Genomic DNA, 230,686 nt, shown 5'->3' with positions numbered 1-230,686 from the left:
GGAAACTACCCCATCTGTTTTCTTTTCTAAATTTTGAAGAACCATCATATCTAGTTGATACCATAAAATGGTACTTAGAATCCCATGACATTTGTAACCTTGTAAAATAAGACTCTAATGCCATAGCCTTATAGAAGCTACGCCCTTGATTTATCTCTCCAGCAGACACTAACCAATTCAAATCACTTGAAGGAAAGTTTTCTCCAGACACAAAAGAATCTTCATAATCCCATTTCTGGAACGAATGACCTCCTAACAATGTTAATTTTAGTTTATCATTAGCAAACCTATCTGTATATGTTACAGTGTTTTCAATTAAGTAATCTCTATTATTTGCTGTACTATAGTATCCATAACCTGTTGGTACTCCGTCTCCATTTAACCCTCTTCTTGTATTAGGTGCATCGTATCTATTATACCTGTTACTTCTAATATTTCCACTAAAAGCAGAATGCCATACTATACTTTCTATTGGAGTTACATCGAAGAATAATGTTCCTCCTAAATTTTGCCACTTATCAGTCACCTGTCTTTCAAAAGCAAACAATGGGTTAACAAAGTTATGAACAGCAAGTTTACCATCTGTATCATAAGGGCTAACATCTGGTCTTGCCTTTAATGCAGATGAATAAGGCTGATATGTACTATTATCGTCTGCATAAGGAGTTGATTCTGAATAAGAGAAGAAAGAATTAACTCCATACTTTATGTAGTCATTCATTTTTTGCTCTACATTTAGTTTTACACGTCCAATTTTGTACGTATCCTCTTTTACGATACCTTCTTGGTCGTATAAAGAAGCTGATAAATATGCTCTAGTATTCTCTCCTCCACCAGAAATACTAAACTGGTGTCTTTTAACAGCTGCATTTTCTCTTAATACTAACTTTAACCAATCTGTATTATAAGGACTATCAGGTAGAGGATCTAAAACTGTAGGGTTTTTAGGTGCATCTAAAGCTCCAGAAGCAATATCATCCATATAATTTACTCTTGCAGCATCTAATACTTGCTTATACCCTTGAGCATCTAACAAACTTGGTCTTTTTATAATATTTTGGAAACCATAAGAAGTATTAAAAGACACAGAAATATCTTGTTGATACCCACCTCTGTTTGTTTGAATTAAAACAACACCATTTGAAGCCCTAGAACCATAAATAGCAGTAGAAGCAGCATCCTTTAAAATACTGATACTTTTAATATCTTCAGGAGAAATACCTGACATATCTTCTTGAGGAACACCATCAATAATATATAATGCATTATTTGATGCACTTAAAGAACCATTACCTCTAATACTAATTTGAGTAGCATCTCCTGCTCTACCACCTGTACTTACAATTTGTAAACCTGAAGTTTTACCTTGTAAAGCCTGTGTTACGTTAGCTACTGGCTTATCTTGTAATTGTTCTACTCCAATTGTTGCTACAGACCCCGTTAAATCTTTCTTAGAAGTTGAACCATATCCAACAATAACTATCTCTTCTAATAAGTTAGTATCCTCTTGCATTAAAACATTAAGCTCTGATCCAGCTCCAACTACTTTTTCAGTCACTTGCATTCCTACAAAACTAAACACTAAAATATCTCCTTCTTTTGCATTTAATGAGTACTTTCCATCAAAGTCAGTCTCTGTACCAGTAGTCGTACCCTTTAAAATTACATTTACACCTGGTAATGGACCTGAACTATCAGACACCACTCCGGTGATTTTTTTCTCCTGTGCACTAACATTTAGCAAAAAGCTAAAAAAAAATAATACACAGATTACATTTTTAAAATGTAGATTCATAAATTATTAAATTTTTATTAATTAACAGTTGTAAATCTAAAGGCTATAAGTTTCTGATAGGAGTGATTTGAAGCTAACAACCCTTAATTTGATGTGAAAAAACAATTTTAAGAAGCCAATAACAAATACTAAATCCAACATAAATTCTTAATTAATGTTAATTTTTTTAAAACATCATTATTTCTTTCTTGTTTGAAAGTTTTCTTCATTATTTTTGCCACATAAATCAACTAATTATTAACAACGTAGTCTCCTTCAACTACCTTTTAATAGTTACCAACTTAACTTTAACGAAAAACTATAATTTTAACAATTTTTTAACTACAATTAACATGTATTGAGTTAGGGAGTTCCTTCACTCATCTGTTATAGCTGTGGGAAAACAAAATGTAAATGAAAATATCAATTTTAATTATTGACAATGAAAAAACGGCTCGTTCTAGATTTAAAAAAATAGTGAGCGACTATAATTTCGTAGAAATTGTTGGTGAATGTTCTGATGGTTCAGATGCTATTAAAAAAATTAACACCTTATCTCCTGATGTTGTCTATCTTGATACCAAGATCAATGATATGACTGGATTTGATATTATTGAAAAAATAACCTTACCAAAAAAACCTATTTTTATCTTCACTGCCTCTTCTAACGAGCATGCTGTAAAAGCCTTTGATTATTTTGCTTTTGACTACCTTTTAAAACCCCTAGAAGAAGATAGATTTTATTCTTCTATTAAAAAGGTAATAGATTATAAAAAAATAGAAAAACTTTCTAGTTTAGATAACATCTTAGATCTTGTAAAAGAAAAAACTCCAATTGAAATGCCTGTAAAAGGAACTAAGATTAATATTAAATCTGGGAACAAAATAATTTTCTTAGAACGAAACAATATCAAGTATATATCTGCCTCAGGTTATTATGTAGAAATTTTTACTACAGACAACAAAAAGTATTTACTACGTGAATCTTTATCAAGTATAATTAAAAGATTAAACTCTAATCTTTTTGTTAGAATCCATAGATCTACTATAATCAATTCTAATTTTATTGATGAGATTATCACTTCCAATTATGGTGAAACAGATGTAAAAATTAACGATAATAAAACTTTTAGAGTAAGTAAGAGTTATAAAAAAGATTTTCAAGAGCTAATGGGAGTTAAATAATAACTCTTTTTTTTCTGAATTCTTATTTTTGCTTAATGAGCATTGATAAAAAAAACAAAAGAATAATTTCGTTAGTCCCAAGTCAAACAGAACTTTTAGTTGATCTGGGACTTGAAGAGAATATAGTCGGTGTAACTAAATTCTGTATTCACCCCAAACGTCTTTTAAAGTCTAAAACTATTGTTGGTGGGACGAAAAATATAAAAATTGATAGAATTAAAAATCTTCAACCTGATATTATATTGTGTAATAAAGAAGAAAACACAAAAGAAATAGTTGAAGCCTGTCAACAAGTAGCATTTACACATGTCTCTGATATTTTTACCCTTAGTGATTCCTTAGAATTAATTTCTTTATACGGAAGTTTTTTTGAGAAGCAAGTTGAAGCTAAAAAAATGATTAATAACTTAGAGTCAAAAATAATTGACTTTAAAAAATTTGTTGAAAATAAAAAAAGTAGAACAGTAGCTTATTTTATTTGGAGAAACCCTTGGATGGTTGCAGCAAGTAATACATTTATAAACCACCTATTAGAATTAAACAAGTTTGAAAATGTTTATGCTAACGAAAAAAGGTATCCAGAAGTTGATATAAAAGATATCCATAAGAAAAAACCAGAATTAATTTTACTTTCTTCTGAACCTTTTCCTTTCAAAGAAAAACACATTACTGAAATTAAAGAACATACCAGTAACTCAACGTCTATATTAGTTGACGGTGAATACTTCTCTTGGTACGGTAGCAGACTGTTAAAAGCTTTTGATTACTTCAAGGAATTACACAGCAGGACTTGACATATCTTCATCTAAATATTTTATTCTATTCAGCTTTTCTAATATCTTCATTGCTTTGAATGCTGAGCGATCACTTTTACACTCATCTTCATATTTATAATCGTTAGCTGTCTCAACCAATCTACGATATCTCTCTTCAAGATGTTTTCTATATCTACGTAATTGATTAATTCTTGACATTTCTAATTGGGTTAACACGGATTATAAATATACATATTTATTTGATTTACAATAACATATATCCATTTAAAAATAATAAAAAAGGGAAAAAACCCTTTTTTTTAAAATAATCTCCTATAAACTATCAAACTCTACAAACTCATATTCTGGCGAATACTCTATCATATGCCTTAATAATGACGCATGACCATTACCAATGATTACCAAAACTCTATCTTCATTTGCATGGTCTATTTTCTGAATATTTCTAAAGATTCGAAGGTTACGGTTATACCACCAAATAGATAAAAAATCTGCTCCTCTATTATCATCTAATTTAAAATCTCCAACTAAATAAGCTCCGTAATTATTTTTGTGCCCCTCAATAGAATTCATGTGTTTAAAATATTCTAACAAATTTACTTTAGAAGGCATTTTTGCATCCTCGTCGAATGATTTTTGAACCATTTCATTATAAGGGTCATCAGATTTAAAATCATAATCTTTTGACAACTCCTCAATAAACTCAGAATTTAATTTAGATAAATCACTACTTAGCGTATTTGCATCTATAGAATAAATAGAATCTAAGTTAAAATCATTTGCTATACGCATTCCTAATTGAAAATCTTCACCTCTTTCATTTCTGTGCTCTCCTTTTTTATATTCTTTATACCTTTGATTCATATTCCAACTTGGTTTTGCTTCAATAGCTACTTTAGTCGGTTTAAACTTTTTGATATACTCTACCAATTCTGTTACTTCGGATTTTTTTGGTTCCTTCAATACATCTATCTTATCATTTTCTTCTGTTTTAGTGTAGTCTAACCCTGGATAAGAAAAATGAAAGGTTCCAACGACCAATACTTTGGTTTTGTTACTTGGATAATAAGATGCATAAGACTTTAAAACTGTCTGATCTTTATCTTGTAATTTTTCTCCTTTATTTTGACAAGAATACTGTAGCAATACTCCTAATAATAACACTAAATATTTTTTCATTCTTTTGTTTTTAAAATTCTACACAAGAATACATTGTTAATTCAACCTGTTAGTTTTTATTACACCAACCTCTTATTCTTTTACACAAACAGTTTCTTTTAATAAAGAGTTCATGTTAGTTTTATAAAAACATACTTTTGTAATAACAAAACATTCATTTGTCCTATTTTTAATTCCTTAAAGAATATTCCACTTATTTTTGAATCATGAAGTTTTCAAAAGAATTAAAATACAACTTACTTATTATAGCTCTACTAATTTTATTAGATTTTGGATGGGATTTTTTTACCTCTTCTAACAGGTTACCTATAAGTTACTCCCTTCTTTTTACACTAACATTCAGTATTAGTTTTTTTACGGTATATTTTGTTAACTATTATTATTTACTGCCTTGTCTTTTTAATACGAAAAAGTATATACTATTTGGAGCTTCGGTTATTTTTATGGTTTTTGTTTTTGCAGGAATTCGCTTTTTCTTAGAAGAAGTTTTATCTCCTATATTCTTTAATATCAATAATTATAACATAAATGATCAAAACATAATTTTCACTTACTTTTTTGACAGCTTTATCTTTAGTTTTAAAGCTTCTTTATACAGTACCTTAGTATATCTATTTTTTAGATATAGAGATAACAAGGATAAACTTCATTTATTAGAAATAAAACATCAACAAGCACAATTAGCAACTTTAAAATCGCAAATTAGTCCACATTTTTTATTTAATGTACTTAATGGTTTTTATGTAGATTTATATGATGAAAAACATGAAACCGCAAATGATATTTTAAAACTCTCTCAACTATTACGTTATGTTACTTATGAAACATCTGAAGATTTCGTTTTACTAGAAAAAGAAGTTCAATTTATTAACGACTACTTACACTTCTTTAAACGCAGGTATGAAAATAATTTTCATGTTAATTTTATTGTTGATGGAAACCTTAAAAACCATAAAATACCTTCATTAATTTTAATTAATTTTGTTGAAAATGTTTGTAAGCATGGAATTATAAACAACCCTGATAAACCTGCAAAAATAGTTATAACCATTAATAACATTGATTTGTTAATTAACTCAGAAAATTACACAAGTACTTCTGAAAAGTATATGGAAACTGGCATTGGAACTGAAAATATTAGAAAGAGATTGGAAGTTCTGTATAATGACAATTTTTCACTAACTTTTCAGCTAAGTAATAACATTTTCAACGCCCACTTACAACTTCCTTTATGAGTAAACAACTAACCTGTATAATTATTGATGATGAACCACCAGCTATCCGCTTGTTAGAAAAGTATGTAGATAAAGTTCCTTTTCTTTCAGTAAACAGCACTTACACAAATCCGTTAGAAGCCTTATTAGAAATAGAAAAAGGAACTATTGATTTAGTTTTTTTAGACATACAAATGCCTGAGATTACAGGTACTCAATTATCAAAAATTATAACCAATAAAACCAACATCATTTTTACTACTGCTTATCCTCAATTTGCTCTAGAAAGTTATGATGTTTCTGCTCTAGATTATTTACTAAAACCTTTTGATTTTGATCGTTTCTATAAAGCCGTTTTAAAAGCTCATAAAAAAACAACAAATTCTTATGACAAAGAAATTTCAAGAGTTGAAGAAAAGTATTTTTTCTTAAAAACAGATGGGAAAAACAAGTTTTCTAAAGTTTTCCTAGATGATATTCTCTTTATTGAAGGTCTAAAAAACTATGCTTCAGTTTACCTAAAAAATGAACGAGTCATTACCTACAGTACCTTAAAGAGCTTAGTAAGTAGTTTACCTGAAAATAATTTTATTCAAATACATAAATCATATATTATTTCAATTAGAGCTATTGATAAAATTGAAAATGATTCGTTATGGATACAAAAAAAAGAACTCCCTATTGGTAACACCTATAAAAAGTCCTTTTTTGAAAAAATTGCTAGTAAGCAATTATAAACTATTTATTATCCTGCAAAGCAAAAACCTGTCGTAATAACGCTGTATCACGCAATCCTACTTTATTACGTATACCTTTCTCTTCAACAGCAATCATTGTAAATACTCCTTCTAATGCTTCAGTAGTAACATAGTCTGTCAAATCTGGATTTACTTTTTTAACAAATGGAATACTGTTGTATTTTGTAATTAAATTCGACCAAATTTTATCAGCTCCAACTTTCGAAAACGAGTTTTTAATTACTGGATTAAACTCACTATATAAAGCTGTTGTTGTTTTCCCTTCTAAATAAGAAGTAGCTGCATTATCTGCCCCTAATAGAATATTTTTAGCATCTGCAAACGTAATTTCCTTAACAGCATTTACAAAAATTGGTGTCGCCGTTTTTACAGCATCTTCAGCAGTTCTGTTGATTGCCTTTAAACCTTCATCAGCTAAATTACCTAAACCTATTTTTCTCAAACCTTTATCAACTGCTTGTAGTTCCTCTGGCAATAAAATTTTCACCAAATCATTTTTATAAAAACCATCTTTTGAAGTTAACTTGGTTACTTGATGCTGAATACCATTATCTAAGGCTTGACGTAGACCATTACCAATTTGTTCTTGTGTTAATAACCCACCTTGTGGTAATTGATTTACTACTTTTTGCAACTCTGCACATCCTATAAAAGTAAGTGCAATAAAGAATACTGTAATTTTTTTCATGTTTACTTGTTTGATTTTATCTATACTTTAGAAACAATAAACTAATTATTGTCACATTTATTTGAAGCTGTCAGTATTTTTATCATATCCATACGGGCAATGTTTACAGCCGTTTTTACAGCAATACCCTCGTCGTAAATGATATGTTTCTTTAAAAACCCTATACCCTTGTTCATTGGTATAATACTCATCAGGAGTAGGTTTTAATATCTTATTTCTCATGCTACAAATATCATAAAAAAAATACGTTAAACAGACTTTATGTTTCTGCTTAACGTATTTTTATATATCTTAAAAATTTAAACCTTACTTTTTAGCATTAGGTGGATACTCCGCCATAATTTCAGCTACAAATTCTTTAATACGTGCCTCTTTTCTTTCTACACTGCTTGTACTTAAAGCTCCTGTTCCTATTCCTTGCCATACTAACTCTTTTTTGTCAGCATCTAACAAATCAATAAACAACGTTCCTTCTGTATATTGAGAAACCGTTACTGGACTTGAACCATAATACCATGGATAATAAAACCCTCCATAATAATTATCATTCACATTGATACGCTCACGAGATTTCGTAAACAAACTCACCAAGACATCTGGTGTAGCTGATTTTGTCATTCCTTTCGCCATCAACTCTGCTTCAATAGCACGCATAATACGTTTTTTATCCAAATCAGAGATTGGAGCTTTGTCTATACCTGTTTTGTAAAACGCAAATGTTTTATACTGATTAAAATCAGTTTGTGTATCATAATCTGTGACCACTCTTACCGAACTACATGAAGTAATTAGCAAAGCTACAATTGGCAAAAAAAGTAATTTTAAATTTTTCATTTTCTTAGGATTTACATGTTGTCTAATAACGCATCGTCTACTAAGTTTGGAAGGGTTACTTTTAGTTTCTTTTCAACCTCCATCGCTCGTTTAATGGCAAAAACAGCTTCTTCATTTCTTGCCCAACTACGTCTTGCTATTCCGTTATTCACATCCCAGAAAAGCATTGATTGTAAGCGTCTTGATGCATCTTTAGAACCATCAAGAAGCATGCCAAATCCACCATTAATTACTTCTCCCCAGCCTACTCCACCTCCATTGTGAATAGAAACCCAAGTAGCTCCTCTAAAACTATCGCCTATTACATTATGAATTGCCATATCTGCTGTAAAACGAGAACCATCATAAATGTTAGAAGTTTCACGATACGGTGAATCCGTTCCAGAAACATCATGGTGGTCACGACCTAACACTACTGGACCTATTTTTCCTTTCTTAATTGCTTTATTAAAGGCTTCAGCTATCTTCATGCGTCCTTCAGCATCTGCATATAAAATACGTGCTTGTGAACCTACTACTAACTTATTTTCCTGTGCCCCTTTTATCCACTGAATATTATCTGCCATTTGCTGTTGGATTTCTTCTGGAGATTTTTTCATGATTTTCTCCAACACCTTACAAGCAATCGCATCTGTTTTCGCTAAATCTTCTGGTTTCCCAGAGGTACACACCCAACGGAAAGGACCAAAACCATAATCGAAACACATAGGTCCCATAATGTCTTGTACATAACTAGGGTACTTGAACTCTCTTCCTAACGTCGGATTCGGATTCATTACATCAGCACCTGCTCTGCTCGCTTCTAACAAAAAGGCATTTCCATAATCGAAGAAATAGGTTCCTTTTTCTGTATGCTTATTGATTGCTTTTGCATGACGACGCAATGTTTCTTGCACTTTTTCTTTAAATAATTCAGGATCATTCGCCATCATCTCATTTGATTCTTCAAACGACATATCTACTGGATAATATCCTCCTGCCCATGGATTGTGTAACGATGTTTGATCTGAACCTAAATCGATATACACATCTTCTTCAGCAAACTTCTCCCAAACATCAACCACATTTCCTAAGTAAGCCAACGAAACAACTTCTTTATTTTCTTTTGCCTTACGAACACGTGTTACTAATTCATCTAAATCGGTAATTTTTTCATCAATCCAACCTTGATCTAATCGAACCTCCGTTATTTTCGGATTCACCTCAGCACATACTGTAATACAACCAGCAATATTTCCTGCTTTCGGTTGCGCACCACTCATTCCTCCTAAACCAGCAGTAACAAATAAGTTTCCTTCTGGTGATTTTCCTATCTTTCTAAATCCGTTTAACACAGTAATCGTAGTTCCATGTACAATTCCTTGCGGACCGATGTACATATAACTTCCCGCTGTCATTTGACCATATTGAGTAACTCCTAAGGCATTGAATTTCTCCCAATCATCTGGCTTTGAATAATTAGGTATCATCATTCCGTTCGTCACCACTACTCTTGGCGCATCTTTATGGGATGGGAATAGTCCCATTGGATGCCCTGAATACATTACCAATGTTTGCTTATTTGTCATCTCCGACAAATACTTCATGGTCAACAAGTACTGCGCCCAGTTAGAAAATACTGCTCCGTTACCACCGTATGTAATTAATTCGTGAGGATGCTGTGCTACTGCATAGTCCAAATTGTTTTGAATCATTACCATAATAGCCTTTGCTTGCTCTGATTTCCCTGGATATTCATCAATAGGACGCGCGTACATTTTATAATCAGGACGGAAGCGATACATATAAATTCGACCGTACTTTTCTAATTCTTCTGCAAATTCAGGTAATAGTTCTTCGTGGTGTTTTTTATCAAAATATCGCAATGCATTACGTAGAGCTAACTTCTTTTCTTCATCAGTTAAAATTTCTTTACGTTTTGGTGCGTGGTTTATCGTAGTATCATACTCCTTTTTTGGAGGTAATGCAGTTGGTATTCCTTGTTTTATTTGTTCTTTAAAAGTCATTTTATACGTTTTTAAGTCTTCAAATAAGATTGAAAACTTGTTAATAATTAAGTTTTTGGTAAGCGTAAAAATGAAAAACTATGGATAACGGATATCTGCTCTGTGGTACTGAGCTTCAATCCTCTTCTTATATTTTAAAGTTAAAAAATCCATCTTCTTTGAAGTTTGCACAAATATAAGTGTATACTGTTAAAAACAGTACTTTAAAAAAGTATAAATTTCACACTTGCTTTATTTCTTCTTACATTCCTAACAATAAATTGTACCTTTGGTAAGTTTATTGCACAAACAGGTTTATGATATTTATTTCAAAACATATAATTCCAAAAGGTTTTTCTGGAATGACATTATACCCTTTTATATTCTTAAAAAGAGAAGATTTAAAAGCTGATCCTGTTTTAATAAATCATGAAAAAATACACTTAAAACAGCAATTAGAGTTACTAATTGTCTTCTTCTATCTTTTCTATTTTTTAGAATGGCTTATCAAGCTATTCATTTATCGAAAAACATCATTAGCTTATAAAAACCTAAGTTTTGAGCGAGAAGCCTATCAAAATGAACATAATTTAGAATATATCGCTACTCGAAAGAGATGGGCATTCCTTTCTTATTTATAATTGTTAAAACATCCTGCTATTTTTTAAGATTTCCGTAAATTGCGTACCCGAAAATTAAGACAATTTACGAATGGAACAAATAACTCCCTATAAACCTAAACACAAAGTACGAATTGTAACTGCGGCTTCTTTATTTGACGGGCACGATGCTGCCATTAATATTATGCGCCGAATTATTCAATCTACTGGGGTTGAAGTAATTCACTTAGGACATGATCGAAGCGTTGAAGAAGTAGTAAACTGTGCTATTCAAGAAGACGCAAATGCCATTGCTATGACTTCGTACCAAGGTGGACACAACGAGTACTTTAAGTACATGTACGATTTATTGCAAGAAAAAGGAGCTGGACATATTAAAATATTTGGTGGTGGTGGCGGAGTAATTCTACCTGAGGAAATCAAAGAGTTGATGGACTACGGAATTACTCGTATTTACTCTCCTGATGATGGTCGTGAATTGGGATTACAAGGAATGATTAACGATTTAGTACAACAATCAGACTTTGCCATTGGAGATACATTAAATGGAGAAATCGATAAATTAGCCGATAAAGAAGTGGGGAGTATTGCTCGTGTAATTTCTGCTGCGGAAAACTTCCCTGAAGTTGCCAAAGAGGCTTTGGATACTATTCACGAAAAAAATAAAAATGCTACAACCCCAGTTCTAGGAATTACAGGTACAGGTGGTGCAGGTAAATCAAGTTTAGTAGACGAATTAGTTCGTCGTTTCTTAATTGATTTCCCAGAAAAAACTATCGGATTAATCTCTGTAGATCCATCAAAAAGGAAAACGGGTGGTGCTTTATTAGGTGATCGAATTCGTATGAATGCTATTAATAATGAGCGTGTATATATGCGTTCGTTAGCTACACGCCAATCTAACTTAGCATTATCAAAATATGTAAATGAAGCAGTAGAAGTATTAAAAGCTGCAGAATTTGACTTAATCATTTTAGAAACTTCAGGTATTGGACAATCAGATACAGAGATTATTGAACATTCTGATACCTCTTTGTATGTAATGACTCCTGAATTTGGTGCTGCAACTCAGTTAGAAAAAATCGATATGCTTGATTTTGCTGATTTGGTAGCCATTAACAAATTTGATAAAAGAGGTGCTTTAGATGCCTTACGCGATGTAAAAAAGCAATACATGCGTAACAACAATTTATGGGATGTTCACATGGATGACATGCCTGTTTTTGGAACGATTGCATCACAATTCAACGATCCAGGAATGAATTCGTTGTATAAAGCGATTATGGATAAATTGGTTGAAAAAACGGGAGCTGATTTACAGTCTACTTTTGAAATTACAAAAGAAATGTCTGAAAAGATATTTGTAATTCCACCTAGTAGAACACGTTATTTATCTGAAATTTCAGAAAACAACCGCGCCTATGATAAAACGGTTAATGAGCAAGAAAAAGTAGCTCAGAAATTATATGGGATTTTCAAAACTATTGAAAGCGTTTCTGAATCTGAAATAATACTAGATAAATCAGGAATTGAAGAAACTTCTATTAACAAGACAGAAGAAAACAAAGATTTTCTTAAGCTTTTAATTGCCGAATTTGATCGTGTTAAAATGGATTTAGACCCTTACAACTGGGAAATCATTTTAAACTGGCAAGAGAAAGTAAAAAAATACAAAGATCCTATTTACTCGTTCAAAGTACGTGATAAGGAAATTAAAATAGAAACACATACAGAATCACTTTCACACACGCAAATTCCGAAAGTTGCTTTACCAAAATACCAAGCTTGGGGTGATTTATTACGTTGGAATTTGCAAGAGAATGTTCCTGGAGAATTTCCTTATGCTTCAGGATTGTATCCATTTAAACGTACCGGAGAAGATCCAACACGTATGTTTGCGGGTGAAGGTGGACCTGAACGTACCAACCGTCGTTTCCACTATGTAAGTTTAGGGATGCCTGCAAAGCGTTTATCTACTGCTTTTGATTCGGTTACTTTATATGGTAATGATCCAGGACACAGACCTGATATTTATGGTAAAATTGGTAACGCAGGTGTATCTATTTGTTGTTTAGATGATGCTAAAAAATTATATTCTGGTTTCGACTTAAGTCATGCAATGACTTCGGTTTCTATGACTATCAACGGTCCTGCTCCAATGTTATTAGGATTCTTTATGAATGCTGCAATTGATCAAAATTGTGAAAAGTACATCAAAGAACACAAGTTAGAGAAAAAGGTAGAAGCAAAACTTAAAGAATTATACGACGACAAAGGAATTGACAGACCAAAATACAACGGTGATTTACCAGAAGGGAATGACGGATTAGGTTTGTTATTACTAGGTGTTACTGGTGATCAAATTTTACCTGCGGATGTATATGCTGAAATTAAAGCAAATACTTTAGCACAAGTACGTGGTACGGTTCAAGCAGATATTTTAAAAGAAGACCAAGCACAAAATACGTGTATTTTCTCTACAGAATTCGCCTTACGTTTAATGGGTGATGTACAAGAATACTTTATTGAGAAAAATGTTCGTAATTTCTATTCAGTATCTATTTCAGGGTATCATATTGCTGAAGCTGGTGCAAATCCAATTACACAGTTGGCCTTAACCTTAGCAAACGGGTTTACCTATGTAGAGTATTATTTATCTCGTGGAATGGATATTAATAAGTTTGGACCAAACTTATCGTTCTTCTTCTCAAATGGTATCGATCCTGAATATGCGGTAATTGGTCGTGTAGCTCGTAAAATTTGGGCAAAAGCCTTAAAACATAAATACGGAGCAAACCCAAGAGCACAAATGTTAAAGTATCATATTCAAACTTCTGGACGTTCATTACACGCACAAGAAATTGATTTTAATGATATCCGTACAACTTTACAGGCGTTATATGCGATTTACGACAACTGTAACTCGTTACACACAAATGCCTATGACGAAGCGATTACAACACCAACAGAAGAGTCTGTACGTCGTGCGATGGCAATTCAGCTAATTATTAATAAAGAATTAGGATTGGCTAAAAACGAGAATCCTATCCAAGGTTCATTTATTATTGAAGAGTTAACCGATTTAGTTGAGGAAGCGGTATTAACTGAATTCGATAGAATTACAGAACGTGGTGGTGTATTAGGAGCGATGGAAACCATGTATCAACGCTCCAAAATTCAAGAAGAGAGTTTATATTATGAAACCTTAAAACACACAGGTGAGTTTCCTATTATTGGAGTAAACACCTTCTTAAGTTCTAAAGGATCTCCAACAGTAACTCCACAAGAGGTTATTCGTGCTACGGAGGAGGAAAAACAATTCCAAATCAAAACGAAAGAAAACTTAAACAAAGCACATGAAGATAAAATAGAACAACTTTTATCTGAAATGCAATCGGCTGCTATTAACAATCAAAACCTTTTTGAAAAATTAATGGATGCTACTAAAGTTTGTTCGTTAGGTCAAATTACCTCTGCTTTATTTGAAGTTGGTGGTCAATACAGACGAAACATGTAGCAAACAATGTTTGCAGATAAATATTCAAAGCCTCACAGAGATTTCTGTGAGGCTTTTTTACATAAAAAACTCTTGAACACCCTATCACTTATATAAAAATAAAACAACGAAATATTATATATTTGAAAACTTATAATTCGGTATAAAGCTATTTCAGAACCAAACAATATGACAAGAAAAAAATCAACACAATCTATAGAACCAAATATTGCAGATTTAGGAAACGGATGGCTTAAGTCATATAAACTACCTTATAAGCTAGAGCAAGAAGATATAAATCCTGAAATAGACAAAGCACTTAACGATTATTTTTCTAAAAATGGAGGAAGTGGAGGAAATAGACCAGACGCAAAAATCATACTTCAAGACAAAAACTTAAACTATTACCCTGTTCTTATTGAGTATAAAGGCTATAAAGACAAGCTTGTAAAACTCGACGCCAACGGACAAATTGAAAATAGAAATAAAAAAAATGAACCATACTTTAAAAATATAAACGCCTTTGCGGTAAACGGCGCAGTGCACTATGCAAATGCAATATTACACCATACCAGTTTTACCGATATTATAGCCATAGGAATGACAGGCTACAAAGACGATTCTAACAAAGTTCAACATCAAATAGGTGTATACTATGTTTCCAAAAGTAACTTAGGTGCAGGGCAAAAAGTTGCCGAATACTCCGATTTTTCTTTTTTAGCACCTCAAAACTTTGATGCTTTTATTGCTAAAGTCAAAACACTACAACTATCACAAGAAGAAATTGACCTATTAAAGCAGCAAAAAGAAAAAGAAATTGATGTAAGTTTACGAAAGCTAAACCACGATATTTATGAAAATGAAAAAGGCTTAGGTGAAAACGACCGAGTATACCTTGTAGCTGCCTCAATTATTGCAACCTTAGGAATACCAGGAAAAGTAACACCACTCGAAAAAGCTGATTTAAAATCCTCTACAGAAAAAGGTAATACCGATGGTGATATTATTGTTCGAAAAATAAAAGCCTTTTTAAACGAAAAAGAAATTCCTACAGAAAAGAAAAACCTAATTGTAAGGACGCTAGAAAACACACTAACCACCCAAAACATTAATAAGGTAGAAAACGGGCAAAGCCAACTTAAAAGAGTATTTATTAAAATTGTAGACGACCTTGGTATCTATTACAAGATAGGCTTAACTACCGATTTTACAGGCAAGCTATTTAACGAAATGTACGGTTGGCTTGGTTTTTCTCAAGACAAACTAAACGATGTAGTACTTACCCCATCGTACGTAGCCAATCTTATGGTAAAATTAGCACGCGTAAATAAAGACTCGTACGTATGGGATTTTGCAACTGGTTCGGCAGGGTTACTAGTTGCTGCCATGAACGAAATGCTAAACGATGCCAAAAACACCATTACCTCTCCAGAAGAACTGACCCAAAAAGAAATTAACATAAAAGCACAACAACTCTTAGGGTTAGAGCTCCTTTCAAGTGTATACATGTTAGCCGTTTTAAACATGATTTTAATGGGTGATGGTAGCTCAAATATTTTAAATCTAGACTCTTTAAAAGATTTTAACGGTAATTATGCCTATGGAGACACCAATAACAAGTTCCCTGCAGATGCCTTTATTTTAAACCCTCCCTACTCAGCAAACGGTAACGGTATGAACTTTGTTGAAAAAGCTTTAGGGATGATGCACAAAGGCTACGCAGCAATTATCATTCAAAACTCTGCTGGCTCTGGTAAAGCCATAGATTACAACAAAAAAATATTACAAAAAAACACTTTATTAGCAAGTATAAAAATGCCCGTAGATATTTTTATTGGTAAGTCTAGCGTACAAACCAACATCTACGTATTTAAAGTAAACGAAAAACACCATAAAGATGAAATGGTAAAGTTTATCGATTTTTCTAACGATGGCTACACCCGAAGTAACCGCAGAAAGTCAAGTAATAACCTAAGAAATACCGACCGTGCAAACGAACGTTACGAAGAGTTGGTAAACCTAGTGCGCTTTGGCAAAAGCAAACTCAATATTTTTACGGAGAAAGAATACCACGAAGGTACCATTGACCCTAATAATGGTGCAGATTGGAATCAATCCGCCCCTATAAATACCAAGCCTACCCTACAAGATTTTAAAAAAACCGTAAGCGATTATTTGGCTTGGGAAGTTTCTACCATATTAAAACAAACCCCAAAAAAAGATAATAGCCTGGGAAAGTAGCAACCTCACTCAATCAAAAATTACAACAAGTTGAGTGGGGCGAGTTTAGAATTGAAGATATATTAGAGTGGCAAACCCAAAAAGAAATTGACCCTTTAAAACTTGATGATCTGAAAGACAATTCTCAAAAAAATTACCCTTTTTATGGTCAAGCAACCACAAATAATGGAATAATTTCTTACAATCAATTAAAAAAAGAAGTTTTAAATAATAAAAAAGGAAAACCAACTATTTTAATCCACTCAAATAACCAAAACATTGTTTACTTAGAAACACCTTTTTACTTAAAAGATGGACACGGTGCTACAAGTGTATTGCAAAGTGATAAGCTGAATAAATCAAATCAAATATTTATTATTTCAGCAATTGAAAAAGTAATAAAAAGCAAATATTCATACAATAACAAAGCGACAAAAATTGAATTAAAAAATACCTTTATAAGTCTTCCTATTAAAAATGGTAAGGTAGATTACAATTTTATGGATAGTTTTATTGCTAAATTAAAATCTGAATATATAGCTAAACTAGAAACTTATTTATCAATTACAGGGTTAGAAAATTACATCTTAACAAAAAAAGAAAAAAATATTTTAACAAATTTTGAACAAGGAGAAATTATATGGGATGAGTATAAACTAGGTGATTTATTTGATATAAACCCAACAAAATATTATCGATTAAAAAATAAAGAAATCTTATCACAAAATGGAGTCGTTCCGCTAATTTCAAATACATCAACAAATAATGGAGTAATGGGATTCTCTAATCTAAAACCCCAAAACAAAGGAAATTCCATTACCTGTTCTGATACTACGTTAGGTGCAGAAACAATGTTTTATCAAAATAAAGATTTCATAGGCTACTCTCACATCCAACATTTAGTACCAAAATTTAAGCCTTTTAATAAAGAAGTTGCAAGTGTTATAATTTCTGCTTCTAGAATTTCAACTTTAAAACAATATGATTATGGTACTAAATTTAATCGCATAGCAATGAATAAAACAAAAATACAGCTTCCATCCAAAAACGGTCAACCAGATTACCAAACAATGGAAACCCTAATCTCGGCTATTCAAAAATTAGTAATAAAAGACGTAGTTATGTACACTAATAAAAAAAGTGAAAGCGCCTCATTAACATTCTAAAGGAATAACCCAAAAACAATAAACTATACAAAAACCACGTTAAGAAACACAACATAAACTATAAGGAGCATACCACAAGCCATAAGGAAAAGAAAAAGAAGTATAAGGAACGCTCAAACACTTATAAGGAATAGGCAAACATCCGTAAGGAAGTCGCGATAAATTAATAATTAAAAAATTTGCAAAAATGGCAACAAAAAGAACATTCTCTGAGGCAGAAACCTTAGAACAGTACAGAGTAGCACTCGAAAACGTAACAACACAAACAGAAATAACCACTATAATGGCAGAATTTGGTTACGACGAAACAACCCTAACAGAAGGAAAAAACCTACTCACAAAAACAAGAGAAGCCTTCGATTTTAACAAAAAAGAAGACGACGAAACTTCAGAAGCCTACAACGACTTTGCTACCCAAAAAGAAAACCTTGCAAAAACGTACAGTCTTCACAGAAAAAAAGCAAAAGTAATTTTTAGAAAAGACCCAACCACGCTAAGTAAACTAGTCTTAACAGGTAGCTTACCAACCGCTTATATTAAATGGTTAGAAGTAGTTAAAAAGTTTTACACAGTCGTAACCAACGACACAGACATTCAAACAAAACTCTCACGATTAAAGATAACTATAGAAGAAATAAATAACACAGCTCAACAAATAACCAATTTAGAACTAGCAAGGGCAACCTATTTACAAGAAAAAGGAGAAAGTCAAGACGCAACAAAAGCAAAAGACAAAGCCTTTAGCGAAATAGACGATTGGATGAGCGAATTTTATGCAGTAGCTAAAATAGCACTGGAAGACAACCCACAACTTTTAGAGTCAATAGGTAAGTTTGTAAGAAGTTAAACTTTCAAACTAACACATTACTAAAATTATAAAAGCCCCACTTAAATATTTAAGTGGGGCTTTTTCAAAAAAATTAAACTTTCTTGTAATAATTTTACTTTTCAGAATACATATCAAGAAAACCAAATTTTGAGTAACGATTTTTATATAACATCCATTTTACCACATGCTGGTATTATTATTAAAATATGTAGAGCTTATACGGACTCTCAAGAAGATTTTGAAGACTTTTATCAAGAAGCCTGTTTACAAATATGGAAGAGTAGAGATGCTTTCCAGCACAAGTCAAAATGGTCCACTTGGATATACAGGATTACGCTAAATGTTTGTTTAACCTTAGCGAAGAGAAATGCTAAAAAAGAATATTCTTTAGAGAAAACTCCTAATTTATCAGAAGATAATAAAGCTTTTCAAAACGAAGATTTAAACTTGTTATACGATGCTATTAAAAAATTATCTGAAGTCGACAGAGCGATAATTTTACTGCATTTAGAAGAAAATCCTTACAAAGAAATCGCTGCAATTATTGGAACTAGCGCTAACAATATTGCAGTACGTATTAACAGAATTAAAAAACAATTAAAAATATTATTAGATGGAAAAATCAATTGAAAAAAGATGGAATGAAGCTTTTGTTGATGAACAATCATTAATAGCACCAAAAATTAACGACATATACAACCAGAAGTCTAAATCGGTCATTAACAAGATTAGAAGAACCTACGAGTTTGACAATAAAGGGTTACTACCTATGGCAGGAATTGTAGTTATTGGGGGTATCCTTTTATCTGAAACTATTATTGGTGCATACGGTGCTTTTTTAATCTTAAGCTTGTACTTTTTTAATACAAGATTATTGAAAAGGTTTAAGACTATTGATGTTAAATCTGACAACCTAACGTATTTAAAAAATTACAGGAGTGTAATTAACTCGGTATCTAAAGCCACAAAAAAGTTATTTATTTTTGCAATTCCTCTAGCCATTGTATCAATTTTCGCATTGGCCTATGGGGTAAAAGAGCAAAGCTTTTTATCTAATTATATTTCTAGTGAAACTTCCTTCTTAGGCATCTTAGGAGTTGGACTTATGGTGGCTATAGCTACTGCAATGATTGGTTATTTTGTATATACCATTTCAACCAAAGTTTTATATCACAGCCTTATTTCAAAGCTCGATGATATTATTAAAGAATTGGAAGAATTAAAAAATTCTTAATCAATTATAAACCAGAGTTGTTATTAACAATTCTGGTTTATTTTTTTGTTCTTGTTCGCTTACGAAGTTTAAAAATTCTATCATCGTAATAGGCTTTCAATTCGGCTACAAATGACATTGGATTTTCATAGGTTGTTAAAACTTTATATGTATAACTCTCTAATAAATCATTCAATACTTTTTCTAATCGCTCAACTTCTTTTACTAAATATGAAGTACTATTGGTTGTTTTTTGAATTAGCGAAATATCTTTATCAAAACATATAGTCGTATTACCTCCAAAAATATGCGCATGAAAAGCTTCTAGCTCTTCTAAACTTCCGTTCTGGTATATTTCAATAAGTTTTGTAGTAGTTTCAGTTGCTTTCTCTTGTTCGTTTTCTTGCATCGAAAATTTATCAGGGTGTACATACAACATCGCTTCTTTATACAACCTTTTCTTCTCTTTTTGATGCTCTCTTTCTTGTGTTACTCGTTCTTTTGAAACAGGAACGACTTGAGTAACTTCCTTATAATTTTTACCTTTTCTTTTTTGTGCTAACCTTTTCTCTTTTTTAGCTTTCTTTTGTTGCTTGAACAAAATAACTAACTCTCGTTCTTCTATTAATAAATCAGAAATCTCGTTACGTAATGATTGTTCAAAAGGAAACAGCTTAGTTTCAATGGTCGTAATTTCAGTTTCAAGGTTTTTAATTCTCTCTTGCAGTCTTAAAACTTCATCTGACTTAGATTCTGTAGGAAAGTTTTCTTTACTCATGTATAATAAAACTTATCGCTTCCTTTGTAAAATAGTTAATCCTACTCGTATTTTTTCATACGGAACTTTTTCTCCTAAAAACTCAAAATAGGGTTTTAAAGCGGTTTCATTTTTCAAAACTTTTTTTGCGTTTGCTACTAACGCTAAGGTATCCGCTTCTATAAATTCGTCTAAACTCACATCTTTTCCTTCTAAATATAGCTTGGATAAATGAGAAAAAATGGTGGTAGGTTTTAATCCGCGGTTTTCGGCTATTTCATCAACCGTAAACCCTTCTTTATACAACTTAAACGTTTCTAAAGTAGTGTCTTTTTTAGTTCGTTTCTTTTCGCTTAAAAAAGTTTTAATCTCTTCCATAAACTCAGCTCCATAAACTTCTAGTTTTCGTTGCCCTACTCCACTAATGGCTAAAAACTCTTCGTCAGATTGTGGTCTTTCATTTTCTATTTCTCTCAGCGTAGCATCATTAAAAACTAAATATGCTGCTATATCTTCTTCTTGAGCAATGCGATAACGTAGTTTTCGCAAACGTTCAAATAACGTATCCTTAACCGCTTTTTTCTTTTTCTCTTTTACTACCGTTTTTACTTCTTTTGTAAACTCTACAGGAGTTGTTAATTGTACTTTTTCACCTTCAAAAAGCACTTTATTTGAAAACTCAGTTAGTTGCAAACTATTATTTAAATGAAAAGCAATTTGACAATACCCTTGGTTGGTTAACTGAATTAAATAATGCTGCCAATCTCTCCAAGAAATATCGCTACCTACTCCATAGGTTTTTAACTTATCGTAATTCTTATCTAAGACGGTGGCATTTTTAGCTCCTCTTAATACATCAATCACGGTTCCCATAGCTTCTTTTCCTTGTAATCGATAAATAGCTGAGAGTCCTTTTTGCGCAATAACAGTACCATCAAAAAACTGTGGCGGGTTTTTACATACATCGCAATTTCCACAGTTTTCTTCTATCAGTTCACCAAAGTAACTCAGCAATATTTTTCTTCGGCAAACCGTGGCTTCAGCGAATTGCTTCATCCTTTCTAATTTTGCCTCTTGCACTTCTTTATTTCCTGTTTTTTCAATAAACTGGCGTAACTGAATAACATCTGCATAACTATGAAATAATAAAGCTTTTGCTGGTAAACCATCACGACCTGAACGTCCAATTTCTTGATAATAGCCTTCTATATTTTTAGGCATATTATAATGAATTACCCAACGAACATTTGATTTGTCAATACCCATTCCAAAAGCAATGGTTGCACAAATAACCTCACAATCATCTTTTATAAAAGCTTCTTGCGTCTTGGCTCTTTCTTCAAAAGACAATCCTGCATGATACGCTTTTGCATCGATGTTATTTTGTTGTAATTTACTAGCTAGTTGCTCTGTAGCCTTTCTACTCAAACAATAAATAATTCCTGCTTCATTAGGTCTTCTCTGAATAAATTTGATGATCTGTTGTACTCTATCATTCGCAGGACGCACTTCTAAGGCTATATTCTCTCTATTAAAAGAACTAATAAACTGTGTAGCATATGGTACAGCTAACTGTTCTAAAATATCTTGTTGCGTAGCTTTATCAGCCGTTGCTGTTAAGGCTACAATTGGAGTTTCTGGTAACGACTTTTTAAGAAATGCTAATTGTTTGTATGAAGGACGAAAATCGTGTCCCCAAGCAGAAATACAGTGTGCCTCATCAACCGCTATGCAACTTATATACGATTGGTTTAGTACGTTTTGGAGTAATGATAAACTTTCTGGTGCTACATATAATAGTTTTATGCTTTTTGAAGCTATCGCATCGAATACTTGTTGCTGCTCTTGGGTAGATTGACTACTGTTAAAAAAAGTTGCGGGAATTCCGTTTGCTCTCAAGCTATCTACTTGATCTTTCATCAAAGCAATTAATGGAGAAATAACTAAAGTAACACCTTCAAAAAATAATGCTGGTAATTGGTAACAAATAGACTTTCCTCCTCCTGTTGGCATAATAACCAACGTATCTTTTTTTGCTAATATATTTTCGATAATAGCTTGTTGCTCTAAGCGAAAACTATCGTATCCAAAATTTACCTTTAATTTTTCTAACAATTCTTGTTCTGTAATCTGCATCATTTGGCAAAAATAGGAATAAAAAAAGCGCAGAGTTTAAACTCTACGCTTGATCTTATTTTTAGTTATTATTACTTAATATCTTGTAACAACACCTCAACTGCTTTTTTTAATTGAGCATCTTCTCCTCTATCCTTCCATCCTGGTGCATTTTTTACTAAATAATCTGGTACTGCTGGGGCTTCGTTCTCCATATTCTTTCCTGATTTTTTTACATACCACGCTCTAAATGGCATACGAATCATTCCGTTTTGCAAACGTTTACCTCCTGTAGAAATTACTGCTCCAAAAGTTGGTTGTCCTACTAATTTTCCTAAGCCTAAATTTTTGAACGCATGCGAGAAAATCTCTGCATTTGAATAACTATTTTCATTACATAAAGCTACCATAGGCTTTGTGTTTACTGATAAAATAGCTCGCTCATTAAATGGATAATTTCCTTTAAATTTTTGATGATTTTTTAAACTTTTAGCTGCTCCTCTTGGTACTGTATATGCATGTTGATCTACATTTAATACCGCCATTAATCGGTCTGTAGTCCAACCACCACCGTTATAACGTACATCAATTACAATTCCTTTTTTACCATACCCACTTGCTTTTAGTTCACGTTCAAAACGCTCAAAACTTGGCATATTCATTCCTTGAATATGAATATATCCTAATTGACCATTTGAATACTCATCTACCAATTTCTTTCTAGAGTTTACCCATTCTTCATATTGCAGCCTTCTTAACGATCTTTCTGGACGTAACACTACATCTTTACCATTATCTAAACTCAATAAAATCTCTTTTGATTGTGTATTCTTTAGTAAACTATAAAAATTCGTATTCTTTTTAATTTCTTGTCCGTTAACAACTGTAATAATATCTCCTACTTTTAATTTACTTGTAGATTTATCTGCTACTGAATTTGGTAACACATAAGAAACCTTAACTCCTTTCTTAGTATTCTCTACTTCTAATCCTAATACTCCAACCTTATCATTTGTATTTCTTGGCGCACTTCCACGGTAGCCCATATGACTCGCGTTTAATTGTCCTAGCAACAAATTAAACATATATGTGTAATCTTGTTGTGTAGTTGCTGACAATACCCATGGCTTATATTTTTTTACCAAGGCATTCCAATTATAACCATGAAATTCTGGATCGTAAAAACCAGCGGTTAATGCTCGTATACCTTCTTCAAAAACCTGCTGAAAAACTTCGTCTCTGTGAGTAGTGTAAGTAGCAGTGTGTGGTAATCTTGTTACCTTATCTGATTTTGTGTTTAATTCAGCTAATCTTCCTTTTGAAGTAAAGTAAATTTTCCCTTTATTTTCAGTAAAGTTTCTTGCGTTGGCTACACCTTTAACTAATTTTGGTTTGCTACCGTCCCATTTAACTTTGTAGGTACTTCTTTTTTCTGTAGCAGGATTGGTTGCTGAAAAATAAATGAAATCACTATCTGCACTAAACACAGGACTATACTCATTATCTTGTAAAGAAGTAACCTGCACTAAACGATCATAAATTTTATCTTCATCTATTTTTACAACTACTTTTTTCTTCTTTTTCTTTCCTTTTTTTGCATCTTTCTCTTTAGAGGATTCTTCTTTCTTCTCAGGATAATAAGCTCCTTCTTCGTGATCTAATTTTGACTTTTCCCAATCTGACTTTTCTAACCAAACCATCCAAACATCATAATTAATTCCGCTTCTGTTTGATAAAAATGCTAACTTTTTTCCGTCAGCACTCCAAACTGGATTACGGTCACTTCTTGGATGCATAGACACATTCATTTTGGTAGATGGTTTTTCAATCGATTGAATAAAAATTTCGCTATCAAAATTTAAGTCCTCTTGAGAATACGCTATATACTTACTGTCTGGACTCCATGAAACTCCTTCAGCAGCTGCCCATGAATTAGAGTATTCTTTAGCATTTGTTATTTTTTCTTTTTTAACATCAGCAATCATTAAAATTCCTCTTCCTACCTGGTAAGCTATCTTCTTTCCGTCAGGAGAAACTAAGGAATATTCTATATCTTCTTTGTTATTGGTAAGCTTAGTAACTTTTGTTTTTAAACTACGGTGTAATCCTACTAAAGTATCTATAGAAACTGCACTATACAATTGATAAACTCCATCTCTATCAGAAGAAAAAACAACTGTTTTATCGTCTAACCACTGTGGATTAATATCTCTATAAGGATGCTTGCTTACATTGTTTGAACGCTTTTTTTCCTTATTGTTTTCCTTAACAAAGATTTCTCCATTAATTTCTAAAGCTACATTTTTACCATTTGGTGAAACTGCATAATTACTAATGTCTCCTGAAACTGTTTTGGTTTCTTCTTCTTCAAAACGATTGTCTGAAACAATATCTAAATTAACTTTTTGAGTTTTCCCATTTACTAATTTGAACGTATCAGCTCCACTAGTATAAACAATTACCCCGCTGTTACTTACCGAAAATGTCTGTACACCATCTTTAGTTTGTATCGTTAATTGAGTAGCTGTTCCATCAGCTGTTCCATTTGATGAAATTACTTGCTTATAAATATTATAACGTCCACTTTTTGCACCTATATAATATAAATTTCCGGCTGCATCCCAAGCTGGAGAATGATCGTTCTTATTACTTGTTGTTATTTGGTGATATTTTTTTGTTTCTGTATTGTATATCCAAATGTCACGTTGTGCAGAACCAGTATAATCTTCACGTGCAATACGACATGCTCCTTTGGTAAAAGCAATTAATTTTCCATTTGGTGATACGGAAGCCATTTCTCCATAAGCAGTTAATAAACGACGTGGTGTTTCTCCTTTTTCATTAACTACATACATTTGTTTATCCCACTCTGGACCTCTTAATACACGGCCTGTAGTAAATACAACATCCCCTTCATTTGTCCAATCCGTAGGTGTATTTGTTGTTGGGTAATAGGTTAGCTGTTTAGGAACTCCTCCTTTTACTGAGGTTACAAATACATTATCATTTCCTTTTCTATTTGATGAAAATGCAATTTCAGTTCCATCTGTATTCCAAACAGGGTTGCTTTCGTAACCTTTATGAATGGTTAACCTTTTTGTTTGCTGATTGTTAAAGTTATATAGCCAAATATCGCCATAATAACTGAATGCCATTTGAGAAGCATCAGGGCTTATCACAGGCTTACGAATTAACGTATGTTGCGCAAATAAAAAATTACTTGCTATTAAAGCCACCCCTAAGAATATCTTTTTAGTCATGTTGTTTGATTTTTTAAATCCCCAAATTACTTCATTATGACTAAAACTCTAATAAAATTAGGAATATATTAACAGTTCTTAACAGTTTTTACAAAATCACCAATTCCTTCAACTCCCTTTTTTTCTAGCTCTTTTATAAAAGCTGAACCAATAATTGCTCCGTTTGCATATTCACAGGCAGTAGAGAATGTTTTATGATCTGAAATACCAAAACCAACAATTAACTTACTTTGTAAATTCATTGCTTGAATTCTTTTAAAGTAGTTGATTTGTGCTGATGAAACTTCGCCTTTAGCACCTGTAATAGATGCTGAAGCAACTACATAAATAAAAGCATCTGATAAAGCATCTATTTTACGGATGCGTTCATCAGAAGTATGTGGCGTAATTAAAAAAACATTTGTAATTCCGTAGTTTTTGAATAACTGTTGATAATGGTTCTCGTATTCAACCATAGGTAAATCGGGAATAATTACAGTATCTATTCCGCAATCTTTTACTTTTTGACAGAATTTATCTTCTCCATATTTAATAATCTGATTCAAATAGCCCATTAATACCAAAGGAGTTGTATTTGAATCTCTAATCGAGGTTAATTGTTGAAAAACAACATCGAGATTCATGCCATTTTTTAAGGCTACATCACTACTATGCTGAATAGTTGGCCCATCAGCCAATGGATCAGAATATGGCAAACCTACTTCTATAAAATTGACTCCGCTATTACTTAATTCGGTAATAATTTTTGTGGTATCGTCTAATTTTGGAAAACCTGCCGTAAAGAAAATAGACAGTAAATCGTTTTCTTTTTGATTGAATATATCTTGAATTGAGTTCATTTCTAATAGCTTTTAGCCATTAGCCAGAGGCTATTAGCTTAAATGTTTTATATACGTTTCTAAATCTTTATCTCCTCTTCCTGATAAATTTACCACCACAACTTGATCTTTTTGTAAATTCATTTTTGGTAACACGGCTAAGGCATGGGCACTTTCTAACGCTGGAATAATTCCTTCTATTTTTGTTAGCTCGTAAGCAGCTTCTAATGCTTCTTTATCTGTGGCATTCATAAACGTTGCGCGTTCTGTTTCATGTAAATAAGCATGTAACGGTCCCACTCCTGGATAATCTAATCCTGCTGAAATCGAATACGGTTCTACAATTTGTCCGTACTCATCTTGCATTAAAATGGTTTTACTTCCATGAATAACTCCTACTTCTCCTAATTGTGATGTCGCAGCACTTTCTCCAGAATTCACTCCTAATCCTGCTGCTTCAACTGCGATTAATTCCACTTCTTCATCCTCTAAATAATGATAAAAAGCACCTGCAGCATTACTCCCTCCCCCTACACATGCAATAATAGTATTTGGATTTTCATTTCCAGTTTGTTCTTTTAGCTGTACTTTCATTTCTTCTGAAATTACTGCTTGTAAGCGTGCTACCATATCCGGATATGGATGTGGCCCCACTACAGAACCTATTAAATAATAAGTATCTGGATGTTGAATCCAATAACGAATCGCTTCGTTTGTAGCGTCTTTCAAAGTTTTACTTCCACTAGTGGCAGGCACTACCTTTGCTCCTAGCATTTTCATACGAGCCACATTAGGTGCTTGCCGCTTAATATCGGTTTCTCCCATAAAAACAACACACTCTAATCCCATTAAGGCACATACTGTTGCCGTAGCCACTCCATGTTGTCCTGCTCCTGTTTCTGCTAAAATTTTAGTTTTCCCTAAATGTTTTGCTATTAAAATCTGACCAATGGTATTATTTACTTTATGCGCTCCTGTATGATTTAAATCTTCTCGCTTTAAATAAATAGTCGCTCCGTATTTCTCTGATAATCGTTTTGCTAAATACAACGGACTCGGACGACCAACATAGTGTTTTAATAAGTCTTTATATTCTTGCTGAAAAGTTTCAGACTCTATAATTTGTATATAATTGTCTTCTAACTCTTTTACATTTGGGTATAACAATTCTGGAATAAATGCTCCTCCAAATTGTCCGTAATACCCGTTATTATCTGGTTGAAATTTCATATGATTAGCTTTTAGCTGTTAGCTTTTGGCAATAAGCCTTAAACTGTTCTATTTTTTTTACTGATTTTATTCCTGGCTTTGTTTCAAACTTGCTGTTCACATCAATGGCATAGCAATGCTTAGATGCTGACGTTTTAAAAAACATGGTTAACTCATCTACTTCTTCCAAACCTATTCCACCGCTTAAGAAGTACCCTTTTGTTGAATTATAATCTTTTAAAACTTGCCAATTAAATGTTATCCCATTTCCTCCTCGCTCTTTTCCTTTAGTATCAAACAAAAAGTAATCAACTACTTCTTCGTACGGTTTTAAAAGCTCAAAATTGAATGCTCCTTTAATTCCAAATACTTTTATGATTTCTACTTTTGGTAGATGTTGTTTTAACTCTTTAATATACGCTACAGATTCATCTCCATGTAACTGAACTGCTTCTAACTGATATTCTTCAACTAATGAAACTACTATTTCTACATATTCATTTACAAAAACGCCTACTTTTTTGATTCCTTTGGGTAGTTTCGGAATGATCCCTTCAAAATTTCTTGGAGATTTTTCATAGAAAATAAAACCTAAGTAGTCAGATTGTAGTTCAGCTACTTGCTGAATATTTTCTACGAACTTCATCCCGCAAACTTTTAATTTCATATTATCTAATTTGATCGATAAATTCTTGACATGCTTGTCCAGGGTTATCTGTTTTCATAAAATTTTCTCCTATTAAAAAGCCATGAAAACCATGTTCTTTTAACCCCGTAATAATTCTTGGATCAGAAATTCCGCTTTCAGAAACCTTCACAACAGTATCAGGAATTTGATTTGCTAAGTTGATAGAATGTTCTAAATCAACTTCAAATGTTTTTAAGTTTCTATTGTTAATTCCTATAATTTTATTGTCTAAATCTCCAATTTTATCTAAATCTTCTTGGGTATGTACTTCGTACAATACCTCTAAACCTAGGTCTGTAGCTAACTGACCGTAATTTTTCAACTGCTCTGAGGTTAAGCAAGTAGCTATTAACAAAACAACATCGGCTCCAATAGCTTTTGCTTCCACGATTTGAAATCCGTCAACAATAAAGTCTTTTCTCAAAATTGGTTTTTGTTGGTTGACAACTCTCGCTTCCATCAAATCTGCCATGGTTCCTCCGAAGAAAGATGTATCGGTTAAAATAGATTGCGCTGCTACATTGGCATCTAAATACCCGTTGGTTACTTCAGCAACTGTTGACTTATCGTTGATAATTCCTTTGGAAGGTGATTGACGTTTAAACTCTGCTATAATTCCTGTTGAATATGGCTCTAACAATGATTTTTTTAACGAGATTGGTTGTCTTTTAAAATTTGGACTCTCCACCAGTTTTTTAACTGCAACCTCAGCTTTTATTTTTCCTACTTCTTGTTTTTTAAAGGCTATTATTTTATCTAGTATTGTCATATAATCAATTATGATTTTTTAATATTTTGTCATTTCGAGTGATTTTCTACTTTAGTAGGAAATTGTATCGAGAAATACTTGTTCTCAGTACTAATTTATTCGTTCCTTATAAATTCAATCGAACTGACACTCTTCAGTCTTAGTTTACTAATTTCTCTAACGATTCTTTCGCTTTTAACCCTAATAAAGAGTCTTTTGCTTCTTCAAAAGCAGTTTCAAAACTCTTCTCTTTATCAAAGGTTTTTAAAGCAAAAGCAGCATTGGTTAATACCACATTGTTTTGTGCTTCAGTTCCTTTTCCATTTATAATATTCACAAATATTTCGGCAGCTTCTTTCACAGTATTTCCTCCAAAAATAGCAGACGGTGCAATTTGTTGTTGTCCTAAATCGGACGGGGAAACTTGTTGCTCTGCTTCTTTTGTAAATAATTTAAAATCTCCTGTGAGTGAAATTTCATCATACCCGTCTAGTGCGTGTACCACCCCATAATTCACATTCGATTGCTGTAACATATAATTGTATACTCTAGCCACTTCTAAATTGAATACGCCCACCAACTGATTTTGTGGTCGACTCGGATTTACCAACGGACCTAACATGTTGAAAAATGTTTTTACTCCTAATTCTCTTCTGATGGGAGCCACTACTTTCATCGCTGGATGAAATAAAGGTGCATGTAAAAAACAAATATTCGCTTCTTCTAACTGACGCTTTAAAGTTGATTCATCGTTTGTAAAGTTATACCCTAAAAACTCTAACATATTGGATGATCCTGAAGCTGAAGAAACTCCATAATTCCCATGTTTAGCCACTTTATGTCCTGTTCCTGCTACGATAAATGAGGTTAATGTTGAAATGTTAAACGTGTTTTTTCCATCACCTCCTGTTCCGCATAAATCAATTGTATTAAAATCCGATAAATCCACTTTTATTGCTAATTCCAACAAAGCTTCTCTGAACCCTGACAATTCATCAACTGAAACTGGACGCATTAAAAACACTGTAATAAATGCAGCTATTTGTGAAGCATTGTATTTTTCTTGAGCAATGTTCATCAACACTTCTTTAGATTGTTCTTTCGTTAATCGTTTTTGTTCAAATAAGGTGTTTAGTATTTTTTTCATTTCTCTTTTTATTTTTCTTAGAATGAAGCAGTTCTCTTATAACAAATTTCTTGCTTCGCTCGAAATGACATTATTTATTTACACTTTCTATAAAATTCTGAATCATTTTTTTCCCTTCTGGAGTTAAAATACTTTCGGGATGAAACTGTACTGCTTCAATTGCAAATTCTTTATGTCGCAGTGCCATAATACTTCCGTTTTCATCAATTGCTGTTATTTCTAATTCCTCTGGAAAATTATTATGAGAGGCAATCCAAGAATGATAGCGTGCTGCTTCAAATGTTTCTGGAATACCTTTAAAGGCTATAGTGTCTTTTTTTGTCACTTTCATTTCAGTAGCAACTCCATGAAACACATCATTTAAGTTTTCTAACTCCCCACCAAAAACCTCAGTAATTGCCTGTAAACCTAAACAAACCCCAAAAATTGGAATTTTACCTGCATAGGTTTGTATAGTTTCCTTTAATATACCTGCTTCATCAGGAATTCCTGGTCCTGGTGACAGAATAATAGCATCGTATTTTTTAATTTCTTCTACAGAAATTTCGTCGTTACGATACACATCTGGTAAAGTACCCGTAATATCCTCTACATAATGTACCAAATTATAGGTAAACGAGTCGTAATTATCTAAAATTAATATATTCATCTTATATGTTTTCTGCCAACACTAATGCTTTTTTTAATGCTGCTAATTTGTTATTTACTTCCTGTAGTTCGTTTTCTTCTTTCGAGTTGATTACGATTCCTGCTCCTGCTTGATAAAACAAGGTATTATTTTTGCTTACAAAAGAACGAATTGCTATGGCTTGATTTACATTCCCGTTCAACCCGATAAATCCAACACAACCTCCATAAAATCCACGAGTTTGATTTTCATAAGTATCAATCAACTCCATCGCTTTATATTTAGGCGCTCCACTCAAAGTTCCTGCCGGAAATGTATCTCCTACAATTTCTATCGGATTTCCTGTAATCTTTCCTGTTACTGTAGAAACTAAATGAATTACATGACTAAAATACTGCACTTCTTTATAAGTTTCAACCGTTACATTAGTAGCATGCTTGCTTAAATCATTTCTTGCTAAATCCACCAACATTACATGTTCAGCATTCTCTTTCGGGTCATTTGCTAGCTCTTTTGCTAACTCCCTATCTTTCTCGTCATCTCCTGTTCTTCTAAAGGTTCCTGCAATTGGATTAATAATTGCCTGACCTTCTTCTATTTTAATTTGTGCTTCTGGTGAAGACCCCATCAACTTAAAACTTCCGTAATCAAAATAGAATAAATAAGGTGAAGGGTTTATAGAACGTAATGCTCTATATACATTAAATTCATCACCTTTAAACTGTTGCTGAAATTGACGTGACAATACTAATTGAAAAACATCTCCTCTTTTACAATGTTCCTTTGCTTTGGTTACACTTCCTTTAAATTCTTCATCTGTTATATTCGAAGTTTCTTCTCCTTGAAAAGCAAAGTCGTATTTTGCAAAAGATTGAGAATTTACCAAATTTTCAATTTCAGACACTCGAGACTCTTCTCCTTCAGGAATATTTTCTATCAATATCATTTCGTTCTTAAAATGATTTATTGCTACTATAAATCGGAAAAAACTATATTGTAATAATGGAATTTCAGAAGGTGCTTTTTTAGAACTAAATCGAATAGTTTCAAAATATTGTACAGCATCAAAAGTAGTGTAACCATACAATCCATTAAATGATTTAATCTCCTCCGAACAATCTACAGAAATAATATCACTATAAGCATCAAACCTCTCATAAAAATCTCTTTGAATAGCTACTCTTTCTAATTCTTCTTTTTGGTAAGACAGTACTAACTGATCTTCTTCTGCCTTAATTGTTACCAATGGTTCTATACATAAAAATGAATAGCTATTTTCTTTACTATGATAATCTGAACTTTCTAACAGCAAACTATTTGCATATTTATCTCTTGTTCTTAAATACAAGCTAACTGGCGTAACCATATCTGCCAATTGTTTTTTTGCTATTGTTTTAAAAGTAATTTTTTTCATTTCATTTAATTTGTAAAAACAAAAAAGGCTTATCATGAGATAAGCCTTTTCGTTGTATTATAGATATAACAGTATGGTCTCACTAACGTAAGTTATGAGTTTTCCACCACCAGTTATTTAATTGTTGATTCATCATTATGCTACAAATGTATAAAGTGATTTTGATTTTACAAACTTTTCTTTCAAATTATTTATTACAACTAAAAAACAGTAAGCTTATTTGAGCAAACAGCTAACAACAAGTTTCACTTTAATACAAAAACAATATTTATAGTTTTAATTTATAATTATATTTAATTTTTACATTACAATTAAAAAACATTCCTCTGTTATTTGTACCAGAAATAAACCAAAAAGAATAGAATTAAAAATTATTATTATGTGTGGAATTGTATGTGCGTTTGATTTAAAACAACCTTCAGATAAACTGAGACCTCAATTATTAGAAATGGCTAAAAAAATTCGCCATAGAGGTCCAGATTGGAGCGGGATTTATAGTGATGAGAAGACAATTATGGCACATGAGCGATTAGCAATTGTTGACCCTGCCTCTGGACAACAGCCTCTATTTAGCCATGACCGTAGATTTGTTTTAGCTGCTAATGGAGAAATATACAATCATAAAGAAATAAGAAAACAACTTAAAGAACAACATGAGTTCTTAACAAAATCTGACTGTGAGGTGATTCTTGCACTTTATAAAGAAAAAGGTATGGAGTTTTTAGATGATTTGAACGGAATTTTTGGTTTTGCTGTATACGATTCTATAACCGACGAATATCTAGTAGCTCGTGACCACATGGGTATCATTCCACTATATATGGGATGGGATAAACATGGAACTTTTTATGTTGCTTCTGAATTAAAAGCTTTAGAAGGAGTTTGTAACAAAATTGAAGTATTTCCTCCTGGACATTATTATACACGTGAAGATGGATTACAACAATGGTACTCTCGCGACTGGATGGAATACGAAGCTGTACAAGACAACCAAACTTCCATTGATGAAGTACGTGATGCTTTAGAAGCTGCTGTTCACCGTCAATTAATGAGTGATGTACCTTACGGAGTTTTATTATCTGGAGGATTAGATTCTTCTATTACCTCAGCTATTGCTAAAAAATATGCGGCTAAACGTGTAGAATCTGGTGATAAAGATGCTGCTTGGTATCCACAACTACACTCTTTCTCTATTGGTTTAGAAGGGTCTCCTGATTTAGCTGCTGCTAAAAAAGTATCTGAATATATTGACACTATTCATCATGAAATCACTTTTACCATTCAAGAAGGTTTAGATGCCATTCGTGATGTAATTTACAACTTGGAAACCTACGATATAACTACAGTTCGTGCATCTACCCCTATGTATTTAATGGCACGTGTTATTAAATCTATGGGAATAAAAATGGTACTATCTGGTGAAGGTGCTGATGAACTTTTTGGAGGGTACTTATACTTCCATAAAGCTCCAAACTCAGAAGAATTTCACAAAGAAACTGTACGCAAATTAGACAAACTATATCAATACGATTGTTTACGTGCAAATAAAAGTTTGATGGCTTGGGGAATTGAAGGTCGCGTACCGTTTTTAGATAAAGAATTTATGGATGTTGCAATGCGTATTAATCCAGAAGACAAGATGATTAACGGTGAACGTATGGAAAAATGGGTATTGCGTAAAGCTTTTGAAAGCTACTTACCTGAAGAAGTGGCTTGGAGACAAAAAGAACAGTTCTCTGATGGTGTTGGATACAACTGGATTGATACTCTAAAAGAAGTTGTAGAAGCTGCTGTTACTGATGAAATGATGGTAAATGCCTCACATCGTTTTCCCATCCAAACACCAAGAGCAAAAGAAGAGTATTATTATCGTTCAATATTTGAAGAACATTTCCCTAGTGAAACAGCTGCTTTAACAGTACCGTCTGTTCCTTCAATTGCATGTAGCACACCTACTGCATTAGCTTGGGATAAAAGTTTTCAAAACCAAAACGAACCCTCAGGTAGAGCTATAAAAGCTGTACATGAAGACGCATACTAAGAAAAATTCTTAGTTTTTTTTCAAATTTTAGTTGTGATTAAAATCTCGCTTTAGCGGGATTTTTTTATACAAAAACTTAAAACTTTGTTAAACTAAATTCTCTGAATCATTTTTTATAGTAATAAGAACAATTTTGATAACACTTTTATTTTTTTGACAGTAATTTTGTTCTTCCTCAAAACCGAATTATTACTCATACTCCTCCTTTTATTTAACAACCACTAAAACTTAGTATTATGAAGAAATTTGTATTTGGTTTACTTTTCCTAGGTCTAACCAGCCTGGTACATTCCCAAAGTAATGGAGTCGCTAAAAATATTATTTTAGAGCCCGTTACCATTAAACCTTTAAACCTAAGCTATCTTAACGAAGTTCAACACAAGGACACACCTGAACTAGTCAAAAATCTAGAAAATGAAGCCGCTAGATATGACATTACAGAAGATCCTATTTTTGATAGAGAGTTTGAAGCTTATGAAGTTATTTTCAGAACAAAAAAAGAAGGAGGAACAACTGGACAAATAACAGCTACTTACGACTCTAATGGTAAAATTATGAGTTCTATTGAACGTTATAAGAACATACTACTACCTAAAGTAGTGAGAACAGCTATTTTAAACAAGTACCCTGGCTGGATAATACACAAAGATGTTTACCTTGTTACCTACAGAAACAACAGTAAATCAAAAAAAGTATTTAAAGTTCAAATTAGAAAAGACGGAAAACGAAAAAATTTAAAATTAGATTATGATGGTAATATTCATTAAGAAATAAGTTTCCTTTATAACGACATAAAAAAGTATTTTACTAAATTGTAAAATGCTTTTTTTTAGTGTTTTTCCCCTTTTATTTGGGATTTTCCTTCTTTCCTTTAAAGCTAGTAACTTTTCAAGTTACTATTTATTAACTTTACATATGTCGGTTTATTTGATTCAACATATAACGAATAACAACACTGCTATTGACTTAGCTATTGCTTTTTATTCCAAACTTCAACAAACTCTTCTTAAAAGATGTATTAACTGTTGGATTGACCGTAAAAAAAATAGTGTTTTTTACCTTATAAAAGCTTCTGATAAAAGGTCAATACAAAAACTATACTATAAATCTATTAATTTACGTCCCTACAAAATTACCTCAGTTAACAACCATTTAGTTTATGCTTTCTTAAAGAGTGTACAGCAACTTAAAGCAATACAATCTAGGTCATTCTACCCTCCCAAAAAACATTCAGTTATTTTTTTAGCTAAAACATTCAATAAAAAAACATTCTTACTAAACAAAGCAAAAGCCCTTGAGTCCATATCATTTAAAAAATCTATTATTCAAAACTTAATCACCTCTTACAAAGGGAATCAAATAGAGGACAATGAATACGTTACAGCTTCATTTCACTCTTTTAAAAACGCTTTAGGCTGCACTGTTTCTATATTAGATAAACTAAATAAAAGAGCAGATAACACTTCCACTAAAATCATTTTATACACATCATTACACAATAATAAAGAAACTACCTTTACTCAAACAATTCCTAAGCTTACAAAGCTACTCTACCTTATAAAAAAGAAAGAACAACTTATTGTTTCTTCAAAAACAACAAACATGCATCCTTCACTTTCTAACTTAAAAAAAATCTACTGGCTAACACCCGAAAAAGAATCCTTTATATTAGCATTAATAGAAATACTTTCAAAAAACTATCATAAACCAAAATTTAAAGTTTGTGACATTTGTAATTTAATGATGATGTCTAAAACTAAACTGTACAGAAACTGTAAAGACATTACTGGAAAATCTATTAACCAACTACTGAAAGAATTTAGACTCTTAAAATCTATAGACTCTATAACAATGAGTTCATCTGCTATAGGCCAAATTTCGACAGATGTAGGCTTTAACAGCAACTCTTACTTTTCTAATTGTTTTAAGAAAAAGTTTGGCATGTCTCCAAAAGAGCTTTCAAAACAAAAAAACTCTCTAGGTTTTCCTCACAACATACAACTATCATAATCAAAACATTTTAAAATAAAAAAAGCACCCTGAAAATTCAGAATGCTCTTTCATTTACTTATCCTTTACTTTTTAATTTGGCGCAACATAAAAAGGAGATAAGTTTACCTTAGCATTTCTTCTAGCACCATAATAATTATAGTAACTCTTATTTTTTTCAATTGTATAAAATGAATCTACATAATCATCATTATTAGTATACCAACTATCTGGCATGGCTTGAAGTATAGCTCCTGCAACTTGGCCTAAAACACTAACCCAAGGCTGGGTTGAAACTGCTCCTATAATTTGAAAAACTCCATTTACAATAGCAGAAACTAAATCTTTATAATTTGTGTTATCATCTTTTTCAAACAGCTGAATATTTGCAGCTTGATATTGATAATCATCCCAAAACAATAATATTTGATTTGGATAATAATCAGTGTCATCATGATCTAAATAATACATAGGTATTACCTTTATTTCTGGATTATTTTGATCATCTTTAATCCCTGATGTTACTGCATATACCTCAGCAGCACCACTAATCCATGGCTCTTCATCGTCATTTAATCTTATTTTATCTAGTTTTGTAGTTTCTAACCCTACATTTCTAGCAGATTTAGCACTTAAATCTAATGAAGAGTTTGAAAATCTGTTATTTTGAACTCCATTTTCTTGAAGGTACTTATTCATATAAATCACCTCTCTTTTTAAAGTTTCAAAACCATCAGTTTCAATAACTATAACTGTTTGACTAGGAGCTTCTTTTGGATCAAGATAAACTACTTCTTTATCTATCGTATAAGCTTCAACTCTTTTCCAAGTTTCCTCTTCTCCTTCTGGAGCAAAGGAAAACAACACATTAGAAAAATTTTCTATCCTTTCTCCATTGTGCATCCAAACTTCTAAAATCTCTATCTTTTCTGGAGCAACTTCTTTAGATGCCCTACCTTCCAACATCGTTGTTTTAGACCTTAGTTTTTTATACGATTCTTCATTACTTACAAAATCAGAAGTCTGTTCTAAAATTTTAGCCATACCTACACTTGGTTGTTGATTATTCAACAATTCAAGAGTCTTTTCTTTAAAGCTTTGATTTTTCATCAAATCAATAAACTGCATTGTAATTTCTTTCTTGTTTACTGAATTTGATAACTCTTCTTGAACAATATTCTCAGAGTTTCCGATTAACTCTTCTGAATTGTTACAGTTCATAAACAGCATTGAAACAAGCAATGCTCCTAATAAAATTCGGGGGTTTTTCATTTTTAAAAAATTTTAAATTTATTAATACTAGATTCAATATTAACAAAAAACACAATAAAAAACTTAAAAAATGTTAATTTTTTACATAAAAAAAACATAACCAAATAAAATACATATATAAATGTATTTTTTTAACACTAAATAAACAACTTCATAACTTACCGCTAACAAAAACGCTTTTAAAGACCTGTAAGCTACTTTACTAAAGAAAAATTTACTACAGTTACTCCGTTTTCTCTAAAAATTAATTTAAGGAGGTTTTTAGCCTTTTTAAGAGCTTTTTATTTTTCAAAGCAATGTTGATAAATCCTAGCAAAAACCTCTTAAAAACTTTATTTTAAGGTTTAAAAATTGTAAATTTGTATGATACAATAGTCGCTTTCGAGCGATTTTTTTATGATAAAGATTTTAATTTAACTCTCTTTATAATGAGCGAAGAAAAAAAACATAATTATTCTGCCGATAGTATTCAGGCACTAGAAGGAATGGAGCATGTACGTATGCGTCCTTCCATGTATATTGGAGATGTTGGAGTGCGTGGTTTACACCATTTAGTATACGAAGTTGTAGATAACTCTATTGATGAAGCTTTAGCAGGTCACTGTGATGAAATATCTGTAGACATCAATGAAGACAACTCAATCACCGTAAAAGATAACGGACGTGGTATTCCTGTAGGAATCCACAAAAAAGAAGGAGTTTCTGCACTACAAGTAGTAATGACCAAAATTGGTGCTGGTGGTAAATTCGACAAAGACTCTTATAAAGTTTCTGGAGGATTACACGGTGTTGGGGTTTCTTGTGTTAATGCACTTTCTGACCATTTAACTGCAACCGTACACAAAGAAGGGAAAATTTGGCAACAAGAGTACGAACGAGGAAAGACTTTATACCCAGTAAAAACTATTGGTGATACTGATTTTACAGGAACCATTGTTACTTTTTTACCAGACAGATCAATCTTCCAACAAACTACCGAATACAACTACGATACCTTAGCTACTCGTATGCGTGAGTTAGCATACTTAAACAAAGGTATTACTATTACGTTGACAGACAAACGTAATAAAGATGATGAAGGTAATGATATTGTTGAAACATTTCACTCTGAAGAAGGTTTATCTGAATTTGTTAAGTTCTTAGATGGGACAAGAACTCAGATTATTCAAGATGTAATTTCTATGGAAGGTGAAAAAAACGGCATCCCTGTAGAAGTTGCAATGGTTTATAATGATTCATATGCTGAGAACTTACATTCATACGTAAACAACATTAACACACACGAAGGAGGTACACACTTATCAGGTTTCCGCCGTGGTTTAACACATACATTAAAAAAGTATGCTGATGAGTCTGGTTTACTTAAAAATGTAAAATTCGAAATAGCTGGTGATGATTTCCGTGAAGGACTTACTGCAATTGTTTCCGTAAAAGTAGCAGAACCTCAATTCGAAGGTCAAACAAAAACAAAGTTAGGTAACCGTGAAGTAAGTGCTGCTGTATCACAAGCAGTTTCTGAAATGTTAACAGACTACTTAGAGGAAAACCCTAATGACGCTAAAACCATTGTTCAAAAGGTAATCTTAGCAGCACAAGCACGTCATGCAGCACGTAAAGCTCGTGAAATGGTGCAACGTAAAACAGTAATGAGTATTGGTGGTTTACCTGGTAAATTATCTGACTGTTCAGAAACTGACCCTAAAGAATGTGAAATCTTCCTTGTAGAGGGTGACTCGGCAGGTGGTACTGCAAAACAAGGGCGTGATCGTAACTTTCAAGCAATTCTTCCTTTAAGAGGTAAAATCTTAAATGTAGAGAAAGCAATGCAACACAAAGTTTTCGAAAACGAAGAAATCAAAAACATGTTTACCGCATTAGGAGTTACTATTGGAACAGAAGACGATCCTCGCGAGTTAAACTTATCTAAGTTACGTTACCATAAAGTAGTTATTATGTGTGATGCCGATGTTGATGGTTCTCACATTGCTACTTTAATTTTAACATTCTTCTTCCGTTACATGCGTGAAATGGTTGAACAAGGATATATTTACATTGCCACCCCTCCTTTATATTTAGTTAAAAAAGGACAAAAACGTGAGTATGCATGGGATGACAATCAACGTGATTTAATAGCTCAAAAAATGGGTGGATCAGTAACTATTCAACGTTATAAAGGTCTTGGAGAGATGAATGCAGAACAATTATGGGACACTACCATGAACCCTGAGTTTAGAACATTACGACAAGTTACTATTGACAACTTAACAGAAGCAGATAGAATTTTCTCTATGTTAATGGGAGATGAAGTTCCTCCACGTAGAGATTTTATAGAAAAGAACGCAAAATATGCTAATATTGATGCATAAAATATTTTCTTAACTTTAAAAAAGCTCAATAATATTATTGAGCTTTTTTTTATTTTATATTTTTACCGCTTAAAAACAACACCCTCATGATTATGAAAAAAATTCTTTTACCACTTTTAACTTTAATAGTAAACTTTAGTGTTAAAGCTCAAGAGTTAGAAACTATTTTATTAGCAAAAGAAGATGCTAGCAAATTAACAAATGCTTATTTAGATCCTGCCATGAAAGGTTTTATTTATAGCATGAACAATGGTTGGTATCACACTGCTAAAGTTCATAAAAAATTTGGTTTTGACATTTCTATAGGAGCAAATGCATCTTTTATCCCTTCTGAGGATGAAATGTTTAATCTAACGAAAATAGGACTATCTAACAACACTACGTATAACCAAAACACTACAGCTACAGTTGCCGGAAGTAACTCAATAACTCCTGCTGAATTAACATACACAACTACTATAGATGGACAACAAGTTGAAGCCAACTTTACTATGCCTGAAGGTATTAAAGAAGACTTACCAGCAAATGCTGTACCCGCACCATCTGTTCAGGTAGGACTAGGGCTTCCTTTTAAATTTGAAGCAATGCTTAGATATTCTCCTAAAGTAGGTTCAGACGATGTAAAAGGAGGATTATTTGGTATTGGTGTTAAAAAAGAAATCACAGATTGGTTCGGTCCAATGGACAAGACTCCTTTACATGTTTCTTTATTAGCCGCCTACACAAATATGAATGTAGATTATACTATTGGTGATGTAAATGGAGACATTGAAGCTAGAAATGCTGTTACAGAATTTAGATTAAATTCATATACTGTTCAAGCTATAGCTTCTTTAAACTTTCCTATTATCAATATTTATGGAGGTGTTGGATATAACGGAGGTAACACAAGCTTAGACATGAGAGGAGATAGTTTTTACGCGAACTATTCTACGCCTTTAGGTACAGAAAGAGAGAATCTTGGAACAAACCCACTATCTCTTAGCTCTAGTTCTGGAAGTTTTAACACTACTTTGGGTGCTCGTTTAAGTTTAGGTTTCTTTAAAATCTTCGGAAGTTATACCTTACAAGAATATAACTCTGTTAATGCTGGTATTGCTTTTAGCTTTAGATAAAATTTAGTAAAAAAATTAACAATAAAAATTATAGAAAATGTTTAACTTGAAGAGGTTTCTAACCTTATTAATAACTACAGTGTCATTTGCCACTTTTTCACAACGTGATGCATCAAAAACACTAAATTTTGAGAATAAAGTAAAAGATTTGTTAGTAGTGCCTTTTAATGGTATTAGTGTTATTTCTGAAGGAGATAATGTACACGGCTATGACCCTACTAAAGAAGAAATAATATGGTCTGCAAAAAAACAAAAAAATAATAGTGTTGTTTTAGACGTTAGTTCAATGGATGGGGATATTAACGTTGATGTTTTAGGTTCTTTGTTTCCAGGTGAAAGAGAATTTGCATATATTGAAGACACCCCTTTTATTCAATTATTTCACTCTAATAAACTATATGTTTATAATAGTTTTAATGGTGAGCTTATCTTTAACCCTCCAAGTTTGGAAAGATATTTTCAATCTAAGTATTTATTTGATGAAAATGCTTTATTGTTATATGGTATTAGTGAAAACAAATTAATAGTAGCTAAATATTTGCTTTCTGATAAAGAATTTGCATGGAAAACTGCTGTCTCTGATCAATTTTTTGAATTTTTTAATTCTCTTTTAAAATTAAGTGGAACTGTATTTAAGGATAAATTTACGTATACAAAAGATAAGGTTTTTGCATTAATAAAAACTAAGTTCTATACTTTAGATAAATCAACAGGTAAGCTATTATGGAAGTCTGAAGAAAAGAATATTCTTGATTATAAGAACTCTTTAGACGGTAATAAACTGATAACCATTAAGAAAAAAGGCTTTTTGGGTTTTAAAAATGAAATTGAACTTTATGATGTTCCTACAGGGAATAAAATATGGAAAAAACCTTTAAGCACTAAATTCTTAATATTGTTTGAAGATTGGCAAGATAAAATGCTTTTAGCACACTATAAAGGTTTTAATTTTTATGATTATAATACTGGGAAAAAGTTGTGGAAAAAGGATCCGAAAGGAAAGGGTATTAAATCTGTAATTCCTATTGATGGTGATTTTCTTTACGTATATGATGATGAAATGATGCTTATAAACAAAGACGGTGAAAAACTATGGAGAGGGGATGTTACTATATCAGATAACGATGATGACCCGATTTTCTTCTTAGAAAAAACAAATAATAATAGAATATTATATGTTACCTCTACTTATGCTAACATGGTTGATTATAAGACAGGAAAAAAAGTTTGGAGTAAGAATTTAAAACTTAATGAAAAAAGACCAACATTTGCGGATTATGATGCAAAAAGCGGAAATTTTATTGTTTTTAATGATGAAGAACTATATAAGTTTAATGAAAATTCAACTAAAAGACCAAAGCCTTTCTCTAAGTTAAAGCTTAAGAGTGAAAAGACAATTTCTAGCATGATTCTTTTCCCTAATAACATTTCTATTTCTGGGCAAAGTGAGGTTGTAGGAGTTGATTTTAGTGGAAAGCTCTTATTTCACAAGAAGTATTCTCAACCAGGAGAGCTTGGTCGAAAAATATTTAAAGGATTATCTCAAGCAGCGCAGGTAGCTTCAGCTACAGCTACTGCTGAAGTTACTGTAACGACTGAGTATAAAGATTCTAAAGGTAACTCTGTGAAAAATTCTAATACTTCAGCTTTATTTGGTGAAAGAACAAAAGCAATTGGAGAAGCAGGTTATATTGCTTCAGGTGTTACAGGAAGTTTTCTTAATGATCGATTCAATGCTATGCAAGAAACCAATAAATACGCTTTGATTTTTGCGAAAGGTGAAAACAAATCTAAGTTACTTGTAAAAGTAAATAAAGAGACAGGAAAAGAAATTGATAAAATAGTCTTAGAGAATAATAAACCAGTTTACGATGTTGATTTTGCTACAGATATGATTTATTATTCAAGAAAAAATCAAGTTAAAATTTTTAAATAGTTTTTTAAAAAAAGAAACAAAAAGAGCGCTGATTAACAGTGCTCTTTTTTGTTTTTTTCTTATTTTTGAGGTAAGAATTAATCATCACAATTAAAAATATAAAAAAATGAAAGTAACAGTTGTAGGAGCAGGTGCTGTAGGTGCAAGTTGTGCAGAGTATATTGCTATTAAAAACTTCGCATCAGATGTTGTACTGGTAGATATTAAAGAAGGTTTTGCTGAAGGTAAAGCAATGGACTTAATGCAAACAGCTTCTTTAAATGGTTTTGACACTAAAATTACAGGAACAACAGGAGATTATAGCAAAACTGCTGGGTCAGACATTTGTGTAATTACTTCAGGAATCGCTCGTAAACCAGGAATGTCTCGTGATGAATTATTAGGAATCAATGCTGGTATCGTAAAATCAGTAGCTGCTAGTTTAGTTGAACAATCTCCTAATACAATTATCATCGTAGTATCTAACCCAATGGATACAATGACATATTTAGTGCACAAAGCAACTGGATTACCTAAAAACAGAATTATTGGAATGGGTGGTGCTTTAGACTCTGCTCGTTTTAAGTACCGTTTAGCAGAAGCTTTAGAAGCTCCTATTTCCGATGTTGACGGAATGGTTATTGGTGGTCACTCTGACAAAGGAATGGTGCCTTTAACTCGTTTAGCTACTCGTAACTCTGTTCCTGTATCTGAATTCTTATCAGAAGAAAGATTAGAACAAGTAAAACAAGATACTAAAGTTGGTGGTGCTACTTTAACTGGATTATTAGGTACTTCTGCTTGGTATGCTCCAGGTGCTGCTGTATCTGGTTTAGTACAAGCAATTGCTTGTGACCAAAAGAAAATCTACCCTTGTTCTGCTTTATTAGAAGGAGAATATGGTTTATCTGACTTATGCATCGGAGTTCCTGTTGTATTAGGAAGAAACGGAATTGAAAAAATCGTTGAAATCAACTTAAGCGAAGAAGAAAAAGCTGCTTTAACTTCTTCAGCTGAAGCTGTTAAAAACAACAATACTGCTTTAACTTTCTAAGAAGTTAACACTGTATATTATAAAAATCCTGAGTAGTCTTATTACTCAGGATTTTTTTATAAACTTTTGTTAAAATTCCGATAACCGTGTAAGATTTTGCTAATATAAACGTCTTTATAGTAGAGAAGCATTAGTAGTGTTTCTTTTCATAGTTTTTCATAGCAATTTTCCCACTTCATTCTTGAAGTGGGTTTGTTTTTTATATACTATACAGCTTGCTGTACTACTTCAAACAATTCCCCTCCCTCACATTTAATCACCTTTTGTTTAAATTTCACAATTAATTGGTAATCGTGTGTAGCCATTAAAATTGTCTTTCCACTTTGGTGAATTTCATTCAATAACTCCATTACCTCTAGTGAAGTTTTTGGATCCAAGTTCCCAGTTGGCTCATCTGCTAAAATCAATTCAGGATCATTTAATAACGCTCTAGCAATTGCTACACGTTGTTGCTCACCTCCTGATAACTCAAAAGTTTTTTTATAGTACTTCTCCTTCATTCCTACCTTATCTAAAACCTCATGAATTTTATCTTTCATTTCATTTTTGTCTTTCCAACCAGTAGCCTTTAATACAAACTCTAAATTCTCAAAAACATTTCTATCATTTAATAATTTAAAATCCTGAAAAACAATTCCAAGCTTCCTTCTTAAAAAAGGAATATCCTTCTCCTTCATTTGCTTCAAATCAAAATCAACTATACTACCCAAACCACGTTGCAAACGTAAATCTCCATACAAGGTTTTTAACAAACTACTTTTCCCACTCCCAGTTTTACCAATTAAATAATAAAAGTCCCCTTTATTCAAGGTAAAATTTACTTTTGACAACACTAAATTGTCTTGTTGATAAATATCTGCATTTTCAAGGTGTAAAACAGGATTTTCCATGGAGTATAGTTTTTTACAAATCTAAAATTTTATAACGTAATTCTGTAACATTTCTTACTTTTGATAAAAAGTCTCCCAACAAAAATAAAAAACTAACGTTATAGTTTCTAGATAACTAAAAAATATGAGATTTAACTGTTTCAAAAAAAGCTGCTACTTATTTCTTTTTTTAACCTTTACAACAGCAGTAATAGCACAAGAATCGGCTATAAATACTGATGTAAATGCCGATTTTCATAAAGCAATACGTTTATACAATAATAAAGCATACGCTGCTTCTCAAGAAGTTTTTCGTGAAGTTTCAATAAATTCTGAAAAACATCATAATTTAAAAGCTGATGCAGACTATTACGATGCTATGTGCGCTATTAAATTACAACAAGATGATGCTGACTACAGAGTTAATCAATTTGTTGAAAATTACCCTTATAACAATAAAAAAGAGAAGGCTTTTTTAAATGTTGGTAATTATTATTTTGCTAATAGAAAAGCGGCCCATGCTCTAAAATGGTATCAAAAAGTAAATGAAGAACTATTGAGTCCAGAAGAAAAAAATGAGCTCAATTATAAAATGGGATATGCACTTTTAGTTTCTAATTATCTAAGAGATGCCAAGTCTCGTTTTCAAGCCTTGTTAGGAAATCCTATTTATGGTAACGATGCTCGTTATTACTACGGTTATATTGCCTACAAACAAGAAAACTTTGGAGAAGCAGAAGACAATTTAAGTCAACTAGCAAACGATGCTACCTACCAAGCTAAAGCAAACTATTACATTTTAGATATTAGTTTTAAAGCTGGGCGATTCGATAAATCAATTCAAATTGGAGAACAATTATTAAAAACTACAAAGGACAAAAAAGAGATTTCAGAAATTTCTAAAATTGTAGGGGAAAGTTATTTCAACCTTAAAAAATATGAAAAAGCTATTCCATACTTAAAAGCCTATAAAGGTAAAAATGGTCGTTGGACAAACACCGATTACTATTATTTAGGTTATGCTTATTATCAACAAAAAGATTACGAAACAGCTGTTAGTAATTTCAATAAAATTATTAGTGGAAATAACAAAGTAGCACAAAATGCTTATTACCATTTAGGAGAATGTTATTTAGAATTAGATAAAAAAACGGAAGCATTAAACGCATTTAAAAATGCTAGCGAAATGGATTTTGATACTCTAATTACACAAAGTTCTTCTTTAAATTATGCTAAATTGAGTTATGAAGAAGGAAACCCATATGAAAGTGTTCCAGATGTTTTAAAAGGATTTTTAGCTAAATACCCTACATCTCCTAACGCTGCTGAAATTAGCAATTTGTTAGTTACTTCATACTTACACCAGAGAGACTATCAAGGTGCTTTGGACTTTTTAAGTACTTCAGAAACTCCAGAAAGTAAAAGTATTATAAATGAAGTTTCTTTATACAGAGGTATTCAGTTATACAATGAAAACAAGATAACCAAAGCAAAACCATACTTTATAAATGCAACACAATCAGAAAACATGACTGTGAGTAATAAAGGGGCATATTGGTTAGCTGAAACTGAATATTCTTTAGGGAATTATCAAGACGCTCTTAAACACTTCTTATCCGTTACTGATAAAGATATTAAAGAGGCTAAAATGTTAAATTACCAAATTGGATACACAAACTTTAAACTAAAAAGCTACCCTAATGCTGCAAAATATTTTCAGCAATTTTTAGAACAGAATCTTGATGATAACGATTTGAATGATGATGCTTCAAATCGTTTAGGAGACTCTTTTTACGCCTCAAAAAGTTATACAAACGCTATTAAAGCATACAATAAAGTAATTCAAGAAGGTGGTGTAGGATCAGATTATGCACAATATCAAACAGCTATGAGTAATGGTTTCTTAGGTAAAAACGATGTAAAAGTTCAAAACCTTCAAACCCTAATTAGTGATTATGATGGTTCTCAGTTAAAAGACGACGCTTTATTCCAATTAGCAACAACTTATACAACTATGAACAATGCTTCAAAAGCTCAAAAAACTTATGAAAGTCTACTAACTAATCACCCAAAAAGCAACTACGTTCCAAACGTATTGTTACGTCAAGGGTTATTATACTATAGTAACGACAATAATAGAAAAGCCATTGAAAAGTACAAAGAAGTCGTTGCGAAACACCCAAATTCAAACGAAGCAAAACAAGCAGTAAGTAATGTTAAAAACGTATATATTGATATAGGTAAAGTTGATGAATATGCTGCTTGGGTTAAAAATGTAAGTTTTGCCAATGTTACCAATGCTGAACTAGATAATGCAACTTATCAATCTGCTGAAAACAAATTCTTAGAAAACAACAACAATAAAGCTATTGAAGGCTTTAATAAATATTTACAGCAATTCCCTAACGGAATTAATGCTTTAAAAGCTCATTTTTACTTAGCACAAGCCTATAACAACTCTAAGCTATTCGATAAAGCTATTCCTCATTATACTTATGTAAACAAGCAAACTAAAAGTGAGTTTACAGAAGAATCTTTAACCAAGTTAGCTAATATCTATTTACAAAAAGAAGATTGGAACAACGGTATTTTAGTACTTCAACAATTAGAAAAAGAAGCTAACTATCCGCAAAACATCATTTTTGCTCAAAGTAATTTAATGAAAGGATATTACAAAAAAGAAGATTATACGAATGCTATTGCCTATGCTGAAAAAGTATTAGTTAAAGGAAAGGTAGACACGAACATTGCTGAAGATGCTAAAATCATTTTAGCTCGCTCTTCGTTTAAAAATAATGACTTTTTAACTGCAGAAGAATATTTTAACGAAGCTAGTAAAAAAGCTACTGGCGAACTGAAAGCTGAATGTTTATACTACAATGCTTTCTTTTTACATGAGAATAAAGAATATGAAGCTTCTACCAAAGCTGTACAAGATTTAATTGCCAATTATTCATCATACAAATACTGGGGAGTAAAAAGCTATATAATTATGGCAAAAAATTATTATGCCTTAAAAGATGCGTATCAAGCAACATATATCTTGGAAAATATCATCAAAAACTTTACACAGTATAAAGATGTTATTGAAGAAGCAAAAAACGAGCTTCGTACTATTAAGAATAAAGAAGCAAAAACAAACGAATCAGTAACTACCCAAAACTAAAATTTGTTAATAACAAACGAAAGTTAAATGACTAGATCGATGAAAAAGCACTTAAGTTTACTTGTTTTATTTGTAGTAGCATATACAAATGCACAAGAAAAAAACGTCACTAATAAAGCTAAAGACACTATTATAAAAACAGAAGTTGTAAATGTTGTAACTTCATATGTTCCAAAGATAACTGATGCCTTTAAAATAAAACAAAAACCAGTAATTGAACACACAAAAGAAACTCAGAAAAAAGCTTTAGAATACCAAATATTTTCAGTTCCTGTTGCTTCTACTTTTATTCCTAAAAGTGGAACAATGAAAAAAGTAGATTTAGGAAAAAGAGAAAAGCTATACCCTAACTACGTATCGGTTGGGTTTGGAAACGTACTTTCACCTTTTTTAGAAGCCTATGTAAGACGTAGCGAAAGCTACAATAGCGAATTGGGGGCTCATTTAAAATTCTTATTATCATCTGATCCCGTAGCAAACACTGAATTAAGTAGTACTTTTTATAATATTGACTTAAACTTAAACTACACTCAACAAGAACGTTATTTTCAATGGTCTGCAGGTTTAGATGCTGAAAAAGATAAATATAACTGGTACGGTTTACCTACAAACATTACATTTACCGAAGCTACTTTAAGTGCTATTGAAGAAGCCCAAAGTTACAATCATATAAAAATATTTGGTCAAATAAAGCCCGATGATTCTTTTTTAGATGAAGCTAATGGATCAATCGCTTTTTTCTCTGACTCATTTGAAACTGCTGAATTTTTAGTTGATGGTAATGCACAATTTCGTTTTCCTTTAGATAATTTTCATCGCCAATTAAACGATTTGTATGTAAACACAACGGTTAACTACTTAGGAGGCTCTTATGCCTATGCTTATGATGCAATTACTCCTATAGATTATAACTTCATTACACTTGGAGTGCATCCAACTTACAAATTCAATGTACAAGATTTAGCTATTCAATTAGGAGCAAAAAGTTACTTTTCAATGGATACAGAAAATAGCGAAAACAACTTTTTCATCTATCCTGATGTAGAGATTTCATATCCTATCGTTAAAGAACTAGCAAATTTATTTGTTGGAGCATCTGGTGATTTAACCACAAACATGTATCAATCTTTTACAGATGACAACCCATACTTGTCTCCTACTCTTGACATGAGACAAACTAATAAAAAGTTTGATGCTTTTGGAGGGATTAGAGGTAAACTAAACCATCAATTTAGTTATAATGCAAAGGTAAGTTATGCTGATATTGAAAATAATCCATTTTTTGTTTTGAATCAATCAAAATCAGAGGGTGATAACATTGCTGGAACTAACGGATTTACATTCTATGGATATGAATACGGGAACTCTTTTAAAGTTGTCTATGACAATATTAAACTGATGACCTTCTTTGGTGAAGTTGCCTTTGATGGTATTAAAAACCTTACTATTGGAGCTAATGCTCAGTTCAATAAATTTACCTTAACCAATGAAACAGAAGCTTGGAATACTCCTGAAATAAAAGGTGAAATCTTCGGAACTTATAAAACCAACAAATGGTTTGCAGGCGCTAACTTATACTTTGTTGGAAGCCGTAAAGGAAGAGCCTATGATGTTTTACCTGCCGATACTTTTACTTCTACAGATTTGAAAAGTTATTTTGATGTGAATTTTAATGGTGGATATCATTTTGACGATTCGTTCTCAGTTTTCTTAAACTTAAATAATGTTCTAAACAACAGCTACCAACGATTCAATAACTTTAATGTACAAGGATTTCAGGCAATGGGAGGTTTAACCTGGAAGTTTGATACGTTATTCTAAGAATTAAAATATAAAACTTACATTTAGGGTGTTAAAAACTAATACCCTAAATGAAAAAACTAACCTTTTTATTATTTACAAGTATTGCTTTTGTTACTTGTAAAACAGAACAAAAACAGGCGACAACTACTTCGAAAAACTATACTGAAGTAAACTACCAACAAGATTCTACACAAATAAAAAAACTATTTAGCACAGCACTTACCGAAGGTAAATCATACGAATGGTTACGCGATTTAACACAAAACATTGGAAGTCGTTTATCAGGATCAGAAGGAGCAGCTAAGTCTGTTATCTGGGGAGAAAAGCTAATGAAAGAAGTTGGTTTAGACTCTGTTTGGTTACAACCTGTAATGGTACCACATTGGGTTCGTGGAGAAAAAGAAGTAGCCAACTACAAATTTAAAGGAGAGGAAATTAATGTTCCTATCTGTGCTTTAGGAGGCTCTATTGCAACCCCAAATGAAGGAGTTACTGCAGAGATTATTGAAGTAAAAAACATAGAGGAAGCTAAAAAACTAGGAGATAAAGCCAATGGAAAAATTGTGTTTTTTAATGGTGCTTTTGACAATACACTCATCAATACCTTCCAAGCTTATGGTGGTTGTGTAGGACAGCGTTATGGAGGAGCCGCTATAGTTGGTAAATTTGGAGCTAAAGGAGTTATCGTACGATCTATGACTAACGGAATCGATGATTATCCGCACACAGGTTCTATGGGCTATGGGGATATTCCTGAAGAAGAATATATTCCTGCTGCTGCAATTAGTTCTCGTGCTGCAGAAAATTTAAGCAAGCATTTAAAAGAAGACCCAACCTTACAATTTTACTTTAAACAAAGTTGTAAAAACTTACCTGATGCCCCTTCACATAATGTCGTAGGAGAAATTAAAGGAAGTGAATATCCTAATAAAATTATGGTAATTGGTGGACATTTAGATTCTTGGGACTTAGGTGACGGTGCTCATGATGACGGAACAGGGATTGTACAATCTTTAGAAGTAGCATATCTATTAAAAAAGAACAATATTCAACCAAAAAACACAATCCGTATTGTATTTTTCATGAATGAAGAAAATGGTTTACGTGGTGCAACTGAATATGCTCGTTTAGCTAAGGAAAATAACGAATTACATATTGGAGCTTTAGAATCTGATGCAGGCGGGCACACCCCTAGAGGTTTTTCTATCGATGCCAATGAAAGAAACTTACAACTTGTACAAAGTTGGAAAAAATTATTAGCTCCTTACGGTTTACACGATATTACTGCTGGAGGCGGAGGTGCAGACATCGGGCCTTTAAAAGACGACCATGTTACCTTGGTAGGCTATCGTCCAGACTCACAACGCTATTTCGACTATCATCATGCTGCTACTGATACATTTGACAAAGTAAATAAACGTGAATTAGAATTAGGTAGTGCATCTATGGCTAGCATTGTGTATTTAATGGATAAATACTTATACAACAAAGAGACATTAAAACCTTAATTCATGCCCCCCCTAATAATTACATTAAGGATTATATTCGGAATATTTTTTGCTTTTGCAGGAATTATGCACTTTATAAAGCCTAAAATTTTCAATCGATTTATACCTAATTTCCTTCCCAAATTAGTTGTAAATTATATAGCTGGCTTATTAGAGCTAGCTATTGGTATTGGATTATTAATTAATCAAACTACAAAACAGGCAGCTCTAGCAATGTTTATACTAATGTTGATTTTTTTACCAATACACATTTGGGATGTTTTCAGAGATAAACCTGCAATTGGATCTAAAAAAATAGCCATTATTAGAGTACCTCTTCAATTTTTATTATTGTACATCGCATATTTAATTTATACACATTAATACTCCTTAATTAAGGAGATTATAATTTTCCAAAAGCGAAATCATACTAAAAGCTACATTTAAAACTTAGTTTTAAATGTAGCTTTTCATTTTACCCCCCATATCAACCTCTATAATCTTAAAAAAAATAAAAATATTTTAAAAAATCAATCATAAAAACACACAATAACCTACAATACTACAAACCAAACCAGTAGCAAATATTATTTTCTCATTTTTTACATAAAAAAAACAAAAAATTCACCTCTTTTTAACATTAATTAAAATAAAACATTAGGGTTTTTAAACATTCACCTGTTTTAGTACCGCAATTTTATTCTAGAAAAAATTACGCTATATCCATATTAGGATACCTTTTATTATTTATTAATTTTAACATAACACGCATGAAAAATAAAAAAACTCATGGGAGAAAATCTTCTTTTACCCCTAAAGTAGTCTTACTTCTTTTTGTTGCCTTATTAATCAACTCTTCTCTATCAGCCCAAAATAAATTTAGAGTAAGCTTTTCAGGGGGATTAAACAATAATGATATTACTTATAGTGCAAGTAACAGAGTAGATACCGAGTATGTAGATGAGGATGGAAACTACTTTAAAGCTGGATTCAACTTTAAAGTATATAAACACATTAGTATACAAACAGGATTAACCTACCTTAATAAAAACTATAGGTTTCAAAGAACAGGAACTCGTGAAGGTGTTTCTACTCTTCATAAGTCGAGATATTTCAACATTCCGGTAATGGTAGGAATACAACCACTACATCAAGCTTTAAAAGACACCAAATTTAACTTTGAAGTTTTTGCAGGAACTTATGTAGGTTGGTGGAACTCTCTTAAAAGAGAAAGTACAGTTGAAGTTTTTGGAGAACTTGACCTTGATGGTTTCCCTAAAAAAACAGTAACTGAAACTTACGATTTTGATAAAAATGAAAATCACTTTAACAGAGTAGACTATGGCTTACAAGCTGAAACCAGATTAGGCTATAACTTTTACAAAAACTTAAGTCTTTTTGTTGAGTACTCTTTTATGTATGGTTTGTCTGACAACCAAAAAGAACAATTAAGAAAAACTTCTAACTACTATTATACCACCTCTAATTATGGTATAGGAATATCTTACAACTTTTAAAAACTAAATTATTATGAAAAAACTTAAATACATATTACAAATATTTATAGTAGTTCTATCATTACAAACTCTTCAATCTTGTAGAGAAGATGCTTTAGAAGTAGCTGAGTTAGACAGAACTGATGTAGCTAGTTATTCTGATCTTTTCAATGCTTTTTGGGATACAATGAATAACGACTATAACTACTTTAATGAACAAGAAGAAAGTTGGGACAACGTATACAAAAAATACAGTCCAAAATTTAAAAAGTTAACAACTTTCAATAGAGCTGATGTTAGCCCTATTGAAGCTGAAAAAGAAGCCAACTTAGCCTTTAAATATTTTGCTGAAATTATTACAGGAAAAGTTTTAGATCAACATTTTGGTTTAAGTGTTACAATTCCTTTACCAAGTGTTAAACTACCAGGTAGAAGCGCTTCTGTATCAGCTGGTTTTTCTAGTAACATGAAATATAAATACACTGAAGAAGACGGTTTTGTTAGCTTTGGAAGAAATCAAAGAAATCCAAAAGTTAACAAAGGCGAAGTAAGCTTCGTTATGGCTAATGACAAGCTAGATCCTACTACTATTGTTCAAGAAGGTCCTATTTTAGCTGGTTTCTTAAAAAGTGATCCTGAAACAATGTATATTCAGTTAACCGGTTTTGAGGTTTACCCAACTGCCATAATAGAAGGAGCATTCCCTTTATTAGAAGACATTAGCGATATTGACGGTATAAATCAATCGTATTTTGATGACTTGAAAAAATTAGATAACGAAGCTGGTACTGAGTTTGAAGCTTTAATGAAAGAGAATTTAAACTCTTATAAAACGCTAATAAGTACAATAATTAACTCTAACGAGTACAAAACTTACATTGGAGCTATTGATAATTTTAAAAACACTGAGTTAATTGATGATTTTGAAAATAGTTTAACTCCTTTAGCTAATTTTACTCAAGTTGCTAAAAACGAATTTTCAATTAAACATTCAACTGTACTACCTACATTAGGTGCTTATTATAATGCTCCAACTACAACTGAAGCACAAAAAGAAGCTGTTAGTATACTTTATGGAATTTATGACAAACGTATAGCTACTTATCAAAAAGTTTCTAGTTTTGCTAGTACTGTTTCTTTTTTCGGTTTTACTTTCACCGATGAATTTGATGTACTGTTAAATTCTATCACCTCTAATTACAACTTTGATCTTTATAGAAAATTATACAACCCTATAACAAATGGTAAAGCAAAAAAAATAATTTTAGATTTACGTGGTAACGGTGGTGGATATGTAATTGATGCCCGTATTTTCACTGAAAGATTTATAACTCAACAAAAAGTTTGGGGATATCAAAGAACTAAAGAAGGAAATGGCCGTTTTAATTACGGTCCATGGACGCCAGTAGAAACAAAACCTCACAAATTTGCCCTTGAACAAAATGTTCCTACGGCAGTTTTAATTGATGAAAACTCTTTTAGTATGTCAGAAATCAGTACTATGATGATCAAATCTCAAGGAGATCATGTAACAATCGTTGGAGATAATAGTGGTGGTGGTACTGCTGGTTTAGGAGGCCAAGATTCTTTTAACGGAGGTAATAGATTAAGTAATGGCTATTTAGAGTTTTACATGCCTTTAATGGCATTTAAAAATAGCGAAGGAAAAATTGTTGAAGCTATTGGTGTTGCTCCAGATGTTAAGACTATCCCTACACAAGAACAAGTAGATGAATTAACAACAACTTATATTGATCCTGCTTTTGACGCTGCTTTAGAAGCCGTTAGTAAATAGGAACTTTTTTCTGTTATGTATTAAAAGGAAAACTAGTTTTAGTTTTCCTTTTTTTGTTTAAGTTTAAATACATTTGAATATCCATACTTAATAAAGTAATATTACCATGAAAAAAACACTGCTCCCTCTACTTGCTTTCAGTTTATTATTCTCTTGCAAACCGCAAGAAAAAGTAGATACTATTGTTATTAATGCTCAAGCTTATACCGTAAACTCTAATTTTGATACAACAGAAAGTTTTGCTGTAAAAAACGGGAAATTTGTGGCTCTAGGAACCAACAAAGAAATACAAGAAAAATACACCGCAACGAATCTTATCGATGCAAAAAACAAACCTGTCTACCCTGGATTTATCGATGCACACTGTCATTTTTACGGGTTAGGATTACAACAACAAAAAGCCGATTTAGTTGGAACAGAAAGTTATGACGAAGTACTTCAACGTTTAGTTGATTTTCAAAAAGAAAAGAACACTACTTACATAACTGGGCGTGGTTGGGATCAAAACGATTGGGAAGTAAAAGAATTCCCTACCAAAGAAAAACTAGACAGCATATTTCCTAATATACCTGTAGCTATTCGTAGAATTGATGGCCACGCAATGTTAGTAAACCAAGCTGCAATTAATTTAGCAGGAATTACTACTGAATCAAAAATTGATGGTGGTGAATTTATAAAAAAAGATGGAAAATTAACTGGAGTGCTTATTGATAATGCAATGAACTTTATCAATAATCCGAAACCATCGAAAAGAGAGCAGATTCAAGCGTTAAAAGATGCTGAAAAAATCTGTTTTGATTTAGGATTAACCACAGTTGACGATGCAGGGTTAAACAAAGAGGTTATTGAACTAATTGATAGTTTACAACAATCTGGCGATTTAAAAATGCGTGTATATGCAATGATCTCTAACAATCAAAAAAATCTTGATTATTATCTTAATAAAGGAATCATTAAAACAGATCGATTAAATGTTCGTTCTGTAAAAGTATATGCTGATGGCGCATTAGGTTCACGAGGAGCTGCTCTTAAAGACGAATATTCCGATAAAAAAGGACATTTTGGTGCTTTGGTTAATTCGTACGAAAACTTACAAAAAGTAGCTAAAAGAATTGCCGCTTCTGAATACCAAATGAACACACACGCTATTGGCGACTCTGCAAATTATATAATGCTAAAAACTTATAATGAAGTATTGAAAAACAAAAATGATAGACGTTGGCGTATTGAGCACGCTCAAATAGTAGATACAAAAGACTTTAATCTATTTAAAAATGTGCTTCCATCTATTCAACCAACGCATGCTACTTCAGATATGTATTGGGCAGAAGACCGTGTAGGATCAGATAGAATTAAAGGAACTTATGCTTATAATGACTTATTAAAAGAATACGGAAAAGTTGCCTTAGGAACTGACTTTCCTATTGAACACGTAAGTCCATTATATACATTTTATGCAGCAACCATCAGAAAAGATTTAAAAGGATATCCTGAAAAAGGTTATCAAATGGAAAACTCTTTATCTAGAGAAAATGCTTTAAAAGGAATGACCATTTGGAACGCTTATGCAAACTTTGAAGAAAAAGAAAAAGGAAGTATCGAAGTTGGTAAGGTAGCTGATTTTATCATCTTAGATAAAGATATCATGACGATTGACGGAAAAGAAATTCCAAATACAAAGGTTTTAGCAACCTATATAAACGGAGAAAAAGTAAATTAAAAATGCATCTTTTTCTATTCGTTGTAGTCTGATTTATAAAATCAATAAATTATGACACAACTAGAACGAAAACAACAATTTTACAAACAATTAACTTTAGCTAAAAAGGCACTTAAAAGTAAACACTTTCAGGTGTCTTTTTATCATTTAGAGAATGCTCATATTTTAGGACAAAAACATGTTTACAGGCACACTTTATCTCATTACTGGATGTTAGTCTACGGAATAAAAACATATAGTCTTAAAGAAATTGTTGGTCAATTTTTCAGAATTATAGCTTCAATTTTATTTACTTTAATTTGGGTACCTACAGGAAATACAGGTGGCTCTAACATATCTGCAATTAAACCTATTCCTGTTAGAAAAGAACTTCAAAAATATTTTTGACAATAAATGCATCTTTTTACACTTTTTTTTGTCTGTTATATGAAAACAAAAAACAGATAATATCATGAAAAATAAAAATCAATGTACTTGTACTTGCGAAGGATGTAAAACAGGTGACTGCTCAAATTGCACATGTGAAAACTGCACATGTAACAACTGTAACTGTTAATTAAATCAACTTTTAAAATTCTTGTCACTCTGAATACAATGAAAACAAAATATTCTTTTTATTCAGCGTGGCATTTTTCGTAAATTTATAGGATGACAACGCAACAAGTTTGGAAAAAATACGCAGATGATGTAAAGCACTTTATTTTAAGTAAAGTGAAAGACATTACTGTGACTGATGATTTGCTACAAGAAACATTTATTAAAGTTCATACGAAACTTCATACCCTAAAGGATATTACTAAATTAAAACCGTGGATTTTTACAATTGCTCGTAATACTATGATGGATTACTTCAAAAGCACTAATCAAACAGTTGAATTGAAAAATTCCGAAGCACAAACAGACACAAAAGAACACGAACATACAGAAAAAGATTGTCTTCGTGCAATCATACAAGATTTGCCAAAAAAATATAGAGATCCGCTGTTTTTATCAGACATAAAAGGCTTAAAACAACAAGAAGTCGCTAATACTTTAAAACAAAATTTACCTACTACAAAATCTCAAATTCAACGTGCTCGAAAACTAATTGCTCAAGGTTTTATGGATTGCTGTGGATTTTCACTTAACGAAGAAGGAAAATTAGTAGGTGAAATTCAAGACAAAGAAGATTGTAAAGTTTGTAAGTAAGTTATATATTCAACTTTTCTTCTAACTTATTTTTTAATTATGATTTCGTTCTTTATCAACTTTTATCGCTTTTGTAAACTTGTTTTTATAGGTATCAAAAAAGATACTGAATTTAGATATTTATTCTTTTTCCTTTCAATTCTATTAACGAGTTCTACCATATTTTATAACAAAATTGAACATTGGGAAGTTGTAGACTCCTTATACTTTTCTGTAATGACGATGGCAACCGTAGGTTATGGAGATTTTGTCCCTACTCATAATATTAGCAAAATATTTACTATTATTTACACTTTTCTGTCTATTGGAACTTTTGTTGCCTTTACCGCTAAAATTGTACAGTTTACATTGCAAAAAGACAATCAAAAAACACCTTTACGTAAGCTAACTTCAAAGTTTAAAAATAAGAATCAGTAGTTTTTTAAAACTTTTGTAAATTTGTGTAAATTCAACACTAAATGAAGATATCACAAAATATAAAAGTTGCTGTAGATGCTGTTGTTTTTGGCTATCAACAAAAAGAGCTCTCCGTCTTATTAATAAAAAGAGGAATTGAACCTTTTAAAGGAGCTTGGGCATTACCTGGTGGATTAGTTTTAGAAAACGAATCACTAGAACATGCTGTTGAAAGAGAACTATTAGAAGAAACTGGAGTAACTATTGATTATCTTGAACAGCTGTATACTTTTGGAACTCCAAAAAGAGACCCAAGAAATAGAGTTATTTCTGTTACTTATTTTGGATTAGTGAGCCCCAATCATTTTAAAATCAGTGCAAATACAGACGCTGCTGAAGTGCAATGGTTCCCTATTCATGAACTACCCAAATTAGCGTTTGACCACAACCTTATTTTAACCACGGCTTTACAAAGACTTCAAAACAAAATAAACTACCAACCTATTGGGTTTGAATTACTAAAAAAAGAATTCCCTTTTTCTGACTTAGAAAACCTTTATCAAACTATTCTTGACCAAAAAATTGACCGCCGTAATTTTAGAAAGAAAATTATGAGTTTCGGAATACTTACTGAAACAGACAAAATACACCAGCCCTCCAGTGGTAGACCTGCGAAACTTTTTAAGTTTAATGCTAAAAAATACAAAGAACTAGAAAAGAAAGGATTCCACTTCGAAATTAAGTTTGCGTAAAAAAAACACTAAAACATTTTTTATTTTAAAAAACTGAATTATATTTGTGTAAAAATTACGCAATATGATTTTAAACTTAGATAAAAACTTTACTCCTTACAGAACAGAAAACAATATAGACTATAATTTCTTTACTTTTTCAGGAGGAGAACCGCATATTAAAATCATTTCTAAACTTGAAAATGTAGTAGAAGTAACGATTACACATCGCATTCAATCTTTTAATGACATGGGTATGTTATTATTAGCTACCAATGCGCTCAAAAATATGGGAATAAAAAAACTACATGTTGTACTTCCTTATTTTCCTGCTGCACGTCAAGACAGATTAATGGTATCAGGTGAACCTTTATCGGTAAAAGTATATGCAGATATTATAAATGCACAAAACTTTGAGTCGGTAACTGTTTTAGACCCACATTCTGAAGTAACTCCTGCCCTATTGAATAACTGTAAAGTTATCGATAACCACAAGTTCATAGAGCATATTACAGAACAATTATCAGACAACTTACTTCTAATTTCACCAGACGGAGGCGCTTTAAAAAAGATTTATAAAGTTGCTGCTTATCTTCAAAATTATGAAGTAGTAGAGTGTTCAAAAAGCCGAAATGTAAAGACTGGTCAACTAACAGGCTTCAAAGTATATGCTGATGACCTACAAGGAAAAGATTGTTTAATTGTGGATGATATTTGTGATGGAGGGGGTACTTTTTTAGGGCTAGCTAAAGAACTAAAAGCTAAGAATGCAGGAAACTTATACTTAGCGATAAGTCACGGAATATTTAGTAAAGGGTTTGATGAACTTGAAAAACACTTCACCAAAATTTTTACAACAGATAGTTTTAAAACTATAGAAATCGATAATTGTATACAGATTGAACTGGGAAAATTGCTATAAAAACCAAAAAATTGCTATGAAAAAAAACATTATAAAATCAACATTTATTGGATTGGCAGTGGCTGATGCCCTAGGGGTACCAGTAGAATTTAAAAATAGACAGGAGTTAAAGCAAAACCCTGTAACAACTATGAGAGAGTTTGGAACACATCATCAACCAAAAGGAACATGGTCTGATGATAGTTCTCTTACTTTTTGTTTAGCTGAGAGTTTATGTCAAGGGTACGATTTAGTGAATATTTCATATAAATTTATCCAATGGATGAATGCTGAGATATGGACTCCACACGGTAATGTTTTTGATATTGGAATCCAAACACGAAAAGCGATTGAACAACTTTCAAAAATCATAAATAAAAAAGACTATAAAGAACTAGAAATTTTAAAATATTCTGATGATGAATATACAAATGGTAATGGTTCATTAATGAGAATTATTCCTTTACTTTTTTACATACAGGGAAAAAAAATAAATGACCAATTTAATATCATTTGGCATGTATCATCACTAACACATCCCCACATAAGGTCAGCAATAGCTTGTTTAATTTATTTAAAATTAGCTGAATATATTTTAAATGGATTTTCAATTATAGATTCTTATAAAAAAATGCAAAATGAAGTTAATTTCTTTTTAACAGAAAGAAATATTTCTTCTTACGAGCAAAATCATTTTTCAAGAATTTTAAAGCAAAATATATCAAATTTAAAAGAAAATGACATTAATTCTAGTGGTTACGTTATTCATACATTAGAAGCTTCGCTTTGGTCTTTACTCAACACTTCTAATTATAGCGAAGCAGTTTTAAAAGCTGTAAATTTAGGTGATGATACTGATACAACAGCTACTGTAGTTGGAGCTATTGCTGGTATGTACTATGGAATAGATAATATACCTCAAGAGTGGATAGATTCGTTGGTAAGAAAAGATGATATTATTCTCCTAAGTCAACAATTTGCTAAAAAATACAACTATGACAATTAAGATTATAAAAGGAGATATTACAAAAGTAAGAGTTGACGTTATAGTTAATGCTGCTAATTCAAGTTTATTAGGAGGAAGTGGTGTCGATGGAGCTATACACAGAGCAGGCGGTTCTTCTATTTTAGAAGAATGCCAACAAATTAGGAACAAACAAGGTAAATGTAAAACTGGGGAAGCTGTAATTACAACTGCTGGAAATCTTCCTGCTAAAAAAGTTATTCATACTGTTGGCCCTGTGTACCAAGAAGGAAAAAACAACGAGAAAGAATTATTAGCCAACTGTTATAAAAACAGTCTGTTGCTTGCTAAAGAAAACAATTTGTATTCCATCGCTTTTCCTTGCATTAGTACAGGGATTTATCGCTTTCCTGAACAAGTAGCAGCTGAAGTAGCTCTTTCAACAATAAAAAGTACTCCAATATTAGATGAAATAATTTTTGTGTGTTTTGATAATGAAAACTACACGATATATAAAAACTTATTAAGCTATGAATGAGAAAAACACAAAAAGAAATGGAGTTTGGTTAACCAACCTTGTCCCGGCTGAATTTATTGATTTTGAAGATTTAAAATAGATATGAAAACATTTGTCATAGGCGATATTCATGGGGGATTAAAAGCTATTCCTCAAGTTTTAGAAAAAGCAAAAGTTACTCCAAAAGATACACTGATTTTTCTTGGTGACTATGTAGACGGCTGGAGTGAGTCTGCACAAGTCATTGATTTTTTAATAGAGTTAAACAAAAAGCATAAATGTATTTTCATTAAAGGAAATCATGATTTATGGTGTGAAGATTGGTTAAAAACTGGTGAAGATGAAACCATTTGGTTAGTACATGGTGGAAAAGAAACCAAAAAGAGTTACGAATCTTATTCAGAAGAACAAAAACATGAACATCTGGCATTTTTTCAACAAATGAAACCTTACCATATCGATAGTAAAAATCGTTTGTTTATACATGCTGGATTCACTTCTATGCATGGAGTTGAAAAAGAGACTTTCAAATTGAATTATCATTTTGATAGAACCTTATGGGAAACTGCTTTAGCTACTGATAAAAACTTATCTGAAAAATCTGAACTATATCCTGAGAGGTTCACACACTATTCAGAAATATACATTGGTCACACACCAACTATACGCTATAATTCATCAACACCTATAAACGCTTTAAACTTATGGAATATTGATACAGGAGCTGCCTTTACAGGAACTCTAACAATTATGGATATCGACAGCAAAGAGTTTTGGCAAAGTGACCAAGTAAAAACTTTGTATTCAAATGAAAAAGGAAGGAATTAAGACTTCTTCATAAACTCATCTTATATAATAATATTATGAAATATAATAACAAAACAATAATAACACGTTACAACAACAACGAATCTTTAAAATTCCTCTTCTTTTGGGGACATCAACCCAACAAAGATGGAAGCGTCGGTAAAAGCTGTTTCAGCCAGTGGTGGAAATCTTCTTTTGAAATCAATGGTATTACCTACCCTACTGCTGAACATTATATGATGGCAGGTAAAGCAAAAGTGTTTAATGATGAAGAAACATTACAAGAAATCCTTTCTGTTAATACACCTCATCAAGTAAAAAAACTAGGACGGAAGGTTAAAAACTTTTCTCCTGAAGTATGGGATCAACACAAATTCGAAATTGTCGTAAAAGCCAACTACGCTAAATTCTCTCAAAATAAAGACTTAAAAGAGTTTTTATTAAATACAAAAGATAGAATTATTGTAGAAGCTAGTCCTGTAGACTCTATATGGGGAATTGGTATGGCTGCTGACAATCCTGATGTTTCAAACCCTAACTTATGGAAAGGACACAATTTGTTAGGTTATGCCTTAATGGAAGTTAGAGATTTATTAAACAAAAATTCATAAGCATTTGACTACAAAAGTTTGGATATAATTAAACATAAGATTGTGAATTTATACAATGTTTTACTGGGTATAGCTATAGGAGACGCTTTCGGCGCTGGTTTAGAATTTCAAGATAGAAATTGGATTCAAAAAAATGTAGATTTTACCAAGTTCATCAACGTACGCCATTTAATTAAGGTCTCAACTGATAAGTTAAGTGCTTTTACAGAAAATTATTACGATTGGCAATACACAGATGATACAGAAATGACAATTGGACTCATAAAAGCTCTCTATTCAAAAAAAGAGTTTAATGAAAATTTATTAATAGAGAAATGGGAAGATGAATACAACAAAGGGAAACATGAAAAAGGCCACGGCAGAAATGGTCATGGATCTATGAGATGGTTTTTCTCTGGAGAAATGACAATTGAAGAAATTAAAAACTTTCAAAAAAATAGGCCAAATCCTGGAAATGCTCCTGCTATGAGATCAGTTCCATTAGGCTTTATCCCTTCAAATCTCATTAATAAATATGCAGAAATTAATGCTAATGCAACACACCCTAATATAAATGCCATACTTAGTAGTCAATGCATTGCAAGAGCTACTGAGTACTTACTTGTAAAAAAAGGAAATAAAGAAAACCTCATTAAATACTGTATAGAAAAAGTAAATCTAAATAGTGAATATAAAAGTTACCTTACCTCTGTTGACAAGATAAAATCAAATGAGATATTAACTAAGAGTAATTACGAAACATTGTGCGGACATCAACCCATAAGAAAACCATATTTTTTGGATGGGATTAACGGTATGCCATCAGATTCAAAATACACCACAGGTTGTGTTCTATATATCTTAAAAAATAGTACAAGTGCTTTTGACGCTCTTAAGAAATCTGTTTTACTTGGAGGTGATGTTGACTCTGTAGCATCTATAACAACTGGAATTAACTCAGGATTGTATGGAGTTGAAAGCCTTCCTAGTTTTATGATAGAAAATGTTGAGGGCAAAAAATATATAAAAGAAATATCTAATCTTTTTAGTCAATATTTAAAAAATCTAAACTAAAATTTTAAAAAATTAATTGTCAGTTTATTTTAATTTGCGTAAATTTGACACAAATAAAATAACAAACTATGAATCCATTATTATATACAGACGGTTATAAAGTAGACCACAGAAGACAATACCCTAACAATACCACGTTAGTATATTCAAACTGGACCCCAAGAAAAAGTAGAATTCAAGGAGTTGAGAAGGTTGTTTTTTTTGGGCTGCAATACTTCATCAAAAAATATATAATTGAAGAATTCCAAACCAACTTCTTTAACAAACCAAAAGAAGAAATTTGCAAACAATACAGTAGAAGAATTAATAACTATTTAGGTGAAAACTCAGTAGGTATTGAACATATTGCAGCATTACACGATTTAGGATACATTCCTATGACTTTTAAAGCATTACCAGAGGGTGTAGAAGTTCCTATCAGAGTACCAATGTTTACCATGTATAATACATTGCCAGAGTTCTTTTGGCTAACCAACTATTTTGAAACTTTATTATCAACCACTGTTTGGTTACCATGTAATTCTGCAACCATTGCAAAACAGTACAGAAAAATATTAGACAAATACGCACAAGAAACCTCATCTGTTCCTGAAATGGTAGATTGGCAAGGACACGACTTTTCTATGAGAGGAATGGCTGGTTTAGAAGCTGCTGAAATGAGTGCTGCTGGTCACCTATTAAGTTTTACTGGAACAGATACTATACCAGCCGTAGACTTTTTAGAAAAATATTACAATGCAGATTCTAACAACGAATTAATTGGAGGTTCTGTTGCGGCAACTGAACACTCTGTAATGTGTATGGGAACTAACAGCGGTGAAGAAGAAACTTTTAAAAGATTAATTACTGAAGTATATCCAAACGGTATTGTTTCAATAGTTTCTGATACTTGGGATTTATGGAAGGTTCTTACCGAATATTTACCGAATCTAAAAGAAGAAGTATTGGCTAGAGATGGGAAAGTAGTAATTAGACCAGATAGCGGGGATCCAGTGGATATTATTTGTGGAAATCCTAACGGTAAAACTGAAGAAGAACAAAAAGGAGTTATACAACTACTTTGGGAAGTTTTTGGAGGAACAACCAATACAAAAGGATACAAAGAACTAGACAGTCATATCGGAGCTATTTATGGCGATAGTATTACCCTTGAAAGAGCAACACAAATTTGTGAACGCTTAAAACAAAAAGGATTTGCTTCTACTAATGTAGTACTAGGAATTGGTTCTTTCACTTATCAATACAACACCAGAGATACTTTTGGATTTGCCATGAAAGCTACCTACGGAGAAGTAGATAGAGAGGGAAGAGAAATTTTTAAAGATCCAATTACCGATGACGGAACTAAAAAATCTGCCAAAGGGTTATTAAAAATAACTTTAGAAGATGGAGAATACAAACTCAACGATCAGGTAAGCTGGGATGAAGAACAAAAAGGCGAGTTACGAGAAGTTTTTAAAGACGGAAAATTGTTAGTTGATGAAAAACTAAGTGAAATAAGACTTCGTACAAAAAACAGTGTGTTAGAGCTTACAGAATAGTATTAAAAAGCAGGAGTTAAACTCCTGCTTTTTTTATTAGAACACCTACTAAAAACACTAAATATCAACACATTAAAAACCATTCAATTTGCTTAACTCTTGATTTTTTCATATCTTAAATGCAACTAAAAAAGAAACTTATGACAGATCAAGAACAGAAAAGATTAGATACAATGAATGCGGTTTTAGTTAAAATGGAAGACATTAAAAACACGCAAAAAAGTTTAATTGAAAAAATTGGTATGGTTGAGGTTCAACTATTCGATATTCAGTCAAAAGATCTAGACAAGGAACTCGAAAATGTAATGGTAAGAGCTTCTGACACCTTAAAAATTATAAAACAAGCTACCGAAGCTTTTGAAATGAAACGAAATCGTTTGGAAAACGAAGCATAAAAAAAATCCGCCTAACAGCGGATTTTTTATTTTATCGTCTCTTCTTTTTAAAACCTTTATTCTTTCTTCTAGAAGGTTTTAATGGCTTATAGGTTACAGTATCATCAAAGGTGTTTTTTGCTTTTCCTGCTTTATTTTTTCGCCAAGAAGTGTCTTCTGGAAGTAATTTTTTCAATAAATCAGTACGACCAACTTTGTTCAATGTATCTTTAATCCACTTTTTGTTTTCCTTTTTATACCAAAAGAAAAATTTATGTTGATCTTCCTTCTCCTTTTTAGTTTTCGGAGTTTTTACTTCTTTTAAAGTATACGGATGGTATCCACTATAATAAATTACCGTAGCAACCGTCATCGGTGTTGGTGTAAACCCTTGTACTTGCTCTAATTGGAAGCCCATATCTTTGGTCTCAGCAGCTAAATTTGCCATATCTTCCGCCTCACAAGCAGGATGACTAGATATAAAGTAAGGTATTAACTGAAGTTTTAATTTCTTTTTAATATTAATACGATCGAACCTATCTTTAAATAAGTGAAAATACTTAAACGAAGGCTTACGCATTAACTTTAATACTGGATCAGATGTATGCTCAGGAGCAACTTTAAGTCTACCTGAAACGTGTTTGGTCATCACCTCTTCAGTATATGCATCTAACTCCTTTGGGTCTGCATTTTTATTGAATTCAGGCACTAACATATCGTGTCGAATACCACTTCCAATAAATGATTTTTTCACCTTAGGATGTGCATCAACAGCTTGATATAACTCAGTTAATGGTTTATGTGAAGTATCTAAATTACTACAAATTACTGGTGAAATACACGACGGAGCAACACACTTGTCACAAATCGATTGTACTTTACCTTTCATTTTGTACATATTCGCCGATGGTCCTCCAATATCAGATAAGTACCCTTTAAAGTCATCCATTTGGGCAACTTGATCTACTTCCTTTAAAACAGATTCTTGACTCCTACTTGCAATAAACTTTCCTTGGTGCGCTGAAATGGTACAAAAACTACATCCTCCAAAACATCCACGGTGAATATTAATAGAAAACTTAATCATTTCAAACGCAGGTATCGGTCCACGTTTATTATACTTTGGATGTGGTAATCGTGTAAAAGGCAAGTCGAATGAAGCATCAATTTCTTCCTCTGTCATTGTTGGAAACGGCGGATTAATCATCAGTTTTTTATTTCCTACCTTTTGAAAAATACGACGTGCATATAATTTGTTCGACTCCTGCTCTATCACTTTAAAGTTAGAAGCATAAGCTTTCTTATCTTTCAAACAAACTTCATGCGAACTAATTTCTACATCGTCCCAGTTCTTATTTTTTGGAGTTTTTTCTTCTTCTTCTAATAAAACAGCTGTCTGTTTAATAGTTTTTAAACTCGAAAATGGCACACCTTTTTGCAACAACTCCACAATTTCTCTTAGTGGCTGCTCACCCATTCCGTATACCAACATATCGGCTTTAGAAGTTTCTAAAATCGTTGGTAATAATTTATCAGACCAGTAATCGTAATGCGTAACACGACGTAGCGAAGCTTCTATTCCTCCAATTAACACAGGAACATCTGGAAACTTTTCTTTTAGGATTTTAGAATATACTGAAGTTGCATAATCAGGTCTAAACCCTTTATCTCCATTAGGAGTGTAGGCATCTTTATCACGACGACGTTTACTAGCCGTGTAATTACTTACCATCGGATCCATACAACCACCTGTTACTGCAAAGAATAACCTTGGAGTTCCTAACTTCTCAAAATCTTGCAAATTGTCATGTACACTTGGTTGCGGAACAATTGCCACACGCAAGCCATAACTCTCTAAAATACGCCCAATTACTGCAGGACCAAATGATGGATGATCTACGTATGCATCTCCACTAAATAGGATTACATCTAATTCATCCCATCCTCTTAACTTCACCTCCTTTTTTGTAGTCGGTAACCAATCTGAAAGTCGTCTTATTCTCATGCCGCTGCAAAGGTACGGGGTTTTATTTACACTACAATACAGTAAAAAACTGAAAACTACATTATAAACACAACTAACAAGAAAAATAAACTCATAATTTTTAACTAGATTTATTCCCTAATTAATTTAAATAAAAACCCAAAATGAAAAAAAACATTACTTTTCTATTACTATTATTTTTATCACTTCAAGCCTTTTCTCAAATACAAACTGAAAAAATTATCCCTCCTGCTAAAGGAAAGTCTGTAATTTACTTTCTAAGAACGACTGGTTTAGGAGCTTTAATGAACATTAGGTATTTTGATAAAGAAGAATATCTAGGAAGATTTAATGGTGTTAACTATTTACGTTATGAATGTGATCCAGGAGAAAAAGTATTTTGGATTAAAGCTGAAAACATTGATGTGTTAGAAGCTAATTTAGAAGCTGACAAAGTTTATTTAGTTGAAACTAATGCTGTAATGGGGGCTTTTTCTGCAGGTGCGAAATTTAAACTGGTTGATTTCAACAAAAAGAATCAAGTTAAAAGAATTAATAAACTTTTAGAAAAAAAAGAGCCTAAAACTTTTACTCAAGAAACTTTACAAGAACAACTACAGAAAATGAAAGATGTTGTAAACAAGGGTTTAAAAAAAGTAAGAAAAAAAATAGAGCGTAAAAAAACGACTAAGTTATCACCTAATATGAATTATGAAGTATAAACTACTCACACCATTTAGTTTAACTTCCCTTTAACAATTAATTAAGATAATACCGAAAGTAGTTTTACTAATTTCCGCCCTTATTTATTCAATTAATTTTTACAATGACTAAAAAAATACTTTCAACTATTTTAGTGGTATTTCTTGCTTTAGGAGTTTCTTTGAATGCAGAAGCACAACGAAAGAAGAAAAAAAACACGAAAAAAGAGACTACCACTAAAAAAGACAAACCTAAAAAGGGCGGTATACAACCTTACGAAAAAGTTGTTACCAAAAAACACAAAACAGACGAAGGTTTGTTTAAAGTTCACTCAAAAGACTCTAAATATTTATTTGAAATTCCAGATTCTCTTCTAAACCGAGAAATGCTAATGGTTACCAGAATAGCCAAAACAGCTAGCGGAATTGGTTTTGGAGGTGGAAAACAAAATACACAAGTGTTACGTTGGGTAAAAAACAAGAAACAAATTTTACTAAAAGTAGTTTCTCACAATGTTGTAGCAGACACTATTTTACCAGTACACGAAGCCGTTGTAAACTCTAATTTTGAACCTATCTTATATGCCTTTCCAATCAAAGCATTTAGCAAAGACTCAACAGCTACTGTAATTGATGCTAGTCCACTTTTTGAAGGTGATGTAAAAGCAATTGCTTTCCCTCAAAGAAGTAGAAAACGCTATAAGATTTCTAAAATGGATAAAAGCAGGTCTTATATAGATAGAATTAGTAGTTATCCTCAAAACATAGAAGTTAGAAACGTTAAAACATACGTTGCGGGAAATCCGCCTTCAAATTCAAGTGTAGGTTCTGTAACTATGGAGTTAAGTAACTCTATGATTTTACTTCCTAAAACCCCTATGAAAAGACGTTATTTTGATGAGCGTGTTGGATGGTTTACTAGTTCTCAAACAGATTATGGTTTAGATGCTCAGAAAAGTAAATCAGTTACCTACTTAGACAGATGGCGTTTAGAAGTAAAAGATGAAGATCTTGAAAAGTTTAAAAGAGGTGAATTAGTAGAACCTAAGAAACAAATTGTATACTACATTGATAGAGCTACACCAAAAAAGTGGCGTAAATATATTAAACAAGGTATTGAAGATTGGCAAGTTGCTTTTGAGGCTGCTGGATTTAAAAATGCTATTATAGCTAAAGATGCACCTACTAAAGAAGAAAACCCAGATTGGAGTCCTGAAGATGTACGTTATTCTGTAGTTCGCTACTTAGCATCTCCAATTCCAAATGCAAATGGACCTCACGTTAGTGATCCACGTTCTGGAGAGATTTTAGAATCAGACATTAACTGGTACCACAATGTAATGACCTTATTACACAACTGGTATTTTGTACAAACAGCAGCTATTAATCCAGAAGCAAGAACAAATAAGTTTAAAGATGAAATTATGGGATGTCTTATTCGTTTCGTTTCTTCTCACGAAGTTGGACATACACTAGGACTCCCTCATAACATGGGAAGCTCAGTTGCTTATCCTGTAGATTCTTTACGTTCAGCTGAATTCACTAAGAAAAATGGAACTGCTCCTTCAATTATGGATTATGCTCGTTTTAACTACGTAGCACAACCAGAAGACAAAGGTGTGGCATTAATGCCTAATATTGGTCCTTACGACAAGTATGCTATCAATTGGGGTTACAGACCAATCTTATATAAATCTGCTAAGGAAGAAAAATCTGTATTAAATAAGTGGATTAAAGACAAAGCTGGAAATCCTGTTTACAGATTCGGACACCAACAAGTTCGTAACATTATTGATCCTAGTTCACAAACAGAAGACTTAGGAGATGACGCTATGAAAGCGAGTGCTTATGGTATTAAAAACCTACAACGTATTTTACCTCGTTTAGAAGAGTGGACTACCGAAGATGGTGAAACCTACGAAGAACTTAAAACTATGTACGGACAAGTAGTTGGACAGTTTAACAGATACATGGGACACGTAAGTTCTAATATTGGTGGTGTATATGAATACTTTAAAACTGCCGATCAAGATGGTGCTGTATACATTCACGTTCCAAAAGAACACCAAAAAAGAGCGTTACAATTTGTAAATGATGAGTTATTTAAAACTCCAAATTGGTTAATTGACGAAAACATTATTAGTAAAACACAACACTCAGGTGTTATTGAGCGTATTAGAGGTTTACAAGTACGAACGTTAAATAGAGTTTTAAAAACTGGAAGATTAACACGTATGATTGAAAACGAAACGCTGAATGGTAATAAAGCATACACGCTTCTTCAGATGATGGGAGATTTACGCAAAGGTATTTGGAGTGAAGTATATGCTAACAAAACTATAGATCCGTATCGTAGAAACCTACAACGTGCACATTTAGACAGATTAGACTTTTTATTAAATAAAGCGAAAGATCAAAAAGCTGCTAAAAGCGACAGAGGTTACTTTAAGCAAACAGCCGTTACTATTAATCAATCAGATATTAAACCTGTAGTAAGAGGAGAATTAAAACGTTTACAAAGAGACATTAAAAGAAGTATTCCTTCTGCTCGTAATACGATAACTCGTTACCATTTACAAGATGCGGTAGATAGAATAGACACTATTCTAAATCCAAATAAATAATTTTTCTTAAATAACAGCAATCTAATAGGTTGCTGTTATTTTTTTTACATTTACCTTCCATCTACTAAAAAACTATAATGAAAAAAAACTTACTTTTATTATTTATACTAGCAATCTCATTTGCTAGCTGCACAAAAAAAACAACAGCAAAGAAAGCTGAAAAGACAGAAAACACTTACGTAAAAGACCATTACACTAAAAAAGAGGTAAAAATTACAATGAGAGATGGCGTAAAACTTCATGCCACTATCTACTCACCAAAAGACACTAGTAAAACCTACCCTATTTTGTTACAACGTACTCCGTATAGTTGTCAACCTTATGGAGAAGATAAATTCAGAAAAAAAATTGGTCCAAACCCAGTTTTAATGAAAGAGGGTAATATTATCGTATATCAAGATGTTCGTGGACGTTGGATGAGTGAAGGAGTATACGACAACATGCGTGCTTACATTCCAAATAAAACAGAAAAACAAGCCGATGAAACTACAGATACCTATGACACTATTGATTGGTTAGTTAATAATGTAGCAAACAATAATGGCAAGGTAGGTACATGGGGAATTTCATACCCTGGTCACTACGCTACTGTTTCAACCATTGATGCGCATCCAGCTTTAAAAGCAGCTTCACCACAAGCTTGTATTGGAGATTTCTTTTTTGATGATTTCCACCATAACGGAGCTTTCTTATTGAGCTACTTTAAAGCCATTTCTTTATTTGGTACATACAAAGATCAACCTACCGATTCTGCTTGGTACTCATTTCCTGATATGAAAACTCAAGACCAATATCAGTTTTTCTTAGATAAAGGACCTCTTAAAAACTTAAACGAATATTTTCAGTACGATAAGTTAGACACTAAAGTTGTTGAAAATAAAGAACGTATTGATGATTTCTTTTGGAAAGAAATTGTAGAGCACCCTAATTACGACTCAGTATGGCAAAGTAAAGGAATCATTCAACATTTAGATAAGGTTCCATCTACTGTAGCGACGATGATTGTTGGAGGTGAATTTGATGCTGAAGACTTATATGGTCCATTAGAAACTTACAAAAACATTGAAAAAAATCAACCAAACAACTATAATACAATCGTTTTTGGACCTTGGGATCATGGCGGATGGTCTAGAAATAAAGTAGCTAACAAAGTTGGTAACTACTACTTTGGAGATTCAATCTCTTTAAAATTTCAAAAAGAGGTAGAAACCAAATTCTTCAATCATTTCTTAAAAGATGATGGTTCTAAAAACTCAGGATTACCAGAAGCTTATGTTTTTGATACAGGTAAAAAAACGTGGAAATCTTACGATGCATGGCCACCAAAAAATGCTCAAAAACAAACATTTTTCCTTTCAGAAAACCAAGAATTAACAGCAACTCAAAAAGGAAATAACAAGGTTAGTTTTATTAGTGACATTAAGCGACCTGTACCTTATTCAGAAGACATAAAAACAGTATTCACTCCACGTAAATACATGACAGATGACCAACGTTTTGCTGCTCGTAGACCTGATGTATTGGTATTTGAAACAGATGTTTTAACCGAAGACTTTACACTTGCAGGTGATATTTTAGCAAAACTACAAGTAGCTACCACGGGTTCTGCTGCCGATTGGATTGTTAAGATTGTTGATGTGCATCCTGCTGATTTAAAAAACGACAACAAAGAAATGCAACCACATTTAAAACTGAGCAACTATCATTTAATGGTACGTAGTGAAGTAATGCGTGGGCGTTTTAGAAACAGTTTTTCAGATCCAGAACCATTTACTCCAAATAAGAAAACAGCAGTGAATATTAAACTACAAGATGTTTTCCATACCTTTAAAAAAGGACACAAAATACAAATTCAAGTACAAAGTACTTGGTTTCCTTTAATTGATTTGAATCCGCAAACTTATGTAGATAATATTTATAAGGCAGACGAAAAAGACTTTAAAACACAAACACACTCAGTATTTACTGACTCTAGCATAGAGTTTACTGTGTTAAAATAAAAGTGAACTTTTTCTATTTAAAAACTTACAATACCTAAGAGTATTGTGAGTTTTTTTTTACGCTCTTTTAGCTATTTCTGTCTTAAATTTTAATTCTACTACCTCTAATAACAAAACTCTCAGCACAAAATGAAAAAAATAATCATTCTAACAGTTTTCATTCTTTTTAATAGTTGTAATTCAAAAAATACTAAGCCTTTAACTACAGAGAAAATAAACAACATTGTAAACAAAGAGGTGAATAATTTTTTAAAACCTCCATATACCTCTTTATCTTGTGTTCTATACATAGATGGAGTATCACATCAATTTCACTTCGGTGAGTTAATTGATAAAAGTAAAGCAACCAATGAAACCCTATATGAAATAGGGTCTTTAACCAAAACCTATACAGGGTTATTACTTTCTCAAGCTGTTTATGATAAAAAAGTTAATCTTGAAAATAACATACAAACATATCTACATGACAGTTACCCTAACTTAAAACTATACAATAATGCTCCTATAACCTTACGTCATTTAATAACTCATACTTCTGGACTTCCTTTCAACATTAATTGTACAGACAACAATGCTCCTGTAGAAGAACAAATTAAATGTTTTGAGTCTTTTACCAAAGAAGATTTCTTTACCAAATTAAAAAACATAAAACTAACTCACGCAACCGGAAAAGATTATAACTATTCAAATGCCGGAGTACAACTTGTTGGATATATATTAGAAAACGTTTATCAGTTATCTTTTCAAGAACTATTAGAAAAATACGTTTTCTTTCGCTCAAAAGAACAACAAACAAGCTATAACATAAACAACAAGCTTCCTGTTTTAAAAGGTATGAATAATGAACAACAACCTATGCCTTTAATAAACAGTTTTTACAAGCATGCAGGAAGTTTGGTTTCCTCTACAAGCTCAATACAAAACTACCTTAAAATGTATTTAGAAAGTAATGATCCAGTTATAAAACAAGCCATGAATAAGTTAGCTGGCAACAACCAACATGGTAGAGCCTATGCTTGGAATACTTATAATTATGATAGCTACAAAAAAATGCTTTATCATAATGGCGGAACTTTTGGTCATTCTTCTTGGGCTGCTCTTTACCCTAACCAGAAAGTTGGCATTTTTTTAGTAACAAATAGTATTAATAATCAATCTCAAGGTGATTTAAACGAGCTTTCTAACAAAATAATTGATAAAGTTATGGAGTAACGCAACCTTTTTACAGTCTATACATCTATTTTAAAATATATAGACTATAAAGCAAATAAACCTCTCACTCAACCAACGCATAAACAACTGAACAACAACATAAAAACACTAAAAACATCAATATTTACCAATTACAAATATTAAAATATTCCCCTATATTTAACATACTATAAAACAAGCTTACTTATGAAAAACCTTATACCTATACTTCTTAGTGCCTGCATAGCAATTTCAGCATGTTCTAATAAAAAAGATAAAAAAACTCCTATAAACAAAACAGTTACTACTGATTCTGTTCAAAAAATATCAACTGTAACTTCGAAAAAAACAATAACTGATGCTTATTTCAAAGCACATGGAGTTGAACCTTTTTGGAACTTAACCATTTCTGATAACATGATTAAGCTAAAAACACTTCATGATTCAGACTCTATTCTTACACCGCATACAGAACCTATCTATGCTCAAGACAGTAATGTAAAAATGTATAATTTACAAACTGAATTAGCTGAGGTTCGTATTCAAATTAATCAAATGGAATGTATCAATGCTATGTCTGGTAAGTCATTCCCTTACTCGGTAACTATAAACTATAAAAAAGGAAAAGATACTGATTACACTACCTTAGAAGGGTGTGGGCAATACATCACTAACTATCGATTGCACGATATCTGGGCATTAGAAGAATTAAATAGCGTAAAAGTTAGTAAAGAAGATTTCGGAAAAGAATTACCATATATAGAAATAAACACTGCAAAAAACACCTTTATGGGAACTTCAGGGTGTAACAGAGTTACAGGTAAACTTTTTTCTGAAAGAGAAAGAATTCGATTTACTAATATTGCCTCAACAGAAATGTTATGCCTTAAAGGAGGCGAAAAAGAACAAGAATTTACTAAAGCCCTAGCAAGTACCATTTCTTATAAAATAGCAAACAACCGACTAACGCTTTTAAATCCTGATAAAACCTTATTAGTATTCAAAAAAGTAGACTAACTAATTAAACTACAAAAATGAAAAAGATAGGATTAGTAGGAGGTATTAGTTGGACCTCAACCTTAGATTATTACAAATACATAAATGAGGGAATCAACCAAAGGTTAGGTGGCTTAAGTTCTGCTGAATGTTTAATTTACTCACTAAACTTTTCAGATGTTCAAAACAAAGGATGGACAAACTCTTTTGATCTAATTTATAATGCCTGTACAAACTTAGCATCTAGTAGTGTAGATGCTATAGTTTTAGGCGCAAATACAGCACATTTATTTGCTGATGAAATTCAATCAAAAATTAATATTCCTATTATCCATATTGCAGAAGCAACTGCTAAAGAAATAAAAAAAGAAAAGCTGAGTAAAGTAGGATTATTAGGAACAAAGTTCACAATGGAAATGGACTTCTATAAAAACAAACTAAAAGAAAACAACATTGAAACCATTATTCCATCTGAAAAAAAAGACATTGAAGAAATACAACATATTGTAAAAAATGAACTTGGAAAAGGAATTGTAAACAACCAATCTAAACTAAAATTTAGACGATACGCAAATGATTTAATAGAACAAGGAGCAGAAGGAATTATTTTAGGTTGTACTGAAATTCCTATGTTAATTGAACAAAACGATTTTGAATTTCCTGTATTTGACACCACCAAAATACACGTTAAAAATATTATTGATTTTGCTTTAACATAGTTTACTAATCTTTATAAGAAAAAGCTATAAAAGACAATAAAATAACTATGCTATTACCTCCCTAATAGGCATAATTTTCAATAGGTTTGATACACTAACACTTTATAAATCTAACCGATAATGAAAACTGGAATAATAACTGGGTGCAGTAGAGGAATTGGATTTGCTATTGCTAACCTATTAACTGAAAACCTCAACTATAAAATTATTGGAACCTCTACTTCTGGAAACTCTCCAATTACAAAGTCAAATTTTGAAGCCTATCAGCTAAATCTTTCAAAAAGTGATTCCATAGATAATTTTATAAAAAAGATTGAAAACACTAAGATTGACTTTCTTATTAACAATGCTGGTATCTTATTAGAAAACTGGAATGATGCATCCATAAACATTGAACAATTAAAACATACGTTTAATGTAAATTTATTTGGAACAATTGAATTAACCGAAAAATTAATTACTAACTTTAAAAGAGGTGGACAAATAGTTAATATTACATCTGACTGGGGTTCTTTTAGCGAAAAGAATTTTGATGAATTTCAACCTCATTATAAAATGTCAAAAGCTGCTTTGAATATGTACACAAAGCTATTAGCTAAAAGACTCGAAAAACAACAGATAATTGTTTCTGCTCTTGATCCTGGATGGACACAAACCGATATGGGAGGAAATGAAGCTTCTAGAAAACCTAATGATGTTGCAACAGATGTTAGAAATTTAATAACTAACAATTCTAAGAGTGGATATTTTTGGCACCAAGGAAATATCAGAGAATGGTAAAACACTATGCTTTTACTTAATTAAAGTTAATTCAAAACTTAAAAGCTACCAAGATGACACTAAACGAAATTGAACTAAAAACGATTGATATAAAACCAATCAAAGATTTTTATGCAAATGTCATGGAGCTTCCAACTACACAGATTGATGATAAATCAATTCGTATTAAAATTGGCACTTCTTCTTTAAAATTTATTGAAGACTCTAAAAAAAACTTACCTGCATATCATTTAGCTTTTAACATCCCCGAAAATAAGTTACAAGAAGCTATTAACTGGTCAATAAACAAGGTTGAATTTGTAAAAAAGGAAAATGAAGTGTTGATTACCAACTTCGAGAATTGGAATGCCAATTCAGTATATTTTTTTGATGCTGTTGGAAATATATTAGAGTTTATTGCTCGACACGATTTAGACAATACCGCTACAGAACAATTTAATAGTAATCAAATCTTAAACATAAGTGAGTTTGGAATTGTTAAAGATCAACCTGATGTTTATGGAAAATATTTAATTGACACCTATGGACTAAGTTTATTTGAAAAAAATCATAACAGTGAAACATTTACAGCTATTGGCGATGACAACGGATTATTAATCATCGTTAAAACCAACCGAAATTGGTATCCAACTGAAACCACTTCTAAAGCTAGTTGGGCAAACATTAAATTGATCAACTCAGGCACAGAAACAATTTTAAAGATAAGAGAGTAACGTACTAAACATTTTCCCTTATAAACAATATAAACAGGCTAAAAAGCCTATTTATATATGTCCTCTTGCACAAGCAATTATTGGTATTTAAAAGTTAAAGCGACGTTCCACCATCAACAATAATTTTCTCATTTCTTAAAACTTGGGATTTATCTGAAAGTAGAAATTCAACAATTGGAGCAATATCTGTTGGTTGAACAATTCTACCAATAGGAGAAGTACTTGAAAAATGCTCTAAAAGATTGTCAATAGCTTCATCACTCATTCCTGACTTTTTCTGAATTGGACTCTCTGTAACTCCTGGACTTACCACATTTACCCTAATTCCTTTATCAGCAAGCTCTATATTTAAAACTCTCGCTATACTTTCCAAAGCCGCTTTACTAGCTGTATACACACTTGTATTAGAAAAAGATTTAAAAACAACAATAGAAGTATTTAAAACAACACTTGAAGGATTTTTAAGAATTGGAATAAATTTTTGAACTGTAAAAAAAGCTCCTTTAAAATTAATATTCATTGTTTCATCAAACAGTTGTTCAGAAGTTTCTTCAAAACTAGAAGCTTTAAAAATACCTGCATTTACAAACAATCCATCAATCTTTCCAAATTCTTTTTTAACCTTAGCTACTAAATTATCAATCTCAACTAATGAAGATGTGTCTGATAAAATACCAACTGAATTATTTCCTAAAACAGCAATAGCTTTATCTAAGTTCTCTTTCGTTCTTCCTGTTATTATTACTCTATAATTTAAACTTAATAAGTACTCTGCACAAGCAAAACCAATCCCTGATGTTCCTCCTGTAATTACTATAATTTTATTATTCATCATATGTTTTTTTTTGCAAAATTGGCGAATAACTTTACATTTGACAAGTACTTACCTTTTAGTAAGTAACTGACCTACAAGTCGGAAAAATGTATTTTTATATGAAAACAGAAGAAAAAATAATTGAAAAAAAATATCAGCAAGCTAAAGAATGTCCAATAACCATATTTATGGAACAAATTGGAGGAAAGTGGAAACCTGTAATCATTTGGCTTTTACTTTTAAATGAAGTAATGCGATTTAACGAACTAGATAAAGCTATTGATGGTATTAGCCAAAAAATGTTATCTCAACAATTAAAAGACCTCGAAAAATTAAATATAGTAAATAGGAAAGTATATCCAGTAATCCCTCCTAAAGTTGAATATAGCCTAACTGAAAAAGGAAAATCTTTAAAAGAAAACTTAACTATGATAATGGAGTGGAGTAACAAAAACCTAAGATAAACTTCGCAAACTAAAAATACTATTAAGCAACCTACTACTGCTTTCATTTTTATACTTTAAAAGTGTACTCTTATACCTTAATATTAAGGTATAAGAACATCAATACTACCTATACTCACTAGTTATTAGTAACTTGTAAAATAATTCTGCTATTGAATTCACACATTTAAAATTCACTGACAATTTTATTGTCATATCAAACCCTTTCTAAACATTAAAACTAACTAAAGCTATGTCTAATCAAACCACTATTAAAGGAGATGTATTGTTTAACCAATCTAATAATGTTACTACAATTGTAAAATTATGGGAAGCAAACAATAAAAATGCAATTGGTGAGCATATCATTGCTCCAGAAGCAAAAGGTAAATTCACCATAAAAGCAACTCCTAAATCAAAAGACACTGTTCTCTACATCACTGCCGAACTACAAAATTCTAAAGTAGTACTACTCTCTGTACTGTCACCTAATTTTGAAGAAGACATTACAAAAAAAGGCATTGTCGTAAATGAGTTAACTACAGTAGCATCTGCTTTTACCTGCGCTCAATTTTTTAACGGACTTCAGTTAACTGGGAATCTACATGGAATAAGAATTGCCGCTAAAAACACTCCTAACCTTATCAATCCTGTAACAGGAACGTATGGAAAGGTGTTAATGGATCCTTTTAACATCACACAAAACGAAACACTAGCGCGATTAAATACATTAGCAGCATTAATCACAGCCTACGGAACGGTAGAGATTGAAGGATACAATTGGAAGGAAAATTTCTTGAAGCACACAACACCATTAGGAGGTAAAAAACCACAAAATACTGCCGAAGCTATAATTGGTGTCGCCCAATCTCCTTGGCTGTATCCAGCAGATTTATTTCATCTTTTTGACAAAGCCTATCCATCACCAGAAGATGGTTTCCCTGCCAAACCTAACAGCAAAGTTCCTACAAGTCGACGCAATGCTCCTTTTGTACCTTATTTAAGTTTTGCACCAGAAGATTTTGCCATGATTTTAGCTTTTGGTCAAGGGGGAATCTGCGCTCCAGGAAAACTTTCTCTTGATAAAGAAGGTAACTTATGGACAGGTTTAAACTGGATGCCAGGAGCTCAAAATGGTGTATACCAAGGTATCGGTGGCGGACTTGTAAAGTTAGACTCTACAGGAAAATTAGTATCACCTCCTGTTACTGGTTACACAGGTATGAACGTTGATGGTGCTGGTTGGGGTACCGCTGTTACCAAAGATGGCACTTGTTGGGTAACAAGTTTTAACGGAGCTATTGGTGTGTATAAACTAGAAGACGGTTCACCAATCGTTGAAAAAGTCCCTGAACACTTAGCTGAAGCCCTAAATGAAATTGGAGGCTTGCAAGGTATTGGAGTAGCTCCGAATGGTAATGTTTGGATTGTTGGAACCTCATCTAACATCATGCTACATTTTCCTGAGGGAGACCTTACCAAAGGTAGAGTTGTTATAAATGAAAAGCTCAATGAATCGCTTTCTGCTCCGTTTGCAGCTTCTATAGACACTAATAATCGTGTATGGATTAGTAATACCAATGGTGTATCGCTAGTTCGTTATTCTCCTTCTGAAAAAAACAGACCTGTAGAACGTTTTATTCTTGCAGGTGGCGGACGCGGTGTTGCTTTAGATTCCAAAGGAAATTGTTGGGTAGCCTGTAATACAAGTCCAGACTTTCCTCATACCACTACCACAGATGGCGTTTCTATTATTGAAGGATTTGCCCTTGGATATCCGCATTTACAACAAACAGTGGGACGCAAACATAAAACAGGTTCCGTTTTTATGATTCCTGCGGATGCTAAACCTATAGACACCATTGATAAAATTACCCACGAATCTAATTTAACACCTTACGGAGATGGTAAACTAAACGCACCTTGGGGAGTATCTATTGATGGGAACGATGATGTTTGGGTTGCCAACTTTATGGGAAGAGGCGTATCGTTTATGGCGGGTGCTTCTCCAACTGGACGTACCGAAGATTTTACTACAGGAGATGTGATTCACACCATTCATTCAGGTAGTATACAAATGTTGACCGATGTAGTAGTTGACCAAGCAGGAAACCTTTGGTGTGCCAATAACTGGAACCTACCTCAAACGGTGATGGAAGCAAAACCTGACCCTGCTTATTCTACTTGGGGTGGTGGCTCTGGTGTCGTGGTTGTTTACGGAATAGCCAAACCTGCTCAAACTCCACTTACAGGTCCAGTGAATGCTGTTTAAAACCTATAATACTAAATAAGCGTCTTTAAAACAGACGCTTATTTAACTAACCCTATTGAATTAAACTCTTAGTACTCTTTTATTTTTTATATTTGGATAAAAAAGTGCTATTATACCTCCATATCATTCGTATAAAAACACTAAAAGCACTTATATAAACAAGTTAGCAAAAATTAAAAAAACACCCCAGAAATCAAGAATGTCAAGACTTAGGGAACATTTTATAAATACATTCGCTACAGAAATAAGTAGTCTGAATGGAACAGATTTTGAATATTTATGTAAACCATTAATGCACTTAATTCTAAAAGATAATATTTTACACAAAGGGCATAACCTTTATGGTAAACCAGTAGGATATACCGCAGATTTTATAGCTGACGATTACAAAGTAATAGGACAATGTGGAACAGAACCAAATTATTTTTCTGATTTTTCAAAACCTATTCACGACATTGATAGGTGCATTATAAACCATTCAAAATGTAAAACCGTTTATTTATTTGCCAATCAAAGAGCTAGTGGAGGAAAATTAACGAAACTAGATGCTGAAATAACAAAAAAGAATTATTCTCAAACAATTGAAATTTATGATTCAGAAAAACTAGCGAATATCGTTATTGATAATATTACTAATTCATCAAAAGTTGAAGAAGTTCTTAATTATCTTCCTAAAACATTTGAGTATTATAAAATTCTACCTCAAACCAATAAACTTCCTTCTTTCAAAAATAAATATCACTCAAGAAATGAGGAGAATGTGCTTATTAACAAACTAGCGAATCAAGATTTCATTCAAATTTATGGTATAAGTGGAATTGGTAAATCAGAATTATCAATAAGTATAGGAGAAAAATTAAAAGAAAATTTTGATAGTGTAATTTGGGTTGATGGAGACGAAATAAATGAGGATAATTTATCATTAACTTCAATTCAAATTTCAAAATTTAAAAACAAACTTAATCTTAACTTTTTTCTGCAAGAATTTAAAGTATTGTTGATTGTAGACAATTTAAACTCAAATGTCTTAGAATTTATTGAATTATTCAAATCAATAAATAAAAAGAAATCAAAATGCATTATAACGTCATTACAACGTGATTTAGGTAATAGCGATTCTTTTGCTTTAGCTTTTCTAGACGACCAAATTGCAAAAGACATTCTATTAAATACAAGTACAGTACCGACAACAGACCAAATAGATATAATTCTAAATGAAATAAAGGGATACCCTCTTGTTTTAAATCTCATTAAATCAAGTATAGAAGTTGATGAGTTTACTTGGGAAGATATCATCAACGAAATTGACACATTAAAAGATTTTACAGATTCTAAAAATCAAAAGCTATCAAAAAGAATAATTGGCAAATTCCTTGAATCATTTCAAAAAGAACTTCAATGGATTAGTGCTTTAGGTAGTAGAAAAATTAGTAGACATTTTCTGTTACATTTAATAGGTAAAAGAGGAATTATTCAACTTGAAAAAAGGTCACTTATTCACATCCGAGATTTATATTTTTATGACATTCATCAGTTAATCTTGGATTCAATAATTTCAGAGGTTGGAAGCATTGACCAAATTACTATTCAAGAAGGTTTGAAAGATTATCTATTTCAAAATAACGAAATAAAATCAATTGGATATTTCAACTTTATGCTAACACATAATGATTTTGTTAATGACATATTTAATAAATTATCATCTAATTCAGAATTAAGAAAAATAATACTGTATGCCTTCATTCAAACAAGAGATTCATTTAATTCACCTGAATGGTTCATTAAACAGCTTAAAACAATAGATTTTAGTATTGATGATAACTATTATGATTTATTACTCTTTATTGAATTAGCTGAAATTGAATTATTTCAAATAGAGAAAAAAAGTAAAGATTATAGCTCAAAATGCAATGAAATAATAGAAAGTTTAAAACCAATTCTTAATCATAATCCATCGATAAAATATAAAACACTTTTATTACATCATTTAGGAAAATTCTACCTAAAAAATGGAAATGATGAAGAGGCAGAAAAATATTTTCAAAAAGTTATAAACTTAGATTCCGAAGCAGATTATTGCCGCTTACAATTAGCTCGTTTATATGCAAATCAAAAGAAATTAGATAAATGTGAGACAGAAATAAATTTTGTTCTCGATAAGGAAATAGAATTATCAAAACAGTCGTTAGCTATATTGCTTTCGTTTTATGAGCTTTTGTCAAAACATGAATTAGGCAAATTGAGAACAAAGTTTATAGATAGAAATCTCGATACATTCGTTCAGATAATTCTTAATTCTATTGACTCTAGCTTCGAGCAAACTTATCGTGTAATCGAAAAATTATCTAGCCATTTAAGCTATATGCTTAGAGACACCTACACCGAAATTTGTGATATGCTGCCTTTTCCATCTAATATAGACGAAAACAGAGGGCTTAGATTTGCATTTGCGAAAATAAAACTCAGCCAATACAAGTTATTAAAATACTCAGAGAATCCGGATAAGAACAAAATGGACACAATATTTGATACGTCTTTGAAATATTTTAAAACTATTGATTTTGATAATGATTTTGAAAGAAAGCAATTATTGAACTTATACATTGCTTCAGGAGATTTTGAATCGGCTTTTGATTTCACACAAGAATATGAGAAAAAAGAGGACCCTTTTTATTTACAAACCCTTTGCAAAATAGAAAGAGGTAGAAATAATTTAAATGAATCTTTAAAGGCAATTGATTTAGCAATTAGTAATGGTATTAACTTAAAGTCATTTTTTAAAGCTGCTTTTTTAAATGATAAAGCAGAAACTCTCTTTGAAATGAAAAATAAAGAATGTATCGCTGTACTTAATGAAGCAATAGAACTACAGAATACAGAAAAGACTAAAGATACTTGGAACAATAAATTAAACAATTGGAAAGAAGAACTTAAATAACTTTTGCTAACAATGTATAACCGCAATTACAGCGGATTCGACTACGTTCGAATCCACTCGGAATTGCTAAAGTCTGTGCTAAACCAAAAATAAACGCTAATTTACCCCGTAACTGACGGTTATACGAGACCGTTGGCAAACATTAAAAAATGACGCAAAAAAGTATAAAAAATATTATCTCTAATTTAGAAAACAATAAAAAAGAAGAAGCTTTTTTTGGATTCTATAATCTAGATGGAGATGAATACAGTACAACTATTAAGGCAAATAGACAAGGACTTGAACTATTCTCTGCTGAACTTTTAAAAGCAAGTATTGAAATTGAAAATAGAGATTTTAAAAACGGAGAAATTGAACCTTATGAAATTGATATTAGTTGGACAGACTTAAATGCGGATTTTTACTTTGAGAGCATTGAACTGACTAAAAAAATAAAAACAATCGAAGAAAAAATCTTTCCTGAATATAAAGAAACGTGGAAAGATAAACTCTATAAATGTTTTATAGGGGGAGCTATAATTTGTCTAATGTTAATATTAATTATTGGATCTATAACCGTGCTAAAGTGGATATTTTAAAAACATCGATTTGCCAACAAGGACTAAAATTTATTGTGTCTACTCTCCCATCCAAAACTTATTGTATATTTACTCGGTTTGATTTATTCCCGTTTGTCCTTCGAACGAAACTCACAACAAATCTTAGTCAGAAGTTCACAACCACCTCAAAAACTCCTCTCTAGGAATTTCTCTCGCACCTAAACTTGCCAGATGGTCATTATATACTTGGCAATCGATGAGTTTGTAGTCTCCCTTTTGTGCTAAATGGATAAATGCAACTTTGCTCATATTGCTTACTTTACTAAACATACTTTCGCCACAAAATACCCCGTTTCCTAAATCTACTCCGTACAAACCTGCAACAAGTTTGTCGTCCATCCATACCTCAATAGATTTTGCATAGCCTTTGTCGTGTAAGTTTATATAAGCATCTTCCATTTCATCGGTAATCCAAGTACCTAATTGATCAAAACGATTGATGTGTCGACAATTAAAAATAACATCGTCAAAAACTTTATTTTCCGTTATCGTGAAACCACCTTTTCGCAATACCTGTTTCATCGATTTTGAAATCTTCACTTCCTCAGGAAATAACACCATACGCTCCCATGGAGAATACCAAACAATCGGTTCCCCTTCATTAAACCACGGAAAAATTCCATGTTGGTAGGCGTACACCAATCGTTCAACTGATAAATCACCCCCCAAAGCCAGTAAACCATCATCAGTAGCCAACTCATACGGAGGAAACTCTATTTTTTCAGAAAGCCAAATCATTCGTTACATTCTTTTTTACAAAAATACTATATCCGTGAATTCAACATAAAAGTTTTATTAATAAAAACGTGGTATAGTCGCCATCAGCGAAGTTCATTGGCATTTCCTCAACACAACGGAGCCATCAGCGAAGTTCGCTGGCATTTCCTCAACATAACGGAACCTTCAGCGAAGCTCGCTGGCGTTTCCTCAACGCAACGGAACCTTCAGCGAAGTTCGCTGGCGTTTCCTCAACACAACGAAACCATCAGCGAAGCTCGCTGACGTTTTCTCAACGCAACGGAACCTTCAGCGTGACGCGCTGAGGTTTCCTCAATAAATTCTTAAAACAAGGTAAGTCCTAACAAATAAATTACGCTACCTACCACCATTGCAATTAACGTATAGGGTAAAATTTCTTTTGCTTTTAGTTTCGTAATTCCTAATAAGGGTAATGCCCAAAAAGGCTGTAACATGTTAGTTATTTGGTCTCCGTATGCTAATGCCATAATTGCCTTAGGTAACGGAACCCCTAATTTTAATGCACTTTCTACCACAATAGGTCCTTGTACAACCCACTGTCCTCCTCCACTCGGCACAAAAATATTGACCAAACCAGCACTAAAAAAAGTAAATATGGGTAAGGTAGTTGCGGTTGCTATCGACACAAAGAAGTCAGAAATTAAAGTAACCATCCCCGTACTTTTCATCACACCCATAATACCAAAATACAATGGAAACTGAATTAAAATTCCAGAAACATCACTAATCGATTCTCCCACAGCATTGGTAAACTTTTTAAAACTTCCGTGTAGTATAATTCCCAACCCTAACATAAAAAAGTTAATCAGGTTAGGCGTAATTTTTAACTGCTGAATATCTGCCCAATAACGATAACCAAACGCTACTAAAATCAACACACCAAAAGCAATAGCTAACCATTGAGAACTATCTAGTTTTTCTGCTTGAGTCCTAACCTTTTCATCGGTATGCATTTTATATTCTGGTAAATTAATCGCTGTAGGAGTTGCTTTCTTCCCTAAAAAATAAAAGGTTGCCGATACCGCAGCTACTACCACGAAAAAAATCAGCAAATTCCACCAACTAAAAATCGTTTGAGAATAATCAATCACATCAGGTATTTGAGCTAAAACCTCATCCGAAGAAACCGATTGCATAATACTTTTTATATGTCCGCTTTCGTTAATTTTTATCGGCGCCGATCCAGAAATTCCACCATGCCAAACCATTAATCCCATATAACCCGCCGCTCCAATAATTGGATAATTTAGTTTGATATTATGTTGTTGTGCATGTTCTGCTACTTTACGTGCCAACAAAGCACCAAAAATGAGTCCTAACCCCCAATTAAAAAAAGCTACCAACATAGTAGTACAACTTACAATGGCTGCACTGTTTGCTGTGTTGGTACAGAATTTTGTTACTTTTAAAATTAAATTACTCACAGGCTTACTCAACACCAATACATGCCCTAACACCAAAATCAACATCATTTGGTAAGCAAAAACGAGTAACCCGTTAGACCAAATTCCGTTTTCCCAAAATTGTAACACCTCTAAAGAATAGGTAACTACAGAGCTTTCTGCTGGTTTTGTAAAAAACAGTGCTAATAAAAGAGTTACCAGTGTTAATAATATAGCGATGGTAAAAGGTGAGGGTAAATATTTTTTAAAAACATTTTCTATAACCTGCGTAATTTTCATAGTATAGGGTTTGATTTGCTAAAATAATTAAATAGACTGAATCTTATTTTAACTAGTTTTGCAGTATGGTAAAAGAACTTCAATTACGTGTTAATTTAGTAGAAGAACGCAAAGACAATATTTTACAGCTAAAAGCAGCTAAGAAGCTAGGTATTAATATAGCTGATATTACTAGCGTAAAGGTGTTACGTAAATCGATAGATGCACGTAAAAAAGAAGTTATTTTTAACTATAAAGTAGCGGTATACATTAACGAACCACAACCAGATACTCCTGATTATATTTTTGAATATCAAGATGTATCAAATGCGAAAGAAATTCATATTGTAGGTTTTGGTCCTGCGGGAATGTATGCGGCACTTCGTTGTATTGAGTTAGGATACAAACCTATTGTTTTAGAGCGTGGTAAAAATGTACAGGATCGTCGTAGAGATTTACGTGCTATTAACCAATTTCATGAGGTAAACCCAGACTCTAACTATTGTTTTGGTGAAGGTGGTGCAGGAACCTATTCAGACGGAAAACTATATACAAGAAGTTTAAAGCGTGGTGATGTTCGTAAAATATTTGAAAACTTAGTATATCATGGTGCTACCGATCAAATTTTAGTCGATGCACATCCGCACATAGGAACTAACAAACTTCCGAAGATTATTCAAAATATTCGTGAAACGATTTTAAAACACGGTGGAGAAGTTCATTTTGAAACTCGTGTTACTGATTTTATCGTTAAAAACAACAAGCTACAAGCTATACAACTCCAAAACGGAACGGAAATGGCTGTAAATGCTGTTGTTTTGGCTACTGGGCATTCTGCAAGAGATATATACGAGCTATTGCATAAAAAAGACATTTTACTGAAAGCAAAGTCGTTTGCTATGGGAGTTCGTGTAGAGCATCCGCAAGAAATTATCGATCAAATTCAATACAGTTGTTCAGGTCAACGTGATGAGTTATTACCTGCTGCTGCATATAGTTTAGTTCATCAAGTTGGAAACCGTGGAGTGTATTCATTCTGTATGTGTCCTGGAGGATTCATCGTTCCTGCTGCAACTGCTAATGGTGAAGTTGTAGTAAACGGAATGTCGCCTTCGCGTCGTAATAACAAGTTTGCAAATTCGGGAATCGTTGTTGAAATTAATGTTGACAAAGATTTACCGAAGTATGAGAAATATGGAGTTTTAAGAGGCTTACAATATCAAAAAGATTTAGAAAAGTTAGCCTTTAACGCCGGTGGAAGAAGTCAAGTTGCCCCAGCGCAACGTTTAACTGATTTTGTTGAAGGTAGATTATCTTCTTCTTTAAATGATTGTTCGTATCAACCCGGATTGAATTCTTCTCCGCTACATTCCTTACTCCCTAAATTGATTGGAAGCAGATTACGTAAAGGTTTTGCTGCTTTCGGGCAAAAAATGCACGGTTATTATACTGCGGAAGCCAACATTGTTGGGGTGGAGTCTAGAACCTCATCACCAGTAAATATTCCGAGAAAAGAAAACCTTGAACATCCACAAATTGAAGGACTCTTTCCTTGTGGTGAAGGTGGTGGTTATGCGGGTGGTATTATTTCGGCTGCTATGGACGGTGAACGCTGTGCTGAGGCTGCCATTGCAAACCTGTAATAATTAACAAATATTTGTTGGTGTAATTTCCAATTACCTCGTACTTTTGCTATTCCTAAAAATTAGAGGCTTTTTTAGCGATGAGTAAAAAGAATAAAAAAAATAACAAAAAGAAAATAGATAAGCCGCATTATAAACGTTTACACAACTACTATAATCGCACTGGTTTTTACATGTTCATTTGGATTAGCTTGAAGAAAGCTTTTTGGCCAATTGTTGGAGCTGTTGTTGGTATATTATTATTTAACAAGTATGTTTATAATATTAACGATGGTTTACAACATATGACCGAAACTTTTTCTAGAACGGGAGTTTTAGTTACTTTTTTTATTTCTGAAACAATTTTAGGATTAATTCCGCCAGAGATTTTTATCGCATGGTCTAAGAAAACAGCCGACCCTATTGTAAATATTTCTTTGTTAGCTACCTTATCTTATTTAGGAGGTTTGTGTGCTTATTTTATAGGTAGAGCTTCTTTAAAGATAGATTCTGTAAGAAATTACTTAGAAGTTAAAATGGCTAAAAACCTTAAAAACACTAGTAAATGGGGTGGATTTTTAATTTTAGTAGGTGCACTATTACCACTACCTTTTGCTATTAGCTGTTTAACTGCGGGTATGATTAAATACCCTTTTAAAAATGTAGTTTTTGTAGGCTTATTTCGTTTTGCTCGTTTTGCTATTTATGCATGGGCTATTTTTTCGGTAGTAAATTAACTTAAAACAATTATGGGACTAACTAACAACGACATTTTTAAAAAGCTACGAGTAGCACATAAATTAAGAGATACTGATATTATTGAAATCTGCGCTTTGGTTGATTTTAAAGTTTCTAAATCGGAAATCAACGCAATCTTTAGAAAAGAAGATCATCCTAAGTATGTGGAATGCGGAGATCAGTTTTTACGTAACTTTTTAAACGGATTAATTATTCATTTAAGAGGTCCGATGCCAGAGAAAAAGCCAAACAAAAAGTAACCACACCACTAACACTTATATAATTAAAAAACCTTCTGATTGAATCAGAAGGTTTTTATTTTCCCCTTAAATTTCTCAATCAATAATTATTTATTGAATGATTATGATACAAATATATAACTGTCTTTTGGTACATTAAAAGGGATATCCGTAAGTATAAATGTAGTTTTCCGCAAAACAAAAAAAGAGCGCAAAATTTGCGCTCTTTTTGTATTCATAGTTTTCTAAATATTCTTAGAATGGTAAATCATCTGGTTCGTTAGCAGATAAATCTGGAGCTGGCTCAAACTGGTCAGCTGGTGGAATGTTTTGTGAAGCAGCTTGTGCTAAGTTTTCAATTCTCCATCCTTGAATAGAGTTGAAGTATTTAGCTTCTCCTTGTGGGTTAATCCATTCTCTTCCTCTTAAATTAATAGAAACCTTTACATCTTGCCCTACCTGGTAACTGTTTAATAAATCACATTTATCTTGAATAAATTCAATTAATAACATTTGAGGATATTGCTCATCAGTAGTTACTACTAGTTCACGCTTTCTAAATCCGTTAGACCCAAATGTTTGTGTCTCGTTAATTAATTTAATTTTTCCTATTACTTCCATTTCTTATCTATTTAATTAAAAGTACCTTCCAAGCACTTTCTACATCATTGTTTTGTAAATACTCTTGTGCAAAAGTATGTTTTTTTTCAGTTGAAATACCCACAAATTGTGAATGTTCTTTCGCAAAGTTATTAACAGCTTCTTCTGTAGGTAGCTGCTCTACATTGCCTAACATACCTAAATTGTTCCCTGTTAATACTGTACTATTTTTTATTTCAGTAGGTATTTGGTCTACTCCAATTCCTAAGGTAGTTAATGGTTTTGGAATTTCAAAAAAACCATCTCTAGCTCTACTGTAATAATTCCCTCCTGCCCTGGCTACTAAGTCTATTTTATGTTGGTCTATACTACCGTCTTCTGCTAACACATCTTCGTTTACATGTAGTTTTACTACCTCACAAACAATTAAGTTTCCTGCTCCACCTTCTTCACCTGTGTAAATAATGTCTTTTACTTTACACTCAAATTGTACAGGAGACTCCGCTACTCTAAACGGCTTTACCTCATCTGAAGGTAACATTGTAAAACCAGCTTTTATAAACTCATTTACTCCTTTTGGGTACATGGTACTACTCAACGACATTTGCTGAACAATATCGTAATTTACAATATTAATAACCACTTCTCTGGTTGCTTCAGCATTGTCTAAAGTATGTTTGGTTTTATTTCCTCGTACACTACGTGCTGGAGAAAAAATCATAATTGGTGGGTTTGCCCCAAATACATTAAAAAAACTAAATGGTGATAAATTTGGGTTTCCATCTGCATCTACAGTACTTGCAAAAGCAATAGGTCTTGGAGCTACAGCTCCTAATAAATATCCATGAAGTTTAGAAGTTGGTATATCTTTAGGGTTTATTGATAACATTCTGTATAATTTTAGTGTAAATATACTACCTATTTATAAATTTAGTTATTCTAGATAATAGTTTATATTTGATTGATGGTTTTTTTTAGAAACACTTATTGGGTAAAACGTATTGCAATTAGTATTTCCTTACTTATCGTTTTATTTATTTTATGGAATACCTACGTGTTTTTTCAAAAATTTAAAAAAGATGAACGCGCTAAGATGGAGATTTATGCCACTGCTATTAAAGAAGTGGTATCTAACCCAAATTCAGATGGTAACTTTAACTTAGTAAACAAAGTTTATGAAACCATAGAGAATATTCCTTCTATTTTGGTTGATAAAGATGGACAGATAAAGCAGTTCCATAACTTAGATTCTATAAAATCTACAGACCCAAAGTATCTTCAACAGCAATTGAGCATTATGAAAAAACAGAATGAACCAATTGCTATAGAGTACTTAGGTATTAAAGAACATATTTACTACAGAAACTCTGATCTTTTATACAAACTTAAATACTACCCGCTTGCCTTAGTACTAATTTTAGGGTTATTCCTTACTATTATTTACATGGTGTACAAGTCTAACAAAGTTGCTGAACAAAATAAGTTGTGGACAGGAATGGCTAAAGAAACTGCGCATCAAATAGGAACGCCGCTTTCTTCTTTATTAGGTTGGATAGCTATTTTACGTGCTGAGGATGTTAGCAGTGATTATGTTGATGAAATTGAAAAAGATGTGCGACGTTTAAATACCATCGCAAATCGTTTTTCTAAAATAGGGTCTCTACCAGAGTTAAAACCTTACAACGTTGTATCGATTACTAAAGCTGCTTATGACTACTTAGAAAATAGAAGTTCTAAACAAATTTCTTTTTCTTTTACTACCGAAGCAGAAGAAATTCGCGCCAACCTAAATACCGAGTTATATGGTTGGGTAATAGAAAACTTAATTAAAAATGCTATTGATGCTATGCAAGGAAAAGGGAGTTTATCTGTTAGCATTAGTAAAAGTTCTAAGAATGTAAAAATTCTAATTACTGATACCGGTAAAGGAATTCCTAAAACACAGTTTTCACAAATATTCAACCCAGGATTTACCACAAAAAAACGTGGTTGGGGACTCGGATTATCACTCTCTAAACGAATTATTGAGGATTACCACAACGGAAAAATACACGTATTAAAATCTGAAATAGGAAAAGGAACTACTTTTGAAATTTTATTGAATAAGGTTTAACTGTCTGCCTTTACTTTACTCATTAAAAATCCGTAAAACAATCCTCCAGCTCCCCATATAAGCGCCCCTACAAGCATTCTTTTTAAAGTTATTTCTTCCCCTTCAATCCATGGAAAAATAATCATCATCATTATAAACATAATTACTCCCCAGGCTATTCCTTCTTTTATCCACTTTTTCATAGCTCTTTTTATTTATTCAAAATTCTTAGCAATACCTTCTGCAACTACTACAAACTCTTCATTTGTTAATTTTTCTTTCTTTACAAATCGGATGTCCTCCATGGTTTGTAATGGAATTAAATGCACATGTACATGAGGTACTTCTAAACCAATTACACTCATTCCCACACGCTCACATGGAATAGTTTTCTCAATCGCTTTGGCTACTCTATAAGAAAAAGACATTAATCCATCGTACTCTTCTTTCGATAAGTCAAATAATTTATTTTCTTCTCGCTTAGGAATAACCAATGTATGTCCTTTTGCATTTGGGTTGATATCTAAAAAAGCAAAATAGTTATCGTCTTCTGCTATTTTGTATGATGGAATTTCTCCGTTTATAATCTTTGTAAAAATACTTGCCATGTTTTTTTATTTAATTTTACAGTAAAAATAAAAAAGAAATCGGGTTCTAGCGAAGCTAAAACCCGAATAAATCTTTACTCTTTTATATTTGTTCTTTTCTCTTATCGAGAAATCGCCATAACTTCAAACTTCATAATTCCGTTAGGTACTTGTATTTCGGCTACATCACCTACTTTTTTACCTAATAAACCTTTACCTATTGGTGAGTTTACAGATAATTTTCCGTTTCTTACATCACTTTCACTATCTGCAACAAGTGTGTAGGTAAATTCCATTCCGTTAACTGTATTTTTAATCTTAACTATTGAGTGAATTAAGATTTTAGACATGTCCAACTGACTTTCATCAATAACACGAGCATTAGCTACTACATTTTTTAGCTTAGCTATTTTTGTTTCTAATAACGATTGTTCTTCTTTAGCAGCATGGTATTCTGCATTCTCACTCAAATCTCCTTTATCACGAGCATCCGCTATTTCTTGAGAAACACGTGGTCTTTCTACTTGCTCTAAATGTGCTAACTCTTCTTTAAGTTTCTTTAATCCTTCTTCCGTATAATATGATACATTACTCATCTCTTCTCTCTTTTTAAAATCAACAAACTTTTATACGCTTTCCTTAACGTTTTATAAGAAGCATATAACTTTTCTTCCTAGAACCCTGAGGGTTAAATTTAAAAATCCCACGCCGTTAGGAATGAGATTGTCTTACAAATGTACAAAATATTTGTAACTTCGTTGCGTTACAATAACAACTTCTATACTAAAAAATGAAAAAAATATTTTATTTATTTCTTGTTATAATTTGTTTTAGCTGTAGTGATAACACTCCTATTAACAATTGCTTTTCTGGAATAAAAATGAATGCTATCATCGATTTATCGCTTCCAGAATTTAGCGGTTTATTAGTTCCTGGAGGAGAATCTCAAAATGTAATACAAGGGAGAAATGTTTTTATTTTTAGAACAGGAACCTCTGGTTACAGAGCTTTTGACCAGCAATGCCCAGAGCAAAATTGTAACTCTTTAATGACTTTTAACGGAGTAGAAATTACCTGCCCTTGCGATGATAAAAAATACAACTACCTTTCTGGTGGTGCTCCTTTAGATGGTGAAGGTTGTAATGCATTAATGTATTTTGTTACTCCCATTAGTAACAATCAGTTAAGAATATCTCGTTAATACTATTTGTACTAACAATTAGATTCTTATTTTTGCAGCAACAACAACACAATTAACACATTTATCGTGAAAAACTACTTTTCTTCAAACTTTAAATTGGGTGTTCTAGGAGGCGGCCAATTAGGAAGAATGTTACTTACCGAAACGCAAAAATTCGATATCTATACTGTTATTTTAGACGGAAACGCTGACGCTCCTTGCGCTCAGATATGTAACGAATTTCATCAAGGAGATTTATTGGATTATGATACTGTTTACAATTTTGGAAAACAAGTAGATTTGTTAACCATAGAAATTGAAAACGTAAATATTGATGCTTTAGATGCTTTAGAAGCTGAAGGGTTAACTATTTTTCCAAAGCCTAAAAACTTAAGAACTATTCAAAATAAAGCACATCAAAAGGTGTTTTATCACGACAATAATATCCCTACTGCTGACTTTTCTAGGTTTACTTCTTTAGAAGAGTTAAAACACGCTATTAGCAACGAAGCGGTTACGTTTCCTTTTGTATGGAAATCTGCTCGATTTGGATATGATGGTAATGGGGTAAAAATTGTTCGTACCATCAACGATTTAGAAAACCTACCTACTGGTGAGTGTATTTCTGAAAAACTAGTTCCTTTTAAAAATGAATTAGCTGTTATTGTTGCAAGAAATGCAAGCGGTGAAACCAAAACTTACCCAGTAGTTGAAATGGAATTTCACCCAGAAGCTAATCAAGTAGAATATGTAATTTGTCCTGCAAGAATTGAAGATACAGTTGCCAAAAAAGCGCGCGAAGTTGCTTTAAAAGTTGCTGATGCTTTTGATTTTGTTGGATTATTAGCTGTGGAAATGTTTCAAACTGAAGATGACAACATCTTAGTAAACGAAGCTGCCCCAAGAACTCACAATTCAGGGCATTATTCAATTGAAGCAAGTTATACTAATCAATTTGAACAACATTTACGTAGTATTTTAAACCTTCCGTTAGGAAATACTGAAAGTAAAGTAGCCGGAATCATGGTGAACTTGGTTGGTGCTGAAGGCTATACTGGTGATGTAGTATATGAAAACATCGAAGAAATTTTAAAGATTGACGGAGTTACCCCTCACATCTACGGAAAAAAGACAACCAAACCTTTCCGTAAAATGGGACACGTAACTATTGTTAATGAAGATATAAATGAAGCGAGAAAAGTCGCTCAACAAGTAAAAGAAACTATTAAGGTAATAGCAAAATAACCTCTCGACTACGCTCGAGATGACAAAAACATAAAATTATGGTAGGAATTATCATGGGAAGCGATTCAGATCTTCCAATTATGCAAGAAGCAATTGATATTTTAGAGAGTTTTGATATTCAAGTAGAAGTAGATATCGTATCTGCACACAGAACTCCTGAAAAATTATTCGATTATGCTAATAATGCACACAAGCGTGGTGTACAAGTTATTGTTGCTGGTGCTGGTGGTGCTGCTCATTTACCTGGAATGGTAGCAAGTATGAGTCCGTTACCAGTAATTGGAGTTCCTGTAAAAAGTAGAAACTCTATTGATGGTTGGGATTCTGTTTTATCTATTCTTCAAATGCCAGGAGGTGTTCCTGTGGCTACTGTAGCTTTAGATGGAGCAAAAAATGCGGGTATCTTAGCTGCTCAAATTATTGGAGCTTCTGACAAATGTGTGTTAGACAAAATAATCGCTTATAAAGAAGGCTTAAAACTGAAAGTTGAAAAAGCTTCTGAAAGAGTAAAAAAATAAGTACCTTAGTACGATATTAACTTGAAGACCTCACAGATTTTTTATTTGTGAGGTTTCTTCAATTTTTTAAACTAAATTTTCATGACTAAAAATCCACTTTTACAAGATTTTAATACGCCCCCTTTTTCTCAAATTAAAGAAGAAAATTATAAACCTGCTATAAAGGAAGCTATACAAATAGCAACAAATGAAATTAATGCTATTGTAGAGAATCCTGAAGCTCCTACTTTTGAAAACACTACAGTTGCTTTAGATAATACAGGTAATACGTTAGATAGAGCTACTTCTATCTTTTTCAATTTAAACTCTGCTGAAACAAATGAAGAAATTCAAAAAATAGCGAAAGATATTTCGCCTTGGTTAAGTGAGTTTAGAAACGACATGATTTTAAATGAAGAATTGTTTAAACGTGTAAAAACCGTATACGATCAATTGTCTGATTTAAACTTGACTCCTGAACAAGAAATGTTGTTAGATAAACAATACAAAAGTTTTGCGCGTAACGGAGCAAATTTAAATGAAGCTGATAAAGCTGAGCTTCGTAAAATTGATGCTGAGTTAGCAAAATTATCTTTACAGTTTGGAGAGCATGTTTTGGCTGAAACCAATGCTTTTAAATTATTTATTACCAATGAAGATGATTTAGCAGGCTTACCAGAAAGTGCTAAAGAAGCTGCTAAAGAACTTGCCAATTCAAAAGGTAAAGAGGGTTGGATGATTACCTTAGATTATCCAAGTTATATTCCTTTTATGACCTATGCTGATAATAGAGAATTGAGAAAAAAGTTATCCATCGCTTTTGGTAAAAAAGGATTTCAACAAAATGAATATAACAATGAACAAGTTGTAAAAAACATTGTAACCCTACGTCATAAAAGAGCAAACCTATTAGGTTATAAAACCCACGCTCATTTTGTATTAGAAGAGCGTATGGCTGAAACTCCTGAAAAAGTTATGGAGTTTTTAAATGAGCTATTAGAAAAGGCCAAACCTGCTGCACAACGTGAGTTTAAAAACTTAGAAGCGTATGCTAAAAAATTGGATGGAATTGACCAACTGCAAAAATGGGACGGTGCTTACTATTCTGAAAAACTAAAAAAAGAGTTATTTAACTTAGATCAAGAGTTATTGAAACCTTACTTTAAGTTAGAAAATGTAATTGATGGTGTGTTTACTGTTGCTAACAAATTGTATAATTTACAGTTTGAAGAAATAGACACTATTGACAAGTATCATGAAGATGTAAAAACGTATGCTGTAAAAGATACTGATGGTAATTTTGTTTCATATTTCTATGCAGATTTTCACCCAAGACCAGGAAAACGTAATGGTGCGTGGATGACTTCTTATAAATCACAATACATGAGTAACGATACTAACGAAAGACCTCAAGTATCTATCGTTTGTAACTTTACCAAACCTACGCAAACTAAGCCTTCTTTATTAACTTTTAACGAGGTTACTACCTTATTCCACGAGTTTGGTCACGCCTTACACGGAATGCTTGCCAATACGACTTATAAAAGCTTATCAGGAACTTCTGTTTCTTGGGATTTTGTGGAGTTACCTAGCCAAGTTTTAGAAAACTGGTGTTACGAAAAAGAAGCGTTGGAGTTATTTGCAAAACATTATGAGACAGGTGAGGTTATTCCTATGGAATATGTTGAGAAGATTAAAGAATCTGCAAGTTTCCATGAAGGAATGCAAACCCTGCGCCAATTAAGCTTCGGATTATTAGATATGTCTTGGCATTCTGGAGATTCTCCTGAAACAATTACTAATGTTAAAGAATTTGAAACGAATGCTTTCGCAGAAACTAAATTATATCCTGATGTAGCAGAAAACTGTATGAGTACTTCTTTTTCTCATATTTTTCAAGGTGGATACTCAGCTGGATATTACTCTTACAAATGGGCAGAAGTGTTAGATGCTGATGCTTTTGAATATTTTAAAGAGGAGGGTATTTTTAACAAAGAGGTTGCAGATAAATTTAAAAACAATGTATTATCTAAAGGAGGTACAGAAGAACCTATGGAATTATACAAACGTTTTAGAGGAAGAGAGCCAAAACCAGATGCTTTATTAAGGCGTGCTGGATTGATTGACAAGAATTAATAAATAAAATTTTATCACTTTAAATAAGTCCCTATTTTTATGGAAAATAATTTTCATGAAAAAGGGACTTTTTCTTTTCTTACTCTTCGTAAACTCTATTTCATTTTCTCAAATCTTAATTAAAGGAAATGTATTTTCAAAAACTGATGAACCTCTAGAAGGAGCTTCTGTTTACTTTAACAACACTACTACTGGTACAATAACAAATTCTCAAGGAGAATTTGAGTTAAAAATCAAAGAAGGAAACTATACATTAGTTATTTCTTTTTTAGGCTATAAAACAAAACAGCTTTTAATTACTCCTCAAAAAAAAGATATAAGTATTAACATTAAACTTGAAGAAGACAGTAGTATTTTAAACGAAGTTGTAATCAAGAAAACTGTTTACGATAAAAACTGGGAATATAATTTAGCTCGTTTTAAACAAGCCTTTTTAGGAAGAACAAAACTCGCAGAAACGTGTAAAATTATAAATGAAAAAGACCTCTATTTTGATTACAATGCTAAGGCAAACACACTCTCTGCTTTGGCTAAAAAACCACTTAGAATTAAACATCAAGGTTTAGGGTATTTAATTACTTATGATTTAGTTGATTTTGTACTAGAAGAACAAAAGTTATTTTTTAGTGGCTTTGCACGTTATGAAGACTTACGTAAAAATATTAAAAGGAAGTGGAAACAAAACAGACTTGAAGCTTATAATGGTTCTCAAATGCACTTTTTAAGAAGTCTTACTTCAAAAAAGCTTAAAAAGGATGGCTTTGTAGTTAATCAATTTAAACGAGTTCCAAATCCTGATAGACCTTCTGAGGAAAAAATAAACTTTGCTAGAGAGTTTTTTAAACTTTACAACAAACCTGTTAATTTATCTAAAAACATATCTAATCCAAAAACTACCCTAGATAGTGTAATTGTTACACTTCAAAAGGCTAGACTTCCCAAACATCAAGATTACTTATATAAAAAGAGCGTTCCTTATGAGGATATGATTACTTATAATAGTAATACTCCTTTTTTAAATTTTAAAAATTACTTAATGGTTATTTACACTAAAGAACCTGAAGAAGAAAATTATTTAATCGGTATGTTTGGAAAGCGAAAAAAAGCTAGTGGTGTACAAACCTCAAATATTGTTTTGTTAGAAGGAAATGCTCAAATAGATAAATCGGGCGTACTTATTAACCCTAATGCTATATTTAACGAAGGATATTGGGGCTTTGAAGCTTTTGCTAATATGTTGCCTTTAGACTATAAAGCATTCGAAAGTAAATAATTTTTACCAAAACAATTTTTTCCTTCTTTTTAGAAAAAATTAACACAATTTCACATATAAAAAGTTTGCTAAGCCCTTACTTTTGTTTTCCTACAGTTATAAAAAATGAGCTTGAATAAAAATAGCATATTTAGCAAAATCACCTCTTTATCTTTGGTGGTTCTTCTTATGCTTCCTATTCTTATAAAAGCTACCCATCATCATGAAAATGAAGCACACCATCATAACTGTAAAGAAAAATCTACTCACTTACACGAATCGGTAAACGATCATTGTGATATTTGTTATTTTTCTTTTGCTTCTTTTGATGTACCAACACAAAATTTCTCACAAGTTTCAGCTATTCTTCCTGGTAAGATACTAGTAGATAATTACAAGTCAATTATCTTATCTTCTTACCACTCTCTGAATAGAAAACTTAGAGGACCTCCTACAAACTTGTAGCATATTATTTTTAGAACATTTGTACTCTTATCGGAGTATATACTTATGCAACCCTAAAACTAGGTTTTACGCTATAATTACATATGTTTACTCCTACTATAGTAACGTGTTCTAAACTTATTTAATCAATAGTCGATTTTTTCTATTTCGGCTAACACAATTCGTTTTTAAATTCTGTTTACAATGACAAAACAAAGCTTAGGTGCTTTATTTTGTGTATTGTTTCATGCAATTCTTTTTAGTCAGAATACCAGTTCTGTTACTATTAAAGTAATTGATGGAACAACACAAAGTGAGTTACCCAATGCTCACGTGAGTATTGGTTCAAAGCACGCGTACACAAATACTAAAGGAAATAGTAGTTTTTACAAACTTTTAAACAAAGAGTATCTCTTAACTGTTACTCATGTTGGATATGTTACTTATCAAGAGAACATATCTCCTACTAACTCAGTAATAATTATTCCTTTAACACAAGACAATTCAGTATTAAATGAGGTGGTTATTGCACAAAACCCTAAAAAAACACTAACAAAGTTCTCCAGTAATACACAAAGGATTGATGTTGGTTTTTTAGAGAAAAACAGGGATAATAGTTTAATGCAAACTCTTAAAGATATTCCAGGGGTTAGCACAATTACTATTGGTTCTGGTCAATCCAAACCTACTATTAGAGGTTTAGGTTTTAATAGAGTTGTTGTTGTTGAAAATGGTATAAAACACGAAGCACAACAATGGGGAGCCGATCATGGTTTGGAAATAGACCAATATAATATTGATAATATTGAGGTTACTAAAGGAGCTGCTTCATTGCTCTATGGTTCTGATGCAATATCTGGTGTAATTAGCCTGAAAAATAACTTACTACCTGATGTTAATTCTTTTTCTGGTGAACTAAACCTTACTAACAGAAGTAACAACGATTTTTATGGAGTTTCTTTGGGAGTTAAACAACGTTATAATCACTGGTATTATAAAGCTAGAATTACTCATGAAGATTATGGCGACTATAAAGTTCCTACCAAAAAAATCACGTACGATAATTACATTTTTGACTTGCATAAAAATTACTTACGTAACACAGCGGGGTACAATCATAATGTTGGAGTTTCTATAGGTTATGTATCAGATAATATTAGCTCTATAACTTCTTTTAGTAATGTAAATTCTAAAAATGGTTTTTTCGCTAATGCACATGGTCTTGAAGTGAGAACTTCTAAAATAGAGTACGATGCTGACAATAGAGATATTGATTTACCCCATCATAAAGTCAATCATTTTAAAATAACGAATAATACCAGTTTTTTGTTCCCCAATTACACGTTAGATGTTGAGCTTGGTCTTCAAAAAAATCATCGCGAAGAACACTCAGAACCTGTTCCGCATGGTTATATGCCCAAACCGTCATCTACAATGGAACGCTTGTTTAAGAAGAACACCTACAGTCTTAATGCAAAAAGTCAATTACACTATTTTGAAAAACATAAAGTTACCACGGGTATAAACTTAGAGTATCAAGATAATATTATTGATGGCTGGGGATTTCTTATTCCTGAATATACTCGTTTTACAGTTGGGGCTTTTGTATACGATCAAATAAAACTCAACAACAATTTATATTTAGATGGTGGTGTACGCTACGATTATGGCGTAATAAAAACCCAACCCTATTACGAATGGTTTTTATCTCCTGTTACTGACGAAAACGGAAATACTACTCAGCAACAACTACAACGTTCAGAAAGAAAGAATTTAACTTTTGGAAGTTTTAGTGCTTCAGCTGGATTAAGTTATGGACTTAAAAACACATCGTATAAAATAAATATAGGTAAGAGTTTTAGAATTCCACTGGCAAACGAATTGGCTTCAGACGGAGTAAACTATCACATGTACCGATATGAAGAAGGAAACCTTGATTTAGAGCCTGAAAGTTCTTATCAAATAGACGGAGAGTTTAAAGCAAATTATAATAAAGCTTCTATTCAGATCACACCTTTTGTCAATTATTTTGATAATTATATCTATTTAAGTCCAACCCCTGAGTATTACGAAACGCTTCAAAAGTATCAATACAGTCAAAGTCGTGTTTTTAGATATGGCGGTGAAGTTATGATTCAATATGAACCTATTGATAAATTATCGATTACGGGTTCTTTAGAATATGTAAAAGCAAGACAATTAAGTGGAAAAAAGAAAAACTTCACACTTCCTTTTTCTCCTCCGTTAACAGGAGTTGTTTCGCTTGAGTATACATTGAATCCTTGGTTAACTTTTGGCGACACTAAACTATTCTCAAGTGTACGATTGGTTTCAGATCAAAACAATATTGTACCCCCTGAAAAAACTACAGAAGGGTATTCTTTAATAAATATTGGTTTGCATACGAGTGTAGATCTTTTCTCAAAAAAACAACCTCTTAAAATTCAAGGGAGGTTAAATAATATTTTAAATAACAAAGTATTCGACCACACGAGTTTCTATAGACTTATAGAAGTTCCTGAGCCTGGAAGAAACTTTTCAATAACAATTATACAAACATTTTAATCATTTAATTTTTTTAATCATGAAAAACACATTTAAAACCGCAATCTTATTTTTTGTAAGTCTTTTAATCATTTCTTGTAGTGATGAAGATAACATTCAAAACACTTTCGAAGAAAATATTAACCCAGAACGTTTTAAAAGCATAGAATTAGGAAATTCTGATTTTGTTTTACCACAATCAAACGTAGATGTTCATATTCAATTTGATTATGAAGGAACCAGTAAAGTTTCTAAAATTTATTTTGATGTTGAAGCTGCTGACGTTACAAATATTAAACCTGGTGAATTAATTTGGGAATTAAAAAATCACTTAGTTCCTGTTGATCGTTACCAAGGTCAATTAAATCCGCACATTCACTATCACGTATATTTTGATGAAGATAATAAGTATAGTCCTTCATTTACACCTGCTGAAGGAGTTTATAACTTCAAAATTACGGTTGAACACGAAGATGGAACGAAAAGTATCATCACAAAAAAACTTCACATTATTCAAAAGTTTAAAGACTTAGAAATAGGTGATAACAACTCAATTGCCTTTGGAAAAGATGAGTTACATACAGAATTCGAATATGTTTCTGGTAACAATACGGTAACTGAAATTAAATATGAATTTTGGTTTGAAGAATGGAGAGAAGGTCAAAATGTTGAAGTTGGTAAGTGGGATAAAGTAATTAATGTTTTACCTAAAGAATTGTATGAAGGAGTTAAAAATCCGCACATCCATTATCATTACGATTTAATTCCTGGTGCTCCAGTAGGAAGCTACTGGCTAAATATTTACGCTAAAGAAAGCGGAGAAAGCGAAACAGTAAAATTGTCAATTCCTATCGAAATTAAATAATCATAACAAAAAAGACTACTTGAGTTTTTCAAGTAGTCTTTTATAAAACAAATTATCATGAAATTATTAAAAATAACAAGTGCTTTACTATTAATTATAGCGTTAAACATTAGCTGTAGTAGCGAATCTGAAGAACCTGATACAGAAAAGCCTACTATTACTTTAAACTACAACGAAGGGTTTCCTCAATCTTGTACTGTTTTAGAAAAGGGAAAAGAATACACTATACGTGTAAAAGTCTCTGACAATATAGCTCTGGCTACTTACGCTATTGACATCCATCATAATTTCGATCATCACACACACGATGATCAAGGTTCAAATTGTGCGTTATTTCCCATTAAAGATCCTATTACTCCTTTAATTTTTATGGAAAACTATACTATTGATAACAATCCTAAAGAATATGAGATAATGCAAAAGATTACAATTCCTACAGACATAGATTCAGGAGATTATCACTGCCAAATTTCTGTAATAGATGTTACTGGATGGCAAAGTAGAACCTCAGTAGATATTAAAATTGAATAAGTTCTATTTCTTATTCTTTTCTTCAATCCACTTGCTCATAAATTTTGTAGCCTGTAAGGTTTGATGTTGCAACAAACTTCCAAGAAAATTTTGTGTACGATGTGTTTCAAGGTTTTCTTGGATTTCTTTTATTTTATTTACAAAAGAAAAAGCTATTTTTTCTTTATCATATATCGAATTGATAATTGCAATTCCTTTTTGTTGAGACTTTTTCCAAAGAATATCATAAGTATACAGCTCTATAGCTTTGTTGGCAAACTTCACAAAATCATCTTCTATAAATCCGTTCCAAGGTAAATTTCCATGCATGCCTTCTGCACCTATTGAAGTAGTAACACTTGGAGTACCACATTCCATTGCTTCTGTTAATTTCCCTTTAATCCCAGCTCCAAAACGAATTGGCGCTAACACTACTCTAGCACTTTTAACTACTTCGAGTGCATCTTCTGCAAAACCTTTTATAATAAATCCTTCTTTTGGTTTATGCAATTGCTGAATTTGCTGCGTAGCATAGGCTCCGTAGATATGCAATTCTGCCTCTGGTAATTGCTTTCTTATCGTTTTCCAAATTGTTTTTAATTGTAAAACAGCATCGACATTTGGAGCATGAAAAAAGTTTCCTATAAATACAAAATGTTTTCGTTCTTCAAACGACTTCCATTTTTTTACTACTTTTTCGTCAATTGAACTCAATAAAAAAGGTAAATGATATAGTAAAGATTCATCAACTTTAAAAACGTCTTTCAATAACTGCATTTCGTAGGTTGAAATAATCAAACTCATATCACAACGTAAAATAGCAGCGATTTCTCGTTTTGCTTCATCCGACTTCAACAATGCTTCTGTAGAAAATTGTTTTCCTTTTTTTAATTGTTGATGACGTGTTTTACGTAAAAAATGTAAATCTTCTGTATCTAAAACTCGTAAAGCTTTCGGGCAATATTCTGCTACACGCCAACCAAATTGTTCTTCCATCATAAAACGATCGAACAACACAACATCTGGTTGTAGTTCTTTAATAAAATCATCAAAAGAACTTGAATTTAATTCAATCGATTTCTCCTCAACTCCTAACTCTGCTAAGTTTAAAGAGTTTTCAGTTTTTTGGGCAGGTGTTGCAAAAGTAATGGTATAGTTTTGGTTTTTAAAAACATCAAGTAACTGTAACATTCGGTTACCAGCTCCTGTAGTTTTTTCTATCCAAACATATCCAATTATTAAAAGTTGTTGCATTAATTTAGTTCGCTAGCTGCATTTTGTAATCTCCTTGTACACTTTTAGCCCAGTTAATTACTTGCTCAACTTCTTCTTTAGTTAAACGAGCATCAGCGTGTGTCCAAGTATAAGAATCTAATGGCATTTTTCCTTTTTCTACTTCCTCCCAAACTTCTTCCATTTTATGTTCTTTTCTTTTTAAGGAATAAGTAGCCCATTCAGAAAAATTCAATTCTTCTTTTCCATGGTTTACGTGGTCAGCTAACCAATAGTTAACTGGTGTAATACTACTATACCAAGGATAACTAGTTGAATTACTGTGACAATCAAAACATGCTGTTTTTAATATTTTGTGCACTTGATCATTTGGTTTGGTTTCTTTTATAAAAGTTTCAACTGTAGTTATTTCTCCTTGATTTTTTTCTGGTTGAAAAAACTGCGCTATTACCAATAGTATTAATAAGAATCCTATAATTTTTTTGAAAATTTTCATACAACGAATTTAAGTTTTAAAGATATGAAAACTAATTTTATCGACAAATAATTGTATTTTTGTGCTTCATTATTTATGAAAAAATAAAACACAACTCATGAAATACGATTTAATCGTTATTGGTTCTGGTCCAGGAGGGTACATTGCTGCTATCAGAGCCGCTCAATTAGGTTCTAAAGTTGCTATTATCGAAAAGTACTCAACTTTAGGTGGAACTTGTTTAAATGTTGGATGTATTCCTTCAAAAGCTTTATTAGATTCTTCGCACCATTACTATGATGCAGTAAATCATTTCGAAGAGCATGGTATCTCTGTTGAGAAGCCTTCTTTTGACTTCGGAAAAATGGTAGCTCGTAAAGCAAATGTAGTAGAAACTACTACTGGAGGTATCAAATATTTAATGGATAAAAACAATATTGAGGTTTACGAAGGTTTAGGTTCTTTTGAAGATGCTACTCACGTAAAAATCACTAAAAATGATGGTACTGAAGAAGTAATTGAAGGTACTAACATTATAATAGCTACTGGTTCTAAACCATCTTCTTTACCTTTCATTACTATTGATAAAGAGCGTGTAATAACTTCTACTGAAGCTTTAAAACTTCCTGAAGTTCCTAAGCACTTATTAGTTATTGGTGGTGGTGTTATTGGTTTAGAGTTAGGTTCAGTTTATAAGCGTTTAGGTGCTGATGTAACTGTTATTGAGTATGCTCCAACAATTACTCCTACTATGGATAAAGATGTTTCTAAAGAACTTACTAAGGTTTTAAAGAAACAAGGTATGAAAATTAATGCTAGCCACGGTGTAACTTCTGTTGAAAGAAATGGTGACGAAGTTGTGGTAAAAGCTACTAATAAAAAAGGTGAAGAGGTTACTTTTACTGGTGATTACTGTTTAGTTTCAGTAGGTCGTCGTCCGTATACTGAAGGATTAGCTTTAGAAAAAGCGGGTGTTAAAGTTACTGAAAGAGGAATGGTTGAAGTAAATGATCATTTACAAACGAACGTTTCTAACATTTATGCTATTGGTGATGTAGTTCGTGGAGCTATGTTAGCACACAAAGCAGAAGAAGAAGGTGTGGTTGTAGCTGAATATTTGGCTGGACAAAAACCTCACATCGACTATAACTTAATTCCTGGTATTGTTTACACTTGGCCAGAAGTAGCGGCTGTTGGTAAAACTGAACAAGAATTAAAAGATGCTGGTGTTGATTACAAGTCTGGAAAATTCTCTATGCGTGCATTAGGACGTTCTCGTGCAAGTGGAGATACTGATGGATTTGTAAAAGTATTGGCTGATAAAAATACAGATGAAGTATTAGGAGTTCATATGGTAGGTGCTCGTGTTGCTGATTTAATTATGGAAGCAGCTGTTGCGATGGAATACAGAGCTTCTGCGGAAGATTTAGCTCGTATTTGTCATGGACACCCAACCTACTCTGAAGCTATAAAAGAAGCAGCTAAAGCAGCTTGGGATGGACAACCATTAAACGCTTAATAAAAAGCTTTAAAACATATTTAAAAAGCAATCTCATATGAGGTTGCTTTTTTGTTTTAATTAAATTAGTTTAGTTAATATAAAAAACAAGAATTATTCTCTTAAAAGGTATTATAAATTTGACATTGGAAACTATTCATAAATATTTAAAATATATTTCTAACGAATGTGACAGACACTTAAGAGATAAAGAGGTTAGTTACGATGAAATCAATCAATTGAGTATTGAACTAGAAAGGTTTATTAATATGGTAAATGAGAGTGAACTTCCAAAAGAAACTAAATCTCAAATTAATAAACTATCATTTAATACTGATATCGGAAAAGCTGGTTTAAAAGTTTAATAAATAGTTTTTTATTAAACGATGAATCTCCAACGAATATATCATACTACAATATTCAAAAAAGTAGGACAAAAGATCTCAAAAAGTTGAAAAACGATGTTTCTAATTTAAGTTTAAAATTAAAGATGAAATAACATAAAAAAATCCCGAACTAAATAGTTCGGGATTTTTTATTTGTATGACGTTATTTCTTATTGAATTCCGTAGAAAGAACTCATGTTATCTTCAATATCAGACGCTTTTTTAACCGCCTCATACATTTGGAACGTTTTGTTCTGTCTTTCGTTAGCAATACGCTTTCTGTACGTATCGTAGTTTGGTAATGCTGTTGGTAATTCTTTCTTTTCAACAACAAAAGCAAACACCCCTTTATCTCCTACTACATTTTTAACTACTTCGTTCTCTTTTGCGTTAATCATTGCTCCTACTACTTTTGGTTCGAAACCTACACCTGAAATTGTTGGTGATTGTAAGTTTACATCGGTAGCAGTTCTAACTGTTTGACTTACTGATTTAGCGATTTCATCTAATATTGAACCACTAATTTTATCTTCAATCATTTTTGCTTTACGCTCGTTTGTTAAGATAGGGCGTACACTTGCAGTTGCTTTATCTACTGGCATTAATCCCTTTTCAGTTTTTGCAGTTAATACAGCTACTACATATCCACCTTCTACATCAAAACGTTTAAAGTCTCCTTCGTTTACTTCTTTTTCAAATGCCCAAGTAATAATTTGTCTTTCACGACCTACACCTGGTACGTTTTCATCTAAAGACTTTAATCCTACCGCTGGTAAAGAAGTTAAGTTCATTTCTTTTACAGTTTCTTCAAAATCTTTTCCATTTGCTAATTCTAACGCTAATGTTTCTGCATTTTGAAATACTGTATTTTCTGTTTCTTCTGAAGCTTCTATCTTACGTCCAAAAGTAGCTAACTTTACTACTGGTTGGAAGTTCTTTTGACCATCTATTTTAATTACGTGAAATCCGAATTGAGTTTTTACAACTCCCATATCCCCCTCTTTTCCTTCAAAAACAAAGTCTCTGAATGATGGTACCATTCTGTTATAAGCAAACCAATCATAGAATCCACCTTTTTCAGCAGAACCTTGATCTGATGACATTTCTTTAGCTAAATCTGCAAACTTAGATTTATCAGCTTTAACAACAGCTAATAAACTATCTGCAGTCTTCTTAGCTTCTTCTTCAGTTTGAACAACTGTTGCGTCAGCACTTGCAGAACCAACAAAAGGAATTAAAATATGACTTGCTTGTGCAGAATCTGGTAATTGTTTTACTTCTGTAATTTTAGATAATTTAAAGAATCCTGCATCTTTATATGGTCCAAAAACATCTCCTTCTTTACCATTGAAAACTTCTTCGGCAATTACTTGAGGTACTTGAATTTTAAACTTGTAGTTATTATCTAATCTTAAATCAGATTCGTTTTCTTCTAAAAACTCACTATAGTTTGTAGTATTTTTTAATCCTTTTACAGGAGTGTTGTTTATTACTGAATCATCAATTAATTTTGCTACGTTAGCTTTAATAGCTTCTTCATCTTCTGTAGTAGGCTCTATATTAAACTTTACAAAGTTAATATCTCTTGAAGCTTCTACTTGAAAAACGTCTTGATGCTGGTTTATATAATTTTGAACATCACTTTTCTTTAATGTTACTAAACTATCTGCAATTGTAGTATATGGTACATATACATACTTACCTGATACTTTTGTATTTTCAGTGAAATACTTAGATTCCCCCTCTTTTAAAGAAGCTCCTAAGCCAGCAGCAACTAAGTTATCGTATGTTGTTTTTTCTATATTGCTTTTTATAGAAGCCATATATTTTTGCCAAGCACCCCATTCTTGTCCATTTTCTTCTTTAATGGTAGCTAAGTGCTCTTTTAACTTATTTTTATCGAAAATCCCTGAAGTTTGGAATCTAGCGTCGTTTTGAATTACTGGAGTTTCGTATAAGGCATTTAAGATATCTGCATCCCCAACTGTGATTCCTGCTTCTTCTAATTGCTTTTTGTATATTTTTTGACGGATTAAATTATTCCATACTGCTTTTGCAGCCTGCATCTCAGACATGTTATTTCCTGTTTGTGCTTTGTAAGCATCTAGAGCTTCAGCAAACTCTTGACGAGAAATGGCTTCGCCATCAACTTGTCCTATTTCGTTTACTTTGCTTGCGCTAAAAAAGTCTGATATTGTAGAAGGGTCTAATACAAAAGCAAAAAGTGCTAAACCAATTACAAGAATTAAGAACATTGAGCGTTCTCTAATTTTCGATAAAATTGCCATACGTAATTTATTTTATTAACAGTGTGCGAAAATACAATTTCACATTAAATAATGCAATGTTTTTTTATGCTGTTTTTGAGGGAGTTCTAGGCAAAAGAAGGAAAATTAATCTTCTTTACCAGTTACTTTAAAATAAATATCATCAATCTTGGTTGCACTTACTTTTAAGATTTTAATTTGAAAGTTTTCTATATGTAAAACCTCGTCTTGTAGTGGTATTGTTTCAGTATGGTTTAAAATAAAACCTCCAATTGTTTCATAGGCTTCTTCCTTTGGAATGCCTAAGTTATACTCTTCATTAAGATAGTCAACTTCTAAACGAGCTGAAAAGTTAAACTCATTTTCACTGATTCTTTCTTCTAATAATTGTTGTGTATCGTGTTCATCTTCAATTTCACCAAATAATTCCTCAACAATATCTTCAACAGTAATAATACCTGAAGTACCTCCATATTCATCAACTACAACGGCTATACTTTTACGTTTTTTTATTAAATTATTAAGTACATCGTTAATAATCATAGATTCTGGCACAAACTCTACTGGTAACAAAATTGCCTTAATAGTTCGTGGTTTCTTAAAAAGCTCAAAAGCATTTACATAACCTAAAATATCATCTAAAGAGTTTTTATAAACCAAAATTTTTGATAAACCTGTTGTTATGAATATTTTTTTTAGATTACTTACTGTTTCGTGTAAATCAACCGCTACAATTTCAGTTCTAGGCACCATAATTTCACGAGATTTTACCTTGTGAAACTCTAAAGCATTTTGGAATATTTGAATTTCAGAGTCTACCTGTTCCTCATCATTTCCTGCATCTAATTGTTCTGAAATGTAGTTCCCAAGTTCTTCTTTACTAAACTCCGTTTGAATTTCATCTTCTTTTGTACGGAAAAAAACATGCAAGAAAAAATCTGAAATTTTAGTAATTACCCATGTAACTCCATAAAAAATAACATAAAAAACATAAGCAGGTATAGCAAAAAACTTTAGCATTTCATTTGCATAAATTCTAAAGATAGCCTTAGGTAAAAACTCTGCTGTTACCAAGATAATTACTGTTGAAATAAGTGTTTGTGTTAGTAGGCTTACATCAGACAGTACATAATTTACAACTGTATAGTCTGAAGGTAAAAAGGATTGGAACCATCCCATCAACAGCTCTCCCATAAAGTAACTATAAATTACTAAAGCTACATTATTACCTACTAGCATAGTGGTAATAAACTTTGAAGATTTTTCAGTTAACTTGGTTAGAATTTTAGAAAGTATTCCATCCCCTTTTTTCTCTAACTCTATGTGAAGTTTATTTGCTGAAATAAAAGCTATTTCCATACCAGAAAAAAAGGCTGAAAATAAAATAGAAGTAAGAATAATTAAGAGTTCGGGTTGCATTAACGTTCTTTGTTTCTTTTTTCTACTTTTCTTCTAAAATGTCGTTTAAAGAAGAAAATTAATATGATAAAGATAGCAAATCCAAACATAATAAACGCTTCTTGTCTATCAGAATTCCATTTCAAAATTCCTTCAACAAAAAAGATCACTCCTATAATTAAGTATCCGTATTGTAAATATTTCCAAAGTGCGTTCATTATATATCTTTTTGTGTTGTTTCTATATCTCCTGTAATATCTTTAGCTATCCACTTACTCAAATCTTCGCTCGACTCAAATCCAAAGCCATTAATTTCAGATTCTGGAGTTGTAAACCGAAAACCATCTTCTGTAAAAAAGTAGTGTTCATTTTGATCCCAGAATAATTGATTAGTTTCTAGCTTTGTTTGATTCGTATGATTTGTAATAACCACATTTCCTCTTATTTCAGATACTTTTGTTTTGTTGTAGGTTAAAGCATAGTTTCCTGAAATTGTTGTTGAGTCTGTCCCTGTTTTATCAATTGTTACAATTTCAATTCCTTTAGGAAACTCACTATATGGGTGTTCTTTTCTATTAGAGTAATCATAAAAAACAGGTGCTTTTGTTTTTGAACTTATTCTTCCTGAATCTTTATGGACATGATAGATATTTACTGCTGAACCTACTGGTAAATTTTTATCAGCAAGAAAATCTCGCACCTCTTTTTTTGAATTGGTACAAGAAAAAAACATTGCCACCAAACAAATGGTAGCAATGCTATTGTATATATGTTTTGCTCTTTTAAGCATTAACTTCAATTAAGGTACACGAACAGTTTCTCCAATCCAACATCCAACTCTATAACTAGCTCCTGAAGACATTCCTTTTTGGAAAATTAACTTTTTAGATGGTACATTCTTTTTGTAACTAGAAATATATCTTCCAGCTCCACATCCTGGATCAACTTTTTTAGCTTTTAAAGCCTTATTTAAAGCAGCTACATACACCATTCTTTTTTCAAACTCATCGCTACCACAAGAGTTAGCACTTCTTTGGTATAAACTTGCAATGAATAAATATGCTTTACCCATATTAGGGTTGTACTTTAATGCTTCGTAAGCTAAAGCTCTAGCTCTACTTCCTCCAGCACTTTGAGCTTCTCTTAACTTATACTTAGCTTTTTTAAATGGATCAGTTTCCAAGTCAAACGCTTTCTTTCTCATTTTAGCAGCACCAGCGTTATCTCCATTTTTAGCTAAAACTCCTGCTAAGAAGTTATATGCATCTGCTGACTGAGTTACCTTAGCATACTCATTTGCTAACTTCTCAAATAAAGGGTCTGTTTGACATTCTTTATTATACATTCTTGATACTGCTCTTTTTAACCAAACACCATCAGTTTTGTTTTCTTCGAAATCTCTAGAGTAAATAGGTATTAATCTTTCACATGTTGCTATCTTAGAGATTTTTGCATCTAAACCTCCTTCAACTTTACCTAACAACCCTGAGTTAATCGTATAAGCTCTTAAGTTTCTTTTCTCTCTAGAAGTAATTGTTCCTACAGAATCTTTCTCTTGTAATTTTGCAATCTTCTTACTGTAGTCTTCTAATTTTTCTTCTACAGATTCCATTACATCATCATAAGTATCAAAAACTTTTTGAGGATTAGAGTCTTGATATTTATCCGATATCATTTGGAAATATAAAAAGATATTTTTTACTCCCATATCTTTTGGTGAGATATCGTAAGCCTTCTTTAAGATTTCAAAAACTTCATCATCTGAAGCTAATTTATTTTCTATTAAAAAATCAGCATAATCACTATGTGCTTTAGCTGGGTCTTTATCTGGGAAATTAGCTAACCTTGTTTCATATACTTTCTTGGCTAAAACAGGATCTTTCAAGTTTTCAGCAACTTTAGCTCCATATTTATAGATATTAATAGATAATGAAGCACAATTATCTAACAAGTACTCTAAATTAGGTTTTGCTTGGGCATATTTCTTAGTTGTAGCATCTCCTTTAAAAAGGTTATACTTGATATGACATTCTTGGCTTGCTTGCGCTTTCGCTCCATTTACGGCTACAAACAAAAATAATCCTGTTAGTAAATACGTAATTTTTTTCATCGTTCTCAGTTTTTGTTAATCTATTTTATTCTTATGGAACCACTTAAGACTATTCAAAGATAAACTTAATCTTACGTTAAAGTAGTTTTCTTTTATTAAGTTATTGTTAGTCGTTCCTCTTTGCCCGTACTCAAATCCAACATTTACGTTTGATAATTGTCTCGGTAATGGCAATCCTAATCCAACATTTATGCCAAAGTCTTTTACAGAAGTAAAATTATCAGTAGTTTTTACTAATAATCCTGTATCTTCAAAACGCAAACCTGCTCTATAGGTTACTCTATCCCAATAACTTGAAATTGAATTAATTTTTGGTATATAGTACCCTCCTATTGCAAACTTACTTGAGTCATCGTATTTATGTGATGATCCATTAGCTATAAAAACACTATTACTTCCTAAAGCACTTTGGAACTCTTGATTCACTTCTACATACCATTTATTTTCTTTTCCTAGACCAAAACCATAAGCACTTTTTAGAGGTACATTTATATTTCCGTCTAGAGATCTATTAAATAATTCGTCTCTTGGAATCTCTTGCCCAGATCCACTAAACGATAATGAGTACATCTTCTCTGACCCTCTTGCAGATAAATCTGTAGTCATTGTGAATGATGCACCTGTAGATAATTGTAATTTATTTTTTAATTCTGTTTTATATTGTAACCCTAACTTAAACTGTCCACCTCTAATATTAAAAGACTCTTCATGTTTAGTAGCTAAAGCTACATTAGCTCTCTGATTTAAAACACTATTTTCTATGTTTCCAAAAATAAAACTTGCTTCTGCTCCTACAGACAAGCCTTTGTATGCATACATACCAAAACTTGCATATATCTTGTTAGCCCCTCCTTCTCCTGTAAATAAAGTAACGTCATCGGCGTTAGCATCATCTAACAAAGAATACCCCACAGATGAAAAAGGTTGTAAACCGACAGATAATCCTGCTTTTTTTCCAATAGGAAATCCTAATGAAATATATCTTAAACTTGTTGAGTTTCCTGTTTGAGAAGCATCTTGCTCCTTAACAGTTAAAAAAGTTAAGCTACCTCCTATTGCATAGGTTGCAGCCCTTAAATCAGCATTTGACGCTGGGTTTGTAAAATTTAGGTGATGATAATCTTTCATTGCAACACCAATACCTCCCATAGAAGCTTGTTCTACTGTTACTGCCTCAAAATTTTCACCAATACCAAAATAAGAATATGGTGAAGCACTGTTTCTTTGTGCTAATATTGCCGACGTAGTTAGTACAAAAACTCCTAATATAAATCTCTTAATCATTCGCTAAATTGTGTATCAAAATAGTATGTAACCCCTCCAAAACAAAATTTGGATGGGCAAATATGACACTTTTTAATTGTTTTGACAAAAAATATGTATCCCCTCCTGTTAAAACTACTGTTAAATCTGGATATTTCTTTTGATATTGTGCTATAATTCCGTCTATTTCATTACAAACTCCATTGATAACTCCTGAATGAATTGAACTTTCTGTATCAACACCAATAAAGTTTTCTACTTCTCTTGTTTCTAGTAACGGTAACTTTGAAGTAAAATTATGTAATGCTTTATACCTCATAGCTATCCCTGGTGAAATAGCGCCTCCTAAGTACGCTCCTCCTTTTATAATAAAATCGTAGGTTATGCATGTACCTGCATCTAACACTAACACATTTTTATTTGGAAATGTATTTATAGCTGCTGATGCTAATGCAATTCTATCAACTCCTAATGTTTTTGGCGTTTTATATAAATTTTTAAATGGAACTTTTGTGTTTGAATCCAAAAAAACTGGATTCAAAAGTTCTGCTATTTTTTTCATTTCCTCATCTGTAAAATTAGCTACAGATGACACAATACTATGCGAAATTGAAAAATTTGAAATTATTTTTTTCAGTTCTGGAATTATATTTATTTTTTCAAAAGTAAAGACTTCTTTAATAGTATCTATTTCAAAAACAGCTACTTTAACTCTTGTATTGCCTACATCAATAATTAAGTACATATTTCATTTCTTAGAGCTTGTAAATTTACGGCACATTTTTTTAAAGCTTTTACTTTGTATAATTAAAAAACGATTGTATATTTGCATCCGCTTAACGAAAGTAGCAACTGGTGCCTTAGCTCAGTTGGTAGAGCAAAGGACTGAAAATCCTTGTGTCCCTGGTTCGATTCCTGGAGGCACCACAATAAAACTCGTAGCGCTTGTTACGAGTTTTATTTTAAAGATGTTACTTTTAAGCTATGACTGGTGCCTTAGCTCAGTTGGTAGAGCAAAGGACTGAAAATCCTTGTGTCCCTGGTTCGATTCCTGGAGGCACCACGATAAAAACCCGAACAAATTTGTTCGGGTTTTTTAGTCAAAAAAAGTAAAACATCCATAGCTACAACACTTATTACTACAATTATTTTAAACATCAATTCTTGCTCCTATCATCAAAGGAGTGTAAACTTTTATTTCAATTTTAGCAGTTTCAGTACACATAAAACTAAAGGATTCTTGTTAAAACCTTTATTAAATATAGCTTATAAGTACTTGCTTTTTTAAAAACTTATATATAATCAAATTTTCTTTAATCATTTTTGTAGTTATATATTTGTTTATTTTTAAATTGGTCATGTTAAAACAAGACCGATTAACACTTTTGTAAGGCCTTATCATATCTTAAAGATAACAATGAAACACGCTATTTATATATCTCTCAACATTGTTGAGTATTGATGCTTCTCTTATGAGTAAGGTTGAAAGAAAAAAAATTGCAAAACATGAAAATATTAATCAACTCATTAAGTTTTTTGCGCTACATGCAGTAAACGTTATAACGCTTTGGTTAACAGATCAAATCTATACTCTTGCTGTTAATGTTAATCAGAGTTAAGCATTAAGCGTTTTAAAAGTTGTGATAAATGAGTTAAAATAAAACAAGAATGAATAACACCAAATCTCGCTGGTTACAAGATTTCAGAAGGTTTGTCCCCTTAAAAAGTCAATTTTTCCTTTCAGGTAATATTAAGGATTTTCAGTTACTGAAAAACGATTTTGGCACCTACAGTTGGCATCGATTAGAAAATGTAATAGACTCGGAATTAAAAAGCATGGGCTATGCACATGTGATTTACTACAATCCATTGACTGGTTTTGATATTCCTTTTTTTACAGAAACCCCAGAAGACAAAAAAGCTCTTTTTCAAAAACTTCAAATCCCACTTCAGCAAGAAGGTGTCTATAACGACTTACAAACCTTTAATACCGTATTGCAAAGGATTATTCACTATCCTGATGAACCCATTGGCTTGATTGTCGATTTCGCCTCTCAGTTTTTAATGAACCCTGAAAATCTGGTAAAAGCAGAGCACGATTCATTTAGTATGGCTCATATTTTATCTCAAACTACAGAAACCAGACCTTACGGCAACCCTCCAAATCCTTATTATAATATCGTAATTTGGATAGTAGATAAAGAAGGTGACTTGCCCGATTGGATGGTAGTTAACAACCCAAAAATAAGACATATACCTATTGGAAAACCCAATCATATTGCTCGTAGAAGATTAGTGCATCCAATTATAGAGAGCTTAAGTAAAGACAAAAACAATGTAGATGCTATAGTTACTGAATTTGTAGACGAAACCGAAGGCTTATTACTGTTAGACTTAGTAGCAATTATAGAGTTAGCTAGGTCAGAAACTATACCAATTTCCATGATTGCAGATGCAGTACGACGATACAAAGTGGGTGTAACTGAAGACCCTTGGATGAAAATTGAACGTAGCAAAATTGAAAACGGTGAAGCTTATATCAAAGAACGTGTAAAGGGGCAAAACCATTCCGTACAACATATTATGGATATTGTAAAACGGGCCATCACTGGAGTGGGGAATTCTAAAAAAAATAACCGCCCAAGAGGTGTAGTTTTCTTAGCAGGACCTACAGGTGTTGGGAAAACCGAATTGGCTAAGACCTTGACCAGTTTATTATTTGGTGATGAAAGTGCTTATATTCGGTTTGATATGTCTGAGTTTAGCGCTGAACATTCAGATCAACGGTTAATTGGTGCTCCTCCAGGATATGTTGGTTATAATGTTGGTGGTGAACTCACCAATGCTATCAGAGAAAAACCATTTAGTGTAGTCTTATTTGACGAAATTGAAAAAGCACACCCTAGAATATTAGATAAATTTCTTCAAATTCTAGACGACGGAGTACTTACGAGTGGACGAGGTGACACCGTTTATTTTTCTGAAGCACTGATTATTTTCACTTCAAACCTTGGGATTTATAAAAATTCGACTACAGGTGAACGATTACCAAATGTAACTTATGAAGATAGTTTTGAAACAGTTGAAAAGAAAGTACGACATGAAATCGAAAGCTATTTTAAGTTTGAACTCAATCGACCTGAACTACTCAATAGAATTGGAGACAACATTATTATTTTTGATTATATACGTAAAGATGTTGGTGAAATGATTTTTGATATGATGATGAAAAATAATATTAAAGGGATTCAAAAACAATTGGGTATTATACTACATATTCATCCCGAAGTAATGCAAACGCTAAAAGAATTATCTGTTGCTGATTTGAATAATGGCGGTAGAGGTATTAGAAATAAAATTGAATATCATTTTATCTCACCTTTTTCCAGAGCTTTATTCACATTAAATCCAATTAAAGGAGAAACGATAGAAGCAACTTCTATTTCTTTTGAAAACCGAAGTACTACCATTCATCTAAATAAAAAATAATCGAATGGATATAGGAATCTCACGTTTACATTTTCCAGTAACTACACTTGGCCCAGGACAAAGAATTGGTATCTGGTTCCAAGGGTGTTCTATACATTGTGAAGGCTGTATTTCAGCAGATACCTGGCAGTTCAACAGCAATTCAATAAATATAAAAGAAGTGACAAATCTACTAAAAAAGTGGCTTCCAAAATGTGATGGCATTACTATTTCTGGCGGCGAACCTTTTGATCAAGAGCCTGCTTTAGAAGAGTTACTAAAATTTCTTAAGTCTTATAAGCTTTCCGTTCTAGTATATAGCGGATATTCTTTTCAGAAGTTAAAAAATAAAAAAGTTATACAAGAAGAATTGATTGATGTGTTGATTTCTGAACCTTATGACTATACAAAAACTCAAACCCAAGCCTTATTAGGAAGTGATAATCAACAAATTCATTTTCTTACTGATTTAGGAGAACAAAGCTTTACTAAATACTTGGGCAAAAAACCCGATAAGAAATTGGACATACAGTTTGATGATCAGACACTTTGGATGGCGGGTATACCTATTAATGGAATGAATAAAATAACGGAAAGCTTTCGGAAAAATGAAGTTGAAATAACTAACACACAATCGGTAATAAAGCAAAACAAGAAATGAAATACGTACGACTTTGCCCTGCATGTAATAGTGAACGACCAGTAACTGAAATGTATTGTCAAAATATAATCGGTAATTCACCTTGTAGTTGGTTATTGATGAATGTGCCCCAAACTCCAGTTGGCGGCCGAGTCGAAATTCAACATGAAGCTGAAGAATCAATCAAACGATTTTGTAAAAACGAGCATGAAGTTGGAGAAGACGATTTTATGTGCATGGAATGTGGTGCTGATATTCAAGAGTTAACAGTTCAGGAAGAAGAAACTATTAAACAAATAGATTCATATACCATTATTGAATCTGTCGAGATTTCAGGAGCTACTAAAGAATGTTTTTTAGTTAAGGATACTGATGGTAAACGCTTTTTTTTAACTTATTATCATGAAAATTCTGAACCTGATAAAGCAATTTATGATGTACTACACCGAGCAGATGTGGATCATATTGCACAATTGGTTAAAACAGGCTATTGTAACAATCGCTTTTTTGAAGTTTCAGAACATATCCAAGGAGGATCTCTCAATGATTTAGGATATATCAAAGAAAATAGAATTGAAACTCTGGTAAATGAAATTAGTCGAGCACTTCGAGATTTCTCAGAAGCGGGCTTTAGGCATCGTAATCTATGTCCCAAAAACATTCTCATCCGTGACAATGAAACCTTTGATTTGGTGATTATCGATTACAGTTCTGCAAGATTATCAGATTATGACCTCGATACCGATACACCTTTACAATTAACCAGATATACAGCTCCGGAAGCTATAATTGGTGGAGTAAGTCCTGCTTCGGATTGGTGGAGTTTAGGAATGATAGTTTTAGAGCAAACTACCAAAGGAACATTCTTTCAAGGTATCAACGACAAAGCATTTATGATCCATTTGGTAACCAGAGGTGTTCAAATTCCAGAAGGCATTGATGAACGTATACTTTTATTACTAAAAGGTTTGTTGTGTAGGGACCCTCTAAAACGATGGCGTTGGGAACAAGTGGAAAAATGGTTGAATAAAGAATACGTTACACCTCCTATAGAAGTTACTCTTGAGGTTGATCATAAAAACGAAAAAACTATACAACTCGGAGATACATTCTATACCAATGTAAGCTATTTTGCACTTGCAGCAGCTGAGGAGAATAACTGGGAAGAAGGTTTGGCTTTATTTACTTCGGGTGAAATTTCAAATTGGATAAAAGAAACCCTTGGCGAAGGTAAAATAACTGCTACTATCAGAAATTTGCGTTCTAAAGAGAATATTGATTTAGAATGGCGATTTTCATTAGCTTTAATGCACCTCAATGAAGCTTTACCGCTTACTTGGCGAGGACAAATTATTATTCCTGCTTGGTTGCTTAGCAACCCTACACTCGCTTCAGAACTTATAGTAGGAGACATTCCTGATTATTTGGATACTCTTTCACGCGAAAAATGGTTGGTCAACCTTAAAAGTAGAAAGCAAAATGTATTACATAAAGCAAAGAGTTTGGATATTGAATTAGATTGTGATAAGTTCAAGATCAATTCTCTAAGCACTTCTAGGGTGCGATTAAAATCTGAATTAAATCTTTTACGTCAAATTTATCCTGATGCCAAAAACATCAGTCTATCGGATTTAATGGGAGACATCCGACTCAGTGAAGAAGATTTAATACTAGTTTTAAGCGCCCAACAGGATCAATTTATCCCCTTAGAGCAATTGATTAAAGATGCCTCTAATTTGGCGATAAAAATAAAAATTGAGTCTAATGAAAGCTTCTTCCGAGAGGTTCTAATAAAACCCAGATTAGAGATTTACGAATCACTACATGAACATTTAGAGGGCTTTTCGCAGAGTAATAACGACCACTTAAATCGTTGGGCAGATCGTTTCAGAATAGAAAGGCGACTACCAATATTGCAATCGATTTTGTGTTTATCAATTCCCAAAGAAGAATGGGTCATCCCACCTAAGCATGAATACGCGTCTAGCTTATTGAATTTTTTTGAAAGAAAGATTATTCATACTGCCTCCAGAGGACCTTTGGTAAGGTTAATTATTTCTAAACATTCCCCTCGTTTAGATTTAAAAGCATTGGGTACACCCTTAAAACCTTCTGAAAAACTACTCAATAGTATTATTAATCGCTCATCAAGTACGGAAAAAATAGACCCACTAAGTTTCAGTCAAGACCCATTACTTAGTTACCGAACAAGAAGATTAGCTTTACGAACAGCAAACTTTAAGCGCGATACAGGTTTGGATTCTTTGTATTTAGGATTTCCTTTTTTAATTAATCAGTTCAAAAAAAACAATCGCCCCCGAATCTTGCCTATTATCCTATGGCCAATTACACTGGATTTTAAAAACCGTTCAAATCCTACATTAGAAATTGGTTTTGACAAGGTTCGTGAAGAAATCCGACTGAATCCAGCACTTTCAAGTTCCTTAGAGGCTGAGGAATACAAAAGAATAACACAAATTTATCAAGAGGTTTTAAGTAGACAATCTTTAAGTATTTCAGAGGTTATAGATGCTTTCGGTTCATTTGTGAAATCCGAGACTTCAAAGCTTGTTACCCATCCAGAAATCACTTATATGATGGAAAATACAGGTTTGAAACTACATGGCTCTGGAGTGATTTTTAACGCTAATTTTACAGGTCAATCAATTAGTGAAGATTTGCGTTTGCTTCAAAAACTACCACATTCGGGAACGGCTATGGAACCAATTTTAAGAATCCACACACCACAAATACCCGAATATGAGCCTATACAATCAGAAAACAATCGCTTTACTGTAGTAAATGTAGACCCTTCACAAGAACGTGCAGTAATACATAGTCGGTTAAAACCTGGTATTGTGATTGAAGGTCCTCCAGGTACAGGGAAAAGTCAGACAATTGTCAATATTATTTCCGATTGTATTGGAAGGAAAGAAAAAGTATTAGTAGTCTCTCAAAAAAGAGCAGCAATTCAGGTAATTATGAAGCGCTTGGAAGCCGTAGGCCTAGACAAAAGAGCACTCTCTATCACTGATATTACCAAAGACAGGCAAGAAATTATTCGGAGTATTCGCGAACAGGTTTCTTTAGATTTAAACGAATCCGAACAACAAAATATACTTAAAAAAATTACATTTAAACGAAATGATCTAACCAAACAAATAGACAGACTGGAATCGGAATTAAATACAATCTCTAAGGAGATTCATGTACTTGATGAACAAGCAGGCGCAAGTTATCGAAACATTTTATCAGAACTCATTGAAATTCAAGACAATGATTATATTGATATTCCTGAGGCACGGAATTTTTTAGAAAACATTTCAGCAGATGAATTGAATATTCTTGAAACAGAAATCAGCACGTTAATACATGATTGGCTACCTTCGAAATATGAAGATAATGCACTCTCTAATTTAAAAATTACACAATATGATGACGCTACAAAAAAAGTAATTAAACAAAATATAGAACGATTTAATGAGGTTGAAACAAAAAGAGTAGACTGTATAAAACAAACCACAGGTGTCTATGATAATGAACACGCTCAATTCTATAGAACATGGTTGTATAAAAACGAACAAAAACTCCTAAATATTACTGATAAAGAAGCCAAAAATGCTAAAATTTGGTTTGATTTGATTTGGGATGAATTCAATGAAAAATCCATTGGCGATGATATTCTTAATGATTTGAAAAAATTATTGGAAGATCTCAAAAAATTGATTTTCAACTATAAAAAAGTCAATTTTTCTATTTTTTTAATACAATCTGAAGATGAAACTCTAGAAAAAATAATTCAAGCTTGTGATAATCACCTAAACAAATCCATTTTTAAGTTTCTTAACCCTTTAACATGGAAACATCAGTTTCGATTGAAAAAAATTCTCAAAAAATTTAAACTTCATACTAATAAAGAAAGTATAAACCGACTAAAAACAAATTCGGAATACGAAATTACTTTTAGAGCATATCGAAATCACTTTAATAATGTATTAAGAAAGTTAAACAACACACTAGAGCCTAATACCGAACCCAAGTTTCTTGCTGTAAAAATTAGTGGTAAAATTAACGAACTATTGGAAACGATTGTTTTAGCAAAAGCACTAAAACAATGCCCTCTAAAAGACGAAGCTAAAAAAGTTTTGAAATCTGGTAAGAAAGTCGAGTTTCAGAACTTTATAAGAGAGTTGAACAATGCCAATAAACGTTTTGAAAAAAGACAAGAATCATACGAAAAACTGACTGACCTAAAACAATGGTTAGAAGATTCTAGTTTTAAAACTTTCCTTTCAAACATAAAAAATAACGATGTAGATTTGTCGGTTGTTCAGATGATGTCTCAGGACATTAACCACTTTATTCCATATCAAAAATTCAGGATAAGACTAGGAGGTAAACCTCAACAAGACATCACTTTACACCTTTTAACTATTCTTAGAAATTACGAAGAGCAAATTGCTCAATATACTTCAGAACGTTGGTCTAAAATTATCCGAAAAACAATACGACGAGAAGGTTTGTTGGGTTGGAAACAACGTATTGAAAAGCAAACACCAGCCTTACTAATGGCTGATAGTGATGTTGACCAAAATGTACAATTACTGGAAAATAATTTGGCTGAAATAAAAGCATTAAACAAAGAATTACTTACCCTAAACTATGATTTTGAAAAAATTGGCTCAAAATCACGATGGCACAGCATTACGCGACTACGAGGACAGAACTATAAAAAACTTCGAGAATTTATTCATTTAGGTGACGATTTAGGTTTAATGGATATTCGTCCAATTTGGTTGATGAGTCCAGAGGTAGTTTCTCAAGCCTTACCATTACAAGCAGGGTTGTTTGATGTGGTAATTTTTGATGAAGCTTCTCAAATGTTAATCGATCATTCTATTCCCTCACTTTATCGTGCAAAACGTGTAATTATAAGTGGTGATGAAAAGCAAATGCCTCCGGCAAATTTCTTTGGTCATAAAATGGATGATGACGAAGGTGTAGGTTTAAATATCGAACTCAGTGAGGATAATTCTGAAGAAGAGTTAACACTATACGAAGAGGCTTGGAATAAAAAAGAAGTCAAAGATTGTCCAGATTTATTGACATTAGCCAAAACGGTTCTTCCCACCACAACACTTCAAATTCATTACCGTTCTCAATACAAGGCGCTTATCAACTTTTCTAATCATGCCTTTTATTCTGGTCAATTACACATTCCTGCTTATCATCCCAAAAACGTAATTGAAAAAACAAAACCACTAGAAGTCATTCGAGTAAATGGTATTTATAATGAACAAACCAACGAAACTGAAGCTGAAGTACTAATTGAATACTTATATAACCATTGGCAGTTGCCCGAAAATGAAATTTTAAGCACAGGTATTGTAACCTTCAATAAAAAGCAGGCAGATCTTATAGAAGATAAAATTGAAGAAAAAGCACTTTCAGATGAAGTCTTTATGGAAGCTTTAAATCGTGAACGTAACAAACAACAAGAAGGAGAAGCCATGGGCTTTTTTGTTAAGAACGTAGAAAATGTTCAAGGAGATGAACGTGATATGATTTTGTTTAGCACTACATTTGGTTTTAATAAACAAGGAGTTTTCCGCCGCAATTTTGGAGCCCTCGGTCATCGTGGAGGAGAAAGGAGACTCAATGTAGCTATTACAAGGGCAAGACATAAAGTTGTTATTGCCACTTCAATGCCCATTAAAGATATTTCTGACATGCTTTCCACTGGACGATCTCCATCAAAACCAAGAGATTACATTCAGGGTTATTTGAAATATACTGAAACACATTTTGATAATCAGATAGAAGTTGCTAATCAATCATTAAAAAGACTTTCATCAAGAAAAACCAAAGAAAGCAAAGCACTAAAAAATGATGGTTTTAAAAATACTGTTAAAAACTACATTCACAGTTTGGGCTATGAAACCGTAGAAAATAATGATAACAATGTTTTTTATTTAGATTTAGCCATTGAAGACAAAAAAACAGGAAGGTTTGTAATTGGGGTTGAATGCGATGTACCTCACAATCCATTACTTAAAAATGCAAGACATCGTGAAATATGGCGTCCATTGATTTTGAAGAAATCGATTCCTCATATACATAGAACTACCTCTTATAAGTGGTTACAAGATACAGAGAATGAAAAATTAAGGCTGAAACACGCCATAGAAAATGCTTTAAACATAACACCATGAGCGGACCAAAAGTTATACGAATCGTTACCCCAGCAGAGCGAAAATTGATAAAGCAAAGGTGGTTAACTCGATTAAAAAACAAAATAGAACAAGTGAAGGCTTATGCCATCAAACACAATATGTTTACAGAAGAACTTCAAACTGCTTTGAATGAAACATTGGAGTATTACCAAAATATTTCAGAAGATAATTATAGAAAAATAGAGCGAGAAGTTTCTGGACAAATTGAGTTTCTAGATAAGGAAAAGAAGAATTTGGTAAAAAAAGTAGTTAAAATTAGAACTTCTAAATGGGAATCATTTAAGAACCTAAAGAGTACACATAACGAATTACGTTTCTTACTTAAAAAGAAAAGTATTGATTTTCAAGATTTCGACACTCCATCAAATATAAATGAAATAGAAGAATACCGTGAAAAAGTAGATTATTTGTACAGCCTTTTAAAAGAAGCTTATTTTGACTCTCAAACATTAACAGATGAACAAAAAGCTATTCAAGAACGATTATCTTCTGGTGAAAGCTTGCTATCTGTGCAAAAATGGCGTTCCAATCGTCCTAAAGTGGTTTCCAGACTAAAAAAGTTGGAAAACGCATTGAAGAAAATGTATATTTCTGAAATTTCTCAGAACAAAATACAGGAGTTTATGGATCGTTGTACCGAATTAGATGAAGAAGCCCCTAATTACGATTTGTTATTGGATTCATTAACTATCCAGGTAGCCGAATTCAGTAAAAATCAATTAGCATTACGAGAAGCTAAAGAAGAACTTAAAACAGCCGTTGACCAATTGGAATCTTTAGAATTGAACCTGAATTTTATTGATAAATGGACAGTATTACTTAATTCAGATAATCTAGATGATATAAAAAATGCCTTAGAAAAAGCTAAATATTTATATGCTGAGATTTCGGAGAAAATCATTGTTGAAGCCCGACGAAAGGCTATTAAAAAGGCATTGCAAAATGCAGGTTATGAAGTTAATGACACAATGGAAACTGCATGGGTTGAAAACGGAAGTTTAGTAGTAAAGAAAGCAAAAAGTTCGTTATATGGCGTAGAGTTTATGAGCCCCAAAAACCTAAGTCGTATCCAAGCACGAGTTGTTGCCGATAAAAACAGAAGTCACGAACGTAGCCCAAACCTCGATAAAAACCAAGAGGAAGTTTGGTGTGATGAATTTCATGATATCAAAGCTATTTTAGAAAGTCAGAATTTGTCTATTGCTATAGATAAGGCTGAAGAAACAGGCTTAGTAAAATTAAAAGAAGTTACTCTAGGTGGTAGTTATGTAAAAAAAGAAGTTAAAACAAAGAAAAGAAAAAAGCTTTAAATTTAATAAATCGATGCTCAAACCTTTATACAGCATTGTGACAACATATTACTATTTTAGAGAAAAAATAGAACGATAATGAAACTCGGTAAATTACCGAGTTTCATTATTTATTTTAACTTAAATTTCATTTCTACTGGCAAATGATCTGATGCTTGTCCGAACTCATTTAACACACTTCCTTCTACATACTCTATAGAATCTTCAGTATAAAAAATATAATCAATACGTTCTACTGGATTTTTTGTATCAAATGTATTTTCAGGATTTTCAACAAAAAAGGCTGCATTTCCTACTCCATCCATTGCAAACATTTTTCTAACAATAGCCTCTTTATCTCTTGCTTTTGAATTAAAGTCTCCTAACAAAATAGCTGGATATTCTTTTTTATACTTATTAAAAAGATTCAATACATATTCAAATTGACGTACTCGTGTTGTTTTGTCAAAAGCCTCTAAGTGTAGATTTATAACAACTACTTCTTTTCCTCCTAAAGTAACTTTTACCACTTGTACCAATCTATCTAAATACAACGCATCTCTATAAAATGGGTTGTCAGCTACTCGCTCTAAAACTATGCGTTTATAATCTTTTAGCTCGTATTTACTCAAAATTGATTGACCTGAAACTATTTTACCAAAATGCATGCTTGGCGGCCAATATGGAAACGGCACATAGTGTTCATCCCAATTTACACCTCTTGCCACATAATTATACCCTAATTCTGCTAATTTTTCTTCTTGGTTTACTTCATAGGATCTTGCTGCATTATAATCGACTTCTTGAAGAGCAATAATGTCTGGATTCACTTTTTTAACCTCTGTAAGCACCTTTCTTAAGTTTGAATCAAATAATTCTTTAGGTTTTGCTATTGCTCTGTTATTTGTCATTCCGCTTAAATAACCAATATTATAAGTTACTATGCTGTAGATTGAATCATTATCAGTCGTGCTAGTGTAGTCGTGTGTAATAACTTTGGCATATTCTGCTTCATCCATTGTTGGGGACGATGCCCAGAAAAAAAAGATTGCAAACAATCCTACAGCTAGCAGTAAAAACCTTAAAACAATTCTAAAAAATGACTTCATAAAAAATTAAAAAAGTGTTAAAAACGATTTCAAATTTAAACTTTTTTAATCTGGAATGGTCTTAGAAGCGTAAATAATTAAAGAACCTTAAAATTTAATAACATGAAGAAATTACTAACAATCTTGATTTTAGCGGTTGGTTTTACTGTTACTACTCAAGCACAAAAGAGCGATAAGACAAAACATGAGGAGTTAAGTACTGAGCAAAAAACAGAACTAGCTGTAAAAAAAATGACGCTACAACTTGATTTAACCGAAGCTCAACAAAAGCAAATCAAGCCTTTAATAGCAAAACAAGTTGCTGAAAAACAAAAAATGTGGGCTAAAAGAAAAGCCATGAAACAAAGCGGTAAAAAGGCTACAGCTGATGAACGTTATGCTATGAAAAGTAAAATGTTAGATAAGCAAATTGCTCATAAAAGTGAAATGAAACGTATTTTAAATGAGCAACAATATGAACGTTATGAGAAAATGACTGCAAGAAAAATGAAAAGACATCAAAAAAAGGGTGATCATAAAAAGTTCAGAAAAGGGGAACACCATAAAAAGCATCAAGAGGAAAAATAAGCTAAACTTCTTAATAAATTAGTTTTTGATTGAAAAAAGCTCGGTTTTGGAAACAGAACCGGGCTTTTTACTTTTCAATTACTCTTTAAACCAACCTGAATATTTAACATAATTATTGGCAATCCTGTCAATTTCACCAGAAATAAGTTCTTTAGAAATATCTTTTACTTTTTTTGCTGGTACTCCTGCATAAATGCTCCCACTTTCAATATGCGTATTTTTAGTTACAACTGCCCCTGCTGCTATTATAGAGTTTGACTCTACTATACAATCGTCCATTATAATACTTCCCATACCCACCAACACATTGTCGTGAATAGTACATCCATGCACTAAAGCATTATGACCAATGGAAACATTATTTCCGATAGTAGTCGGTGATTTTTGATATGTTGCGTGTATTACTGCTCCGTCTTGCACATTTACTTTATCTCCCATTTTTATATAATGTACATCTCCACGAATTACTGCATTGAACCATACACTACATTCTTTTCCCATTTGTACATCACCTACAATAGTTGAGTTTTCTGCGATGTAACAATTTTCTGGAATTTGTGGATGTTTTCCTCTTACTGATTTTATAATTGGCATAGTTTTATTTAAAATATGATAATAAATTTGCTTTTTTAGATGCTGAAACCATAATCTCTTTTCCGTTTGACAATATTACGCTTCCTCCTTTTCCTTTTTTATATTTTGAAATTTCATTAACGTTGACTAAAAACGATTTATGTACCCTCACAAAAGAGTTATTCTTTAAGGTTTCTTCAAAATATTTTAGTGTTTTACTCACTAATATTTTAGAGTTCTCAAAGTATATTTCAGTATAGTTATCATCTGCTTTACAAAATAAAATTTCATTTACTGCTACTACTTCAAACCCATCTTGCTGCGGAATGGTTATCTTTCCATTTACTTGATGTATGGCTTTTGGCATTAACACAGCAGTTTCTAACTCATTTTCTTTTTCTTTAATTTCTGTTACAATGCTTACTGCCTTAATTAGCTCATCTATAGAAATTGGCTTTAACAAATAATAAGTTGCTTGATTATTTAATGCTTCAATGGCGTAATGATCGTAAGCAGTTACAAAAACTACTTCAAAAGTTTTATTTTCTACTTTTTCTAACAAATCAAAAGCATTACCAAAAGGCATTTCTACATCTAAAAACACCAAGTCTAACTCGTGTTTTTTAATTAATTTTTGTGCTTCTTCAATATTGCTTGCTTCTCCTAATAATTCAACATTAGGACAGTATTTAGCTATATAATTTCGTAGAATATCTCTACTTATTTGCTCGTCTTCAACTATAATTGCTTTTATTTTCATTGCTAATTTTCGTCTTTTTTTAGTGTCAATTCAACCTTAGTCCCACTTCCGTCCTCAAAAACATTAGAAACCATCACAGATATTTTATCTTGATACATATCATTCAGAATAGCAATTCTATTTTTAATAGTACTCATTCCTTTTGATTTCTGTTTGAGTTGATTTTTTGTCTTCATTTCTATTGATTTCTCCCTTCCTATTCCATCATCTTCTATCAAAATTGTGATAGACTCATTATTTTTAGGAAGCATCGAAATTTGAAGTTTTCCTTTTTCTTTTTTATATCGAAGCCCGTGCCAAATAGCATTTTCTATATACGGTTGTAGTAACATTGGTGGAATAGAGTATTGCTCCAGCGGTATACTTTCTTCAATATGGATGTTGTAGTCGAACTTATCTTTAAATCGATTATGCTCCAATTTAACATACAATTCTAACAACTCAATTTCTTTAGTCAACGGTATAAAATCTTCATCTGAATTTTCTAATACAGAACGCATTAATACTGAAAACTCTGATAAATATCGATTTGCACTTCGTTCATCATTTACTGCTATAAAACTATTTACTGAGTTTAATGCATTGAAAATAAAATGCGGATTCATTTGTGAGCGCATCGATTTTAATGCCAATAAATTGTTTGCTAATTTTTGTTGCTTGTTGGTTCTAAACATAAAATACACTAACAGAATCATCAATAAAAAACCTCCTATTAATGAATAAATAATCCATTTTTGTCGCTTGTTACTCTCCTGAACTAATTGCTGATCTTTATATGCTAAACTGATTTTACTATCTGCTAATTTTTTATCTTTTTCTAAACTCGCTATCCTGTTTTGATTGTCTGAAATTCGCTTACTAAAACGTTTTACCTGCTGAATTTCCTGCTCTTTTCTCGAATACAGCGTATCTACTAACGTTACATAATTTTGATAAGTTTTTAGAGCTTCCGTATAATCTCCTACTGTTGCATATACTTCTGATAAGCGCTTGGTTGCATCTTTTTGAATGATTAAATCTTTGTTTTTATCTGCATCTGCAATACTCTTTTTTAAATATGGAATTGCTTCTTCATATTCAGATTTTTGCATGTATGCATTACCTATTTTATAATTGATTTTTTGTGAAGTAATTGAATCAACTAACGATTCGTTACTCTCCGCCTCTACAACTATATCATCTGCTTCTTTTAAGCTCTCTTTTCGCAACTGAATTTCTTCGTCGTATCGTTGAGATTTGTTATAAAAATCAGCAACTTTTTGCTGTTCCTTTAACGAACGTTTCTTGTTTTCTTCTGATGCTAATTTTAAAGAGTTCTTAAAATATCCATCAGCTTTTTGTGTGTTTCCTTGAGCGGCAAAAACTTCTGCTAGTTTAGAATTTAAATCTGTTATTTTAGGAGTGATTAAGTTCTTTTTCGCAATTGCTAATGCTTTTTCATAGTTTGCTTTAGCCTTGTTATAGTTTTTTTGGACTAAATACACATCTCCTAACCCCTGATATGCAGTTAAACGCAAGTAATTATTTAATACTCCGCTTTGTAAACTTTGCAAATAGTTTTGTTCACTACTACTATAATCTTCAGATAAAAACGCTGCTTTAGCCAATTTCAGACGAATTCTAGGCGAATTCACTTCTTGTAAAGAAATTTGATAATTCTCAACCGCTAAATCATACTGTTTCCAATAAAAGTACACATCTGCTAATTCTTTGAATACATTTGCTCTTTGACTTTTATTAGGATTTGTTAACAACGTTTTTTCAACAAAAGACAAACTTTTATCTATATCTTTCTTTTTATAGAACTCAACTGAATCTAAATATTGTGAGTATAAACCTACTTGCTTTCTTTTACTATAAGAGCTTAGTTTTGATTTTCTTTTAGATGTAAATCCTTCAACTTCTACCTTTATATCTTCATCATCTTTAATTGTATAGAAAACACGATTAAAATTAGGATGTGACACTTCCAATTGGCTTCCTGCTGTTGCTTTTACAGTATAGTTTCCCGTTATTTCAGAAAACCGGAAAGTTCGTCCGTTTACTTCTACTCTCGCATCTTTAATGGGACGATTTGTTTCCTTACTCACCACTTGAACTTTTACTGAAAATTCTTTTGATAGTTCTTTATCTTCTTGGGAATAAGTTAATGAAAACTTCAGTAAAAATATAGGAAGTAATAGTATGTAAATAAGTTTCTTCATTCTTTATTTCTTACTGTAAACATACTCACAAAATACCATACAAAAAAACGGTTAACTCTCTAAAACACTATAAAAAGTAGTTAAAAAATGAGGCTTACTCATTTAACTTATCATTTCCCTAAACAAAATAGTGCGTTTACTCATTCTTGATTTTTTAAGAAAAAAGTTGAGGGTAGTTTTGAATAGAAATTAACACCAATCAAACTTTTACCCAATTAATAACTAAAAACAAAAATTATGAAAACGCACGCATTCAAAGTATTTTTCTTTTGCTTAGTACTACTAACAACAACTACGTTTGCTAATGAAAATCAACGTACAAGAAAAGTAAAAAAACAAACCGTTAAAGTTGCATTATTACTAGATACAAGTAATAGTATGGATGGACTTATCAATCAGGCAAAAGCACAATTATGGGAAATTGTGAACGAACTATCGTATGCTAAATGTAACGGTACCACACCTAACTTAGAAATAGCTTTGTACGAATACGGAAACTCAAGTTTATCTTCTAGAGAAGGGTATATCAGACAAGTTTTACAATTTACTAGTGATTTAGATGAGATTTCTGAGCATCTTTTTTCTTTGAGTACTAATGGTGGTAGTGAATATTGTGGTCAGGTAATACAAACGTCACTAGACGAATTAGATTGGGGAGCTAACAAACGTGATTTAAAAATGATTTTTATTGCAGGAAATGAACCTTTTACTCAAGGAAAAATTAATTACAGAGATGCTATTACAAATGCTAAAGAAAAAGATATTACCATAAATACTATTTTTTGTGGTGATTATAACCAAGGTATTACTGGAAGATGGCAAGACGGAGCTATTTATGGAGGTGGTGATTATATGACTATTAATCAAAACAAACACATTGTACATATTGTAACTCCTTATGATAACGATATTATTATTTTAAACAAACGCTTAAATGACACTTACATTCACTATGGTTCTTATGGGTATTCTAAATATAGTAATCAAGCTAAACAAGATATGAATGCTGAAAGTTTAGATGAAGCTGTAGTAGTTAAACGTGCTGTAACTAAAAGTTCTAAACTATATAAGAATGCTGAATGGGATTTGGTGGACGCTTCAGAGGAAAAAGAAATTGATTACAGCTCTTTAAAAAAGAAACAACTTCCTAAACAGTTACAAAACAAATCTGCCAAAGAAATTAAAGTGTATGTTGAAAAGAAACGTAAAGAGCGTGCTGAAATTCAGCAAAAAATTCAAGAGTTAAATAAAAAAAGAAAGTCTTATGTAGCAAAAAAACAACGCGAAAGTTCTAAAAAAAATGAATTAGAAAGTGTTATGATTAAGGCTATCAAAAAACAAGCAAAAAAGAAAAATTACTCTTGGTAGTTTTGATTGGGGTTTGGTTAAGTTGAAGCGGAGTTTTACTCCGCTTTTTTATATCTTCATTCCTACCAGCGAGAGGAATCTCATTCAAAGAAACAGTAAATATTTTTAATAAACAGAATCAAAGCCCTTCAGATTTCTCTATTCCGTTACATTACAGTTTGAAATGACATTTCGTTTATTTTACTAGCAAATCTTGACCAATACTAATGTTATTGTCACTTAGTCCATTTACTTCTTTTAATCGTTGTACCGAAATATTATATCGTCTGGATATAGAATACAATGTATCTCCTTTTTGAACTTTATGAGAACTTGTTTTATAAGTTGGTGTTTTCGCTGCTAGAGAACCATCTCGTCTTACTCTATCGTATTTATCTAGATTGTACTTTCTAATAATAGATATTAATTTTTGAGGATATTTTCTGTCCGTTGCATATCCTGCTCTTTTTAACCCATAAGCCCAACCTTTGTAATCTGTATGTCTCAACCTGAATAAGCTTGCATACCTTTTACGAGTTAATAAAAACTGAGAGTGATCTTCATACGATGTTTCTGGATATTTATATTTTCTAAAACATTCTCCTTTTTCATCATCATCGTGAGTTACACTATGCCCCTGCCAACCTCTATGGCATTTGATTCCAAAATGATTGTTTGATCTAAGAGCTAATGCACTTCTACCACTTCCTGATTCTAATACCCCTTGTGCTAAGGTGATACTAGCTGGAATACCATGTTCGTGCATTTTCTTAACCGCAATTGGTGCAAATTTTTGAATATATGCTTCCGTATGATTTGTAGTAGTTGATATTGGTTTTTGTATTTGTTCTAACTGTGGTAACTCAGGCGCTTTTTCTTCTCTAGGTTCTAAAACCACTTCATTTGGTGTACTTTTTACTACATTTTTACCTGACCCACAACTTGTCAATATTACAGCACAAACTGCTAAAAAAACTACCTTTATTCTCATTAAACCTTTATTAACTCTTGATTTTTATTCTTTAATTTTTGATTTACTCCTGCTATTCCTTGTAAACCTCCTGTATGAATTGCCAGTATTTTACTGTTTTTCAGAAATGTGTCCTTTGCCACTAAATCTAATATTCCAAATAACATTTTTCCAGTATAAATTGGATCTAATAAAACACCTGTTTGCTCTTTAAATTCATTTATAAAACGGATTAACTCCTCTGTATATTTTCCGTAGCCTCCAAAATGATACTCATTTTGCAAACTCCAATACTCATTCTTGAGTATAAAAGGTTTGATTTCATCTACTAAAAAATCACCTTTCAACGCAGGAAACCCTATTATTTTTTGATGCTTTTTAGCTGAATTTATCAATCCTGAAATTGTTCCGCCAGTACCTACTGCACAACAAATATAATCGAATTTTTCATCTTCATTTGTTAAAATCTCTTCACAGCCTTGTACCGCTAATGCATTCGTTCCTCCTTCTGGAACCAAATAAAAATCACCAAACTCATTTTTTAACTCATTGATGAATTCTTCAGAAGTTTTGTTTCGGTAGGTTTCTCTTGTAATAAACTTAAACTGCATACCATTCTCGTATGCATTTCTCAAAGTTTCATTTTGAGAAAGGGTCTTAACTAAGTCTTTACCTAGTTCATCTCCTCTAATAATTCCAATAGTTTTGAATCCTGCTATTTTCCCTGCGGAAGCAGTAGCAGCAATATGATTTGAAAAAGCTCCACCGAAAGTCAATAAAGTTTCTTTTCCTTGTTGTTTTGCTTCTTCAATATTGTATTTGAGTTTTCTGAATTTATTCCCTGAAACAAATGGGTGGATAGTGTCTTCCCTTTTTACAAAAAGTTCAATTCCTTTTGTTTTTAAAATAGGCAAATGAATTTGTTGATTCTCTGGTATGGGAATTTCTAGTTGAAACAGCATTTTAAAAAGTTATCAACGCAAAAATAAGCCTTTAATCTATTTCTAGCTTATATCCTACTCCGTGAATGTTTGTTATTTTTATGGATGTGTCTTCTTTTAACTTTTTACGAAGTTTAGAGATATAGGTATCTAAACTTCTTCCGACTACTACACCATTATCTTCCCAAACTCTTTTAGTTAACTCTTCACGTTTTATAATTTCGTTAGGTTTACTGATAAGAATTTCTAACAACTCACATTCTTTTTTAGATAAACTAATTTCTGTAGCTTGTTTTACTAACTTGTTTTGCTCTGGGTAAAACTCAAAAATTCCTAAGTTTACTACATTCATTAGGTTATTAGTTGTCGCTGTTTTATTTTTCCTCTTTTTTTGATACACAACACCTACAAGTACAGCTATTAAAAACAGTAATCCATAAAAAATAAACTGATTATTATTTGACGTGCTTATTTTAAGAAATTGAACTTCTATAAAATAACAGTTAGTAGGCAACACTCTTCCTTTACAAGGGATGATTGCTTTTTCTTCTTTTTTCTTCATTTCGTAGCTATACACTACTTCCTCATTATCACAATTTTTAACCTCTAGAATATAATTTGTTGGAAAACTTGACTTTTTAAAACTCCTATTCACTAAAGTTACCAAACCATCTGGTTCAATCTTCAAATTGTTTTGAAAACTTAGCTTAAAGGTTGATTCACTCAATTGCTGTACAGGTAAAACTAATGAAGTAGTATCTGCATTGCTTAGCAATAACTGGTGTCCTACATTTCGAAGTGAAACCTTTACACGTTGTGAAAAATTATCGTTGGTTGTACACGAAGTAAATAAGGTTATTACAGCAAACAGGGATAATCCTATTTTGGATATTATTAAATTATAGCTCTTACTCATACTATCTACAAATATCCTACTTTTCAATTGCTTTAAACAAGAGTTGACATTTCTTTTACACTTTTTTGACATTTTTTATCTCTCGTCATTGCTACCAGAGGGAAAACACTTACTGTCATTTCGACTGCAAGGAGAAATTTCATTAATAAAAGTAACTCACAACCTTAAGATTTCTCAGTCGCTCATAAAATCGCTTATTCGAAATGATATTATTTTACTATATTGAAACTCCAAAATTGAAATGGAATAAAATTGCTAAAACCTTCTTTTATCATCTACAAAAATCAAAATAACAGTACTTTTAGTTCTTTTATGACATGTTGTGTATAATTCAGTAATTCTCAAGATGAAAAAAAATAATTTAAAATGCCATTTGACTTAGACGAAAAATATATTAGAGAAACTGAATCAGAATTAAACGTAAAATTCCCGTCTGAATTTAAAAACCGAATGATTAAATTAAATGGAGGCGAATTGGTTACAGACGAATTTGAATTTGAGCTATATCCTTTTTTTGACAAATCTGACCGAAAAAGAATAAGTCGAACTTGTAATCACATTGCACTCGAAACAAAAAACGCTCGTGAATGGAATGGATTTCCTAAAAATGGAATTGTTATCGGGTTCGACGGATTTGGAAATCTAATAATCTTGACTCATAGTGGAAACGGAATTTTGACTGACGAAATTCACTTTTGGAACCACGAAATCGGACAAGTAGAAAAAATAGCAGAATCTATAACTGAATTGGATGGATAAAAACTATGCACAGCAAAGTGTATTAAAAGATCAGTTAACTCCATTATTAATAGAAAGCAACGAAATTACAATTGAATGATAGCATTTGCTAAATTAGGTACTTAAAACACTAAAAAAACTTTATTGATAATATCTAAAACTATGGAAGATTTTTGTTGGAGATGTGGAACTCCCCTAATATTTTTATTAAACTCAAATAATATTCTTTCGAGCGAGTGTAAAAAATGTGGTCAAGGATATGGAAAATTGAAAGGTAAATCTTTAATTGAAAGTAGACTAGACTCTTCTTTCTCCCACCCTCTATATCATATAATTTTTGAAAAAGAAAAAGTATCTCAAGAAAAAGTTAATCGAATTGCTTTGGCTTTTGCTCAACACGACAAAAGGTATCTTGAAATATTTATTAAAGATATAGAAGATGAATTAACTACACCTAAACGGAAACTAACTGATTTCCATAATTTATATGGGGCTGAGGAAATAGCTAGAGATTATCTTTGTCGATTATCTAAAGAAATCAAATACTTACTGGAACAGAAAATAAAATAACTACTTATAACAATCCAAAAAAATATTGCTTTGGTTTTCTTACTTAGAATATATTCAAATTAAGTATATAAGTAAATCACCTTCTAAAACCCAGCAACCTGCTCCTCAACTTGCTCCCATTCTTCCATGAGTTCATCTACTTTTGCTTTTTTAGCTTTGTAGCTTTCAAAGAAATTAGGACGAGAAGACACTTCATCATAGTTTTGAGCTAACTCTAAATCTATTTTTTCTATTTCAGCTTCTAAATCTGCGATTTGTGTTTCAATTTTATTCAGCCTATTTTTTAGCTTTTTCAGCTCCTTTTCTTGCTCTCTCGATAATTGATAGGCTTCTTTTTTAGACGTATCTTTTTCTTCCTTAAGTACGGTTCTTTTTTCAGCATCACGTAAACTTTCCATTTTGTGTTGCTCTAAGAAATAATCAATATCACCTAAATATTCTTTTATTTCTCGGTCTTTAAATCCGTAAACAGTAGTGGTTAATCCTTGTAAGAAATCACGGTCGTGAGATACAACGATTAAGGTTCCATCAAAATTTTGTAGTGCTTTTTTCAGTACATTTTTTGAGGCAATATCTAAGTGGTTGGTAGGCTCATCCATTATTAGCACATTAAAAGGCGATAATAACAGCTTGCACAATGCTAAACGATTCCTTTCTCCCCCTGATAGTACCTTTGCTTTTTTGTCTACTGCTTCTCCACCAAACAAAAAGGCTCCTAACATGTCTCTCACCTTTACACGATTGGTATCATTCGCAGCATCTTCCATAATTTCCAACACTGTCTTCTCAGGTGGTAATTCTTCCGATTGATTCTGAGCAAAATATCCTATTTCAACATTATGTCCTAGCTTAAGATTTCCTTCAAATGGAATTTCTCCTACCATCATTTTGGCTAAAGTAGATTTTCCTTGTCCGTTTTGACCAACAAAAGCAATTCTGCTATTACGCTCAATCAATAAGTTAACATCCTTCAACACCTCTTTTTCGCCGTAGCTTTTAGCTAAATCCTCTGCTTCAACTATAATTTTACCAGGTTCTTTCGAAATAGCAAAGCGGACATTCATTACTGCATTATCGTCCTGATCTACTTCAATACGTTCAACCTTATCAAGTTTTTTAATAAGGGATTGTGCCATGGAAGCTTTGTTGGCTTTAGCTCTAAACTTCTCAATCAGCTTTTCAGTGTGTTCTATTTCTTTTTGTTGATTTTTTTGCGCTTGTAATTGCTTTTCTTTGATTTCAGCTCGTAACTTTAAAAACTCTGTATATGGTTTTTTATAATCGTAAATTTGTCCTAAAGAAATTTCTATAGTACGGTTGGTTACATTATCCAAAAACATTTTATCATGCGATACTAATACTATGGCTCCTGCATAGTTTTTTAAGAAGTTCTCTAACCAAATAATAGATTCAATATCTAAGTGGTTAGTGGGCTCATCGAGTAATAAAATATCATTATTTTGTAAAAGTAATTTTGCTAACTCAATACGCATACGCCAACCTCCAGAAAACGTATCTGTTAGTTTATCAAAATCTTCTCGTTGAAATCCTAGTCCTTGTAAAATCTTTTCAGTTTCTCCCTGATAATTGTATCCTCCTAGTAATTCGTAACGTTCAGTTTTTTCGTTTAAATCTATAATTAGCTGATTATATGCTTCACTTTCATAATCGGTTCTTTCAGCTAATTGTCTGTTTATCTCGTCTAACTCTAACTCAATTTCTTTTATTTCAGTAAATGCTTGGTAAGCTTCTTCTAAAATAGTTCTTCCGTGTACAAAATCAATATCCTGACGTAAAAAACCAATACGTACATCTTTATCAAACGCTAACGTCCCTCCGCTGCTCTCAATATCTTTTGATAGCACTTTTAGTAAAGTAGATTTTCCTGCTCCATTTTTTCCAATCAATCCTATTCTATCTCCTTTTGTTAGTTTAAAGGTGATTCCTGAGAACAAATCTGTTCCCATAAATGAAACTGATACATCGTGTACGTTTAACATATTTTTAGCAAATTACTTTGGTTTTGTAACTAGAGTTACAAACGAGAGTTTTATTTTTGTTGAAATTTGTGCAAACTTACAAAAAGCAAATAGTTAATTGAACTTAATACCTAGAAGAAATGTTTGGAAAAGGAAGTAAATTGTATAGTATTTTTAATAATAAATGTCCTCGTTGCCATGAGGGAGATTTTTTTAAATACAAGCTTAACTTCAACCCGAAAAAAGTTACAACTTTACACGAAAATTGCCCTAAATGTAATTTAAAATATATGATGGAACCTTCTTTTTTCTTTGGTGCCATGTACGTAAATTATGCACTTGCCGTGGCTCTTTTTGTTGCTATTTTTATTATTGCTAAAATGTTTATTGGCTTATCAATTTTGCATAGTTTTATAGCTATTATAGTTGTTTCATTAATATTAACACCTATTACACTAAGACTTTCAAGAATTATTTGGATAAACCTTTTTGTGAGTTATAAAAAGGATGCTAAAGAATTACAATCAGAAAAATAATTTTACAAGGGATAAACTTACTATTTCCTAAAATATAAGAATATAAAAAGGTTCGTTATTCAACGAACCTTTTTATATTTATTTCATTATCCAATTCTTCACCCTTTTCTAGATGATTGAACAAGTTTTCAGCAACAGTTGGTGCAATCATTACACCTCTCGTTCCTAAACCGTTTAAAACAGCTAATTTTGAGTATTGTGGATGTTTTCCTACTAGAGGTCGTCTGTCTTTTACCGTAGGACGTATTCCTGCTGATTGTTCGATAACGGTATATGGAACCGATATTATTTTTTGTAGTTTTTCTTCTAGTTCTTTTCTACCCTCTACAGTTGGAATGGAAGTTTTATCCGTCCAATTAAAAGTTGCTCCTACTTTATAAGTATCATTACCTAATGGCATAACAAAAACACTTCCTTTTAATAAAAAATCTATTTGTAGTTCGGGAGCATGAATTGTTATGGTTTCTCCTTTGGTTCCATTTAGAGGCAAATAATTAAAAAAAGGATTTTTCTTCAAACCAAACCCTTCACTAAACACTATTCTTTTTGCCGTGATGTTATCATAGCTGACTTTATCTTCTGAAATCTCTACTTTTGAATAGTCAAAAGCTTGCTCTACGAGACTTTTTAATGATTTGATATATTCTTTATAGACTTTCACTAATAAAGGCGTGTCAACTCTCCCTGTACCTTTTAGTTCTCCAAATCCATAATCACCTATAATTCCTTTGATTTTTTCTTTTGAAATTTTTGGATTCATATAGTTTGACAACATCGGTTTATCAGAAGCTATGAACCAATTATTTTCGTCTCCTACACTGGTGAATACTTTTTTAGTGGTAAATTTATAATCTAAAGTAACTTGTAACTTTTCTTCTAATTTTTGATAAAAAGGAATTGCTTTTTCTAATTGTTCATGCCCATTCCAAACCGGTGTAAATCGTTTTAAAATTACAGGATTGTATACTCCACCAGCAACTACAGAAGAAACTTGTGAGTTGTTTTCAAAAACTATAAAGCTTTTATTATTTTTAATTAATTGTTCTGCAAAAGCTATTCCTGATAAGCCTAAACCAACAATAATGTAATCTACCTCTTTATTCATAGTTCAAAAGTACTATTATTACAACAAAAAAGAGCTTGCAATGCAAGCTCTTTTTTGTTTATATAGAAAGGAATATTAATAATTCCACATATCCATTTCTCTATTACGGATACCTTCTTTAATTCTATTTGCTTCTAACAACTGGAATAAAGAGTTTCCACGAACATAATCTTTTATAGATCTATCTCCATAAATATTCTCTTCTTTCAAAATAGTTGAGTTAAAGCGTCTTGCATTTAACAAGTTATCATAAGAAAGTGGTTGTGCTGAATTTTCTGGATTAAATACTTTTGATTCATGTAATGTTTGTCTAGCTGCTGGGAAAAACACCCAAAATAGCTCATATACATTTTCACTATCATCAATTTCTTCTACTCCCATTACCTGTACATCTGGCCCCATAGGTGCTAATGCTAATAAACGATACTTTAATTCACCTTGACGTTTGTCAAAATACCAAATACCTTTTAGCATATATCCTTTGATATCTTCAGATTTTACAAAATAAGGATCTATATAATCTCCATTTTGACGTTCGTTATACGTCATCATTTTAACCTCTTCCATTCCTATTTTAGTAGTAAAATAAGAGTCATTATAAACCTCTGTTATTTCACCATTTTTAATACCTTTTAAAAGAGTATCAAATAGAGAACGTCTAGTTAACCCAGCATTCATAGTATCAATTGGGTAGTAATAAGGAAGATTTATTTTTTGGTTTAAATCTACATACTCCCACACCACTTTAGACCACAATACATCTCTATCACTAATATAGCCATAAGGAAGTGGTTTGTCATCTTCTGAAGCGATTTGAGCTTCAGATTTAACTCCAATTTCATCTACCTTTTTAGCATTTAAAAGGTTAGCTTGTGCACTTGCATAGCTTGTTGCCGCAAACGCGAATAAAACCATATAAAAACGCTTCCAATTCATACTTTCTTATTTTACTTATTAATTTGTAATTTCTACACTAACAGGCAATACTTTCTTGATTCTATAATTAGATCCAGAAACTGATGCTTTGATATCAAAAATCGTAATAACATCATGTCTTCTTGCCTTACTAATTGCTGCTTTTGCTCTAGAGTTTAAACCTCTTCCGCTTACAGGGATTGCAACTTGACCTGGTACTTTAATTTTAAAGCTAGATACGTTTAGTTTTAAATCGAATAAGAAATCTGGTAAACCTGCAGCAACACTTATTCTTCCTAAACTTGCTTTGGGCATTTTTACAGTACCATATTGACCTCTTACCATACCTACAGCTGGTGGTATGTCTTTAATTCTAAATTTCTTAACAGATCGCACACCTTTTGATGCTCCCGTTGGAGTTCCAGTAACTACGATGTTTACTTCACTTCCTTTACCTGGATACATAGTATACTTGTCTCCTCTAACTCTTTTTAATCCTGGAGCTCTTGCAGAAACTTTGTTTCCTGGTACTCCTGGAATAGAGATAGTTAACGGATTAGCTAAACCACGATATACTACGTTCATTTTATCTGCTGAAACTAAAGCCTCATTTGGTCTAGGAATTACTGCATAAGCTCCTTTGATATCTATCTTTACAATAGAATCTCCTTCTTTAAATTGGAACTCTCCTTTTAACTCCTTATCTCCAACATTTCCTGCTGGTCCGTCTAAAATAACTTGTCCTGCTTGAATTTTTTCTTGCTCAACTTCTTCATCGTTGATAATAACTTTTTCTGCAGTTAAATTAGGATCTTTTTTACCTAATACAATTCTTCCAGATAAGTTTTCTCCTGGATAATAAGCACTCTTGTCAAAAACAACCATTGCTTCATACTTGGTCATAGACACAGCACTTTGTAACTCTCCTTGTAATAAAGCTGTTAAAGCATCAGACTCAGTTGCTTTAATATCTGCCTGGATTTGAGTTAACTTAGTTAAAGAAGCAATTAAAGGAAATCCTTCAAAATGATATTTTAACCAGTCAATTTTCTTACCATCTTTATTTTCTACTTTGTCAGTATTAAAACGAGCAGCTATAACACCTGCTACTTCTGTACCTTCTAAAGCAGTTACTGCATCATTTCTGAAAGCATCTATCTTAGCAACAAACTCTTGTCCTGCTTTTGATATTTTACCCCCTTTAAAGAATAACTCATCTAAAAACTTAGACTTATCCATTGTTTCATATGCTTGCTTGTCTTCTAAATCACCAGTCATCTGACTTTTTAAATCTCCTACATAAGCATATAATTCATCTGCAGCTACTTTTAACTTATCTGTTTTCTCTTTAGCTTCACCATATTGTTTAGCTTGTTCTGCTGCTTTTTGAGCTAACGTTTCGTAAGCTGTTTTATTTTTCTCAGTAGCTTTTTCGTTTGCTACTGTTAACTTTTCATTCATTAATCCAAAGGCTGATAATACCTCTTTACTCATGTTCATTGCTAACATTGCAATAAACACTAAGTACATAAGGTTAATCATCTTCTGCCTTGGTGATAGTTGTCCTCCTGCCATATTAATTAGTTTGTTTAGTTAATAAATTAGATAAACTAATTAATTATTTATTAGACATTGCAGTTAACATTCCTCCATAAACTCCATTTAATGAAGATAAGTTTGTTGCTAATGACTGCATTTGCTCTTGTAAACGTTGAGAGTTTTCTACCATAGCAGAATTTAAATCAGCTTGTTTACTAGCATTTTCTACTTGTGTTTGATATAAGCTATTTAAAGACTCCATTTGAGCTGCTGCTCTAGACATTTGCTCATTGTAGCTATTAGTAGCTGAAATTGATTGAGAAGCTGAAGCTAATGGCTCTACTGCTCCTTGGAAGTTTTTAATGCTATCTCCTAAACGAGATACTAATTGAGCATCTAATTTAGCTTCGCTTAAGATATTATCTAATTTTTGAGATAACATGCTTTGTGCTTCTTCTGGAGATGCTTCTTTACCTTTTTTTCCTCCTAATGATTGACCATCTGCTAACTCTGGGTATACTTTTGTCCAATCTAAATCGTCTTCAACTGCTTCAAACGCTGACAATGCGAAAACTGCTGCTTCAACAATCATACCTACCATTAATACTTCATTTCCAAAAGGCCAGTGTAAAATTTTAAATAATGCTCCAATGATAACTACTGCGGCTCCTAAACCGTAAGCCATATTGAACATTTTCTTCGTTGATTTTGATTGTGCCATAATTCTTGATTTTTAAATTTTGGGGATTAATATTTATTCTTGTTTTCTTGTTAATTACTTTTATTGGTACCTAAATAATCTTGTACTGTTCTAAACCCGATATAACTTCTTGCTGTATCTGCATATTCCCAATCACGAGAACTTACTTCTAAAAAGTATGCTACATCTTTCCAAGATCCTCCACGGATGATCTTTCTTCTGTTTTCTTTAATCTCTACGTTAGGGTTCATTGTAGATCCCATGTAGTAAGACATTTGGTTATAAGCTGTATTTGTCCATTCAGAAACATTACCTGCCATATTAAACAGTCCGTACTCATTAGGGTTGTATGACATAGCTTCAACTGTATATAAAGCACCATCTGCAGCATAATCACCACGAACGGGCTTAAAGTTGGCTAAGAAACATCCTCTATCGCTTGTTGTACTTGGTCCACCCCAAGGGTATTTACCATAGTCTAAACCACCACGGGCAGCATATTCCCATTCAGCTTCAGTTGGTAATCTGAATGCTGGTACTAAACCTAATTTTTTTCTTGATCTTTGGAAGTTGTTTTTTGTTTGAGTTCTCCAGTGACAAAATGCTTTTGCTTGATTCCATGTCACTCCAACCACAGGATAGTTTTCATATGCCTTATGTCCAAAGTACTCTTGATGCATTGGATCATTATATGAATAGTTAAAATCTTTAATCCATACTGTTGTATCTGGGTAAACATTAATAACCTCGTCTCTTAAGAAGTCTTTTCTATTTTTACCTGTTCTAGCTGCAGCTTCATTATCGAACCAGTAGTATCTATAGTTTAATAACTTTGTATTGAACGTTCTAATTCCATTTAAAGCTTCATCTTTCTTTATATACAGAGAATCCATTACTTCTACATAATCTGCATCAGGATACTCTTGAGAATCCCAAATAAGTTCCTCTTCCCAATTTAATGGTTTCAAAGAGTCTAATCCTTCTCCTAACTCGTAGTAATTTTCACGCATATATTTTTCATACGGAGTTTCATTTACTGTATCTTTTGATCCAAAAGCGTATAATTGAATTCCTTGTGCGTTTTTACCTGTACTAGCCACATCATCTCCTCCTAAAGAAGCAAACTCTGCCTGATAGGCTAATTTAGTTCTTGTAATAGAGTCTCTTACCCAATGAACAAATGCTTTATACTCACTATTCGTTATTTCTGTTTCATCCATATAAAATGGTTGTACAGTAACAGTCTTAGTTGGAGCGTTCATAGCTCCCATAGGATCTTCATCTTGTTTACCCATAGTAAAAGATCCTCCTGGGATTTTAGCCATTCCATATGGTTTCTCCGCAAACCATTTTCTTTTAGACTTTACTCCTACCAATTCTCCTCTATCTCCACTTGAACCACAAGAGTAGATGATAGATGCTAACAATGCAAGTACTGTTATTTTTTTCATATTATATCTTTCTTATAAAAGAGGCGTAAACCTATTATTTTTTTTATTAAAAAACAATTACGAGTTATTATTTTTTACAGAACATACAACTTTCTCCTAAACAAGCTTTTGCAGTGCTTTATACCACCTCTCTGGTGTTTTTTGCTGCAACGCTTGTTCATAATCTCGATAGTTACATGGTATTAACGCATGTCTTTTGTGTTTATTATTCGATATTAAATTTATTTCCATCCACCAACGACCACTTTTATCACTTTTATAAAAGTTTATTGGGTCGTCATCATTCAAAAGCACCGTGAATTTCTGATAACTTTCTTTTGTTGCAAATGGGTAATCTTTGGCTCTTGAATTCACTCCTTCTATGAAGTACCAAATCACTTGAGCTATTAAATTCGCTGTTTGACTATTAGAGTCCAACTTACTGTTATACTCATATATTCCAAAAGATGTTACTTTATCACTAATTCCTGCATAACGTGCAATGGCACATATTTCCTCTCCATAAAACCCATTAGGTGAGGCATTTTGGTTAGCAGGAGCTTCACTTTGTCGAACACTACCTATGTCTATACTTACAACATCTGCATCACGCATTATAGGTTCAACCAACGTCACATCTTTCACCTGTCCTAATCTGTAAGCATCAAAATACAATTTATCTAGTAAATTAATTTCTTCTTGTGAGTTAAAGTATGTTTGATAACCAATATTACTAAAATTAAATAAATTGTTTGGTTCTTCCATAACAATTCTACTCACATATGATCTTGAACTTAGCTCTTCTTCTATAGTACCTAAGTCAAATCGGCTATCTACGGCCACTAAATTAACTGTTTGCTCTAACTCATCATAAGCTCTATAATTCGCATAAGTTAAATCTTGTCCTCCACCAATTATTACTGGAAGTATATTTTTTTTCAGTAAAGATGCTACTGATGATTTAACAGCAAAATAGGTATCTTCTAAAGTATTACCTTTTTCTATATTCCCTAAATCAACTATTGGTGTATGCCAATTCCCAGGGAACAGTTGATACAAGTGCTTACGAATTTCATGTAGTTCTTTACCACTACCAAAATTATCTACTGCACCTCTATCATCTTTGACCCCTAAAATAGCTATAGAAACCTCTGTCAAGTCTGGAAAACCATCTTGGACAGTATGAAGTTGAATATTTCTTCCCAACGCGGAAGATGGCTGTAAAACTACGTGAGCAGCTACAGAATCTTCAATAGGTGTAAAGAAGTCTATATTCATTATAAGGGGGAATTTAAGTGTCGCAATATACTAAACTATTTTTTTTCTGAAAGCTTCTTTATTTTTTTTTGGCAGCTTTCTTTTTGGTTGCTTTTTTCTTTGGCGTTTTTGCCTCTATTATTTTAACAGCCTCTTCTTGTGTTAGTTTTTCTATTTCTGTGGTTTTAGGGAGCTCTACTTTTATCTTTCCTTTTATCACATTAAAACGCCCCCAACGTGCTTTCTCTACGCGAATACCAACTTCTTCAAAGTTGTGAATTAGCTTTTCACGCTCTTTTCGTTTTTTATCTTCTATTAATTCTTCTAAATCTGCCTGACTTAAATTATCAAAATCGTATTTTTTATTTACGTTAATAAAAATAGAATTCCATTTAATAAAAGGTCCAAAACGTCCAACTCCTTTTTGAATTGGCATACCCTCATATTCTCCAATAGGAGCATCTGCTTTCCTTTTTGCTTCAATTAACTCAATAGCTCTATCCATGTCTACAGACATTGGATTTTCCCCTTTATCTAACGATACATATTTACCGTCAAATTTAATATAAGGCCCAAATCTTCCATTAGCTACAACAACCTCTTTCTCTTCGTAGTCTCCTAATGTTTTTGGTAACTTAAACAAATCCATCGCTTCTTCATAGGTTATGGAATTCATTGTTTGATCTCCTTGTAAACTTGCAAAACGAGGCTTTTCTTCATCCGTTGCTTCTCCTATCTGCACCATTGCTCCGTAACGTCCTAAACGCACATAAACATTCTTACCACTCTCTGGATCAACCCCTAATAAACGCTCTCCTTTTGCTCTTTCTGCATTTGCGGCAACATCTTCTACTACAACATGAAAGTTTTTATAGAAATCTTTAATCATTGCTGTCCAGTCTTCTTTTCCTTCAGCAATTTCATCAAACTCATTTTCTACTTTAGCTGTAAATCCGTAGTCTAAAATAGTATCGAAATTAGCAACTAGGAAATCATTTACAATATTTCCAATATCTGTTGGAACTAACTTTCCTTTATCAGAACCTACCTTTTCAGTTAAAACTTGCTCTGACACTTCTTGATTTGCTAAACTTAACTGCGTATAATCTCTTTCTTTTCCTTCTACGGTGCCTTTCTCAATATAATCTCTTCTTTGAATAGTTGAAATGGTTGGTGCGTATGTAGAAGGACGACCTATACCTAACTCTTCTAAACGCTTTACTAAAGCTGCTTCTGAAAATCTTGCTGGTGGTCGTGTATATCGTTCAGTTGCTGTAATTAACTCATTAATTAATGGCTCTTTAACCTCCATTTTAGGTAACATTCCTGCTTGTTCCTCTTCTTCATTATCGGTTCCTTCTAAATATACTTTTAAGAAACCTTCAAAAGTGATTACCTCTCCGTTTGCAGTAAACTGTTTCTTATTCTTATTGTTGTCTATTTTTACAACAGTACGCTCTAACTGAGCTTCGCTCATTTGTGAAGCTAACGTACGTTTCCAAATTAAGCTATACAATCTTGTTTGATCATACTCACCTGTAATTTCGTGATTCTCCATATTTGTTGGACGAATCGCCTCGTGAGCTTCCTGTGCTCCTTTTGATTTTGTTGCATAATTACGTGGCTTACTATATTCTTCCCCATAAGAAGCTATAATTTCTGCTTGAGCTGCATTCTTTGCATCATCAGATAAATTTACACTATCTGTTCTCATATAGGTTATCAACCCCGCTTCATACAAACGTTGCGCTACCATCATTGTTTTAGCAACAGGAAAGCCTAATTTCCTTGATGCTTCTTGCTGTAACGTAGATGTTGTAAATGGCGGTGCCGGAGATTTTCTTGCAGGTTTTTTTTGTAAATCAGCTACAGAGAATTCTGCTCCTAAACAAGAGTTTAAGAAATCTTCTGCTTCTTTTTTTGTTGAGAAATTTTTTGCAAGCTTTGCTTTAAACTTTTTCCCTTCTGCATTTATAAATTCTGCGTCAACTCTGTAAGAAGCTACTGGTGTAAAATCTTCAATCTCTCTTTCACGCTCCACAATTAAACGTACAGCTACCGATTGCACTCTACCTGCTGACAGACCTGGTTTAACTTTTCTCCATAAAACAGGAGACAATTCATACCCCACTATTCTATCTAACACACGTCGTGCTTGTTGTGCATCAACTAAGTTATAATTAATTGTACGTGGATTTTCTATTGCTTTTAAAATTGCATTTTTAGTAATAGAGTTAAAAACAATACGTTTAGTGTTTTCATCTTTCAACTTTAATTGTTCCGCTAAGTGCCATGCTATAGCCTCTCCCTCGCGGTCTTCATCGGATGCTAACCAAACAGTTTCTGCTTTCTTTGCTAAGTCTTTAAGTTTCTTTACCACCGCTTTTTTATCAGTAGAAACTATATACTTCGGTTTGAAATCTCCTTCTACATCTACACCTAACTCTTTAGATGGTAAGTCTGCAATGTGTCCGAAACTCGATTCAACCTGAAAGTCCTTACCTAAAAACTTCTCTATCGTTTTTGCTTTAGCAGGTGACTCAACTATTACTAAATTTTTTGCCATACGTCTTATATCTCTTATCTCATTTTACACCTTATTAATATAGGCATAATTCGGTTTGCAAAAGTATATAGTTTTTTTTTAATGGGTTATTTTTAACAAAATTTTACTTTTTCTTAAAAAAACTATCCATGTCAATTTGTCACAAATTACACTTTTTGGTTGTATCTTTGCAGCCTATTTTAGTACGATTTAAGGATTTATGGAACACGTAGAGAAAGTAATTGATGAGAAAAAACAAGGAAAAGCCCTTGTTACAGAACACAAAGAAGGAAACAGCAAAAAGCTTTTTATAGAAAGCTATGGTTGTCAAATGAATATGAACGATAGCGAAATTGTGGCGTCAATTTTAGCTGAACAAGGTTTTAACACCACACAAAACCTGGAAGATGCAGACCTTGTACTGGTTAACACCTGCTCTATTCGTGAAAAAGCTGAAACCACAGTTCGTAATAGACTTCAAAAATACAATGCTGTTAAAAAAACAAACCCAACGATGAAAGTTGGTGTATTGGGTTGTATGGCTGAACGATTGAAAGAGAAGTTTTTAGAAGAAGAAAAAATCGTTGATTTAGTTGTAGGTCCTGATGCATATAGAGACTTACCTAACTTAATTGAAGAAGTTGACGCAGGTCGTGATGCTGTAAATGTAATTTTATCAAAGGAAGAAACATATGCCGATGTTTCTCCTGTTCGTTTAAACTCTAATGGAGTTTCTGCATTTGTTTCAATTACTCGTGGTTGTGATAATATGTGTACATTCTGTGTGGTTCCTTTTACTCGTGGTCGTGAGCGTAGCCGTGACCCAAAGAGTATTATTGAAGAAATCCGCAGTATGCAAGAAAAGAACTTCAAAGAAATTACTTTACTAGGTCAGAATGTAGATTCTTACTTATGGTATGGTGGCGGATTGAAAAAAGATTTTAAAAAGGCTTCGGAATTAGCACAAGCTTCTGCTGTAGATTTTGCACAATTATTAGATATGTGTGCTAATGAATTTCCAAAAATGCGTTTTCGTTTTTCTACATCGAATCCGCAAGATATGACTCTGGATGTAATTCATGTTATGGCTAAACACCAAAACATTTGTAAATATATTCACTTACCTGTTCAAAGCGGAAGTAACAATATGTTAGAAGCTATGAATCGTCAACATACTCGTGAAGAATACATGGAGTTGGTTGACAATATCTACAAAATTGTTCCTGAAATGGCTTTAAGTCAAGATATGATTGCTGGTTTCTGTGGAGAAACAGAAGAAGACCATCTTGACACCTTAGACATGATGAACTATGTAAAATATAGCTTCGGATTTATGTTTGCATATTCAGAAAGGCCAGGAACCTTAGCTGCTAAAAAAATGGAAGATGATGTTCCATTAACTATCAAAAAACGTCGTTTACAAGAAATTATCGACCTACAACAAGAACATAGTTTATACAGAGCTAAAGAACATGTAGGAAAAATTCAGGAAGTTTTAATTGAAGGAACTTCAAAAAGAAACGAGAATGAATGGAAAGGTCGTAATACACAAAACACCGTTGTTGTTTTCCCTAAGGAATATTATAAAATGGGAGATTTTGTAAATGTAAAGATTGAAGATTGTACTTCTACAACCTTAAAAGGTAAGGCTGTTGGGTACTCAGACAATAATTAATTTTTAGAAAAAAGAGTCTAGAGAAAAAAAATCTTTTCTCTCTATTCTTTTTTTCTATTCTAAAGAAAGAAATGGAAAATTTACAAGCTATAAAACAACGCTTTGGCATTATCGGTAACGATGTGCAACTAAATCGCGCTATTGAAAAAGCGATTCGTGTTGCCCCTACCGATATTTCAGTACTTGTTACTGGTGAAAGTGGTGTTGGAAAAGAAAATATCCCAAGAATTATTCACCAATTATCACACAGAAAACATGCAAAATATATTGCTGTAAACTGCGGAGCAATTCCTGAAGGAACTATTGATAGTGAATTATTCGGGCATGAAAAAGGTGCTTTTACAGGAGCTACACAAACAAGGAAAGGCTATTTTGAAGTTGCTGATGGTGGTACCATCTTTTTAGATGAAGTTGGTGAATTACCATTGACAACTCAAGTCCGCTTGTTACGTGTATTGGAAAATGGAGAATTTATAAAAGTAGGTTCTTCTCAAGTACAAAAAACAAATGTTCGTATTGTAGCTGCAACCAACGTAAATATGCACGAAGCTATTTCTAAAGAGAAGTTTCGTGAAGATTTATATTATCGTTTAAGCACCATAGAAATTCCGCTACCTCCTTTAAGAGAACGTGGGGAAGACATTCACTTATTATTTAGAAAGTTTGCTGCAGATTTCGCTCAAAAATATCGAATGCCTACTATAAGACTTGATGAAAATGCAGTAAAAGTTTTATTGAACTATCATTTTCCTGGTAACATTCGTCAATTAAAAAATATTGCAGAACAAGTATCAATCGTTGAAGAAGACAGGCTAATTACTCCTGAAAAACTAATTCAATATTTACCTGAAAACCGCAGTAATCTACCTGCTGTTGTAGGTGGCAGAACTACAAGTCAATCAGACTTTGCTAACGAACGAGACATCATGTATAAAATCTTGTTTGATATGCGTAATGACATTAATGATCTAAAAAAGTTAACGCTAGATTTAATGCAAAACGGAGACTCTGAACAAGTGCAAGAAGATAATCACCGTTTAATCGAACGTATATATCAAGATCAAGATTTATCGGAAGCTTCTAACATAGAGGTTGTACAAATACCAAAATCTACGTCTCACCAAAGTGAGTATGATTATGCAGAGACCATTGAAGAAGATGAAAGCTTATCATTACAAGAAAAAGAAATTGAAATGATAAAAAAGTCTCTTGAAAAAAATAACGGAAAACGTAAATTAGCCGCTAAAGAGCTAGGAATATCTGAAAGAACTCTATACAGAAAAATTAAACAATATGATTTATAATCTATTTGTTTACTTTTACAACTCATCCAATTTTAAATGAAAAAAACTCTTTATATAATATCGTTATTTATTGGTTTAACAACTATTATTGGTTGTGGAGCATATTCTTTTACAGGAGGTAATACTGGTAATGCAAAAACAATTCAGGTTGATTTTTTCCCTAACCAAGCTCCTTTAGTAGAACCAATACTTAGTCAAAAATTCACACAAGACTTACAAGATTTATTCACTCGTCAAACTAATTTAACCTTGGTTAATTCTGGTGGTGATCTACATTTTTCTGGTGAAATTGTTGATTATCGTATAACACCTATGAGTGCAACAGCTCAACAAACAGCTGCTCAAAACCGATTAACAATTACAGTAAATGTAAACTTTATAAACGCTTTAGAAGAGAAAGATAATTTTGAAAAACGTTTTTCTTTTTACTACGATTACGGAGCAAATCAACAACTAACTGGAGGAGTTTTAGAAACTGCCTTGGATGAGATTCTAGAGCGTATTACACAAGATATTTTTAATGCCTCAGTGGCAAAATGGTAATTTTTGAATAAGGATACATACATACAGTTATTAGAAAAGCCTGAATTGATTTCGCAAGAACATCTTTCGGACATCTCTGCAATTATTCAAGAATATCCTTATTTTCAATCTGCTAAAGCGCTACGTTTAAAGATTTTAAAAAATCAAGAAAGTTATAAATACAACAACGAGTTAAAAATAACGGCATCTCACACCAGTGATAGAACTGTTTTATTTGATTTTATTACTTCAAAAGCTTTTAAAAAAACTCCTAAAAAAGAAGAAAAAACCAGTTTAAAAGATAAAATTCTTCCAAAAAGAAAACAAACAAAAGTTTCAGCTGTGGAGGAAGATTTAACTATTGGAAAACCACTTTCTTTCACACAAAACGAAACTTTTTCTTTCAATCAATGGTTACAACTTTCATCAAAGAAAGCTATTGTAAGAACTTTAGACAATCAACCTTCAGAAAAGCAAATAAAAGAAGTACCTGTTAAATCTGAACATGAAGCTATTATTGATCGTTTTATTGAAACTGCTCCAAAGATTTCTCGTCCTAGCAAAACAAATACCTCAGATATTAAGATATCCGAAAATCAACAAAGTAACCAATTAGCTACCGAAACCTTAGCTAAGGTATATTTAGAACAAAAGAAATATGACAGTGCTATTCAAGCATATAAAATATTAAGTTTGAAATATCCAGAAAAAAGTGGTTTCTTTGCAGACCAAATTAAAAGAATACAAATTTTACAAAACAATAAATAGATGACAACGTATACTTTACTTTTAGTTTTAATATTGATTGTTGCAATAGCATTAATCTTAATTGTAATGGTTCAAAATCCTAAAGGTGGAGGATTATCTTCATCATTTGGAGGCGGTGGAGCTCAAAATATTGGAGGTGTACAAAATACAAATAGCTTTTTAGACAGAACTACTTGGACATTAGCTATTACTATGTTTGCTTTAATTTTATTAGCAAACTTCGCTATTCCAAGAGGTAATGCAGCTGACGCTCCTCAATTAAATGAAACTTTAAACAATATTGAAACTACAACTACGCCTGCTACACCAGCAGCAACAGATACTGCTAAAGATAGCGCTCAGTAGTTTTTCACAAAAAAAATATAAAATGCCAACGTAAATGACACGTTGGCATTTTTTTTATGCATTAGCCTAATCTATTAGAAAAATTGTCAGCTAAAATCTAATGGCATAATTTCTGACAAAACTTAACCAGTAAAAATTAATTTAATCAATCAAAATATATAAAATGGGATTAAACATTAAACCTTTAGCAGACAGAGTTCTTGTTGAACCAGCTGCAGCAGAAACTACTACAGCATCAGGAATCATCATCCCTGACAACGCAAAGGAAAAACCACAAAAAGGTACTGTCGTAGCCGTAGGAAACGGAACAAAAGAAGAGCCTTTAACTGTAAAAGTTGGTGATACTGTTTTATACGGAAAGTACGCTGGTACTGAGCTTAAATTAGAAGGAAAAGATTATTTAATTATGAGAGAAAGCGACATATTCGCTATTATCTAAAATTTCTTTGCTATTAGCTTTTCGCTACTAGCCAATTAAACAAAATTTAAAAACTAAGCCAAAAGCTATATGCTAACGGCTAAAAAACTTAAACAAACATGGCAAAAGATATAAAATTTGATGTAGACGCTCGCGACGGATTAAAACGTGGTGTAGATGCATTAGCAAATGCAGTAAAAGTAACTTTAGGACCTAAAGGACGTAATGTTATTATTTCTAAATCTTTCGGTGCTCCTCACGTAACAAAAGATGGAGTTTCTGTAGCAAAAGAAGTAGAGCTAGAAGACGAGTTAGAAAACATGGGGGCTCAAATGGTAAAAGAAGTAGCTTCTAAAACTAACGATTTAGCAGGTGATGGTACTACTACTGCGACTGTATTAGCGCAAGCTATTGTAAAAGAAGGTTTAAAAAACGTAGCTGCGGGTGCTAATCCTATGGATTTAAAACGTGGTATTGATAAAGCTGTAGCCGCTATTACTGAAGATTTAGCAAAACAATCAAAAGAAGTTGGTGACTCATCAGAAAAAATTAAGCAAGTAGCTTCAATTTCATCTAATAACGATGCTGTAATTGGTAATTTAATTGCTGAAGCATTTGGTAAAGTTGGAAAAGAAGGTGTTATAACTGTTGAAGAAGCTAAAGGAACTGACACTTATGTTGATGTTGTTGAAGGAATGCAGTTTGACCGTGGATATTTATCTCCATACTTCGTAACAGATGCTGATAAAATGATTGCTGATTTAGACAATCCTTATATTTTATTATTTGACAAAAAGATTTCTAACTTACAAGAAATTCTTCCAATTTTAGAACCTGTTGCTCAATCAGGAAAGCCATTATTAATCATTGCCGAAGATGTTGATGGACAAGCTTTAGCTACTTTGGTAGTTAACAAATTACGTGGTGGATTAAAAATCGCTGCTGTAAAAGCTCCAGGGTTTGGTGATCGTAGAAAAGCAATGTTAGAAGATATCGCTATTTTAACTGGTGGTACTGTGATTTCTGAAGAAAGAGGTTTCTCTTTAGAAAATGCAACTTTAGATTTATTAGGTACTGCTGAAACAGTAACTATTGATAAAGATAATACTACAATTGTTAATGGTTCTGGTGACGAAGCACAAATCAAAGCTCGTGTAAACCAAATTAAAGCACAAATTGAGACCACTACTTCTGATTACGATCGTGAAAAATTACAAGAGCGTTTAGCGAAATTAGCTGGTGGTGTTGCTGTATTATATGTTGGTGCTGCTTCTGAAGTAGAAATGAAAGAAAAGAAAGACCGTGTTGATGATGCTTTACATGCTACAAGAGCTGCTGTAGAAGAAGGAATTGTTGCTGGTGGTGGTGTTGCCTTAGTGCGTGCTAAAAAAGTATTAGAAACAATTACTACAGAGAATTTAGATGAAACTACAGGTATTCAAATTGTAAATAGAGCTATCGAATCTCCTTTACGTACTATTGTTGAAAACGCTGGTGGTGAAGGTTCTGTTGTAATTAATAAAGTTTTAGAAGAAAACCAAAACTTTGGATATGACGCTAAGTCTGAACAATATGTAGACATGTTAGAAGCTGGTATCATCGATCCGAAAAAAGTAACTCGTGTGGCTTTAGAAAATGCTGCTTCAGTAGCAGGAATGATCTTAACTACTGAGTGTGCTTTAGTAGATATTAAAGAAGATACTCCTGCTGGGGGAGGAATGCCTCCAATGGGTGGTGGAATGCCAGGAATGATGTAGTCGAGAAGCTCGACACCTAAATATTTAAAAACCTCGAGAAGTTCTCGAGGTTTTTGTTTTTGCATGAGAAACAAAAAATTACTCATTAAAAAACAACCATAAAATTATCAGTTTTTTGTATAATTGATAAAAAATAATGTGAGGCTATGAACAACAATAAGATTAAAGAGGAAATTCGTAATTACAAACTATATAAAATTCAAACTACAGATCAAAAAATACGTGAGTTTGAAAATACCTTTAAAAAAATAGAAGAAAAATCTATTTTTAGAAGTATCAAAGATTTTTCTTTAAACTCTTTTAGGATTATCTTGCTTTTACTATCAATTTTAACGGTTAGCTTTTCTTTAATTTTCTTCTTTCCTGAATTTATAGTTACCATTATAGAAAAATCAACTAAATCTTCGCTCACTCAAGACAGTAAAACAATTCTTTTATTAAATCATAATGTATTTTCATACATTTTCTTCTCTACCAGTATGGTTTTATTCATTTTAACCTATACAGTAAATAAAAACATAAAAAATCGTAACTACACATTTAAGTTACATCTATTAACTAGTGATATTATAAATCATCTAAAAGATATATCTAAAGATGAGAAAATAAAATATGAAGCATACGTAGAAAACACTAAATAAAAGTTAGCTTACCTCATACAAGTAAAGTTATATTTTCCTTTCCACAACATAATCTATCATTTGAAGTAAAGAGCTTTTATATTCTGAATCAGGGTAATTATTAAGAATAGCTAACGCTTTGTTTTTATAATCATGCATTTTGGCTGTTGTATATTCTAAACCACCATTTTCTTTTACAAAAGCGATAACTTCTTTTACTCGTTTTTTGTTTTTATTATGCTTTTTAACAGAATTGATTAACCACGATTTTTCTTTAGGAGAACAAGTATTCAATGTATAAATTAACGGAAGTGTCATCTTTTGTTCTTTAATATCAATTCCTGTTGGCTTACCTATTTTATCTTCTGTGTAATCGAATAAATCATCTTTAATTTGAAAAGCAATACCAATATACTCTCCAAACTTTCGCATTTGCTGCACTGTTTCATTATTCGCACCAACTGATGCCGCACCAATACCACAACATGCTGCAATTAATGTTGCTGTCTTTTGACGAATGATTTCAAAATAAACCTCTTCTGTAATATCAAGTTTACGGGCTTTTTCTATTTGTAATAGCTCTCCTTCACTCATTTCGCGTACCGCAATCGAAATCAATTTCAGTAAGTCAAAATCTTCATTATCTATAGACAACAATAGTCCTTTGGACAGTAAATAATCACCTACTAAAACAGCTATTTTATTTTTCCAAAGCGCATTGATTGAGAAAAAACCTCTACGACGGTTACTATCATCGACTACATCATCGTGTACTAATGTTGCGGTATGAATTAATTCTACCACTGATGCTCCTCTATATGTACGCTCATCAAAACCGCCGTTAGAAACCATTTTTGCAACTAAAAACACAAACATAGGTCGCATTTGTTTTCCTTTTCTACGAACTATATAATAAGTTATTCTATTTAATAATGGAACTTTAGACAACATCGAGTCTTTGAACTTAGTTTCAAAGAGTTCCATTTCTTTAGCAATCGGAAGTTTTATTTGCTCTACTGGCTTCATATTAGTGAACAAAAATAAGAATAAATAATGTTTACTTTTGATTTAAAAAAAAATATGAAACATTTAAAGACAAGAGGACTTATTTTTCTTATAATCTGTATCTCTTTTATATCATTTGGTATTTGTATTTCTGACAGTAATCAGCGTTCTTGTTTAGGTAACCCAATTATTTTACCATATACTTTTTTAGGTGTTCCTTCTATATTTTTATTGGGAATATTAGATATAATTGTATTGGCTTTCTCAAAAAAACTAAAACTTTACAAAGCTATCTTTAACTTAAGTTTAATGCTACTCTCTTTTCTTATCATTTTTTTGTTTATGTAAGCCTAAGATTTATTTGCTAATTGCCCACAAGCTGCATCAATATCTTTTCCTCTAGAACGACGTACATTTACTACAATATCATTCATTTCTAAATTAGAAATATAATTATTTAAAGCTCTATCAGAAGCCTGCTGAAACTCTCCATCATCTATTGGGTTATATTCAATTAAATTGACTTTACAAGGAACATAACTACAAAATCGAACCAATGCATCAATATCTTCTTTTTTGTCATTAATCCCATTCCAAACAACGTACTCATACGTTATTTTTCGTTTTGTTTTTTCATACCAATATTCTAATGATTCTTTTAAGTCTTTTAACGGAAAAGTAGAGTTAAATGGCATTATAGATGTTCTAACTTCATCAATAGCAGAATGTAAAGAAACAGCTAAATTAAAACGCACCTCATCATCTGCCATCTTTTTAATCATTTTAGGTACACCAGAAGTTGATACTGTAATCCTACGAGCTGCCATTCCTAAGCCTTCTTCTGAAGTTATTTTATCAATAGCTTTAATTACATTGTTGTAATTCATTAAAGGTTCTCCCATTCCCATAAAAACAATATTTGATAATTTATGGTTATGGTATAATCTGCTCTGTTTATCAATTGCTACAACTTGATCGTAAATTTCATCTGCATTCAAATTACGCATACGTTTTAAACGAGCTGTTGCACAAAACTTACAGTCCAAACTACAACCTACTTGACTAGATACACAAGCAGTAGTACGTTTTTCAGTAGGAATTAAAACTGACTCTACAATTAATCCGTCATGGAGTTTAATTGCATTTTTTATAGTACCATCATTACTACGCTGCATTGTATCAACTTCAATATGATTGATTACAAAGTTCTCATCAAGCATTTTTCTTGTTGCTTTAGATAAACTTGTCATATCATCAAACGAATGTGCTGCTTTATGCCATAACCATTCATATACTTGGTTACCACGAAAAGCTTTATCTCCGTTTTCAACAAAAAAATCACGAAGCTGTTCTTTGGTTAATGCGCGTATGTCTTTCTTCTTTAGTGTCATCTAGTACAAAAATACACAAAACCTCACAAGTAACTTGTGAGGTTTTGTTAATGGTTTAAAAAACTATTTTATAAAATTAACATCGCATCTCCGTACGAGTAAAATTTATATTTTTCTTTTATTGCTTCTTGGTATGCTTCCATAACAAAATCATGCCCTGCAAATGCAGATACCATCATTAACAATGTTGATTTTGGTGTGTGGAAGTTTGTCACCATACAATTAGCTATACTAAAATCATATGGAGGAAAAATAAACTTGTTAGTCCACCCTTCAAAAGCGTTTAATTGGTTGCTTGAAGACACTGATGATTCAATCGTTCTCATCACTGTAGTACCTACTGCACATACTCTTTTCTTATTAGCAATAGCATTATTCACCATATCTGCACTAGCTTGTGGAATAACAATTTGCTCAGAATCCATCTTATGCTTTGATAAGTCTTCAACCTCAACTGGGTTAAAGGTACCTAAACCTACATGCAACGTTGTTTCAGCAAAATCTACTCCTTTAATTTCTAAACGTTTCATTAAGTGTTTAGAGAAGTGTAAACCTGCAGTTGGTGCTGCTACTGCTCCTTCGTGCTTTGCAAAGATAGTTTGGTAACGGTCTTCATCTTCTGGTTCTACCTCACGTTTAATGTATTTTGGTAAAGGAGTTTCTCCTAACTCAATTAATTTCTTTCTGAATTCCTCATAAGGACCATCAAATAAGAAACGTAATGTTCTACCACGTGAAGTAGTATTATCAATAACCTCAGCTACTAAACTCTCATCGTCTCCAAAGAATAACTTATTACCTATTCTTATTTTTCTTGCTGGGTCTACTAATACATCCCACAAACGATTTTCAGCATTTAACTCACGTAATAAAAATACTTCAATACGAGCTCCAGTTTTTTCCTTATTTCCGTACATACGGGCAGGAAATACTTTCGTATTGTTTAACATCATTACATCTCCTTCATCAAAATAATCGATTAAATCTTTAAATAGTTTATGCTCGATTTTTTGTGTGTCACGGTGCAATACCATTAATCGTGCTTCATCTCTGTGCTCTGAAGGATATTCTGCCAATAATTCTTTTGGCAATTCAAAATTAAAATTTGATAATTTCATTTGTAAAATTTTCTTAACGGTGGCAAATATACAATTTCAACATAGGGGTTGTCAAGCGATTGCCGTATTATTTTATGGTAACATTCTGAATTCCTACACAAAACATATCTTTCCAAAAATTTCTATACGATTTAGTTACTACTTCAGCTTCTAAAATTTCAATAGGAACTTTTAATGCTAGTGGTGCAAATGCCATCGCCATTCGGTGATCGTTATAGGTAGCTATTTGAATGTTTTCTTTAATTTCTGAAGATGATTTTATATGTAAACTTTCATTCGTTACAGAAATATCAGCTCCTAATTTTATTAACTCCTCACGTAATGCTTCTAAGCGATCGGTTTCTTTAATTTTTAATGTGTGCAAACCTGACAAATCACAAGCAACTCCTAACCCGAAGCAAGTAACTGCAATAGTTTGCGCTATATCTGGTGCATTTTTTAAATCTTGCTCTAATACTTCTGAGTTATACTTTTTCTCTTTTGTTAAAAGAATTGAATTTTCTTCAAAAACAGTAGTTACTCCAAAATGTTTATATATTTCTGACAAACAACTATCTCCTTGTAAACTATCTTTTTTATAAGCTGATAATTTCACAGAAGAACCTACTTCGCTCAATGCTATAATCGAATAAAAATAAGACGCTGAACTCCAATCAGACTCTACAACTACTGTTTGCTTTTTTACAGTTGGTTTTGGTTTGATTTTTATAAGTTGCCCTTCAAATTTAGCTTCAACCTCTAATTGATGTAGTAACTGTAAAGTCATGTTGATATAAGGAACCGAAGTAATTTCTCCTATCAATTCAATTTCCAATCCTTTTTCCAAGCTTGGAGCAATTAGCATTAATGCTGAAATATATTGACTACTTACATTTCCATTAATTGAAACTTTATCCTTTGTTAGTTTTTTCCCTGATATTTTGAGTGGCGGGTATCCTTCTTTTTCAACGTACTCTATATCTGCTCCTAAATTGCGTAAAGCATCAACTAAAATTTGTATTGGTCTGTTGTGCATACGATCTGAACCTTGCAATATTTTTGTAACACCTTCTTGAGTTGCGAAAAAAGCAGTTAAAAAACGCATCGCAGTTCCTGCATGTCCAATGTCTGCAACTGTATCATCAGAAGTTAACGCTCCTTGTAAATGGTGTGTATCATCAGAGTCTGATAAATTTTCTATATGTAAATCGGGATATAATTGCTGTAAAATCAGTAATCTATTTGATTCACTTTTTGACCCTGAAATCGTTATATGAGTATCCGAATTAAACTCTTCGGTTTTTAATCTTAAATCCATAAAAAACTACTTCGTTTTTTTATTTACAATGTATATACTGTAAATAAGTGCGATTACAACTTTACTTAACCAAAAGCGAATCCACTGTTTATTTGCGAAATGTACATTGTATACAGTTTCAAAGTCTCCTGAAAAAATAGCCCCTCCTGTTTTGAATAATAAAGAAAAGACAGCTACTATTATCAAAAATGGGGTTCCTACTTTTAAAACATTAATCCAAAAACTTCCTTTTTGTATATTCTTTATGAGACTCATTTACTGTAGTTTTTTGTTATTATGATGACGATCGTGATCTCTCTTAGTTTTTATATCTAGCTTCTTATCAAATGCCTCTTGTAAGTTTACTCCTGTTTGATTTGCTAAACACAATACCACAAACATCACATCTGCTAACTCTTCTCCTAAATCTTTGTTTTTATCACTTTCTTTTTCGCTTTGCTCTCCATAACGACGCGCAATAATTCTAGCGACCTCTCCAACTTCTTCTGTTAGTTGCGCCATATTTGTTAACTCATTAAAGTAACGTACTCCGTGATTTTTAATCCAATCATCTACTTGTTTTTGTGCGTCTTGTATATTCATGCTTTCTACTTTCTTATTAAATATTCAAAGATAAAAACTTCTATTTCTTATTTGATTCGCCAAGGCGGATTTTTTCTGTGTTCGCCTGCTTTATACAGAATTAATTTATTTCCATCAGGATCTAACAAATGAGCTTCTCTCCATAACCATCGTTGGTCTATTGGTAACTGAGTGAACTGAATTCCTTTTTGTTGTAATTCTTCTACTAACTCATCTAAATTATCATCTTCAAAATAGAGAGTAACTCCCTCTTCTTTAGACAGTTTTTCTACTTGATGAATTGAAAACGTTGCTTCTCCATCTGGTACTTCAAAACGAACATATCTAGGGCTTGCATCTACGATAAGATGCAAGCCTAGTTTTTTATAGAACTCTACAGATATATTCACATCAATAGAAGGTATCGTTACTTGATTTAAGTTCATGCGATTACTTTTTCTCTTTTTACAATTCTTACTAACATTAACAAGAATAATACTCCAATGGTTGATAACACAATCATAAAATTCCAAGTATTATCAAAACCAATATTATCTATTAATTGCATACCTGAATTATGCCCAAAAATATGTGACATTGAGAACGCAATGCTATAATATGCCATGTATTCTCCTTGATTTCCCTTTTTTGCACGCTCCATCACAAAGGCATTTGAAAAAGGAAATGCAATCATTTCTCCTATAGTCATCAGTAACATTCCTACAATTAAAATTCCTACCCAACCTGTTAAGTTTATTACTACAAAACTTAGTCCTGTTAGTAACAGTCCAAAAAACATTAAAAACTCTTTGGTATACTTACTTTCCTCTAACCATTTAATAAGTGGCATTTCTAATAAGAATATAAAGAACCCGTTAAGCCCCATTAACAAACCTATTTCTAACTCTGTTAAATGATGAACGTCTTTATAATATAAAGGCATTGTAGAAAAGTATTGCAGGAAAATAAATCCGAAAACAAACATTCCTACAAAAAACACCCAAAAAGCCTTATCTGAAAATACTGATTGTGGATTCTCTACTTTTGTTTCATCTAACGCTTTTGCTTTCTTAGGGTTTAATACATTTACCAGTAAAACTGTTGCTAAAATACAGGTAACTCCATCTACCCAAAACAATCCACTATAATCTAACGAGGTTATAATTAATCCTCCAACGGCAGGACCTGCTGAGAAACCTAAGTTAATTGCTAAACGAATTAGAGTTACTGAACGTGTTTTATTTTCTGGTTTACTGTAAGTACTTAATGCAACAAACATAGCTGGTCTAAATGTATCTGCTACTAACATTACTAAGAAAATACCTAAACAAAAACCTGCAAAAGTATTTACGAATTGTAACGCTATAAAAAGAACTCCTGTCAAAAACAGGCTAGTTTTCATCACCTTATAAAAACCTATTTTATCCGTTAGCTTACCTCCTAACCAAGACCCCAATACAGACCCTAACCCGAAACAGGTCATAATCCAGCCCACATCTTTTAAAGTAAAGTTTAAGCTTTTTGTTAGGTACAATGATAAAAAAGGAATTACCATAGTTCCTGCTCTGTTTATCAGAGTTATTAATGAAAGCCACCAAACTTCGTTTGAGAGCCCTTTAAAGGTGTTTAAATAGTTAAAGTAGAGTTTTTTCATATAATTAAAGTTTAGTGGTTGTTTTTAGTTATAAAAGTAAAAAGTCCGACTTTTCAGTCGGACTTTTTGTAATCATTATATTTTATATAAACATAGCTATAATACATACATCGCCCGATCGTTTCTGTGTCTTACCACAGTCGATTTACATTGCTTATATGTATTAAAAATTGTCATTGTTGTAATTTTATGGTCGTAAATCTATAAAAAAAACAAATAGGTTTTACAAAAGACTCTATATTTTATTTTTCTTACAATTATCGATACTCTTAAAAGCTTTATTTTAACCGTTCATCTACAGTAACTTTCATTTAATCTTAATTTTTGTTTTTCTTTCAACATCTACTTTATCTTTGATGATGTAAATGAAACATAAAGTAAATCTCGCCGAACGAATAGAGATCCCTAAAAAGAAACATTTACTGAGTTATATCAACAAAACATTACAGAATTTTAGATAAGTATGCTTACCTAAAATTCTGTAATAGTTTTTTATCATAATAACTAAAGTAGTTCGTAAAGAATAGGTTTACTAGGTGTAGCATCGTTTTCAAACGGCGCTACCATCAAGTTTAAAAAGTAAGTTCCATCCTTTATTTTATTGGACACATATATAAATTCTGTTATAGTTGACTGCATTCTAATTTCTCCTTGTGTATTCCAAAAAGCATTATGTGCTAACAATTTTCCTTCGTCTTTTTCTTTGTCTACCGATGGTAAATCTATTAATAAGTGCTCAATTCCTTTTTCTCTAAGATAAATCGCTGCTTCTTCTAACAAATAAGTTGGATTTGTATTTGAATAACGCATCGACTTTTTGTCTGATAAGTTTGGTAAGGTTCTGATGACTATTGCATCACGCTTTTTATTTCCTATAACATTCTGTAATTGTTTTTTTGAAATTACAAAATCCTTATTTTTTAATTGTTCTGGAGCGATAGTCACTACTTCTGCTAAAAAGAAAAATTTTGATAGTTCTTTATTTACTGAATAAACTTCTTCTGTTATATGGCCAACACATTCGGTATGTGTAATATGTGAATGCGGATTAAACTGTATATTATTAAAATTTACATCAGCGCCTTTTTGTACACTTCCTACCCAATCTCCATCGGAAACGGGGAAAATTTTTGGATCATCTAAATACCAAGCATTTACATTTTCCTTTGAAGTGTCAATAGCTATGGATATATCTAACGGTTTTGATAAGTCTATTTTGTGTTTTCTTGAGTTGTATTCAATTGTTGCTATCATACTCAAATATACCTAAATTATGAATAACTCACTAGCCAACCCATCTGCTAAGAACTTTCCTTTTGAAGTTGTTTTCAAAACCTTCTTAACATTGTTGTCAGAATCAGGTTGGTTCAACTCATTCTCTATAACCAATAGACCTTGATTAATAAATTTCTCGGCATTTTTAAGGAGATTCTTTCTGAATTCTTCTCCAAATTCTTGCGTGATTTTTTCTAACGACACTCCCCAAATGGTTCTTAATCCTGTCATTAAATATTCATTAAACTGATCTTTTATAGTAAGTTCCTCCTGCTCTAAAGGGAGTTTTCCTTCTTGAATTGCTTTGATATATTTTACATTGTTAGCTACATTCCAACTACGGTGTGTTTTATTAAACGAATGTGCTGACGGACCAATTCCTATATATTTTTTACCTAACCAATAACTAGTATTGTGTTTTGAAAAATAATTGGGTTTTCCAAAGTTTGAAATTTCATAATGTACAAATCCATTTTTAGCAGTTTCCGCTATCAAAATATCAAAATGTTCTTTTGCTACAGCTTCATCAACATCTGGATATTTCCCTTGTTTGATAAAGGAGTCTAAGGCTGTTTTAGGCTCTACTGTTAATGCATATGATGAAATATGATTAATTCCAAAATCAAAAGCTATTTGTAAGTTTTCTCTCCAACGTTCATTACTCATATTCGGGACTCCGTAAATCAAATCAATGGTAATATTATCAAAGTAGCGTGTCGCTAAAGACAAACAGTTTTTTGCTTCTTGTGCATTATGAGCACGATTCATGAGTTGTAAGTCTTCTTCAAAAAAAGATTGAATTCCAATACTTAATCGGTTAATTGAAGTTTTAGATAATTCAATTATTTTTTCTTTTGATAAATCATCTGGATTAGCTTCTAAGGTGATTTCCGGATTTTCTGAAACGGTATAATTTTGATAAATTATATCAATCAACAATTGTAACTCGTCAATCGACAACAGGCTCGGTGTTCCTCCTCCAAAATAGATAGTTTCTATGGTTTCATTTAGAAGTTCTTCTTTTCTTAACTCCAATTCTTTTACTAAGCAAGATACCAGCTCTTCTTTCTTTTTTAAAGAGGTAGAAAAGTGAAAATCGCAATAGTAACAAGCTTGCTTACAAAATGGGATATGTAGATAAATTCCTGCCAAATTATTTCACTTTTCCTGGGTTCTGCTTTACAAACGCTGCCCAACCTGTATAGTTCTTACCTCCTACTTTAGTTCCTGAATTATAGAAATGACACACCGCTGCAGCTAATCCATCTGTTGCATCTAAGTTTTTAGGGAGTTCTTTTAAGTTCAATAACGACTTTAACATTAGGGCTACTTGTTCTTTACTCGATGTCCCTTTTCCTGTAATTGCCATTTTAATTTTCTTAGGTGCGTATTCCGTTACAGGAATTTGACGTGACAATCCTGCTGCCATCGCTACTCCTTGCGCACGTCCTAATTTTAACATTGATTGTACATTTTTACCAAAAAAAGGAGCTTCTAAAGCTATTTCATCTGGATGATAAGTATCAATCAATTCAATAGTACGTTCAAAAATAATTTTGAGTTTTAAATAATGATCGTCATACTTTTTTAAGAGTAGTTCATTCATCTGGACAAACTCCATTTTTTTCCCTACTACCTTTATAATTCCGAACCCCATAATGGAAGTTCCTGGGTCAATCCCTAATATAATTTTTTCTGTCTTCAAACTTCAGGTTATTTAACCTCTAAAGAGGTAAATTTAAATGTGTTTCCATCAAACAGTCCTTTGTCTGATAGCTTTAAAGATGGAATTACCAACAATGCCATAAAAGATAGGGTCATGTATGGAGCTCGTAATTTACTTCCTTGCTTTTTTGCCATAGCATCTAACTCTGCATAGGCTTTTCCTATTTCTACTGCTGACTTATCCGACATAATTCCAGCTACAGGAAGAGGAACTACTTTTTCTTCAGAAGAAGTTACCGCACAAACACCTCCTTTGTTTTCTATTAATAAATTAACTGCTTTGCAAAGCAATTCATCAGATACTCCTACTGCAATAATATTATGTGAATCATGACCAACAGAACTCGCTATCGCCCCTTCTTTTAATCCGAAATTTTTAATAAAAGCTATTGAAGGTTCCGTATTTTGATAACGATTTACTACGGTCATTTTTAACACATCATTCTCTACATCTGAAACTAAATTTCCATCTTTTATTAAAGAATCCGCCTCTATTTCATTCGTCACTAATTCTCCATCTAAGGCTTCAATCACTCGAATTTTTTCAGATGCTGAATGAAACTCAAAATCAGCAATATTTTTTTTATCAGTATCAAAATTATTTAGTACTTCAAAGTCTACATGTTGTACGAATGATTCTCCTTTTTCGGCTACTAATTCCCCATTGATATAGGTTTGTAACACCTTAAACTTTTGTAAGTCTTTTACTACTATAAAATCAGCATCATCTCCTTCGTTTAAAGTTCCTACATCCAAATTATAATGTTTTACCGGATTGATACAAGCAGCATGTAATACTTTAAAAACATCTATTCCTTTCGCTACTGCACGCTCACATAATTGGTTGATATGTCCTAATAACAAATCATCTGGGTGCTTATCATCAGAACAAAACATCATGTTCTCATAATATTTAGGAAGTAAATCAATCAGCGCTTCAAAGTTTTTCGCTGCGCTTCCTTCTCTAATGATGACTTTCATTCCTTTTTGAAGCTTTTCTAAACCTTCTTCATAGGTAAAACATTCATGATCGGTATAAATTCCTGCTGCTATGTATTTATCTAGATCCTCTCCTCTTAATCCTGGTGCATGTCCATCTACTGGTTTGTTATAATGTTTTGCCCAAGCTATTTTTTTCAAAACTTCTTCATCTTGATAAATTACTCCAGGATAATTCATCATCTCAGCTAAATATTTGATATCAGGGTTCTGCATCATTTTTTTGATATCTTCTGAATCAATCACAGCTCCTGCACTTTCAAAAGAAGTCGCTGGCACACAAGATGGTGCTCCAAAATTGAATTTTAACGGAACTTTCTTTCCGTTTTCAACCATAAAGTCAACTCCTTTCACTCCTAGCACATTGGCTATTTCATGTGGATCAGATACCGTAGCTACGGTACCGTGAGTTACCGCTATTTTTGCAAACTCTGATGGTACTAACATCGAGCTTTCAATATGAATATGTGCATCTATAAATCCAGGTAAAATATAGTTATCCGAAGTGTTTTCTACTTCTCTAATTTGTATAATCTTTCCTTCTTTAACCTCAACCTCTCCTTTAAAGATTCGTTTATTTTGTATATCGACTATATTTCCCTGTACAATCATGCTAAAATTTATTTATTGCTAAAATACTGAGTATTTTTCATAAAAAAAGCATCCATAGTGGATGCTTTCTTAGTATTTATGTTTTAAAGGTTACGCTATTGGTCCACCTTTAATAATTTCCTCACTTGCCATTTCTTCAAACTGAGCAAAGTTCTTTCTGAATGAATTTGCTAATTCCATAGCTTTTGCATCATAAGCATCTTTATCTGCCCATGTTTGCTTTGGGTTTAACACTTCATCAGGAACATTTTCACAAGTAGTTGGCATTGATAATCCAAAAATTGGGTGTTGTACAAACTCAACATTTTCTAAATTACCTTGTAAAGCTTCTGTAATCATAGCACGAGTGTACTTTAATTTCATTCTGCTACCAGTACCGTAAGCACCACCTGTCCATCCAGTATTAATTAACCAAACGTTTACTCCTGCTTCTTGCATTTTCTTGCTTAACATTTCAGCGTAACGTGTTGGGTGTAATGGCATAAATGGAGCTCCAAAACAAGCTGAAAAACTTGGTAATGGCTCGTTAATTCCAGCCTCAGTACCTGCTACTTTTGCTGTGTATCCAGAAATAAAGTGATATGCTGCTTGACCTGGTGTTAATTTAGATATCGGAGGCAATACTCCAAAAGCATCTGCTGTTAAGAAGAAGATGTTCTTTGGATTTGAACCTTTAGATGGTGTTTGAATATTTTCAATGTGATAAATTGGATAACTTACACGTGTATTTTGTGTAATTGATGTATCAGCAAAATCCACATTTCCTTTATCATCCATCACAATATTTTCAAGGATTGCTCCTCTTTTAATTGCTCCGTAAATTTCTGGTTCTTTCTCTTGAGATAAGTCGATTACTTTTGCATAACAACCACCTTCAAAGTTAAAGATTGTATTTTCAGCAGTCCAACCATGCTCATCATCACCAATTAAACTACGATTTGGATCCGTAGATAAAGTAGTTTTACCTGTACCTGATAACCCGAAGAAGATAGCAGTATCACCATCTTTACCAACATTTGCAGAACAGTGCATTGGTAACGTGTTTTTAAATACTGGTAAAATAAAGTTTAACGCAGAGAAAATTCCTTTTTTAATTTCTCCTGTATACCCTGTACCTCCAATTAATGCTACTTTTCTAGTAAAGTTTAAGATAGCAAAGTTGTGTTGGCGTGTCCCATCTACTTCTGGATCAGCCATAAAACCTGGAGCGTTTACTACTGTCCATTCTGGAGAAAAGTTTTTTAACTCCTCTGCTGTAGGACGTAAAAACATGTTGTGTGCAAACATGTTACTCCAAGGATATTCGTTTACAACACGAATATTTAGTTTGTAATCTTCATCTGCACATGCATAACTATCACGTACAAATACCTCTTTATTTGATAAATAGTTTGTTACTTTATCGTATAGCTTGTCAAATTTTTCTGAATCGAAAGGGATGTTTATATCTCCCCACCAAACTTGGTCTTTAGTTATATCGTCTTTAACGATAAAACGATCCATTGGAGAACGACCTGTAAACTCACCTGTTTTAACAGCCAATGCTCCAAAACTAGTTTCTACTCCTTGTTCTTTTTCAATAGTGATGTCGTGTAACTCGTCTGAAGTTAATTGATAACGAACCGTAGCGTCTTTTATGCCTAAGTTATCTAACGATATCGTTTTCGTATCAAGATTTGTCATCTTAAAAGATTTTAGTTGTGTTTAATTTTGGACAAAAATAGTTCTTTTTGATTAAAAAGATGAATGATACAAAGATTTTATCAACTTTAACTTTTAATAACTTTTTTTAAAAAGCTATATGTTAATAGGCTCCAACCCACAATTAATAGTATTCCTCCTAAAGGTGTTATAAACCAAATTGCTTTTGCAGGAACATTAGCCAAGTAAATTAAATATATCGATCCTGAAAACAATAAAATCCCTGCTATTAAGAAATAACTAATTCTGTTCTTTTCTTTGTTTGTAAACTCAGCAAACATATTTACAAAAAGTAATAATAGCACATGAAAAAACTGATAGCGTACAGCGGTTTCAAAACTCTCTAAAGCTTCTGGTGTTAATTTCGTTTTTAAAGCGTGGGCTCCAAAAGCTCCTAAAATAACAGCAACGACTCCTAAAACCCCTGCTGTTGTTAAATTTTTATACATTTTTATAGTTTTTGTTTAAATTTAAACTTTTTTAGCGATATTGTCGCCTCAAAATTTATTGATAACAAAAATACATTATAATGAGAAATATATTGATAATTGGTGCTGGTAGGTCAAGCTCTTCACTTATAAAATATTTATTGGATAAATCTTCTGAAGAGAACCTACATATAACTATTGGTGATGTTTCATTAGAAAGTGCTCAATCTAAGGTTAACAATCATTCAAACGCTACAGCAATTCAATTAGATGTTTTTAATGCAGAAGAACGCTCAAATGCAATTCAAAAAGCTGACATTGTTATTTCAATGTTACCCGCTCGTTTTCATATTGAAGTAGCTAAAGATTGTATTACTTATGGTAAACACATGGTTACAGCCTCATATATTTCTGATGAAATGAAAGCTCTAGATGAAGAGGCTAAAGCTAAAGGATTAGTGTTTATGAATGAAATTGGCCTTGACCCAGGAATCGACCATATGAGCGCTATGCAAGTTATAGACCGTATTAAAGAACAAGGCGGAAAGATGTTATTATTTGAATCTTTTTGTGGTGGATTAGTTGCTCCTGAAAGTGATACTAATTTATGGAACTATAAATTTACTTGGAATCCTAGAAACGTTGTATTAGCAGGTCAAGGTGGAGCTTCAATGTTTATTCAAGAAGGAACCTATAAGTATATCCCATATCAAAAACTATTTAGAAGGACTGAATTTTTAACTATTAATGGTAGTGGCAAGTTTGAAGCCTATGCTAACCGAGACTCTTTAAAGTATAGAAGCATTTATGGTCTAGAAGATATTAAAACCATGTATCGTGGAACTATTCGTAAAGTTGGTTTTTCTCGTGCTTGGAATGTATTTGTTCAATTAGGAATGACTGATGACACGTATACTATTGAAGACTCTGAGAATATGAGCTATCGCGATTTCACAAATCTTTTCTTAGCTTATTCTCCTTCTGATTCTGTAGAGTTGAAATTCCGTTCGTATGCGAAAATTGATCAAGATGATTTAATGTGGGATAAATTTTTAGAGTTAGACATCTTCAATCCAAATAAAAAAGTAGGATTGAAAAATGCAACTCCTGCTGAAATTTTACAAAAAATATTGATGGATTCTTGGACTCTTGAAGCCGAAGATAAAGACATGATTGTAATGCACCATATTTTTGGATACCAATACAAAGAAGACAAGTTCCAAATAGAAAGTAGTATGGTTATTAAAGGTGATGATCAAACCTATACTGCAATGGCAAAAACGGTTGGTTTACCTGTAGCCATGGCTACCGTGCGTATTTTAAATGGTGATATTACAACTCCTGGTGTACAATTACCAATCAACAAAGAAGTGTACGAACCAATTTTAAAAGAGTTGGAAGATTACGGAATTAATTTTGTTGAAAAAAAAGTGCCTTACTTAGGATACAACCCTGAAAGTATAAAAGGGTAAAACCTTTCTAAACTAACACAAAAGGCATCAATGTATTTGGTGCCTTTTCTTTTAAAACTAAATAGAGTCTTTATAAAGTTAGTATTTTTACCTTTAAATACTACACTAGGATATGGCTGAAGGCATTTTAAAAAATCATATTAAAAGTTACATAGATCTTTCAGAAAAAGAACTAACTCAAATACTTTCTTTTTTTGACTGTCAGTCCTACAAGAAAAAAGAAACTTTATTACCAACAAGTAACCGTTGTGATAAACTATTTTTTGTTGCTAAAGGTTGTTTACAATTATATTTTATTGATGATTTAGGCCACAAAAAAACTACACAGTTTGCTTTGGAAAATTGGTGGCTAACTGATTTTTTAGCTTTTCAAAATCAAAAACGCTCTAACTTTACTGTAGAGGCAGTTGAAAACTCTATAGTTTTATCAATCTCCTTTTCGAAATACAATGAATTATTAAGCAAATTCCCATTACTAGAAAAATATTTTAGAAGCATCTATGAAACAGCTTACGGAGCTGCTTTAATGCGCTTAAAATACGTAAATAGCTACTCTAAGGAAGAAATGTTTTTTAGATTTAGAGAAGACTTCCCAGAGTTTGTACAACGAGTTCCTCAATATTCATTAGCCAGCTTTTTAGGGTTAACCCCTGAATACTTAAGTGAAATTAAAAGAAAATAACATTTCTTAAGCTAGTTTATTTTTTACTGAAATCTTCTTAACTACCTTTGTACTTATATTAATTTAAGGGCATAATAGCATTATGAAAAATATGAAAAAAATCGTCGTTGTTGGCGGCGGTTTTGCTGGATTAGAACTTATAAAAGGATTAGGAAATTCAGAAAATTATCAGATTATTCTAGTAGATAGTAACAACTACAATTTCTTTCCTCCTTTAATCTACCAAGTATCCACAGGTTTTATGGAGCCATCTGCAATTAGCTATCCATTCAGAAAAATTTTAAGAAAATTTAAAAACGCCCGTTTTCGACTTGGCACCCTTGAAAAAGTTGTCCCAGAAGAAAACAAAATTGTGGTAAGTAATGGAGATATAGAGTATGATATCTTAGTAATGGCTACCGGTACAGAGACTAATTTTTTTGGAAATAAAAGCATTCAAAAGTATAGTTTACCTATGAAAACTATTAGTGATGCCTTATCTCTTAGAAATGTAATTTTAACTCGATTTGATCGTGCTACTAGAATCCACAATCCAGAGGAAAGAAAAAAGTGTTTAACTTTTGTAATTGCAGGAGCTGGACCTACTGGAGTTGAACTTTCAGGAATTTTGTCTGAAATAAAAACTTCTATCATCATAAAAGATTACCCCGAACTAGACAAAAATGACTTTGGAGAAATACATCTTATTGATGGCCAAAATTCTGTTTTAGCTCCAATGTCTAAAAAAGCACAAGAATACACTTCTAAAAAATTAAGTGAACTAGGTGTTAAGCTAACAATGAATACAATGGTTAATGACTTTGATGGCGAAACCGTGTATTTATCAAACGGAGAAGAAATACATACTAAAAACCTTATATGGGCAGCTGGTGTATCTGCAAAAACATTTGATGGCTTTTCAAAAGAAAGCTTTGGTCCTGGTAGAAGACTAAAAACAAATCAGTTTAACCTTGTACACTCATATGATAACATCTATGCTTTAGGTGACTGCGCCTTAATCTTAGGTGATAAAAACTATCCTAACGGACACCCACAATTAGCGCAACCGGCATTACAGCAGGCAAAGAACTTAGCTAAAAACCTTAAAAGGAAAGATGATAACTGGAAAACTTTCCAGTACAACGACAAAGGATCTTTAGCTATCATTGGACGAAATAAGGCTGTACTTGACTTCCCTGGTCAAAAACAATCCTTAAAAGGTTTTGTTGCTTGGCTAATTTGGATTTTTGTACATATCATGGGTCTTGTAAACTTTAAAAACAAAGTAAGAACTCTATACAACTGGCTAGGCTACTACATATACAAAGACCAATATTTTAGAATGATAATTAAACCTACTCAAAGAGATACTAAATAAAATACGCATGAAAAATTTAAGTATTATCACACTACTAATTTTTACAATTATTACTATTTGTTGTAATTCAGAAAAATCGAAAACAGATAACAAAGCTGAAAAAGTTGAACAAGTTCTATCTCCAACTGATACACTAACTAAACACCTAAAACCATTTAATCCTGATCTACCAACTATTGGACTTTTAATGTTTAACGGAGTTTTACAAGGAGAAGTTATAGCAACGTCTGATGTTTTTGGTAAAGTAGACAAAAAAGGCAAACAACTTTTTAATGTAGTTACTATAGCTGAAACAGCTAAACCAATTACTACTGAAGAAGGAATGCATTTTGTTCCTGACTATACTTTTGATAATTGTCCTAAACTAGCAGCTTTATTTGTACCAAGTGCTTACGACATGTACGCACAAGTACACAACAATAAAGTTGTAGATTTTATAAAAACAAAAAATCAAGAGACCCAATACACTGTTAGTAATTGTGCTGGTGCTAATTTAATTGGTAAATCTGGTATAGCTGATGGTCATAAAATTGTAACATGGATTGGTGGTGGTGAGCAACTACAAAAAGATTACCCTAATTTAAAAGTTCAAAACGACAGCTTGGTAACTTTTATTAAAGATGGTAAATTTTTATCTTCAAACGGAAATTTAGCAAGTTATATTTCAGCTTTAGAACTACTCGAAATCATGACAAATACTGAACATAGAAAATTTATTGAAAGCTACTTATATCTGGATCAACTTAAAAACTGGGAAAAATAACAAAATTTAAAATCTTGTTAAAACTCAAGAAGCATCAGTATACTGATGCTTTTTTTATTACCAGTTCTAAAAAAATAATACATACATTTACCCCGATAAGTTCTTTACATACTTCATCAACCGGAAAGGTTTTACTTAGCTGTAGATTAATAGGGAATCGTGTGCAAATCACGAACTGTCGCGCAACTGTAAGTAACACACCAAAGGTTTTTATCCTAGTATATCCACTGCCATAAGCGGGAAGGATGATAAAAACTGTTATAAGTCAGGAGACCTGCCTATTCGGATATTGACAATGCTTTCGCGATTTGAAGCTTTTGAGTCATACCGATGATATATTTTTAACGCACACTTTCGCTTATGAAATGCTGTGCTTTTTTAGTATGTCATTATTCCTCCTCAAACATCACATCGTTTTTAGCATTGCGAAGCATCTAAAAGAGCTTTTAAAATTAATGTTTAATTATAAAAGTTAAAAAGAAATGCAAACGCACATTCTTGGCTATCCGCGTATAGGTAGCAACAGAGAACTCAAAAAAGCCTGCGAGCAATATTGGTCGGGCAAAACTAGTTTACAGGAACTTCTTGAAACAGGAAGAAACATCTGTCAACAAAACTGGAAAACACAACAAGAAGCAGGAATAGACCTTATTCCTTGTAATGATTTTTCTTATTACGATCAGGTGTTAGATATGACACTTACTGTTGGTGCAATTCCTAAACGTTACAATGAAGTAGCTTTAAAAACTTCAAACTCGGAACTGGATCTTTATTTTGCCATGGCAAGAGGGTATCAAAAAGATGATCTTGATATCACTGCTATGGAAATGACTAAATGGTTTGACACAAACTACCATTACATCGTTCCAGAGTTTTATAAAAATCAAGAATTCGAGCTATTTTCTAACAAAATTATTAATGAATTTGTTGGAGCTAAACAAGCAGGCATTAATGCCAAGCCTGTAATTATCGGTTTAGTTAGTTACCTTCTTTTAGGTAAAGAAAAAGAGGAAGGTTTTGATAAGTTAGATTTAGCCTCAAAACTACTTCCTGTTTATATTGAAATTTTACAAGAGCTTCAAATACAAGGCGCTGAATGGATTCAATTTGACGAACCTTTTTTAGCATTAGATTTAAACGAAAAAGCCACAGAAACATATCAATTTGTCTATAATGAGATTAGAAAAAAGTTCCCTAGACTAAAGTTTATAGTTACGACTTACTTTGAAGGTTTAAAAGATAATCTCTTATTAGCTAATACACTTCCTATAGACGCTTTACACATTGATTTAGTTCGTTGTGAAGAACAATTAGATGATTTATTAAACACGCTTTCTGAAGATAAAACTTTATCATTAGGTATTGTAGATGGTAGAAATATTTGGAAAAATGATTTTGAAAAGTCCTTGCAACTTATTCAAAAAGCTACTGATAAATTAGGTTCTGACAGAGTTTTTATAGCTCCTTCTTGTTCCTTATTACATTCTCCATGTGATTTAGATTTAGAGACATCTTTAGACAGCCAAATTAAACAATGGCTTGCTTTCGCTAAACAAAAACTCGCAGAGGTAAATTTGTTAAAAAAGTTATCTGAAAGTACGAATGATGAAACTGTTTTAACTGCTTTTGAAGAAAACAAAAAAGCTATAGCTAGTAGAAAATCTTCTACATTAATTCATCACAATGATGTAAAACAGCGTGTTGAAGCTGTTACTAAATTAGATTCTCAAAGAAAAAATGACTTTTCGGTTCGTAAAGAAGCACAAGAAAAAGTATTAAACTTACCGTTATTCCCTACCACAACCATTGGTTCATTCCCTCAAACCAAAGAAGTAAGAAGCTGGAGAGCTCAGTATAAAAAGGGAAATTTAAGTAGTGAAGAATATAGATATTTACTTAAAAAGGAAACTCAAAAGACCATTCAATGGCAAGAAAAAATAGGTCTTGATGTATTAGTTCATGGTGAATATGAACGAAATGACATGGTAGAGTATTTTGGAGAACAGCTTGCTGGAGTTACTTTTACTAAAAAAGGTTGGGTTCAAAGTTATGGTAGTCGTTGTGTAAAACCTCCTATTATTTATGGCGATGTTTACCGACCTCATCCAATGACTGTTTATTGGTCGCAATATGCTCAATCTTTAACTGACAAATGGATTAAAGGTATGTTAACTGGCCCAGTTACTATTTTACAATGGTCGTTTGTTCGTGATGATCAACCTCGCTCAGTTACTTGTAAACAAATTGCATTAGCTATTCGCGATGAAGTTGCTGATCTTGAAAAAGCAGGTATCCGAATTATTCAAATTGATGAACCAGCTATAAGAGAAGGACTTCCTTTACGAAAATCAGGCTGGGAAAATTATTTAAGATGGGCTGTTGAAGCTTTTAAAATTTCATCATGTGGTGTAGATGATGCTACACAAATACACACGCACATGTGTTATTCAGAGTTTAACGACATTATTCAAAACATCGCTGATATGGATGCTGATGTGATAACAATTGAATGTTCACGATCTCAAATGGAGTTGTTAAATGCTTTTGCTGATTTTAAATATCCAAATGAAATTGGTCCAGGAGTTTATGACATTCATTCACCTAGAGTTCCTTCAAAAGAAGAAATGGTTGAGTTACTACACAAAGCTCAAAAAGTTATTCCAGCTTCTCAACTTTGGGTAAATCCAGATTGCGGTCTTAAAACTAGACATTGGGACGAAACTGAAAAAGCATTACTTGCTATGGTTTCATCCGCAAAAGAAGCTTCATTAAGCTACAATAATAACACCTTAGAAACTGTAAATCAATAATGGTTTAAAAAGTGCCTGAATACTATCATGTTCGGGCACTAATCATACTAAAGAAATAAAAAATGACCACTGAAGAAAAAATAGCACAATCGGAAACACGAATTTTCAAAGCTGTATTCCCAAATACTACCAATCATTATGATACACTGTTCGGAGGAACTGCCATGCAATTAATGGATGAAGTTGCTTTTATTACTGCAACACGGTTTTGCAGACAAAAAGTTGTAACCGTAAGTAGTGATAAAATTGATTTTAAAAAGCCTATTCCTGCTGGAACTATTATTGAATTAGTAGGAAAAGTGAGTTACATAGGTAACAAAAGCTTAAAAGTTACCGTTAAAATTTTTACTGAACAGATGTACTCTCAACATAGAGAAAAAGCCATTGAGGGTGAGTTTACCTTTGTTGCTATTGATGAAAATAAAAACCCTATTGCTGTTATAAAAACAGATAAAGAAGAACTACATTGTTCATAACAAGAGCTTAGTTAACATTAAATTATCCGCTAAAAATTACATTTTCAAATAAAAATCTTTCGTAAGATTAATATAGGCATCAGTATACTGGTGCCTTTGTGTTTCTATAATTAATTCTTCTTCTTGTATAGAACTTTCAGTAAACGATAGCTCTAATAAACTACGTTTGACTTCAGTAGTAGGAGTTCCTTTTACTCGACAAACTCTGTTTAAGTATAATTTATACTTTTTAGCTAGTTCAATAAAGCTTTCTTCTTCTTTGAATGGTATAATGGTTGAAAATCTTCCATTTTCGGACAATATTTCACTCACTCCTTTTAATAAGTCTTCAAAAGACAACGAACTCGTAAATCGTGCTTTATTTCTCGCAACATCTTCTGTTTCGTAGTTATCGGTATAAAATGGTGGGTTGGATACAATTATATCATACTCTTCTTCTTCCTCAGACATTTCTTCTGCAAATTCTACAAAAGAAGCATTGTAACAAAAGAGCCTATCCCCCCAATCTGATTGCTCAAAATTCTCTACAGTTTGTTCATAAGCATCTCCATCCACCTCTACCGCATCAATCGTCATGGCGTCACTTCGTTGTGCTAACATTAATGAAATAACACCTGTACCAGAACCAACATCTAGCATTGTATCTGGATAATCTCCTAAATTACACCATGCTCCTAACAATACTGCATCGGTACCAACTTTCATTGCCGTTTTATCTTGATGTACCGCAAACTCTTTAAATTGAAATGGTTTCATTTATAAAAATCTTCCAAGGATTTTTTCTGCATTGAAAAACAAATACAATACAATAATTAATAAAATTACTAAGAATAATCCTCTTTTAGGATTTCCTCTTTTTCGATTACCGAAACGTCTTTTAAACTCCATCTGTTTGTTTTCTAATTTTTACCTCGATTACTTAAAGTATTACTTCCTAACTTTAGTTCTACAAAGCTTTTAGCTACGCTGAATATTACTCGCCTACTTTCGTAGCTCGTAACATTTCTCTTTTTCCTGGAGGCCCAGGTAAGCGCTCTACATCAAACCCTACTGCTTGCATTGCTCGTCGTACACTTCCTTTAGCTGAGTAAGTTACTAAAACCCCTTCTGGTTTTAACGCAGCAAACATAATTCTAAAAATATCTTCTGTCCACAAGTCAGGTTGTACTCTTGCTCCAAAGGCATCAAAATAAATCAAATCAAATTGATTTTCATCAGTAATTTCAGTAAAAAACTGTTTACGCTTAGTCAATGAAAAATTGGGAGTAATATTGTGCTTTTCTTCCCAAGAAACTTCGTGAATTTTATCAAAAAGGTCTTGTTTGTCACCTGCCTCTAACTCTGAAACATAATTCAGTTTATCTACTTCTTCCTTGGCTACTGGATAAGCTTCAACACCAACGTAATCAATATTTCTATCTGCTTCTAAAAGCGTAATAAAACAATTGAGTCCTGTACCAAAACCTATTTCTAAAATAGAAACACTTTTAGTATCTACATACTTTAGTCCATTTCTAATAAATACATGATATGCCTCTTGTATTGCGCCATGCTTAGAATGATATTGCTCATTCCAATCTGGTAAATGAATGGTTGTGGAACCATCGGACGTTATGATAATTTCTCGTTTTATAACTAAACTATTTAATCAGTAACTTTTTAATTCTTGGTATTGGCCCTGTGCAAGTTGTTTTATGACAAGCAATACAACTGTTTACTGCTTGGTTAAAATTTTGTTTTAAAGAATCTTTTGATCCCGAATACACTTGCTGTAAATTTTGAATATACTGTTTTGAAAAAGCTTCAAAACTTACATTCCTATCTGCTGGATCAGTTAAAACTGCAGAGTGAATATTCAAGTAATTTTCAGGAAATTCACCTATTGATTCTCCTTCTAGAATCTTATTCTTAATTGTCATATTTCCTTCATACATAGCATTCATTAAAGCTGCCATTTCTGAAGATTGATACATAATAAGTTCTTCTTTTTGTTCTTCCTTTTTCTCTTTACAAGAAAAAAGCGCCAAAGACATCAATAAAACAATAATTAATTGTTTCATTATTTCTTCATTAATACTCCATCTGCCTCAAAAGCATAAGTATATTTTGGTTCTGTAATTTTTGCTATCTCTTCTTCCGATTTTCCTGCGTCTTTAGCATAATGTTGTAATTCATCTACAGAAATCTCAGTAACAAAAGCTTTACCATTTACTATCACCTCTTTATTATCTGCATTTAAAGGCATAAAAAAACCATAATCTTTAAAACGTACCATTGATTCTTGTTCTTCGCCCAAATCTAACTTCATCCAACATCCCTTTTTCTTACATACCTCATTAATTGTTGAAGCGAATTTTATGTTTAGGGTATCTCCTTTTTTTAAATTTTTGAATTTAGCTCGCATTTCTTTAGCAGAAATAGCTTCTCCGTCTGAAATTTCTTCTCCAAATGATGCATATTCTACTTTTTGTTCTTTAGCATTGTTTACATCAGGGGTTTCATTCTTTTTTTCAACCTTACAAGAAATAAATGCTATGCTCAAAACCATAGCAAAAACTAGTAGTCTTTTCATTTTCAAAATTTTAAAATTAACATTCAACAAATATAATTATATTTCTTCTAGCAAGGTGCTAAACTTAAAATATACCACTAGATTTCGTATCTTCGTGGCACTTCTAAAAACAACAACACAATGAATATTGATATTGAGCTTATAAAAGAGTCAAAAATAGATAAAGTAGATTTTAACAACTTAGCATTTGGTCGCACTTTTACTGACCATATGTTAGTCTGTGATTTTGCCGACGGAGAATGGAAAACACCTAAAATTATGCCTTACGGACCTTTATCTTTCGAACCTTCGGCTAGAGTTTTTCATTACGGACAAGCTGTTTTTGAAGGAATGAAAGCTTACAAAGATGATAATGATGATGTGTTTTTATTTCGTCCAGATGAAAACTTTCATAGAATTAATAAATCTGGTGCTCGCTTAGCGATGCCTCCTGTTCCTGAAAACGTATTTTTTGAAGGATTAAAAAAACTTCTTGAGTTAGACAATGCTTGGATTAAAAAGGGTATTGGAAACTCATTATATATCCGCCCATTTATTATTGCTTCTGAAGGTGCAATCGCTGCTTCTCCTGCTGAGGAATACAAATTTATTATTATTTGTTCGCCTGCTCAAGCATATTACGCAGGTGAGGTTCGTGTTCTTTTTGCTGAAAAGTATAGTCGTTCTGCCGATGGAGGTGTTGGATTCGCAAAAGCTGCTGGTAACTATGCAGCACAGTTTTATCCTACCAGTTTAGCACATAAAGAAGGGTATCAACAAATTGTTTGGACAGATGCTAATACACATGAGTATCTTGAAGAAGCTGGTACTATGAATATCTTTTTTAGAATAGGAGACAAACTTGTAACTGCCCCAACTAATGATCGTATTTTAGATGGAGTTACTCGTAAATCAATCATTCAGCTTGCAAAAGATTATGATATAGACACTGAAGTAAGAAGAGTGTCGGTTGCTGAAATTAAAGAAGCAGCAAAAAAAGGGGAGCTAAAAGAAATTTTTGGTTCTGGTACTGCTGCTGTAATTAACCCTATAAAAGGTTTTAAACATCAAAATGATTCTTTTGAACTACCTGAAATAGGTGATTCTTATGCTTCTTTCTTTAAAGAAAAACTACTTAATATTCAGTACAACAAATTAGAGGATAAGCATAACTGGAGAGTTAAAATTTAATCATTTCATTTAAAAAAGCTATATTAGTAAACAGAATTAGGTTATTTTAACAAAAAATTCTAAAGAAATGAGAAATATTATACCTGCTTTATTATCGATAGGAGTTGGTTTTGCTATTTCATTTTTTGGATTAGATTTTTATTCTGATTCATTAGAAAATGAAAATAATATCATAGCTCAAAGTAGTGAGGTTACTGCTCCTGTAGAAACTTCTTCTGAGGAAGAAGAGGAAGATCCTGAAGAAAACTTAACTGTTAATGAATCTTCAGCTAACTCAGGTTCTATTGACACTGAAAATATTCAGAAAAGTTTTGACAACTGGGAATCTTACACAAAGGAAAACATTGATTTAATGTCTACTTTTATTCCTTTAGATGATGAGGGAGCTGTTATGGAAAAAGGAATCTTTTTAACCTTGCTTCGTACTGGTGCTTACATCCCTGTTAAATCTGAAAAAGATGGTAAAGTACAATATCAACTTACAGGTATTGATGATTCTGCAGACGAAAAAATTAAAAAATCAATTGTTAGTAAAGCTTCAATAGCACATCAATATTTTAAAATGGAGGGTAAAAAACTTCCTGATTACAATTTTGTTGATTTAAAAGGTAAAGCACACAATAAAGCGGATACAAAAGGAAAATTGTTAGTAATTAAATGTTGGTTTATTACTTGTAAAGTATGTGTTGAAGAGTTTCCTGAATTAAATGAACTTGTAGACAAATACAAAGATGATAAAATAGAGTTTGTTAGTTTGGCTTTTGATAAAAAAGATGAGCTTGTTGAGTTTTTAGAAACTAAAGAGTTTAAATACCCAACTATTCCTGAACAAAAGGATTATATGGCTAAAAAACTAAAAGTAAAACAATATCCTACTCATTTAATTGTAGATGCTAATGGTATTATTATTAAAATGGTTAGTAATGTAAAAACATTAACATCAGAATTAGAAAGAATTATGGGTAAATAAACAGAAAAACAAAATGTAAAAAAGCTCCTCAATGAGGAGCTTTTTTTATTTATCTAAAATTTCTTTAATGTTTGGCTTAAAGTAATTAGGTCCTTTCAACACTTTTCCATCTTCACGGTAAATAGGCTTACCATCTTCACCTAATTTACTCATATTACTTCGTTGAATTTCATTGAAAACTTCCTCAATTTTATGTTGCATTCCATGTTCTATTATCGTTCCACATAAAATATACAGCATATCTCCTAAAGCATCTGCTACCTCAACCAAATCATTATTTTGAGCAGCTTCTAAATACTCTTCATTTTCTTCTTTCATTAAATTAAAACGAAGTAAGTTTCGTTCTTCTCCAATATTCGCTGTTGGTTCATTTTTTATACCTAACCCAAATACACTATGAAATTCATGTACTGCTTCAATTCTTTTTTTCATTATAGTTATGATTTTAATTCAATAGTTATTAGTCAATAATGTTTTTATTTATATCATCATTTGACAAATTTTATGGTTTTACCATACTTTTTTTAGTTTTTTTTCTTCCTTTATATATTTTAAGTTGTTTAACTTTGAGAAAATCAAAAAATTTAAATTATGTTAAAAGAGATTTCTAAATTAGGTTCGGCCCTAAACAAAACTGAACAAAAATTAATAAACGGTGGTACAGGTCGACCTTTACCTTGTAGTTCTGCCCCAACTTATTACAATGGATATTGTTACTTATGTGGTGAACAATACGAGATAGGCTCTGGTTACTGTTAGAATTAATAAAAAAGCGGACTTGTTTCGCTTTTTTGTTTACATTTTAACTTATCTAAAGTATTATGTTGCCATTTTTAAAATTCTTGCTGGTACTATTTTTAATACCCAAGCTATTAACCTCCATCTTTTTGAGATATAAGCTACTCTTTTTTTTCGTTTTATTGCTGCATAAATTTGATTAACTGCTTTTTCTAGAGGAACCATCCAAAAAACACCATCACCTAAAGCCATTGCTGTATCAACAAACCCCGGACGGATATCTGTAATAAAAACTTTTTTTGTTTTAATAGATTTTGTTTTGATATACAAACTCTCTAAATACGCTTTTTGATATGCTTTAGAAGAGAAATAATCTGGTGCTGCTCTATTTCCACGTAGTGAAGCGATAGAAGAAATACCGACTAAATGACCAAAACCTTGTTTTTTAAATAATTTATAAGCTAAAGCATATAGTTTTGTTACTCCTAAAACATTCGTGTTTATGGTTTGTTCTTGTTTATCCCAGTTCAACTTTGGGTTTACAAAACCAACTCCTGAAGATTGTATCACTAAATGAACTTCTCCTAATTCTTCTACTATCTCATTAAACACTTTTTCAACCTCATCTACTTGCTGTATATCATTTTGCTTAATGAGTACTTGACTTGGATGTTTTTTCTTCAGCTCTTCTAGTTTTTCGAACCTTCTACCCATTACTGCTACAATATAATTTTCTTGTATTAGTTTTTCTACAAGCCCTTTTCCAATACCTGAAGTACCTCCAAAAATAATTGCTGTTTTAGTTTTCTCCATTCTAAAATCATTCTTTAACTTTGCTAAAAATACAATTTTATGTTTATACTTATTGCTGCTAAAATGTTTACTACGGGCAGAATCATTTTTGCTAGTTTATTTGTAATAGCTTTTATTATTTTGATGTTTTTTAGCTACAAAAAGGATGCTAAAAACAATAAGAAATATTATCAAAATGCAGCTATTTATGTGGCAATAGGAATTGCAGTAGTAATTGCATTATTATTCTTATCAAAACTACTAACAAGGTAATTCTAATTCATTTTTGATATTTCACTTAATTTTGAGTGATCTAATACAGTATTACCTTCTTCATCGAAATAAAATGATGATGTATACTTCACATCTACTTCAAGAGAAGAGAAATTGTACGAAGTAATTTGATATACTTTTTGCCCAAAAGATTCTTCATGATATTGCATTAAAACGTAAAGAACTCCGTTTAATTCACTTATTTCTTTGTTTGAATATTTATGTAACGGACTTTTCTCATTTATTTCATGTACAACTGTCCATACGGTAGGCAAATACATAATTTTACTTCTTTCTAATTTGAGTTCAAAAAATTGTCGTTTGTATTCTCCATTCATTTTTTTTTCTGAAAGGGATAATGTTACAGTTATTTCTGGCTCTATCATTACTGTTTTACGACGATTCATTAACCTAAACATTAATGCTCTACCTTCTTTAAAATCTCTTAAAATTAAATTTTCACTAAAACGGATAGATGCTTTTGCTTTTGAAAAACGCCCATATAACAATCCTGTAATAAAAGAAAAACTCAACAATCCAATCATTGCCTCAAAAGCTGCAATAACATTTGCTGCAATACCTTTAGGAGCGATTCCTCCATACCCTACTGTTGTTAGGGTTTGTGCACTAAAGAAAAATCCATTTAAAAGATCGTCAAAAAAATTGCCTTTTGAAGGTGTTATTTGTTCTATCCCAATAAACACATATACAAATGCAAAAAGAATATTCAATAAAGAATACCCAATGAGGATAAATACAAAAAATTGCCACCACGGTAATTCTATAAAAAAAGCATACAAGTCATCAGCTCCAAATCTTCTGTTTGCATGAACAACATTAGAACTACCATCTGCATTTATTATTCTTTGAGCATTACTACTGGAGCTATAACCTAAACCAGGATCTTTTACTTTTTTTGCCATTTATCTTTTATTAATCCCTCTAAAAATACAAAACCGATTCTAATCAGAATCGGTTTTGATATTTTCAACTATTTTAAAACTTAATTTCTTAGTTTTTTACTGGTAAGAAGTTATAGTTTTTAGCATAGAAGTTCATTTGCTCTTCAAAAGTTTCTGGTTGCTTGATTTTAATATCAGTGATGTTTCCATCAGCATCTGTTACTGGCTCTAATACAGGATTTACAAATCCGCTGTAAGGAGCAGATGTAAACTGTGCATTACGATCTAAAACTTCTTTATGAATATCTTGATCTACTTTTACTCCGTAACCTTCTACTAATGCTTTTGCCGCTTCAAAATCTCCTTCAGATTTAATTCTTTGCGCCTCTTTTAATAAACGTCCAAATATCTCACGAAGTTTCTCATAATCGTTGATATTATAATATGTCTTACCATCTTTAGTAACTTTTTCAATTACATTATCTTTTGCTCCTTGTTCAAAAGCCCAAGCTGAAACCCATTGACGGTTTACCATGTGGTCTTCTTCAATATCATCTCCTAAGTTAATTCTGATTAACTGAGTCATTAATCCATTTCTGATATAACCGTCATAAGCAGCTTTACCAACTTTTTGCCAGTCATCAACTAATCCTAATTCTTGTAATTTAGGATCCATTAAATAATACAGCCCAACTAAATCTGCTCTACCCTCTTCCATTGTAGAAGCATAATTTTTTAAAGTTTCTTTTGGCTGCCCAATTCCTTCATTAATTACACCTGAAGCATGTCCGATTACCTCATGTAATGCTGTGTGTAATTTATCTGCTAACTTACCATACTTAATTTCTAAATCGATTTCTTCTTGATCGTTAGCAAATTCTTTTAAACGTCCAGTTCCTCCTGCATTATTATATGAACCTATAATATTTCCTAACGATACTGATTTAGAACCGTGTTGTTGACGAATCCAGTTATTGTTTGGTAAATTCACTCCAATTGGAGTACTTGGCGACGCATCTCCTGCTTCACCTGCAACATTTACTGTTTTATATGATACTCCTACAACATCTTTCTTTTTGTGACTTGGATCTAACGGAGAATTATCTTCAAACCACTGTGCATTGTCTGATAATACTTTCATTTTTTTAGACATATCAAAGTCTTTGATTTGTACGATTGTTTCGTACGAACCTCTGTACCCTTTAGGATCATTATAAACTTCAATAAAACCATTAATCCAATCAATGTTTCCTTCTGTAGATTCTACCCAAGCAATTGCATACTCATCCCAAGTATGTAAATCTCCTGTTTTATAGTATTCGATTAACAACTCTAATGTTTTGGCTTGCTTTTCGTTTTCTGCTACTTCTTTAGCTTTTTCTAACCAATAAATAATTTTATCTATTGCTTGTCCGTACATTCCACCAGACTTCCACACTTTTTCAACTAGCTTTCCATCTTCACGAACTAATTTAGAATTTAATCCAGCCTCAATTGGTTGTCCTTCTGGTCCTTTATCAGCTTTCGCATAAAAATCTTCTACATCTTTACTAGTAATATCAGCTCCGTAAAAATTTACTGCTGATGCTAATACATTATCAACTCCTGCTTTCTTGTTTACTTTTTTAACATCTTTATCATTGAAAATAACGTCTAATGCTTCAGCAGATAACTCAGTATTAGTTTCTTTTAATAACGTTTCTAAATATTCTTTAGAAAATGTAGGTTTTAACTTATCGTTAGAGTAATGATGGTGAATTCCGTTTGAAAACCATACTCTTTTTAAATAAGTTGTAAACGCTTTAAAATCTTCTCTTTCTTTATCTCCTTTAAAGTTATTATTGATATTTTCTAAAGCTGCTCTAATTTCAAGGTTATGACGGTAGTTTTGATCCCACATAATGTCACGTCCAGATAAACCAGCCTGAGTTAAATAGTACACTAACTTCTTTTCTTTTAGTGTTAACTCATCAAACCCAGGAATTTGATAGCGTAATACTTTTATATCAGCAAATTGCTCAACAACATACTCAAACTCTTTTGCCTTTTTTTCTACTACTTTAGGCTCTTTTTTTGCATCTACACCACAAGAAGTTAATACTCCTGCTGCTGCAAACACACAAAGCATTTGTTTTAGTTTCATTTATATAGTTTTTAATTTATTTTTTTGAGTGCTAAAATTACGAAATTTAAACTTCATGGTATCTAAAACAGTCCGTTGTATGGTCATTTATCATTCCTGTTGCTTGCATGTGTGCATAAATTACCGTTGAGCCTACAAACTTAAATCCACGTTTTTTTAAATCTTTTGAAATAGTATCAGAAAGCTCTGTGGTAGCCGGAACCTCTTCCTTCTTTTCAAACTTATTTGTTATTGGTTTACCATTTGTAAAACCCCAAATGTATTTTGAAAACGTCCCAAACTCTTCTTGCACCTTCATAAAAGCCTGAGCATTGGTTATAGTTGCTTTAATTTTTAGTTTATTTCTTATAATCCCTGCATCTTGAAGCAACTCTTCATATTTTTCTTCAGAGTATTTTGCTATTTCTTTATAATCAAAATTATCAAATGCCTTCCTAAAGTTTTCTCTTTTCTTTAAAACTGTAATCCAACTTAAACCTGCTTGAAAGGTTTCTAATATTAAAAACTCAAACAATTTATCATCATCATATACGGGTACTCCCCATTCATTATCATGATACTCAATATATAATGGGTCATCACTAACCCAAAAACACCTTTTCTTCATTTTCTATTATTTAATGCTGAAAATTACTGTTAAACAAGTTAAAAATCAATTAAAAATGGAATAATTTTTGCACTTTTATAATTACAAATCATACTGATTATGAAAACCTTACAACGCATTATATTTCTTAGCATTATCGGAATTTTGTCATGGTCTTGTAGTTCTACTCCTATAAAAAATGCTTCAAACACTCAACAAAAAGAGGAACCTGTTATAATTGCTAATGATAGTCTAGAATATGAAATTATAATTATAGACCCTGGTTTTACTGCATATTTAAACAGTATTGCTAAACCAGAAGGCTTTTACTCACAACAATATCTCGAAAATAAAAACCGCCTTTATGTAAATACATGGAATTATCGAGCTAGAAATCCTCTACAATTTAATTCAAACATTTATGAAAATATAATTGATTATAGTCCGCACGTTGATTATGGTTATGAGGTAAACTATAAACTTTTTAATTATTTTGAGTTCGCACAACGAAAATATCGCATGAATTTAGGTGTAGGAATAAATCGCTGGAACTAGCAAAATCTTAGTAAAAAGGTGTCTTTCTAAAAACTGTATATTTGCTCAAAAAAATTAACCATACAACATGAAGTTTTTAAGAAATTTACTTGCCTCTATTCTTGGCTTTTTTATTGCCATTTTTTTACTTTTTGTATTCTTTTTTGCAATAGCTTCTATCGTTGGAGCTGAAGAAAAAGTTGTTGTAAAATCAAACTCGGTTTTAGAATTAGATTTATCAACTCCTATTAAAGATTATGCCCCAAAAGAAAACAACCCTATTGCAGAAGCTTTAGAATTAACAGATGAAAAGTTAGCTTTAAACAAGATTATAAATGCTATTGAAAATGCAAAAACAGATGATAAAATAAAAGGAATAAGTATTAAAACACCTTTTATAAATGCTGGTATTGCACAAATACAAGCTATACGAAACAAAATTGAAGAGTTTAAAGAGAGTGGTAAATTTGTATATGCCTACAATGATATTTATACTCAAAAAAATTACTACCTAAGTTCTGTTGCGGATAGTTTATTTTTAAACCCTATTGGTGTTATTGATTTTAGAGGTTTATCTACCGAAATTTTATATTTTAAAGATTTTGAAGATAAATATGGGATTAAAATGGAAGTTGTTCGTCACGGAAAATATAAAAGTGCTGTAGAGCCATTTTTAGAAAATGAAATGAGTGAAGCTAATCGTGAACAAACTACTTCATTTTTAAAATCTATTTGGTCAGAAATTACAGATGACATTAGTAAAAGTAGAAACATTTCTATTGAAAAACTAAACCTTATTGCCGATAATTATAATGGAAGAAACGTTACCGTAGCTAAAGAAAACAACTTAATTGATGCTTCTATTTACGAAGATGAGTACAAAGAAAAGTTGGCTATGGGTTCTGATAAAAAAGTAAATACTATTTCTATTGAAGACTATATTAGTTCTGGTAAAGGAAGGATTTCTTCAACCGCTAAAGATAAAATTGCCGTAATCTATGCACAAGGAGACATTATTTACGGAGAAGGTAGTAAAGATTTTATCGGTCAAGGAATTATTAATAAAGCCATTAGAAAAGCTAGAAAAGATACTAATGTAAAAGCTATTGTACTACGTGTAAACTCTCCTGGAGGTAATGCATTAGCTTCTGAACTAATATGGCGCGAATTAGAACTTACTAAAAAAGAAAAACCTATAGTTGTTTCTATGGGGAATTATGCTGCTTCTGGAGGTTATTACATTGCTTGTAACGCAAGTAAAATTTTTGCAGAACCAACTACAATTACTGGATCTATTGGAGTTTTTGGAGCAATTCCTAACTTTAGTCAATTTACAGATAAAATAGGTATTAACGCAGAACAAGTTTCAACCAACAACAGTCCTTCTTACAGTGTTTTTGAACCAATGAATAAGAAGTTTTACGATGTTACAAAAGAAGGAATTGAGGAGATGTACACTACATTTGTAAACCGTGTTTCAGCTGGACGTAATATGACCTTTGAACAAGTTAATGAAATAGCACAAGGAAGAGTTTGGACTGGTAAAGAAGCTATTAAAAATGGCTTAATAGATCAATTAGGGGGATTAAATGACGCAATTAAAGCTGCTGCTGAATTAGCAGAACTTGAAAACTACAAAGTTCGTAATTATCCTAATTACAAGACTGATTTAAAAGAAGCTCTAAAGTTCTCTCCATTTATGAAAGCTTCAAAAGAAGAAATACTTAAAGAAACTTTGGGTGATGAGAACTATCAGTTATACTATAATATTCACAAAATGAAAAACCTAAAAGGAATTCAAGCTAGAATACCCTTTATATTTCAAGTGAAGTAAAAAATAAAAAAGCCTCGACGATGTCGAGGCTTTTTAGTTTTAATAGTTTAATTTACTCATAACTATAAGTTGTATTTATAGTAATTGACTCCTCACCACCAACTGCTAATCCTTTTCCCGTTAATGGGTAACCATCTGAATCGTAAGTATAATCTATTGTTAAAGTACCTACAACTTTATCATCTGCATCTTTATAAATAATCTTCGTTACGTTATTTAATGGTAATAATTTCCTAGCTTTTATTATTTCTGAAGCTTGAGGGTTTACACCGAAACTAACATCAACACCATCTAAAATTTCTATAACTCCTGCGGCTTCTAAAGTAGAAAAATACATATTTGGCTTATTGTCATAAAACATTTCAGCTGTATAACTTTCAATAACATTCATTTCAGTTTCCCAGTCATAAACCTCTACTTGAAATAAAACTTTACTAGGGTTTTTGTTAGAATCATATTCTAATGTTATTCCTGTTTCATAAATATTATATGGAGATTGATACAACTCTTCTATTGAAAGACTTTCTGAAGGATCGCTATCTGCAGTTACTTTGATAGTACTCCCATCATTGTTATAGTTTATTAAAGTAGCATCTGTTCCGTTTGTTCCAGAAACACTTACTAATTCCTTTTCAGCATTATACATAAACTGAGTAGTAATTGTTTCGCTTTCTTGGTTAGTAGCAGCAATACTTTTTAATCTTTTCTTTTTAGCTTCCCCATTGATTTCATCAAAATCATCAGATGCAGTGCTACTGCAAGCTGTTAGCAAGGTCATTCCTAATCCAATAGCAAAAACATACTTTAATTTTTTCATTTTTTTTGTAATTTTTAAATGAACTTATTTTTATTATTCAAGTAAAAATTAAACACCTCCTCTAACGTAAAATACTTGAAATAAATTACAGAAGAATAAAAGAGATAACAGCAATTTTTAGCAATTTGAAAAATATAAAAACAAGTTCGGTTAATATTGTTTTTAATTTCGTAACAAAAATAGCTGTATAAAAAAATACCTGCAATAAAAATTACAGGTATTTTAAATTATTTTTTTCAATTTCTTACAATCCGAAACTTTCTTTTACCTTGTCTACATAATCTAACTTTTCCCAAGTAAACAATTCAACATCTAAGGTTACACTTTCACCATTCGGCTGCGTGAACGTTTTAGAAACTACTTCATTAGTTCTTCCCATATGTCCATAAGCTGCTGTTTCACTATACATTGGGTTACGTAACTTTAAACGATCTTCAATAGCGTGTGGACGCATGTCAAAAATTTCTGAAACCTTTTGAGCTATTTCTCCATCGGTTAAATCAACTTTTGATGTTCCGTAAGTATCCACAAAGATACCCATTGGCTCAACTACCCCAATTGCATATGACACTTGTACTAATACTTCATCAGCCACTCCTGCAGCCACTAAATTCTTAGCTATATGGCGTGTTGCATACGCAGCAGAACGGTCAACTTTACTAGGGTCCTTTCCTGAGAAAGCTCCACCACCATGTGCTCCTTTCCCTCCGTAAGTGTCTACAATGATTTTACGACCTGTTAATCCAGTATCTCCGTGTGGCCCTCCAATTACAAACTTTCCTGTTGGATTAATATGATATTTAATATCATCATTAAACAGCGCTTGAATTTCTGGAGTTAATTGTGCTTTAACTCTAGGAATTAAAACCTCAACAATATCTTTTCTAATTTTTGCTAACATAGTTTCATCATCAGCAAAATCATCGTGCTGTGTAGAAACAACGATTGCTTCAATACGTTGCGGCACATTATCATCAGAATATTCAATTGTTACCTGACTCTTAGCATCTGGACGTAAATAAGTAATTTCCTTATTTTCTCTACGTATCGCTGCTAATTCCTTTAAAATTATATGTGATAAGTCTAACGCTAATGGCATATAATGCTCAGTTTCGTTTGTCGCATACCCAAACATCATTCCTTGGTCTCCAGCACCTTGCTCTTCTCTAGATTCTCTATCTACTCCACGACTAATATCATCTGACTGTTCATGAATTGCAGATAACACTCCACAAGAATTTCCATCGAACATATACTCACCTTTAGTATATCCAATTTTGTTAATTACTTCACGAGCAATTTTTTGAACATCTAAGTAAGTAGAAGACTTCACCTCCCCAGCTAATACTACTTGTCCCGTTGTTACCAATGTTTCACATGCTACTTTAGAATCTGAATCAAAAGCTAAAAAATTGTCTATTAAAGCATCAGATATTTGATCTGCTACCTTATCTGGATGTCCTTCAGAAACACTTTCCGAAGTAAAAAAATATGACATAAATACTTCTTTTTAAAATTTAACTATAAAGAAAAAACTTGGATTGCTGAGTCGCTAAAAGGAGTAGAAAATTACTGCTTTAGCATTTTTTATTCTGAACTCTTGTTCCATGAGGTTGCAATCAGTCAAATTTTTCCTCAAAAATATTCGGCAAAGTTATAGATTATTTTACACACTTAAAAACAAACTTACAAGTAAATAGAAAGTATTGATATTATGATAATAAAAAGTAATTTTTGTAAAATTGTATTGGTAAAATATTTGTTTACATTTGTACTGTACAAATAAGAAAGTAACTTAGATAAAAACATAAATAAAATGGCATTAGAAATTACAGATGCTTCTTTTGAAGAAGTAGTATTAAAATCTGACAAACCAGTATTAGTAGATTTTTGGGCAGCTTGGTGTGGACCTTGTAGAATGGTATCTCCTATCGTTGATGAAATTAGTAATGAATACGACGGTAAAGCTGTAGTTGGTAAGGTAGATGTAGATGCAAATCAAGAGTTTGCTGCTAAATACGGTGTAAGAAACATCCCTACTGTATTAATTTTTAAGAATGGTGAAGTTGTTGACAAACAAGTAGGTGCCGCTCCTAAAAAAGCATATACTGATAAAATTGATGCTGCTTTATAATATATAAATAGTATTTTAATTTGATATTATAGAAAAGGTTTAGCAATTGCTAAACCTTTTTTTTATCTTCGAAATTATATGATTGATCTTAAAAATACGACTTCTGAACTAAAAAACCTCGAATTACTGGCTAAGCAAGTAGTAGAAGGTTTTATAACAGGTATGCACAAAAGTCCGTTTCATGGATTTTCGGTTGAATTTTCTGAACACAAACTTTATAATAAAGGAGAAAGCACTCGACATATTGACTGGAAGTTGTTTGCTAAAACTGAAAAACTATACACCAAAAAATATGAAGAAGAAACGAATCTTAGGTGTCATTTAATCATCGATAACTCAGCTTCTATGCATTATCCTATCAGTAAAAATCAATCCGTCGATAATTTAAATAAAATTGGTTTTTCTACAGTTGCTGCAGCTTCTTTAATGGATATTTTAAAAAGACAACGCGATGCTGTTGGGTTAAGTATTTACTCAGACACTTATGAGTATTATGCTCCTGAAAAAGGAAGTGAACGTCACCGTAAGATGTTATTACACCAATTAGAGCAATTACTGTCGTCTGAATCTACCTCTTCTACAGAAACCTACCAATACTTGCATGAAATAGCTGAAAAGATCCACAGGAGGTCTTTAATCTTTTTATTTACGGATATGTTTCAAATAACCAAAAATGAAGAAGAGCTTTTTAATGCTTTACGACATTTAAAATTTAATAAACATGAAGTAATCTTGTTTCATACCTACGATAAAAAAACAGAGTTTTTATTCGATTTTGACAATACACCAAAAAAATTTGTGGATGTTGAAACTGGAGAAGAAATAAATTTATATACTGAAAATGTACAGCAAAAATATCAAGAATTGAGCAGCGGTTTTTTCAACAACCTAAAAAACAAATGCTTACAATACAAGATAGATTATGTTCCTGTAGACATAAATGAGGGCTATGATAAAGTACTTACCTCTTACCTTATCAGTAGACAGAATTTTTTATGAAATAACTCTTTTTTATTTAAAAAAAGGTTATATATTTGCATCCGCTTAGAGCAACGGTCTGGTAGTTCAGCTGGTTAGAATACATGCCTGTCACGCATGGGGTCGCGGGTTCGAGTCCCGTCCAGACCGCTAAAGTTTCTCTAAAAACATACAATATATTGCTTCAAGCAACGGTCTGGTAGTTCAGCTGGTTAGAATACATGCCTGTCACGCATGGGGTCGCGGGTTCGAGTCCCGTCCAGACCGCAAAAAGCTTCTCTTTTTTAGAGGAGCTTTTTTATTTTACTTACTTACAATTTGATTTCTATAAAATAAAAAGAGGAAAGGTTTAAACCTTTCCTCTTTTATAAATTAATATTATTTCTTTACTTACTTAACATTATAAGTAAATTCATAATCTAGCTCTTTACCTCCACTAGAATACTTTAAACTTCCTTTATTTTCTGCAGAAGTTAAGAATTCATTGTATTGTTCTTCTGTAATTCCAAAATTAAGAACATCCGGTGCAGCTGCAAAAAAACCATCAAAAGTCGTATTATCAATTGTAACAGAACTTACAACAAAAGAATCTGTTAATTTCAATACAACAAGATACCCCACATATTGGTCTTTATAAATATCTACATTAAGAACAGTAAATGAACCATCAACTGGTTTTGTTTTAAAAGTAACAGTATTAATTGTAGCAGCTCCACTCGTATCTCTCGCTACAACCTTTACTACATATTCCGTATTTGGAGTCAAAGATGTTAAACCATAAATACTATTTGTCCAACCAGTCGCTATTTCTTCTCCATTAATATAAAGATCATAAAACACATTATCACCATCAGGGTCTACTGCGTCATCCCAATTCACCAATGCACCTGAATCACTAATATTATCTATTTCAATATTAAACCCTGCAGGTGGATTACTTGTTGTTTCAAATGTTTTCTCTACTTCCGTAGTCAATTTAAGATCCTTAGATACAACTTTCACCACATAAGAAGTAGTTGACTCGAGCCCTTCTAATACATAATTTAATGTCTCTAAACCAGAAGCTACAACACTCTCATTTAAATATACATCATAAGTTACAACATCTCCATTCGGATCTATTGACTCAGTCCATAGTACTTTAGCCGAATTATTAGTTATATCACCAATAGTTACCTCAAATTTATTGGGAGCTAAATTTGTTTCTAAAGTAGTAAATGTTTTTTCACTTTTAGTTGATTTACTATCAACATCTGTTGCTATTATAACAACCTTATATTCTGTTTTATTTGTTAAGTCTGACAAACTTAAAGAAGTCTCTTTTAAGTTTTCAGCTACCATTTCTCCATTCAAAGTAACACTATAAATTACAGCTTTACCTTCTGGGTCTTTAGACGCACCCCAATTAAGCTGAGCAGATGTTTCTTTTATTTCAGAAACCTCAACAGTAAAACCTGAAGGCTCACCATTTAAAACGGTTGTAAAAGTCATTGAACTCACAGTAGACTCCCCTTCTTTATCTGTAGCAGTAATCTTAACAGTATACTTAGTTTTTTCTTCTAGATCCACAAGACTCAAAGATGTTACTGACAACTCACTTTCTAAAACTTTTTCATTTAAACTAACCTGATAATAAACGATTGACTTTTCTGGATCAATTGCCTCTTCCCAATTCAATTCAGCAGTTGTATCAGTAACACCAGACACTGCTATTTCAAACTTAGAAGGCGGTAGATTCAGCTCTTCTTCACTATCAGAAGAACAAGACATGAAAAGGTTTACAAACACAAAAAAAAATAAGATTTTTTTCATAACTTTTATTTAATTTTTTTAAATTAATATTAGCACAAACATATACTTTTATTTAAAAATAGAAACTATAAATATTACTTTATTCTCCCCTTATCCTTTTGTTATATTTTACCTTCTTATTACATTTTTTCAAAAAAAAGTTTGGTTTAGTTAAATTTATTTCTAAGATTTGTCCTGTACAAAGAACACAAATACAATGATGTTACAAAACGTATGGCAAGGTTTCTATTTTTACTTTTTTAGTAAGAGACGAGACTTTGTATCATATTGTTAACCTAACAAAAAAACATATACCCAATCAAAGTCTCGAATTTATCGAGGCTTTTTTTTTGATTAAAAATGAAAGAAATAGCCATTCAAGGAATACAAGGAAGCAATCACCATATTGTTGCAAACAACTACTACGGAGAAAACATCAACTTAAACGAGTGTTTATCTTTTGATATATTAGTTGATAGTCTTTTAAGCTCTAAAAGTGAGTTAGCTGTTATGGCGTTAGAGAACACTATTGCTGGTTCAATCATACCAAATTATGCTTTAATTGACAAACATGATTTACATATTTCTGGAGAATATTATCTACCTATACATCATCATTTGATGGCACTACCTAGCCAAAAAATTGAAGATATTACTGAAGTTTGTTCACATCCAATGGCTTTATTACAATGTAAAGAGTTTTTCAAACAGTATAAACATATAAAACTTGTTGAAGATGTTGACACCTCTGCAGTCGCAAAAAGAATTGCAGAAAATCAATTAAAAGGTGTTGCTGCAATTGCACCAAAAATGGCAGCTAATATTTTTGGTTTATCAATTATTGAAGATGAAATTCAAACTATTAAAAATAACGCAACTCGCTTTGTATTTCTTCAAACAAGCCTTCCTAAAAACGGTAAAAATGAAATTAACAAAGCTTCATTAAAATTTGAATTAGACCATAAAAGAGGAAGTTTAGCAGCAATGTTAAACGTAATGAGTGATTGTAAATTAAACCTTACCAAAATACAATCATTACCAAAAATTGAAACACCATGGAAGTATGCTTTTTTTGTTGATGTAACCTTTGACAGATATGAAGATTATGAAAAAGCAAAGGCTGTAATTCAAATTATGGCAGAAGAATTTAAAATATTAGGTGAATATAAAAACGGAAGATTATGATACAGTTTGCTAATCGATTACAAACCGTACAAGAGTACTACTTCTCAAAAAAATTACAAGAAGTACGTCAATTAATTTCAGAAGGTAAACCAATTATAAACATTGGTATTGGTAGCCCTGATTTACAACCTCCAACATCAGTATTAAAAGCTATTCAAGATAGTTTACAAGATACTGGAGCGCATAGCTATCAGAGTTATCAAGGTTTACCAGAGTTTAGACAAGCGGTTGCTAACTTTTATCAGAATAACTATAAAGTTTCCATAAATCCTGCCAACGAAGTACTTCCTTTAATGGGAAGTAAAGAAGGGATTATGCATATTTCATTAGCCTTTTTAAACGAAGGAGATCAGGTATTGATTCCTAACCCAGGATATCCAACCTACAGTTCTGTAACCAATTTATTGGGAGGAGAACCTATTTTTTACGATTTGGAAGAAGCTACTAACTGGCAACCTAACTTTGATGCCTTAGAAAAAATAGACACTTCAAAAATAAAGTTAATGTGGGTAAATTATCCGCATATGCCAACTGGTGCTGAGGCAACCAAAGAAACTTTTCAAAAGTTAATTGACTTTGGAAAGAAGCACAATATTGTTATTGTAAATGACAATCCATATAGCTTTATACTGAATGAACACCCTCAAAGTATTTTACACATTGAAGGAGCTAAAGACATTGCTATTGAATTAAATTCGGTTAGTAAATCATTCAATATGGCGGGATGGCGTGTTGGAATGTTACTTGGAAAACCTGAATTCTTAACTGAAATTTTAAAAGTAAAAACTCAAATGGATTCAGGAATGTTTTACGGAATCCAAAAAGGAGCTACAAAAGCTTTAGAGTTAGACAAGAATTGGTTTGTACAATTAAACAACACCTATAAAAAGAGACAAAAATTAGTATTTGAATTAGCAGAAAAACTAGGATGCACCTACGATAAAAACACCTCAGGAATGTTTGTTTGGTGTAAACTTCCTGAAGGAAAAACGTCTGAAGAAATGATTGATGAGTTATTATATAACAAGCACATTTTTGCGGCTCCAGGAACCATCTTTGGCAACCAAGGTGAAGGATACATTCGTTTTTCATTATGTGTACCAGAAGAAAAAATAAAAGAAGCAATTAATAGAATATAATGAATGTATTTATCATAGGTTTAGGATTAATCGGCGGAAGTTTTGCCCTAGATATTCAGCAAGCATTTAAAAATGCAACTATCTACGGAATTGACTCCAATGAAGAACATGGTAATCTTTCTTTAGAAAGAGGGATCATCCATCAAAAAGCGGTATTTTCAGAATTATCAAATGCAGACATTGTTATTATCGCCATTCCTGTAGATGTTTCACAAGAAGTAATTTTGAAAACGTTGGATATTATTTCAGATGATTGTTTGCTTTTTGATGTAGGCTCGACTAAAGAACAAATTTGTAATGTTATTAAAAATCACCCAAAGAGAAGAAATTTTTTAGCTACGCATCCGATTGCTGGAACAGAGTTTTCAGGACCCAATGCAGCTTTGATAAATTTATTTAGAAACAAGACTAATATTATTTGTGAGGTAGAAAAAACTGCATTCAAATTACAAGAAAAAGCATTAGACATATTCTCAAAATTAGGAATGCGTATTCGATATATGGATCCAAAATCGCACGATAAACATATTGCATATGTATCACATTTATCACATATCAGTTCTTTTATGTTAGGTAAAACTGTCATCGAAAAAGAGAAAAACGAACGTGATATTTTTGATATGGCTGGTAGTGGGTTTGCCTCAACAGTACGATTAGCTAAAAGTTCACCAGCAATGTGGACTCCTATTTTTGAACAAAACAAAGAAAATGTTATTGAGTCTTTAAATGAATATATTCATAACTTACAACAATTCAAAACCTTATTAGAAGAAAAGAATTTTCCAGAAATCTACACAGAAATGGAAAACACAAATTATATAAAACAGATTTTAAACGGAATTTTAGAGGGAGTACCTCAACAATAGAAACTCAAATGGAGAATACAAAAGAATTAAGAACGTGGTTAGATGCCTTCGGATTAGGACACCCACTAGTAATTGCAGGGCCTTGTAGCGCTGAAACTGAAGAACAAGTATTACAAATTGCACACGAATTAAAAAATACTGATGCTACTGTATTAAGAGCTGGTATTTGGAAACCTCGTACCAGGCCTGGAAATTTTGAAGGTGTAGGCGCTTTAGGGTTAAAATGGTTACAAAAAGCCAAACAAGAAACGGGAATGTTAATTGCCACTGAAGTTGCAAACAAAGACCACGTAAAGCTAGCTTTAGAACACGATGTAGATATTTTATGGATTGGTGCTCGTACCACCGTAAGCCCATTTATCGTTCAAGAAATTGCAGATGCTTTAGAAGGAACTGATAAAATTGTATTAGTAAAAAACCCTGTAAACCCAGATTTACCATTATGGTTAGGTGCTATTGAACGTTTATATGCTAAAAACATTAAAAAATTAGGGGTTATTCATAGAGGATTCTCTACATATGAAAAAACTAGATACCGTAACAACCCTGAATGGCAAATCCCTATTGAATTACAAAATCGCTTTCCAGATTTACCACTAATTTGTGATCCTTCACACATAGCTGGTCGTCGTGATATTATTTTTGATGTTTGTCAAACTGCTCTTGATTTAAACTTTGATGGTTTAATGGTTGAGACTCATTACGATCCTGATAATGCTTGGAGCGATGCCGCACAACAAATTACACCTAAATCATTAATTCAAATGATGATTGATTTAAAAGTTAGAAAAGCTACCGATACTGAAACTGAGTACAGAAACGCTTTAAACACCCTACGTACTCAAATTGATGTAGTTGATCATCAATTAATTGAAATGTTAGGTAAACGTATGAAAATAGCAGATTCAATTGGTAAATTGAAAAAAGAGAAAAACGTTGCTATTTTACAAACCAAGCGATGGAATGAGATACTAGGAAAAATGATTTTAGAAGGTGATGAACGTGGCTTAAGTGAAGAATTTGTACTTAAAATGTTCAAAGCAATACACCAAGAAAGTATCAATCACCAAGAGAAAATTATTAACAGTTAAATATCTAAAAGACCGCTATTTTGTTAGCGGTCTTTTTTATTCTATTTATTGTATTTTCATCCGACCAAACTTAAAAGAATGAAACCTATCCATACTATTGATGATGTAATAAACATATTACAAGACATCATTAATGAATCTATAGAAAACAAAAGTCCATTAGGCTATTTTGCTGCTTTATACCAAAAAGTAACAATAAAAGTAAAAGAAGGCATACAAAGCGACTATTTTGATGATAACCAACGAATGGAAAAACTCGATATAATTTTTGCTAAAAGATACATAGATGCCTATTACAATTACAAAAACAATACACCTATTACTTCTTCTTGGGAAAAAGCTTTTAGCATAGCTAATAAGTATTGGTATATAGTCTTACAACACTTATTAGTTGGTATGAACGCACATATTAATTTAGATTTAGGAATAGCAGCAGCAGAAGTTTCCAAAGGGCAAAACATCCAAAACTTACATGGTGACTTTAATAAGATTAATGAAATTTTATCCTCTTTAGTTAATGATGTTCAAGATGATTTAGCCAAAGTATATCCTTTTTTAAAGAAAATCCTTATCTGGACTAAAGATGTTGACGACTTTTTAGTTGATTTTAGCATGGAATTAGCTAGAAATGGTGCTTGGGATTTCGCTGTAGAATTAGCCAACACACCAACTAGTGATTTTGAAAACACTATACAAAAAAGAGATATTAAAATAACTGAAAAAGCTGATTTAGTTATTTCTCCAGGTTTCATACCTAAATTAATTTTCATGATTATTAGAATCTCAGAAAGAGGAACAGTAGCTCAGAAAATTAACGATTTAACAGATTAAACAATACTAAAACATTCAATTTTTATTCTCATCTTTGTTCTATGACAGGAACGGTTTATAAATCTACAGGAAGTTGGTATTGGGTAAAGTCTGAAGGCGAACTATATAAGTGTCGCATTAAGGGAAAATTTCGAATCAAAGGAATTAAAAGTACTAATCCTATCTCAGTGGGTGATATTGTTGATTTTTCATTAGAAACCAAAAATGATGAGGAAACAGGCTTAATTACCAATATCCACGAACGAAAAAATTATATAGTTCGTAAGTCGGTAAACTTATCTAAGCAAACTCATGTAATTGCTTCTAATATTGATCAAGTATTTTTATTAATTACTATTGACAACCCTCCTACTTTTACCACATTCATCGATCGTTTTTTAGTTACTGCTGAAGCCTATTCAATCAAAACTATATTAGTTTTTAATAAGATTGACTCTTACGAAATTGAGCAACGAGCAGAAATTATGTATCTAAAAGACATTTATGAAGCTATTGGTTACGAATGTATAGAAGTTTCTGCTACTCAAAACATCAATATAGATAAAATCAAAGCATTAATGACTGGTAAAGTAAGTATGTTTGCGGGTCATTCTGGTGTTGGAAAAACTACCTTAGTAAATGCTATTGAACCTTCCTTAGACCTAAAAACAAAAGAAATTTCTGAACAACATAAGCAAGGACAACATACTACAACGTTTGCAGAAATGTTCGATTTAAGTTTTGATGCTCGTATTATAGACACTCCCGGAATTAAAGGTTTTGGTGTAGTTGACATGGATAAAGATGAATTAGGTGATTATTTCCCTGAATTTTTTGCTTTAAAACAAAACTGTAAATTCAATAATTGTATTCATGTAAACGAACCACAGTGTGCTGTTAAAGAAGCTTTAGAAAATGAGGAGATTGCTTGGTCTCGTTATAAAAGTTATCTACAAATTTTAGAAGGAGAAGACGAACACTACAGAACTGATATTTGGGAATAGCACTATTAAATTAGTCTACCAAATACAAAAATCTATATAAAATGAAAATTGTAATTCAACGCGTTTCAAAAGCTAGCGTTACTATTGAAAATAAAAAAGTAGCCGAAATACAAAGCGGTCTTTTAATTTTACTAGGAATTGTTAATGAAGATACTCAAGAAGATATTAAGTGGTTATCAAACAAAATAACTAACCTCCGTGTTTTCAATGATGATGAAGGTGTTATGAATAAATCAATTAAAGATATCAATGGAAATATAATTGCTGTGAGTCAATTCACCCTACATGCTTCTACTAAAAAGGGAAATCGTCCTAGTTATATTAAAGCTGCTAAACCTAATATTGCCATTCCTTTATATGAAAAATTTGTTCAACAGGTTGAAGTTGATTTAGGAAAAAAAGTACAAACTGGTCAATTTGGAGCTGACATGAAAGTGGAATTACTAAATGATGGTCCTGTAACTATAATTATCGATTCCAAAGACAAAAAATAATTTCCATGGGAATTATTTTTAATTATATTTGTACCTGATTAATAATCATTATTAAAAACACAAAAATGAAAAAAACAATTTTAGCTATTGCTTTTATTGCAATTGGAGCAGTTTCTTGTAAGACAGAAAAAAACAAAGCTGCTGTTAGCGACGAAGTTAAAGAAGTTGCAAAAACAGAAAACATCATCAATACTTATAAAGCTAATGTTGCAGAATCAACTGTAACTTGGAAAGGAAGCAAGCCTACTGGTTCTCACAACGGTGTAGTAAGTTTAGAAAAAGGAACTTTAGAAGTTGAAAACGGAAACGTAAAATCTGGAGAGTTCATTATCGACATGACTACTATTGTTTGTGAAGATTTAGAAGCTGGAAATGGTAAAGAAAAATTAGAAGGTCACTTAAAAGCAGGTGATTTCTTTGATGTTGAGAAATTCCCAACTGCTAAATTTGAAGTAGCAAGTTCTGAATTAAAAGACGGAAAAGTACACGTTACTGGAAACTTAACTCTTAAAGATGTTACTAAGAGCATTACTATTCCTGCTACTGTTACAGAAGCTGACGATATGGTAACTTTTAAAAGTGATGTTTTTTCTATTGACAGAACTGACTTTGGTGTTACATACAAGTCTAAGAAAATTGACGCCGCTTTAAAAGATAAGTTTATCAACGACTTAATGGAAATTTCTTTTGATATTAAAGCTAAAAAATAATTTTAGTTTTTAAGAATTAAAAAGGGTTGACAATTGTCAACCCTTTTTTTATGATTTTATAAATTCTTCCACTTCAAATAATTCTTTAAAGTGTTTTAGAATTTTTTCTTTCACTTCTTCCTCTGAAACCTTTTCACCTAATTCTGCTTCCATTGAAGTTACTGCCTTACCACGTATTCCACAAGGAATAATATTATCAAAATAACCTAAATTGGCATTTACATTCAAAGCAAAACCATGCATAGTAACCCACCTACTTGCTCTAATTCCCATAGCGCAAATTTTTCTTGCAAATGGTGTACCTACACCTAACCAAACACCAGTTTCTCCTTCACTTCTTTCTCCTTTCAACCCATATTCAGCAATTGTTAAAATAATTGATTCTTCTAACAAACGTAAATACTTATGAATATCAGTAAAAAAGTTCTCTAAATCTAAAATTGGATAGCCTACAATTTGTCCAGGACCGTGATATGTTATATCTCCTCCTCTATTAATTTTATAAAAAGTTGCTTCTTTTTCTTTAAGCTTCTCTTCATTCAATAATAAATTATTAATATCTCCTGACTTACCAAGGGTATAGACATGCGGATGCTCAACAAACAAAAAGTGATTTGGCGTTTCTATTTCACTACCATCACTTCTTCTTTCTCTTTTTAGTGACACTATTTCATCTAAAAGGTTAGTTTGGTAATCCCACGTTTCTTTGTAATCTTTTCTTCCTAGATCACTAATTCTTATTTTTTTATTCATAAATTGTACCGCTAAACTACCTTACAAAGGTAGGGAAATTTAAAGTTTTACTGTTATAAACTATAACGTATATCAATTACAAAAATCATGTTTAAAAAAAGTACCCTTCCTTTTTTATTTGCTTTCTATTTTTCAATAGCTAACTTGTTTTCTCAACAACTATGGACAAGAATTCAAAAAGATGCTATTGCTCAACAGAAGAAAGAAGTTTTCAATACTAATTCTTTGCCTAAAGAATATATTTTGATGAGTTTAGATTTAGATAACTTTAAGAATATATTACCAAACTCTTTATCTAAAAACACCTCTAATTCAAAAATCATTCAACTTCCTAATGCTAATGGAAAATTAGAAAGATTTTCTATAAAAGAAACCTCTTATTTAGCTTCAAGGTTGGCTGAAAAATTCCCAATGATTAAGTCTTTTTCTGCTCAAGGTATTGACAATCCTTCTTCTTCTGCTAAAGTAAGTATTGGAAAAGACGGGGTTCATGCTATTATTTTTTCTGCAAATGAAGGCACTTCATACATAAACCCTTATACAAAAGATTATAGAGAGTATATTGTTTACAAGAAAAGTAGCTTATCTCCTTCTAAAGATGAATTTTTGTGTAAAGTTGAAGACGTTATACAAGACGAAAATATATCGCCACGCCAAAGAAGGAACGCTAATGATGGTAACTTAAGAACTTATAGAATGGCTATAGCTTGTACTGGTGAATATGCTCAATTCCATATAAACAATCAAGGAGTATCACCAACAGCTAGTAACACAGAAAAAAAAGCGGCTGTATTATCTGCTATGAACACTACTATGACCCGTGTAAATAGTGTTTATGAAAGAGATTTAGCAGTAAGAATGATTATCGTAGATAATAATGATTCCTTAATTTTCTTAGATGCTGACACAGATGGATTAACCAATGATGATGCTAATACTTTAATTAACGAAAGTCAGGTAAAATGTGATAATATTATTGGAGATACTAATTACGATATTGGACATACATTTAGTACTGGTGCTGGAGGATTAGCTCAATTAAATTCTGTTTGTGTTACAAACTATAAAGCTCAAGGGGTTACGGGTAGAAGCCAACCTATTGGCGATACATACGACATAGACTATGTTGCACACGAAGTTGGACATCAATTTGGAGCAACTCATACATTTAACAATTCTTGTGAAGGAAATAGAAGCGATAACACTGCAGTTGAACCTGGAAGTGGTTCTACAATTATGGCTTACGCTGGTATTTGTTCACCAAATATTCAAAATGTAAGTGATGATTATTTTCACGCGGTTAGTATAGCTCAAATGTGGAATCACGTGCAAGGATCAGGAAGTTGTGCTACCTCAACAAGTACAGGAAATAATGCTCCTACTGCTAATGCAGGAAACAATGTAAGTATTCCTAAATCTACTCCATTTATTTTAAAAGGACAAGCTACAGATGCTGACGGAACATCTTCATTAACGTACTCTTGGGAGCAAATCGACAATGAAACAGCAACAATGTCTCCATTATCTACTAATACTGGTGGACCAATGTTCAGGTCATTACCTCCTTCTTCATCTTCTGACAGATACATGCCTGCACTTTCTACCGTATTGAGCGGTAATACTTCTACAACATGGGAAGTTTTACCTTCTGTGGCAAGAGAGCTAGACTTTGCATTAACGGTAAGAGATAATAATTCTGGTGGTGGTAGTTCGGATAGAGATGATATGAGAGTAACAGTTACTGATGCTGAAGCTTTTACCATAACAAGCCCTAATTCTACTGTAGATTGGGGAGCAGGTTCTACACAAACCATTACTTGGAGCAAAGGAACATCTGACCAAGCTCCTATTAACTGTGCTAATGTTAATATAAAACTTTCAACAGATGGTGGTCTTACATTCCCTATTACCTTAAAGAGCAACACTCCTAATGACGGTTCAGAGGATATTGTTATACCTGACAACCCTACTACAAGTGCTAGAATATTAGTAGAGGCAGCAGATAATATTTTTTATAACATAAACAACACCAACTTAACAATTTTCCCTACTTCTCCTACTTATTCAATAGTTAATAACACAGGAGACATGTCCGTATGTAACATAGGTACAAATGAACTAGTTTTTGATTTTGACTATAATGCTTTATACGGTTTTAACGATACTGTAAATTTATCTTACTCAGGAGCTCCTGCGAATTCTGTAGTAACATTAAGTAATTCTACAATTAATAGCAGTGGAAAATTCACCTTAACTGTAACAGATCTTACAAAGGTTACTAAAGGAGATTACACAATTACTGTTACAGCGACATCAGGTTCAATAACTAAATCTGTAGACATACTATTAAACGTAAATGATGGTCTTTGTAATTCTTCTGGTAATATTGTATCTCAATTGAGTATAACCAACGTTACCTTTAATAGCATTAATAACAACTCAAATAAAACAAATGGATATTCAGACTTTACTAGTCAAAACACAGACGTTGTTAGAGGTGAAAACTATAATTTAACTACCTCTATCAATACTGATGGAAATAGCAACGTAAAAACATTTGCTTGGATTGATTGGAACCAAAATTGTGTATTTGATATTGATGAAACTTATAACTTAACCTCATCTAGCAGTCTCTTAATTACAGTTCCTGAAGGAATTCCTACAGGCTCTACAATTATGAGAGTTTCTACAAAACTAGACAGTGACCCAAATTCTTGTGAACTGAGTTTTAATGGTGAAGTAGAAGATTATACTATTACAGTTTTAGAACCTACTTTCTCTATTTCAAATACAACTGGAGACTTATCTGTATGTAATCAATCTACAAACGAAATAAGTTTTGATTTTGATTATACCGCTTTATATGGTTTTACTGAAACTGTTAATCTTTCTTATTCAGGAGCACCTACAAACTCTACTGTAACAGTTAACCCTACTAGTATGAATAGCAGTGGAAAATTTACCTTAACAGTAACTAACTTAACGGATGTTGCTACAGGAGATTATACAATTACTGTTACCGCTAACAGTACCTCAATGACCAAATCGGTAAATGTACTTTTAAATGTAAACAATAGTCTTTGTAATTCTTCTGGTAATACTGAATCTCAATTAAGTATTACTAATGTTACTTTTAATGGCATCAATAATAATTCTGATAAGACAAATGGGTATTCAGATTTTAAGTCAACAACTACTCAAATAGTTAGAGGTGAAACCTACGATTTAACAACCACTATTAATACAGCAGGAAACGATAACATAAATACATTTGCTTGGATAGATTGGAATCATAACTGTACATTTGATGCTGATGAAACTTATGAAATAGCATCTAACAGCGTTTCTATAAGGGTACCAGAAAATGCACCACTAGGGGCTACAACTATGAGAGTTTCTACAAAACAAGATAGCAACCCGAATTCTTGTGGATTAAACTTTAATGGTGAGGTAGAAGATTATACTGTAATGGTTGAAGAGAGTTTTGCCACCGATAATACTTTATTTGATGATTTACTTACATATCCTATCCCTTCAAACGGAGAATTTACAGTAAGTTTCAAAGTAAAAGATAAAGAGTTAACTGTTATTAGACTTTTTGATTTTAGAGGTAGATTGATTGAAACACAAAAGTTCTCAACTATTTCTAGTCAGTTTAATGAAATAGTACAACTAACAAAAGCTGCTAGCGGACTGTATCTTTTACAAATTGAAAATGCAGGAAAGCTAGTAACCAGAAAAATAGCTATTAGATAATTTTTTAAAAACTAAATAAAAAAAGCAGTCTAATTAGACTGCTTTTTTTGTTGTATTACAAGTTATACTTTACTGTAAACATGGCGACTCTAGGCTGAATTACATACGAAGAATTACTTACATAAATATCATTACTACTATTCTGATTTAGCCCTGTTGAATTTAATAGATTTGTTATCCCTACTTTATACTCCCATTTACTATCTTTTTTCTGATACGTAAGATCTGCCTTTAAAAAACCATAACTATCAATTGTTTCTCCATTATTAAGCACTTTGTTATAAGTATACTTTGATGTGAAAATAAATTCTTTTAAGAAAAAAGCGTCGACGTTTATATACGGACTATGTGTTGTAAAAGTATTTTCAACCCCTCCAATGTCTGAATTATTAATAGACACATTATAACCAACATCAAAGTTTGGAGCTTCTTTAAAGTTTGTGCTAAATTTTGAGGTATAGCTTTGTGAAAATGTTTTCGCTAATCGATTTCTTGTTTCATTCGTTTGACGATTGGTAATTAAACTATTCGATTTTCCATAAGATACATTTCCTCCTAATCGCAGCTTAAACTTTCTAAAACTCTTTTGAAAATTTGCTCTTGCTGAAATAGACTCATCAGGAAAAGCAGAGTTTACCGAAGCTCTTACTTGATTAACATCAATAAACTCTGTATTACTCTTAATTTCTTTAATACGTTTACTATAGTTAATTGACCCAAAAACATTGGTGTAATTAAACATATTAAAACTAAAATAATTCAAATTTATATTATGGTATAATGAGTTTTCAAGAGTTCTATTTCCTGAATATAAGCTATTGTAATTATTAAAAACATAACCTTCTGCTAACTTATTCACATCAGTAAAACTAGTTTGCATAGCATAGTTTAAACGTAGTGTTTCAGATTTTTTTAAGTTAATTTTCACAGAAGCATCTGGCAAAAATTTAGTAAAATTACTTTCATAAACCGACCCTAACTGAGTGTTTTTTGACGCATAGTTATGTAATGTAAAACCTTGATTAAAGGTAAATATTCCAGTAATAAACTTATAATGTAAACCAACATACAAATCATCAAAAGAAAAATCAACGTTATTTATTGTTGATGGTTCTAAAACTTCATTTTTATTACCATCTAAAACCTCAAAAATGGTAGAGTTAAATTGCTGATTGCTCAAAGTAGATCCTAGTGTAACATTTAAATTACTTTTTAAGTTTAACACATAATAGTAATCTAGTTTTGCATCCAGTTTATTTGTTTTTATTCTTTTATTCTGACCTACATTAAATAAATTATGGTCTCCTGGGTTTGGATTAACATTGGTTAATGACAACAAGTTATAAAAAGACAACTTTTCTAGTTCAGCATTATAAAACGGATCTTCATTTTGCCATAAATGCTGTGCTTCAAAAGCAAAAATATTTTTATCGTTTAGCGTATAATAGTAGTTTAAATTTTGATTGATAGAAAAAGGACTTTGCTCTGAAATTTGATTAATCGGTACAATTTCATCATCTGCATTTAAATATGTTCTTGATGACACTGTTGATTGTAATTGTTGTTGCTTAGATACTTTAGCAAAAATATCGTAATCAAATTGATTATTTGCATTAGGCTTATAACTAGAACTCAACTTAAACAATCCTAAATCACTTATTTGATTTATTTGATCCTTTGTTTTTTCTGTATTAATATATTTTATTGAAGATGGATTGTTTTGATCATATTCAGATATACTATTTTTATCAATCCCTGCATTGGAATATAAACGCTGGGTGGTTTCTTCCATATTTGTTTCATTTCCTGAGTAGATGGCAAACCCACTAATATCCCAAGTTTTTTTTGGAGAATAGCTAAAGTTTAAGGCTCCAAATTTTGATTCAATTTCTTTCGCTCTATTATTTCTTAAGGTTAAAAAAGCAATATCATTAGACCCTACATTAAAGTTTGTTCCGTTATTATCTCCAAATTGCCTAAAACCTCCAGTAAATTTAAAATAGTCTCTCATTGTAAAAGGTACTTCTCCAATATTATTTACATCGGTTATAATATTTAAACTATACTTAGGGCTATAATAAAACAACTTTGGATGAGCTATATATCGACTATCCTCCATAGCCAATCCTAAACCTGCCGAAACTTCACCAAACCAAAAGTTCTTTTTTCCTTCTTTTAACTTAATATTTATAACTACGTTATCCTCATTGTCGGTAACACGACTCATTTGCCCTACTTCACTATGGTTTTTGAGTACTTGGACTTTATCTACTGCATTTGCAGGAATGTTTTTAGTAGCTAATTTAGAATCTCCGTCAAAAAAGTCTTTTCCTTCCACCATTACCTTTTTTACAGTTTTCCCCTCTACTTCAATTTCACCATCGTCGTTTACCTCAACTCCGGGTAACTTTTGAAGTACATCCCCTAGTTTTTTTTCCGTTCCACTTTTAAAACTATCTGCATCATATACTATTGTATCCCCTTTAACAGTTACAGGCATTTTATAAGTAATATTTACTTCATCTAAACTGTTATCTTCTTCTAAAACAAGGTCTTTAAATAAATTGTTGTCTTTTGTTTCTACATCAACTTCTTCCGTTTTCAAACCTATATAACTCACCTTTATGCTATAGGTAGTATTTTGAGCTAGATTTAACTTATAATTTCCTTTAGCATCTGTAAAACCATAAGAGTCTAGTTTTTTAGTGGTTTTATTAATAGCAATTACATTCGCCATTTCTAGTGGTGTTCCAATACTATCTTTCACAACTCCTTTCAGTGTAACTTGAGCATTAGTAACCCATGTAGCTATGAATATAGCTATGAACAATGTTTTTTTCATTACTTGATTTTATTATTAAGTAGATTGTCTTTTAAGACTATAACCCTACAGTAAATAAGAGCTATAATTTAAATTTAATACAGGAAGACTACCCTTGTATTTCTATTTGAAAAGAGTTTCCGTCTTTACTTTTTCGTCTGTTTTTAAAGCGCTCCATCATATCCTTAGTATGTTCATCCATTATATTATCAAACTCTTTTTGAGTAACTTTCTTCCCCTTTTTAGGCTCTTTTATTTCTATTTTTTCTGACGGATTTAAAACAATTTCTGTGCAGGCAATCGTTTGTTTTCCGTCTTGTACCTCTAAAATCAATCCTGGCAATCCCCAAAACTGCCCTGGGCCATTGCTAATAGGTATTTCAGGTGTATACCATGCTACGGTTTCAATAGTTACTTCTTCTTTTTTCTCTTCTGTTTCTCCATCTGTCATAGACATTGAAGTTCTGGTCTCTTTTCTAGTTTTAGTAGCTTTATAGCAAGTATAATTTCCAATGTTCTTAGTTTCCCCTGTCATTTTCCAATCAAAATTCTCTAACTTATCTTTTATTAAAAAACGTTTACCACTAATCTCCGTTTTGTTTATATAGCTTTTACTCTTTATGTTTTTATACAAAACATCAGTTCCACCTCCACTACCCATCACTTGAATTTGTATCCCTGCTACTTGAGCTTGTGGTGATGAAAGCTTTTTATTTTGTTTGTATGTAGATGTTGACTTATCGAAGTTTAACGTATATGTTTGCTGCAATTGCTTCATTAATTGTGCTTGTAATTTTTTTTGCATTTCAGAACTTGAAGCTCCTTTACCATTATCTATTTTAAGATCAATCTTTCGATGTGTCTTATAAATAGCTTTTCCTTGGAAGTTTTGTGAAAACATTGATGCACTTAGCAACAATATTAATAATGTGATATTTCTCATTTCTTTAGTTTTTATATTCAACACTACAAATATGCTTAGTGATATTATCTTTTTGAGTTAATGAGTGTTAACGAGTGTTAACCGATATTTTTTATTCACTATAACACTTTATCTTTGAAACATGAATACAAAAAAACACCGCTGGATATTATATTTAATTAGCGCTACAATTGTTGTTACAATTTTGATACAGTTTTACTGGAACTACAAAAATTACCAACAAAACAAGCAACGTGTTATAAATGAAATTCAATTAAGTTTAGACAATGCTGTTGAAGAGTATTACGCTGCTTTAACCAAGCAAAACTTTTTTGCAATAGTAGAATCTGATGAAACAACTTCTAAAAATAATTTGAGTGACAAAAACATTTGGAAAGAAGTTTTCTCTTCCCAAATTAATAAGAAGAAGGATAGTATACAATTTAAAGTTTCCTCTTTTGATATAAAAACTGACAGCCCAAAAGAGTTTAAGAAGATGAACTCCTATTTTGTTGACTCGCTTCTTAATGACGTGAAACATGAGATTAATGACTCCACTACTAAAAAGTATTCTAAAATCACCCAGATTACTCAATTTAATAAAGACCATACATCTGGTATCCATCTTGATTCTTCAGGAAATAAAGAGGTAAAAGTTTTTAAAGGTAAAAAAGCTACAGACAGTCTTAAATTAATAAAAGGACTACAAACCATTTATATTTCTGTTCAAAATGACTCTTTAGATCATGTAAAATTGGATTCAATTATAAAAAAGCAACTAACAACTAAAGGCATTTCAACTCCTTTCTACTTAAACCATTTTAAACATGATACGCTATTTTACTCTTCAAAAAAAGAAGGAACACCTACTCTAGACCTACAAAGCAATGCTAAGTCTACTTATGTTAAAAGTGACGAAAAACTAACCCTTTTATACGATAATCCTTCAAATGAAATTCTTAAAAGGAGCTCAACAGGAATTATACTATCTCTTTTACTTTCACTGGCAGTTGTAACAAGCCTATTTTACCTATTAAAAGTTATCAATCAACAAAAAGAACTAGCTGAGATTAAAAATGATTTAATTAGCAATATTACTCACGAATTTAAAACACCTATAACTACTGTTTCTACCGCATTACAAGCTATTAATAATTTTAATGCTATAAATGACAAAGAAAAAACAAAAAAATACATTTCTATTTCATCTGTACAGATAGAGAAATTACATTTAATGGTTGAAAAATTATTAGAAACCGCTACTCTTGATAGTGAAAAATTACTTTTAAAGAAGGAGTCTATTAATTTAGTTGAACTGATAGAAAACAATGCTAAAAAGCATCAGTTTACCAACTCAAAAAAAACAATTCAATTCTCTTCAAACAAACCTGAAATAATCACAGATATTGATATATTTCATTTTGAAAATGCTATTTCAAACTTATTGGATAATGCTATCAAATATGGTGGAAACAAAATAGAGGTACATATTAACCAAGTATTAAACGCTATTGAAATAACTGTAGCAGACAACGGTAAGGGAATTGACAAAAATCAACAAGAAAAGATATTCGATAAGTTTTATCGTATCCCTAAAGGAAATACCCATGACGTTAAAGGGTTTGGTATTGGTTTATATTACACCAAAAAAATTATTGAAAAGCATGGCGGGACCATAGTACTGACTTCAAAACCTAATAACACCCTTTTTAAAATTGTTCTAAGTTATGAGTAAGATTATCAAAGTCCTATTAGCAGAAGATGAGCCGAGTTTAGGGCAAATTGTAAAAGAAAGTTTAGAAACTAGAAATTTTGAAGTTTTTCATGCACTTAATGGTGAAGAAGCTTATGAAATTTACCAAACTAACTCTCCTGATATTCTAGTTTTAGATGTAATGATGCCAAAAAAAGATGGTTTTACTCTTTCTAAAGAAATACGACAGGAAAACAAACACCTTCCTATTATTTTTTTAACTGCAAAATCGCAAGCTAAAGATGTTGTTGAAGGTTTTGAACACGGTGGAAATGACTACCTTAAAAAACCATTTTCAATGGAAGAACTGATTATTCGCATTCACTCACTGTTAAACAGGGTTGAATTAAAAAAGAACTACGATGCAATTAGCATTGGAAACTATACTTTTAATTACACGAAACAACTGTTGTCTTTTGATGATGATATTAAAAAACTAACACACCGTGAATCTGAATTACTATTCCATTTACTACAAAAGAAAAATGAAATTTTAGACAGATCTTTTATATTGAAAAAACTATGGGGAGATGACGATTTTTTTAATGCTCGAAGTATGGATGTCTTTATTTCTAAGTTACGAAAGAAACTAAAACACGATGAAAATATTCAAATTGTAAATGTAAGAGGTTATGGTTATAAATTGATCTGTTAAATTGTTTATGAATTCCTTTTTTTATGTAATTTTACCCTCCCCTAATCTGGCAGTGCCAGCGATATTAAAAAACATTTTACACAGACAATTATGCACGTAGCAATTGCCGGAAACATTGGCGCGGGTAAAACCACTTTAACAAAATTATTAGCAAAACACTACAATTGGGAAGCTCATTTTGAATCAGTTGACGAAAATCCATATTTAGACGATTTCTATGGCGAAATGGAACGTTGGTCTTTTAATTTACAAGTTTACTTTTTAAATAGTCGTTTTCGTCAGGTACTAGAGCTACGTAAATCTGGTAAGAAAATAATTCAAGACAGAACTATTTATGAGGATGCACATATTTTTGCTCCTAACTTACATGCCATGGGGTTAATGACTAATAGAGATTATAGCAATTACTCTTCTCTATTTGAATTAATGGAAAACTTGGTAACCCCACCAGATTTATTAATTTATTTACGTGCTGATATTTCTACATTAGTAGGTCAAATTCATAAACGTGGTAGAGAATATGAAAACTCTATAAGTATTGATTACTTAAGCCGATTAAACGAACGTTATGAAGCTTGGATTAGTCAATATACCAAAGGAAAATTATTAATTATTGATGTTGACAATTTAGACTTTGTAGACAATCAAGAAGATTTAGGCTATATCATCGACAGAATAGATTCTCAAATAAACGGATTATTTTAAGCCTTAAAAACTTAAAGCTACAATAAACAAACCCTTTGCTTTCAAACTAGAGAAACAAAGGGTTTTCTATTATCTCTATACTTTTCGTAAAGCTTTAAAAGAACTCTCTTTTAGAACAAACTAATTACTACTATTTAAAGACTGCTATAATTTTAAAATTGTACCTCCCTTTTTTATAAATAGTCACGTAGTCACCTTACTTTTTATTATCAAATAGCTAATATTTGCGACAACTCATTTAAGAAACTTGTTAAAAAACAAGCCTTTTAACCTCTATTAGTTTAATGATTTACAGGTAGCTGAAAATGTAATCTTTAAACTTAAAAAAAGAAATAGAGTAAGCAATTAATCTAAAATTAATAATTATGAAGAAAACATTTTTTTTACCAAAAGGATTAGAGAAGTTCTCAGACTTACAAACGGACAATTTAGACCTTATTAAAGGAGGTGCTATTTATGTTGAAGAAGAAATTTATTACCCTACTAGTGGTGGAGGAAGAGTATGTCCTGACGGATTAGTTTGGAGTGATAAGCAACAAAAGTGTGTTAGATTTATAGAAATGGATGCTGAAAAAGAAGTATCTAAACTATAGAATAACTTATAATAACCTTTTCAAGGAAATTGTATCTCTGTATAATTTCCTTGTTTTTAATTAATACTTTTCAAATTATGAACTTTAATTCTTTAGCCATAAAAATTGCTAGCAGGTGTAACCTTAATTGCTCATACTGTTTCATGTACAACCTAGGAGATACTACCTACAAAAGCCAGCCTAAATTTATGTCTACAGAAGTAGTTGATAATATCATTGAAAAAACCAAAAACTACATAAAAAAATATCAGAAAAAAGAGTTTTCTTTTATTTTTCATGGAGGAGAGCCTCTACTTGCTTCCAAAGATTTTTATATAAACTTCGTTAACAAGGTAAAAGAAATTCAAAACGAGCTTACCGATGTTTCTTTTTCATACGATTTACAAACAAATGGTGTTCTTTTAGATAAAAGTTGGATAGAACTATTTAAAAAACTAGACATTTACCCTAGCGTAAGTGTTGATGGAACAAAAAAAGCACACGATATGTATCGAGTAGACCATAAAGGAAATGGCAGCTACGATACAGTTTTTGAAAGTGTTAAATTATTGAAAAATGAAATGAATTTTGCTGATATCGCTTGTGTAATTAACATTAAAGAAAACCCAAAAGATATTTATGATAGCTTTAAGGAAATGAATGTTAGTTATGTAAATTTTTTAATTCCTGATTACACACATGACAATTTTCCTTTCGATAAAGACAAAACCTTAATGGCAGATTGGTTAATTAATTTATTTGACATTTGGATTAAAGATACGAAGCGATTTAAAATCCCATTATTTTTAGGCTTGTTAAACTCTCTAATGAGAGTTAATGAAAAAGCAAAAAACGAATCAACCGTTTTAGTTATCGAAACTAATGGAGAAATAGAGGCTATTGACTCTCTTAAAGCTTGTGGTCACGGTTTTACTAAAACAGGACTCAATATTAAAAAGAACAATTTTCAAGATATACAACATACCTCTTTAGGTAAATTATACTTTAACGATTTCAATACAAAGCTTTGTACACAATGCTTAGAATGTCCATTAAATGAAATTTGTAAAGGAGGGAGATTAGTTCATCGTTATAGCAAAAAAAATGGCTTCAATAACCCTTCAGTTTACTGTAATGACTTAATTAAACTAATAGCTCATATACAAAAATTCTTTATATCATGTTATCCAGAACTGCATAAAAAAGAGAATATCGAACCAATAAAACCAATTGAAATTACAAATTATCTTTCAACTTTTGCTCAAAGTACTGATACACCATACAAAGAAGAATTGGAAGCTTTCTCTAAGAAAAATAAAGCACTAGCTATCTAATTGTATTAAACCAAATTTCTTTTGAACTCACTTAGCAGTATAGCTGTAGCTGTGGCGACATTTAAACTTTCAGTTTTCTGTAAATCACCAAACCTTGGAATAGTTACACTATTCTTTACGATCTCTGCAACTTTAGGTGAAATTCCATTTGCCTCATTTCCCATTACTAAAATTGCTTTTTGAGGTAATGATGTAGTATATACATTATCACCATGCATGTCTGCCGTATAAATAGGCAATGAAGTGTTTGTTAAAAACTCAGGCAAGTCAACATACGAAATCTTAACTCTTGTTAACGACCCCATACTAGATTGTACAACTTTTTGGTTATAACAATCAACTGTATTCTTAGAGCATACTAATTCAGGAACCCCAAACCAATCACATAAACGAATAATTGTTCCTAGGTTTCCAGGATCATTAATTTCATCTAGAGCAACTATAAAATTACTCCTATCAATTTCTTTTTCTTTAGGAATCTTAAATACCCCTAAAACTTTATTTGGTGTTTTTAGGGTACTTATCTTTTTTAGTTCTTTTTCAGAAATCAAAGTAACCTCAACATTTTTCGAAGAAGTGAATAACTCATCTGTAGTATACAGCTGTTCTAGTTCTAAAGAAGAGGCTAGTAATTCTTTAACTACCTTTACCCCTTCTGCAACAAATAATTGATGCTTTTGCCTATACTTTTTTTGCTGTAAACTAGTTATTAACTTTATATTGTTTTTAGATAAACTCATTAAATTGTTTTTAACACTCTAAAACCACTAAAAAATAGTATTTTTGATTCTTAATACGAGGCGTAAAGTTAATGAAAAAACTTTCTTTCTTCTTTTTATTAGTAGTCTTATTCAGCTCTTGTAGCACGATTAAATATGTTAAAGAAAACGAGTTATTGCTAGCCAAAAACACGGTATACATTGACAGTGTAAAAAACTCAAGCGAAAATATTACTGAGCTATTAATACAACGTCCTAATGCTAAGGCTCTAGGTATGCCTTTATCATTACATTTTTATAATTTAGGTAACCCAGAAGCTCCAAAAACACCAAGCGAATGGGCTAAAAAGCACCCAAAAACCTATAACTTTTATAAAAATGTTTTTTCCGAAAAACAGAGTATTGCTGTAGCTAAGACATTTATAGGATTTAATAATTGGTTTATAACTAGTGGTCAAGCTCCAATTATAATTGATGACAAAAAAACCAATAGGACTGTAGATAACTTAAAAGCTTACTTCCAAACTGAAGGGTATTTTAGAGCAAAAGTTTCTTCAAAAAAAGATACTATTAGTAAAAAGAAAGGAGAAATTAGTTACCATATTACAAAAGGAAACGCTTCTTATCTTGACAGCATAAAAACCTTTATTACATCACCAGTTTTAGACTCTCTATATCAGATTTCAAAAAACAAAAGCTATTTAAAATCTGGAGACCATTATAAAAATGACAACTTTATAAAAGAGGCTAATCGACTTGTAAAACTTTTCAGAAACAAAGGAATATATCAATTCAATGAAAATTATATTTCCTTTGATATTGATACTTTAAAAAACTATGAAAGATCAGGTGTAGATATTAATATTTCTGACAAAACTGTCCCTTTTCAAATTCAGAGAGTAAAAAAAGTAAATGTTTTTACTGATTATACCTACAACACAAGAAACTCTGAACACAACGATACTACTACCTATAAAGGGATTAATTTTTATGCTCTTAAGAAATTAAAATATAACCCTAAGTACTTATCACAATCTCTTTTTATAAAACCAAATACTGTTTATAGCGATTCTCTTAGAAGCTTAACACGAACACATTTAAGAGGACTAAAAAACTTTAAAGCAACCTCTATTCGATATAATGAGATCAGTGAAAACAAATTGGAAGCTAATGTGTATTTAACTCCTATTGAAAAATATACTTTAGGTATAGAAACCGAATTATCGCGTTCAAACATTCGTAACTTTGATGTTTCTTTAAAGTTTTCATTAACAAATAGAAATACTTTCAAAGGAGCTGAACTTTTTAAATTATCAGCTTTTGGGTCTTACTTCAACTCCAATAATGGTCCTGGTTGGGAAATTGGTTCTGATATTTCATTAGAAGTACCTCGCTTTATGGCTCCTTTCGGGCTAAATAAACTAGTACCGAAAAGAATGTTTCCAAGAACTAAGTTTTATTCAGGAATTGGAATTCAAAAAAATATTGGTTTAGATAAACAAAACATATCTGTTGGAATAGATTACAAATGGAACTATGACAAGAAAAAATCCATCCAATTAGAGTTATTAAACACTCAATATATCAGAAACTTAAACGTTGATAATTATTTTTCTATTTACAATTCAGAATATCGAAAATTAGCTGAAGTTGCCAAAATTTATGACCCTTCATATTCTTTTCCTGATAACACACCTAGTAGCTCTAATGAGATAATTAGTTTTGTTTCAAATGTGCTTACTGATGCTGATTTTGCAGCTTCAAACCCTACTGAATTTCAAAATGTATTAAATCTTGCTAACAGGTATAACATTGTGACTTCTGACTTTTTAATCCCTGAGATAGCATACGGTTATACCTACAATAATCAAGAAAGCATTAAAGATGCTAGCTTTTCTTTTTTTAAGTTCCGAATCGCTAATTCAGGAAATATCATGGGGCTTCTGTCTAAAAAAACAAACAGTTCTGGTCAAAAAACCGTATTCAAAATCCCTATTGCTCAATACTTTAAAACGGATATCGAATACAAAAAATATTGGAATTTAGGTGATAACAATGTATTAGCACACAGAACTTTTCTTGGAGCTATTTTTACTTACGACAATTCTGGTGTTCCTTTTTCTCGTAGTTATTTTGCAGGAGGTTCTAACGATATACGCGCTTGGAGAACATACGATTTGGGACCTGGTACAAGAGCACCTGTTCTTGAGTACAACATAGGAAGTTTAAAGTTTTTAACTAGTTTTGAGTACCGTTTTGATGTTTTTGGTTCCTTAAAATCTGCATTATTTGTAGATGCAGGAAATATCTGGGACATAACTAATACAGAATTTGTTGATAACCCAGCTAAATTTAATGGTTTTAAATCTTTAAAAGATATAGCTGTTGGTGCTGGTTTCGGACTTCGTTATGACTTTAAATTTTTAATTGCTAGATTAGATTTAGGATTCAAAGCACACGAACCATACTTAACTAATAATAAGTGGTTTCAAAACTTCAATTTCTCTAACTCAGTACTAAATATAGGTATTAATTACCCCTTTTAACAAAGTACTTTCTGTTAAAAATTTATCGCAACTTGTATAAAAAAGTGTAGATTTGTTCCGTAATTTATGTAACACACTACTAAACAAATAAAAAATGATTAAACCTGGAGTTGCCACCGGAAAAGAAGTTCAAGAGATTTTTGAATTAGCAAAACAAAAAGGCTTTGCATTACCAGCTGTTAATGTTGTAGGATCAAACACTATTAATACTGTTTTAGAAACAGCTAAAGAACTCAACTCGCCTGTAATAATCCAGTTCTCAAATGGAGGTGCTCAATTCAATGCAGGTAAAGGCTTATCAAACGACAACGAAAAAGCTGCTATTGCAGGTGCAGTAGCTGGTGCAAAACATATACATTTATTAGCAGAAGCATACGGAGTTCCTGTTATTTTACATACCGATCATGCTGCTAAAAAATTATTACCTTGGATTGATGGTTTATTAGATGCTAGTGAGCAATTTTATAAGGAAACAGGGAAACCTTTATATAGTTCTCACATGATTGATTTGAGTGAAGAACCTATAGAAGAAAATATCGAAATTTGTAAAGAATACCTTGCTCGTATGAGTAAAATGGGAATGACTTTAGAAATTGAATTAGGGATTACAGGTGGTGAAGAAGATGGTGTTGATAACTCTGATGTAGATGTATCTAAACTATATACTCAACCTGAAGAAGTAGCATACGCTTATGAAGAATTAATGAAAGTAAGCTCGCAATTTACAATCGCTGCTGCTTTTGGTAATGTACATGGTGTATACAAACCTGGGAATGTAAAATTAACTCCTAAAATATTAAAGAACTCTCAAGAATATATTTCAGAAAAATATAACGTTCCTCATAATACGATTGATTTTGTATTCCATGGAGGATCGGGTTCTACTTTAGAAGAAATTCGTGAAGCTATTAGCTACGGGGTTATTAAAATGAATATTGATACAGATTTACAATATGCATTTACAGAAGGTGTTCGTGATTATATGACAGAAAAATCTGCATATTTGCAATCACAAATAGGTAACCCAGAAGGTGATGATGTTCCTAATAAAAAATATTACGATCCTCGCAAGTGGTTACGTGAAGGAGAACAAACTTTTAAAGCTAGATTAAAGAAAGCTTTTGAAGATTTAAATAATGTGAATACATTATAATATTCTTTGAAAAAGGAAAACCAAACAACTAAAGAATAAAAAACTAAATTATGGCTTGGTTTAAACGTACAGACAAAGGGATTCAAACCCCAACAGAAGAAAAAAAAGACACGCCTAAAGGCTTGTGGTATAAAACCCCTAGCGGAAAAATAATTGATACCGACGAATTAAAAAAGAATTTATACGTAAGTCCAGAAGACGGATACCACGTACGTATAGGTAGTAAAGAGTACTTTGAAATCTTTTTTGATGACAATAATTTCAAAGAGTTAGATCCAAAACTATCAGCTAAAGATCCTTTAAAATTTGAAGACACTAAAAAGTATCCTGAAAAATTAAAAGCAGCTCAGAAGAAAACAGGTTTAAAAGATGCTGCACGTGCTGCCGTTGGTAAATCAATGGGAAAAGATTTAGTAATTGCGTCGATGGATTTTGCTTTTATTGGTGGATCTATGGGAAGTGTTGTTGGTGAAAAAATAGCAAGAGCTATTGATTATTCTATCAAAAACAATATTCCTTTTTTAATGATTTCCAAATCAGGAGGAGCCCGCATGCAAGAAGCCTTACTTTCTTTAATGCAATTAGCCAAAACTTCTGCAAAACTAGCACAATTAGCAGAAGCTAAAATTCCATACATATCTTTATGTACCGATCCAACTACTGGAGGAACCACAGCTTCATTTGCCATGTTAGGAGACATTAACATTGCAGAACCAAATGCTTTAATTGGATTTGCAGGACCACGTGTAGTAAAAGATACAACTGGTAAGGATTTGCCAGAAGGTTTCCAACGTTCTGAATTTTTATTAGAACATGGATTCTTAGATGCTATTTACGAACGAAAAGACTTAAAAAAACAGGTAAACCTATATTTAGATTTAATACAAAATCAACCTGTAAGAGTATAACAAAAAAGCTAGCGTTTGCTAGCTTTTTTGCTTTCTAACTTTTTCGTTATCATTCCAAAAAATAATCGTACATTTGCAACTTCAATGTAATAGCATTGAGTACATAATAATCATTTAAATAATATTGGCATGTATTTAACAAAAGAAGTTAAAGAACAAATCTTCGCAAAACACGGTAAAGGAGCAAATGATACTGGTACTGCTGAAGGACAAATCGCGTTATTTACGCACAGAATTAACCATTTAACTGAGCACTTAAAAAGAAATCGTAAAGATTTTAACACAGAGCGTTCATTAGTACGTATGGTAGGTAAGCGTAGAAGCTTATTAGATTATCTTAAGAAAAAAGAAATCAACAGATATCGTGCGATTATTAAAGAATTAGGAATTAGAAAATAATTCTACAGAAAAAGAGGCTCTATAAATGTGCCTCTTTTTTATTTTAAACTAAATAGTATTTCTGACTAACAACCAGAAATTTATATATAAAAAGCTCAAAATTACTAACAACAATTTTGATTTTCCATTGGAGCAACGACAACACAACAACAAAAAAAAACGAATTAAAATTTAGAAGAATTAATTTATGATTCCAAAAGTATTTAACCAAGTCATAGAGCTTGGAGATGGAAGAACCATCACATTAGAAACAGGAAAATTAGCAAAACAAGCAGATGGTTCTGTTGTTGTAAGAATGGGAGATACAATGTTATTAGCAACAGTTGTATCAGCAAGAACTGCAAACCCAGGTATTGACTTTTTACCATTAACGGTAGATTACCGTGAAAAATTTGCCGCTGCAGGTCGTTACCCTGGTGGATTTATGAAGCGTGAGGCACGCCCTTCAAACGAAGAAATTTTAACAATGCGTTTAGTAGACCGTGTATTACGTCCACTTTTCCCAAAAGATTATCACGCTGAAACCCAAGTGATGATTCAATTAATGTCTCATGACGAAGAAGTAATGCCAGATGCTTTAGCTGGTTTAGCTGCATCAGCTGCTATTCAGTTATCAGACATCCCTTTTGAAACACCTATTTCTGAAGTACGTGTAGCAAGAATTAACGGAGAATTTGTCATCAACCCAAGTTATGCTCAATTACAAGAGGCTGACATTGATATGATGATTGGTGCTTCTGCTGACTCTGTAGCTATGGTAGAAGGTGAAATGAAAGAAATTTCAGAAGAAGAAATGGCTGACGCAATTAAGTTTGCACACGAAGCGATTAAAGTACAATGTGCTGCTCAAGTTGCTTTAGCAGAAGCTGCAGGTAAAAAAGAAACTCGTGAGTATGAAGGTGAAAGAGAAGATGAAGAATTAGCTCAAAAAATTCACGATGCGGCATATCAAAAATGTTATGATATTGCTAAAAAAGGTACTTCTAAACAAGAAAGAGGTTTAGCTTTTTCTGAAGTTAAAGAAGAAATTACCGCTTCGTTTACCGAAGAAGAATTAGAAGACTTTGGAGATTTAGTTGGAAAATACTTTAACAAAGCACAAAAAGCTGCAGTTAGAGATTTAACTTTAAACGAAGGTTTACGTTTAGACGGACGTAAAACTACTGATATTAGACCTATTTGGTGTGAAGTAGATTATTTACCAAGAACTCATGGTTCTTCAATCTTTACACGTGGAGAAACTCAAGCGTTAGCTACTGTTACTTTAGGTACCTCTAGAGATGCTAACATGGTAGACTCTCCAACATTACAAGGTGAAGAAAAGTTCTACTTACACTATAACTTCCCTCCTTTTTCAACTGGTGAAGCACGTCCTTTAAGAGGAACGTCTCGTCGTGAAATTGGTCACGGAAACTTAGCTCAAAGAGCTTTAAAAGGAATGATTCCTGAAAATTGCCCATACACTGTTCGTGTTGTTTCTGAAGTATTAGAATCTAACGGTTCATCTTCAATGGCAACTGTTTGTTCTGGTACTATGGCATTAATGGATGCTGGTGTTCAAATGAAAAAACCAGTTTCTGGTATTGCAATGGGATTAATTTCTGATGGTGATCGTTATGCTGTATTATCTGATATTTTAGGTGATGAAGATCACTTAGGTGATATGGACTTTAAAGTAACAGGTACCGCTGACGGTATTACTGCTTGTCAGATGGATATTAAGATTAAAGGATTATCTTATGAAATCTTAGTAAATGCATTAAAACAAGCTCGTGATGGTCGTTTACACATCTTAGAGAAATTAACTGATACTATTGAAACTCCTAACGAAGATGTAAAAGCTCATGCACCTAAAATGGTGAATAGAGTTATTCCTAACGATTTAATTGGAGCATTTATTGGACCTGGTGGAAAACACATCCAAGAGTTACAAAAAGAAACAGAGACTACGATTGTTATTAACGAAGACCCTGTTACAGAAGAAGGAATCGTTGAGATTTTAGGAACAAACCAAGAAGGTATAGATAAAGTTATAGCTCGTATTGACTCTATGATGTTTAAACCTGAAAAAGGTTCTGTATACGAAGTAAAAGTTATAAAAATATTAGATTTTGGTGCTGTTGTTGAATATACAGAAGCTCCAGGAAACGAAGTTTTATTACACGTTAGCGAGTTAGCTTGGGAACGCACAAACAACGTTACAGATGTAGTGAACATTGGTGATGTTATTGATGTAAAATACTTTGGTGTTGATCCTAAAACTCGTAAAGAAAAAGTTTCTCGTAAGGCATTATTACCTAAACCTGAAGGTTATGTAGCTAGACCACCTAGAGACAATAACAGAGATAATAGAGGTCGTGATAATCGTAACCGCGATAATCGTCGTGACGATAGAAAACCTAGACAAGATAAAAAAGAGTCTTAAGATTCAATTTTTAGATATAAAAAAGCAACCTAATTAGGTTGCTTTTTTTTGTTTTTATATACGTCTTAAAAAGAAGAAAGGCTGCTAAAATTAGCAGCCTTTAACTTAGAGTTGTTTCAGATCATTCCCCAATAATCATATAAAAATCTTACTCTATAAAGAAATCCACTACTATAACAGTTGAAAAATAAAATACCCTACCCTTTTTTGAAAAAATTATTTAAATAAAAAATCTTTTTTTAGCTTTTGTTTTTTTAGTTTTAGTTTTCTTTGCATCCCATTCATGAAAATACAACGAATTACATATATTTCTATAGGAACCAATCAAGGTAATAAGCTTGAAAATATTCAACAAGCAATTAACTTGATTGCCGATAAAGTAGGTGCTGTATTAAAAGTAGCGTCTGTATATGAAACTGCTTCATGGGGTTTTGACAGCAATAACTTTTATAACACTTGTATTAAAGTTTCAACATATTTACCACCAGAACAACTAATACTTAGGTTACTTTCTATAGAAAAAGAGCTTGGAAGGACTCGAAAAAACTCTGAAAGATATTCTGATAGGTTAATTGATTTAGATATTTTATTATTTGATGATGAAATTATCTTCTCTAAAACCTTAATCGTACCGCATCCAAGAATGTTAGAACGTAAATTCGCTTTAGTTCCATTGGTTGAAATTGCTCGTAATGTTATTCATCCAATAGAAAAAAAGCATTTATATATTTGTTTGGAAAATTGTGCAGACACTTCAGAAATTACAAAGCTTGATATAAAATTAGAAAGACCAATTCCTATTACTGAGAAGTATAATTATATCGCTATTGAAGGTAATATTGGGGCTGGTAAAACATCATTAGCCAATATGATGTCTGATGAATTTAATGCTAAAATTGTCTTAGAGCGTTTTGCAGACAATCCTTTTTTACCTAAGTTTTATAACGACAATGAACGCTATGCTTTTCCTTTAGAAATGAGTTTTTTGGCTGATAGATACCAGCAACTTTCTGATGATTTAGCGCAGTTTGATTTATTTAAAAACTTTATTGTTTCTGATTACTACATTTTTAAATCGCTCATTTTTGCACAAGTCACCTTGCATAGTGATGAATATAAGTTGTATAGAAAAATGTTTGATTTAATGTACAAAGAAATCACAAAGCCTGATTTGTATGTATACTTATATCAAAACACAGAACGCTTACTAGAAAATATCAAAAAGCGTGGGCGTGATTACGAACAAAATATAGAAGCGAGTTATTTACAAAAAATCCATGATGGGTATAGCAACTTTATCAAAACACAACCTGATTTAAACATTCTAATTGTTGACGTTTCTGATTTAGATTTTGTTAATAACCTTGAAGATTACGAAACTATCATTAATAGGATAAAAAACTACAATGCATAAAAAAAGCAGCTTTAAAAGCTGCTTTTTTTATTTCTGAATTAATTCTAATTTTTCAGCAAAGTAGTCACAAAAATCACGCATGGTTGCACTCATTTTTTCATCGTTTGTAGCTCTTTCAAAAGAGTTTGCCATAGACACTAAGGTTTGATGAAAAAACTGCTTCATTTCATCTACAGGCATATCTTTAGTCCATAAATCCATACGCAATGTATCTTTTTGTTTATGATCCCAAACAGATAGCATAATTGCTTTTGAAGCTTCATCTTTTATACCTCCGTCTTCTGCGTTCCAAGTAATTTCTTCTGGAATTCTGTTTTCGTCTAACCCTACTTTAAATGTTATTTTTGATGTATGCTCTATCGCCATTATCTTTTTGGTTTATATCTTGAGTTTTTGAAGATTTCCTCTTCACTTGTTTGTAATAATTTATGCAAAGATACATCATTCTTTTGCATGTACGAACGTACGATTTGCCAACCAATCCACTCTCCTATTCTTCCTGGTGATTGACTATCCTCTTCCATATAAAACTTAGAAAAAGGAGCTAAATCTAAAAAACGTTTATCAACATCTTTACTAGTACTGTACAACAAATCTTTTTCTACAAAATACATCCATATTTGTTCTTCATTTCTCTCTGCCCAATCTAATTTTGTTTGTGAGTATCCTATTTTCAAGGCATCTGATGTGTTTGGTAAATAAGCATCTAACAAATACATTTTTTTCCCTCTGTAAATCATTTTATCAATAAAACTCCTCGCCATACTAGGTAACATTTGCTTACCAACAATAGCTTTAGCAACATCTACTACGATATGTTCTTTGGTATTATTCTGTTTCACATAAGCTGGATAGTCATTATAAAACTCATGTTCTTTTCCTAAATAAGAATCTAAAGAAATCAACAATAAGCTATCCGTATATACAATTCTGTTATTATAATCGATGTTTGTTAACATAGTAATCACTTTAGGACTTACAAATCTTGGATTATAATATTTAACATGCTTGAAAAGTGACATTAATTGCTCTTTTTCTTCTTCTATATCAGGAAAAACCTTTTGAGTTTCAGCAAATAACTCTCGTTCATCTTTATTATTAATCTTGTTCACCCAAACACTATCAGGTTGAGGAGGAAAAAGCATTGGATACTTTTCTTTTGTCTTATTTAATTCGTTTTGTTTAGTCGTATAAAAATCAACATCAAAACGGTCAACATCAACATTTACGTTAATCGTAGACACATCTACATCTAACTTGTTACTTTCATCATTTTTACATGAAAGGCTTATAAAAACTAACGCAACTAGTGCTAAAATTTTTCTCATGAACTTTAGTATATTTACATTCTAAATTATAACGTCGAAATTACTAAATTAGTTTTTACCACTTAACTGTAAACTCTTAAAATATCACAAAAATGAATACTCCTAAGGTTGCTGAACATATTATAAATTGGTTAAAAGATTATGCTACTAATGCCAAAGTAAATGGTTTTGTTGTAGGAATTTCTGGTGGTATTGATAGTGCTGTTACCTCAACTTTATGTGCAAAAACTGGTTTACCTACATTATGTATTGAGTTACCGATTCATCAAGCTAAAAATCAAGTAAGTAGAGCATTAGACCATATAGACTGGTTAAATAACAAATTTGATAATGTTTCAATGAAACAAATAAATTTAACTCCTGTATTTGATAGTTTAGTAAATTCATTACCTCCTGTTGAAAGTGAAGAAAAACGCTTTATGGCTTTAGCCAACACTAGAGCAAGATTGCGAATGACTTCTTTATATTATTTTGCTGGTTTACATGGTTTGTTGGTTGCTGGAACTGGAAATAAAGTAGAAGATTTTGGTGTAGGTTTTTATACAAAATATGGTGATGGAGGTGTTGATTTAAGTCCTATTGCTGACTTGGTAAAATCTGAAGTATATGAAATAGCAAAATATCTAGGTATAAATAATGATATTATAGTAGCTCCTCCAACTGATGGTTTATGGGGTGATGATAGAACAGACGAAGACCAAATTGGAGCTTCATATGATGAACTAGAATGGGCTATGGAAATGCAAGATGCAGGAAAAACTGAAAATGATTTTTCTGGTAGAGAGTTAGAAGTGTATAAAATATACACTCGTCTCAACCGAATTAATCAGCATAAAATGATTCCTATTCCTATTTGTGAAATTCCTAAAAACTTAAAGTAAATTAACCGACATCATTTGTCGTTTAATTCTTTGGTAAGCACTTTTTTTGTGCCCGTTAGAAATATTAAAAGGTAATATAACTAGCAACCTAAGTAACTCTAGAATTTGTAGCAACTTTCTCATTTTTTCTTTTATTTCTTGTTCTTTTCGCCGGTAAAGTTACAAAAAAATGTTAAGAATGTTAAAATTCTAAATAATTAGCAGTTTATAAACCTTAGATTACACGGTTTAGTTTTTCAAAAAGGCGCTTTTTTAATCCTGTATAATTACTGATTTCTTCTAGATTAGGAACTGCTTTTTGTTCTTGACTTTCTTGCATAATCTCTTTAATTTTCTCTTCAATTAAAACTCTACGCAAGTTTAAAATAGCATCGGTAACTAGCTTTGGAAGAATTTTAACTGTCTCTGTTACAAAAACCTCTTTACGTTCCCAATCGCTTAAATTGTACTTTTCTTCATCCATTAAAATATTAGTTACTAAACTAGATATTTGAGGATTTTCATGCATTACCAAATGATCTACTTTTATTTTTTCATCTTGATTTAACTGATGAATTAACTCATAGTAAGTTAATCTAAATATTTCATTGGTAAACTCTATTTCGTCTTCTTGTAAGTTTAAATACAACTCATTTGATACCGTGTTTTGATATTCTTCTTTTTCTAAAAACGGGCGTCCTCTTTCGTCAACTGCATCTACCCAGTTTACAAAATCAACAATCTCGTTACCATACAGTAACAATATCCTTATAACTTCTTTTTCAAGGATATTTAGTTGATTGATGTTTTGTTGCAACTTCCCTTTTCCTCCTTTTATAGCTTCCATTGAAGCTTGTCCTTGCTCTTGAAAATATTCTGGAGGTGGTTGATTAGGGTCTTGTCCTACACTGCTCTTTCTCGTTGCTGCTGCTCCTTTTTTTAGTAACTGTGCAAGCTCACTAAATAGTACTCTTTCAGAAATATCCATAATACGTGCACATTCTTGCACATACACTTCTCGTTGAATACCATCAGGAATTTTAGAAATACTCGTAACAATATCTCTAATTAATCCTGCTTTTTTAACAGGGTCGTTCGCTGCTTCCTTCATTAATAAAGAAACTTTAAACTCTATAAAGTCTTGTGACTTCTCTTCTAAATACTGTTTTAATTCAGCATTAGAATGCGCTTTGGCAAAACTATCAGGATCTTCTCCTTCAGGAAAAGCCACTACCCTTACGTTCATTCCTTGCTCAAGAATTAAATCAATTCCTCGAATTGATGCTCTAATTCCTGCTGCATCACCATCAAAAAGTACGGTTATGTTTTGTGTTAATCGGTTTACTAAGCGTATTTGATCAGGTGTTAATGCAGTACCTGAAGACGCTACTACATTCTCAATACCTGATTGATGAAACGAAATTACATCGGTATATCCTTCTACTAAAAAACAATTGTCTTCTTTAGCTATTTCTTTTTTAGCTTGATAAAGTCCGTAAAGGATTTTACTCTTATGATAGATGTCACTTTCAGGTGAATTCAGGTATTTTGCGGCCTTTTTATCGTTGGTAAGTATTCTACCTCCAAAACCTAAAATACGTCCAGACATACTGTGAATAGGAAACATCACACGCCCTTTAAATCGGTCGAATTTTCTATCTTCTGCTCCTCCTTCTTTTACAATTGTTAAACCAGTAGATTTTAAGTATTTTAAATCATAACCTTTAGCCAGCGCTGCTTTGGTGAAATTATCCCATTCGTCTTTACAATATCCTAAATCGAACTTTTCAATAGTGTCTTCTCTAAATCCTCTTTCTTTAAAGTAAGATAAACCAATAGCTCTTCCGTTTTGTGTATTCATTAATACATCATGAAAGTAGTCTTTAGCAAATTTTGAAACCAAAAACATACTTTCTCGTTCATTCATTTGCTGCTTTTGCTCATCAGACTGCTCGGTTTCTTCTATTTCAATATTATACTTTTTGGCTAACCAACGTATCGCTTCAGGATAAGTATAATGCTCGTGTTCCATTAAAAATGAAATTGCATTTCCTCCTTTTCCTGTACTAAAGTCTTTCCAGATTTGTTTTACTGGCGATACCATAAACGAAGGGGTACGTTCGTCTGTAAAAGGACTTAAGCCTTTAAAGTTACTTCCCGACTTTTTTAATTGCACGAATTCTCCTATCACTTCCTCTACTCGAGCGCTCTCAAAAACTCTATCTATGGTTTGTTGGGTTATCATATACTATAAAAATACGGCTAACAAATATACTACTAGTTTTAAAAGTTAGCTTATTGTTATAAAACTCTTGGCAAATTTAATTTGCTAAAAACATATAATTACATAATTTTGGCAAAAATTCCCCTTATGATGAAAACAATTATCCCCCTTTGTTTTGCAACACTTTTTGCATTTAACATTTATTCACAAGAAACTATTCGAATTCCTGATATTGGTTTAGAGGAATGTTTAATCAATTTAAAAATTGACTCTAACGGTTTAAACGGTAGTATTACAGTTAGTGATGCAGAATATGTTACTAACTTAAATGTTAATGATCCTGTTACAAACAAAGACTTACCTAATGTTTATTCAAAAATTAAAGATTTAACTGGTTTAGAAAGCTTTCCTAATTTAAGACGTTTGGATTGTTTTGGTAACGAAATTAAAAAGATTGATTTATCTCAAAGCTCTTCAATAAGTTTCTTAAACTGTAGTGAAAACAAAATTGAGCGCTTAGATGTTAGTAAGAATCATAACTTAACCTATATAAGTTGCGATTATAACAAATTA

202 protein-coding genes, 4 tRNA genes, 1 pseudogene and 1 riboswitch (2 of these 208 only partly in view) are annotated in these 230,686 nt (G+C 32.0%); of the genes and pseudogenes, 122 read left to right on the top strand and 85 right to left on the bottom strand.

The features are described from left to right. Positions 1–1,795, bottom strand: partial view of a SusC/RagA family TonB-linked outer membrane protein gene (locus tag ACTPNM_RS05475; RefSeq protein WP_440120934.1) — the 5' portion only. Its footprint begins 1,280 nt before the window's first position; 1,795 of the gene's 3,075 nt are visible here — the first part of the coding sequence; it begins with the start codon at positions 1,793–1,795; its stop codon lies beyond the left edge, outside the window. A 393-nt stretch (positions 1,796–2,188) separates the two neighbouring features. Here ACTPNM_RS05475 and ACTPNM_RS05470 point away from each other — a divergent pair, with 393 nt between their 5' ends. Both ACTPNM_RS05470 and ACTPNM_RS05465 read left to right on the top strand, forming a co-directional pair. Continuing rightward, on the top strand, positions 2,189–2,959 hold the full coding sequence (locus ACTPNM_RS05470; protein WP_440120933.1) for a LytR/AlgR family response regulator transcription factor: 771 nt from the start codon (positions 2,189–2,191) through the stop codon (positions 2,957–2,959). A 35-nt stretch (positions 2,960–2,994) separates the two neighbouring features. Then, on the top strand, positions 2,995–3,753 hold the full coding sequence (locus ACTPNM_RS05465) for an ABC transporter substrate-binding protein (protein ID WP_440120932.1): 759 nt from the start codon (positions 2,995–2,997) through the stop codon (positions 3,751–3,753). Here ACTPNM_RS05465 and ACTPNM_RS05460 read toward each other — a convergent pair. Continuing rightward, on the bottom strand, positions 3,736–3,933 hold the full coding sequence (locus tag ACTPNM_RS05460) for a hypothetical protein (RefSeq protein WP_028890610.1): 198 nt from the start codon (positions 3,931–3,933) through the stop codon (positions 3,736–3,738). The two genes, ACTPNM_RS05465 and ACTPNM_RS05460, sit on opposite strands and share 18 nt — an antisense overlap. Before the next feature lie 114 nt (positions 3,934–4,047). After that, entirely contained in the window at positions 4,048–4,914 is an 867-nt protein-coding gene (locus ACTPNM_RS05455; protein WP_440120931.1) for a DUF5694 domain-containing protein, read from the bottom strand. Positions 4,915–5,120: 206 nt separating this feature from the next. Between ACTPNM_RS05455 and ACTPNM_RS05450 the strand changes: the two genes are divergently transcribed. Both ACTPNM_RS05450 and ACTPNM_RS05445 read left to right on the top strand, forming a co-directional pair. Next, complete coding sequence (locus ACTPNM_RS05450; protein WP_440120930.1) at positions 5,121–6,149, top strand: sensor histidine kinase; 1,029 nt, start codon at positions 5,121–5,123, stop codon at positions 6,147–6,149. Next, positions 6,146–6,865, top strand: a complete 720-nt coding sequence (locus ACTPNM_RS05445; RefSeq protein ID WP_440120929.1) for a LytR/AlgR family response regulator transcription factor — start codon at positions 6,146–6,148, stop codon at positions 6,863–6,865. Before ACTPNM_RS05450 ends, ACTPNM_RS05445 begins: the two co-directional genes overlap by 4 nt. Position 6,866: 1 nt before the next feature. On the opposite strand, the gene ACTPNM_RS05440 is transcribed toward ACTPNM_RS05445, so the two are convergent. From ACTPNM_RS05440 to ACTPNM_RS05425, 4 genes are all read right to left on the bottom strand, one after another. Then, a complete protein-coding gene (locus ACTPNM_RS05440) occupies positions 6,867–7,574 on the bottom strand; it encodes a DUF4197 domain-containing protein (protein ID WP_440120928.1) in 708 nt (235 codons plus the stop codon). Between the two features lie 57 nt (positions 7,575–7,631). Beyond that, positions 7,632–7,796, bottom strand: coding sequence for a DUF5522 domain-containing protein (locus ACTPNM_RS05435; protein WP_330487414.1), 165 nt, complete (start codon positions 7,794–7,796; stop codon positions 7,632–7,634). An 84-nt stretch (positions 7,797–7,880) separates the two neighbouring features. Beyond that, complete coding sequence (locus ACTPNM_RS05430) at positions 7,881–8,408, bottom strand: DUF4136 domain-containing protein (RefSeq protein ID WP_330487415.1); 528 nt, start codon at positions 8,406–8,408, stop codon at positions 7,881–7,883. Positions 8,409–8,419: 11 nt separating this feature from the next. After that, positions 8,420–10,414, bottom strand: coding sequence for a urocanate hydratase (locus ACTPNM_RS05425; RefSeq protein WP_440120927.1), 1,995 nt, complete (start codon positions 10,412–10,414; stop codon positions 8,420–8,422). 296 nt (positions 10,415–10,710) lie between these two features. On the opposite strand from ACTPNM_RS05425, the gene ACTPNM_RS05420 reads away from it, so the two are divergent. The 8 genes and pseudogenes from ACTPNM_RS05420 (at position 10,711) to ACTPNM_RS05385 (ending at position 19,958) form a co-directional block, all read left to right on the top strand. Beyond that, complete coding sequence (locus ACTPNM_RS05420) at positions 10,711–11,034, top strand: hypothetical protein (protein ID WP_440120926.1); 324 nt, start codon at positions 10,711–10,713, stop codon at positions 11,032–11,034. Positions 11,035–11,104: 70 nt separating this feature from the next. Then, a complete protein-coding gene (locus ACTPNM_RS05415) occupies positions 11,105–14,530 on the top strand; it encodes a methylmalonyl-CoA mutase family protein (RefSeq protein ID WP_440120925.1) in 3,426 nt (1,141 codons plus the stop codon). Positions 14,531–14,698: 168 nt separating this feature from the next. Further along, positions 14,699–16,750 (top strand): HsdM family class I SAM-dependent methyltransferase, encoded by a 2,052-nt coding sequence (locus ACTPNM_RS05410; protein WP_440120924.1) that lies wholly within the window; start codon positions 14,699–14,701, stop codon positions 16,748–16,750. Between the two features lie 41 nt (positions 16,751–16,791). Beyond that, positions 16,792–17,268: pseudogene (locus tag ACTPNM_RS05405) on the top strand (restriction endonuclease subunit S); the annotation flags it as partial. Beyond that, positions 17,242–17,895, top strand: coding sequence for a restriction endonuclease subunit S (locus ACTPNM_RS05400; protein ID WP_440122822.1), 654 nt, complete (start codon positions 17,242–17,244; stop codon positions 17,893–17,895). The pseudogene ACTPNM_RS05405 and the gene ACTPNM_RS05400, both read left to right, overlap by 27 nt. A 187-nt stretch (positions 17,896–18,082) precedes the next feature. Then, positions 18,083–18,742, top strand: coding sequence for a hypothetical protein (locus ACTPNM_RS05395; RefSeq protein WP_440120923.1), 660 nt, complete (start codon positions 18,083–18,085; stop codon positions 18,740–18,742). A 129-nt stretch (positions 18,743–18,871) separates the two neighbouring features. After that, on the top strand, positions 18,872–19,354 hold the full coding sequence (locus ACTPNM_RS05390) for an RNA polymerase sigma factor (RefSeq protein WP_274639268.1): 483 nt from the start codon (positions 18,872–18,874) through the stop codon (positions 19,352–19,354). Further along, the gene (locus ACTPNM_RS05385; protein WP_440120922.1) at positions 19,338–19,958 is read left to right on the top strand and encodes a hypothetical protein; all 621 of its coding nucleotides are present in this window, start codon (positions 19,338–19,340) and stop codon (positions 19,956–19,958) included. The genes ACTPNM_RS05390 and ACTPNM_RS05385 overlap by 17 nt, the downstream gene beginning before the upstream one ends. Positions 19,959–19,995: 37 nt before the next feature. Here the strand turns inward: ACTPNM_RS05385 and ACTPNM_RS05380 are convergent, their stop codons facing one another. The 10 genes from ACTPNM_RS05380 to ACTPNM_RS05335 form a co-directional block, all read right to left on the bottom strand. Continuing rightward, positions 19,996–20,715, bottom strand: a complete 720-nt coding sequence (locus tag ACTPNM_RS05380) for a hypothetical protein (RefSeq protein ID WP_440120921.1) — start codon at positions 20,713–20,715, stop codon at positions 19,996–19,998. A gap of 12 nt (positions 20,716–20,727) precedes the next feature. Then, the gene (gene recQ, locus ACTPNM_RS05375; RefSeq protein WP_440120920.1) at positions 20,728–22,833 is read right to left on the bottom strand and encodes a DNA helicase RecQ; all 2,106 of its coding nucleotides are present in this window, start codon (positions 22,831–22,833) and stop codon (positions 20,728–20,730) included. Positions 22,834–22,901: 68 nt separating this feature from the next. Beyond that, entirely contained in the window at positions 22,902–26,069 is a 3,168-nt protein-coding gene (locus ACTPNM_RS05370) for a S41 family peptidase (RefSeq protein ID WP_440120919.1), read from the bottom strand. Positions 26,070–26,137: 68 nt separating this feature from the next. Beyond that, complete coding sequence (trpA, locus tag ACTPNM_RS05365) at positions 26,138–26,908, bottom strand: tryptophan synthase subunit alpha (RefSeq protein ID WP_440120918.1); 771 nt, start codon at positions 26,906–26,908, stop codon at positions 26,138–26,140. A gap of 33 nt (positions 26,909–26,941) precedes the next feature. After that, positions 26,942–28,117 (bottom strand): tryptophan synthase subunit beta, encoded by a 1,176-nt coding sequence (trpB, locus tag ACTPNM_RS05360; RefSeq protein ID WP_440120917.1) that lies wholly within the window; start codon positions 28,115–28,117, stop codon positions 26,942–26,944. Between the two features lie 4 nt (positions 28,118–28,121). Further along, a complete protein-coding gene (locus ACTPNM_RS05355; RefSeq protein WP_440120916.1) occupies positions 28,122–28,742 on the bottom strand; it encodes a phosphoribosylanthranilate isomerase in 621 nt (206 codons plus the stop codon). Between the two features lie 22 nt (positions 28,743–28,764). Further along, complete coding sequence (trpC, locus tag ACTPNM_RS05350; protein ID WP_440120915.1) at positions 28,765–29,553, bottom strand: indole-3-glycerol phosphate synthase TrpC; 789 nt, start codon at positions 29,551–29,553, stop codon at positions 28,765–28,767. Between the two features lie 139 nt (positions 29,554–29,692). Beyond that, positions 29,693–30,679 (bottom strand): anthranilate phosphoribosyltransferase, encoded by a 987-nt coding sequence (gene trpD / locus ACTPNM_RS05345; RefSeq protein WP_440120914.1) that lies wholly within the window; start codon positions 30,677–30,679, stop codon positions 29,693–29,695. Between the two features lie 70 nt (positions 30,680–30,749). Beyond that, positions 30,750–31,328 carry an anthranilate synthase component II gene (locus ACTPNM_RS05340; protein ID WP_440120913.1) on the bottom strand — a complete coding sequence of 193 codons (579 nt, stop codon included), beginning with the start codon at positions 31,326–31,328 and terminating at the stop codon, positions 30,750–30,752. Between the two features lies 1 nt (position 31,329). After that, positions 31,330–32,721, bottom strand: a complete 1,392-nt coding sequence (locus ACTPNM_RS05335; RefSeq protein ID WP_440120912.1) for an anthranilate synthase component I family protein — start codon at positions 32,719–32,721, stop codon at positions 31,330–31,332. Positions 32,722–33,100: 379 nt separating this feature from the next. Between ACTPNM_RS05335 and asnB the strand changes: the two genes are divergently transcribed. The 3 genes from asnB to ACTPNM_RS05320 all read left to right on the top strand — a co-directional run bounded on the left by asnB (position 33,101) and on the right by ACTPNM_RS05320 (position 36,772). Beyond that, the gene (asnB, locus tag ACTPNM_RS05330) at positions 33,101–34,762 is read left to right on the top strand and encodes an asparagine synthase B (protein ID WP_440120911.1); all 1,662 of its coding nucleotides are present in this window, start codon (positions 33,101–33,103) and stop codon (positions 34,760–34,762) included. 236 nt (positions 34,763–34,998) lie between these two features. Then, positions 34,999–35,529, top strand: a complete 531-nt coding sequence (locus tag ACTPNM_RS05325; RefSeq protein WP_440120910.1) for a hypothetical protein — start codon at positions 34,999–35,001, stop codon at positions 35,527–35,529. 148 nt (positions 35,530–35,677) lie between these two features. Then, positions 35,678–36,772, top strand: coding sequence for a helix-turn-helix domain-containing protein (locus ACTPNM_RS05320; protein WP_440120909.1), 1,095 nt, complete (start codon positions 35,678–35,680; stop codon positions 36,770–36,772). A 72-nt stretch (positions 36,773–36,844) separates the two neighbouring features. On the opposite strand, the gene ACTPNM_RS05315 is transcribed toward ACTPNM_RS05320, so the two are convergent. Next, positions 36,845–38,023, bottom strand: coding sequence for a DUF3103 family protein (locus ACTPNM_RS05315; protein ID WP_440120908.1), 1,179 nt, complete (start codon positions 38,021–38,023; stop codon positions 36,845–36,847). 428 nt (positions 38,024–38,451) lie between these two features. On the opposite strand from ACTPNM_RS05315, the gene gyrB reads away from it, so the two are divergent. The 4 genes from gyrB (at position 38,452) to mdh (ending at position 44,473) form a co-directional block, all read left to right on the top strand. Next, a complete protein-coding gene (gyrB, locus tag ACTPNM_RS05310; RefSeq protein WP_440120907.1) occupies positions 38,452–40,389 on the top strand; it encodes a DNA topoisomerase (ATP-hydrolyzing) subunit B in 1,938 nt (645 codons plus the stop codon). Positions 40,390–40,481: 92 nt separating this feature from the next. Continuing rightward, complete coding sequence (locus tag ACTPNM_RS05305; protein WP_440120906.1) at positions 40,482–41,504, top strand: DUF6588 family protein; 1,023 nt, start codon at positions 40,482–40,484, stop codon at positions 41,502–41,504. Between the two features lie 37 nt (positions 41,505–41,541). Next, positions 41,542–43,440, top strand: coding sequence for a PQQ-binding-like beta-propeller repeat protein (locus ACTPNM_RS05300; protein WP_440120905.1), 1,899 nt, complete (start codon positions 41,542–41,544; stop codon positions 43,438–43,440). A 106-nt stretch (positions 43,441–43,546) separates the two neighbouring features. Then, on the top strand, positions 43,547–44,473 hold the full coding sequence (gene mdh, locus ACTPNM_RS05295) for a malate dehydrogenase (RefSeq protein ID WP_440120904.1): 927 nt from the start codon (positions 43,547–43,549) through the stop codon (positions 44,471–44,473). Between the two features lie 206 nt (positions 44,474–44,679). Here mdh and ACTPNM_RS05290 read toward each other — a convergent pair whose 3' ends face one another. Continuing rightward, on the bottom strand, positions 44,680–45,363 hold the full coding sequence (locus ACTPNM_RS05290; protein WP_274639249.1) for a cell division ATP-binding protein FtsE: 684 nt from the start codon (positions 45,361–45,363) through the stop codon (positions 44,680–44,682). A 124-nt stretch (positions 45,364–45,487) separates the two neighbouring features. On the opposite strand from ACTPNM_RS05290, the gene ACTPNM_RS05285 reads away from it, so the two are divergent. The 19 genes from ACTPNM_RS05285 to ACTPNM_RS05195 all read left to right on the top strand — a co-directional run bounded on the left by ACTPNM_RS05285 (position 45,488) and on the right by ACTPNM_RS05195 (position 65,913). After that, the gene (locus tag ACTPNM_RS05285) at positions 45,488–48,508 is read left to right on the top strand and encodes a tetratricopeptide repeat protein (RefSeq protein ID WP_440120903.1); all 3,021 of its coding nucleotides are present in this window, start codon (positions 45,488–45,490) and stop codon (positions 48,506–48,508) included. A gap of 39 nt (positions 48,509–48,547) precedes the next feature. Then, positions 48,548–50,329: a hypothetical protein gene (locus ACTPNM_RS05280; RefSeq protein WP_440120902.1), complete on the top strand. Its 1,782-nt coding sequence runs from the start codon at positions 48,548–48,550 to the stop codon at positions 50,327–50,329. A 50-nt stretch (positions 50,330–50,379) separates the two neighbouring features. Further along, positions 50,380–51,819, top strand: a complete 1,440-nt coding sequence (locus ACTPNM_RS05275) for a M20/M25/M40 family metallo-hydrolase (RefSeq protein WP_440120901.1) — start codon at positions 50,380–50,382, stop codon at positions 51,817–51,819. A gap of 3 nt (positions 51,820–51,822) precedes the next feature. Continuing rightward, positions 51,823–52,182 (top strand): DoxX family protein, encoded by a 360-nt coding sequence (locus ACTPNM_RS05270; RefSeq protein ID WP_440120900.1) that lies wholly within the window; start codon positions 51,823–51,825, stop codon positions 52,180–52,182. A gap of 386 nt (positions 52,183–52,568) precedes the next feature. Beyond that, positions 52,569–53,315 (top strand): outer membrane beta-barrel protein, encoded by a 747-nt coding sequence (locus ACTPNM_RS05265; RefSeq protein ID WP_415269204.1) that lies wholly within the window; start codon positions 52,569–52,571, stop codon positions 53,313–53,315. A gap of 13 nt (positions 53,316–53,328) precedes the next feature. Next, complete coding sequence (locus ACTPNM_RS05260; protein WP_440120899.1) at positions 53,329–55,089, top strand: S41 family peptidase; 1,761 nt, start codon at positions 53,329–53,331, stop codon at positions 55,087–55,089. Between the two features lie 106 nt (positions 55,090–55,195). Further along, positions 55,196–56,809, top strand: coding sequence for an amidohydrolase (locus ACTPNM_RS05255; protein WP_440120898.1), 1,614 nt, complete (start codon positions 55,196–55,198; stop codon positions 56,807–56,809). Positions 56,810–56,860: 51 nt separating this feature from the next. Further along, a complete protein-coding gene (locus tag ACTPNM_RS05250; protein WP_440120897.1) occupies positions 56,861–57,196 on the top strand; it encodes a DUF3703 domain-containing protein in 336 nt (111 codons plus the stop codon). A gap of 261 nt (positions 57,197–57,457) precedes the next feature. After that, entirely contained in the window at positions 57,458–57,997 is a 540-nt protein-coding gene (locus ACTPNM_RS05245) for a sigma-70 family RNA polymerase sigma factor (RefSeq protein ID WP_440120896.1), read from the top strand. Positions 57,998–58,036: 39 nt separating this feature from the next. Further along, positions 58,037–58,414: a potassium channel family protein gene (locus ACTPNM_RS05240; RefSeq protein ID WP_440120895.1), complete on the top strand. Its 378-nt coding sequence runs from the start codon at positions 58,037–58,039 to the stop codon at positions 58,412–58,414. A 41-nt stretch (positions 58,415–58,455) separates the two neighbouring features. Next, positions 58,456–59,145 carry an NUDIX domain-containing protein gene (locus ACTPNM_RS05235; RefSeq protein ID WP_415269209.1) on the top strand — a complete coding sequence of 230 codons (690 nt, stop codon included), beginning with the start codon at positions 58,456–58,458 and terminating at the stop codon, positions 59,143–59,145. Positions 59,146–59,209: 64 nt separating this feature from the next. Beyond that, complete coding sequence (gene prs, locus ACTPNM_RS05230; protein WP_440120894.1) at positions 59,210–60,046, top strand: ribose-phosphate diphosphokinase; 837 nt, start codon at positions 59,210–59,212, stop codon at positions 60,044–60,046. A 16-nt stretch (positions 60,047–60,062) separates the two neighbouring features. Then, positions 60,063–61,031: an ADP-ribosylglycohydrolase family protein gene (locus tag ACTPNM_RS05225; protein ID WP_440120893.1), complete on the top strand. Its 969-nt coding sequence runs from the start codon at positions 60,063–60,065 to the stop codon at positions 61,029–61,031. Next, positions 61,021–61,527, top strand: coding sequence for an O-acetyl-ADP-ribose deacetylase (locus ACTPNM_RS05220; RefSeq protein ID WP_440120892.1), 507 nt, complete (start codon positions 61,021–61,023; stop codon positions 61,525–61,527). Before ACTPNM_RS05225 ends, ACTPNM_RS05220 begins: the two co-directional genes overlap by 11 nt. An 81-nt stretch (positions 61,528–61,608) precedes the next feature. Continuing rightward, positions 61,609–62,334, top strand: coding sequence for a metallophosphoesterase (locus ACTPNM_RS05215; RefSeq protein ID WP_440120891.1), 726 nt, complete (start codon positions 61,609–61,611; stop codon positions 62,332–62,334). A 35-nt stretch (positions 62,335–62,369) separates the two neighbouring features. Beyond that, complete coding sequence (locus tag ACTPNM_RS05210; protein ID WP_273694862.1) at positions 62,370–62,924, top strand: NADAR family protein; 555 nt, start codon at positions 62,370–62,372, stop codon at positions 62,922–62,924. Between the two features lie 42 nt (positions 62,925–62,966). Next, the gene (locus tag ACTPNM_RS05205) at positions 62,967–63,977 is read left to right on the top strand and encodes an ADP-ribosylglycohydrolase family protein (protein ID WP_440120890.1); all 1,011 of its coding nucleotides are present in this window, start codon (positions 62,967–62,969) and stop codon (positions 63,975–63,977) included. 68 nt (positions 63,978–64,045) lie between these two features. After that, positions 64,046–65,518, top strand: a complete 1,473-nt coding sequence (locus ACTPNM_RS05200; protein WP_440120889.1) for a nicotinate phosphoribosyltransferase — start codon at positions 64,046–64,048, stop codon at positions 65,516–65,518. 140 nt (positions 65,519–65,658) lie between these two features. Then, positions 65,659–65,913, top strand: a complete 255-nt coding sequence (locus ACTPNM_RS05195) for a hypothetical protein (protein WP_440120888.1) — start codon at positions 65,659–65,661, stop codon at positions 65,911–65,913. 31 nt (positions 65,914–65,944) lie between these two features. Here ACTPNM_RS05195 and ACTPNM_RS05190 read toward each other — a convergent pair whose 3' ends face one another. After that, complete coding sequence (locus ACTPNM_RS05190; protein WP_440120887.1) at positions 65,945–67,897, bottom strand: YgiQ family radical SAM protein; 1,953 nt, start codon at positions 67,895–67,897, stop codon at positions 65,945–65,947. A gap of 143 nt (positions 67,898–68,040) precedes the next feature. On the opposite strand from ACTPNM_RS05190, the gene ACTPNM_RS05185 reads away from it, so the two are divergent. The 8 genes from ACTPNM_RS05185 (at position 68,041) to ACTPNM_RS05150 (ending at position 77,600) form a co-directional block, all read left to right on the top strand. Next, positions 68,041–68,598, top strand: coding sequence for a hypothetical protein (locus ACTPNM_RS05185; RefSeq protein WP_440120886.1), 558 nt, complete (start codon positions 68,041–68,043; stop codon positions 68,596–68,598). Positions 68,599–68,702: 104 nt separating this feature from the next. Continuing rightward, entirely contained in the window at positions 68,703–71,201 is a 2,499-nt protein-coding gene (locus tag ACTPNM_RS05180) for a zinc-dependent metalloprotease (protein ID WP_440120885.1), read from the top strand. A gap of 77 nt (positions 71,202–71,278) precedes the next feature. Then, positions 71,279–73,201, top strand: coding sequence for a CocE/NonD family hydrolase (locus ACTPNM_RS05175; RefSeq protein WP_440120884.1), 1,923 nt, complete (start codon positions 71,279–71,281; stop codon positions 73,199–73,201). Positions 73,202–73,330: 129 nt separating this feature from the next. After that, positions 73,331–74,413, top strand: a complete 1,083-nt coding sequence (locus ACTPNM_RS05170) for a serine hydrolase domain-containing protein (RefSeq protein WP_440120883.1) — start codon at positions 73,331–73,333, stop codon at positions 74,411–74,413. Between the two features lie 186 nt (positions 74,414–74,599). Next, positions 74,600–75,409, top strand: coding sequence for an META domain-containing protein (locus tag ACTPNM_RS05165; RefSeq protein WP_440120882.1), 810 nt, complete (start codon positions 74,600–74,602; stop codon positions 75,407–75,409). A 17-nt stretch (positions 75,410–75,426) separates the two neighbouring features. After that, complete coding sequence (locus tag ACTPNM_RS05160; RefSeq protein WP_440120881.1) at positions 75,427–76,107, top strand: aspartate/glutamate racemase family protein; 681 nt, start codon at positions 75,427–75,429, stop codon at positions 76,105–76,107. A gap of 120 nt (positions 76,108–76,227) precedes the next feature. Continuing rightward, complete coding sequence (locus tag ACTPNM_RS05155) at positions 76,228–76,887, top strand: SDR family NAD(P)-dependent oxidoreductase (RefSeq protein ID WP_440120880.1); 660 nt, start codon at positions 76,228–76,230, stop codon at positions 76,885–76,887. A 53-nt stretch (positions 76,888–76,940) separates the two neighbouring features. Beyond that, positions 76,941–77,600: a VOC family protein gene (locus tag ACTPNM_RS05150; RefSeq protein ID WP_440120879.1), complete on the top strand. Its 660-nt coding sequence runs from the start codon at positions 76,941–76,943 to the stop codon at positions 77,598–77,600. A gap of 94 nt (positions 77,601–77,694) precedes the next feature. Here ACTPNM_RS05150 and ACTPNM_RS05145 read toward each other — a convergent pair whose 3' ends face one another. Continuing rightward, positions 77,695–78,435, bottom strand: a complete 741-nt coding sequence (locus tag ACTPNM_RS05145; protein WP_440120878.1) for an SDR family oxidoreductase — start codon at positions 78,433–78,435, stop codon at positions 77,695–77,697. Between the two features lie 98 nt (positions 78,436–78,533). Here ACTPNM_RS05145 and ACTPNM_RS05140 point away from each other — a divergent pair, with 98 nt between their 5' ends. From ACTPNM_RS05140 to ACTPNM_RS05125, 4 genes are all read left to right on the top strand, one after another. Continuing rightward, positions 78,534–78,878 (top strand): winged helix-turn-helix transcriptional regulator, encoded by a 345-nt coding sequence (locus tag ACTPNM_RS05140; RefSeq protein ID WP_273694873.1) that lies wholly within the window; start codon positions 78,534–78,536, stop codon positions 78,876–78,878. A 232-nt stretch (positions 78,879–79,110) separates the two neighbouring features. Continuing rightward, positions 79,111–81,129, top strand: a complete 2,019-nt coding sequence (locus ACTPNM_RS05135) for a hypothetical protein (RefSeq protein ID WP_440120877.1) — start codon at positions 79,111–79,113, stop codon at positions 81,127–81,129. 199 nt (positions 81,130–81,328) lie between these two features. After that, the gene (locus ACTPNM_RS05130; protein WP_440120876.1) at positions 81,329–84,067 is read left to right on the top strand and encodes an NB-ARC domain-containing protein; all 2,739 of its coding nucleotides are present in this window, start codon (positions 81,329–81,331) and stop codon (positions 84,065–84,067) included. A 149-nt stretch (positions 84,068–84,216) separates the two neighbouring features. Continuing rightward, positions 84,217–84,645 carry a hypothetical protein gene (locus tag ACTPNM_RS05125; RefSeq protein WP_440120875.1) on the top strand — a complete coding sequence of 143 codons (429 nt, stop codon included), beginning with the start codon at positions 84,217–84,219 and terminating at the stop codon, positions 84,643–84,645. A 135-nt stretch (positions 84,646–84,780) separates the two neighbouring features. Here the strand turns inward: ACTPNM_RS05125 and aat are convergent, their stop codons facing one another. Next, positions 84,781–85,404, bottom strand: a complete 624-nt coding sequence (gene aat, locus ACTPNM_RS05120) for a leucyl/phenylalanyl-tRNA--protein transferase (RefSeq protein WP_440120874.1) — start codon at positions 85,402–85,404, stop codon at positions 84,781–84,783. Between the two features lie 323 nt (positions 85,405–85,727). Next, positions 85,728–87,107, bottom strand: coding sequence for a short-chain fatty acid transporter (locus ACTPNM_RS05115; RefSeq protein WP_440120873.1), 1,380 nt, complete (start codon positions 87,105–87,107; stop codon positions 85,728–85,730). Between the two features lie 65 nt (positions 87,108–87,172). On the opposite strand from ACTPNM_RS05115, the gene ACTPNM_RS05110 reads away from it, so the two are divergent. The 3 genes from ACTPNM_RS05110 (at position 87,173) to ACTPNM_RS05100 (ending at position 89,706) form a co-directional block, all read left to right on the top strand. Next, a complete protein-coding gene (locus ACTPNM_RS05110; RefSeq protein WP_440120872.1) occupies positions 87,173–88,729 on the top strand; it encodes an NAD(P)/FAD-dependent oxidoreductase in 1,557 nt (518 codons plus the stop codon). Between the two features lie 80 nt (positions 88,730–88,809). Beyond that, positions 88,810–89,445: a YqaA family protein gene (locus ACTPNM_RS05105; RefSeq protein WP_121146097.1), complete on the top strand. Its 636-nt coding sequence runs from the start codon at positions 88,810–88,812 to the stop codon at positions 89,443–89,445. A gap of 12 nt (positions 89,446–89,457) precedes the next feature. Then, on the top strand, positions 89,458–89,706 hold the full coding sequence (locus tag ACTPNM_RS05100; RefSeq protein WP_273694884.1) for a DUF1456 family protein: 249 nt from the start codon (positions 89,458–89,460) through the stop codon (positions 89,704–89,706). Between the two features lie 234 nt (positions 89,707–89,940). Here ACTPNM_RS05100 and ACTPNM_RS05095 read toward each other — a convergent pair whose 3' ends face one another. Both ACTPNM_RS05095 and ACTPNM_RS05090 read right to left on the bottom strand, forming a co-directional pair. After that, the gene (locus ACTPNM_RS05095) at positions 89,941–90,306 is read right to left on the bottom strand and encodes a DUF3127 domain-containing protein (protein WP_125068815.1); all 366 of its coding nucleotides are present in this window, start codon (positions 90,304–90,306) and stop codon (positions 89,941–89,943) included. Positions 90,307–90,313: 7 nt separating this feature from the next. Continuing rightward, positions 90,314–91,174, bottom strand: coding sequence for a flavin reductase family protein (locus ACTPNM_RS05090; RefSeq protein ID WP_099215940.1), 861 nt, complete (start codon positions 91,172–91,174; stop codon positions 90,314–90,316). Between the two features lie 75 nt (positions 91,175–91,249). Between ACTPNM_RS05090 and ACTPNM_RS05085 the strand changes: the two genes are divergently transcribed. Then, the gene (locus ACTPNM_RS05085) at positions 91,250–92,398 is read left to right on the top strand and encodes a sensor histidine kinase (protein ID WP_440120871.1); all 1,149 of its coding nucleotides are present in this window, start codon (positions 91,250–91,252) and stop codon (positions 92,396–92,398) included. On the opposite strand, the gene ACTPNM_RS05080 is transcribed toward ACTPNM_RS05085, so the two are convergent. The 3 genes from ACTPNM_RS05080 to greA form a co-directional block, all read right to left on the bottom strand. Further along, entirely contained in the window at positions 92,395–92,580 is a 186-nt protein-coding gene (locus tag ACTPNM_RS05080; RefSeq protein ID WP_125068824.1) for a hypothetical protein, read from the bottom strand. The two genes, ACTPNM_RS05085 and ACTPNM_RS05080, sit on opposite strands and share 4 nt — an antisense overlap. Positions 92,581–92,592: 12 nt before the next feature. Next, positions 92,593–92,985 carry an HIT family protein gene (locus ACTPNM_RS05075; protein WP_440120870.1) on the bottom strand — a complete coding sequence of 131 codons (393 nt, stop codon included), beginning with the start codon at positions 92,983–92,985 and terminating at the stop codon, positions 92,593–92,595. Positions 92,986–93,086: 101 nt separating this feature from the next. Next, positions 93,087–93,560, bottom strand: a complete 474-nt coding sequence (gene greA / locus ACTPNM_RS05070) for a transcription elongation factor GreA (protein ID WP_440120869.1) — start codon at positions 93,558–93,560, stop codon at positions 93,087–93,089. A gap of 194 nt (positions 93,561–93,754) precedes the next feature. Here greA and ACTPNM_RS05065 point away from each other — a divergent pair, with 194 nt between their 5' ends. From ACTPNM_RS05065 to ACTPNM_RS05025, 9 genes are all read left to right on the top strand, one after another. Further along, a complete protein-coding gene (locus tag ACTPNM_RS05065) occupies positions 93,755–94,165 on the top strand; it encodes a Rieske (2Fe-2S) protein (RefSeq protein ID WP_440120868.1) in 411 nt (136 codons plus the stop codon). Positions 94,166–94,231: 66 nt separating this feature from the next. After that, positions 94,232–95,389, top strand: a complete 1,158-nt coding sequence (locus ACTPNM_RS05060; RefSeq protein ID WP_440120867.1) for a 5-(carboxyamino)imidazole ribonucleotide synthase — start codon at positions 94,232–94,234, stop codon at positions 95,387–95,389. Positions 95,390–95,427: 38 nt separating this feature from the next. Further along, entirely contained in the window at positions 95,428–95,907 is a 480-nt protein-coding gene (purE, locus tag ACTPNM_RS05055; RefSeq protein ID WP_099215934.1) for a 5-(carboxyamino)imidazole ribonucleotide mutase, read from the top strand. An 81-nt stretch (positions 95,908–95,988) separates the two neighbouring features. Further along, a complete protein-coding gene (locus ACTPNM_RS05050; RefSeq protein WP_440120866.1) occupies positions 95,989–98,022 on the top strand; it encodes a M3 family metallopeptidase in 2,034 nt (677 codons plus the stop codon). Positions 98,023–98,077: 55 nt separating this feature from the next. Then, positions 98,078–99,295 (top strand): carboxypeptidase-like regulatory domain-containing protein, encoded by a 1,218-nt coding sequence (locus ACTPNM_RS05045; RefSeq protein WP_440120865.1) that lies wholly within the window; start codon positions 98,078–98,080, stop codon positions 99,293–99,295. Positions 99,296–99,400: 105 nt separating this feature from the next. After that, a complete protein-coding gene (locus ACTPNM_RS05040; protein ID WP_440120864.1) occupies positions 99,401–99,739 on the top strand; it encodes a hypothetical protein in 339 nt (112 codons plus the stop codon). Positions 99,740–99,922: 183 nt separating this feature from the next. Further along, positions 99,923–102,283, top strand: coding sequence for a TonB-dependent receptor domain-containing protein (locus ACTPNM_RS05035; RefSeq protein WP_440120863.1), 2,361 nt, complete (start codon positions 99,923–99,925; stop codon positions 102,281–102,283). Positions 102,284–102,302: 19 nt separating this feature from the next. Next, positions 102,303–103,127, top strand: a complete 825-nt coding sequence (locus tag ACTPNM_RS05030) for a hypothetical protein (protein WP_440120862.1) — start codon at positions 102,303–102,305, stop codon at positions 103,125–103,127. Between the two features lie 57 nt (positions 103,128–103,184). Then, entirely contained in the window at positions 103,185–103,658 is a 474-nt protein-coding gene (locus ACTPNM_RS05025) for a DUF4625 domain-containing protein (RefSeq protein WP_440120861.1), read from the top strand. Positions 103,659–103,661: 3 nt separating this feature from the next. Here the strand turns inward: ACTPNM_RS05025 and ACTPNM_RS05020 are convergent, their stop codons facing one another. Continuing rightward, positions 103,662–104,891, bottom strand: coding sequence for a glycosyltransferase (locus ACTPNM_RS05020; RefSeq protein WP_440120860.1), 1,230 nt, complete (start codon positions 104,889–104,891; stop codon positions 103,662–103,664). A gap of 4 nt (positions 104,892–104,895) precedes the next feature. Then, positions 104,896–105,366 carry a heme-binding domain-containing protein gene (locus tag ACTPNM_RS05015; RefSeq protein ID WP_440120859.1) on the bottom strand — a complete coding sequence of 157 codons (471 nt, stop codon included), beginning with the start codon at positions 105,364–105,366 and terminating at the stop codon, positions 104,896–104,898. A 97-nt stretch (positions 105,367–105,463) separates the two neighbouring features. Between ACTPNM_RS05015 and lpdA the strand changes: the two genes are divergently transcribed. Beyond that, positions 105,464–106,864, top strand: a complete 1,401-nt coding sequence (gene lpdA / locus ACTPNM_RS05010; protein ID WP_440120858.1) for a dihydrolipoyl dehydrogenase — start codon at positions 105,464–105,466, stop codon at positions 106,862–106,864. A 125-nt stretch (positions 106,865–106,989) separates the two neighbouring features. Then, positions 106,990–107,208, top strand: coding sequence for a hypothetical protein (locus ACTPNM_RS05005; protein ID WP_440120857.1), 219 nt, complete (start codon positions 106,990–106,992; stop codon positions 107,206–107,208). Between the two features lie 191 nt (positions 107,209–107,399). Here ACTPNM_RS05005 and ACTPNM_RS05000 read toward each other — a convergent pair whose 3' ends face one another. The 7 genes from ACTPNM_RS05000 to ACTPNM_RS04970 all read right to left on the bottom strand — a co-directional run bounded on the left by ACTPNM_RS05000 (position 107,400) and on the right by ACTPNM_RS04970 (position 115,012). Further along, positions 107,400–109,517 (bottom strand): peptidylprolyl isomerase, encoded by a 2,118-nt coding sequence (locus ACTPNM_RS05000; protein ID WP_440120856.1) that lies wholly within the window; start codon positions 109,515–109,517, stop codon positions 107,400–107,402. 105 nt (positions 109,518–109,622) lie between these two features. Further along, complete coding sequence (locus ACTPNM_RS04995) at positions 109,623–110,915, bottom strand: hemolysin family protein (RefSeq protein WP_440120855.1); 1,293 nt, start codon at positions 110,913–110,915, stop codon at positions 109,623–109,625. Then, the gene (locus ACTPNM_RS04990) at positions 110,915–111,112 is read right to left on the bottom strand and encodes a hypothetical protein (protein ID WP_330487512.1); all 198 of its coding nucleotides are present in this window, start codon (positions 111,110–111,112) and stop codon (positions 110,915–110,917) included. Before ACTPNM_RS04990 ends, ACTPNM_RS04995 begins: the two co-directional genes overlap by 1 nt. Further along, the gene (lptC, locus tag ACTPNM_RS04985) at positions 111,112–111,684 is read right to left on the bottom strand and encodes an LPS export ABC transporter periplasmic protein LptC (protein WP_274639197.1); all 573 of its coding nucleotides are present in this window, start codon (positions 111,682–111,684) and stop codon (positions 111,112–111,114) included. The genes ACTPNM_RS04990 and lptC overlap by 1 nt, the downstream gene beginning before the upstream one ends. 9 nt (positions 111,685–111,693) lie before the next feature. Beyond that, entirely contained in the window at positions 111,694–113,004 is a 1,311-nt protein-coding gene (locus ACTPNM_RS04980) for a hypothetical protein (RefSeq protein WP_274639196.1), read from the bottom strand. A 15-nt stretch (positions 113,005–113,019) separates the two neighbouring features. Beyond that, positions 113,020–114,288 (bottom strand): hypothetical protein, encoded by a 1,269-nt coding sequence (locus tag ACTPNM_RS04975; RefSeq protein ID WP_440120854.1) that lies wholly within the window; start codon positions 114,286–114,288, stop codon positions 113,020–113,022. After that, complete coding sequence (locus tag ACTPNM_RS04970; protein ID WP_440120853.1) at positions 114,281–115,012, bottom strand: type III pantothenate kinase; 732 nt, start codon at positions 115,010–115,012, stop codon at positions 114,281–114,283. The genes ACTPNM_RS04975 and ACTPNM_RS04970 overlap by 8 nt, the downstream gene beginning before the upstream one ends. A gap of 109 nt (positions 115,013–115,121) precedes the next feature. Here ACTPNM_RS04970 and ACTPNM_RS04965 point away from each other — a divergent pair. From ACTPNM_RS04965 to ACTPNM_RS04940, 6 genes are all read left to right on the top strand, one after another. Next, positions 115,122–115,194: transfer RNA gene (locus ACTPNM_RS04965), tRNA-Phe, on the top strand. A 63-nt stretch (positions 115,195–115,257) separates the two neighbouring features. Beyond that, positions 115,258–115,330, top strand: a tRNA-Phe gene (locus ACTPNM_RS04960). 605 nt (positions 115,331–115,935) lie between these two features. Next, positions 115,936–117,756, top strand: coding sequence for an AAA family ATPase (locus ACTPNM_RS04955; protein WP_440120852.1), 1,821 nt, complete (start codon positions 115,936–115,938; stop codon positions 117,754–117,756). A gap of 4 nt (positions 117,757–117,760) precedes the next feature. After that, on the top strand, positions 117,761–118,396 hold the full coding sequence (locus ACTPNM_RS04950) for a 4Fe-4S single cluster domain-containing protein (protein WP_417799396.1): 636 nt from the start codon (positions 117,761–117,763) through the stop codon (positions 118,394–118,396). Next, complete coding sequence (locus tag ACTPNM_RS04945; RefSeq protein WP_440120851.1) at positions 118,393–124,587, top strand: protein kinase domain-containing protein; 6,195 nt, start codon at positions 118,393–118,395, stop codon at positions 124,585–124,587. The genes ACTPNM_RS04950 and ACTPNM_RS04945 overlap by 4 nt, the downstream gene beginning before the upstream one ends. After that, complete coding sequence (locus ACTPNM_RS04940) at positions 124,584–125,918, top strand: coiled-coil domain-containing protein (protein WP_440120850.1); 1,335 nt, start codon at positions 124,584–124,586, stop codon at positions 125,916–125,918. The genes ACTPNM_RS04945 and ACTPNM_RS04940 overlap by 4 nt, the downstream gene beginning before the upstream one ends. A gap of 110 nt (positions 125,919–126,028) precedes the next feature. Here the strand turns inward: ACTPNM_RS04940 and ACTPNM_RS04935 are convergent, their stop codons facing one another. After that, positions 126,029–127,006: an endonuclease/exonuclease/phosphatase family protein gene (locus tag ACTPNM_RS04935; RefSeq protein ID WP_440120849.1), complete on the bottom strand. Its 978-nt coding sequence runs from the start codon at positions 127,004–127,006 to the stop codon at positions 126,029–126,031. Between the two features lie 102 nt (positions 127,007–127,108). Between ACTPNM_RS04935 and ACTPNM_RS04930 the strand changes: the two genes are divergently transcribed. Continuing rightward, on the top strand, positions 127,109–127,573 hold the full coding sequence (locus ACTPNM_RS04930; RefSeq protein ID WP_440120848.1) for a Spy/CpxP family protein refolding chaperone: 465 nt from the start codon (positions 127,109–127,111) through the stop codon (positions 127,571–127,573). A 78-nt stretch (positions 127,574–127,651) separates the two neighbouring features. Here ACTPNM_RS04930 and ACTPNM_RS04925 read toward each other — a convergent pair whose 3' ends face one another. Genes ACTPNM_RS04925 through ACTPNM_RS04915 form a run of 3 tightly spaced genes read right to left on the bottom strand, consistent with a single transcriptional unit; the run spans position 127,652 to position 131,110 of the window. Continuing rightward, positions 127,652–128,167, bottom strand: a complete 516-nt coding sequence (locus ACTPNM_RS04925) for a gamma carbonic anhydrase family protein (RefSeq protein ID WP_440120847.1) — start codon at positions 128,165–128,167, stop codon at positions 127,652–127,654. Between the two features lie 4 nt (positions 128,168–128,171). After that, the gene (locus ACTPNM_RS04920) at positions 128,172–128,906 is read right to left on the bottom strand and encodes a LytR/AlgR family response regulator transcription factor (RefSeq protein WP_440120846.1); all 735 of its coding nucleotides are present in this window, start codon (positions 128,904–128,906) and stop codon (positions 128,172–128,174) included. A 2-nt stretch (positions 128,907–128,908) separates the two neighbouring features. After that, positions 128,909–131,110, bottom strand: a complete 2,202-nt coding sequence (locus ACTPNM_RS04915; protein WP_440120845.1) for a tetratricopeptide repeat-containing sensor histidine kinase — start codon at positions 131,108–131,110, stop codon at positions 128,909–128,911. Positions 131,111–131,347: 237 nt separating this feature from the next. Here ACTPNM_RS04915 and ACTPNM_RS04910 point away from each other — a divergent pair, with 237 nt between their 5' ends. After that, positions 131,348–132,478 carry a hypothetical protein gene (locus ACTPNM_RS04910; RefSeq protein ID WP_440120844.1) on the top strand — a complete coding sequence of 377 codons (1,131 nt, stop codon included), beginning with the start codon at positions 131,348–131,350 and terminating at the stop codon, positions 132,476–132,478. A gap of 175 nt (positions 132,479–132,653) precedes the next feature. On the opposite strand, the gene ACTPNM_RS04905 is transcribed toward ACTPNM_RS04910, so the two are convergent. The 3 genes from ACTPNM_RS04905 to ACTPNM_RS04895 are packed head-to-tail and all read right to left on the bottom strand — an operon-like array spanning position 132,654 to position 135,311. Next, positions 132,654–133,448, bottom strand: coding sequence for a glucosaminidase domain-containing protein (locus tag ACTPNM_RS04905; RefSeq protein WP_274639186.1), 795 nt, complete (start codon positions 133,446–133,448; stop codon positions 132,654–132,656). Continuing rightward, positions 133,448–134,389 carry a 1-aminocyclopropane-1-carboxylate deaminase/D-cysteine desulfhydrase gene (locus ACTPNM_RS04900; RefSeq protein WP_440120843.1) on the bottom strand — a complete coding sequence of 314 codons (942 nt, stop codon included), beginning with the start codon at positions 134,387–134,389 and terminating at the stop codon, positions 133,448–133,450. Before ACTPNM_RS04900 ends, ACTPNM_RS04905 begins: the two co-directional genes overlap by 1 nt. A 31-nt stretch (positions 134,390–134,420) precedes the next feature. Continuing rightward, complete coding sequence (locus ACTPNM_RS04895; RefSeq protein ID WP_440120842.1) at positions 134,421–135,311, bottom strand: winged helix-turn-helix domain-containing protein; 891 nt, start codon at positions 135,309–135,311, stop codon at positions 134,421–134,423. Positions 135,312–135,650: 339 nt separating this feature from the next. On the opposite strand from ACTPNM_RS04895, the gene ACTPNM_RS04890 reads away from it, so the two are divergent. Together ACTPNM_RS04890 and ACTPNM_RS04885 are read left to right on the top strand one after the other, a co-directional pair. Continuing rightward, the gene (locus tag ACTPNM_RS04890) at positions 135,651–136,043 is read left to right on the top strand and encodes an SMI1/KNR4 family protein (RefSeq protein WP_121146120.1); all 393 of its coding nucleotides are present in this window, start codon (positions 135,651–135,653) and stop codon (positions 136,041–136,043) included. A gap of 141 nt (positions 136,044–136,184) precedes the next feature. After that, positions 136,185–136,592 (top strand): hypothetical protein, encoded by a 408-nt coding sequence (locus ACTPNM_RS04885; RefSeq protein WP_274639183.1) that lies wholly within the window; start codon positions 136,185–136,187, stop codon positions 136,590–136,592. 83 nt (positions 136,593–136,675) lie between these two features. Here the strand turns inward: ACTPNM_RS04885 and ACTPNM_RS04880 are convergent, their stop codons facing one another. Continuing rightward, positions 136,676–138,592 carry an ATP-binding cassette domain-containing protein gene (locus tag ACTPNM_RS04880; protein ID WP_440120841.1) on the bottom strand — a complete coding sequence of 639 codons (1,917 nt, stop codon included), beginning with the start codon at positions 138,590–138,592 and terminating at the stop codon, positions 136,676–136,678. Between the two features lie 119 nt (positions 138,593–138,711). Between ACTPNM_RS04880 and ACTPNM_RS04875 the strand changes: the two genes are divergently transcribed. Beyond that, positions 138,712–139,107: a DUF983 domain-containing protein gene (locus ACTPNM_RS04875; protein ID WP_274639181.1), complete on the top strand. Its 396-nt coding sequence runs from the start codon at positions 138,712–138,714 to the stop codon at positions 139,105–139,107. A 55-nt stretch (positions 139,108–139,162) separates the two neighbouring features. On the opposite strand, the gene ACTPNM_RS04870 is transcribed toward ACTPNM_RS04875, so the two are convergent. From ACTPNM_RS04870 to topA, 7 genes are all read right to left on the bottom strand, one after another. Next, positions 139,163–140,212: an NAD(P)/FAD-dependent oxidoreductase gene (locus ACTPNM_RS04870; protein WP_440120840.1), complete on the bottom strand. Its 1,050-nt coding sequence runs from the start codon at positions 140,210–140,212 to the stop codon at positions 139,163–139,165. A gap of 75 nt (positions 140,213–140,287) precedes the next feature. Continuing rightward, the gene (gene gldN, locus ACTPNM_RS04865; RefSeq protein WP_440120839.1) at positions 140,288–141,148 is read right to left on the bottom strand and encodes a gliding motility protein GldN; all 861 of its coding nucleotides are present in this window, start codon (positions 141,146–141,148) and stop codon (positions 140,288–140,290) included. 18 nt (positions 141,149–141,166) lie between these two features. Next, positions 141,167–142,702 carry a gliding motility protein GldM gene (gene gldM / locus ACTPNM_RS04860; RefSeq protein ID WP_440120838.1) on the bottom strand — a complete coding sequence of 512 codons (1,536 nt, stop codon included), beginning with the start codon at positions 142,700–142,702 and terminating at the stop codon, positions 141,167–141,169. A gap of 43 nt (positions 142,703–142,745) precedes the next feature. After that, a complete protein-coding gene (gldL, locus tag ACTPNM_RS04855) occupies positions 142,746–143,387 on the bottom strand; it encodes a gliding motility protein GldL (RefSeq protein ID WP_274639177.1) in 642 nt (213 codons plus the stop codon). Positions 143,388–143,437: 50 nt separating this feature from the next. Continuing rightward, entirely contained in the window at positions 143,438–144,817 is a 1,380-nt protein-coding gene (gldK, locus tag ACTPNM_RS04850) for a gliding motility lipoprotein GldK (protein ID WP_274639176.1), read from the bottom strand. Between the two features lie 96 nt (positions 144,818–144,913). Next, on the bottom strand, positions 144,914–146,074 hold the full coding sequence (locus tag ACTPNM_RS04845) for a formimidoylglutamase (protein WP_440120837.1): 1,161 nt from the start codon (positions 146,072–146,074) through the stop codon (positions 144,914–144,916). Positions 146,075–146,132: 58 nt separating this feature from the next. Further along, positions 146,133–148,619, bottom strand: a complete 2,487-nt coding sequence (topA, locus tag ACTPNM_RS04840) for a type I DNA topoisomerase (RefSeq protein ID WP_440120836.1) — start codon at positions 148,617–148,619, stop codon at positions 146,133–146,135. Positions 148,620–148,818: 199 nt separating this feature from the next. Between topA and miaB the strand changes: the two genes are divergently transcribed. The 8 genes from miaB to ACTPNM_RS04800 all read left to right on the top strand — a co-directional run bounded on the left by miaB (position 148,819) and on the right by ACTPNM_RS04800 (position 156,028). After that, positions 148,819–150,273 (top strand): tRNA (N6-isopentenyl adenosine(37)-C2)-methylthiotransferase MiaB, encoded by a 1,455-nt coding sequence (gene miaB, locus ACTPNM_RS04835; RefSeq protein ID WP_440120835.1) that lies wholly within the window; start codon positions 148,819–148,821, stop codon positions 150,271–150,273. A gap of 71 nt (positions 150,274–150,344) precedes the next feature. Then, a complete protein-coding gene (locus ACTPNM_RS04830) occupies positions 150,345–151,577 on the top strand; it encodes a sigma-54 interaction domain-containing protein (RefSeq protein ID WP_274639172.1) in 1,233 nt (410 codons plus the stop codon). Positions 151,578–151,613: 36 nt separating this feature from the next. Next, the gene (locus tag ACTPNM_RS04825; protein ID WP_274639171.1) at positions 151,614–152,120 is read left to right on the top strand and encodes an LptE family protein; all 507 of its coding nucleotides are present in this window, start codon (positions 151,614–151,616) and stop codon (positions 152,118–152,120) included. A 3-nt stretch (positions 152,121–152,123) separates the two neighbouring features. Then, complete coding sequence (locus tag ACTPNM_RS04820; protein ID WP_440120834.1) at positions 152,124–152,867, top strand: hypothetical protein; 744 nt, start codon at positions 152,124–152,126, stop codon at positions 152,865–152,867. Continuing rightward, positions 152,868–153,212 carry a preprotein translocase subunit SecG gene (gene secG, locus ACTPNM_RS04815; RefSeq protein ID WP_047788559.1) on the top strand — a complete coding sequence of 115 codons (345 nt, stop codon included), beginning with the start codon at positions 152,868–152,870 and terminating at the stop codon, positions 153,210–153,212. A gap of 163 nt (positions 153,213–153,375) precedes the next feature. After that, complete coding sequence (locus ACTPNM_RS04810; protein ID WP_274639169.1) at positions 153,376–153,651, top strand: co-chaperone GroES; 276 nt, start codon at positions 153,376–153,378, stop codon at positions 153,649–153,651. Between the two features lie 98 nt (positions 153,652–153,749). Beyond that, on the top strand, positions 153,750–155,387 hold the full coding sequence (gene groL / locus ACTPNM_RS04805; RefSeq protein WP_440120833.1) for a chaperonin GroEL: 1,638 nt from the start codon (positions 153,750–153,752) through the stop codon (positions 155,385–155,387). A 146-nt stretch (positions 155,388–155,533) separates the two neighbouring features. Then, positions 155,534–156,028 carry a hypothetical protein gene (locus tag ACTPNM_RS04800; RefSeq protein ID WP_125068884.1) on the top strand — a complete coding sequence of 165 codons (495 nt, stop codon included), beginning with the start codon at positions 155,534–155,536 and terminating at the stop codon, positions 156,026–156,028. 27 nt (positions 156,029–156,055) lie between these two features. Here the strand turns inward: ACTPNM_RS04800 and ACTPNM_RS04795 are convergent, their stop codons facing one another. From ACTPNM_RS04795 to ACTPNM_RS04730, 14 genes are all read right to left on the bottom strand, one after another. Further along, entirely contained in the window at positions 156,056–157,033 is a 978-nt protein-coding gene (locus tag ACTPNM_RS04795) for a polyprenyl synthetase family protein (protein ID WP_440120832.1), read from the bottom strand. A 329-nt stretch (positions 157,034–157,362) separates the two neighbouring features. Further along, a complete protein-coding gene (gene rlmN, locus ACTPNM_RS04790) occupies positions 157,363–158,403 on the bottom strand; it encodes a 23S rRNA (adenine(2503)-C(2))-methyltransferase RlmN (protein WP_440120831.1) in 1,041 nt (346 codons plus the stop codon). Between the two features lie 68 nt (positions 158,404–158,471). After that, positions 158,472–159,521 (bottom strand): tRNA preQ1(34) S-adenosylmethionine ribosyltransferase-isomerase QueA, encoded by a 1,050-nt coding sequence (gene queA / locus ACTPNM_RS04785; protein WP_274639164.1) that lies wholly within the window; start codon positions 159,519–159,521, stop codon positions 158,472–158,474. Between the two features lie 67 nt (positions 159,522–159,588). Next, positions 159,589–160,818 carry a 3-phosphoshikimate 1-carboxyvinyltransferase gene (locus tag ACTPNM_RS04780; RefSeq protein WP_440120830.1) on the bottom strand — a complete coding sequence of 410 codons (1,230 nt, stop codon included), beginning with the start codon at positions 160,816–160,818 and terminating at the stop codon, positions 159,589–159,591. A 6-nt stretch (positions 160,819–160,824) separates the two neighbouring features. Beyond that, entirely contained in the window at positions 160,825–161,073 is a 249-nt protein-coding gene (locus tag ACTPNM_RS04775; protein WP_274639162.1) for a hypothetical protein, read from the bottom strand. Then, complete coding sequence (locus ACTPNM_RS04770; protein WP_073182681.1) at positions 161,074–161,400, bottom strand: nucleotide pyrophosphohydrolase; 327 nt, start codon at positions 161,398–161,400, stop codon at positions 161,074–161,076. It abuts the gene before it with no gap. A 47-nt stretch (positions 161,401–161,447) separates the two neighbouring features. Further along, positions 161,448–161,825 carry a VOC family protein gene (locus ACTPNM_RS04765; protein ID WP_274639161.1) on the bottom strand — a complete coding sequence of 126 codons (378 nt, stop codon included), beginning with the start codon at positions 161,823–161,825 and terminating at the stop codon, positions 161,448–161,450. Continuing rightward, on the bottom strand, positions 161,822–163,033 hold the full coding sequence (locus ACTPNM_RS04760) for an MDR family MFS transporter (protein WP_440120829.1): 1,212 nt from the start codon (positions 163,031–163,033) through the stop codon (positions 161,822–161,824). The genes ACTPNM_RS04765 and ACTPNM_RS04760 overlap by 4 nt, the downstream gene beginning before the upstream one ends. A gap of 504 nt (positions 163,034–163,537) precedes the next feature. Beyond that, positions 163,538–164,287: a cyclase family protein gene (locus tag ACTPNM_RS04755; protein WP_440120828.1), complete on the bottom strand. Its 750-nt coding sequence runs from the start codon at positions 164,285–164,287 to the stop codon at positions 163,538–163,540. 12 nt (positions 164,288–164,299) lie between these two features. Then, positions 164,300–165,460: a radical SAM family heme chaperone HemW gene (gene hemW, locus ACTPNM_RS04750; RefSeq protein ID WP_440120827.1), complete on the bottom strand. Its 1,161-nt coding sequence runs from the start codon at positions 165,458–165,460 to the stop codon at positions 164,300–164,302. 1 nt (position 165,461) lies between these two features. Beyond that, a complete protein-coding gene (ruvC, locus tag ACTPNM_RS04745) occupies positions 165,462–166,013 on the bottom strand; it encodes a crossover junction endodeoxyribonuclease RuvC (protein ID WP_440120826.1) in 552 nt (183 codons plus the stop codon). A gap of 8 nt (positions 166,014–166,021) precedes the next feature. Continuing rightward, positions 166,022–167,644 carry an adenine deaminase gene (gene ade / locus ACTPNM_RS04740; RefSeq protein WP_440120825.1) on the bottom strand — a complete coding sequence of 541 codons (1,623 nt, stop codon included), beginning with the start codon at positions 167,642–167,644 and terminating at the stop codon, positions 166,022–166,024. A gap of 90 nt (positions 167,645–167,734) precedes the next feature. Continuing rightward, a complete protein-coding gene (gene pckA / locus ACTPNM_RS04735) occupies positions 167,735–169,327 on the bottom strand; it encodes a phosphoenolpyruvate carboxykinase (ATP) (RefSeq protein WP_440120824.1) in 1,593 nt (530 codons plus the stop codon). An 86-nt stretch (positions 169,328–169,413) separates the two neighbouring features. Then, positions 169,414–169,794: a DUF423 domain-containing protein gene (locus ACTPNM_RS04730; protein WP_440120823.1), complete on the bottom strand. Its 381-nt coding sequence runs from the start codon at positions 169,792–169,794 to the stop codon at positions 169,414–169,416. Positions 169,795–169,874: 80 nt separating this feature from the next. On the opposite strand from ACTPNM_RS04730, the gene ACTPNM_RS04725 reads away from it, so the two are divergent. The 6 genes from ACTPNM_RS04725 to ACTPNM_RS04700 all read left to right on the top strand — a co-directional run bounded on the left by ACTPNM_RS04725 (position 169,875) and on the right by ACTPNM_RS04700 (position 177,333). Next, entirely contained in the window at positions 169,875–171,245 is a 1,371-nt protein-coding gene (locus tag ACTPNM_RS04725) for a saccharopine dehydrogenase family protein (protein ID WP_440120822.1), read from the top strand. 112 nt (positions 171,246–171,357) lie between these two features. Then, complete coding sequence (locus ACTPNM_RS04720; RefSeq protein ID WP_440120821.1) at positions 171,358–171,927, top strand: Crp/Fnr family transcriptional regulator; 570 nt, start codon at positions 171,358–171,360, stop codon at positions 171,925–171,927. Positions 171,928–172,009: 82 nt separating this feature from the next. Further along, complete coding sequence (locus tag ACTPNM_RS04715; RefSeq protein WP_440120820.1) at positions 172,010–173,284, top strand: NAD(P)/FAD-dependent oxidoreductase; 1,275 nt, start codon at positions 172,010–172,012, stop codon at positions 173,282–173,284. Positions 173,285–173,291: 7 nt separating this feature from the next. Next, on the top strand, positions 173,292–174,047 hold the full coding sequence (locus ACTPNM_RS04710) for a DJ-1/PfpI family protein (protein WP_440120819.1): 756 nt from the start codon (positions 173,292–173,294) through the stop codon (positions 174,045–174,047). A 109-nt stretch (positions 174,048–174,156) separates the two neighbouring features. Beyond that, positions 174,157–174,343: riboswitch (cobalamin riboswitch) on the top strand. 186 nt (positions 174,344–174,529) lie between these two features. Next, positions 174,530–176,857 carry a 5-methyltetrahydropteroyltriglutamate--homocysteine S-methyltransferase gene (metE, locus tag ACTPNM_RS04705; RefSeq protein WP_440120818.1) on the top strand — a complete coding sequence of 776 codons (2,328 nt, stop codon included), beginning with the start codon at positions 174,530–174,532 and terminating at the stop codon, positions 176,855–176,857. Between the two features lie 62 nt (positions 176,858–176,919). Next, positions 176,920–177,333 (top strand): acyl-CoA thioesterase, encoded by a 414-nt coding sequence (locus ACTPNM_RS04700; RefSeq protein WP_440120817.1) that lies wholly within the window; start codon positions 176,920–176,922, stop codon positions 177,331–177,333. A 36-nt stretch (positions 177,334–177,369) separates the two neighbouring features. Here ACTPNM_RS04700 and ACTPNM_RS04695 read toward each other — a convergent pair whose 3' ends face one another. The 4 genes from ACTPNM_RS04695 to ACTPNM_RS04680 form a co-directional block, all read right to left on the bottom strand. Beyond that, entirely contained in the window at positions 177,370–178,089 is a 720-nt protein-coding gene (locus ACTPNM_RS04695; RefSeq protein WP_440120816.1) for a tRNA1(Val) (adenine(37)-N6)-methyltransferase, read from the bottom strand. Between the two features lie 217 nt (positions 178,090–178,306). Next, positions 178,307–178,966 carry a tRNA (5-methylaminomethyl-2-thiouridine)(34)-methyltransferase MnmD gene (mnmD, locus tag ACTPNM_RS04690; RefSeq protein ID WP_440122821.1) on the bottom strand — a complete coding sequence of 220 codons (660 nt, stop codon included), beginning with the start codon at positions 178,964–178,966 and terminating at the stop codon, positions 178,307–178,309. A gap of 7 nt (positions 178,967–178,973) precedes the next feature. Beyond that, positions 178,974–179,393, bottom strand: a complete 420-nt coding sequence (locus tag ACTPNM_RS04685) for a hypothetical protein (RefSeq protein ID WP_274639144.1) — start codon at positions 179,391–179,393, stop codon at positions 178,974–178,976. Beyond that, on the bottom strand, positions 179,393–179,905 hold the full coding sequence (locus ACTPNM_RS04680; protein ID WP_274639143.1) for a DUF4920 domain-containing protein: 513 nt from the start codon (positions 179,903–179,905) through the stop codon (positions 179,393–179,395). The genes ACTPNM_RS04685 and ACTPNM_RS04680 overlap by 1 nt, the downstream gene beginning before the upstream one ends. A gap of 120 nt (positions 179,906–180,025) precedes the next feature. On the opposite strand from ACTPNM_RS04680, the gene ACTPNM_RS04675 reads away from it, so the two are divergent. Next, on the top strand, positions 180,026–181,075 hold the full coding sequence (locus tag ACTPNM_RS04675) for a branched-chain amino acid aminotransferase (RefSeq protein ID WP_440120815.1): 1,050 nt from the start codon (positions 180,026–180,028) through the stop codon (positions 181,073–181,075). A gap of 67 nt (positions 181,076–181,142) precedes the next feature. Then, the gene (locus tag ACTPNM_RS04670; protein ID WP_440120814.1) at positions 181,143–182,045 is read left to right on the top strand and encodes a TlpA family protein disulfide reductase; all 903 of its coding nucleotides are present in this window, start codon (positions 181,143–181,145) and stop codon (positions 182,043–182,045) included. Between the two features lie 45 nt (positions 182,046–182,090). Here ACTPNM_RS04670 and ACTPNM_RS04665 read toward each other — a convergent pair whose 3' ends face one another. Next, positions 182,091–182,477, bottom strand: coding sequence for a hypothetical protein (locus ACTPNM_RS04665; protein WP_440120813.1), 387 nt, complete (start codon positions 182,475–182,477; stop codon positions 182,091–182,093). 159 nt (positions 182,478–182,636) lie between these two features. Between ACTPNM_RS04665 and ACTPNM_RS04660 the strand changes: the two genes are divergently transcribed. After that, positions 182,637–182,804 carry a hypothetical protein gene (locus tag ACTPNM_RS04660; protein ID WP_440120812.1) on the top strand — a complete coding sequence of 56 codons (168 nt, stop codon included), beginning with the start codon at positions 182,637–182,639 and terminating at the stop codon, positions 182,802–182,804. A gap of 60 nt (positions 182,805–182,864) precedes the next feature. On the opposite strand, the gene ACTPNM_RS04655 is transcribed toward ACTPNM_RS04660, so the two are convergent. Then, complete coding sequence (locus ACTPNM_RS04655) at positions 182,865–183,596, bottom strand: SDR family NAD(P)-dependent oxidoreductase (protein WP_440120811.1); 732 nt, start codon at positions 183,594–183,596, stop codon at positions 182,865–182,867. A gap of 39 nt (positions 183,597–183,635) precedes the next feature. On the opposite strand from ACTPNM_RS04655, the gene ACTPNM_RS04650 reads away from it, so the two are divergent. Next, positions 183,636–183,848 carry a hypothetical protein gene (locus ACTPNM_RS04650; protein ID WP_237270910.1) on the top strand — a complete coding sequence of 71 codons (213 nt, stop codon included), beginning with the start codon at positions 183,636–183,638 and terminating at the stop codon, positions 183,846–183,848. A 2-nt stretch (positions 183,849–183,850) separates the two neighbouring features. On the opposite strand, the gene ACTPNM_RS04645 is transcribed toward ACTPNM_RS04650, so the two are convergent. The 3 genes from ACTPNM_RS04645 to ACTPNM_RS04635 form a co-directional block, all read right to left on the bottom strand. Then, complete coding sequence (locus tag ACTPNM_RS04645) at positions 183,851–184,771, bottom strand: ion channel (protein WP_440120810.1); 921 nt, start codon at positions 184,769–184,771, stop codon at positions 183,851–183,853. A gap of 88 nt (positions 184,772–184,859) precedes the next feature. Then, complete coding sequence (locus ACTPNM_RS04640; RefSeq protein WP_440120809.1) at positions 184,860–186,893, bottom strand: dipeptidyl-peptidase 3 family protein; 2,034 nt, start codon at positions 186,891–186,893, stop codon at positions 184,860–184,862. A 46-nt stretch (positions 186,894–186,939) separates the two neighbouring features. Beyond that, a complete protein-coding gene (locus ACTPNM_RS04635) occupies positions 186,940–187,500 on the bottom strand; it encodes a DNA-3-methyladenine glycosylase I (RefSeq protein ID WP_440120808.1) in 561 nt (186 codons plus the stop codon). Positions 187,501–187,599: 99 nt separating this feature from the next. Here ACTPNM_RS04635 and ACTPNM_RS04630 point away from each other — a divergent pair, with 99 nt between their 5' ends. Beyond that, positions 187,600–188,034, top strand: coding sequence for a DUF6146 family protein (locus tag ACTPNM_RS04630; RefSeq protein ID WP_440120807.1), 435 nt, complete (start codon positions 187,600–187,602; stop codon positions 188,032–188,034). A gap of 67 nt (positions 188,035–188,101) precedes the next feature. After that, positions 188,102–189,847, top strand: coding sequence for a signal peptide peptidase SppA (gene sppA, locus ACTPNM_RS04625; protein WP_440120806.1), 1,746 nt, complete (start codon positions 188,102–188,104; stop codon positions 189,845–189,847). Between the two features lie 52 nt (positions 189,848–189,899). Here the strand turns inward: sppA and ACTPNM_RS04620 are convergent, their stop codons facing one another. Together ACTPNM_RS04620 and metK are read right to left on the bottom strand one after the other, a co-directional pair. Beyond that, positions 189,900–190,664: a hypothetical protein gene (locus ACTPNM_RS04620; protein WP_440120805.1), complete on the bottom strand. Its 765-nt coding sequence runs from the start codon at positions 190,662–190,664 to the stop codon at positions 189,900–189,902. 244 nt (positions 190,665–190,908) lie between these two features. Continuing rightward, the gene (gene metK, locus ACTPNM_RS04615) at positions 190,909–192,162 is read right to left on the bottom strand and encodes a methionine adenosyltransferase (protein ID WP_440120804.1); all 1,254 of its coding nucleotides are present in this window, start codon (positions 192,160–192,162) and stop codon (positions 190,909–190,911) included. A 318-nt stretch (positions 192,163–192,480) separates the two neighbouring features. On the opposite strand from metK, the gene trxA reads away from it, so the two are divergent. The 4 genes from trxA to ACTPNM_RS04595 all read left to right on the top strand — a co-directional run bounded on the left by trxA (position 192,481) and on the right by ACTPNM_RS04595 (position 194,043). Next, positions 192,481–192,798 carry a thioredoxin gene (gene trxA / locus ACTPNM_RS04610; RefSeq protein ID WP_028892415.1) on the top strand — a complete coding sequence of 106 codons (318 nt, stop codon included), beginning with the start codon at positions 192,481–192,483 and terminating at the stop codon, positions 192,796–192,798. A 78-nt stretch (positions 192,799–192,876) separates the two neighbouring features. Next, the gene (locus ACTPNM_RS04605; protein ID WP_440120803.1) at positions 192,877–193,797 is read left to right on the top strand and encodes a DUF58 domain-containing protein; all 921 of its coding nucleotides are present in this window, start codon (positions 192,877–192,879) and stop codon (positions 193,795–193,797) included. A gap of 55 nt (positions 193,798–193,852) precedes the next feature. Continuing rightward, a tRNA-Asp gene (locus tag ACTPNM_RS04600) sits at positions 193,853–193,926 on the top strand. A gap of 43 nt (positions 193,927–193,969) precedes the next feature. Beyond that, positions 193,970–194,043 (top strand) — tRNA-Asp (locus ACTPNM_RS04595). Positions 194,044–194,166: 123 nt separating this feature from the next. On the opposite strand, the gene ACTPNM_RS04590 is transcribed toward ACTPNM_RS04595, so the two are convergent. After that, positions 194,167–195,588: a fibronectin type III domain-containing protein gene (locus ACTPNM_RS04590; RefSeq protein WP_440120802.1), complete on the bottom strand. Its 1,422-nt coding sequence runs from the start codon at positions 195,586–195,588 to the stop codon at positions 194,167–194,169. Between the two features lie 339 nt (positions 195,589–195,927). Between ACTPNM_RS04590 and ACTPNM_RS04585 the strand changes: the two genes are divergently transcribed. From ACTPNM_RS04585 to ACTPNM_RS04550, 8 genes are all read left to right on the top strand, one after another. Then, positions 195,928–196,752 (top strand): prephenate dehydratase, encoded by an 825-nt coding sequence (locus ACTPNM_RS04585; RefSeq protein WP_440120801.1) that lies wholly within the window; start codon positions 195,928–195,930, stop codon positions 196,750–196,752. Continuing rightward, positions 196,749–197,891: a pyridoxal phosphate-dependent aminotransferase gene (locus tag ACTPNM_RS04580; RefSeq protein ID WP_440120800.1), complete on the top strand. Its 1,143-nt coding sequence runs from the start codon at positions 196,749–196,751 to the stop codon at positions 197,889–197,891. Before ACTPNM_RS04585 ends, ACTPNM_RS04580 begins: the two co-directional genes overlap by 4 nt. Beyond that, entirely contained in the window at positions 197,891–198,757 is an 867-nt protein-coding gene (locus tag ACTPNM_RS04575) for a prephenate dehydrogenase (protein ID WP_440120799.1), read from the top strand. The genes ACTPNM_RS04580 and ACTPNM_RS04575 overlap by 1 nt, the downstream gene beginning before the upstream one ends. A gap of 8 nt (positions 198,758–198,765) precedes the next feature. Beyond that, a complete protein-coding gene (locus tag ACTPNM_RS04570) occupies positions 198,766–199,848 on the top strand; it encodes a bifunctional 3-deoxy-7-phosphoheptulonate synthase/chorismate mutase type II (protein WP_274639127.1) in 1,083 nt (360 codons plus the stop codon). 78 nt (positions 199,849–199,926) lie between these two features. Beyond that, the gene (locus ACTPNM_RS04565) at positions 199,927–200,679 is read left to right on the top strand and encodes a DUF5995 family protein (RefSeq protein WP_440120798.1); all 753 of its coding nucleotides are present in this window, start codon (positions 199,927–199,929) and stop codon (positions 200,677–200,679) included. Between the two features lie 41 nt (positions 200,680–200,720). Further along, positions 200,721–201,662 carry a ribosome small subunit-dependent GTPase A gene (gene rsgA / locus ACTPNM_RS04560; RefSeq protein ID WP_121146160.1) on the top strand — a complete coding sequence of 314 codons (942 nt, stop codon included), beginning with the start codon at positions 200,721–200,723 and terminating at the stop codon, positions 201,660–201,662. Positions 201,663–201,703: 41 nt separating this feature from the next. Beyond that, on the top strand, positions 201,704–202,156 hold the full coding sequence (dtd, locus tag ACTPNM_RS04555) for a D-aminoacyl-tRNA deacylase (RefSeq protein WP_440120797.1): 453 nt from the start codon (positions 201,704–201,706) through the stop codon (positions 202,154–202,156). Positions 202,157–202,221: 65 nt separating this feature from the next. Further along, positions 202,222–202,866: a YceI family protein gene (locus ACTPNM_RS04550; protein ID WP_440120796.1), complete on the top strand. Its 645-nt coding sequence runs from the start codon at positions 202,222–202,224 to the stop codon at positions 202,864–202,866. Positions 202,867–202,914: 48 nt separating this feature from the next. Here ACTPNM_RS04550 and lipB read toward each other — a convergent pair whose 3' ends face one another. Beyond that, positions 202,915–203,619 carry a lipoyl(octanoyl) transferase LipB gene (lipB, locus tag ACTPNM_RS04545; RefSeq protein ID WP_440120795.1) on the bottom strand — a complete coding sequence of 235 codons (705 nt, stop codon included), beginning with the start codon at positions 203,617–203,619 and terminating at the stop codon, positions 202,915–202,917. Positions 203,620–203,706: 87 nt separating this feature from the next. Here lipB and ACTPNM_RS04540 point away from each other — a divergent pair, with 87 nt between their 5' ends. Continuing rightward, entirely contained in the window at positions 203,707–207,375 is a 3,669-nt protein-coding gene (locus tag ACTPNM_RS04540; protein WP_440120794.1) for a reprolysin-like metallopeptidase, read from the top strand. A 55-nt stretch (positions 207,376–207,430) separates the two neighbouring features. On the opposite strand, the gene ACTPNM_RS04535 is transcribed toward ACTPNM_RS04540, so the two are convergent. Both ACTPNM_RS04535 and ACTPNM_RS04530 read right to left on the bottom strand, forming a co-directional pair. Next, a complete protein-coding gene (locus ACTPNM_RS04535) occupies positions 207,431–210,217 on the bottom strand; it encodes a carboxypeptidase-like regulatory domain-containing protein (RefSeq protein WP_440120793.1) in 2,787 nt (928 codons plus the stop codon). Positions 210,218–210,305: 88 nt separating this feature from the next. After that, positions 210,306–211,139, bottom strand: a complete 834-nt coding sequence (locus tag ACTPNM_RS04530) for a GLPGLI family protein (RefSeq protein WP_440120792.1) — start codon at positions 211,137–211,139, stop codon at positions 210,306–210,308. A gap of 121 nt (positions 211,140–211,260) precedes the next feature. Between ACTPNM_RS04530 and ACTPNM_RS04525 the strand changes: the two genes are divergently transcribed. The 5 genes from ACTPNM_RS04525 (at position 211,261) to ACTPNM_RS04505 (ending at position 216,137) form a co-directional block, all read left to right on the top strand. Next, positions 211,261–212,853: a sensor histidine kinase gene (locus ACTPNM_RS04525; RefSeq protein WP_440120791.1), complete on the top strand. Its 1,593-nt coding sequence runs from the start codon at positions 211,261–211,263 to the stop codon at positions 212,851–212,853. Further along, positions 212,846–213,526 (top strand): response regulator transcription factor, encoded by a 681-nt coding sequence (locus ACTPNM_RS04520; protein WP_440120790.1) that lies wholly within the window; start codon positions 212,846–212,848, stop codon positions 213,524–213,526. The genes ACTPNM_RS04525 and ACTPNM_RS04520 overlap by 8 nt, the downstream gene beginning before the upstream one ends. A 90-nt stretch (positions 213,527–213,616) precedes the next feature. Continuing rightward, positions 213,617–214,231: a deoxynucleoside kinase gene (locus tag ACTPNM_RS04515; RefSeq protein WP_099215844.1), complete on the top strand. Its 615-nt coding sequence runs from the start codon at positions 213,617–213,619 to the stop codon at positions 214,229–214,231. 365 nt (positions 214,232–214,596) lie between these two features. Next, positions 214,597–214,824, top strand: a complete 228-nt coding sequence (locus ACTPNM_RS04510) for a hypothetical protein (RefSeq protein WP_440120789.1) — start codon at positions 214,597–214,599, stop codon at positions 214,822–214,824. Between the two features lie 77 nt (positions 214,825–214,901). After that, positions 214,902–216,137 (top strand): radical SAM protein, encoded by a 1,236-nt coding sequence (locus ACTPNM_RS04505; protein ID WP_440120788.1) that lies wholly within the window; start codon positions 214,902–214,904, stop codon positions 216,135–216,137. Positions 216,138–216,142: 5 nt separating this feature from the next. On the opposite strand, the gene ACTPNM_RS04500 is transcribed toward ACTPNM_RS04505, so the two are convergent. Next, entirely contained in the window at positions 216,143–216,877 is a 735-nt protein-coding gene (locus ACTPNM_RS04500; protein WP_440120787.1) for a TrmH family RNA methyltransferase, read from the bottom strand. 71 nt (positions 216,878–216,948) lie between these two features. Between ACTPNM_RS04500 and tamL the strand changes: the two genes are divergently transcribed. The 6 genes from tamL (at position 216,949) to folK (ending at position 225,701) form a co-directional block, all read left to right on the top strand. Further along, positions 216,949–219,402, top strand: coding sequence for a translocation and assembly module lipoprotein TamL (gene tamL / locus ACTPNM_RS04495; RefSeq protein ID WP_440120786.1), 2,454 nt, complete (start codon positions 216,949–216,951; stop codon positions 219,400–219,402). Positions 219,403–219,496: 94 nt separating this feature from the next. Beyond that, on the top strand, positions 219,497–220,555 hold the full coding sequence (gene fbaA, locus ACTPNM_RS04490) for a class II fructose-bisphosphate aldolase (protein ID WP_440120785.1): 1,059 nt from the start codon (positions 219,497–219,499) through the stop codon (positions 220,553–220,555). A gap of 50 nt (positions 220,556–220,605) precedes the next feature. Continuing rightward, entirely contained in the window at positions 220,606–221,463 is an 858-nt protein-coding gene (gene accD / locus ACTPNM_RS04485; RefSeq protein WP_440120784.1) for an acetyl-CoA carboxylase, carboxyltransferase subunit beta, read from the top strand. Between the two features lie 129 nt (positions 221,464–221,592). Next, positions 221,593–221,862: a 30S ribosomal protein S15 gene (gene rpsO, locus ACTPNM_RS04480; RefSeq protein ID WP_133534815.1), complete on the top strand. Its 270-nt coding sequence runs from the start codon at positions 221,593–221,595 to the stop codon at positions 221,860–221,862. Positions 221,863–222,049: 187 nt separating this feature from the next. Further along, on the top strand, positions 222,050–224,287 hold the full coding sequence (locus ACTPNM_RS04475) for a polyribonucleotide nucleotidyltransferase (protein ID WP_440120783.1): 2,238 nt from the start codon (positions 222,050–222,052) through the stop codon (positions 224,285–224,287). 283 nt (positions 224,288–224,570) lie between these two features. Next, the gene (folK, locus tag ACTPNM_RS04470; protein ID WP_440120782.1) at positions 224,571–225,701 is read left to right on the top strand and encodes a 2-amino-4-hydroxy-6-hydroxymethyldihydropteridine diphosphokinase; all 1,131 of its coding nucleotides are present in this window, start codon (positions 224,571–224,573) and stop codon (positions 225,699–225,701) included. A 27-nt stretch (positions 225,702–225,728) separates the two neighbouring features. Here the strand turns inward: folK and gldC are convergent, their stop codons facing one another. After that, a complete protein-coding gene (gene gldC / locus ACTPNM_RS04465; protein WP_047788614.1) occupies positions 225,729–226,067 on the bottom strand; it encodes a gliding motility protein GldC in 339 nt (112 codons plus the stop codon). Continuing rightward, a complete protein-coding gene (gene gldB / locus ACTPNM_RS04460) occupies positions 226,067–227,029 on the bottom strand; it encodes a gliding motility lipoprotein GldB (protein WP_440120781.1) in 963 nt (320 codons plus the stop codon). Before gldB ends, gldC begins: the two co-directional genes overlap by 1 nt. Positions 227,030–227,121: 92 nt before the next feature. Here gldB and nadE point away from each other — a divergent pair, with 92 nt between their 5' ends. Further along, positions 227,122–227,910 carry an NAD(+) synthase gene (gene nadE, locus ACTPNM_RS04455; RefSeq protein ID WP_440120780.1) on the top strand — a complete coding sequence of 263 codons (789 nt, stop codon included), beginning with the start codon at positions 227,122–227,124 and terminating at the stop codon, positions 227,908–227,910. 214 nt (positions 227,911–228,124) lie between these two features. On the opposite strand, the gene dnaG is transcribed toward nadE, so the two are convergent. Next, positions 228,125–230,134, bottom strand: coding sequence for a DNA primase (gene dnaG / locus ACTPNM_RS04450; protein WP_440120779.1), 2,010 nt, complete (start codon positions 230,132–230,134; stop codon positions 228,125–228,127). A gap of 126 nt (positions 230,135–230,260) precedes the next feature. On the opposite strand from dnaG, the gene ACTPNM_RS04445 reads away from it, so the two are divergent. Beyond that, positions 230,261–230,686 carry the beginning of a leucine-rich repeat domain-containing protein gene (locus ACTPNM_RS04445; RefSeq protein WP_440120778.1) on the top strand. It continues 501 nt past the right edge of the window, so 426 of the gene's 927 nt are visible here — the first part of the coding sequence; the start codon lies at positions 230,261–230,263; the stop codon falls past the right edge of the window.

It is taken from the genome of Tenacibaculum sp. Ill (assembly GCF_051938915.1).
In the GTDB taxonomy this organism is placed as follows: Bacteria; Bacteroidota; Bacteroidia; order Flavobacteriales; family Flavobacteriaceae; genus Polaribacter; species Polaribacter larymnensis.
This window is presented reverse-complemented; position numbering and strand designations above follow the sequence as displayed.

Excerpts from the sequence above, each read along its gene's own strand:
- ACTPNM_RS05470 (WP_440120933.1), top strand. The coding sequence starts at position 2,189 with ATGAAAATATCAATTTTAATTATTGACAATGAAAAAACGGCTCGTTCT.
- ACTPNM_RS05465 (WP_440120932.1), top strand. The coding sequence starts at position 2,995 with ATGAGCATTGATAAAAAAAACAAAAGAATAATTTCGTTAGTCCCAAGT.
- ACTPNM_RS05460 (WP_028890610.1), bottom strand. The coding sequence starts at position 3,933 with ATGTCAAGAATTAATCAATTACGTAGATATAGAAAACATCTTGAAGAG.
- ACTPNM_RS05455 (WP_440120931.1), bottom strand. The coding sequence starts at position 4,914 with ATGAAAAAATATTTAGTGTTATTATTAGGAGTATTGCTACAGTATTCT.
- ACTPNM_RS05450 (WP_440120930.1), top strand. The coding sequence starts at position 5,121 with ATGAAGTTTTCAAAAGAATTAAAATACAACTTACTTATTATAGCTCTA.
- ACTPNM_RS05445 (WP_440120929.1), top strand. The coding sequence starts at position 6,146 with ATGAGTAAACAACTAACCTGTATAATTATTGATGATGAACCACCAGCT.
- ACTPNM_RS05440 (WP_440120928.1), bottom strand. The coding sequence starts at position 7,574 with ATGAAAAAAATTACAGTATTCTTTATTGCACTTACTTTTATAGGATGT.
- ACTPNM_RS05435 (WP_330487414.1), bottom strand. The coding sequence starts at position 7,796 with ATGAGAAATAAGATATTAAAACCTACTCCTGATGAGTATTATACCAAT.
- ACTPNM_RS05430 (WP_330487415.1), bottom strand. The coding sequence starts at position 8,408 with ATGAAAAATTTAAAATTACTTTTTTTGCCAATTGTAGCTTTGCTAATT.
- ACTPNM_RS05425 (WP_440120927.1), bottom strand. The coding sequence starts at position 10,414 with ATGACTTTTAAAGAACAAATAAAACAAGGAATACCAACTGCATTACCT.
- ACTPNM_RS05420 (WP_440120926.1), top strand. The coding sequence starts at position 10,711 with ATGATATTTATTTCAAAACATATAATTCCAAAAGGTTTTTCTGGAATG.
- ACTPNM_RS05415 (WP_440120925.1), top strand. The coding sequence starts at position 11,105 with ATGGAACAAATAACTCCCTATAAACCTAAACACAAAGTACGAATTGTA.
- ACTPNM_RS05410 (WP_440120924.1), top strand. The coding sequence starts at position 14,699 with ATGACAAGAAAAAAATCAACACAATCTATAGAACCAAATATTGCAGAT.
- ACTPNM_RS05395 (WP_440120923.1), top strand. The coding sequence starts at position 18,083 with ATGGCAACAAAAAGAACATTCTCTGAGGCAGAAACCTTAGAACAGTAC.
- ACTPNM_RS05385 (WP_440120922.1), top strand. The coding sequence starts at position 19,338 with ATGGAAAAATCAATTGAAAAAAGATGGAATGAAGCTTTTGTTGATGAA.
- ACTPNM_RS05380 (WP_440120921.1), bottom strand. The coding sequence starts at position 20,715 with ATGAGTAAAGAAAACTTTCCTACAGAATCTAAGTCAGATGAAGTTTTA.
- recQ (WP_440120920.1), bottom strand. The coding sequence starts at position 22,833 with ATGATGCAGATTACAGAACAAGAATTGTTAGAAAAATTAAAGGTAAAT.
- ACTPNM_RS05370 (WP_440120919.1), bottom strand. The coding sequence starts at position 26,069 with ATGACTAAAAAGATATTCTTAGGGGTGGCTTTAATAGCAAGTAATTTT.
- trpA (WP_440120918.1), bottom strand. The coding sequence starts at position 26,908 with ATGAACTCAATTCAAGATATATTCAATCAAAAAGAAAACGATTTACTG.
- trpB (WP_440120917.1), bottom strand. The coding sequence starts at position 28,117 with ATGAAATTTCAACCAGATAATAACGGGTATTACGGACAATTTGGAGGA.
- ACTPNM_RS05355 (WP_440120916.1), bottom strand. The coding sequence starts at position 28,742 with ATGAAGTTCGTAGAAAATATTCAGCAAGTAGCTGAACTACAATCTGAC.
- trpC (WP_440120915.1), bottom strand. The coding sequence starts at position 29,553 with ATGACAATACTAGATAAAATAATAGCCTTTAAAAAACAAGAAGTAGGA.
- trpD (WP_440120914.1), bottom strand. The coding sequence starts at position 30,679 with ATGAAAAAAATACTAAACACCTTATTTGAACAAAAACGATTAACGAAA.
- ACTPNM_RS05340 (WP_440120913.1), bottom strand. The coding sequence starts at position 31,328 with ATGAATATATTAATTTTAGATAATTACGACTCGTTTACCTATAATTTG.
- ACTPNM_RS05335 (WP_440120912.1), bottom strand. The coding sequence starts at position 32,721 with ATGAAAAAAATTACTTTTAAAACAATAGCAAAAAAACAATTGGCAGAT.
- asnB (WP_440120911.1), top strand. The coding sequence starts at position 33,101 with ATGTGTGGAATTGTATGTGCGTTTGATTTAAAACAACCTTCAGATAAA.
- ACTPNM_RS05325 (WP_440120910.1), top strand. The coding sequence starts at position 34,999 with ATGAAGAAATTTGTATTTGGTTTACTTTTCCTAGGTCTAACCAGCCTG.
- ACTPNM_RS05320 (WP_440120909.1), top strand. The coding sequence starts at position 35,678 with ATGTCGGTTTATTTGATTCAACATATAACGAATAACAACACTGCTATT.
- ACTPNM_RS05315 (WP_440120908.1), bottom strand. The coding sequence starts at position 38,023 with ATGAAAAACCCCCGAATTTTATTAGGAGCATTGCTTGTTTCAATGCTG.
- gyrB (WP_440120907.1), top strand. The coding sequence starts at position 38,452 with ATGAGCGAAGAAAAAAAACATAATTATTCTGCCGATAGTATTCAGGCA.
- ACTPNM_RS05305 (WP_440120906.1), top strand. The coding sequence starts at position 40,482 with ATGAAAAAAATTCTTTTACCACTTTTAACTTTAATAGTAAACTTTAGT.
- ACTPNM_RS05300 (WP_440120905.1), top strand. The coding sequence starts at position 41,542 with ATGTTTAACTTGAAGAGGTTTCTAACCTTATTAATAACTACAGTGTCA.
- mdh (WP_440120904.1), top strand. The coding sequence starts at position 43,547 with ATGAAAGTAACAGTTGTAGGAGCAGGTGCTGTAGGTGCAAGTTGTGCA.
- ACTPNM_RS05290 (WP_274639249.1), bottom strand. The coding sequence starts at position 45,363 with ATGGAAAATCCTGTTTTACACCTTGAAAATGCAGATATTTATCAACAA.
- ACTPNM_RS05285 (WP_440120903.1), top strand. The coding sequence starts at position 45,488 with ATGAGATTTAACTGTTTCAAAAAAAGCTGCTACTTATTTCTTTTTTTA.
- ACTPNM_RS05280 (WP_440120902.1), top strand. The coding sequence starts at position 48,548 with ATGAAAAAGCACTTAAGTTTACTTGTTTTATTTGTAGTAGCATATACA.
- ACTPNM_RS05275 (WP_440120901.1), top strand. The coding sequence starts at position 50,380 with ATGAAAAAACTAACCTTTTTATTATTTACAAGTATTGCTTTTGTTACT.
- ACTPNM_RS05270 (WP_440120900.1), top strand. The coding sequence starts at position 51,823 with ATGCCCCCCCTAATAATTACATTAAGGATTATATTCGGAATATTTTTT.
- ACTPNM_RS05265 (WP_415269204.1), top strand. The coding sequence starts at position 52,569 with ATGAAAAATAAAAAAACTCATGGGAGAAAATCTTCTTTTACCCCTAAA.
- ACTPNM_RS05260 (WP_440120899.1), top strand. The coding sequence starts at position 53,329 with ATGAAAAAACTTAAATACATATTACAAATATTTATAGTAGTTCTATCA.
- ACTPNM_RS05255 (WP_440120898.1), top strand. The coding sequence starts at position 55,196 with ATGAAAAAAACACTGCTCCCTCTACTTGCTTTCAGTTTATTATTCTCT.
- ACTPNM_RS05250 (WP_440120897.1), top strand. The coding sequence starts at position 56,861 with ATGACACAACTAGAACGAAAACAACAATTTTACAAACAATTAACTTTA.
- ACTPNM_RS05245 (WP_440120896.1), top strand. The coding sequence starts at position 57,458 with ATGACAACGCAACAAGTTTGGAAAAAATACGCAGATGATGTAAAGCAC.
- ACTPNM_RS05240 (WP_440120895.1), top strand. The coding sequence starts at position 58,037 with ATGATTTCGTTCTTTATCAACTTTTATCGCTTTTGTAAACTTGTTTTT.
- ACTPNM_RS05235 (WP_415269209.1), top strand. The coding sequence starts at position 58,456 with ATGAAGATATCACAAAATATAAAAGTTGCTGTAGATGCTGTTGTTTTT.
- prs (WP_440120894.1), top strand. The coding sequence starts at position 59,210 with ATGATTTTAAACTTAGATAAAAACTTTACTCCTTACAGAACAGAAAAC.
- ACTPNM_RS05225 (WP_440120893.1), top strand. The coding sequence starts at position 60,063 with ATGAAAAAAAACATTATAAAATCAACATTTATTGGATTGGCAGTGGCT.
- ACTPNM_RS05220 (WP_440120892.1), top strand. The coding sequence starts at position 61,021 with ATGACAATTAAGATTATAAAAGGAGATATTACAAAAGTAAGAGTTGAC.
- ACTPNM_RS05215 (WP_440120891.1), top strand. The coding sequence starts at position 61,609 with ATGAAAACATTTGTCATAGGCGATATTCATGGGGGATTAAAAGCTATT.
- ACTPNM_RS05210 (WP_273694862.1), top strand. The coding sequence starts at position 62,370 with ATGAAATATAATAACAAAACAATAATAACACGTTACAACAACAACGAA.
- ACTPNM_RS05200 (WP_440120889.1), top strand. The coding sequence starts at position 64,046 with ATGAATCCATTATTATATACAGACGGTTATAAAGTAGACCACAGAAGA.
- ACTPNM_RS05195 (WP_440120888.1), top strand. The coding sequence starts at position 65,659 with ATGACAGATCAAGAACAGAAAAGATTAGATACAATGAATGCGGTTTTA.
- ACTPNM_RS05190 (WP_440120887.1), bottom strand. The coding sequence starts at position 67,897 with ATGAGAATAAGACGACTTTCAGATTGGTTACCGACTACAAAAAAGGAG.
- ACTPNM_RS05185 (WP_440120886.1), top strand. The coding sequence starts at position 68,041 with ATGAAAAAAAACATTACTTTTCTATTACTATTATTTTTATCACTTCAA.
- ACTPNM_RS05180 (WP_440120885.1), top strand. The coding sequence starts at position 68,703 with ATGACTAAAAAAATACTTTCAACTATTTTAGTGGTATTTCTTGCTTTA.
- ACTPNM_RS05175 (WP_440120884.1), top strand. The coding sequence starts at position 71,279 with ATGAAAAAAAACTTACTTTTATTATTTATACTAGCAATCTCATTTGCT.
- ACTPNM_RS05170 (WP_440120883.1), top strand. The coding sequence starts at position 73,331 with ATGAAAAAAATAATCATTCTAACAGTTTTCATTCTTTTTAATAGTTGT.
- ACTPNM_RS05165 (WP_440120882.1), top strand. The coding sequence starts at position 74,600 with ATGAAAAACCTTATACCTATACTTCTTAGTGCCTGCATAGCAATTTCA.
- ACTPNM_RS05160 (WP_440120881.1), top strand. The coding sequence starts at position 75,427 with ATGAAAAAGATAGGATTAGTAGGAGGTATTAGTTGGACCTCAACCTTA.
- ACTPNM_RS05155 (WP_440120880.1), top strand. The coding sequence starts at position 76,228 with ATGAAAACTGGAATAATAACTGGGTGCAGTAGAGGAATTGGATTTGCT.
- ACTPNM_RS05150 (WP_440120879.1), top strand. The coding sequence starts at position 76,941 with ATGACACTAAACGAAATTGAACTAAAAACGATTGATATAAAACCAATC.
- ACTPNM_RS05145 (WP_440120878.1), bottom strand. The coding sequence starts at position 78,435 with ATGATGAATAATAAAATTATAGTAATTACAGGAGGAACATCAGGGATT.
- ACTPNM_RS05140 (WP_273694873.1), top strand. The coding sequence starts at position 78,534 with ATGAAAACAGAAGAAAAAATAATTGAAAAAAAATATCAGCAAGCTAAA.
- ACTPNM_RS05135 (WP_440120877.1), top strand. The coding sequence starts at position 79,111 with ATGTCTAATCAAACCACTATTAAAGGAGATGTATTGTTTAACCAATCT.
- ACTPNM_RS05130 (WP_440120876.1), top strand. The coding sequence starts at position 81,329 with ATGTCAAGACTTAGGGAACATTTTATAAATACATTCGCTACAGAAATA.
- ACTPNM_RS05125 (WP_440120875.1), top strand. The coding sequence starts at position 84,217 with ATGACGCAAAAAAGTATAAAAAATATTATCTCTAATTTAGAAAACAAT.
- aat (WP_440120874.1), bottom strand. The coding sequence starts at position 85,404 with ATGATTTGGCTTTCTGAAAAAATAGAGTTTCCTCCGTATGAGTTGGCT.
- ACTPNM_RS05115 (WP_440120873.1), bottom strand. The coding sequence starts at position 87,107 with ATGAAAATTACGCAGGTTATAGAAAATGTTTTTAAAAAATATTTACCC.
- ACTPNM_RS05110 (WP_440120872.1), top strand. The coding sequence starts at position 87,173 with ATGGTAAAAGAACTTCAATTACGTGTTAATTTAGTAGAAGAACGCAAA.
- ACTPNM_RS05105 (WP_121146097.1), top strand. The coding sequence starts at position 88,810 with ATGAGTAAAAAGAATAAAAAAAATAACAAAAAGAAAATAGATAAGCCG.
- ACTPNM_RS05100 (WP_273694884.1), top strand. The coding sequence starts at position 89,458 with ATGGGACTAACTAACAACGACATTTTTAAAAAGCTACGAGTAGCACAT.
- ACTPNM_RS05095 (WP_125068815.1), bottom strand. The coding sequence starts at position 90,306 with ATGGAAGTAATAGGAAAAATTAAATTAATTAACGAGACACAAACATTT.
- ACTPNM_RS05090 (WP_099215940.1), bottom strand. The coding sequence starts at position 91,174 with ATGTTATCAATAAACCCTAAAGATATACCAACTTCTAAACTTCATGGA.
- ACTPNM_RS05085 (WP_440120871.1), top strand. The coding sequence starts at position 91,250 with ATGGTTTTTTTTAGAAACACTTATTGGGTAAAACGTATTGCAATTAGT.
- ACTPNM_RS05080 (WP_125068824.1), bottom strand. The coding sequence starts at position 92,580 with ATGAAAAAGTGGATAAAAGAAGGAATAGCCTGGGGAGTAATTATGTTT.
- ACTPNM_RS05075 (WP_440120870.1), bottom strand. The coding sequence starts at position 92,985 with ATGGCAAGTATTTTTACAAAGATTATAAACGGAGAAATTCCATCATAC.
- greA (WP_440120869.1), bottom strand. The coding sequence starts at position 93,560 with ATGAGTAATGTATCATATTATACGGAAGAAGGATTAAAGAAACTTAAA.
- ACTPNM_RS05065 (WP_440120868.1), top strand. The coding sequence starts at position 93,755 with ATGAAAAAAATATTTTATTTATTTCTTGTTATAATTTGTTTTAGCTGT.
- purE (WP_099215934.1), top strand. The coding sequence starts at position 95,428 with ATGGTAGGAATTATCATGGGAAGCGATTCAGATCTTCCAATTATGCAA.
- ACTPNM_RS05050 (WP_440120866.1), top strand. The coding sequence starts at position 95,989 with ATGACTAAAAATCCACTTTTACAAGATTTTAATACGCCCCCTTTTTCT.
- ACTPNM_RS05045 (WP_440120865.1), top strand. The coding sequence starts at position 98,078 with ATGAAAAAGGGACTTTTTCTTTTCTTACTCTTCGTAAACTCTATTTCA.
- ACTPNM_RS05040 (WP_440120864.1), top strand. The coding sequence starts at position 99,401 with ATGAGCTTGAATAAAAATAGCATATTTAGCAAAATCACCTCTTTATCT.
- ACTPNM_RS05035 (WP_440120863.1), top strand. The coding sequence starts at position 99,923 with ATGACAAAACAAAGCTTAGGTGCTTTATTTTGTGTATTGTTTCATGCA.
- ACTPNM_RS05030 (WP_440120862.1), top strand. The coding sequence starts at position 102,303 with ATGAAAAACACATTTAAAACCGCAATCTTATTTTTTGTAAGTCTTTTA.
- ACTPNM_RS05025 (WP_440120861.1), top strand. The coding sequence starts at position 103,185 with ATGAAATTATTAAAAATAACAAGTGCTTTACTATTAATTATAGCGTTA.
- ACTPNM_RS05020 (WP_440120860.1), bottom strand. The coding sequence starts at position 104,891 with ATGCAACAACTTTTAATAATTGGATATGTTTGGATAGAAAAAACTACA.
- ACTPNM_RS05015 (WP_440120859.1), bottom strand. The coding sequence starts at position 105,366 with ATGAAAATTTTCAAAAAAATTATAGGATTCTTATTAATACTATTGGTA.
- lpdA (WP_440120858.1), top strand. The coding sequence starts at position 105,464 with ATGAAATACGATTTAATCGTTATTGGTTCTGGTCCAGGAGGGTACATT.
- ACTPNM_RS05000 (WP_440120856.1), bottom strand. The coding sequence starts at position 109,517 with ATGGCAATTTTATCGAAAATTAGAGAACGCTCAATGTTCTTAATTCTT.
- ACTPNM_RS04995 (WP_440120855.1), bottom strand. The coding sequence starts at position 110,915 with ATGCAACCCGAACTCTTAATTATTCTTACTTCTATTTTATTTTCAGCC.
- ACTPNM_RS04990 (WP_330487512.1), bottom strand. The coding sequence starts at position 111,112 with ATGAACGCACTTTGGAAATATTTACAATACGGATACTTAATTATAGGA.
- lptC (WP_274639197.1), bottom strand. The coding sequence starts at position 111,684 with ATGCTTAAAAGAGCAAAACATATATACAATAGCATTGCTACCATTTGT.
- ACTPNM_RS04980 (WP_274639196.1), bottom strand. The coding sequence starts at position 113,004 with ATGAAAAAAATTACGTATTTACTAACAGGATTATTTTTGTTTGTAGCC.
- ACTPNM_RS04975 (WP_440120854.1), bottom strand. The coding sequence starts at position 114,288 with ATGATTAAGAGATTTATATTAGGAGTTTTTGTACTAACTACGTCGGCA.
- ACTPNM_RS04970 (WP_440120853.1), bottom strand. The coding sequence starts at position 115,012 with ATGTACTTAATTATTGATGTAGGCAATACAAGAGTTAAAGTAGCTGTT.
- ACTPNM_RS04955 (WP_440120852.1), top strand. The coding sequence starts at position 115,936 with ATGAATAACACCAAATCTCGCTGGTTACAAGATTTCAGAAGGTTTGTC.
- ACTPNM_RS04950 (WP_417799396.1), top strand. The coding sequence starts at position 117,761 with ATGGATATAGGAATCTCACGTTTACATTTTCCAGTAACTACACTTGGC.
- ACTPNM_RS04945 (WP_440120851.1), top strand. The coding sequence starts at position 118,393 with ATGAAATACGTACGACTTTGCCCTGCATGTAATAGTGAACGACCAGTA.
- ACTPNM_RS04940 (WP_440120850.1), top strand. The coding sequence starts at position 124,584 with ATGAGCGGACCAAAAGTTATACGAATCGTTACCCCAGCAGAGCGAAAA.
- ACTPNM_RS04935 (WP_440120849.1), bottom strand. The coding sequence starts at position 127,006 with ATGAAGTCATTTTTTAGAATTGTTTTAAGGTTTTTACTGCTAGCTGTA.
- ACTPNM_RS04930 (WP_440120848.1), top strand. The coding sequence starts at position 127,109 with ATGAAGAAATTACTAACAATCTTGATTTTAGCGGTTGGTTTTACTGTT.
- ACTPNM_RS04925 (WP_440120847.1), bottom strand. The coding sequence starts at position 128,167 with ATGCCAATTATAAAATCAGTAAGAGGAAAACATCCACAAATTCCAGAA.
- ACTPNM_RS04920 (WP_440120846.1), bottom strand. The coding sequence starts at position 128,906 with ATGAAAATAAAAGCAATTATAGTTGAAGACGAGCAAATAAGTAGAGAT.
- ACTPNM_RS04915 (WP_440120845.1), bottom strand. The coding sequence starts at position 131,110 with ATGAAGAAACTTATTTACATACTATTACTTCCTATATTTTTACTGAAG.
- ACTPNM_RS04910 (WP_440120844.1), top strand. The coding sequence starts at position 131,348 with ATGAAAACGCACGCATTCAAAGTATTTTTCTTTTGCTTAGTACTACTA.
- ACTPNM_RS04905 (WP_274639186.1), bottom strand. The coding sequence starts at position 133,448 with ATGAGAATAAAGGTAGTTTTTTTAGCAGTTTGTGCTGTAATATTGACA.
- ACTPNM_RS04900 (WP_440120843.1), bottom strand. The coding sequence starts at position 134,389 with ATGCTGTTTCAACTAGAAATTCCCATACCAGAGAATCAACAAATTCAT.
- ACTPNM_RS04890 (WP_121146120.1), top strand. The coding sequence starts at position 135,651 with ATGCCATTTGACTTAGACGAAAAATATATTAGAGAAACTGAATCAGAA.
- ACTPNM_RS04885 (WP_274639183.1), top strand. The coding sequence starts at position 136,185 with ATGGAAGATTTTTGTTGGAGATGTGGAACTCCCCTAATATTTTTATTA.
- ACTPNM_RS04880 (WP_440120841.1), bottom strand. The coding sequence starts at position 138,592 with ATGTTAAACGTACACGATGTATCAGTTTCATTTATGGGAACAGATTTG.
- ACTPNM_RS04875 (WP_274639181.1), top strand. The coding sequence starts at position 138,712 with ATGTTTGGAAAAGGAAGTAAATTGTATAGTATTTTTAATAATAAATGT.
- ACTPNM_RS04870 (WP_440120840.1), bottom strand. The coding sequence starts at position 140,212 with ATGAATAAAGAGGTAGATTACATTATTGTTGGTTTAGGCTTATCAGGA.
- gldN (WP_440120839.1), bottom strand. The coding sequence starts at position 141,148 with ATGAATTGGAAGCGTTTTTATATGGTTTTATTCGCGTTTGCGGCAACA.
- gldM (WP_440120838.1), bottom strand. The coding sequence starts at position 142,702 with ATGGCAGGAGGACAACTATCACCAAGGCAGAAGATGATTAACCTTATG.
- gldL (WP_274639177.1), bottom strand. The coding sequence starts at position 143,387 with ATGGCACAATCAAAATCAACGAAGAAAATGTTCAATATGGCTTACGGT.
- gldK (WP_274639176.1), bottom strand. The coding sequence starts at position 144,817 with ATGAAAAAAATAACAGTACTTGCATTGTTAGCATCTATCATCTACTCT.
- ACTPNM_RS04845 (WP_440120837.1), bottom strand. The coding sequence starts at position 146,074 with ATGAATATAGACTTCTTTACACCTATTGAAGATTCTGTAGCTGCTCAC.
- topA (WP_440120836.1), bottom strand. The coding sequence starts at position 148,619 with ATGGCAAAAAATTTAGTAATAGTTGAGTCACCTGCTAAAGCAAAAACG.
- miaB (WP_440120835.1), top strand. The coding sequence starts at position 148,819 with ATGGAACACGTAGAGAAAGTAATTGATGAGAAAAAACAAGGAAAAGCC.
- ACTPNM_RS04830 (WP_274639172.1), top strand. The coding sequence starts at position 150,345 with ATGGAAAATTTACAAGCTATAAAACAACGCTTTGGCATTATCGGTAAC.
- ACTPNM_RS04825 (WP_274639171.1), top strand. The coding sequence starts at position 151,614 with ATGAAAAAAACTCTTTATATAATATCGTTATTTATTGGTTTAACAACT.
- secG (WP_047788559.1), top strand. The coding sequence starts at position 152,868 with ATGACAACGTATACTTTACTTTTAGTTTTAATATTGATTGTTGCAATA.
- ACTPNM_RS04810 (WP_274639169.1), top strand. The coding sequence starts at position 153,376 with ATGGGATTAAACATTAAACCTTTAGCAGACAGAGTTCTTGTTGAACCA.
- groL (WP_440120833.1), top strand. The coding sequence starts at position 153,750 with ATGGCAAAAGATATAAAATTTGATGTAGACGCTCGCGACGGATTAAAA.
- ACTPNM_RS04800 (WP_125068884.1), top strand. The coding sequence starts at position 155,534 with ATGAACAACAATAAGATTAAAGAGGAAATTCGTAATTACAAACTATAT.
- ACTPNM_RS04795 (WP_440120832.1), bottom strand. The coding sequence starts at position 157,033 with ATGAAGCCAGTAGAGCAAATAAAACTTCCGATTGCTAAAGAAATGGAA.
- rlmN (WP_440120831.1), bottom strand. The coding sequence starts at position 158,403 with ATGACACTAAAGAAGAAAGACATACGCGCATTAACCAAAGAACAGCTT.
- queA (WP_274639164.1), bottom strand. The coding sequence starts at position 159,521 with ATGAAATTATCAAATTTTAATTTTGAATTGCCAAAAGAATTATTGGCA.
- ACTPNM_RS04780 (WP_440120830.1), bottom strand. The coding sequence starts at position 160,818 with ATGGATTTAAGATTAAAAACCGAAGAGTTTAATTCGGATACTCATATA.
- ACTPNM_RS04775 (WP_274639162.1), bottom strand. The coding sequence starts at position 161,073 with ATGAGTCTCATAAAGAATATACAAAAAGGAAGTTTTTGGATTAATGTT.
- ACTPNM_RS04770 (WP_073182681.1), bottom strand. The coding sequence starts at position 161,400 with ATGAATATACAAGACGCACAAAAACAAGTAGATGATTGGATTAAAAAT.
- ACTPNM_RS04765 (WP_274639161.1), bottom strand. The coding sequence starts at position 161,825 with ATGAACTTAAATCAAGTAACGATACCTTCTATTGATGTGAATATATCT.
- ACTPNM_RS04760 (WP_440120829.1), bottom strand. The coding sequence starts at position 163,033 with ATGAAAAAACTCTACTTTAACTATTTAAACACCTTTAAAGGGCTCTCA.
- ACTPNM_RS04755 (WP_440120828.1), bottom strand. The coding sequence starts at position 164,287 with ATGATAGCAACAATTGAATACAACTCAAGAAAACACAAAATAGACTTA.
- ade (WP_440120825.1), bottom strand. The coding sequence starts at position 167,644 with ATGATTGTACAGGGAAATATAGTCGATATACAAAATAAACGAATCTTT.
- pckA (WP_440120824.1), bottom strand. The coding sequence starts at position 169,327 with ATGACAAATCTTGATACGAAAACGATATCGTTAGATAACTTAGGCATA.
- ACTPNM_RS04730 (WP_440120823.1), bottom strand. The coding sequence starts at position 169,794 with ATGTATAAAAATTTAACAACAGCAGGGGTTTTAGGAGTCGTTGCTGTT.
- ACTPNM_RS04725 (WP_440120822.1), top strand. The coding sequence starts at position 169,875 with ATGAGAAATATATTGATAATTGGTGCTGGTAGGTCAAGCTCTTCACTT.
- ACTPNM_RS04720 (WP_440120821.1), top strand. The coding sequence starts at position 171,358 with ATGGCTGAAGGCATTTTAAAAAATCATATTAAAAGTTACATAGATCTT.
- ACTPNM_RS04715 (WP_440120820.1), top strand. The coding sequence starts at position 172,010 with ATGAAAAATATGAAAAAAATCGTCGTTGTTGGCGGCGGTTTTGCTGGA.
- ACTPNM_RS04710 (WP_440120819.1), top strand. The coding sequence starts at position 173,292 with ATGAAAAATTTAAGTATTATCACACTACTAATTTTTACAATTATTACT.
- metE (WP_440120818.1), top strand. The coding sequence starts at position 174,530 with ATGCAAACGCACATTCTTGGCTATCCGCGTATAGGTAGCAACAGAGAA.
- ACTPNM_RS04700 (WP_440120817.1), top strand. The coding sequence starts at position 176,920 with ATGACCACTGAAGAAAAAATAGCACAATCGGAAACACGAATTTTCAAA.
- ACTPNM_RS04695 (WP_440120816.1), bottom strand. The coding sequence starts at position 178,089 with ATGAAACCATTTCAATTTAAAGAGTTTGCGGTACATCAAGATAAAACG.
- ACTPNM_RS04685 (WP_274639144.1), bottom strand. The coding sequence starts at position 179,393 with ATGAAACAATTAATTATTGTTTTATTGATGTCTTTGGCGCTTTTTTCT.
- ACTPNM_RS04680 (WP_274639143.1), bottom strand. The coding sequence starts at position 179,905 with ATGAAAAGACTACTAGTTTTTGCTATGGTTTTGAGCATAGCATTTATT.
- ACTPNM_RS04675 (WP_440120815.1), top strand. The coding sequence starts at position 180,026 with ATGAATATTGATATTGAGCTTATAAAAGAGTCAAAAATAGATAAAGTA.
- ACTPNM_RS04670 (WP_440120814.1), top strand. The coding sequence starts at position 181,143 with ATGAGAAATATTATACCTGCTTTATTATCGATAGGAGTTGGTTTTGCT.
- ACTPNM_RS04665 (WP_440120813.1), bottom strand. The coding sequence starts at position 182,477 with ATGAAAAAAAGAATTGAAGCAGTACATGAATTTCATAGTGTATTTGGG.
- ACTPNM_RS04660 (WP_440120812.1), top strand. The coding sequence starts at position 182,637 with ATGTTAAAAGAGATTTCTAAATTAGGTTCGGCCCTAAACAAAACTGAA.
- ACTPNM_RS04655 (WP_440120811.1), bottom strand. The coding sequence starts at position 183,596 with ATGGAGAAAACTAAAACAGCAATTATTTTTGGAGGTACTTCAGGTATT.
- ACTPNM_RS04650 (WP_237270910.1), top strand. The coding sequence starts at position 183,636 with ATGTTTATACTTATTGCTGCTAAAATGTTTACTACGGGCAGAATCATT.
- ACTPNM_RS04645 (WP_440120810.1), bottom strand. The coding sequence starts at position 184,771 with ATGGCAAAAAAAGTAAAAGATCCTGGTTTAGGTTATAGCTCCAGTAGT.
- ACTPNM_RS04640 (WP_440120809.1), bottom strand. The coding sequence starts at position 186,893 with ATGAAACTAAAACAAATGCTTTGTGTGTTTGCAGCAGCAGGAGTATTA.
- ACTPNM_RS04635 (WP_440120808.1), bottom strand. The coding sequence starts at position 187,500 with ATGAAGAAAAGGTGTTTTTGGGTTAGTGATGACCCATTATATATTGAG.
- ACTPNM_RS04630 (WP_440120807.1), top strand. The coding sequence starts at position 187,600 with ATGAAAACCTTACAACGCATTATATTTCTTAGCATTATCGGAATTTTG.
- sppA (WP_440120806.1), top strand. The coding sequence starts at position 188,102 with ATGAAGTTTTTAAGAAATTTACTTGCCTCTATTCTTGGCTTTTTTATT.
- ACTPNM_RS04620 (WP_440120805.1), bottom strand. The coding sequence starts at position 190,664 with ATGAAAAAATTAAAGTATGTTTTTGCTATTGGATTAGGAATGACCTTG.
- metK (WP_440120804.1), bottom strand. The coding sequence starts at position 192,162 with ATGTCATATTTTTTTACTTCGGAAAGTGTTTCTGAAGGACATCCAGAT.
- trxA (WP_028892415.1), top strand. The coding sequence starts at position 192,481 with ATGGCATTAGAAATTACAGATGCTTCTTTTGAAGAAGTAGTATTAAAA.
- ACTPNM_RS04605 (WP_440120803.1), top strand. The coding sequence starts at position 192,877 with ATGATTGATCTTAAAAATACGACTTCTGAACTAAAAAACCTCGAATTA.
- ACTPNM_RS04590 (WP_440120802.1), bottom strand. The coding sequence starts at position 195,588 with ATGAAAAAAATCTTATTTTTTTTTGTGTTTGTAAACCTTTTCATGTCT.
- ACTPNM_RS04585 (WP_440120801.1), top strand. The coding sequence starts at position 195,928 with ATGAAAGAAATAGCCATTCAAGGAATACAAGGAAGCAATCACCATATT.
- ACTPNM_RS04580 (WP_440120800.1), top strand. The coding sequence starts at position 196,749 with ATGATACAGTTTGCTAATCGATTACAAACCGTACAAGAGTACTACTTC.
- ACTPNM_RS04575 (WP_440120799.1), top strand. The coding sequence starts at position 197,891 with ATGAATGTATTTATCATAGGTTTAGGATTAATCGGCGGAAGTTTTGCC.
- ACTPNM_RS04570 (WP_274639127.1), top strand. The coding sequence starts at position 198,766 with ATGGAGAATACAAAAGAATTAAGAACGTGGTTAGATGCCTTCGGATTA.
- ACTPNM_RS04565 (WP_440120798.1), top strand. The coding sequence starts at position 199,927 with ATGAAACCTATCCATACTATTGATGATGTAATAAACATATTACAAGAC.
- rsgA (WP_121146160.1), top strand. The coding sequence starts at position 200,721 with ATGACAGGAACGGTTTATAAATCTACAGGAAGTTGGTATTGGGTAAAG.
- dtd (WP_440120797.1), top strand. The coding sequence starts at position 201,704 with ATGAAAATTGTAATTCAACGCGTTTCAAAAGCTAGCGTTACTATTGAA.
- ACTPNM_RS04550 (WP_440120796.1), top strand. The coding sequence starts at position 202,222 with ATGAAAAAAACAATTTTAGCTATTGCTTTTATTGCAATTGGAGCAGTT.
- lipB (WP_440120795.1), bottom strand. The coding sequence starts at position 203,619 with ATGAATAAAAAAATAAGAATTAGTGATCTAGGAAGAAAAGATTACAAA.
- ACTPNM_RS04540 (WP_440120794.1), top strand. The coding sequence starts at position 203,707 with ATGTTTAAAAAAAGTACCCTTCCTTTTTTATTTGCTTTCTATTTTTCA.
- ACTPNM_RS04535 (WP_440120793.1), bottom strand. The coding sequence starts at position 210,217 with ATGAAAAAAACATTGTTCATAGCTATATTCATAGCTACATGGGTTACT.
- ACTPNM_RS04530 (WP_440120792.1), bottom strand. The coding sequence starts at position 211,139 with ATGAGAAATATCACATTATTAATATTGTTGCTAAGTGCATCAATGTTT.
- ACTPNM_RS04525 (WP_440120791.1), top strand. The coding sequence starts at position 211,261 with ATGAATACAAAAAAACACCGCTGGATATTATATTTAATTAGCGCTACA.
- ACTPNM_RS04520 (WP_440120790.1), top strand. The coding sequence starts at position 212,846 with ATGAGTAAGATTATCAAAGTCCTATTAGCAGAAGATGAGCCGAGTTTA.
- ACTPNM_RS04515 (WP_099215844.1), top strand. The coding sequence starts at position 213,617 with ATGCACGTAGCAATTGCCGGAAACATTGGCGCGGGTAAAACCACTTTA.
- ACTPNM_RS04510 (WP_440120789.1), top strand. The coding sequence starts at position 214,597 with ATGAAGAAAACATTTTTTTTACCAAAAGGATTAGAGAAGTTCTCAGAC.
- ACTPNM_RS04505 (WP_440120788.1), top strand. The coding sequence starts at position 214,902 with ATGAACTTTAATTCTTTAGCCATAAAAATTGCTAGCAGGTGTAACCTT.
- ACTPNM_RS04500 (WP_440120787.1), bottom strand. The coding sequence starts at position 216,877 with ATGAGTTTATCTAAAAACAATATAAAGTTAATAACTAGTTTACAGCAA.
- tamL (WP_440120786.1), top strand. The coding sequence starts at position 216,949 with ATGAAAAAACTTTCTTTCTTCTTTTTATTAGTAGTCTTATTCAGCTCT.
- fbaA (WP_440120785.1), top strand. The coding sequence starts at position 219,497 with ATGATTAAACCTGGAGTTGCCACCGGAAAAGAAGTTCAAGAGATTTTT.
- accD (WP_440120784.1), top strand. The coding sequence starts at position 220,606 with ATGGCTTGGTTTAAACGTACAGACAAAGGGATTCAAACCCCAACAGAA.
- rpsO (WP_133534815.1), top strand. The coding sequence starts at position 221,593 with ATGTATTTAACAAAAGAAGTTAAAGAACAAATCTTCGCAAAACACGGT.
- ACTPNM_RS04475 (WP_440120783.1), top strand. The coding sequence starts at position 222,050 with ATGATTCCAAAAGTATTTAACCAAGTCATAGAGCTTGGAGATGGAAGA.
- folK (WP_440120782.1), top strand. The coding sequence starts at position 224,571 with ATGAAAATACAACGAATTACATATATTTCTATAGGAACCAATCAAGGT.
- gldC (WP_047788614.1), bottom strand. The coding sequence starts at position 226,067 with ATGGCGATAGAGCATACATCAAAAATAACATTTAAAGTAGGGTTAGAC.
- gldB (WP_440120781.1), bottom strand. The coding sequence starts at position 227,029 with ATGAGAAAAATTTTAGCACTAGTTGCGTTAGTTTTTATAAGCCTTTCA.
- nadE (WP_440120780.1), top strand. The coding sequence starts at position 227,122 with ATGAATACTCCTAAGGTTGCTGAACATATTATAAATTGGTTAAAAGAT.
- dnaG (WP_440120779.1), bottom strand. The coding sequence starts at position 230,134 with ATGATAACCCAACAAACCATAGATAGAGTTTTTGAGAGCGCTCGAGTA.